General features: G+C 63.7%; 217 protein-coding genes and 1 tRNA gene (2 of these 218 only partly in view). 97 read left to right on the top strand and 121 right to left on the bottom strand.

The features are described from left to right. The 8 genes from uvrB to AC1RRT_RS15075 all read left to right on the top strand — a co-directional run. A protein-coding gene (gene uvrB / locus AC1RRT_RS15110) for an excinuclease ABC subunit UvrB (RefSeq protein WP_493014634.1) crosses the window boundary here: on the top strand, positions 1–2,050 show its 3' portion. The gene continues 188 nt to the left of window position 1, outside the view; 2,050 of the gene's 2,238 nt are visible here — the last part of the coding sequence; its start codon lies beyond the left edge, outside the window; its stop codon occupies positions 2,048–2,050. Further along, positions 2,050–2,841, top strand: coding sequence for an SDR family oxidoreductase (locus tag AC1RRT_RS15105; RefSeq protein ID WP_493014633.1), 792 nt, complete (start codon positions 2,050–2,052; stop codon positions 2,839–2,841). Before uvrB ends, AC1RRT_RS15105 begins: the two co-directional genes overlap by 1 nt. A gap of 1 nt (position 2,842) precedes the next feature. Next, complete coding sequence (folB, locus tag AC1RRT_RS15100; protein ID WP_493014632.1) at positions 2,843–3,271, top strand: dihydroneopterin aldolase; 429 nt, start codon at positions 2,843–2,845, stop codon at positions 3,269–3,271. A gap of 324 nt (positions 3,272–3,595) precedes the next feature. Further along, on the top strand, positions 3,596–5,488 hold the full coding sequence (gene uvrC, locus AC1RRT_RS15095; protein WP_493014631.1) for an excinuclease ABC subunit UvrC: 1,893 nt from the start codon (positions 3,596–3,598) through the stop codon (positions 5,486–5,488). Positions 5,489–5,552: 64 nt separating this feature from the next. Further along, positions 5,553–6,134 carry a CDP-diacylglycerol--glycerol-3-phosphate 3-phosphatidyltransferase gene (gene pgsA, locus AC1RRT_RS15090; protein ID WP_493014630.1) on the top strand — a complete coding sequence of 194 codons (582 nt, stop codon included), beginning with the start codon at positions 5,553–5,555 and terminating at the stop codon, positions 6,132–6,134. Then, a complete protein-coding gene (moaD, locus tag AC1RRT_RS15085; RefSeq protein WP_493014629.1) occupies positions 6,134–6,385 on the top strand; it encodes a molybdopterin converting factor subunit 1 in 252 nt (83 codons plus the stop codon). Before pgsA ends, moaD begins: the two co-directional genes overlap by 1 nt. Positions 6,386–6,389: 4 nt before the next feature. Then, positions 6,390–6,842 (top strand): molybdenum cofactor biosynthesis protein MoaE, encoded by a 453-nt coding sequence (locus AC1RRT_RS15080; RefSeq protein ID WP_493014628.1) that lies wholly within the window; start codon positions 6,390–6,392, stop codon positions 6,840–6,842. Positions 6,843–6,974: 132 nt separating this feature from the next. After that, positions 6,975–7,541, top strand: a complete 567-nt coding sequence (locus AC1RRT_RS15075) for a PAS domain-containing protein (protein WP_493014627.1) — start codon at positions 6,975–6,977, stop codon at positions 7,539–7,541. Between the two features lie 77 nt (positions 7,542–7,618). Here AC1RRT_RS15075 and AC1RRT_RS15070 read toward each other — a convergent pair whose 3' ends face one another. Beyond that, a complete protein-coding gene (locus AC1RRT_RS15070) occupies positions 7,619–8,503 on the bottom strand; it encodes a branched-chain amino acid aminotransferase (RefSeq protein ID WP_492980559.1) in 885 nt (294 codons plus the stop codon). A gap of 175 nt (positions 8,504–8,678) precedes the next feature. On the opposite strand from AC1RRT_RS15070, the gene AC1RRT_RS15065 reads away from it, so the two are divergent. The 3 genes from AC1RRT_RS15065 to AC1RRT_RS15055 are packed head-to-tail and all read left to right on the top strand — an operon-like array spanning position 8,679 to position 11,192. Beyond that, complete coding sequence (locus AC1RRT_RS15065) at positions 8,679–9,173, top strand: MarR family winged helix-turn-helix transcriptional regulator (RefSeq protein ID WP_492980558.1); 495 nt, start codon at positions 8,679–8,681, stop codon at positions 9,171–9,173. Positions 9,174–9,175: 2 nt separating this feature from the next. Continuing rightward, positions 9,176–9,865 carry a response regulator gene (locus AC1RRT_RS15060; protein ID WP_493014626.1) on the top strand — a complete coding sequence of 230 codons (690 nt, stop codon included), beginning with the start codon at positions 9,176–9,178 and terminating at the stop codon, positions 9,863–9,865. 16 nt (positions 9,866–9,881) lie between these two features. After that, positions 9,882–11,192 carry an ATP-binding protein gene (locus AC1RRT_RS15055; RefSeq protein WP_493014625.1) on the top strand — a complete coding sequence of 437 codons (1,311 nt, stop codon included), beginning with the start codon at positions 9,882–9,884 and terminating at the stop codon, positions 11,190–11,192. Between the two features lie 41 nt (positions 11,193–11,233). Here AC1RRT_RS15055 and AC1RRT_RS15050 read toward each other — a convergent pair whose 3' ends face one another. The 5 genes from AC1RRT_RS15050 to proC form a co-directional block, all read right to left on the bottom strand. Further along, the gene (locus AC1RRT_RS15050) at positions 11,234–11,668 is read right to left on the bottom strand and encodes a DUF2914 domain-containing protein (protein ID WP_493014624.1); all 435 of its coding nucleotides are present in this window, start codon (positions 11,666–11,668) and stop codon (positions 11,234–11,236) included. Between the two features lie 60 nt (positions 11,669–11,728). Next, entirely contained in the window at positions 11,729–12,070 is a 342-nt protein-coding gene (locus AC1RRT_RS15045) for a tRNA-binding protein (protein WP_493014623.1), read from the bottom strand. A gap of 75 nt (positions 12,071–12,145) precedes the next feature. Next, positions 12,146–12,562, bottom strand: coding sequence for a TIGR01841 family phasin (phaP, locus tag AC1RRT_RS15040; protein ID WP_493014622.1), 417 nt, complete (start codon positions 12,560–12,562; stop codon positions 12,146–12,148). A 114-nt stretch (positions 12,563–12,676) separates the two neighbouring features. After that, positions 12,677–13,351 carry a TetR family transcriptional regulator gene (locus AC1RRT_RS15035; protein ID WP_493014621.1) on the bottom strand — a complete coding sequence of 225 codons (675 nt, stop codon included), beginning with the start codon at positions 13,349–13,351 and terminating at the stop codon, positions 12,677–12,679. A 63-nt stretch (positions 13,352–13,414) separates the two neighbouring features. Beyond that, entirely contained in the window at positions 13,415–14,221 is an 807-nt protein-coding gene (gene proC, locus AC1RRT_RS15030; RefSeq protein WP_493014620.1) for a pyrroline-5-carboxylate reductase, read from the bottom strand. Between the two features lie 130 nt (positions 14,222–14,351). On the opposite strand from proC, the gene AC1RRT_RS15025 reads away from it, so the two are divergent. Continuing rightward, complete coding sequence (locus AC1RRT_RS15025; RefSeq protein ID WP_493014619.1) at positions 14,352–15,908, top strand: glycosyltransferase family 39 protein; 1,557 nt, start codon at positions 14,352–14,354, stop codon at positions 15,906–15,908. Positions 15,909–15,922: 14 nt separating this feature from the next. Here AC1RRT_RS15025 and AC1RRT_RS15020 read toward each other — a convergent pair whose 3' ends face one another. Both AC1RRT_RS15020 and AC1RRT_RS15015 read right to left on the bottom strand, forming a co-directional pair. Next, entirely contained in the window at positions 15,923–16,426 is a 504-nt protein-coding gene (locus tag AC1RRT_RS15020) for a type III secretion system chaperone family protein (RefSeq protein WP_492980549.1), read from the bottom strand. Positions 16,427–16,704: 278 nt separating this feature from the next. Beyond that, complete coding sequence (locus AC1RRT_RS15015; protein WP_493014618.1) at positions 16,705–16,971, bottom strand: accessory factor UbiK family protein; 267 nt, start codon at positions 16,969–16,971, stop codon at positions 16,705–16,707. Between the two features lie 192 nt (positions 16,972–17,163). Between AC1RRT_RS15015 and lysS the strand changes: the two genes are divergently transcribed. The 12 genes from lysS to AC1RRT_RS14955 all read left to right on the top strand — a co-directional run bounded on the left by lysS (position 17,164) and on the right by AC1RRT_RS14955 (position 27,494). Beyond that, on the top strand, positions 17,164–18,693 hold the full coding sequence (gene lysS, locus AC1RRT_RS15010; protein ID WP_493014617.1) for a lysine--tRNA ligase: 1,530 nt from the start codon (positions 17,164–17,166) through the stop codon (positions 18,691–18,693). Beyond that, the gene (gene lgt / locus AC1RRT_RS15005; RefSeq protein WP_493014616.1) at positions 18,693–19,496 is read left to right on the top strand and encodes a prolipoprotein diacylglyceryl transferase; all 804 of its coding nucleotides are present in this window, start codon (positions 18,693–18,695) and stop codon (positions 19,494–19,496) included. The genes lysS and lgt overlap by 1 nt, the downstream gene beginning before the upstream one ends. Continuing rightward, the gene (locus AC1RRT_RS15000; RefSeq protein WP_493014615.1) at positions 19,493–20,581 is read left to right on the top strand and encodes a class I SAM-dependent methyltransferase; all 1,089 of its coding nucleotides are present in this window, start codon (positions 19,493–19,495) and stop codon (positions 20,579–20,581) included. Before lgt ends, AC1RRT_RS15000 begins: the two co-directional genes overlap by 4 nt. Beyond that, complete coding sequence (gene pgeF / locus AC1RRT_RS14995) at positions 20,578–21,357, top strand: peptidoglycan editing factor PgeF (protein WP_493014614.1); 780 nt, start codon at positions 20,578–20,580, stop codon at positions 21,355–21,357. The genes AC1RRT_RS15000 and pgeF overlap by 4 nt, the downstream gene beginning before the upstream one ends. Before the next feature lie 62 nt (positions 21,358–21,419). Further along, a complete protein-coding gene (locus tag AC1RRT_RS14990) occupies positions 21,420–22,280 on the top strand; it encodes a hypothetical protein (RefSeq protein WP_493014613.1) in 861 nt (286 codons plus the stop codon). Positions 22,281–22,374: 94 nt separating this feature from the next. Continuing rightward, complete coding sequence (locus AC1RRT_RS14985; RefSeq protein WP_492971342.1) at positions 22,375–23,307, top strand: ribose-phosphate pyrophosphokinase; 933 nt, start codon at positions 22,375–22,377, stop codon at positions 23,305–23,307. A gap of 93 nt (positions 23,308–23,400) precedes the next feature. Continuing rightward, positions 23,401–24,096: a 50S ribosomal protein L25/general stress protein Ctc gene (locus AC1RRT_RS14980; RefSeq protein WP_493014612.1), complete on the top strand. Its 696-nt coding sequence runs from the start codon at positions 23,401–23,403 to the stop codon at positions 24,094–24,096. A 78-nt stretch (positions 24,097–24,174) separates the two neighbouring features. Beyond that, entirely contained in the window at positions 24,175–24,798 is a 624-nt protein-coding gene (pth, locus tag AC1RRT_RS14975) for an aminoacyl-tRNA hydrolase (RefSeq protein WP_493014611.1), read from the top strand. 1 nt (position 24,799) lies between these two features. Next, positions 24,800–25,900: a redox-regulated ATPase YchF gene (gene ychF / locus AC1RRT_RS14970; RefSeq protein WP_493014610.1), complete on the top strand. Its 1,101-nt coding sequence runs from the start codon at positions 24,800–24,802 to the stop codon at positions 25,898–25,900. Between the two features lie 8 nt (positions 25,901–25,908). Next, positions 25,909–26,358, top strand: coding sequence for a MaoC family dehydratase (locus tag AC1RRT_RS14965; protein ID WP_493014609.1), 450 nt, complete (start codon positions 25,909–25,911; stop codon positions 26,356–26,358). Between the two features lie 8 nt (positions 26,359–26,366). Continuing rightward, positions 26,367–26,813: a MaoC family dehydratase gene (locus tag AC1RRT_RS14960; protein WP_493014608.1), complete on the top strand. Its 447-nt coding sequence runs from the start codon at positions 26,367–26,369 to the stop codon at positions 26,811–26,813. A gap of 15 nt (positions 26,814–26,828) precedes the next feature. Next, positions 26,829–27,494: a dienelactone hydrolase family protein gene (locus AC1RRT_RS14955; protein WP_493014607.1), complete on the top strand. Its 666-nt coding sequence runs from the start codon at positions 26,829–26,831 to the stop codon at positions 27,492–27,494. Here AC1RRT_RS14955 and AC1RRT_RS14950 read toward each other — a convergent pair. From AC1RRT_RS14950 to petA, 6 genes are all read right to left on the bottom strand, one after another. Then, on the bottom strand, positions 27,491–28,345 hold the full coding sequence (locus tag AC1RRT_RS14950; protein WP_493014606.1) for a VOC family protein: 855 nt from the start codon (positions 28,343–28,345) through the stop codon (positions 27,491–27,493). The two genes, AC1RRT_RS14955 and AC1RRT_RS14950, sit on opposite strands and share 4 nt — an antisense overlap. Position 28,346: 1 nt before the next feature. Then, entirely contained in the window at positions 28,347–28,877 is a 531-nt protein-coding gene (locus AC1RRT_RS14945; RefSeq protein WP_493014605.1) for an adenine phosphoribosyltransferase, read from the bottom strand. A 14-nt stretch (positions 28,878–28,891) separates the two neighbouring features. Continuing rightward, a complete protein-coding gene (locus AC1RRT_RS14940) occupies positions 28,892–29,950 on the bottom strand; it encodes an S-methyl-5'-thioadenosine phosphorylase (RefSeq protein ID WP_493014604.1) in 1,059 nt (352 codons plus the stop codon). Between the two features lie 135 nt (positions 29,951–30,085). Continuing rightward, positions 30,086–30,853, bottom strand: coding sequence for a cytochrome c1 (locus tag AC1RRT_RS14935; RefSeq protein ID WP_493014603.1), 768 nt, complete (start codon positions 30,851–30,853; stop codon positions 30,086–30,088). A gap of 14 nt (positions 30,854–30,867) precedes the next feature. Then, positions 30,868–32,112 (bottom strand): cytochrome b, encoded by a 1,245-nt coding sequence (locus AC1RRT_RS14930; RefSeq protein ID WP_493014602.1) that lies wholly within the window; start codon positions 32,110–32,112, stop codon positions 30,868–30,870. Between the two features lie 12 nt (positions 32,113–32,124). Further along, entirely contained in the window at positions 32,125–32,628 is a 504-nt protein-coding gene (gene petA, locus AC1RRT_RS14925; RefSeq protein WP_493014601.1) for a ubiquinol-cytochrome c reductase iron-sulfur subunit, read from the bottom strand. 230 nt (positions 32,629–32,858) lie between these two features. Here petA and AC1RRT_RS14920 point away from each other — a divergent pair, with 230 nt between their 5' ends. Both AC1RRT_RS14920 and hemF read left to right on the top strand, forming a co-directional pair. Next, positions 32,859–33,338, top strand: coding sequence for a tRNA (cytidine(34)-2'-O)-methyltransferase (locus AC1RRT_RS14920; protein WP_493014600.1), 480 nt, complete (start codon positions 32,859–32,861; stop codon positions 33,336–33,338). A gap of 22 nt (positions 33,339–33,360) precedes the next feature. After that, the gene (hemF, locus tag AC1RRT_RS14915) at positions 33,361–34,230 is read left to right on the top strand and encodes an oxygen-dependent coproporphyrinogen oxidase (RefSeq protein WP_493014599.1); all 870 of its coding nucleotides are present in this window, start codon (positions 33,361–33,363) and stop codon (positions 34,228–34,230) included. 565 nt (positions 34,231–34,795) lie between these two features. Here the strand turns inward: hemF and AC1RRT_RS14910 are convergent. The 4 genes from AC1RRT_RS14910 to AC1RRT_RS14895 are packed head-to-tail and all read right to left on the bottom strand — an operon-like array spanning position 34,796 to position 37,600. Beyond that, positions 34,796–36,076, bottom strand: a complete 1,281-nt coding sequence (locus AC1RRT_RS14910; RefSeq protein WP_493014598.1) for a CCA tRNA nucleotidyltransferase — start codon at positions 36,074–36,076, stop codon at positions 34,796–34,798. A gap of 5 nt (positions 36,077–36,081) precedes the next feature. Continuing rightward, positions 36,082–36,336: a DUF6111 family protein gene (locus AC1RRT_RS14905; protein WP_493014597.1), complete on the bottom strand. Its 255-nt coding sequence runs from the start codon at positions 36,334–36,336 to the stop codon at positions 36,082–36,084. Then, entirely contained in the window at positions 36,333–37,019 is a 687-nt protein-coding gene (locus AC1RRT_RS14900; RefSeq protein ID WP_493014596.1) for a CoA pyrophosphatase, read from the bottom strand. Before AC1RRT_RS14900 ends, AC1RRT_RS14905 begins: the two co-directional genes overlap by 4 nt. Further along, a complete protein-coding gene (locus AC1RRT_RS14895) occupies positions 37,016–37,600 on the bottom strand; it encodes a DUF1285 domain-containing protein (RefSeq protein WP_493014595.1) in 585 nt (194 codons plus the stop codon). The genes AC1RRT_RS14900 and AC1RRT_RS14895 overlap by 4 nt, the downstream gene beginning before the upstream one ends. Positions 37,601–37,647: 47 nt before the next feature. On the opposite strand from AC1RRT_RS14895, the gene AC1RRT_RS14890 reads away from it, so the two are divergent. The 4 genes from AC1RRT_RS14890 to AC1RRT_RS14875 all read left to right on the top strand — a co-directional run bounded on the left by AC1RRT_RS14890 (position 37,648) and on the right by AC1RRT_RS14875 (position 44,448). After that, positions 37,648–38,646, top strand: coding sequence for an AAA family ATPase (locus AC1RRT_RS14890; protein WP_493014594.1), 999 nt, complete (start codon positions 37,648–37,650; stop codon positions 38,644–38,646). Between the two features lie 101 nt (positions 38,647–38,747). Beyond that, on the top strand, positions 38,748–39,566 hold the full coding sequence (locus AC1RRT_RS14885) for a DUF58 domain-containing protein (protein WP_493014593.1): 819 nt from the start codon (positions 38,748–38,750) through the stop codon (positions 39,564–39,566). 4 nt (positions 39,567–39,570) lie between these two features. After that, on the top strand, positions 39,571–42,336 hold the full coding sequence (locus AC1RRT_RS14880; RefSeq protein ID WP_493014592.1) for a DUF4159 domain-containing protein: 2,766 nt from the start codon (positions 39,571–39,573) through the stop codon (positions 42,334–42,336). 9 nt (positions 42,337–42,345) lie between these two features. Then, positions 42,346–44,448 (top strand): hypothetical protein, encoded by a 2,103-nt coding sequence (locus AC1RRT_RS14875; protein WP_493014591.1) that lies wholly within the window; start codon positions 42,346–42,348, stop codon positions 44,446–44,448. Between the two features lie 3 nt (positions 44,449–44,451). Here the strand turns inward: AC1RRT_RS14875 and AC1RRT_RS14870 are convergent, their stop codons facing one another. Both AC1RRT_RS14870 and AC1RRT_RS14865 read right to left on the bottom strand, forming a co-directional pair. Beyond that, positions 44,452–44,970 (bottom strand): GNAT family N-acetyltransferase, encoded by a 519-nt coding sequence (locus AC1RRT_RS14870; RefSeq protein ID WP_493014590.1) that lies wholly within the window; start codon positions 44,968–44,970, stop codon positions 44,452–44,454. 283 nt (positions 44,971–45,253) lie between these two features. Continuing rightward, a complete protein-coding gene (locus AC1RRT_RS14865; RefSeq protein WP_493014589.1) occupies positions 45,254–46,213 on the bottom strand; it encodes a LysR family transcriptional regulator in 960 nt (319 codons plus the stop codon). Between the two features lie 116 nt (positions 46,214–46,329). Between AC1RRT_RS14865 and wrbA the strand changes: the two genes are divergently transcribed. Both wrbA and AC1RRT_RS14855 read left to right on the top strand, forming a co-directional pair. Beyond that, the gene (gene wrbA, locus AC1RRT_RS14860) at positions 46,330–46,929 is read left to right on the top strand and encodes an NAD(P)H:quinone oxidoreductase (RefSeq protein ID WP_493014588.1); all 600 of its coding nucleotides are present in this window, start codon (positions 46,330–46,332) and stop codon (positions 46,927–46,929) included. A 55-nt stretch (positions 46,930–46,984) separates the two neighbouring features. Continuing rightward, on the top strand, positions 46,985–47,719 hold the full coding sequence (locus AC1RRT_RS14855; protein ID WP_493014587.1) for a pirin family protein: 735 nt from the start codon (positions 46,985–46,987) through the stop codon (positions 47,717–47,719). Here AC1RRT_RS14855 and AC1RRT_RS14850 read toward each other — a convergent pair. Continuing rightward, a complete protein-coding gene (locus AC1RRT_RS14850; RefSeq protein ID WP_493014586.1) occupies positions 47,716–50,127 on the bottom strand; it encodes a DUF3772 domain-containing protein in 2,412 nt (803 codons plus the stop codon). The genes AC1RRT_RS14855 and AC1RRT_RS14850 overlap by 4 nt on opposite strands. Positions 50,128–50,296: 169 nt before the next feature. Between AC1RRT_RS14850 and AC1RRT_RS14845 the strand changes: the two genes are divergently transcribed. The 3 genes from AC1RRT_RS14845 to AC1RRT_RS14835 all read left to right on the top strand — a co-directional run bounded on the left by AC1RRT_RS14845 (position 50,297) and on the right by AC1RRT_RS14835 (position 53,829). Continuing rightward, positions 50,297–51,730: a dihydrolipoyl dehydrogenase family protein gene (locus tag AC1RRT_RS14845; protein WP_493014585.1), complete on the top strand. Its 1,434-nt coding sequence runs from the start codon at positions 50,297–50,299 to the stop codon at positions 51,728–51,730. Positions 51,731–51,748: 18 nt separating this feature from the next. Then, on the top strand, positions 51,749–53,170 hold the full coding sequence (locus tag AC1RRT_RS14840; protein ID WP_493014584.1) for a sensor histidine kinase: 1,422 nt from the start codon (positions 51,749–51,751) through the stop codon (positions 53,168–53,170). A gap of 146 nt (positions 53,171–53,316) precedes the next feature. Then, a complete protein-coding gene (locus AC1RRT_RS14835) occupies positions 53,317–53,829 on the top strand; it encodes a hypothetical protein (RefSeq protein ID WP_493014583.1) in 513 nt (170 codons plus the stop codon). 2 nt (positions 53,830–53,831) lie between these two features. On the opposite strand, the gene AC1RRT_RS14830 is transcribed toward AC1RRT_RS14835, so the two are convergent. Continuing rightward, positions 53,832–55,364: a 3-hydroxyacyl-CoA dehydrogenase gene (locus AC1RRT_RS14830; RefSeq protein ID WP_493014582.1), complete on the bottom strand. Its 1,533-nt coding sequence runs from the start codon at positions 55,362–55,364 to the stop codon at positions 53,832–53,834. A 112-nt stretch (positions 55,365–55,476) separates the two neighbouring features. Here AC1RRT_RS14830 and AC1RRT_RS14825 point away from each other — a divergent pair, with 112 nt between their 5' ends. Together AC1RRT_RS14825 and AC1RRT_RS14820 are read left to right on the top strand one after the other, a co-directional pair. Beyond that, positions 55,477–55,944 carry an Hsp20 family protein gene (locus tag AC1RRT_RS14825; protein ID WP_493014581.1) on the top strand — a complete coding sequence of 156 codons (468 nt, stop codon included), beginning with the start codon at positions 55,477–55,479 and terminating at the stop codon, positions 55,942–55,944. Positions 55,945–55,967: 23 nt separating this feature from the next. Further along, the gene (locus AC1RRT_RS14820; protein ID WP_493014580.1) at positions 55,968–56,213 is read left to right on the top strand and encodes a DUF1150 family protein; all 246 of its coding nucleotides are present in this window, start codon (positions 55,968–55,970) and stop codon (positions 56,211–56,213) included. A 31-nt stretch (positions 56,214–56,244) separates the two neighbouring features. On the opposite strand, the gene ptsN is transcribed toward AC1RRT_RS14820, so the two are convergent. The 10 genes from ptsN to AC1RRT_RS14770 all read right to left on the bottom strand — a co-directional run bounded on the left by ptsN (position 56,245) and on the right by AC1RRT_RS14770 (position 63,660). Continuing rightward, a complete protein-coding gene (ptsN, locus tag AC1RRT_RS14815; RefSeq protein WP_493014579.1) occupies positions 56,245–56,709 on the bottom strand; it encodes a PTS IIA-like nitrogen regulatory protein PtsN in 465 nt (154 codons plus the stop codon). 54 nt (positions 56,710–56,763) lie between these two features. Further along, complete coding sequence (gene hpf / locus AC1RRT_RS14810; RefSeq protein ID WP_493014578.1) at positions 56,764–57,093, bottom strand: ribosome hibernation-promoting factor, HPF/YfiA family; 330 nt, start codon at positions 57,091–57,093, stop codon at positions 56,764–56,766. 203 nt (positions 57,094–57,296) lie between these two features. Next, positions 57,297–57,938 carry a carbonate dehydratase gene (can, locus tag AC1RRT_RS14805; protein ID WP_493014577.1) on the bottom strand — a complete coding sequence of 214 codons (642 nt, stop codon included), beginning with the start codon at positions 57,936–57,938 and terminating at the stop codon, positions 57,297–57,299. Positions 57,939–57,947: 9 nt separating this feature from the next. Next, the gene (gene rpoN, locus AC1RRT_RS14800) at positions 57,948–59,510 is read right to left on the bottom strand and encodes an RNA polymerase factor sigma-54 (protein WP_493014576.1); all 1,563 of its coding nucleotides are present in this window, start codon (positions 59,508–59,510) and stop codon (positions 57,948–57,950) included. Positions 59,511–59,520: 10 nt separating this feature from the next. Beyond that, a complete protein-coding gene (gene lptB / locus AC1RRT_RS14795) occupies positions 59,521–60,297 on the bottom strand; it encodes an LPS export ABC transporter ATP-binding protein (protein ID WP_493014575.1) in 777 nt (258 codons plus the stop codon). Continuing rightward, positions 60,294–60,920: an LptA/OstA family protein gene (locus AC1RRT_RS14790; RefSeq protein ID WP_493014574.1), complete on the bottom strand. Its 627-nt coding sequence runs from the start codon at positions 60,918–60,920 to the stop codon at positions 60,294–60,296. The genes lptB and AC1RRT_RS14790 overlap by 4 nt, the downstream gene beginning before the upstream one ends. A gap of 5 nt (positions 60,921–60,925) precedes the next feature. After that, complete coding sequence (lptC, locus tag AC1RRT_RS14785) at positions 60,926–61,606, bottom strand: LPS export ABC transporter periplasmic protein LptC (protein WP_493014573.1); 681 nt, start codon at positions 61,604–61,606, stop codon at positions 60,926–60,928. Between the two features lie 11 nt (positions 61,607–61,617). Next, positions 61,618–62,631, bottom strand: coding sequence for a KpsF/GutQ family sugar-phosphate isomerase (locus tag AC1RRT_RS14780; RefSeq protein WP_493014572.1), 1,014 nt, complete (start codon positions 62,629–62,631; stop codon positions 61,618–61,620). Positions 62,632–62,899: 268 nt separating this feature from the next. Further along, positions 62,900–63,514 carry a ribonuclease D gene (locus AC1RRT_RS14775; protein ID WP_493014571.1) on the bottom strand — a complete coding sequence of 205 codons (615 nt, stop codon included), beginning with the start codon at positions 63,512–63,514 and terminating at the stop codon, positions 62,900–62,902. A gap of 59 nt (positions 63,515–63,573) precedes the next feature. Then, a tRNA-Leu gene (locus AC1RRT_RS14770) sits at positions 63,574–63,660 on the bottom strand. 209 nt (positions 63,661–63,869) lie between these two features. Between AC1RRT_RS14770 and AC1RRT_RS14765 the strand changes: the two genes are divergently transcribed. The 4 genes from AC1RRT_RS14765 to AC1RRT_RS14750 all read left to right on the top strand — a co-directional run bounded on the left by AC1RRT_RS14765 (position 63,870) and on the right by AC1RRT_RS14750 (position 68,638). Continuing rightward, positions 63,870–64,967: an NAD(P)/FAD-dependent oxidoreductase gene (locus AC1RRT_RS14765; protein ID WP_493014570.1), complete on the top strand. Its 1,098-nt coding sequence runs from the start codon at positions 63,870–63,872 to the stop codon at positions 64,965–64,967. Then, complete coding sequence (locus AC1RRT_RS14760; protein WP_493014569.1) at positions 64,964–65,839, top strand: SMP-30/gluconolactonase/LRE family protein; 876 nt, start codon at positions 64,964–64,966, stop codon at positions 65,837–65,839. The genes AC1RRT_RS14765 and AC1RRT_RS14760 overlap by 4 nt, the downstream gene beginning before the upstream one ends. A gap of 69 nt (positions 65,840–65,908) precedes the next feature. Next, positions 65,909–67,909, top strand: coding sequence for an acetoacetate--CoA ligase (locus tag AC1RRT_RS14755; RefSeq protein ID WP_493014568.1), 2,001 nt, complete (start codon positions 65,909–65,911; stop codon positions 67,907–67,909). Between the two features lie 120 nt (positions 67,910–68,029). Beyond that, positions 68,030–68,638, top strand: coding sequence for a ferritin-like domain-containing protein (locus AC1RRT_RS14750; RefSeq protein ID WP_493014567.1), 609 nt, complete (start codon positions 68,030–68,032; stop codon positions 68,636–68,638). Positions 68,639–68,693: 55 nt separating this feature from the next. Here the strand turns inward: AC1RRT_RS14750 and AC1RRT_RS14745 are convergent, their stop codons facing one another. After that, positions 68,694–69,587, bottom strand: a complete 894-nt coding sequence (locus AC1RRT_RS14745) for a DMT family transporter (protein ID WP_493014566.1) — start codon at positions 69,585–69,587, stop codon at positions 68,694–68,696. 224 nt (positions 69,588–69,811) lie between these two features. Here AC1RRT_RS14745 and AC1RRT_RS14740 point away from each other — a divergent pair, with 224 nt between their 5' ends. Together AC1RRT_RS14740 and AC1RRT_RS14735 are read left to right on the top strand one after the other, a co-directional pair. Further along, on the top strand, positions 69,812–70,774 hold the full coding sequence (locus AC1RRT_RS14740) for a TAXI family TRAP transporter solute-binding subunit (protein WP_493014565.1): 963 nt from the start codon (positions 69,812–69,814) through the stop codon (positions 70,772–70,774). 156 nt (positions 70,775–70,930) lie between these two features. Next, a complete protein-coding gene (locus tag AC1RRT_RS14735; RefSeq protein WP_493014564.1) occupies positions 70,931–72,973 on the top strand; it encodes a TRAP transporter permease in 2,043 nt (680 codons plus the stop codon). Here the strand turns inward: AC1RRT_RS14735 and AC1RRT_RS14730 are convergent. Then, positions 72,970–74,769: a glycoside hydrolase family 17 protein gene (locus AC1RRT_RS14730; RefSeq protein WP_493014563.1), complete on the bottom strand. Its 1,800-nt coding sequence runs from the start codon at positions 74,767–74,769 to the stop codon at positions 72,970–72,972. The two genes, AC1RRT_RS14735 and AC1RRT_RS14730, sit on opposite strands and share 4 nt — an antisense overlap. Positions 74,770–74,794: 25 nt before the next feature. Continuing rightward, entirely contained in the window at positions 74,795–77,461 is a 2,667-nt protein-coding gene (locus tag AC1RRT_RS14725) for a glycosyltransferase (protein ID WP_493014562.1), read from the bottom strand. Positions 77,462–77,952: 491 nt separating this feature from the next. Between AC1RRT_RS14725 and AC1RRT_RS14720 the strand changes: the two genes are divergently transcribed. From AC1RRT_RS14720 to AC1RRT_RS14710, 3 genes are read left to right on the top strand one after another with little or no spacing between them, the layout of a single operon-like run. After that, positions 77,953–78,912: a DMT family transporter gene (locus AC1RRT_RS14720; protein ID WP_493014561.1), complete on the top strand. Its 960-nt coding sequence runs from the start codon at positions 77,953–77,955 to the stop codon at positions 78,910–78,912. Positions 78,913–78,923: 11 nt separating this feature from the next. Next, a complete protein-coding gene (locus AC1RRT_RS14715; RefSeq protein ID WP_493014560.1) occupies positions 78,924–79,301 on the top strand; it encodes a VOC family protein in 378 nt (125 codons plus the stop codon). Between the two features lie 14 nt (positions 79,302–79,315). Then, a complete protein-coding gene (locus tag AC1RRT_RS14710) occupies positions 79,316–80,506 on the top strand; it encodes a pyridoxal phosphate-dependent aminotransferase (protein WP_493014559.1) in 1,191 nt (396 codons plus the stop codon). On the opposite strand, the gene AC1RRT_RS14705 is transcribed toward AC1RRT_RS14710, so the two are convergent. Next, complete coding sequence (locus tag AC1RRT_RS14705) at positions 80,507–80,881, bottom strand: hypothetical protein (RefSeq protein WP_493014558.1); 375 nt, start codon at positions 80,879–80,881, stop codon at positions 80,507–80,509. Between the two features lie 158 nt (positions 80,882–81,039). Next, positions 81,040–82,233 (bottom strand): class I SAM-dependent rRNA methyltransferase, encoded by a 1,194-nt coding sequence (locus AC1RRT_RS14700; RefSeq protein WP_493014557.1) that lies wholly within the window; start codon positions 82,231–82,233, stop codon positions 81,040–81,042. Positions 82,234–82,312: 79 nt separating this feature from the next. On the opposite strand from AC1RRT_RS14700, the gene AC1RRT_RS14695 reads away from it, so the two are divergent. The 4 genes from AC1RRT_RS14695 to AC1RRT_RS14680 are packed head-to-tail and all read left to right on the top strand — an operon-like array spanning position 82,313 to position 85,111. Beyond that, positions 82,313–82,723, top strand: a complete 411-nt coding sequence (locus AC1RRT_RS14695; protein ID WP_493014556.1) for an HIT domain-containing protein — start codon at positions 82,313–82,315, stop codon at positions 82,721–82,723. Between the two features lie 18 nt (positions 82,724–82,741). After that, positions 82,742–83,074: a SemiSWEET family sugar transporter gene (locus tag AC1RRT_RS14690; protein WP_493014555.1), complete on the top strand. Its 333-nt coding sequence runs from the start codon at positions 82,742–82,744 to the stop codon at positions 83,072–83,074. Positions 83,075–83,100: 26 nt separating this feature from the next. Beyond that, positions 83,101–84,117, top strand: coding sequence for a TAXI family TRAP transporter solute-binding subunit (locus tag AC1RRT_RS14685; protein ID WP_493014554.1), 1,017 nt, complete (start codon positions 83,101–83,103; stop codon positions 84,115–84,117). A gap of 16 nt (positions 84,118–84,133) precedes the next feature. Next, complete coding sequence (locus AC1RRT_RS14680; protein WP_493014553.1) at positions 84,134–85,111, top strand: quinone oxidoreductase family protein; 978 nt, start codon at positions 84,134–84,136, stop codon at positions 85,109–85,111. A 68-nt stretch (positions 85,112–85,179) separates the two neighbouring features. Here the strand turns inward: AC1RRT_RS14680 and AC1RRT_RS14675 are convergent, their stop codons facing one another. Continuing rightward, positions 85,180–85,845 (bottom strand): glutathione S-transferase family protein, encoded by a 666-nt coding sequence (locus AC1RRT_RS14675; RefSeq protein WP_493014552.1) that lies wholly within the window; start codon positions 85,843–85,845, stop codon positions 85,180–85,182. Between the two features lie 116 nt (positions 85,846–85,961). Between AC1RRT_RS14675 and AC1RRT_RS14670 the strand changes: the two genes are divergently transcribed. Both AC1RRT_RS14670 and AC1RRT_RS14665 read left to right on the top strand, forming a co-directional pair. Continuing rightward, positions 85,962–87,350, top strand: coding sequence for a leucyl aminopeptidase family protein (locus AC1RRT_RS14670; protein WP_493014551.1), 1,389 nt, complete (start codon positions 85,962–85,964; stop codon positions 87,348–87,350). Positions 87,351–87,613: 263 nt separating this feature from the next. Continuing rightward, on the top strand, positions 87,614–87,814 hold the full coding sequence (locus AC1RRT_RS14665; RefSeq protein ID WP_493014550.1) for a hypothetical protein: 201 nt from the start codon (positions 87,614–87,616) through the stop codon (positions 87,812–87,814). Between the two features lie 338 nt (positions 87,815–88,152). Here AC1RRT_RS14665 and AC1RRT_RS14660 read toward each other — a convergent pair whose 3' ends face one another. After that, a complete protein-coding gene (locus AC1RRT_RS14660; RefSeq protein WP_493014549.1) occupies positions 88,153–88,920 on the bottom strand; it encodes a GGDEF domain-containing protein in 768 nt (255 codons plus the stop codon). A gap of 284 nt (positions 88,921–89,204) precedes the next feature. On the opposite strand from AC1RRT_RS14660, the gene purE reads away from it, so the two are divergent. The 3 genes from purE to AC1RRT_RS14645 all read left to right on the top strand — a co-directional run bounded on the left by purE (position 89,205) and on the right by AC1RRT_RS14645 (position 91,338). Next, entirely contained in the window at positions 89,205–89,684 is a 480-nt protein-coding gene (purE, locus tag AC1RRT_RS14655; protein ID WP_493015179.1) for a 5-(carboxyamino)imidazole ribonucleotide mutase, read from the top strand. Further along, entirely contained in the window at positions 89,681–90,766 is a 1,086-nt protein-coding gene (locus tag AC1RRT_RS14650; RefSeq protein ID WP_493014548.1) for a 5-(carboxyamino)imidazole ribonucleotide synthase, read from the top strand. The genes purE and AC1RRT_RS14650 overlap by 4 nt, the downstream gene beginning before the upstream one ends. Before the next feature lie 146 nt (positions 90,767–90,912). Then, the gene (locus tag AC1RRT_RS14645) at positions 90,913–91,338 is read left to right on the top strand and encodes a hypothetical protein (protein ID WP_493014547.1); all 426 of its coding nucleotides are present in this window, start codon (positions 90,913–90,915) and stop codon (positions 91,336–91,338) included. A gap of 19 nt (positions 91,339–91,357) precedes the next feature. Here the strand turns inward: AC1RRT_RS14645 and AC1RRT_RS14640 are convergent, their stop codons facing one another. Together AC1RRT_RS14640 and def are read right to left on the bottom strand one after the other, a co-directional pair. Further along, positions 91,358–91,996, bottom strand: a complete 639-nt coding sequence (locus AC1RRT_RS14640) for a COQ9 family protein (protein ID WP_493014546.1) — start codon at positions 91,994–91,996, stop codon at positions 91,358–91,360. Further along, entirely contained in the window at positions 91,993–92,526 is a 534-nt protein-coding gene (gene def, locus AC1RRT_RS14635) for a peptide deformylase (protein ID WP_493014545.1), read from the bottom strand. The genes AC1RRT_RS14640 and def overlap by 4 nt, the downstream gene beginning before the upstream one ends. Before the next feature lie 204 nt (positions 92,527–92,730). Between def and rpsU the strand changes: the two genes are divergently transcribed. Both rpsU and AC1RRT_RS14625 read left to right on the top strand, forming a co-directional pair. Then, positions 92,731–92,937, top strand: a complete 207-nt coding sequence (rpsU, locus tag AC1RRT_RS14630) for a 30S ribosomal protein S21 (protein WP_492971429.1) — start codon at positions 92,731–92,733, stop codon at positions 92,935–92,937. Positions 92,938–93,056: 119 nt separating this feature from the next. After that, entirely contained in the window at positions 93,057–94,688 is a 1,632-nt protein-coding gene (locus AC1RRT_RS14625; protein WP_493014544.1) for a sensor histidine kinase, read from the top strand. A 6-nt stretch (positions 94,689–94,694) separates the two neighbouring features. Here AC1RRT_RS14625 and AC1RRT_RS14620 read toward each other — a convergent pair whose 3' ends face one another. The 9 genes from AC1RRT_RS14620 to AC1RRT_RS14580 all read right to left on the bottom strand — a co-directional run bounded on the left by AC1RRT_RS14620 (position 94,695) and on the right by AC1RRT_RS14580 (position 103,021). Further along, the gene (locus AC1RRT_RS14620) at positions 94,695–95,894 is read right to left on the bottom strand and encodes a cytochrome-c peroxidase (protein ID WP_493014543.1); all 1,200 of its coding nucleotides are present in this window, start codon (positions 95,892–95,894) and stop codon (positions 94,695–94,697) included. Continuing rightward, on the bottom strand, positions 95,891–96,295 hold the full coding sequence (locus AC1RRT_RS14615; protein ID WP_493014542.1) for a hypothetical protein: 405 nt from the start codon (positions 96,293–96,295) through the stop codon (positions 95,891–95,893). The genes AC1RRT_RS14620 and AC1RRT_RS14615 overlap by 4 nt, the downstream gene beginning before the upstream one ends. 1 nt (position 96,296) lies before the next feature. After that, positions 96,297–97,139 carry an amidohydrolase family protein gene (locus AC1RRT_RS14610; RefSeq protein WP_493014541.1) on the bottom strand — a complete coding sequence of 281 codons (843 nt, stop codon included), beginning with the start codon at positions 97,137–97,139 and terminating at the stop codon, positions 96,297–96,299. A gap of 125 nt (positions 97,140–97,264) precedes the next feature. Further along, positions 97,265–98,374, bottom strand: a complete 1,110-nt coding sequence (locus AC1RRT_RS14605; protein WP_493014540.1) for a 5-methyltetrahydropteroyltriglutamate--homocysteine S-methyltransferase — start codon at positions 98,372–98,374, stop codon at positions 97,265–97,267. Between the two features lie 30 nt (positions 98,375–98,404). Further along, the gene (locus AC1RRT_RS14600; RefSeq protein ID WP_493014539.1) at positions 98,405–99,118 is read right to left on the bottom strand and encodes an ABC transporter ATP-binding protein; all 714 of its coding nucleotides are present in this window, start codon (positions 99,116–99,118) and stop codon (positions 98,405–98,407) included. After that, positions 99,111–99,866 carry an ABC transporter ATP-binding protein gene (locus AC1RRT_RS14595; RefSeq protein WP_493014538.1) on the bottom strand — a complete coding sequence of 252 codons (756 nt, stop codon included), beginning with the start codon at positions 99,864–99,866 and terminating at the stop codon, positions 99,111–99,113. The genes AC1RRT_RS14600 and AC1RRT_RS14595 overlap by 8 nt, the downstream gene beginning before the upstream one ends. Beyond that, on the bottom strand, positions 99,863–100,885 hold the full coding sequence (locus tag AC1RRT_RS14590) for a branched-chain amino acid ABC transporter permease (RefSeq protein ID WP_493014537.1): 1,023 nt from the start codon (positions 100,883–100,885) through the stop codon (positions 99,863–99,865). The genes AC1RRT_RS14595 and AC1RRT_RS14590 overlap by 4 nt, the downstream gene beginning before the upstream one ends. 10 nt (positions 100,886–100,895) lie before the next feature. Further along, a complete protein-coding gene (locus AC1RRT_RS14585; RefSeq protein WP_493014536.1) occupies positions 100,896–101,756 on the bottom strand; it encodes a branched-chain amino acid ABC transporter permease in 861 nt (286 codons plus the stop codon). Between the two features lie 89 nt (positions 101,757–101,845). After that, a complete protein-coding gene (locus tag AC1RRT_RS14580) occupies positions 101,846–103,021 on the bottom strand; it encodes an ABC transporter substrate-binding protein (RefSeq protein ID WP_493014535.1) in 1,176 nt (391 codons plus the stop codon). Between the two features lie 180 nt (positions 103,022–103,201). Here AC1RRT_RS14580 and AC1RRT_RS14575 point away from each other — a divergent pair, with 180 nt between their 5' ends. After that, entirely contained in the window at positions 103,202–104,611 is a 1,410-nt protein-coding gene (locus AC1RRT_RS14575; protein WP_493014534.1) for an amidase, read from the top strand. Between the two features lie 3 nt (positions 104,612–104,614). Here AC1RRT_RS14575 and AC1RRT_RS14570 read toward each other — a convergent pair whose 3' ends face one another. Next, positions 104,615–105,820 (bottom strand): acyl-CoA dehydrogenase family protein, encoded by a 1,206-nt coding sequence (locus tag AC1RRT_RS14570; protein WP_493014533.1) that lies wholly within the window; start codon positions 105,818–105,820, stop codon positions 104,615–104,617. A gap of 94 nt (positions 105,821–105,914) precedes the next feature. Next, a complete protein-coding gene (locus AC1RRT_RS14565; RefSeq protein WP_493014532.1) occupies positions 105,915–106,814 on the bottom strand; it encodes a helix-turn-helix domain-containing protein in 900 nt (299 codons plus the stop codon). Between the two features lie 153 nt (positions 106,815–106,967). On the opposite strand from AC1RRT_RS14565, the gene pobA reads away from it, so the two are divergent. Beyond that, positions 106,968–108,143: a 4-hydroxybenzoate 3-monooxygenase gene (gene pobA, locus AC1RRT_RS14560; RefSeq protein ID WP_493014531.1), complete on the top strand. Its 1,176-nt coding sequence runs from the start codon at positions 106,968–106,970 to the stop codon at positions 108,141–108,143. A 4-nt stretch (positions 108,144–108,147) separates the two neighbouring features. Here pobA and AC1RRT_RS14555 read toward each other — a convergent pair whose 3' ends face one another. Next, positions 108,148–109,137, bottom strand: a complete 990-nt coding sequence (locus AC1RRT_RS14555; protein WP_493014530.1) for a flavin-nucleotide-binding protein — start codon at positions 109,135–109,137, stop codon at positions 108,148–108,150. Between the two features lie 16 nt (positions 109,138–109,153). Continuing rightward, positions 109,154–109,777 carry a glutathione S-transferase family protein gene (locus AC1RRT_RS14550; protein ID WP_493014529.1) on the bottom strand — a complete coding sequence of 208 codons (624 nt, stop codon included), beginning with the start codon at positions 109,775–109,777 and terminating at the stop codon, positions 109,154–109,156. 102 nt (positions 109,778–109,879) lie between these two features. Here AC1RRT_RS14550 and AC1RRT_RS14545 point away from each other — a divergent pair, with 102 nt between their 5' ends. Continuing rightward, positions 109,880–110,788: a LysR family transcriptional regulator gene (locus AC1RRT_RS14545; protein ID WP_493014528.1), complete on the top strand. Its 909-nt coding sequence runs from the start codon at positions 109,880–109,882 to the stop codon at positions 110,786–110,788. Here the strand turns inward: AC1RRT_RS14545 and AC1RRT_RS14540 are convergent. The 9 genes from AC1RRT_RS14540 to AC1RRT_RS14500 form a co-directional block, all read right to left on the bottom strand. Next, positions 110,785–111,774: an ABC transporter ATP-binding protein gene (locus AC1RRT_RS14540; RefSeq protein WP_493014527.1), complete on the bottom strand. Its 990-nt coding sequence runs from the start codon at positions 111,772–111,774 to the stop codon at positions 110,785–110,787. The genes AC1RRT_RS14545 and AC1RRT_RS14540 overlap by 4 nt on opposite strands. Continuing rightward, complete coding sequence (locus AC1RRT_RS14535) at positions 111,771–112,832, bottom strand: ABC transporter ATP-binding protein (protein WP_493014526.1); 1,062 nt, start codon at positions 112,830–112,832, stop codon at positions 111,771–111,773. The genes AC1RRT_RS14540 and AC1RRT_RS14535 overlap by 4 nt, the downstream gene beginning before the upstream one ends. Then, positions 112,829–113,719, bottom strand: a complete 891-nt coding sequence (locus AC1RRT_RS14530) for an ABC transporter permease (RefSeq protein WP_493014525.1) — start codon at positions 113,717–113,719, stop codon at positions 112,829–112,831. The genes AC1RRT_RS14535 and AC1RRT_RS14530 overlap by 4 nt, the downstream gene beginning before the upstream one ends. A 2-nt stretch (positions 113,720–113,721) precedes the next feature. Then, positions 113,722–114,675 (bottom strand): ABC transporter permease, encoded by a 954-nt coding sequence (locus AC1RRT_RS14525; RefSeq protein ID WP_493014524.1) that lies wholly within the window; start codon positions 114,673–114,675, stop codon positions 113,722–113,724. Between the two features lie 66 nt (positions 114,676–114,741). Further along, complete coding sequence (locus tag AC1RRT_RS14520; protein WP_493014523.1) at positions 114,742–116,355, bottom strand: ABC transporter substrate-binding protein; 1,614 nt, start codon at positions 116,353–116,355, stop codon at positions 114,742–114,744. A 179-nt stretch (positions 116,356–116,534) separates the two neighbouring features. Then, complete coding sequence (locus AC1RRT_RS14515) at positions 116,535–117,959, bottom strand: amidase (protein WP_493014522.1); 1,425 nt, start codon at positions 117,957–117,959, stop codon at positions 116,535–116,537. Further along, positions 117,956–118,216: a hypothetical protein gene (locus AC1RRT_RS14510; RefSeq protein WP_493014521.1), complete on the bottom strand. Its 261-nt coding sequence runs from the start codon at positions 118,214–118,216 to the stop codon at positions 117,956–117,958. Before AC1RRT_RS14510 ends, AC1RRT_RS14515 begins: the two co-directional genes overlap by 4 nt. Next, positions 118,213–119,139, bottom strand: a complete 927-nt coding sequence (locus tag AC1RRT_RS14505) for an N-carbamoyl-D-amino-acid hydrolase (RefSeq protein ID WP_493014520.1) — start codon at positions 119,137–119,139, stop codon at positions 118,213–118,215. The genes AC1RRT_RS14510 and AC1RRT_RS14505 overlap by 4 nt, the downstream gene beginning before the upstream one ends. A 1-nt stretch (position 119,140) precedes the next feature. Then, positions 119,141–120,349: a diaminopropionate ammonia-lyase gene (locus AC1RRT_RS14500; protein WP_493014519.1), complete on the bottom strand. Its 1,209-nt coding sequence runs from the start codon at positions 120,347–120,349 to the stop codon at positions 119,141–119,143. A gap of 176 nt (positions 120,350–120,525) precedes the next feature. On the opposite strand from AC1RRT_RS14500, the gene AC1RRT_RS14495 reads away from it, so the two are divergent. The 3 genes from AC1RRT_RS14495 to AC1RRT_RS14485 all read left to right on the top strand — a co-directional run bounded on the left by AC1RRT_RS14495 (position 120,526) and on the right by AC1RRT_RS14485 (position 124,148). Further along, a complete protein-coding gene (locus AC1RRT_RS14495) occupies positions 120,526–121,698 on the top strand; it encodes a fumarylacetoacetate hydrolase family protein (protein WP_493014518.1) in 1,173 nt (390 codons plus the stop codon). 30 nt (positions 121,699–121,728) lie between these two features. After that, a complete protein-coding gene (locus AC1RRT_RS14490) occupies positions 121,729–123,258 on the top strand; it encodes a UxaA family hydrolase (protein ID WP_493014517.1) in 1,530 nt (509 codons plus the stop codon). Positions 123,259–123,374: 116 nt separating this feature from the next. Beyond that, complete coding sequence (locus AC1RRT_RS14485) at positions 123,375–124,148, top strand: FkbM family methyltransferase (protein WP_493014516.1); 774 nt, start codon at positions 123,375–123,377, stop codon at positions 124,146–124,148. Between the two features lie 12 nt (positions 124,149–124,160). Here AC1RRT_RS14485 and AC1RRT_RS14480 read toward each other — a convergent pair whose 3' ends face one another. Continuing rightward, a complete protein-coding gene (locus AC1RRT_RS14480; RefSeq protein ID WP_493014515.1) occupies positions 124,161–125,345 on the bottom strand; it encodes a glycosyltransferase family protein in 1,185 nt (394 codons plus the stop codon). Between the two features lie 247 nt (positions 125,346–125,592). On the opposite strand from AC1RRT_RS14480, the gene AC1RRT_RS14475 reads away from it, so the two are divergent. Genes AC1RRT_RS14475 through AC1RRT_RS14460 form a run of 4 tightly spaced genes read left to right on the top strand, consistent with a single transcriptional unit; the run spans position 125,593 to position 130,387 of the window. Continuing rightward, positions 125,593–126,777, top strand: a complete 1,185-nt coding sequence (locus AC1RRT_RS14475) for a glycosyltransferase family 4 protein (protein WP_493014514.1) — start codon at positions 125,593–125,595, stop codon at positions 126,775–126,777. Positions 126,778–126,820: 43 nt separating this feature from the next. Next, complete coding sequence (gmd, locus tag AC1RRT_RS14470) at positions 126,821–127,897, top strand: GDP-mannose 4,6-dehydratase (protein WP_493014513.1); 1,077 nt, start codon at positions 126,821–126,823, stop codon at positions 127,895–127,897. Further along, complete coding sequence (gene fcl / locus AC1RRT_RS14465) at positions 127,890–128,858, top strand: GDP-L-fucose synthase (protein WP_493014512.1); 969 nt, start codon at positions 127,890–127,892, stop codon at positions 128,856–128,858. The genes gmd and fcl overlap by 8 nt, the downstream gene beginning before the upstream one ends. Continuing rightward, on the top strand, positions 128,855–130,387 hold the full coding sequence (locus AC1RRT_RS14460) for a lipopolysaccharide biosynthesis protein (RefSeq protein ID WP_493014511.1): 1,533 nt from the start codon (positions 128,855–128,857) through the stop codon (positions 130,385–130,387). Before fcl ends, AC1RRT_RS14460 begins: the two co-directional genes overlap by 4 nt. Before the next feature lie 9 nt (positions 130,388–130,396). Here the strand turns inward: AC1RRT_RS14460 and AC1RRT_RS14455 are convergent, their stop codons facing one another. The 13 genes from AC1RRT_RS14455 to AC1RRT_RS14395 form a co-directional block, all read right to left on the bottom strand. Then, complete coding sequence (locus AC1RRT_RS14455) at positions 130,397–131,629, bottom strand: glycosyl hydrolase family 28-related protein (RefSeq protein ID WP_493014510.1); 1,233 nt, start codon at positions 131,627–131,629, stop codon at positions 130,397–130,399. Positions 131,630–131,664: 35 nt separating this feature from the next. Further along, positions 131,665–133,047, bottom strand: coding sequence for a hypothetical protein (locus tag AC1RRT_RS14450; protein ID WP_493014509.1), 1,383 nt, complete (start codon positions 133,045–133,047; stop codon positions 131,665–131,667). Beyond that, positions 133,047–134,237, bottom strand: coding sequence for a glycosyltransferase (locus AC1RRT_RS14445; RefSeq protein WP_493014508.1), 1,191 nt, complete (start codon positions 134,235–134,237; stop codon positions 133,047–133,049). Before AC1RRT_RS14445 ends, AC1RRT_RS14450 begins: the two co-directional genes overlap by 1 nt. A gap of 19 nt (positions 134,238–134,256) precedes the next feature. Beyond that, complete coding sequence (locus AC1RRT_RS14440) at positions 134,257–135,843, bottom strand: undecaprenyl-phosphate glucose phosphotransferase (RefSeq protein WP_493014507.1); 1,587 nt, start codon at positions 135,841–135,843, stop codon at positions 134,257–134,259. A gap of 135 nt (positions 135,844–135,978) precedes the next feature. Continuing rightward, positions 135,979–138,441 carry a glycosyltransferase gene (locus tag AC1RRT_RS14435; protein WP_493014506.1) on the bottom strand — a complete coding sequence of 821 codons (2,463 nt, stop codon included), beginning with the start codon at positions 138,439–138,441 and terminating at the stop codon, positions 135,979–135,981. A 4-nt stretch (positions 138,442–138,445) separates the two neighbouring features. Beyond that, the gene (locus AC1RRT_RS14430) at positions 138,446–140,689 is read right to left on the bottom strand and encodes a GumC family protein (protein WP_493014505.1); all 2,244 of its coding nucleotides are present in this window, start codon (positions 140,687–140,689) and stop codon (positions 138,446–138,448) included. 47 nt (positions 140,690–140,736) lie between these two features. Continuing rightward, entirely contained in the window at positions 140,737–141,372 is a 636-nt protein-coding gene (locus AC1RRT_RS14425; RefSeq protein WP_493014504.1) for a polysaccharide biosynthesis/export family protein, read from the bottom strand. Between the two features lie 158 nt (positions 141,373–141,530). Next, on the bottom strand, positions 141,531–142,673 hold the full coding sequence (locus AC1RRT_RS14420; protein WP_493014503.1) for an outer membrane beta-barrel protein: 1,143 nt from the start codon (positions 142,671–142,673) through the stop codon (positions 141,531–141,533). Positions 142,674–142,861: 188 nt separating this feature from the next. Beyond that, a complete protein-coding gene (gene galE / locus AC1RRT_RS14415; RefSeq protein WP_493014502.1) occupies positions 142,862–143,878 on the bottom strand; it encodes a UDP-glucose 4-epimerase GalE in 1,017 nt (338 codons plus the stop codon). Beyond that, positions 143,865–145,328, bottom strand: coding sequence for a mannose-1-phosphate guanylyltransferase/mannose-6-phosphate isomerase (locus AC1RRT_RS14410; protein WP_493014501.1), 1,464 nt, complete (start codon positions 145,326–145,328; stop codon positions 143,865–143,867). Before AC1RRT_RS14410 ends, galE begins: the two co-directional genes overlap by 14 nt. 105 nt (positions 145,329–145,433) lie before the next feature. Continuing rightward, complete coding sequence (locus tag AC1RRT_RS14405) at positions 145,434–146,888, bottom strand: sensor histidine kinase (RefSeq protein WP_493014500.1); 1,455 nt, start codon at positions 146,886–146,888, stop codon at positions 145,434–145,436. A 61-nt stretch (positions 146,889–146,949) separates the two neighbouring features. Continuing rightward, entirely contained in the window at positions 146,950–147,765 is an 816-nt protein-coding gene (locus AC1RRT_RS14400) for a response regulator transcription factor (RefSeq protein ID WP_493014499.1), read from the bottom strand. After that, positions 147,698–148,207, bottom strand: coding sequence for a hypothetical protein (locus tag AC1RRT_RS14395; RefSeq protein ID WP_493014498.1), 510 nt, complete (start codon positions 148,205–148,207; stop codon positions 147,698–147,700). The genes AC1RRT_RS14400 and AC1RRT_RS14395 overlap by 68 nt, the downstream gene beginning before the upstream one ends. Before the next feature lie 437 nt (positions 148,208–148,644). Between AC1RRT_RS14395 and pgmG the strand changes: the two genes are divergently transcribed. Continuing rightward, complete coding sequence (gene pgmG / locus AC1RRT_RS14390) at positions 148,645–150,090, top strand: phosphoglucomutase/phosphomannomutase PgmG (RefSeq protein WP_493014497.1); 1,446 nt, start codon at positions 148,645–148,647, stop codon at positions 150,088–150,090. A 44-nt stretch (positions 150,091–150,134) separates the two neighbouring features. Here pgmG and putA read toward each other — a convergent pair whose 3' ends face one another. Continuing rightward, complete coding sequence (gene putA, locus AC1RRT_RS14385; RefSeq protein WP_493014496.1) at positions 150,135–153,965, bottom strand: trifunctional transcriptional regulator/proline dehydrogenase/L-glutamate gamma-semialdehyde dehydrogenase; 3,831 nt, start codon at positions 153,963–153,965, stop codon at positions 150,135–150,137. A gap of 238 nt (positions 153,966–154,203) precedes the next feature. Between putA and AC1RRT_RS14380 the strand changes: the two genes are divergently transcribed. Then, a complete protein-coding gene (locus AC1RRT_RS14380; RefSeq protein ID WP_493014495.1) occupies positions 154,204–154,890 on the top strand; it encodes an ImuA family protein in 687 nt (228 codons plus the stop codon). A gap of 5 nt (positions 154,891–154,895) precedes the next feature. Here the strand turns inward: AC1RRT_RS14380 and cysW are convergent, their stop codons facing one another. The 5 genes from cysW to AC1RRT_RS14355 all read right to left on the bottom strand — a co-directional run bounded on the left by cysW (position 154,896) and on the right by AC1RRT_RS14355 (position 160,598). Next, positions 154,896–155,741: a sulfate ABC transporter permease subunit CysW gene (gene cysW / locus AC1RRT_RS14375; RefSeq protein ID WP_493014494.1), complete on the bottom strand. Its 846-nt coding sequence runs from the start codon at positions 155,739–155,741 to the stop codon at positions 154,896–154,898. A 1-nt stretch (position 155,742) separates the two neighbouring features. After that, the gene (gene cysT / locus AC1RRT_RS14370; RefSeq protein WP_493014493.1) at positions 155,743–156,597 is read right to left on the bottom strand and encodes a sulfate ABC transporter permease subunit CysT; all 855 of its coding nucleotides are present in this window, start codon (positions 156,595–156,597) and stop codon (positions 155,743–155,745) included. 24 nt (positions 156,598–156,621) lie between these two features. Next, complete coding sequence (locus AC1RRT_RS14365) at positions 156,622–157,626, bottom strand: sulfate ABC transporter substrate-binding protein (RefSeq protein ID WP_493014492.1); 1,005 nt, start codon at positions 157,624–157,626, stop codon at positions 156,622–156,624. A 23-nt stretch (positions 157,627–157,649) separates the two neighbouring features. Continuing rightward, the gene (locus AC1RRT_RS14360) at positions 157,650–158,753 is read right to left on the bottom strand and encodes a sulfate/molybdate ABC transporter ATP-binding protein (RefSeq protein ID WP_493014491.1); all 1,104 of its coding nucleotides are present in this window, start codon (positions 158,751–158,753) and stop codon (positions 157,650–157,652) included. A gap of 234 nt (positions 158,754–158,987) precedes the next feature. Continuing rightward, on the bottom strand, positions 158,988–160,598 hold the full coding sequence (locus AC1RRT_RS14355; protein WP_493014490.1) for a sensor histidine kinase: 1,611 nt from the start codon (positions 160,596–160,598) through the stop codon (positions 158,988–158,990). A gap of 220 nt (positions 160,599–160,818) precedes the next feature. Here AC1RRT_RS14355 and AC1RRT_RS14350 point away from each other — a divergent pair, with 220 nt between their 5' ends. Next, entirely contained in the window at positions 160,819–161,193 is a 375-nt protein-coding gene (locus AC1RRT_RS14350; RefSeq protein ID WP_493014489.1) for a response regulator, read from the top strand. Between the two features lie 67 nt (positions 161,194–161,260). On the opposite strand, the gene gyrB is transcribed toward AC1RRT_RS14350, so the two are convergent. The 6 genes from gyrB to rpsT form a co-directional block, all read right to left on the bottom strand. Continuing rightward, entirely contained in the window at positions 161,261–163,702 is a 2,442-nt protein-coding gene (gyrB, locus tag AC1RRT_RS14345; RefSeq protein ID WP_493014488.1) for a DNA topoisomerase (ATP-hydrolyzing) subunit B, read from the bottom strand. Positions 163,703–163,719: 17 nt separating this feature from the next. Then, the gene (recF, locus tag AC1RRT_RS14340; protein ID WP_493014487.1) at positions 163,720–164,913 is read right to left on the bottom strand and encodes a DNA replication/repair protein RecF; all 1,194 of its coding nucleotides are present in this window, start codon (positions 164,911–164,913) and stop codon (positions 163,720–163,722) included. Positions 164,914–164,917: 4 nt separating this feature from the next. Beyond that, on the bottom strand, positions 164,918–166,036 hold the full coding sequence (gene dnaN / locus AC1RRT_RS14335) for a DNA polymerase III subunit beta (protein WP_493014486.1): 1,119 nt from the start codon (positions 166,034–166,036) through the stop codon (positions 164,918–164,920). Between the two features lie 191 nt (positions 166,037–166,227). Further along, entirely contained in the window at positions 166,228–167,745 is a 1,518-nt protein-coding gene (gene dnaA, locus AC1RRT_RS14330; RefSeq protein WP_493014485.1) for a chromosomal replication initiator protein DnaA, read from the bottom strand. 8 nt (positions 167,746–167,753) lie between these two features. Then, positions 167,754–168,197, bottom strand: a complete 444-nt coding sequence (locus AC1RRT_RS14325; protein ID WP_493014484.1) for a rhodanese-like domain-containing protein — start codon at positions 168,195–168,197, stop codon at positions 167,754–167,756. A gap of 451 nt (positions 168,198–168,648) precedes the next feature. Beyond that, positions 168,649–168,912 (bottom strand): 30S ribosomal protein S20, encoded by a 264-nt coding sequence (rpsT, locus tag AC1RRT_RS14320; RefSeq protein ID WP_493014483.1) that lies wholly within the window; start codon positions 168,910–168,912, stop codon positions 168,649–168,651. A gap of 199 nt (positions 168,913–169,111) precedes the next feature. On the opposite strand from rpsT, the gene AC1RRT_RS14315 reads away from it, so the two are divergent. The 3 genes from AC1RRT_RS14315 to ggt all read left to right on the top strand — a co-directional run bounded on the left by AC1RRT_RS14315 (position 169,112) and on the right by ggt (position 173,845). After that, on the top strand, positions 169,112–169,696 hold the full coding sequence (locus AC1RRT_RS14315) for a hypothetical protein (RefSeq protein WP_493014482.1): 585 nt from the start codon (positions 169,112–169,114) through the stop codon (positions 169,694–169,696). A 129-nt stretch (positions 169,697–169,825) separates the two neighbouring features. Continuing rightward, positions 169,826–172,168 (top strand): bifunctional salicylyl-CoA 5-hydroxylase/oxidoreductase, encoded by a 2,343-nt coding sequence (locus AC1RRT_RS14310; protein ID WP_493014481.1) that lies wholly within the window; start codon positions 169,826–169,828, stop codon positions 172,166–172,168. Positions 172,169–172,240: 72 nt separating this feature from the next. After that, the gene (gene ggt / locus AC1RRT_RS14305) at positions 172,241–173,845 is read left to right on the top strand and encodes a gamma-glutamyltransferase (protein ID WP_493014480.1); all 1,605 of its coding nucleotides are present in this window, start codon (positions 172,241–172,243) and stop codon (positions 173,843–173,845) included. Here the strand turns inward: ggt and AC1RRT_RS14300 are convergent. Next, complete coding sequence (locus AC1RRT_RS14300) at positions 173,842–174,366, bottom strand: carboxymuconolactone decarboxylase family protein (RefSeq protein WP_493014479.1); 525 nt, start codon at positions 174,364–174,366, stop codon at positions 173,842–173,844. The two genes, ggt and AC1RRT_RS14300, sit on opposite strands and share 4 nt — an antisense overlap. 92 nt (positions 174,367–174,458) lie before the next feature. On the opposite strand from AC1RRT_RS14300, the gene AC1RRT_RS14295 reads away from it, so the two are divergent. Then, the gene (locus AC1RRT_RS14295) at positions 174,459–174,794 is read left to right on the top strand and encodes a winged helix-turn-helix transcriptional regulator (RefSeq protein ID WP_493014478.1); all 336 of its coding nucleotides are present in this window, start codon (positions 174,459–174,461) and stop codon (positions 174,792–174,794) included. On the opposite strand, the gene AC1RRT_RS14290 is transcribed toward AC1RRT_RS14295, so the two are convergent. Both AC1RRT_RS14290 and AC1RRT_RS14285 read right to left on the bottom strand, forming a co-directional pair. Then, positions 174,777–175,760, bottom strand: a complete 984-nt coding sequence (locus AC1RRT_RS14290) for a YeiH family protein (RefSeq protein ID WP_493014477.1) — start codon at positions 175,758–175,760, stop codon at positions 174,777–174,779. The genes AC1RRT_RS14295 and AC1RRT_RS14290 overlap by 18 nt on opposite strands. A gap of 27 nt (positions 175,761–175,787) precedes the next feature. Continuing rightward, positions 175,788–176,084: a 2OG-Fe(II) oxygenase gene (locus AC1RRT_RS14285; RefSeq protein WP_493014476.1), complete on the bottom strand. Its 297-nt coding sequence runs from the start codon at positions 176,082–176,084 to the stop codon at positions 175,788–175,790. On the opposite strand from AC1RRT_RS14285, the gene AC1RRT_RS14280 reads away from it, so the two are divergent. Continuing rightward, on the top strand, positions 176,083–176,448 hold the full coding sequence (locus tag AC1RRT_RS14280) for a CD15/CS22/SEF14 family fimbrial major subunit (protein WP_493014475.1): 366 nt from the start codon (positions 176,083–176,085) through the stop codon (positions 176,446–176,448). The two genes, AC1RRT_RS14285 and AC1RRT_RS14280, sit on opposite strands and share 2 nt — an antisense overlap. Here AC1RRT_RS14280 and AC1RRT_RS14275 read toward each other — a convergent pair. Then, the gene (locus tag AC1RRT_RS14275) at positions 176,345–176,893 is read right to left on the bottom strand and encodes a hypothetical protein (protein ID WP_493014474.1); all 549 of its coding nucleotides are present in this window, start codon (positions 176,891–176,893) and stop codon (positions 176,345–176,347) included. The genes AC1RRT_RS14280 and AC1RRT_RS14275 overlap by 104 nt on opposite strands. 215 nt (positions 176,894–177,108) lie before the next feature. On the opposite strand from AC1RRT_RS14275, the gene ispH reads away from it, so the two are divergent. Genes ispH through rnhA form a run of 3 tightly spaced genes read left to right on the top strand, consistent with a single transcriptional unit; the run spans position 177,109 to position 179,558 of the window. After that, the gene (gene ispH / locus AC1RRT_RS14270) at positions 177,109–178,068 is read left to right on the top strand and encodes a 4-hydroxy-3-methylbut-2-enyl diphosphate reductase (RefSeq protein ID WP_493014473.1); all 960 of its coding nucleotides are present in this window, start codon (positions 177,109–177,111) and stop codon (positions 178,066–178,068) included. Between the two features lie 12 nt (positions 178,069–178,080). Further along, positions 178,081–179,070, top strand: a complete 990-nt coding sequence (locus tag AC1RRT_RS14265; protein ID WP_493014472.1) for a homoserine kinase — start codon at positions 178,081–178,083, stop codon at positions 179,068–179,070. Between the two features lie 2 nt (positions 179,071–179,072). Then, entirely contained in the window at positions 179,073–179,558 is a 486-nt protein-coding gene (rnhA, locus tag AC1RRT_RS14260; RefSeq protein WP_493014471.1) for a ribonuclease HI, read from the top strand. 33 nt (positions 179,559–179,591) lie between these two features. Here the strand turns inward: rnhA and AC1RRT_RS14255 are convergent, their stop codons facing one another. Both AC1RRT_RS14255 and AC1RRT_RS14250 read right to left on the bottom strand, forming a co-directional pair. Next, positions 179,592–180,074 (bottom strand): peroxiredoxin, encoded by a 483-nt coding sequence (locus AC1RRT_RS14255; RefSeq protein ID WP_493014470.1) that lies wholly within the window; start codon positions 180,072–180,074, stop codon positions 179,592–179,594. 143 nt (positions 180,075–180,217) lie between these two features. Continuing rightward, complete coding sequence (locus AC1RRT_RS14250) at positions 180,218–181,015, bottom strand: protein-disulfide reductase DsbD domain-containing protein (RefSeq protein ID WP_493014469.1); 798 nt, start codon at positions 181,013–181,015, stop codon at positions 180,218–180,220. A gap of 108 nt (positions 181,016–181,123) precedes the next feature. On the opposite strand from AC1RRT_RS14250, the gene AC1RRT_RS14245 reads away from it, so the two are divergent. Beyond that, entirely contained in the window at positions 181,124–181,711 is a 588-nt protein-coding gene (locus AC1RRT_RS14245) for a YqgE/AlgH family protein (protein ID WP_492980388.1), read from the top strand. A 16-nt stretch (positions 181,712–181,727) separates the two neighbouring features. On the opposite strand, the gene AC1RRT_RS14240 is transcribed toward AC1RRT_RS14245, so the two are convergent. From AC1RRT_RS14240 to coxB, 12 genes are all read right to left on the bottom strand, one after another. Further along, a complete protein-coding gene (locus AC1RRT_RS14240) occupies positions 181,728–182,333 on the bottom strand; it encodes a GNAT family N-acetyltransferase (RefSeq protein WP_493014468.1) in 606 nt (201 codons plus the stop codon). Between the two features lie 29 nt (positions 182,334–182,362). Then, complete coding sequence (locus tag AC1RRT_RS14235) at positions 182,363–183,625, bottom strand: M16 family metallopeptidase (protein WP_493014467.1); 1,263 nt, start codon at positions 183,623–183,625, stop codon at positions 182,363–182,365. Further along, positions 183,622–185,034, bottom strand: coding sequence for a threonine synthase (gene thrC / locus AC1RRT_RS14230; protein ID WP_493014466.1), 1,413 nt, complete (start codon positions 185,032–185,034; stop codon positions 183,622–183,624). Before thrC ends, AC1RRT_RS14235 begins: the two co-directional genes overlap by 4 nt. An 8-nt stretch (positions 185,035–185,042) precedes the next feature. Continuing rightward, positions 185,043–186,533, bottom strand: a complete 1,491-nt coding sequence (locus tag AC1RRT_RS14225) for a carboxypeptidase M32 (protein WP_493014465.1) — start codon at positions 186,531–186,533, stop codon at positions 185,043–185,045. 6 nt (positions 186,534–186,539) lie between these two features. Continuing rightward, on the bottom strand, positions 186,540–187,271 hold the full coding sequence (locus AC1RRT_RS14220) for an SURF1 family protein (RefSeq protein ID WP_493014464.1): 732 nt from the start codon (positions 187,269–187,271) through the stop codon (positions 186,540–186,542). 3 nt (positions 187,272–187,274) lie between these two features. Then, positions 187,275–187,574, bottom strand: a complete 300-nt coding sequence (locus AC1RRT_RS14215; protein ID WP_493014463.1) for a DUF983 domain-containing protein — start codon at positions 187,572–187,574, stop codon at positions 187,275–187,277. 95 nt (positions 187,575–187,669) lie between these two features. Continuing rightward, the gene (locus AC1RRT_RS14210) at positions 187,670–188,479 is read right to left on the bottom strand and encodes a cytochrome c oxidase subunit 3 (protein WP_493014462.1); all 810 of its coding nucleotides are present in this window, start codon (positions 188,477–188,479) and stop codon (positions 187,670–187,672) included. Positions 188,480–188,502: 23 nt separating this feature from the next. Beyond that, on the bottom strand, positions 188,503–189,096 hold the full coding sequence (locus tag AC1RRT_RS14205) for a cytochrome c oxidase assembly protein (RefSeq protein ID WP_493014461.1): 594 nt from the start codon (positions 189,094–189,096) through the stop codon (positions 188,503–188,505). After that, entirely contained in the window at positions 189,093–189,221 is a 129-nt protein-coding gene (locus AC1RRT_RS14200; RefSeq protein ID WP_493014460.1) for a cytochrome c oxidase system small membrane protein, read from the bottom strand. Before AC1RRT_RS14200 ends, AC1RRT_RS14205 begins: the two co-directional genes overlap by 4 nt. Positions 189,222–189,226: 5 nt before the next feature. After that, the gene (locus tag AC1RRT_RS14195) at positions 189,227–190,102 is read right to left on the bottom strand and encodes a heme o synthase (RefSeq protein WP_493015177.1); all 876 of its coding nucleotides are present in this window, start codon (positions 190,100–190,102) and stop codon (positions 189,227–189,229) included. 109 nt (positions 190,103–190,211) lie between these two features. After that, a complete protein-coding gene (ctaD, locus tag AC1RRT_RS14190; protein ID WP_493014459.1) occupies positions 190,212–191,831 on the bottom strand; it encodes a cytochrome c oxidase subunit I in 1,620 nt (539 codons plus the stop codon). Between the two features lie 27 nt (positions 191,832–191,858). After that, positions 191,859–192,731 carry a cytochrome c oxidase subunit II gene (gene coxB / locus AC1RRT_RS14185; protein WP_493014458.1) on the bottom strand — a complete coding sequence of 291 codons (873 nt, stop codon included), beginning with the start codon at positions 192,729–192,731 and terminating at the stop codon, positions 191,859–191,861. Between the two features lie 231 nt (positions 192,732–192,962). Here coxB and AC1RRT_RS14180 point away from each other — a divergent pair, with 231 nt between their 5' ends. From AC1RRT_RS14180 to AC1RRT_RS14165, 4 genes are all read left to right on the top strand, one after another. Beyond that, positions 192,963–196,286 (top strand): EAL domain-containing protein, encoded by a 3,324-nt coding sequence (locus AC1RRT_RS14180; RefSeq protein ID WP_493014457.1) that lies wholly within the window; start codon positions 192,963–192,965, stop codon positions 196,284–196,286. Between the two features lie 87 nt (positions 196,287–196,373). Then, on the top strand, positions 196,374–197,810 hold the full coding sequence (tldD, locus tag AC1RRT_RS14175) for a metalloprotease TldD (RefSeq protein ID WP_493014456.1): 1,437 nt from the start codon (positions 196,374–196,376) through the stop codon (positions 197,808–197,810). A 32-nt stretch (positions 197,811–197,842) separates the two neighbouring features. Beyond that, positions 197,843–198,676, top strand: coding sequence for a serine O-acetyltransferase (gene cysE / locus AC1RRT_RS14170; protein ID WP_493014455.1), 834 nt, complete (start codon positions 197,843–197,845; stop codon positions 198,674–198,676). 11 nt (positions 198,677–198,687) lie between these two features. Further along, complete coding sequence (locus tag AC1RRT_RS14165) at positions 198,688–199,635, top strand: hypothetical protein (protein ID WP_493014454.1); 948 nt, start codon at positions 198,688–198,690, stop codon at positions 199,633–199,635. Here AC1RRT_RS14165 and AC1RRT_RS14160 read toward each other — a convergent pair. Together AC1RRT_RS14160 and AC1RRT_RS14155 are read right to left on the bottom strand one after the other, a co-directional pair. Continuing rightward, on the bottom strand, positions 199,616–200,980 hold the full coding sequence (locus tag AC1RRT_RS14160; RefSeq protein WP_493014453.1) for a glutamate--cysteine ligase: 1,365 nt from the start codon (positions 200,978–200,980) through the stop codon (positions 199,616–199,618). The two genes, AC1RRT_RS14165 and AC1RRT_RS14160, sit on opposite strands and share 20 nt — an antisense overlap. Positions 200,981–201,174: 194 nt before the next feature. Next, positions 201,175–201,906: a 16S rRNA (uracil(1498)-N(3))-methyltransferase gene (locus tag AC1RRT_RS14155; protein WP_493014452.1), complete on the bottom strand. Its 732-nt coding sequence runs from the start codon at positions 201,904–201,906 to the stop codon at positions 201,175–201,177. Here AC1RRT_RS14155 and ubiA point away from each other — a divergent pair. Next, complete coding sequence (ubiA, locus tag AC1RRT_RS14150) at positions 201,896–202,900, top strand: 4-hydroxybenzoate octaprenyltransferase (RefSeq protein WP_493014451.1); 1,005 nt, start codon at positions 201,896–201,898, stop codon at positions 202,898–202,900. The genes AC1RRT_RS14155 and ubiA overlap by 11 nt on opposite strands. Positions 202,901–202,955: 55 nt before the next feature. Then, positions 202,956–203,708 (top strand): hypothetical protein, encoded by a 753-nt coding sequence (locus AC1RRT_RS14145; protein ID WP_493014450.1) that lies wholly within the window; start codon positions 202,956–202,958, stop codon positions 203,706–203,708. A gap of 3 nt (positions 203,709–203,711) precedes the next feature. Here AC1RRT_RS14145 and AC1RRT_RS14140 read toward each other — a convergent pair whose 3' ends face one another. After that, on the bottom strand, positions 203,712–204,452 hold the full coding sequence (locus AC1RRT_RS14140) for a hypothetical protein (protein WP_493014449.1): 741 nt from the start codon (positions 204,450–204,452) through the stop codon (positions 203,712–203,714). 76 nt (positions 204,453–204,528) lie between these two features. On the opposite strand from AC1RRT_RS14140, the gene AC1RRT_RS14135 reads away from it, so the two are divergent. The 7 genes from AC1RRT_RS14135 to AC1RRT_RS14105 all read left to right on the top strand — a co-directional run bounded on the left by AC1RRT_RS14135 (position 204,529) and on the right by AC1RRT_RS14105 (position 212,078). Then, the gene (locus tag AC1RRT_RS14135) at positions 204,529–205,437 is read left to right on the top strand and encodes a DMT family transporter (protein WP_493014448.1); all 909 of its coding nucleotides are present in this window, start codon (positions 204,529–204,531) and stop codon (positions 205,435–205,437) included. A gap of 4 nt (positions 205,438–205,441) precedes the next feature. Further along, positions 205,442–206,956 carry a UbiD family decarboxylase gene (locus AC1RRT_RS14130; protein ID WP_493014447.1) on the top strand — a complete coding sequence of 505 codons (1,515 nt, stop codon included), beginning with the start codon at positions 205,442–205,444 and terminating at the stop codon, positions 206,954–206,956. A gap of 25 nt (positions 206,957–206,981) precedes the next feature. After that, positions 206,982–207,983, top strand: coding sequence for a TRAP transporter substrate-binding protein (locus AC1RRT_RS14125; RefSeq protein WP_493014446.1), 1,002 nt, complete (start codon positions 206,982–206,984; stop codon positions 207,981–207,983). A gap of 111 nt (positions 207,984–208,094) precedes the next feature. Then, positions 208,095–209,552, top strand: a complete 1,458-nt coding sequence (locus tag AC1RRT_RS14120; protein ID WP_493014445.1) for an adenylate/guanylate cyclase domain-containing protein — start codon at positions 208,095–208,097, stop codon at positions 209,550–209,552. 49 nt (positions 209,553–209,601) lie between these two features. Then, positions 209,602–209,901 (top strand): hypothetical protein, encoded by a 300-nt coding sequence (locus tag AC1RRT_RS14115; protein WP_493014444.1) that lies wholly within the window; start codon positions 209,602–209,604, stop codon positions 209,899–209,901. Positions 209,902–209,943: 42 nt separating this feature from the next. After that, a complete protein-coding gene (locus AC1RRT_RS14110; protein WP_493014442.1) occupies positions 209,944–211,299 on the top strand; it encodes a TldD/PmbA family protein in 1,356 nt (451 codons plus the stop codon). Further along, a complete protein-coding gene (locus AC1RRT_RS14105) occupies positions 211,296–212,078 on the top strand; it encodes a 3'(2'),5'-bisphosphate nucleotidase CysQ (RefSeq protein ID WP_493014441.1) in 783 nt (260 codons plus the stop codon). The genes AC1RRT_RS14110 and AC1RRT_RS14105 overlap by 4 nt, the downstream gene beginning before the upstream one ends. Here the strand turns inward: AC1RRT_RS14105 and AC1RRT_RS14100 are convergent. Then, positions 212,075–212,419, bottom strand: coding sequence for a DMT family transporter (locus AC1RRT_RS14100; protein WP_493014440.1), 345 nt, complete (start codon positions 212,417–212,419; stop codon positions 212,075–212,077). The two genes, AC1RRT_RS14105 and AC1RRT_RS14100, sit on opposite strands and share 4 nt — an antisense overlap. Continuing rightward, positions 212,419–213,063: a glutathione S-transferase family protein gene (locus tag AC1RRT_RS14095; RefSeq protein WP_493014439.1), complete on the bottom strand. Its 645-nt coding sequence runs from the start codon at positions 213,061–213,063 to the stop codon at positions 212,419–212,421. The genes AC1RRT_RS14100 and AC1RRT_RS14095 overlap by 1 nt, the downstream gene beginning before the upstream one ends. 87 nt (positions 213,064–213,150) lie before the next feature. Between AC1RRT_RS14095 and AC1RRT_RS14090 the strand changes: the two genes are divergently transcribed. Then, complete coding sequence (locus tag AC1RRT_RS14090; protein WP_493014438.1) at positions 213,151–214,107, top strand: LysR family transcriptional regulator; 957 nt, start codon at positions 213,151–213,153, stop codon at positions 214,105–214,107. 221 nt (positions 214,108–214,328) lie between these two features. Here the strand turns inward: AC1RRT_RS14090 and AC1RRT_RS14085 are convergent, their stop codons facing one another. The 9 genes from AC1RRT_RS14085 to AC1RRT_RS14045 all read right to left on the bottom strand — a co-directional run bounded on the left by AC1RRT_RS14085 (position 214,329) and on the right by AC1RRT_RS14045 (position 224,871). Beyond that, positions 214,329–216,401: a molybdopterin oxidoreductase family protein gene (locus AC1RRT_RS14085; protein ID WP_493014437.1), complete on the bottom strand. Its 2,073-nt coding sequence runs from the start codon at positions 216,399–216,401 to the stop codon at positions 214,329–214,331. Continuing rightward, entirely contained in the window at positions 216,398–217,534 is a 1,137-nt protein-coding gene (locus AC1RRT_RS14080; protein WP_493014436.1) for an NAD(P)/FAD-dependent oxidoreductase, read from the bottom strand. The genes AC1RRT_RS14085 and AC1RRT_RS14080 overlap by 4 nt, the downstream gene beginning before the upstream one ends. Before the next feature lie 123 nt (positions 217,535–217,657). After that, a complete protein-coding gene (locus tag AC1RRT_RS14075; RefSeq protein WP_493014435.1) occupies positions 217,658–219,115 on the bottom strand; it encodes an NAD-dependent succinate-semialdehyde dehydrogenase in 1,458 nt (485 codons plus the stop codon). An 89-nt stretch (positions 219,116–219,204) separates the two neighbouring features. Continuing rightward, a complete protein-coding gene (ppk2, locus tag AC1RRT_RS14070) occupies positions 219,205–219,984 on the bottom strand; it encodes a polyphosphate kinase 2 (RefSeq protein WP_493014434.1) in 780 nt (259 codons plus the stop codon). Next, on the bottom strand, positions 219,981–220,874 hold the full coding sequence (locus AC1RRT_RS14065; RefSeq protein WP_493014433.1) for a pirin family protein: 894 nt from the start codon (positions 220,872–220,874) through the stop codon (positions 219,981–219,983). Before AC1RRT_RS14065 ends, ppk2 begins: the two co-directional genes overlap by 4 nt. 23 nt (positions 220,875–220,897) lie before the next feature. Continuing rightward, positions 220,898–221,971: a PLP-dependent cysteine synthase family protein gene (locus AC1RRT_RS14060; RefSeq protein ID WP_493014432.1), complete on the bottom strand. Its 1,074-nt coding sequence runs from the start codon at positions 221,969–221,971 to the stop codon at positions 220,898–220,900. Between the two features lie 102 nt (positions 221,972–222,073). After that, positions 222,074–223,366, bottom strand: coding sequence for a TRAP transporter large permease (locus AC1RRT_RS14055; RefSeq protein WP_493014431.1), 1,293 nt, complete (start codon positions 223,364–223,366; stop codon positions 222,074–222,076). After that, entirely contained in the window at positions 223,357–223,857 is a 501-nt protein-coding gene (locus tag AC1RRT_RS14050) for a TRAP transporter small permease (protein ID WP_493014430.1), read from the bottom strand. The genes AC1RRT_RS14055 and AC1RRT_RS14050 overlap by 10 nt, the downstream gene beginning before the upstream one ends. Positions 223,858–223,896: 39 nt before the next feature. Then, the gene (locus AC1RRT_RS14045) at positions 223,897–224,871 is read right to left on the bottom strand and encodes a TRAP transporter substrate-binding protein (protein ID WP_493014429.1); all 975 of its coding nucleotides are present in this window, start codon (positions 224,869–224,871) and stop codon (positions 223,897–223,899) included. Between the two features lie 284 nt (positions 224,872–225,155). Between AC1RRT_RS14045 and AC1RRT_RS14040 the strand changes: the two genes are divergently transcribed. The 4 genes in view from AC1RRT_RS14040 to AC1RRT_RS14025 are tightly spaced (at most 34 nt apart) and all read left to right on the top strand, a layout consistent with a single transcriptional unit that may run on beyond the window. Next, a complete protein-coding gene (locus tag AC1RRT_RS14040) occupies positions 225,156–225,893 on the top strand; it encodes a FadR/GntR family transcriptional regulator (protein WP_493014428.1) in 738 nt (245 codons plus the stop codon). Between the two features lie 34 nt (positions 225,894–225,927). Next, positions 225,928–226,839: a 5-dehydro-4-deoxyglucarate dehydratase gene (gene kdgD / locus AC1RRT_RS14035; RefSeq protein ID WP_493014427.1), complete on the top strand. Its 912-nt coding sequence runs from the start codon at positions 225,928–225,930 to the stop codon at positions 226,837–226,839. Between the two features lie 22 nt (positions 226,840–226,861). Beyond that, complete coding sequence (locus AC1RRT_RS14030; RefSeq protein ID WP_493014426.1) at positions 226,862–227,683, top strand: NAD-dependent epimerase/dehydratase family protein; 822 nt, start codon at positions 226,862–226,864, stop codon at positions 227,681–227,683. Positions 227,684–227,695: 12 nt separating this feature from the next. After that, on the top strand, positions 227,696–228,469 hold the 5' portion of the coding sequence (locus tag AC1RRT_RS14025; protein ID WP_493014425.1) for an amidohydrolase family protein. 75 nt of this gene lie beyond the right edge of the window; 774 of the gene's 849 nt are visible here — the first part of the coding sequence; it begins with the start codon at positions 227,696–227,698; its stop codon lies beyond the right edge, outside the window.

Below are 228,469 nucleotides of genomic sequence, written 5' to 3'. Positions count from 1 at the left end.
TGCCGAGCTGACCGAAGGCGTGCTCAACGCCGAACGCGATCAGGTGCTGCTCGGCGTCACCGGCTCGGGCAAGACCTTCACGATGGCGCAGATCATCGCGCGCACCGGCCGGCCGGCCCTGATCCTGGCGCCTAACAAGACACTGGCGGCGCAGCTCTATGGCGAGATGAAGGCCTTCTTCCCCAACAATGCGGTGGAATACTTCGTCTCGTATTACGACTACTACCAGCCGGAAGCCTATGTCGCCCGCAGCGACACCTATATCGAGAAAGACTCGTCCGTAAACGAGCAGATCGACCGCATGCGCCATTCGGCTACGCGCGCGCTGCTGGAACGCGACGACGTCATTATCGTGGCATCCGTTTCCTGCATCTATGGTATCGGCTCGGTCGAAACCTATTCCGAGATGACGCTGAACCTGAAGGCTGGCGAACGGCTCGACCGCGATACGCTGCTGCGCCGGCTGGTCGATCTGCAGTACCGCCGCAACGACACTGCCTTTGCGCGTGGCGCCTTCCGCGTGCGTGGCGATGGGGTTGAGATATTCCCCTCCCACATGGAGGATCGCGCCTGGCGGCTGTCGCTGTTCGGCGACGAGCTGGAAAGCATCGTCGAATTCGATCCGCTGACCGGCCACAAGACCGGCAGCATGGAAGCGGTGAAGCTCTACGCCAACAGCCACTATGTGACGCCGAAGCCGACGCTCAACCAGGCCATTGAGCAGATCAAGATCGACCTGCGCCTGCGGCTCGACCAGCTCAACAAGATGGGCCGCCTGCTGGAAGCCCAGCGCCTGGAGCAGCGCACCAGCTTCGACCTGGAGATGATGGTGGCGACCGGCGCCTGCGCCGGCATTGAGAACTACTCGCGCTATCTCACCGGCCGCGGCCCCGGCGCGCCGCCGCCGACCCTGTTCGAATACCTGCCCGACAACGCCCTGCTGTTCGTCGACGAAAGCCATGTCACCGTGCCGCAGATCGGCGGCATGTTCCGCGGTGACTTTCGGCGCAAGGCGACCCTGGCCGAATACGGCTTCCGCCTGCCCTCCTGCATCGACAACCGTCCGCTGCGCTTCCGCGAGTGGGAGCAGTTGCGTCCGCAGAGCGTCTTCGTCTCGGCCACGCCGGGAAAATGGGAGATGGAGCGCACTGGCGGCACCTTCTCCGAGCAGGTCATTCGTCCCACCGGCCTGATCGATCCCGTCACCGAAATCCGCCCGGTCGAACATCAGGTCGACGACCTGCTGGCCGAATGCAAGGAAGTCGTGCGCAAGGGCCATCGCGTGCTTGTTACCACATTGACCAAGCGCATGGCCGAAGACCTGACCGAATACATGACCGAAGTCGGCCTTAAGGTGCGCTACCTGCATTCCGACATCGAGACGCTGGAGCGCATCGAAATCCTGCGCGACCTGCGGCTCGGCGTCTTCGACATCCTGATCGGCATCAACCTGCTACGCGAGGGCCTGGACATTCCAGAATGCGCGCTGGTCGCGATCCTGGATGCCGACAAGGAAGGCTTCCTGCGCTCGGAAACCTCCCTGATCCAGACCATCGGCCGCGCCGCGCGCAACGTGGAAGGCCGCGCCATCCTCTATGCCGACAAAATGACCAACAGCATGCAGCGCGCGCTGGCCGAGACCGAGCGCCGCCGCGCCAAGCAGCAGGCCTATAACGAAGAGCATGGCATCACGCCGGAAAGCGTGCGCAAGCAGATCGGCGACATCCTCCAGTCGGTCTACGAACAGGATCACTTCACCGTCGATGCCGGTGACGCCAGCGGCGGCCATCTGGTCGGCAACAACCTGAAGGCCCACCTGGCCGATCTTGAGAAGCGCATGCAGGACGCCGCCGGCAACCTGGAATTCGAGGAAGCCGCGCGCCTGCGCGACGAAATCAAGCGCCTGGAAATGAACGAGCTGGAAATCGGCATCCAGAACCGCAAGCCGATGGGCCTGTCCGAAGATGCCGCCAAGTCCCCGCGCCCTGCCGGCCGTTCGACCGCCGGCAGGGCCGGCTCACGCCGGGCCTATCGGGGAAGCAAACGCTGATGATGTCCGTTTCCCCACTTGCCCCCACTGCGCTGGTCACCGGCGCCGGCCGCCGCATCGGCCGCGCCATCGCGCTGTATCTCGCCGACCGCGGCTATCATGTCGCCGTCCATTGCAACAGTTCACGCCAGGATGCCGAGGCCCTGGCCGCCGAGATCATGCAGTCGGGCGGCAAGGCGGCCGTCGTACAGGCCGATTTGGGGGACCATCAGGCCGTCAGCGGCCTGGTCGAACAGGCCCGGTTGGCGCTCGGCCCGCTCTCGCTGCTGGTCAACAACGCCTCGCTGTTCGACTACGACCATGTCGAGACCGCCACCGAGGCGAGCTGGGACAGCCATCTAGACGTCAACCTGAAGGCGCCGTTCTTCCTGTCGCAGGCCTTTGCCGCCCAACTGCCCGAAGGCGTGCCGGGCCAGATCGTCAATCTGGTCGACATGCGGGTCTGGCGCCTGACCCCGCATTTCGCCTCCTACACGGTGGCCAAGGCCGGCCTGTGGACCCTGACGCAGACGCTGGCCATGGCACTGGCGCCGCGCATCCGGGTCAATGCCATCGGACCCGGCCCGGTCCTGCCCAGTCCGCGCCAGAGCGAGGCGCAATTCCGCAAGCAGTGGGAGGGTACCCCGCTTCAGCGCGGCGCCGAGCCGGGCGAGATTGCCGCAGCCGTCGGTTTCCTGCTTGACGCCCCGGCCGTCACGGGCCAGATGATCGCCCTGGACGGCGGTCAGCATCTGCCCTGGCAGCAAAGCGGCCGTCCCTTGAGCGGCCAGCCGGGCGAGCCGGAGGAATGACATGACGATCCATGACCGCGCCCGGGCTGCCTGGGCCGAGATTCCGGTCCGGACCATTGCCGAGGCCAGCCTGCCCGCCCGCCGGGTCTTCGTCCGCGACCTGCTGCTGGACGCCCTGATCGGCATTTACCCGGAAGAGCGGACCAAGCCGCAGAAACTGCTGGTCAATCTGGAGCTCTGGGTGGCCGAGACACCGGGTGAGCCGCCACGCTCCTATGCCGAGGTGGTCTGCTACGAACAGCTGGTGAACCGCACCAAGGCACTCCTCGCCGAGGGCCATGTCGACCTGGTCGAAACCCTGGCCGAGCGCCTGGCGGCCATCTGCCTGGAAGATCCGCGGGTGCTGCGCACACGCGTGCGGGTGGAAAAGCCCGAGGCAATCGCGGAAGCGGCCGGAGTCGGTGTCGAGATCGAGCGCCGTCGCGCCTGAAGCCCTCGACCAGATTCATTACATGTTTGTGTTAGAGCTTGACTCCGCGCGGCATTTCTTGTTGCCAGCCGGTTTATGCACAGGGTGAGCAACGTAGTTAAGAGGCTGCCCCGCCGATTCGGTCGGTTGTGGATAAATTGCGAATCTCTTGGTTTTTCATACCATTGAGGGCGGTACTCACCCTCTGGGCTTACACCGGACCTGCCATACCCAGAGAGCCATGCGTCCTTAAGGTTGGGGTTTCCCCACAAATTTATCCACAGGCTTGGGACGCTTTTGTCAACGCCGTGTAATCATTGGGTTTTTGGCAGTATGGTGCATGGTATGACTGAGCTCGATCCTGTGTCCCAGCCGCAACCTGAGGGATTGCTGTCTGTCGAGATCGGCGCCACGGCGATCGCGCGGCACCTGCCCAATCTGCCGGCAGGCCCGGGCATCTACCGGATGCTCAATGCCAAGGGCGAGATTCTCTACATCGGCAAAGCGCGCTCCCTGAAGAAGCGCGTAGCCAACTACACCAAGCTCCAGGCCCTCACCATTCGCATCCAGCGCATGGTACGTCAGGTCTGTGCCGTCGAGGTCACCTCCACCCATACCGAAGCCGAAGCCCTGCTGCTGGAAGCCAACCTGATCCGGCAGCTGCAGCCACCGTTCAACGTACTGCTGAAGGACGACAAGTCCTTCCCCTACATCCTGGTGGCGCGCGACCATCCCTATCCCAGCATCAACAAGCATCGCGGCGCCCGCGACATCAAGGGTGACTATTTCGGGCCATTCGCTTCCACCGGCGCCGTACATGTGACGTTGAATGCCATATCGCGGGCCTTTCCGCTGCGCAGCTGCACCGACAGCGAATTCGCCGCCCGTACCCGCCCCTGCCTGCAGTACCAGATCAAGCGCTGCACCGCCCCTTGCGTGAAACGCATCAGCGAAGCCGATTATGGCGCCATCGTGAACGAGGCACGCGACTTCCTGCGCGGCCGCAACCACCAGATTCTCGATACCTGGAAAACCCGCATGCAGCAGGCGGCCGACGAGCGCGACTACGAGGCCGCGGCCGAAATGCGCGACCGCATCCGTGCTCTGGCCCATATCAGCCAGAAGCAGGACATCAATCTCAACGAGATCGAGGATGCCGACGTGATCGCCGTTCACGCCGAGGGCGGCCAGGTCTGCGTGCAGATTTTCTTCTTCCGCGCCGGACAGAATTTCGGCAACCGCGCCTATTTCCCCGCCCATACCCGCGACGTGGAGATCAGCGAGGTGCTGGATGCCTTCATCGGCCAGTTCTATGCCCAGCGCGAGGCGCCGCGCCTCATCCTGCTGAGCGATCCGGTGGAGAATGCCGGCGTGATCGAGGAGGCCCTGAGCCAGCACAGCCGGCGCAAGGTGGAACTGCATGTCCCCCAGCGCGGCACAAAGCGTGACCTGGTGCAGGCTGCCGTCACCAATGCCCGTGATGCGCTGCGCCGCCGTCTGGCCGAGGCCGCCTCCCAGCAGCAGCTTCTGGCCGGCGTGGCCGACCTGTTCGGCCTGGAAGCGCCGCCGCAGCGCATCGAGGTCTACGACAACAGCCACATCATGGGCCGCCACGCCGTTGGCGCGATGATCGTCGCCGGCCCCGAAGGCCTGCGCAAGAATGCCTATCGCAAGTTCAACATCAAGGGCGAGGATGTCGAACCCGGAGATGACTATGCGATGATGAAGGAAGTGCTGGGCCGGCGCTTCAAACGGCTGCTGAAGGAAGAGGCCGAAGACGAGACCGCTGCCGACTGGCCCGACCTGCTGCTGATCGATGGCGGCAAGGGCCAGCTCGGGATCGTCACCCAGGTGATGCAGGAACTGGGTGTCGATGTGCCAGTGGTCGGCATCGCCAAGGGACCGGACCGCAACGCCGGCCGCGAGCAGTTCTTCCTGCCAGGCCGCGAGCCTTTCATGCTGGAGCCGCGCCATCCGGTGCTGTTCTTCCTGCAGCGCCTGCGCGACGAGGCGCATCGCTTCGCCATCGGCACCCATCGCGCCAAGCGGGCCAAGGATCAGGTGCGCTCGCCGCTGGACGAGATCGCCGGCATCGGCGCGGCGCGCAAGAAGGCGCTGCTGCTGCATTTCGGTTCGGCCAAGGCCGTCTCGCGCGCCGGCCTGAGCGATCTGGAGGCCGCGCCGGGCGTCAGCAAGGCCGTGGCCAAGAAGGTCTACGACCACTTCCATGGTGGCTGACATGGCCTGGCCGCAGGGTCCCGACACTGGCCCGATCTCGCCGCTCATGCGATAATCCGGCACCATGCTGAACAGCCTGCCCAATATCCTGACCGTCTCGCGCATCCTGGCGATTCCGGCGATCTGCGCGGCCTTCTTCCTGCCCGGCGCCTGGAGCGCCTGGGTGCCGCTGGGGCTGTTCGCCGCCGCCGGCATCACCGACTGGTTCGACGGCTATCTGGCGCGCAAATGGGGCCAGATGTCCGACCTCGGCCGCTTCCTCGATCCGGTCGCCGACAAGCTGCTGGTCGCCGCCGTCATCATGATGCTGATCGCCTTCGACCGCATCGACCGCATCACCTGCGTCGCCGCCGTGGTGATCATGTGCCGCGAGATCACCGTCACCGGTCTGCGCGAATTCCTGGCCGAACTGCGGGTGAAAGTCCCCGTCTCCCGGCTGGCAAAATGGAAGACCACCGTGCAACTGATCGCGCTCGGCTTCCTCATTGTCGGCGACCATGGTCCTGACATCCTGCATGTACGCCTGACCGGCGAGATTGGACTGTGGCTGGCCGCGGTGCTGACGCTCTATACCGGCTGGGACTACCTGCAGACCGGCCTGCGCCATATGGCGGCCGAGCCTGAAACCCCAAAAGGGTCAGACTGATGCGGATTCTGTATTTCGCCCTGCTGCGCGAGCGGGTTGGCATGGCCGAGGAAACCGTCACGCCGCCGGCCGGCGTGAAGACCGTCGGCGCGCTGATTACCTGGCTGCGCAGCTGCAGCGCCGGTCACGATGCCGCATTGGCCAATCCGGCGCTGGTGCGTGTGGCCGTTAACCAAGACTACGCCCAGCTCGACCACGCGGTGCAGGCCAGCGACGAGATCGCCTTCTTCCCCCCGGTCACCGGAGGCTGACGCCATGACCGTGCGGGTTCAGCGCGAGGACTTTGACACCGCCGCCGAACTGGAGCGCCTCACCGCCGGCCAGACCCAGATCGGCGCCGCCGTCACCTTCACCGGCCTGGTGCGTGAATTCGCCGGCGATGCCGGGCCACAGCGCATGACTCTGGAGCACTATCCCGGCATGACCGAGCGTCAGCTGGAAGCCGTGGTGAGCGAGGCCGAGCGCCGTTGGCCTCTGGACGGCTGCCTGGTGATCCACCGCTATGGTGAACTCGCCCCTGGCGACCGGATTGTTCTCGTGATCACAACTTCTGCGCACCGTCAGGCTGCCTTCGAGGCCAGCGCGTTTCTGGTCGATTGGCTGAAGACCCGCGCTCCTTTCTGGAAGCTGGAAGAGACCGGCAGCGATCGCCGCTGGGTTGAGGCCAAGACCAGCGATGATGAGGCAGCCGCCCGTTGGAAGCGCTGACATACGGTCGTACTACTATCGTCGCGCGTAAATTGCAGTTTACTGGGTCGCCCGCCTATGGCATGTCGTAGGCATGGCCGCCGTCAAAAGCTCCCCTCTGTGATCTTCACCGCTCAGATTTTTGCCTGACTCATGTCCTCGTCTGATCCTCATGCGCCGGAGACCGAAGTGATCTCGTCGATCACTTCCGACCGGATCAGAAGCAAATCGCTGCGCAATCTGCTAAGCTATTGGGAATCCAAGGAGGCCTATCTTGGCCGCCTGCCAGCCCGGGCCGACCTGCAGCCCGACGAGATGGTGCCCTTCCTGCCCTTCGTCGCCCTGATCAACGTGCAGCCACAGAGCCTGCCACGTTTCCAGTTCCGCCTGGTCGGCACCGGTATCGTCGGGTCGATGGGCCGCGAGACCACCAATCGCTCCGTCGACGAAGGCCTGTTCGGCGCCAATACGGTGATCGTCGAAGCGTTCTTCAACATTCCACTCGAGAGCCGCGGCGCCGCCTATGCCGCCGGCAAATACACGGTCGCGCCCAGCGGCCGGATGCTGGCATTCGAGACCCTGCTGCTGCCGCTATCCGGCGATGGCCAGGCCATCGACATGCTGCTCGGCGGCCTGGTTGGCGAACGCATCCAGCGCGACGAACAGATCTGCGGCTTCCAGTACGATTACTATTGTCCCGTAGTCCAGGCCGCGAACTAAAGCGGCCGGCATGACCTCAAAAATGAAACGGCCGCGCATCACTGCGCGGCCGTTGCCTTGCCGGCATATGACGGCGATCAGGCCGCTTTCTTGGCCCGGGTCGCGATATCGAATTCGCCCAGCAGGGTCTGGCAGATCTTGCCCGGCGTGAACTTGTACTGGCCGATCTCGCTTACCGGCGTCACTTCCGCCGCGGTGCCGGTCAGGAAGCATTCGTCGAAGCCGGCCATCTCTTCCGGCTGGATCGCACGCTCGATCACCTCGATGCCGCGGCCCTTGGCCATGGCGATCACAGCGCGGCGGGTGATGCCGTCGAGGAAACAGTCCGGCGTCGGGGTATGCAGCTTGCCGTCCTTGGCGAAGAAGATATTCGCCCCGGTGGCTTCCGCGATCTGCCCGCGCCAGTCGAGCATCAGGGCATCCTGATAGCCTTCACGCTCGGCCTTGTGCTTGGACAGCGTGCAGATCATGTACAGGCCCGCCGCCTTGGCCTTGGTCGGGGCTGTGTTCGGTGCCGGGCGGCGCCAGTCGCTGATCTGCAGCCGCAGGCCCTTCATCTTGGCTTCCGGCGAGAAGTAGCTCGGCCATTCCCAGACGGCGATCGCGACATGGATCTTGTTCTGCTGGGCGGCGACGCCCATCATTTCAGACCCGCGCCAGGCCACTGGACGGACATAGCAGCTCGGCATCTTGTTGGCGGCGATGGTCTCGCGGGTCGCCCGATCGATCTCTTCCACCGAATAAGGCAGCGTGAAATCCATCAGCTTGGCCGAGTCGATCAGCCGCTGGCTATGTTCGGTCAGGTGGAAGACCTCGCCATCATAGGCGCGTTCCCCCTCGAAGACGCAGGAGGCGTAATGCAGGCCATGGCTCAGCACATGCAGCTTGGCGTCCCGGAAGGGAATCAGCTTGCCGTCGAACCAGATGAAGCCATCGCGATCATCATACGGGATAAGGGACATGGACTGCTCCTTGGCGAAACCGGTTGGGTATTATTATTACGCTGTTCTGGCCGGGAAGGTAACTATATGAGCAAATTATGTCAACAGTGCTGACGTAATTTTCCGGCAGGCGGGGTATCCTACATCGCTTCAGCCGGCTTGTGGCCGGCTATGTCTTTGCCCCATATAGAAGATCATGACCGACCTGAAATCGCTGGCCAACCCATTGTTCCTGCGCGAGGACGAACTTCGCCAGGCCGTCGAGTTGCTGTTTTACGCCTACCGCGATTTCACCCGGGGGCCGGACGAGATTCTGGAACGTTATGGCTTTGGCCGCGCCCATCACCGGGCCCTGCATTTCATCAGCGGCAACCCCGGCATCACCGTAGCGGAACTGCTGGCCATCCTGCGCATCACCAAGCAAAGCCTGTCACGTGTGCTGTCGGCGCTGATCGAAGGCGGCTTCGTGCGCCAACAGCAGGGCACCCGCGATCGCCGGCAGCGCCAGCTGTTCCTGACCGATCAGGGCAAGCATCTCGAACGCCAGATCAGCACTGTGCAGCAGGCCAAGGTAGCGCAGGCCTACCGTGAAGCCGGGGCCGAAGCTGTTGCCGGTTATCGCAAGGTTCTGGCCGGCCTGATCGACGAAGAGGATCGGCCCGCCATCCTGCGGGCGATCCAGCGGCGTTGATCATGGATATGGCTGAACCGCATATCCTGGTCGTCGACGACGACGAGCGCATCCGCACCCTGCTGTCGCGCTATCTGGCTGGCCAGGGATTCCGCGTCACCAGCGCCGAGGATGCCGCCGACGCGGCCAGCAAGCTCTCATCGGTCAGTTTCGACCTGTTGATCGTCGATGTGATGATGCCTGGGCAAAACGGTTTTGAATTCGTGCTCAGCCTGCGCAACAAGCAGAACACCGTTCCCGTCATCCTTCTGACGGCCCGCGGCGAGGCGGAAGACCGCATCCAGGGCCTGGAAACCGGCGCCGACGATTACCTGCCCAAGCCCTTCGAACCGCGTGAACTGACCCTGCGCATCAACGCCATCCTTAAGCGTGCGGCCCGGCCGGCGCCGGTGGCGGCCGCGCTGCCGATCCGGTTCGGTGATTTCAGTTTTGATTCCGTGCGCGGCGAACTCAAGCGCGGCGAGGAAGCCGTGCCGCTGACCACCGGCGAGGCCCAGCTGCTGCGCGTTCTGGCGCGCGCGCCAGGACAGACCGTGCCGCGCGCCGCCCTGGCCGATTCTGACACACCCGGCGAAAGCCGCGCCGTCGACGTCCAGATCACCCGGCTGCGCCGCAAGATCGAGAGCGACCCGCGCAATCCCCGCTTCCTGCAAACGGTCTGGGGCGAAGGCTATGTGCTCTGGACCGAATGAGCCACGGTAACCCTGCATGATGCAGTTCAAGTACCTGCTGCCCCGCAGTCTGTTCGGTCGCTGGCTGGTTCTGCTGGTGGCGCCGATTGTCGTGCTGCAGGCGCTGCTCACCTACATCTTCTACGAACGCCACTGGGACAGCGTCACGCGCCGCCTGGGCCTGGCCGTCGCCGGTGAGATCGCCCTGCTGATCGATACGCGCGAACATTCCGATCCGGCAACTGTGGCTGAGCTGATGCAGCGCCTGAACTCGACCCTGGAACTGAGCACCGTCTTCATTTCCGGCGCCGATTTCCCCACCGGCATCCCGGCCCCGCGCCGCTATTCGATCCTGGATCGCATGCTGCTGCAGGCGCTGAGCGAGCGCGTTCAGCAGGCCTATCACATCGACACGCAGCGCAACGACCGTTCCATCGTGATCTACGTCAAGCTGCCCGACGCCCTGCTGCAGGCGACGCTGCCCGAAAGCCGCGTCTTTTCCACCAGCACCTATGCCTTCGTGATCTGGATGGGCGCAGCCTCGGTGGTGCTGCTCGGCATCGCCGTACTGTTCCTGCGCAACCAGATCAAGCCAATCCGCCGTTTGGCCGAAGCCGCCGATGCCTTCGGCAAAGGCCGTGAGATCACCGACTTCCGGCCGGCCGGCGCCGAGGAGGTTCGGGCGGCGTCCCGCGCCTTCCTGGCGATGCGCGACCGCATTCGCCGCCACATCCGGGAACGCACCGACATGCTGGCCGGCGTCAGCCATGATCTGCGCACGCCGCTGACGCGGATGAAGCTGCAGCTGTCGCTGATGCCGACCGATGCCGAAATCGATGAGCTGAAGCGCGATGTCGATGAAATGGAAAAGATGGTCGGCGCCTATCTCGCCTTCGCGCGCGGGCAGAGCGAGCAGCCGGCCGAGCCGACCGATCTGGGCGGACTGATCACCGAACTGGCCGATGACGTGCGGCGTCGTGGCCGTGAACTCCAGATTGACATGCCGCAGGGACTGACCCTGCCGTTGCGCCGTCTGAGCTTCAAGCGCGCGCTGTCCAATCTGGTGGAGAATGCCCTGCGCTTCGGCCGCCATGTCCGGCTTGGCGTTACGCGTCATACCAATCGTGTCGAGATCAACATCGAGGATGACGGTCCCGGCCTGCCCGAGAAGGAACGCCACAAGGTGTTCCGCCCCTTCTACCGCCTCGACCAGTCGCGTCACGGTAGCGGTAATGTCGGCCTGGGCCTGACCATCGCCCGCGATGCCGTGCTGGCGCATGGCGGCGAAATCGTCTTAGGCCAGTCCCCGCTCGGCGGCCTGATGGTCACCATCCGCCTGCCGATCTGACCGTCAGAGAGCGGCCAGTTCGTTCAAATTTTCTTGATCGGTTATTCCACAGGCTTGGGCGCCGGCTCGGCGACAGTGAACCGTCGTTCGGCCTGGATCCGGCCATCGCTGTCTTTCAGCAGCACCGCCCATTCGCCGGGGAAGATGCGCGACTGCGACCAGATGCGCCAGTTGCGGCTGACATCGACGCGCGCTTTGGAGCGGCCGACCTCCTGGTCATTGCGCATCCAGTAGAACCAGAAGGTTTCCCCGCTGCCGACCTGCGTGCAGTCAAGGCGCGCGAAGGCGTAACCGCGCTCCGTTGCAGGCGGATAGTTGCCTTCGACGACCCCCTGTGGCTCAAGGTTGAGTACGTTGCGGGTCAGGGCGAACTGACGCACCACACAGTCATGCTCCTGCGCGGCAGCGAGCCGGGGGGAAGCAATCAGCAGGGTGGTGAGCGTCAGGGCGAGAAATAAGCTGGTTTTTTTTGTCATTGGGCTGGTCCGTTGGCCGATTGTCGGCTTTGGCCGTAATCCGGTCAATATACACGGGGGTCAATACATCCGCCCGCCATTCGGCACCGTATGGCCGGGGCCGATCAGGACCACCTGCCCGTCGGGATCAGGCAGGCCAAGGACCAGCACCTCCGACATGAAAGAACCGATCTGGCGCGGCGGGAAATTCACCACGGCCAACACCTGACGGCCGATCAGGCCTTCGGGCTGATAGTGCCGGGTGATCTGCGCGGAGGATTTCTTCACGCCGACCTCGTCGCCAAAGTCGACCCATATCTTGATCGCCGGCTTGCGCGCCTCGGGGAAGGCCTCCGCACGTAGGATGGTGCCGACGCGGATATCGACCTTGTGAAAATCCTCGAAGGCGATGGTGGCAGTCATGACAGAGTCCGGAAAAAGAAACGGGCGGGTTTTTGTACCCGCCCGCCATCCGTCTGGCAAATTATGCCGCTGCCGTCATTTTTTCGGCTGGGCGAAGGCTTTCTTGAACTCTTCCAGATTCTCGTTCATGCGCTTGTTGATCAGCTCGAAGGCCTCGGTGTTGGTCTTCGACAGCATGTCGGCCAGTTCGCGCAGATTGCCAACAGCCTTCTCCACCGCAGCCTTGGCCGCATTGGCATCCGGCACGGCCGTCGCGCCGCTTTTCAGGGTGGTGGTGGCATCGGCCACCGCTTCCTGGAAGATCTCGGCCTGGCGCTTCGCCAGCGCCTGATAGCCTTCATAGGCGCGCTTGTTGGCCGCGGTCAGCGCTTCGATATTCTTCTGCTGGGCCGCCGCCAGGGCGTTGGGGTCGATACCTGGCATCTTCAGATCGGAGAACATCTTGGTGACGTCGAAGCTGGCAAAGGGATTGGTGAAGTCTGGCTTGGTCATTATGGGCTCCCGGGCGTTTGTTTGAGGTTGTGACCGCGGCAAAAATATAAGCGCCCCGGCCGGCCGTCAATGCAAATTGCTGCATTGCACAATAACAATTTCAATACTTTATAGCTATCCTACAGCCTTTTCCCGCATGCGCGAGAGCGGGCCACGGGCGGTCAGCCAGCGCAGCCCCTGCCCCAGTCGCTTGTCGAGATGCGCCATGGTGGACCCCAGATCGGGGCTGTCATCCTTGAGCCAAACCCGAAGCGTGTCGAGATAAATCCCCCCGAGCAGCTTGCGACGCATCATGCCGGCGATGCCGCCGGCATCGAGGCCGGCCACCGCCAGGGTCCAGTCCAGGCCACGTCGCACGCCACCATGGAGGAAAACGGCCAGTGCGGCCGGATCACCCGGCAATTCGCGTGTCAGCACCCGTATGGCGCCCTTGTGCGGGGCCAGCGCATCGAACCGCGCCATCACCGCCTCGAACAACCGATCCTTCACCGCATCAGGACCGAGATCGACAGGCTGGGCACCCGAGGCGTCAACGGCAGCCAGCATGGCAGCATCGACGCGGCGGGCATAGGCGACCAACAAATCGCCCTTCGATGCGTATTGCTCATAGAGGGCGCTTAGCGACAACCCGCTAGCCTTTGCAACCCGGCCGAGGGTCACGCCGTGCCAGCCATCGGCGGCCACCAGGGTCAGCAGGACATCGATAGGATCTTCGATCCGGCGGCTACCCGCTGTCTTGAAACCCGCACTCTTGCGCGTGGGTTTTGCTGCCTTCGCTGCCTGGGCCATCGCGGCCTCCTTATCTGGCGGTCAGCCAGTTTGGTGAACGTCGTGCCTGCCGGCAAGTTCAGATCAGCCGGCCAATTCCTTCGAGCGCTTGGTGGCTGCTGCAACCGCACGCTGCATGAGACCCGCCAGCCCGCCATCGGCAGCCATCAGCACGTCGAGGGCAGCCTGCGTCGTGCCGTTGGGGCTGGTGACGTTCTTGCGCAGCTGCGCCGGCGGTTCGCTACTCTGCTGCATCAGCAGGCCCGAGCCATGGACGGTGGCCTTGGCCAGCCGCGCGGCCAACTCGGCCGGAATCCCCATCGCCTTGCCGGCCTCGGTCATGCATTCGGTCAGCCAGAATACATAGGCGGGACCGGAGCCGGACACTGCGGTCACCGCATCGATCAGGCTTTCATCCTCAACCCAGCCCACCTCGCCTACGGCTGATAAGAGCCGGCTGCAGATGTCACGCTGCGCTGCACTCACCACAGCATTGGCGCAGCAAACGGTAATACCGGCACCGACCGCAGCCGGCGTATTCGGAATACTGCGCACGACAGCCGCCTTGCCGCCCAGCAGCTGGTCGAGCCGCGCGATGGTCTTGCCGGCGGCCACCGACAGAAAGCAGGCCCCTTGGCGGGCATAGGTTGCATAGGCCGGCGCAACATCGTCCATGACCTGTGGCTTCACGGCCAGGATCACCAGGGCCGGCTTGAAATCCGCGGAAATCGCATCTGCAGCGGCAACCTGCGTCACCCCTTGTGCCAGACCGGGCACCGGATTGGGCTCGACGACAACGACATCGGCCGCGGCAACGCCCTGACGCAACCAACCCGAGAGGAGCGCCGCACCCATTTTCCCGCATCCAACCAGAAGTATGCCCTTATTCATCCCCGTCTCCGCGCCAAACTTATTTTTCATTCACATCTGAAACATCTTTGTTGCTGACAGCAACAGAACAAACAATAGTCCCCGCGCGCTCTCGCGCAGTCATCCAAGTTCCCAGAGATTATAAGACGCCGTGAGCGATAAGAAATACGAATGGCTCTTTGTCGGCGTCGTCCTGCTGCAGGTCGTGGCTTGGACGGTCATTCCATACACAATCCTGCCCAATCCGCCGCTTGACGTGCTGGAAGGCTATGCCTGGAGCCAGACACCGGCCTGGGGATATCTCAAGGGTCCACCGCTTTTCGCCTGGCTGCTTGGTCTCGGGACGATGATGCTGCCCGGCAGCATCCTGCCGCCGCTGATTTTGAGCCAGGTTTCCATCGCAGTGACATACTGGGCCATCTGGCGTCTGGCGAAATACCTGCTGTGCGCGCGCGACGCGCTGGCCGTCATCTGCCTCACCACTCTGATCTACTACTTCAGCTACCCCTCGCCGGAATTCAATCCGATCATCCTGCAGCTGGCCTTCTCGGCGGTGGCCGGCTCGTTCTTCTATACGGCCCTGATCGAAAATCGGATGCGAGATTGGATCATCGTCGGCATCGCCGTCGGCTTCGGCCTGCTGGCCCGTTACTCAATCTTGCTGCACCTGGCGCCGATGGCCATGTTCGCCTTCCTGCATAAGGAAACGCGCGACTTCATGCTTCGACCCGGTTTTATCGTCGGCGCCGCGATCGGCAGCATCATTATCGCTCCCCATGTCTACTGGGTGCTGAACAATGACTTTTCGCCGCTGCACTACATCGACCGTCGCGCCGGCTATACGGAAGGTTTTGAACGCATCGGCCAGCCGCTACGCTTCCTGGGGGCCCAGTTCACGGCAGTCGCGCCGGCCCTGATCGTACTGCTGGCTGCGGTCCTGCCGCTGGGCCGGAACCAGGACCCTGCCGTCAACCCGCTGCGGCATGGCAGCCTGTCGCGGAACTACCTGATTGCGGCCGGCCTCGCGCCGGCCCTACTCGTCGTCGTCATCGCCATCCTGATCGGACGTGGCCCACGCGCCATGTGGGGCGCGCCACTCTGGGTCTTCACCCCGCTGATGGCCGTCGCCATGCTGCGGGACTTCAACATGCCACTGTACCGGCGTCGCCTGGTGAACATCTGGACCATCACCTTCACGCTGCCGATCCTGGCCTTCATCTTTTCAATCATGCTCTGGCCATCCCTGCCGGAGTTGAAGGGGCGCAACAAACGCGCACATTTCCCGGGCCCGGAGCTGGCCCTGCAGGTCACCGATGCCTGGCGCAAGGCGAGCGATGGCCAGGCGCTGCCCTATGTGGCCGGAAATATGTGGGTGGCCGGCAGCCTCTCATATTATTCGCCTGACCATCCGCATGTGTTTCAGGATGCATCGCTCGATCAGGCCCCCTGGACCGATATAGATCGCCTGAAGCGCTGCGGCGGTATCGTGATCTGGCAGAATGGGGAAGAGCAGACGAACATGATGGCGTCTCTCAGCGCGCTGACTGTCGATATGAAGATTCAGTCGCCGCTGACCGTGGCGCCGCCGCGATATGCAGCGCCGGGAACACGCTTTACGTTCGGCTGGGCCATCATACCGCCGTCGCTGGACGCTGCCGCCGCCCCCTGCAATCCGTCGCGACGCTTCCCTAAGCTGGCACGGTCCTGAAACTCAGGCGTCGCTCAGGCTTCGCCCACGCATTCGAACATCGCCGCAGCCACCGCGTCTTCCGGCGTGCGACCGCCCCAGACTAGGAACTGGAAGGCGGGATAAAAGCGTTCGCATTCCGACAGGCCGATTTCCATCAGGTCCTCGATCTGCTCTGAGGTGGCGCCCAGGCCGCCGCGCAGAAGCAGGGCCTGACGGAACACCACCATGCCTTCTTCGATCCAGTAGTCGAAATGGCCGATCAGCGCCTTCTCGTTCACATAGGCGAGCAGCGAGTGCAGGTCGCGGCGACGGTTGGCCGGCACCTTCATGTCAAAGGCGCAGGTGAAGCTCAGCGCGCCGAGTTCCTCGCGCCAGGAGAACCACATCTGATGCTCACAATAGCGGCCGGAGACTCCAACGGTCAGTTCGTCCTGCCCCTGGCGGTCGAACGGCCATTCATGCTCGCCCACGATCTGCTCGACCAGGTCGAGCGGATTGAGGCGGCTGGAGGTTTCGGTTTCGATCAGAGTCCGCATGCGCTAGCGCTCCCCCTGTGCGGTGGGCCGGTTCTCGGCAGTAAGCTCGGAATGGCTCATCGGGATTGAATGGCGGCTGAGGATAGAGGTGATGGGATTTTGCGCCCATCCGGAGACGACTTCAGCCCGCGCCGAGTATGCCCCCATACGCTCGGCTGACCATAGATGTTGGTGTTGCGACGCGAAACACACCATAGATTTAGAATATGCGGGGCATGGAGGGGGTGCAACACCAGATTTACGAAAAATTCATGAAATTCGCCTGATCCGGGCTGGGCTTAGCCCGGATCGCCGAATCCGGTGTTCTGCTTGGATTCCAGCGCGGCCAGGCGCTCGGCCAGGCGGATGTTTTCCTCCCGGGCGGCGGCGGCCATGGCCTTCACGGCCTCGAATTCCTCGCGGGTGACCAGTTCCATCTCGGACAGCGCCCGTTCCAGGCGCTGGCGGAAAGCCTGCTCCACCTCGCCTTTCACGCCCTGCAGCGTGCCCAGTGCACCAGTGGCGATGCGGCTCAGATCGTCGAGCAGGCGATTATCGGTCTGCATGGCGCGACTCCAAGGGTCAGATACCCCTTCCGATATGGCCGCCCGCAGGCTGCGCCGCAAGCGCCCAACCTGTGCATTACTCTGTTTTCCACAGCTATTCCGGGCCTCAGACGGAGTCGGCCGAGCGGTTGGAAAGACGGGGGGCGGATGGTAGTTTCGCCGCCCACGCCAAGACTTACCGGCAGATCAATCGTGACCGAGCAGACCACCACCGAAACCGCCGTTTCCGGCGAGCGCGCCAATCGTGAAGCCAAGCTGCAGCAGTTGCGCCAGCTCGGGCTGGATCCGTATCTGGCGCCGAAATTCCCCAAGTCGCACAAGAACGCGGCTGTGCATGAGGCTTTCGCACATCTACAGCCCGACGAGCGCGCCGAGGAAACCGTGGCCGTTGCCGGCCGCGTGATGGCGATCCGCAACAGCGGCATGTTCATCGATCTGGTCGACGACACCGTGAAGCTGCAGGTCTACACCGGCAAGGAAGACGTGCAGGGCCGTTTTGCCCCGATCATGAAGGCGCTCGATCTAGGCGACATCATCGGCGTGCGCGGCAAGGTGCGCCGCACCAAACGCGGCGAGATCACCGTGGATACCGACGAAATCGTGGTGCTGTCCAAGGCGCTGGAGCCGCCGCCGGAGAAGTGGCACGGCCTGAAGAATGTCGAGCAGCGCTACCGCCATCGCGAATACGACCTGATCGGCAACGAGGAAAGCCGCGCCAAGCTGCGCACCCGCTTCCGCGTGATCCAGACCGTGCGCCAGTTCCTGAACGGCGAAGGCTTCCTGGAAGTCGAGACCCCGATGCTGCACAGCATCCCCGGTGGCGCCATCGCCAAGCCGTTCGAGACCCATCACAACGCGCTGGACATCCCGCTCTACATGCGCATCGCGCCTGAGCTTCATCTCAAGCGCCTGGTGATCGGTGGCCTGAGCGAGAAGGTGTTCGAGATCAACCGCTGCTTCCGCAACGAAGGCATCTCGCCGCGCCATAATCCCGAATTCACCACCATGGAACTCTATCAGGCCTATGCTGATTACGAGGACATGATGGACATCGCCGAGCGCACCATCGCGCAGGCTGCGATCACGGCTACCGGCAGCACCAAGGTGAAGTTCGGCGAACACGAGATCGACTTCACGCCGCCCTTCCGCCGCGCCACCATGCTGGGCCTGATCGAGGAGCACGGCAAGGTGAAGCTGGACGGCCTGGATGACGCGCAGGCGCGCGATGCGGCGAAAAAGGCCGGCGTCGAGATCGCGCCAAAAGCCAGCTGGGGCAAGGTGGTGGAAGCCTGCTTCGAGCATTTCGTCGAACCCAACCTGATCCAGCCGACCCATGTGATAGCCCTGCCCAAGGCGATCTCGCCTCTGGCCAAGGCCAATCACGCCAATCCGACGATCGCCGAGCGCTTCGAGACTTTCTGCAACACCTGGGAAATCGCCAATGCGTTTTCCGAGCTTGCCGATCCGCAGGAGCAGCGTGCCCGCTTCGAGGACCAGCAGAGCCAGCGCGACGGCGGCGACGACGAGGCGCATCGCATCGACGAAGATTTCCTCAAGGCCCAGTCCGCCGGCATGATGCCGATGGGTGGCCTCGGCATCGGCATCGACCGCTTAGTGATGCTGCTGACCAATTCACAGACGATCCGTGAAGTGATCGCCTTCCCCACCCTGCGCCCGCGCTCTGATGATCAGGGCGCCGCTGGCGAAACTGCGGACGAGTGATGCTGTTCACACTGGCTTTCCCGGTCATCGATCCGGTCGCCGTCGCCATCGGACCCTTTGCGGTCCGTTGGTATGCGCTGGCCTATATCGTGGGCCTGGTCGCCGGCTGGCGTATTGCCATGCGCCTGGCCGGTAAGCCCGGCAGCGCAGTGACGCCGGAACAGATCGACGGATTCCTGCTATGGGCCACGCTTGGTGTCGTGCTCGGCGGCCGCCTCGGCTATGTGCTGTTCTACAATCCTGCCTACTACCTGCAGAATCCGGCCGAGATTTTCGCGGTCTGGCAGGGTGGCATGTCTTTCCACGGCGGCATGCTGGGCGTCATCTTCGGGATGTATCTGTACTGCCGCCTGTCTAAGATCCGGTTTTTCGCCTTTACCGATATCATTGCCTGCGTGACGCCGATCGGGTTGTTCTTTGGCCGCATCGCCAATTTCATCAACGGCGAACTCTGGGGCCGCGTAGCACCGGACTTCGCATTGGCCATGGTCTTCCCAGGCGGCGGCGACCTGCCCCGTCATCCAAGCCAGCTCTATCAGGCCGTGATGGAGGGTCTGATCCTGTGGATCGTGATCAATGGCCTGCGCTGGAAGACCAATGCGATGCAGCATCCGGGCGTGCTGTCGGGCATATTCCTGATCGGCTACGGCATGGCCCGCATCATCGGTGAATTCTTCCGTGAGCCCGACAGGCAGATCGGTTATCTGATCGGCGGCACCACCATGGGGCAATGGCTGTCCCTGCCGATGGTGGCGATCGGCCTGGGGATTGTGGTGTGGGCGCGGCGGCGGCCAGCGGCGTGAGCGCCGCACCACTGCAGGAGATTCTCCGCCGCCGTATCGCGGCGGAGGGGCCGATCACGGTCGCGGCCTGGATGGCCGACTGCCTGCTGCATCCCGAACACGGCTATTATCGCAGCCAGCAGGCCATCGGACTGCACGGCGATTTCACCACCGCACCCGAGATCAGCCAGATGTTCGGTGAACTGCTGGGCCTGTGGGCGGCCGATACCTGGCAGGCCATCGGCGCGCCGGCGAAATGCTATCTGGTCGAACTCGGCCCCGGCCGCGGCACCCTGATGCGGGATGCATTGCGCGCCACGCAGGCTCTGCCGGCATTTCGCGCGGCGTTGACGCCGGTGCTGGTCGAAGCTTCGGCCCGCATGCGCGAGCAGCAGCAGGCGACGCTGGAAGGTGAAAGTGCCATCTGGCACGAGCAGATCGCCGCCCTGCCAAAGGATGCGCCGCTGATCGTGCTCGCCAATGAATTCCTCGACGCGCTGCCGCTCCGGCAGTTCCAGCGCGGCGACGACCAGGCCTGGCACGAACGCTGTGTCGGCCTCGATCCCGAGGGCGGCTTCTGCTTCCAGCTTGATCCGCGCGCCCTGCCTTTTGATGACCTGCTACCCGAAGTCCTGCGCGATGCGCCGCCAGGCGCCATCCTGGAGTCGAGTCCACCGGTGCGCGCCGTCGCCGTCGAGATCGCGGCACGACTGAAACACCAGCGCGGGGCGGCGCTGTTCATCGATTACGGCTATGCCAAACCCGATTTCGGCGAGACCCTGCAGGCAGTCTATCGTCATGCCTATGCCCATCCGTTGGAAAATCCCGGTCTGGCCGATCTCACCGTGCATGTCGATTTCGCGTCTTTCGCGCTGGCCGCCACGCGCGCCGGCGCGGTTGCCCATGGCCCGGTCGGCCAGGGTGAATTCCTGACCCGCTTGGGGATTGCCGCCCGTGCAGCGAAGCTAAAGCAGAGCAATCCATCGCAGGCCGGCGACCTGGATCGCGCACTGCATCGGTTGACCGCGCCCGAGGCGATGGGCACCCTGTTCAAGGTCCTGGCGCTGACCGCGCCGGAGTCGCCCATACCCGCAGGATTTGCATGACCGTCGCCCATCTGGACATCGCGCCTGTCACGGCTCCGCTGCTGGCCGGCCTCAGCCACGGCTTTTTCACGCGGCGCGGCGGCGTCTCGCAAGGGCTCTATGCATCGCTGAACTGCGGCCCGGGTTCCTCCGACGATCCGGCCAATGTGACCGCCAACCGCGCCCGCGTCGCCAAGGCGCTGGATGCGCCGCATGGTCTGGCATCGCTGTACCAGGTGCATGGCCGCGAGGTCGTCGTGATCGACGACAATTACGACATGACATCGCGGCCCAAGGCCGACGGCCTGGTGACGACCCGTCGCGGCGTGGCGCTGGGCGTGCTGTCGGCCGATTGTGCGCCGGTGCTGTTCGCCGACCAGACCGCGCAGGTTATCGGTGCCTGCCATGCGGGCTGGCGCGGCGCGCTGGCTGGCATCACCGATGCAACCATCGAGGCGATGGAAAAGCTGGGTGCGGTGCGCAGCCGCATCCGCGCCGCCATTGGCCCCTGCATCGGACAGGCATCCTATGAGGTCAGCGATCCCTTCCGTGCCGAATTTGTTGCCGCCGATCCAGACAACGCCGCCTTTTTCAGCGCTGGGAAACGACCCGGCCATTGCCAATTCGATCTGCCGGGCTACCTGCTGCAGCGTCTGCAGCGCGCCAAGATCACAGCCGAGAATCTCGGCCTCGACACCTGCAGCGATGCCGTGCGGTTTTTCAGTTATCGCCGCATGACCTTGGCCGGCGAGGCCGATTACGGCCGGCAGGTCTCGGCCATCGCGCTACTGGCATGAGTCCGCAATGCCGCATCTGTTTTTCTTTGTTGTCCTGTGCATCCTCGGCCTGATGGTGAGCTGTGTTATCGGTTAAGCGCCTTTCCCTGCTAATTGCCCTCGCAAGTGTCGCCGCCTGCCAGCCGCTGCCGCAGCCGTTCCAGGCCGACAGCCGCGCCAAGGCGGCCAATGTGCTGGCGCGTCCGGTGGGCGAGACCAGCCTGTTCGTCACGCCGGTCGCCGGTCTGCCCGAGGCACGCGGCAAGGTAATGGCCGAAGCGCTCGCAGCCGCGCTGGCCGACAAGGACGTGCCGGCGAGCGCGCTGGTGCGCAGCCGCCTGTCCTCGACCCTGACCGTGACGCTGGACGAGCGCGGCCAGTGGCGCTGGACCGACCGTCAACGCGACGGCACAGAACTCAGTGAGCCGGCAAGGCCGCTCGGCGTGGCGCCCGACCGTCTGGACGATCCCGCCGCGCGCAAGCAGGCCGCACAGGCGATGGCAACGGCGATTGCGGCCCGTCTCAACGAGGCCCTCGCCGCCGCGATGCCGGCCGAATCCGGCCCGGCCAAGCTCGCGGTGAAGGAATGCACCGGTGCGCCGGGCGACGGCAACCGGGCTCTCCGCCAGGCCATGCGCGAACTCCTGATCCTGGGTGGCCAGCCCCCGGTGACCGAGGGGGCCGACTATGTCATCGGCTGCGAGGTGAAGGTCTGGCCGGACACTGCCAATTCCGAGCGGATCACCATCGAATGGGTCCTGAACGCCGCTGATGGCAGCCGGCTGGGCGAGGTGAAACAGGCAAACCGCATCCCTCGGGGCCAGCTGGCCCAGGCCTGGGGAAACACCGCCCATATCATCGCCCAAGGCGGCTGGCAGGGCCTGAGCGAGATCATCGAGAGCAAGCGCCGCGGAAAACCAATACTTCCGCCCGTAAAATCCTGATTTATCTGGATTTTTGCCGGTTTACAGGCTGCGCCCCGGCGGCTATAGTCCGCGCGATTTTCTCCCGGATTCCAGCCCCACTCAGAGCGTAATCATGAAGGTTTTGGCGGGTAACTCCAATCGTCCGCTTGCGGAAGCCATTGCGGCTTATTTGTCGGTTCCGCTCGCCAAGGCCAGCGTGCGTCGATTCTCCGACATGGAGGTCTTCGTCGAGATTCACGAGAACGTCCGTGGTGAGGATGTCTTCGTGATCCAGTCGACCTCGTATCCGGCAAACGACCATCTGATGGAACTGCTGGTCTGCATCGACGCGCTCAAGCGCTCGTCGGCCCGCCGCATCACCGCCGTGCTGCCCTACTTCGGCTATGCCCGCCAGGACCGCAAGCCCGGTCCGCGCACCCCGATCTCGGCCAAGCTGGTCGCCAACCTGATCACCGCCGCCGGCGCCAATCGCGTGCTGACGCTGGATCTCCATGCCGGCCAGATCCAGGGCTTCTTCGATATCCCGACCGACAACCTGATGGGTGGTCCGGTCCTGACCGCCGACATCAAGCAGCATCTGCAGGGCGATGACCTGATGGTCGTGTCGCCCGACGTCGGCGGCGTGGTGCGCGCGCGCAATATCGCCAAGCGCCTGGACGCCGACCTCGCCATTGTCGACAAGCGCCGCGAAAAAGCCGGCGTGTCGGAAGTCATGAACATCATCGGCGACGTCGAAGGCCGCCGCTGCATCCTGGTCGACGATATCGTCGACTCCGCCGGTACGCTGTGCAACGCGGCGGAAGCGCTGAAGAAGCATGGCGCCAAGTCGGTCTTCGCCTATGTGACCCATGGCGTGCTGTCAGGCGGCGCGGTCGCCCGCGTCACCGCCAGCCAGCTGGAAGGCCTGGTCATCACCGATTCAATTCTGGCCACCGAAGCGGTGCGCCTGGCCCGCAACATCCGTCAGGTCTCGATCGCGCCGTTGATCGGCGAGGCGATGCGACGGATCAGCGAGGAGACTTCGGTCTCGAGCCTGTTCGATTAAGTTTCAGAGTTTCGGCGCGCGGCACCCCTGGAGGCCGGCGTCGGAAACGGACCGGCATGGTGCCGGCGCCGTATCTAAGCAAGGAGCGCAATCATGCGTGACGTAACCACCATCGCCGCCGAGGCGAGGTCGAGGGCCGGCAAGGGGACCGCCCGTGCAACGCGACTGAAGGGTCGTGTGCCGGGGGTCATCTATGGCGAAAAGCAGACCCCTGAACTCATCTCGGTCGAATCCCGTGAACTCCTGAAGGAACTGCACAAGGGCAGCTTCTTCTCTCGTCTCTTCACCATCGACGTCGGCGGCAAGACCGAGCGTGTGCTGGCTCGCGACGTGCAGCTCGACCCGGTCACCGACCGGCCGATCCATGTCGACTTCCAGCGCATCGGCAAGGACTCGAAGGTCCGCATCTTCATCCCCGTGCATTTCCTCGAGCAGGAAAAGTCGCCGGGCCTGAAGAAGGGCGGCGTGCTGAACATCGTGCGTCACGAAGTCGAATTCTTCGTGCAGCCCGACAGCATCCCCGAGAGCATCTCGATCAGCCTGGACGGCATGGATATCGGTCACTCGATCCATATCTCGGCCTTCCAGCTTCCTGCCGGCATCAAGGCTGTGATTCAGGATCGTGACTTCACCGTCGCGACCATCGCTGCCCCGACCAAGGAAGAAGAAGCTGCGCCGAAGGCCGAAGCTGCTGCTGCCGCTCCGGCGGCGGGCGCTGCGGCTGCCGCTCCGGCGGCTGGCGCCAAGGCTGCTCCGGCGGCGGCTGCCAAGCCGGCGGCCAAGAAGTAACCTGCTGCGGGCGGCGCATCGCTGGTGCGCCGCCCGTCACTTCCTCATCCTCTTCTCACTGCCGGACGCTGAACCGCCATGCTGCTTCTCGTCGGACTGGGCAACCCGGGCAGCGAGCACAAGCGACAGCGCCACAATGTCGGCTTCATGGCCGTCGAGGCCATCGCCGAACGCCACAGTTTCCAGCCGTTCAAGAAGCGTTTCCAGGGCGAGATCGCCGAAGGCGTGCTGAACGGCACCAAGACTCTGCTGCTCAAGCCGCAGACCTATATGAATCTCTCCGGCAAGTCGGTCGGCGAGGCAGCGCATTTCTACAAGATTCCGCCGCAGCAGATCGTGGTCGCTCATGACGAGCTGGATCTCGCCGCCGGCAAGATTCGCATGAAGGTGGGCGGCGGCCATGCCGGACATAATGGCCTGCGCTCGATCGATGCCGCCATCGGCCCCGAGTATCGCCGCCTGCGCATCGGCATCGGCCATCCCGGCAAAGATCGCGTGCTTGGCTATGTGCTACAGAATTTCCATACGGACGAGCAGGTATGGCTCGGTCCTCTGCTGGATGCCATGGCCAAGGAGGCCGGCTATCTGGCGAAAAATGATGACGCCAGTTTCATGACTCGGGTGGCCCTGCTACTGCAGCCGCCCAAGGAAAAGACGGTAAAGCCGGAAAAGACCAACAAGACAGACTCAAAGGACGCGTAACATGGGTTTCAAGTGCGGCATCGTCGGTCTCCCCAATGTCGGCAAGTCGACGCTGTTCAATGCGCTGACGCAGACCGCGGCGGCTCAGGCAGCTAATTATCCCTTCTGCACCATCGAGCCGAATACCGGCCTGGTCGGGGTGCCGGATGAGCGGCTGGACGTCCTGGCGCAGATTGCCGGTTCAGCCAAGATCATCCCGACCCAGCTCACCTTCGTCGACATTGCCGGTCTAGTGCGCGGCGCGTCGAAGGGTGAAGGCCTGGGCAACCAGTTCCTGGCCCATATCCGCGAAGTGGATGCGATCTGCCATGTCCTGCGTTGCTTCGAGGATGGCGACATCACCCATGTCGAGGGCCGTGTCGATCCGGTGGCCGATGCCGAGACGGTGGAAACCGAACTCATGCTGTCCGACCTGGAAAGCCTGGAGCGCCGTGTCGACCAGACCGCCAAGCGCGCCAAGCAGGGCAATGAGGAAGAGAAGGCCCGCCTCGCCGTGATGGAGAAGGTGCTGGTGGCGTTGCGCGATGGCAAGCCGGCCCGCACCGTGGTGCCGACCGAGGACGAGAAGAGGCTCTACAAGGAGCTGATGCTGATCACCGCCAAGCCGGTGCTCTATGTCTGCAATGTCGAGGAAGCCTCGGCCGCCGAGGGCAATGCCTTCTCGGCCAGGGTCAAGGCCAAGGCTGACGCCGAGGGTGCCGCCATGGTGGTGATCTCGGCTGCCATCGAGGCCGAAGTCGCACAGCTCGACAGCGACGAGGAGAAGACTGCGTTCCTGGCCGATCTCGGCCTGAAGGAAACTGGCCTGACCCGCGTGATTCGCGCCGGCTATGGCTTGCTCGAACTACTCACCTTCTTCACCGTCGGGCCGAAGGAGGCCCGCGCCTGGACCGTTCGCAAGGGCGCCAAGGCGCCCGAATCCGCGGGCGTCATCCATACGGATTTCGAGAAGGGCTTCATTCGCGCCGAGACGATTGCATACAATGATTATGTGGCCGGCAAGGGCGAAGCCGGTGCCCGTGACGCCGGGAAATTGCGGCTGGAAGGCAAGGAATACATCGTGCAGGATGGTGATGTCCTGCATTTCCGGTTCAACACATAAGAGCTGCAATGAAGTACCTGGAAGACTTCGTCGTCGGGCAGACAATGACCTATCCAGCCCGGACGGTGAGCGAGGAAGAGATTATCGCCTTCGCGCGGGCCTACGATCCGCAGCCCTTCCATCTCGACAAGGAAGCCGCCAAGCTGTCGCTGTTTGGCGGCCTTTGCGCCTCCGGCTGGCATACCGCCGGCCTCATGATGCGCATGCTGGTCGACAACATGATCGGCAAATACGCCAGCATGGGTTCGCCCGGCGTCGACCAGCTGCGCTGGGTCAAGCCGGTGTTTCCCGGCGACACCCTGCAGCTCAGCGGCGAAGTGCTGGAGGTGAAGCCCTCGCAGTCCAAGCCCGATCGCGGCGTCATCACCTCGCGCTACGAAATGCGCAATCAGAAGAACGAAGTGGTGCTCACCGTGCAGGCCAAGGGCATGTATGCCCGCCGCCCGGTGCAAGGCTGAGGCCGGCCATGCAGTATTTCGAGGACATCACCATCGGCGCGGTGCGCGATCTGGGCAGCCATACCTTCACGGAGGCCGCCATCATCGACTTCGCCCGCCAGTTCGATCCGCAGCCGTTCCACATTGACCCCGATGCCGCGAGAAAATCCGCCTTCGGCGGCATCATCGCCTCGGGCTGGCATACCGCCGCCACCGTGATGCGCATGATCGTGGATTCCGCCGAGGAGGTTGAGGCCAGCCTTGGCTCGCCCGGTTTCGATGACCTTGCCTGGCTCAAGCCCGTTCGACCCGGCGACACCATTCGCGCCCGCATGACCTGCACCGAGAAAACACCCTCGCGCAGCCGGCCAGGCATCGGTTCGGGCCGCTTCCTGATCGAGGCCTTTAACCAGAAGGACGAACTGGTGATGCGTTACACCAGCATCGCCATCTTCCGCTTCCGCAAGACCGCCTAACTTTTGGAGAGCCCAATGGGTGCGATGACCAGCCTGACCGCCGCCGACGGCCACCGTTTCGGCGCCTATATCGCCGAGCCGAAGGGCGCACCTAAGGGCAGCGTGATCGTGATCCAGGAAATCTTCGGCGTGAACAGCCATATCAGGGCGGTCAGCGACGGCTATGCGGCCGATGGATATTACGTGGTGGCGCCGGCGCTATTCGATCGCGTGCAGCCCAATGTGGAGCTCGGCTACAGCGCCGATGACGTGGCCAGCGGCCGCGAGATCCGCGGCAAGATGGTCTGGGATACCGTGCTGCAGGATGTGACGGCGGCCTTTGCCATCGCCTCGAAGGCCGGTCGCGTCGGCTGCACCGGCTACTGCTATGGCGGCGGCGTCACCTGGAAGATGGCGCATGCCCTGCCCGGCCTAGCAGCCTCGGTCGGCTACTACGGCGGCCCCTGGGGCGAGCTGAAGGACGAAGCGCCGAAGGCGCCGGCGCTGCTACATTTCGGCGCGCTGGACAAGATGATCCCGACCAGCCTGGCCGAGGAGATGAAGGCCAAGCACCCCTTCATCACCACGCATATCTATGATGCCGACCATGGCTTCAACTGCGACCAGCGCGCGACCTACGACGCGACTGCCGCCGTGATCGCACGTCGCCGCACGCTCGCCTTCTTCGAAGCCCTGCTCTAGCTGCGGCTGGAGAATTCCAGGAAGCAGCCATGCGCCGCTTCGGCCGGCACCAATACGGTGCCGTCCAGGCTGCGCACGTGTTCGATCCCGGCGGCCTTGAAATAGGCCGCCGCGGCTTCGGTGTTGTGCACCCGGAAGCGCATGCCGGCGACATAGGGCGTCGCGCGCGGCGTATGGTCCAGATCGGGGAACAGCGTGTCGAGGTCGTCGGGCGTGACGAACAGCAGCGTCTCGCGGCCAGTACGCACCGCCAGCATGCGGTCGGTCCGCACGGCGGACCCCGCGCCCACCAGCTTCTCGTAATCCAGTTCCAGCGCTGCCGGATTCTCGGTCACCACGATGACGCCGCTGATATGCTCGGCACCGTTAGGATGCACCAGCCATTCCGGCTTGCGCAGCATCTCAGGCGTCAGATGTTGGCACAGAAACACCGACAGATCCGGCGTGGCATCGGCCGGCAGATGCACCAGGCTGAAAGCTGGCAGCACCGTTCCTTCGGGCAGTTCCAGCTCGCGCTTAAGGTCCTGCGGCTCCGACGGCTGGAAGCCCGAGGCCTTCAACTCGGCCACGGCGGCAGCTGAGTTGTCGATGCCCAGCGCCACCTTGTGCACGCCTTCGCCCTTGGCCTTCAGCGCCTCTTCGACGCCGGCGGTGAAGCCGCCCGGCACGGCGATGCCCAGCAGTTCATGGTAGTTGGCCGGGAACATGATGCAGTAGTTGCCGGTGGCCCAGCCGATATGGCGGCCGCGCGGCGTGATCGTGAAACCCAGCTTCATGAAGGTCTGGCGCGCTGTCTCCAGATCAGTGGTGGCCTGAACAGTGTGATCGATACCGGTAATGCGATGCGCCAAATCAATGCCCCTCGAACTCGCAAAGCGACAACACATTGACGCCGAGCGCTTCCAGCTTCTTGCGGCCGCCGAGCTCGGGCAGGTCCACGATGAACGAGCAGCCCACCACATTGCCACCATGGGCGCGGATCAGCTTGATCGCGGCTTCGGCCGTGCCGCCAGTGGCGATCAGGTCATCGACGATCAGGATATTCTCGCCCGACTGGATGGCATCGATATGGATTTCCATGGAATCCGTGCCGTATTCCAACTGGTATTCCTGCGCCTTGGTCTTCCACGGCAACTTGCCACGCTTGCGTACCGGCACGAAGCCGATCGACAGCTGATGCGCGATGGCACCGCCCAGGATGAAGCCGCGCGCTTCGATGCCCACCACCTTGTCGATGCGGGTGCCGGCCAGCGGCTGCACCATCTCGTCCACGGTCTTACGGAAGCCACGGGCATCCTGCAGCAGCGTGGTGATGTCGCGGAACATGATACCCGGCTTCGGGTAATCCGGGATGGCGCGAATCTTTTCCTTGATGCCCTGCATGGCGGGTCCTCTGCTCAAGCCTTCAACACGCGGCCGGCGACCGCATCGAGTTTCTTCAAGACCTTGGGGTCGCGCTTTTCCGGCGCCGTGATCAGCGCCGTATCCAGCACATGATTGCAGCCCTGCGGGCAATGGCCGGGGCGATGCCGCAGGTGCGGCACTGCTTTCGCCACCAGGCTCTGGCCTTTTTCGGCATTGTCCAGCAACACGCGGATGACGGAAGCGACATCCACATGGTCATGGTCTGGGTGCCAGCAGTCATAGTCGGTGACCATGGCGACCGAGGCATAGCAAAGCTCGGCCTCACGGGCGAGCTTGGCTTCCGGCGCATTGGTCATGCCGATCACGTCACAGCCCCAGCTTTTGTAGAGGAAGCTTTCCGCCTGCGTGGAGAATTGCGGGCCTTCCATGCAGAGATAGGTGCCCCCACGCTGCGCGGCGATGCCGGCGGCTTTCGCCGCGGCTTCCAGTGCATCGCCCAGCCGCGAGCAGACCGGATGCGCCGCCGAGACATGGGCGACCATGCCGGTGCTGAAGAAGCTTTTCTGCCGCATGAAGGTGCGGTCGATGAACTGGTCGACGATGACAAAGGTGCCCGGCGGCAGGTGCTCCTTGAATGAGCCGCAGGCCGAAACCGAGATGACGTCATGGCAGCCAACGCGCTTCAGCGCATCGATATTGGCGCGGTAGTTCACCTCCGAGGGCGAATGCACATGGCCGCGGCCGTGGCGCGGCAGGAAGACCAGCTCGGCGCCATCCAGTTCGCCGAACAGCAGTTCGTCGGAGGGATCGCCCCAGGGCGTCGCCACCTTGTACCATTTGGTGTTCTTCAGCCCGGCCATGCCGTAGATGCCGCTGCCGCCCAGCACGCCGATGCGGACGGGTGCGCCCTTCTTGGCCACATGGGGCTTCTGGATGCTGACGGCCGATGCCTTGCCGCCACCGCGCACAGAACGCGCCACAACCTTGGCCACGGCGGCGGCCGAAGTGGTCACCCTGGCGGTCCGGGCCTTGGCTTTCGGCTTGGGCTTGGCTTTCACAGGCTTGCGAGCCGTCTTTTTCACTTTTGCCATGAGGGAAACTCCGTCGAACTCGCTTGGCGGACTCGCCTAGAATACCGGGCGCGACTTAAGCAAACCGCCCCCCGTGGCGCAACAAAAAAGGCCGCCGTTTCCGGCGACCTTTTGTATCGCTGCAATCGCAGCGGATCAGTGCAGCTTGGCCCAGATGCGCTTCTTGGCCGCAAAGAACAGGCCCGTCAGCACCACCAGGAAGATGATGACCTTGAAGCCCATGCGCTTGCGGTCTTCCAGCTTGGGCTCGGCGGCCCACATCAGGAAGGCAGACACGTCGTGCGCCATCTGCTCGACGCTGGCCTTGGTGCCATCGGCATAGGTCACCTGGTCGTCGTTGAGCGGCTTGGGCATCGCGATCTGATGACCCGGGAAGTACTCGTTGTAGTTCAGGCCTTCGCCCAGTGCGAAACCGGCCGGGGCGTCCTTGTAGCCGGTCAGGATGGCGCGGATGTAATCCGGGCCGGCTGCACGGGCCTTGGCGATCAGCGACAGGTCGAGCGGATAGGCGCCGCCATTGGACGCACGCGCCGCCTTCTCGTTCGGGAAGGGCGACGGGAACTTGTCCGACGGCAGAGCCGCACGCTTGAACATCTCGCCCTGGTCGTTCGGGCCGTCGGTCACCTCGAAGGTGGCCGCCAGAGCCTTCACTTCCGGATCGGTGAAACCGATATCCTTCAGGTTGCGGAACGCCACATACTTCATGGCGTGGCAGGCAGCGCAGACTTCCTTGTAGACCTGATAGCCCCGCTGCAGTTCAGCGCGGTCAAAGGTGCCAAAGGGGCCGTTGAAGCTCCACTTCTGCGCCGGCGGCACCACGTCAGTGCCGGCAGCCAGAGCGGCCGGGGCGGCGAGGCCGAAAGCCAGGGCCGCGAGGATCGCACGCATCGTCATCGTCTTCATGGTTCGATCCCCCTTCACGCTTTGCTGCCGGCGGCGCCGTCTTTCAGGACGGCTTCGCTGATGGAAGCGGGCAGCTTCAGCGGCTTCTCGAACCAGCCGACCAGCGGCATCAGGACAAGGAAGTGCGCGAAGTAATAGATGGTGCAGACGCGGCCGATCACCAGCGCCAGACCTTCCGGCGGCAGGCCACCGGCATAGGTCAGGCCGACACAGGCAATCAGGAAGATCCAGAACAGCTGCTTGTAGATCGGGCGGAACTTGGCCGACCGCACCTTGCTGGTGTCCAGCCAGGGCAGCAGGAACAGGATCAGGATCGCGCCGAACATCAGCAGCACGCCGCCCAGCTTGTCAGGCACCGAGCGCAGGATCGCGTAGAACGGCAGGAAGTACCATTCCGGCACGATATGCTCCGGGGTGACCAGCGGGTTCGCCGGAATGTAGTTGTCCGGATGGCCGAGGTAATTCGGGGCGTAGAACAGGAAGAAGCTGAAGAAGATCAGGAAGACGCCGACACCGAACGCATCCTTGATCGTGTAGTAGGGATGGAACGGGATGCGGTCCTGCGGGCCCTTGGTATCGATGCCCAGCGGATTGTTCGAGCCATGCTGGTGCAGGGCCAGAACGTGCAGGATCACGATGCCGACGATCACGAACGGCAGCAGGTAATGCAGCGAGAAGAAGCGGTTCAGCGTCGGGTTGTCGACGGCGAAGCCGCCCCACAGCCAGGTCACGATCGGTTCGCCGACCACCGGGATGGCCGAGAACAGGTTGGTGATCACGGTGGCGCCCCAGAAGCTCATCTGGCCCCAGGGAAGCACGTAGCCCATGAAGGCCGTGGCCATCATCAGCAGGAAAATGATCAGGCCCAGGAACCACAGGATTTCGCGCGGCGCCTTGTACGATCCGTAGTACAGGCCGCGGAAGATGTGGATGTAGACCACAATGAAGAACATCGACGCGCCGTTGGCGTGCATGTAGCGCAACAGCCAGCCGTAATTCACGTCGCGCATGATGTGCTCGACCGAGTCAAAGGCCATCAGGGTGTGCGGCGTGTAATGCATGACCAGCACGATGCCGGTCAGGATCTGGATCACCAGGCAGAGGCCGGCGAGCGAGCCGAAATTCCACCAGTAGCTCAGATTCTTGGGCGTCGGGTACTGGGTGCCGACCATGTGGTCGAGCGTGGAGAAGACCGGCAAGCGGTATTCGATCCACTTGACGAGCGGGTTGGCAAAGAAGCCTGAATTGTTGTCAGCCATCGGTTGGGGTCCTTAGCCGATGCGGATGCGGGTATCGTTGACGAAGGCGTATTCCGGAATCGGAAGGTTCGCCGGCGCGGGGCCTTTGCGGATGCGGCCCGACGTATCGTAGTGCGAGCCGTGGCAGGGGCAGAACCAGCCACCGAAGTCGCCCTTCTGGCCCAGCGGCACGCAGCCCAGATGGGTGCAGACGCCCATCATGACCAGCCACTCGGGTTTCTTGACGCGGTCGGCGTCCTTGGCCGGATCCGGCAGGGCCTCGGCATCGTCCTTCTTCGCCTGGTCGATCTCGGCAGCGGTGCGGTGACGCACGAAGACCGGCTTGCCGCGCCACAGGATGGTGACGCTCTGGCCGGCGGCGATCTGGCTGAGATCGACTTCGGTGCTCGACAGCGCGAGCACGTCGGCCGACGGATTCATCTGATGCACGAACGGCCATACGGCAGCTGCCGCACCCACCGCGCCAAATGCCCCCGCAGCGATGACAATAAAGTCCCGCCGGGTCGGCTCGGTCATCCCGGCCGTCTGGGTCCCTGTCCCTGCCATAGATCCCTCGAAGATAATAAGACTTGGAAACGTGACGCGATATTTCTCACTATATGTTGGCGAAGTCCAGCACTTAGCCGGACGCATGCGACAGGTTGCCGCAGGGGTCTTGAGGTTGGAATCCCCCCGGCAAACCGCGAAAAAAATGGCACACCTGCGCCCCGTCCGAAACCCCGATTCAGAACCCTGTTTGGAAGGCCATGCGGCTCGCCCTTTTTGAACCTGACCTACCGCCCAATCTGGGCACGATTCTGCGTCTCGGTGCCTGCCTGGAAATACCGGTGCATGTCATCGAACCCTGTGGCTTCCCCTTCTCCGTCCAGACGGTGCGGCGTAGCGCTCTCGATTACTTGGAGCATGCCGAGATCCATCGGCATGACAGCTGGGAGCGTTTCCTGACCGAGAGGCCGCCCGGCCGCCTGCTGCTGATGACCACCAAGGCAGCCGTGCCTTATACGGAGTTCCACTTCGCCCCTGACGATATCCTGCTGATGGGGCGAGAGACCAAGGGCGCGCCCGACTATGTGCATGATGCCGCCGATGCCCGACTTGTGATCCCGATCCGCGCCGGACTGCGCTCCATCAATGTCGCCACGGCGGCGGCCATGGTACTGGGCGAGGCCCTGCGGCAATGCAATGCCTTTCCGCAGCGCGGCCCGGCTGCGCATGCTGGGTCCTGACCCCGGAAGAAAGAGAGTGAGCATGACCGACGCCTTCCATGCCGATCCGGCGATCGCCGAACGCCAGCGCCGTGCCCGCGCCTGGTTCGAGGACCTGCGCAACCAGATCTGTGCCGCCTTTGAGAAACTGGAAGACGACCTGACCGGTCCGCTCAGCGACCGGCCGGCCGGCCGCTTCGAGCGCAAGGCCTGGGATCGCCCGGGCGGCGGCGGCGGCGTGATGAGCGTGATGCGCGGCCGCGTCTTCGAGAAGGTTGGCGTCAACATCTCGACCGTGCATGGCGAGTTCAGCGAGGAGTTCCGCAAGCAGATCCCCGGCGCCGCCGGTGACGGGCGTTTCTGGGCCTCGGGCATCTCGCTGGTGGCGCATATGCAGTCGCCGAAAGTGCCCGCCGTGCACATGAACACCCGCTTCCTGGTGACCAGCAAGGCCTGGTTCGGCGGCGGCGCCGACCTGACGCCGATGGTGCCCGACGAATCTGACACCACCGCCTTCCATGCGGCGCTGAAGGGCGCCTGCGACCGCTTCGACGAGGGCTACTACCCCCGCTTCAAGCAGTGGTGCGACGAGTATTTCTTCCTGCCGCATCGGGATGAGCCGCGTGGCGTTGGCGGAATCTTCTTCGACCAGCTCGACAGCGGCGATTGGGAACGCGACTTCGGCTTCACAAAAACGGTCGGCGAATCGTTCCTCGAATCATACCCAAAAATCGTCCGCAAAAACCTGAATCAGGCATGGTCGGAGGCGGAAAGAGAGCATCAGTTGGTCCGTCGCGGGCGTTATGTGGAGTTCAATTTGCTCCATGATCGTGGCACCACTTTCGGTCTGAAAACCGGTGGCAACACAGAAGCGATCCTGATGTCGATGCCGCCGATGGTGAAATGGCCATGATTAAAAAGACCAGATTCCATGCGGGTTTTTTGCAACTCGTAATTCTTGCAAGTTGTCGCGCGCGTTTTACTTGAGCAATGCTTTTTCGTTCGTGCGCTGTGCTGTCGCGTGCTGCAATTTGGACACGCGTTTAACCATTTTTTAAGCGCGCGCAAGATTTAGTGGTTAATACTGGAGCGTTGTGCTACAGATATACCTGTTCGGGAAACATTTCCCGAAAACTTCGTTGCGGTGAAAACCGCACTCTAATCCATGGAGGAGAAACTCATGGCTGCGAAGAAAAAGGCTGCTAAGAAGAAGGCGGCGAAGAAGGTTGTGAAGGCTAAGAAGGCCCCCAAGGCCAAGAAGAAGGCGACCAAGAAGAAGGCCGCCAAGAAGAAGTAAAGTTTAGTTTCTGAGTTTGTGGCCTCGAGCTCCACATCGACGTCCGGGTTTACGGCGCCGACGTGGAGCTCGAGTTCTTTTAGGGGCTCGGCGGCCATTACTGTAAAGCCGCAACGACTTTAGTCCCATTCGCTGGAAGCCCAGCAAAATCCTTAAAAATCAATGCGTTGTCGCAGAAGCCCTATTGCTGGGCCATGATCTGCACGCGCTGCTGCAGGCGCAGCAGGCAGGCTTCACGATCAGGGCGGAATTCCTCGCCCGCCCACCAGGCTTCCAGCTCGTTGAGCAATGCGCTGACCGTCGGTCCAGGCGTGAATCCGACCGCCAGGACATCGGCGCCGCGCAGGGGGAAGACCGGCCGGTGCCAGGTCGTGGTGGCGATCGCACGCTGCACCGCAAAATCATCGGCCAGCAGGCCGGCGCTGCCCGCCAGCAGAACATGATCACGACAGCGCTCGGCACCGAACCGGTAGAGCGCCTGCCTCCAGACTGATTCGTCGACGACGGTCGCTGGATCGAAGGGGCTGCCCTCGATGGACAACGGCGTCATCAGGGCCTCGAGCCGCAGGCGCTGGGCATTCGACAGCTTCAGCCGCTCGGCAATGCGCTCGGCCAGTGCAGCATCGCGCCCCTGGAACAGAACAGCCAGCCGCGGCCAGACTTCAGGCTGAAGATCGCTGCCCGCCGCCACCGACGCCTGCAACTGCACCAGGCGGCGGAATACTGCCGCATCGAAGCGCACGCCGGGCAGCAGGGCTGGCAGCACGCCGCTCTCCTGCATCAGGGAAAGCACTGCGGCCGCATCGGGCAACGCCAGAATCTTCAGCAGCTCGTCGCGCACCCGCTCGCCCGACAGCCGCTCCAGGTGGCTCGCCGCCGCCGTGCAGGCCGCCAGTGCAGCCGCATCCGGCGGGCCTTTGGCGAAACGGGCATGAAAGCGGAAAAAGCGCAGGACACGCAGGTAATCCTCCGCCACGCGGGCATTCGCATCGCCGATGAACCGCACGATGCCCGCGGCCAGGTCGGCACGCCCGCCTGTATAATCGTGCAAGACACCATCCGCATCCGCGTACAGCGCGTTGATGGTGAAATCGCGCCGGGCGGCATCCTTGGCCCAGTCCGTGCCGAACAGCACCGTGGCATGGCGGCCATCGGTCTCGATGTCGCGCCGCAGTGTCGTCACCTGGAAGGTGGCCGGCGGCACCACGGCGGTCACGGTGCCGTGAGCGAGGCCTGTTGGCACGGCTTTCAGCTTTGCCTTCTCCAGCCTCCTGATCACCGTATCGGGTGTCTCGGTGGTCGCCATGTCCACGTCATGGGGCTGCAGCCCCAGAATGGCATCGCGCACGCAACCGCCGACGAAGCGGACAGTCGCACCGCCGGCCGACAACGCCTTCACGGCTGCCTGCGTCGACGGCGCGGTCATCCAGCCGGGCGGCGTTATGCGCTCAGGTAACGTCATGGGATTTACTGCCCGATCCGGCCGGGCACGACCTGGCCATTCTCGAACCGCGCCGGCGCATAGGGCCCGAGGTCTTCCTCGAAGAAGGCGCCCCAGATCACGAAGCTCAGGATCATCAGCAGCAGACCGATGGCGGCCAGCCAGAACCACGGCGTGGCCTCCGGTCCGTCCTTGCCGCTGCGCTTCACATGCCAGATGTAAAGGCCGTAGAGCAGGAACGGCAACAACAGCGGCAGGATATGAACGATGATGCGGCTCACGGCCGGCTCTCCTCCCCGGTCTCGCCATGCAGCAGCTCATGCAGGTTACGCAGCATGCCCGCCGTGGCGCCCCAGATGTAATACTCGCCGTAGGGCATCGCCCACCAGTGGCGCTCCACACCATTGAATACGCCTTTATGGCGCTGGTGGTTGCGCTGGTCCATCAGGAAGGCGAACGGCACCTCAAAGACCTCGGCCACCTCATGTTGGGCCAGCTGCAGGTCGAAACCCGGCTTTACCAAGCCGACCACCGGCACGACGACAAAGCCGGTGCCGGTCACATAAGGCTCCAGGGCGCCCAGCACGGTGATATGGCCACGATCCAGCCCGATCTCTTCCTCGGTCTCGCGAAGCGCCGTGGCGATCACATCGGGATCCTCGGCATCGACACGGCCGCCGGGGAAGCTGATCTGGCCGGCATGGTTGGACAGATGCGCGGTGCGCTTGGTCAGGATCACCCGCTCGCCATCCGCGTAGGCCACCACCGGCACCAGCACGGCAGCTGGCATCAGCGGACCTTTCCTGAAGGGCTCGGAATTGGGATTGAGCTGGAAATCGCCCTTGGGCACAGCCTGGAAGTCGCGCGGAATCGCATCGAATCCCGGCACCGGCTGCAGCCGTGCGCGCAGATGCTCGATGGCCGGCGTACTGTCGATGACGAGAGATGAGGCAACCACAGTCATGCCGCCTCTCCCAATACGAAGAACCGGTTGGCGCTTGTGACACCCAGCACGGTGCGACCATCGACGACGCGTTCCTCGGCCATTTCCACCAACTGGTAATAGACCGCGCGCGCGATCAGCGCCTCCAGCCGGTCACGCACCAGGATGTAGGGCGACGGCTCACCGCTCTGCGGATTGATCGCGACCCGCAGCGGATGCTCGGCATCCAGCGGCACGACATCGTCGACCGTGGTGCGGAAACCGATCAGGCGGCTGTCGCCCTCGCCGGCAATGGTAAGCTCCACTGCGAGGAAGGGCGCGTCATCGACTCGAATCTGACATTTTTCCGCCGGAGTCACCAAAACGAAACTGTCATCCGGCTCGCGGCGCAGGATGCTTGCGAAAAGCTTGACCATGGCGGGACGCGGAATGGGCGTTCCCATATAGTGCCAGCTCCCGTCCCGCGCGATCCGCATATCGATTTGACCGCAAAATGGCGGGTTCCACAGGTGAACTGGCGGTTTTTTGCGCAAGCCCTCCTCGCCGCCGAACCGGGCGATCACATCCTGGAGAGAGGGCACCTTGGCCGAGGTGGCGGACATATAAGGCATCTGGGCTTTCGTTTCGCTTCTACTATATACTCATTCCCATGCACAATTTGAGCGATACCGCCGAACATATCGTCCCCGAGATCGAACGGATCGGGGGCAGGCTCGGTACCGCCCGCGACGCTGTCGGCCGGGTCATCTTCGGCCAGGGCGATGTGGTCGAGGAAACCCTCATCACCTTGCTGGCCGGCGGCCATGCCCTGCTGGTCGGCGTACCGGGTCTGGCCAAGACCAAACTGGTGGAAACACTGGCCAAGGTGCTGGGCCTCGATGCCCGCCGCGTACAGTTCACGCCCGATCTCATGCCGGCCGATATCGTCGGCTCCGAAGTGCTGGAAGAAAGCGAAACCGGCCGCCGCTCGTTCCGTTTCATCCCGGGTCCGGTCTTCTGCCAGTTGCTGATGGCCGATGAAATCAACCGCGCCAGCCCGCGCACGCAGTCCGCGCTGCTGCAGGCCATGCAGGAGCGTCAGGTTTCGGTCGCCGGCCAGCGCCACGACCTGCCCGCGCCCTTCCATGTGCTGGCGACGCAGAATCCGCTGGAGCAGGAAGGCACCTATCCGCTGCCCGAAGCCCAGCTCGACCGTTTCCTGCTGCAGATCGACGTGCGTTATCCCGACCGCGAAGCCGAGCGCCGCATGCTCTTTGCCACCACCGGCGCCACCGAGGACCCGATCCCAACCGTGCTGAATGCTGGCGAACTGATGGCTGCCCAGCGCCTTGTGCGTCGCATTCCCGTCGGCGAAAGCGTGGTCGAGGCCATCCTCAACCTGGTGCGCAACGGCCGCCCGGAAGAGACCACCATCGCCGGCCTCAAGGATCAGATCGCCTGGGGTCCCGGCCCGCGAGCCAGCCAGGCACTGATGCTGGCGGTGCGCGCCCGCGCGCTGCTGCAGGGCCGACTCGCGCCCTCGATCGAAGACGTGCTGGCATTGGCCGGCCCGATCCTGCGCCACCGCATGGCCCTTACCTTCGCCGCCCGCGCCGAGGGCGTCACGGTCAGCGACGTCATCAACCGCCTGACCGCTCCGTTGCAATGAGCGGGGCGGCAGCGGCCGGGGCAGCAACAGCCAATGCCCGGCGCCAGCGCGCCGAACATTTTGCCGCTTTCCTTCCGCCGCTTCTCGTCGCTGCGGAACGCGTGGCCGCCACCGTCGAACAGGGCGTGCATGGCCGCCGCCGCGTCGGCCCCGGCGATGCCTTCTGGCAGTTCCGCCGCTACAGCCAGGGCGATGCCCTGACCCGCATCGACTGGCGCCAGACCGCCAAGCGCCAGCAGGCCTTCATCCGCGAAAATGAATGGGAAGCCGCCGAGAGCGTCTGGCTCTGGCGCGACCCCTCGCCCTCCATGCGCTGGAAATCGCCGCAGGGGCAGGAACAGAAAGACGAGCGCGGTGACCTGCTGTTGCTGGCGCTGGCCAGCCTGCTGCTGCGCGGCGGTGAACGTGTCGCGTTGCTGGGCTACCCGCAGCGGCCCACGGCGGGCCGGCTGGTGCTGGAACGCATCGCCGAGCGCCTGATCCGCTCGCGCTTCGACACCGCCGAGGCCAGCCTGCCGCCGGTGCATATGCTGCCGCGCTATGCCCATGTCGTGCTGATCGGCGACTTCCTCTATCCGGTGCCCGAGATCGCCGCGCGCCTGCGCGCGCTGGCCGATATGGGCGTGAAGGGCACGGTGTTACGCATCGTCGATCCCGCCGAGGAAGACTTCCCCTATCGCGGACGCACGCGTTTCCTCGGTCTCGAAGGCGAAGACCCGCTGCTGGCGCCGCGCGCCGAGGTGATGGGCGATGACTGGCGCAGCATGTTCGCCGCCCATCAGGCCGAACTGGCCGAGATTTGCCGTCGGCTCGGCTGGCGCCACCTGAAGCATCGCACCGATCGGCTGCCGCAGACCGCGCTGCTCGCCATGTATCAGTCCCTGCAGGGCGAGCGCGCCCTGTCGGCGGCGGGACGCTGAGCCCATGTTCTCGCTCGGCGCGCTTGCCTTCGCCACACCCTGGGCGCTTGCCGCACTGGCCGCCCTGCCCGTGCTCTGGTGGCTGCTGCGCATCACGCCGCCGCAGCCCAAGCTGGTCACCTTCCCGCCGCTGCGCCTGCTGCAGCTGCTGCGGCCCAAGGAAGAGACGCCGGCCCATACGCCGCTCTGGCTGCTGATCCTGCGGCTGCTGATCGCAGCCCTGGTGATCCTGGCCCTGGCCGAACCTATCCTCAATCCGCAGGCCGCCCAGCGCGACGGCAATGCGCTCGTGCTGGTGATCGATGACGGCTGGACTGCCGCGCCGCGCTGGCGCGAGAAGCTGTCGCGCGCCAACGACGTGCTCGACTCCGCCGAACGCGACGGCCGCCCTGCCCTGCTGATCACCACGGCGGCGCCGGCAAGCGGTGAACCGCTGCAGGCCGGCCAGTTGATGCCAGCGGCCGAACTGAAGCCCATCGTCGCCGGCCTGCAACCCAAATCCTGGCCGAGCGACCGCGCCGCCCTGGTGCAGGCGCTGCAGCAGGCGCGTCTGCCCGAGTCGGCCGATGTGGTCTGGCTGTCCGACGGCCTGCGCGACGACGAGATCGGCGAAACGGCCTATACGCTGGCGGAATGGCTGCTGCGGCTCGGCCCCTTGAGCGTGATCATGTCGTCTGCCGGCGATGGCCCGCTGATCCTGTTGCCGCCGGTGACCAATACGCAGGGCGACACGGTGACGCTGCGCCGGCCGCCCGGCGCCAATGAGGAACTGAGCGTGACGCTGCGCGCCGTCACCGATCAGGGCCGCGTGCTGGCCCGCGACACCGTCACCTTCCCCAGCCGCTCGGAAACCACGTCGCTCAAGCTCGATCTGCCGACTGAGCTGCGCAACCAGTTGGCGCGCCTGGAAATCGAACAGCAGCCGAGCGCGGGCAGCGTACATCTGCTGGACGATCGCTGGCGCCGCCGCCCGGTCGGGCTGGTCTCCGGCGGTGCGGTGGAAACCCGCCAGCCGCTGCTGGGTGACCTGTTCTATCTGGAACGCGCGCTCGGGCCTTACGCGGAACTGCGCACCGCCTCAATCGCCGACCTGCTGCAGCGCGAACTGGCCGTGGTGGTGCTGGCCGACGTGGCGCAGGTGGTGGCAAGCGAAAGCCGCCAGCTCGACGACTGGATCGACAAGGGCGGCGTGCTGTTGCGCTTTGCGGGTCCGCGCATGGCCGAAACCAATGACAGCCTGCTGCCGGTGAAACTGCGGCAGGGCGCCCGCCAGCTCGGCGGCGCGCTGTCCTGGTCGCAGCCGCAGCGTCTGGGCAGCACGCCCGAGACCAGCCCCTTCTATGGCCTATCCGGCGGCAATGAAGTCACGGTCAGCCGCCAGGTGCTGGCTGAGCCGGAGCCGCAGCTCGGCGACAAAACCTGGCTGCGCCTGGAAGACGGCACGCCACTGGTCACCGCCACCCAGCGCGGCAAGGGCTGGCTGATCCTGGTCCATACCAGCGCCAATGCGCTGTGGTCCGACCTGGCGCTCAGCGGCTTCTATGTCGACATGCTGCGCAAGGTGATCGACCTGTCGCAGGGCGTCGCCATCACGGGCGAGACCGCCGACACGCCACTGCCGCCGCTCAGCGTGCTGGATGGCTTTGGCCGCAGCGTCGAACCTGGCCCCGCCGTGCAGCCGCTGCCGCCGCGCAACATCACCGGCACCAGACCCAGCCCGCGCCATCCGCCGGGCTGGTACGGCCGCCTCGACAGCCGGCAGGCGCTGAATACCACGACGGTGGACACCAAGCTCCAGCGCATCGACCGCTGGCCGGCCGACGTCACGCTGATCAACCTCGACAGCACCGCACGCGAAACGCATCTGCTGCCCTGGCTGCTGGGCGCGGCGCTGCTGCTGTTCCTCGCCGACTGGCTGATCGGCCTGGGCTTGCGCGGCCTGCTGCCGCGCCTGCCGCGTCCTGCCGTGGCCGGCGCCGCGCTGTTCGGGTTGTTGTTGCTCGCTGGCACTGCCGATGCGCAGCCGCGCCGCAGCACGCTGTCGGCCAATGACGAATTCGCCCTGAAAGCCTCGCTCGATCTGCGACTGGCCTATGTCGTCACCGGCCAGGCCGATGTCGACCAGATGAGCCGCTCAGGTTTGTACGGCCTCACAGAAGTGCTGTTCCGCCGCACCTCGATCGAGGCGAGCGAACCGCTGGGCGTGAATCTCGAAGCCGACGACATCTCGCTGGTGCCCTTCCTCTACTGGCCGGTGACGCCGCAGCAGCCGAACCTGTCCGATGCGGCGCTGCGCCGGCTCGACCAGTACATGAAGACTGGCGGCCTAATCCTGTTCGACACCCGCGACCAGGCCATGGGTCTGAGCGGCACGGCGGCCAGCCCCAATACCGAAAAGCTGCGCCAGTTGCTCGCGCGTCTCGACATCCCGCCGCTGATGCCGGTGCCCGATGACCACGTACTGACCAAGGCATTTTACCTGCTGCAGGATTTCCCTGGCCGCTATTCCGGCGGTACGCTCTGGGTCGAGCGCAATCCTGGCGGCGACAAGGATGGCGTCACCTCGATCGTCATCGGCAGCCACGACTTCGCTGCGGCCTGGGCGATGGATGCCAACGGCCGGCCGCTGGCCGTCACCGTCCCCAACCTTCCGCGCCAGCGCGAATATTCGTACCGCTTCGGCGTGAATCTGCTGATCTATACGCTCACCGGCAACTACAAGGCCGACCAGGTGCATGTGCCCGCGCTGCTCGAGCGCCTGGGGAATTAAGCCGCCGGCATGAACAGCACCTTCACCTTTGATTTCTCGCCCCTGCTGCCCTGGCCGCTGCTGCTGGCCTGTATCGTTACGGCACTGCTTTTGACCGGCATCGGCCTGTGGCGGCGCGCACGTGGCACGTTGCTGCGCATGCTGGTTGCACTGCTGGCCATCGGCACGCTGGCCAATCCGGTGGCCCGTAAGGAAGACCGCAGCACCTTGCCCGACATCGCCGTGGTGGTGGTGGACGAAAGCCCGAGTCAGGGCATCGGCGACCGACGCCGGCAGGCAGAAGAAGCGGAGGCCGCGCTGCGCGAGAAGCTGGGTGCGGTGGAGAATCTGGAAGTGCGCGTGGTGCGCGCTGGCAAGCCAGCCAGCGAGAATGCCGAACGCGACGAAGGCACACGGCTCTTCTCGGCGCTGACCATGGCGCTCAGCGACCTGCCGCGCCATCGCCTTGCCGGCAGCATCCTGGTTACCGACGGCCAGGTGCACGATCTGCCGGGCGACATGGCGGCGGCGCAGGACGTGACCGGCGCGCCGGTGCATGTGCTGCTGACTGGCCAGCCCAATGAACGCGACCGCCGCCTGGTGGTGCGCAATGCACCGACCTTCGGCATGGTCAACCAGGACCTCAGCGTCACCCTGCGTGTCGACGATACCGGCGCGGCAGCCAACGAAACCGCGCAACTCCGGTTCCGCCAGCAGGATGCCGGCGAACAGATGATCACCGTGCCGGTCGGCCGTGACGTCACCGTGCCGTTCAAGCTGCCGCGCGCCGGCCGCAGCCTGCTGGAATTCGAAGTCGCGCCGATCCCGAATGAACTGACGCCGCTGAACAACCGCGTCGCGTTGTCGGTGAATGGCGTGCGCGACCGCCTGAATGTCCTGCTGGTTACCGGCGAGGTGCATGCAGGCGAGCGCGTCTGGCGCAACCTGCTGAAGGCCGATCCCAACGTCAACCTCGTCCATTTCACGATTCTCAGGCCGCCGGACAAGCAGGATGGCACGCCGATCCGAGAGTTGTCGCTGATCGCCTTCCCGATCCGCGAGCTGTTCGAGATCAAGCTGAACGACTTCGACCTGATCATCTTCGACCGCTACCGGCGGCGCGGCATTCTGCCGACCGCGTATTACGAGAATATCGCCCGCTACGTTGAGCGTGGCGGTGCCTTCCTTGAGGTTTCCGGTCCGGCCTATGCCACGCCGCTGAGCATTTATCGCACGCCAGTGTCGGATATCCTGCCCGGCCGTCCGACCGGCACCGTGCGCACCGAGCCCTTCACGGCGCAACTGAGCGCCACCGGCAAGCGCCATCCGGTAACGGCAGGCCTGCCGGGATCGGTGGGCGAGAACGGCCTGCCGAACTGGAGCCGCTGGTTCCGCGTCGTCAACGTGGACGTGACCCGCGGCTACAGCGTGCTGGAGACGCCCAATCGCGAACCGCTGCTGGTACTCGACCGCGTCGGCAAAGGCCGCGTGGGGCAGTTCTATTCCGACCATATCTGGCTGTGGTCGCGCGGTTTCGAAAGTGGTGGCCCACAGGCCGAAGTGCTGCGCCGCCTGTCGCATTGGCTGATGAAGGAACCCGACCTGGAGGAAGAGGCACTGCGCGCCGAAGCCAAGGGCGGCCGGCTGGAGATCGAACGCCAGAGCCTGAAGGAAAGCCGCGAGCCAGTGACCATCACCCGCCCCGACGGTTCGGAGGTAAAGCTCACTCTGGAAGAGCGCGGCAACGGCATCGCCAGCAATGTCCTGCCGGTCGACATGCCCGGTATCTACCGCGTAAAGGACGGCGACAAGGAAACGGTCGCCACCGTGGGTTCGATCAACCCACGCGAATTCGCCGATGCCCGCGCCACTGCGGCCATCCTGAAGCCGCTGACCGATGCCAGCAACGGCAGCGCCCACTGGCTGCGCGACGGCGTACCCGATATCCGCATGATCGAAAAGCCAACGCGCATCGCCGCGCGCGAACAGGCCGGTCGCAACTGGATCGGGCTCTATCGCCAGAACGACTATGTCGTCACCGGACTGACGCTGACGCCGCTGGCCCTGCCGCTGGCGGTGCTGACCGCGATGCTGCTGGCGCTGCTGCTGATGTGGCGACGCGAAAGCCGCTAAGCCTTACGCTGCCACCTTGCGCTTGCGGGGCGGCTTGCCCACCACGCCCTGCACACCCTTCAGCGCGCCTGGCGCCAGCTCCATCACCTGGAAGCGCTCGCGCTCGACCCAGCCCGGCATCTCCAGGCCGCGGTCGGCGGCCCCGATGAAACCGAAGGGTTCGTAATAGGGCTTGTCGCCGACCAGGATGCACAGGCCATGGCCGAGCCGCGCGGCCGTATAGAGGCTGTGCCGGATCAGCGCCCGGCCGATGCCCTTGCCCTGATAGTCGGGATGAACCGCCACCGGCCCCAGCATGACGGCCGACGTCGCCGCATCGCCGATGCTGACCGGCCAGTAACGGATCGAGCCCAGCACCACCCCATCCTCGTCGCGCACGACGAAGGCCAGCGGCTTCATATGGGCCACGCCCTCGCGCAGCCGGTAGACGGTCTTGCGCGTGCGCTCGGATCCGAAGGTGAGATCCAACAGGGCATCGATCTGGGCGGCGTCCGTGGGCCGCTCCGGCAGAATGGGGTACATGACTTTGCTTCCAGCAACGAGTTCTGAGACCAGAGGCGGACGGGCGGCCTTAGCCTTGCGTCCGGTTGGCCGGCGCGTGCTCATTGGAAGCGGATTGTCGGGATTGGATGGCGACTATGACCCAGCTTCAGCGCGCACGAGCGGCCGTAACGCACCGCTTTCGCATTTGCTGCTGCGGTGCGCCAATACGGGCTCGTCGATGTCGCCACTGGCGGGTCATGAGACTGAATCCTGTTGTCGCAAAAGGTCGATAGCATAGCCGTCCGGAGGCGTAAACCCGGTTTCACGGGGATTTCATACGCGCAGGCGCGTTCCTTGGCCGGGCTGTGTCTGCCAGAACACACTCCCAGGGCGGCTCGGGGCCAAATTTGCCGGCTAAGAAATCGATGAAGGCCCGCACTTTCGGGGTCAGGTAGCGCTGGGCCGGATAGACGGCATAGATGTTCAGCGGCGCGCGCTCATAGGCCTCGAGCAATGGCACCAGGCGCCCGGCAGCCACATCCGGCCCGACAATGAAGCTGGGCAGATGCGCGACGCCATGCCCGGCAATCGCGGCATCGCGCAACGAGTCGCCGTTGTTGGTGGTCAGCCGGCCCGACACTTTGATCGCATAGGGCCCGCCCGCCCCCTCATAGCGCCAGGTCTCTGGCTCGGGCAGGTATTTGTAGAGCAGGCATTCATGCTGGCGCAGGTCATCCGGCTTGAGCGGCACGCCGGCCTTGCGCAGGTAGGATTCCGCGGCACAGGTGATCGGCCGCACCGGGGCCAGCCGCCGCGCCGTCAGCGTGGAATCGGCCAGAGCCGCGCCGATGCGGATGGCAACATCCACCTCTTCTTCCAGCAAGTCGACCGTGCGGTCATTGAAGGTGAGGTCGACCTTCAGTTCCGGACAGAGCGCCAGCAGTTCGGGCAGCAGCGGCGCCACATAGGCCAGACCAAAGCTCATCGGCAGGTTCACCCGCAACAAGCCGCGCGGCAGCGCCTGCAGGTTCTGCACGGCGGCATCCACGGCTTCGGCTTCCTGCAGCACGCGCTGAGCATGTTCCAGAACGATACGGCCGGTCTCTGTCAGTGACAGCTTGCGTGTGGTCCGCTGCAGCAGCTGCGTTCCCAAACGCTGCTCCAACCGGGAAACCTGCTTGGAGACAGCGGATTTGGAGAGGCCCATGGCTCCGGCCGCGCCGCTGAAGCTTTCCAGCTCTACGACACGAGCAAAGACGGCAAGATCGGCTAGATGGTCCATATTGTTTCCTTAAAGAAACAATCATATTCCAAACGCAATATTGTTTCAAATACGAAAAAGCATACGTTGGCCATCGAGACAAACACCACCCCGCCCAAACCACAGGAGAGGCGATCATGACCAAGGTTCTCGTTCTTTATCATTCGATGTACGGCCATGTTGAGAAGATGGCCGAGGCGGTCGCTGCCGGTGCCCGTGAAATCCCCGGCGCCAACGTGACGATCAAGCGCGTGCCCGAGACCATGCCGGAAGAAGCCTTCAGGAAGGCCGGCGGCAAGTGGGACCAGGCTGCCCCTATCGCCAGCCCGGCTGAACTGGCCGACTATGACGCCATCATCTTCGGCACCGGCACCCGCTTCGGCAACATGAGCGGCCAGATGCGCAGCTTCCTCGACCAGACCGGCGGTCTGTGGGTGAAGGGTGCGCTGGTCGGCAAGGTCGGCAGCGTCTTCGTCTCCACCGGCACCGGTGGCGGCAACGAAACCACGGTCAGCAGCTTCCACACCACCCTGCTGCATCATGGCCTGGTCATCGTCGGCCTGCCCTATGCCATCCCGGAAACGATGGACATCAGCGCGGTGAAGGGCGGCTCGCCGCTTGGCGCCGGCACCATCGCGGGCGCCGACGGCAGCCGCAGCCCGAGCGAGACCGAACTCAAACTCGCCCGCTTCCAGGGCAAGCATGTGGCGGGCATTGCCGCCAAATTGAAGGCTTAACTCTACAGACTCCGGCGACGGCTGGTATGATCAGCCGTCGCCGATGGAGGTTCCCATGATGCACGTTGTTCCCTTCGACAAACTCGGCCGCATGAATATCGACTGGCTGAACAGCCGGTTCCACTTCAACTTCTCCGGCGTCGCTGCGCCGATGGGCTTCGGCTTCGGTCCGTTGCGCGTATGGAATGATGACGAGATTGCCGCGCAGTCGGGCTTCCCGATGCATGGCCATCGCGACATGGAGATCATCACCTATGTCACCAAGGGCGCGATCAGCCACGAGGACAGCTTGGGCAACAAGGGCCGCACCCCGGCCGGCGATGTACAGGTGATGTCCGCCGGCACCGGCATCATGCATTCGGAGTTCAACGCCGAAGACGAGATGACGCATCTGTTCCAGATCTGGATCGAGCCGCGCCAGGCCAAGCTGAAGCCGCGCTGGGACCAGGCGCAGTTCCCCAAGGCCGACCGCGCCAACCGGCTGGTGCCACTGGCGTCCGGCGAGGAAGCGGTGCTCTCGGCCAATGCCGGCACGCTGCTGATCCATCAAGACGCCACGCTCTACGGCGCCCTGATCGAAAAGGGTGCGTCGGTGACCTATGAACAGAAGCCCGACCGCATGGGCTATCTGGTGGTGGCCGAAGGCAGCGTCAGCATTGATGGCGTCGATATCGCTACCCGCGCCGGTGCGGCGCTGGCCAGCGAAGGCGACGGCGCGGTGGAAATCAAGGCGGCGAACGGCGCGGAATTCCTGCTGTTCGACCTGCCCCGTCCGAAGCAGACGAACTAGTCCGTCTTTGCACCATCAGGCCCTGGGCGATGCAAGCCGCCCAGGGCTTTTTCTATGCGCTCGATATCGCCCAGGAACAGCGTATTCGGTCCACCAAAGGGCAGGCCGATACCGCTGTCCTTCAGCGACTTCATGATAGCGAAACGCAGGTCGCTTTCGATCAGGTGACGCCGCTCCACATCGGCGATATGGCCGCGCAGCGAGAAGGTCAGCTGGCCCGAGGACAGGTCGCGGAAAATTACCTCCGGCGACGGCATGCTCAGAATTTCCTCGTGATTCTTCAGCACGCCCAGCAGAACTTCGCGGGCTTTCTCAACATCGGCGGCATAGGACAGCGGCACGTTGATGTCGATGCGGCCCAGGCGATTGCGATGGGTCCAGTTCATCACCGACTGCGAGATCAGCTCGGAATTCGGGATGATCACCGAGGCGCGCGGGAAGGTCTCGATCTCGGTCGAACGCACATTGATGCGCCGGACATAGCCTTCCTTGCCCCCGACCGAGACCCAGTCGCCAACCTTCACTGGGCGTTCGATCAACAGGATGATGCCCGAGACGAAGTTGTTGACGATATTCTGCAAGCCGAAACCGATACCCACGGTCAGGGCGCCGGCGATGATCGCCAGATTGGACAGATCGAGGCCGATGGCGCCGATGCCCGCCACGATAGCCAGCAGATAGCCGGCATAGGTCAGGCCGGTGACCATGGAGTTGCGCACGCCGGGATCGATGCCGCTCTGCTGCTCCAGCCGTGCGTTCAGACCGCCGCTCAGGAGGCGCGTGATGCCGATGCCAACCACCAGGATCATCAGCGCCGCCAGGATATTGCCCAGCGAGATCGTCACCGGGCCAATGGCCACGCCGTAGAACAGTTCCAGCGAATAGCTGACCAGCGTCGCCCGGTTGATGCCCCAGGCCAGCGCCAGGAAAATCAGCAGCAGCATGAACAGAACGATGTCGGCCAGCAGGCCAAGCAACAGCCGCGAGGTCGTGCTCAGCGGGCCACTCAGACCCAGGCTCTGGCGCCAGATGCGGAAACGGCTTTCCGGACTCTCGGCCAGATTGGCCAGGCCGTCACGGATCGCGTTGCGCACCAGCACATAAGCCGCCAGCGCCAGGGCCGACCCCAGCAGGCCATAGGAAACAAAAACCGCGACGCTGTAATAGCCGAGCAGGATGGCGACGAGGGAAAACAGGTTGAGCGTGAAGTTCACCCCAGCCATCAGGCGCAACGGCCGCCAGTCATCGGGCAGCGTGCGCCACAGCCGTGGATCGGCGAAGCCGAGGTTGGCCAATACCAGGAATGTCGCCACGGCAGCAATCACGAGGTCGCGGCCGGCGGTACCGAAATCAGGCACGCGCGACGGCGCCACCAGCAGGGCGACCAGCACGATACCGATAACAAAGCCGCCGGTGCGGCGCAGCAGACTTTCCCGCCCGGGCTTGGGCAGAGGGATCAGCGCCCAGGCCGGCTGGCGCGGTGCCAGCGCCGCCTGCGCCAGACCGTAGGCCAGCAACGCGATGGTGAAAGCCTGCATCATCGTATAGAGCATGCTGCCGACCAGACCATTGGCCCAACCATTGCCAACCAGCACGCCGTAAGCGGCCCACAGCACCACCAGCGGCACGGCGGTGCGGCGGATCAGTTCGGTAAAGGCGGCGATCGTGCGGCGCACCTGGGACGGATCTTCGTTGCCGGGCTGAATGCCGTATTGCCGTCGCAGCCAGCGTTGCGCCGGCATCAGCAGGCCGATGGACAGTGCCGTGACCAACAGAATTTGAAGCAACGTCGTCGTGGTCGACTTGCGTTCGTCATTGGCCAGCCACCACTCCTGCGGCGCCGCAAACACCTGCGCCGACACAGCCTGCACCTCGGCAAAACCGTCGCGCCAGAACACCGGATTGAATGGCGAGGGGCCGCGATAGATCAGTTGACGGGTGAACTGCCGCCGCGCCTGATCAGCCACCTCGTCCTGCAGCGCCACGATACGCGCCAGCGCCAGCTCGGTCTGCTTCACACTGTCCTGGTTGGCCTGCAGCCGGGTCGAAACCTGGCGGCGCGACTCCGCCACGGCAGCCGACTCGCGCGGTTGTCCTGCCGCCGGTGCAGGCCCGAGCGCATCGAGCTGGATCTGTGTCGCCGTGACGGCCTGCCTGAACAGATCGCGTTCCTGCGTGGCGGTGACGCGCAGGCGATCAAGGTCGGTGCGCAAGGCTGCGAAATCGTCGTCGTTGAGGCGCGGATCGCGCAACTGGCGCTCGATGCCGCCGAGCACGGCGGGCCAGTTGGTCTGCGCCGGACGATCCGACGACGCGACCGGTGCGGCCGGTTGGCTCAGGGCCGGCGGAACCGTCAGCGGACTGATCAGCAGCAAAACAAGAAGAGTGAGGCGCGAGAAGGAGGTCATGCGAGCGGACACTGAAGGCGGAAGGATGATTATTGAACCCGGTGGCCGGGCATGGCTGCAATCTACCCTGTCTGCTCCGGGAATGGGGCAAAAACTGGGCCGCCATTAATCACCCGGCGCTCACGGACCGCACCTTGACTTCATGGGCCACGCTGTCTTTGCTGGCTGCATGGCCGAACGACTGGATTGCGATATTGCCGTCATCGGCGCGGGTGCCGGCGGCATTGCTGTCGCAACCGGCGCCGCCGTCATGGGCGCGCGCACCATCCTGATCGAGCGCGGCCGCATGGGTGGCAACCGCCTGCATGGCGGCGATATCCCCACCGCCGCGCTGATCATGGCCGGCCGCCATGCCGTGGCCTGGCGCGCCGCCGAGGCCTTCGGTATCCGCCATGACGAACCCGAAATCGATTTCTCCGCCGCGATGCGCCGGGTGCAAGCAACTGTCGCCGCGCAGGCGCCCAGTGATTCGGCCGAGCGGCTTGCCGCGCTGGGCGCCACCGTGCTGCAGGGCGAAGCGCGCTTCATGGCTGCCGACCGCCTCAGCGTCGGCGATACCGTGATCCGACCGCGCCGTGTGGTGATCGCCAGTGGCTCACGCCCCGCCGTGCCGCCGATCGAAGGCCTGGCTGGCATCCCCTATCTCACTACCGACACGCTGTTCACCGCGCTGACCGACCGGCCGCTGCATCTGTTGGTCATCGGCGGCGGCCCGACCGGCGTCGAACTGGCGCAGGCCTTCCGTCGCCTCGGAACCCGCGTCACGCTGATCGAGCGCCTGCGCTGCCTGAACCGCTGCGACCCCGAACTGAGCGGCCTGCTAGTCGACACGCTGCGCACCGAGGGCGTGATCGTGCATGAGCAAACGGAAGTGACGCTGGCCGAGGACACCGCCTCTGGCATCGTGTTGACGCTGCATCATGCCGATGGCAGCAGCACGCGCATTGCCGGTTCGCATCTGCTGCTGGCGACGGGACGCGTACCGAACAGCGATGATCTCGGTCTCGAGGCCGCGAGTGTGCGCCATGATGCGCGCGGTATCGCCGTGGATGCACGGCTGCGCAGCAGCAACCGCCGCGTCTGGGCTGTCGGCGATGTCACCGGCCTCAGCCCTGCCACCCCTACGGCGCGCCACCATGCTGCCGTCGTGCTGAAGAACATCCTGTTCCGGCTGCCGGCACGCACCGATCACAGCGCCCTTCCTTACGTGATCTACGGCGATCCGGAGTATGCCAGCGTCGGCCTGTCCGAATCCGCAGCGCGGGCAACTCATGGCCGAATCAACATCCTGCGCCAGGCCTTCGCCGCCAACGACCGCGCCCAGGCCGAGGGCCGGACCGACGGCCAGATCAAGGTGATTGTCGCCCCGAACCGAGGCCGCATCCTGGGGGTGACCATTGCCGGACCGCTGGCGGCCGACCTGATCCAACCCTGGCAGCTCGCCATCGCCAAGGGACTCGGCATCGGCGCCCTGCAGGGCCTCTCATTCCCCCATCCGACTCGCGGTGAGGCAGGGAAGACCGCGGCCGGCGATTTCTACCGTCCGCGACTGTTAAGTCCGATTCTACGTCGTGTCGCCCAGTTGCTCGCCCGTTTCGACTGACGCTCTATAATAGTGCCCATGAACGGAGGGGTTCCTGAGACGCTGACACGACCGCCGCGCCAGATCAGCGCGGCGAGCCTGTCGCGTCGCCTGCTGCTTCTCACCCTGATCTTCATCGCCATCGTCGAGGTGCTGATCTATCTGCCCGCGATGGCGCGGTTCCGCATCAGCTACCTGGAAGCGCGCATCGAACTGGCCGATCAGGCGGCCCTCGCCCTGCTCGCCGCGCCCGACGGCATGGTCAGCACCGAGCTGGAAGCCGAACTGCTGCGCAATGTCGGCGGCAAGCTGGTCGCCATGCGGCAGCGCGAACGCAACGCCCTGATCCTCAGCGACCGGCAGGAGCTGCCGATGCTGGGCAAACCGATGGATCTCAGCAACTGGATGTGGTGGGAGGCCATCATGGATGCCGGCATGACCCTGAGCGGCCGCGCCGATCCCTTCCTGCGCGTGCTCGGCCCTTCGCCGCGCGATCCACAGACCCGCATCGAGGTGGTGCTGCCCACCGCGCCACTGGCCGAGGCGCTGCGTGAATTCTCCTGGCGCGTTTTCTGGCTGTCACTCATCATCGCCATCTTCATCGGACTTCTGGTTTACGTCAGCCTGCAATGGCTTCTGGTGCGGCCGATCCTGCGCCTGATCGACAGCATCGTCGGGTTCCGCTCCGCGCCCGAAGATGCGCGCCAGATCATCCGGCCCTCCTCGCGCCGCGATGAACTGGGCCTGGCCGAACGCGAACTGCAGATGATGCAGCAGGACCTGCGCCATGCGCTGACCCAGCGCATCCGCCTCGCCCAACTCGGCATCGCGGTCAGCAAGATCAGCCATGACCTGCGCAACATGCTGGCCTCGGCGCAGCTGGTCTCCGACCGCCTGGCCACCTCGGATGACCCCACCGTGCGCCAGGTGGCGCCGCGGCTGGTCTGGTCGATCGACCGCGCCATCGCGCTCTGCGCCCAGACCTTGCGTTACGGCAAGGCCGAGGAACGCGCGCCCGAACCGCGCCGCATCCTGCTGCATCGTATGGTCGACGACATCGCCGCCGGCCTGGGTGTGGCCGATTGCGGCGAGATGCGCTGGCATACCGCGATCCCATCCGATCTGGCCGTGCTGGCCGATCCCGATCATCTGTATCGCGTATTGAACAACCTCGCGCGCAATGCCGCCCAGGCGATGTGCGAGGGCGGCGACATCCGTATTGCTGCGGCCATCAGCGGCGACGTCGTGGTGATCGAGGTGGCAGACAGCGGTGGCGGCCTGAGCGACGCCGCGCAGGCACATCTGTTCGAGCCGTTTCGCGGCGGCCGCACCGGCGGCACCGGCCTGGGCCTTGCCATCGCGCGCGAGCTGATCCGCGCTCATGGCGGCGATCTGGAACTGGCGCGCACCGGCCCGCTGGGCACCACCTTCCGCATCATCCTGCCGAATCCCGCTGAATAGCGCGCAGAACCGGTGCTGCCAGCGCCGTATGGCTAACGCCTTTTAACCATATCACTTAACTGGATATTCAATCCGCCTGACGCGATAATGCGGTCGGCCAGAACGGCCGTGCCCGACTCCGATGGAGTTCCGCAGGAGAGAAACCCATGCGTAGGATTTTCAACGCGATCCTTCTTCCGCTGCTGTGCTTCAGCCTGCTCACAGGTTGTTCCGACACGCGCGACAACCTGACGCCTGCCGCGCAATGGACTGCGGTTGGCCTCGGCTATGAGATCGTCAAGACCAAGATCGAGCGCCGGCTGGAAATCACCTGCAATCCGCTGAACATCATCAGCGACGGCACCTACTGCGTCAGCAACTACAAGCCGACCGACCGCCAGGAAGTCTTCTGCTTCAAGACGCTGGGCGGCGTTGACTGCTACGCCGAACCCGATCCCTATTCGCTGGAAGGCCGCCAGCTGCCGGCGCAGCCACGCGCATTGGCCGATCCGCGCATGCCGATGAACCCGCCGGGCCGCCGCACGCCGCCGCAGGTTGCCACTGCACCGATCGGCGCCGAGCAGGCTGCCGAACCGGCCATGGTCGAACCGGCATCGAGCGACAAGCCCGAACGTCCGGCTGCCGGCGCCAGCGAACTTCCTGCCCCGAAGGCAATGTAAGGTCAGTCTTCCGTCAGGGCAGACAGACCAAGCAGCGCGCGTCGCCGCAGCCACAGGCTGGGGCGGTAACGGTCGTCGCCGGTGATTGCCTGCAGCTGGGTCAGGATGGTGTGCACCGTCTCCAGTCCCATCGCATCGGCCAGCGCCAGCGGGCCGAAGGGATAGCTTAGGCCCAGGGTCATCGCGCGATCGATATCGGCCGGACCGGCGATGCGGATCTGCGCCATCTCGCAGCCCAGATTGGCCACCATGGCGGCGATACGCTGGCCGATGAAGCCGGGACTATCATGGATCGCGGTGACCGCGCGGCCAGCGGCATGGAACTGCGCCACCAGGCCTTCCAACAGGTCGCGCCGCGCGCCCGGTGCCCGCATCAAGGTCAGGCGCTTGTCCAGCTTGCCGGCGATATCGACGGCGAACAGCCGGCGATGGTCGAAGCCGCGACGGGCTGCATAGCCCGAGCAATCCTCCCCCAGCAGGGCGCAGAGGATCGGGCTGTCGCCGTCATCAAATCCACTCACCTCGAAACCAAAGCTGCGCAGCAGTTCGCCCAGCGCCTCGTCATCCTCGGCCAGGGCGACGCGCAGAATCGGATCGGCACTGGCCGGCGCATCGGGCGAGTCCGTGATCGCCTTGCCATCCTCGCCATAGGCGAAAAAGCCCTGCCTGGTCTTGCGGCCGAGCTGGCCGCTTTCCTTCAGAAGCTGATGCAACGGCGAGGTCGCCAGGCGGCGATCGTAGAAATAGCCTTCGTGAATAATCTCACTGACCGGAAAATTCACATCCATGCCGGTCAGGTCCATCAGTTCGAAGGGCCCCATGCGGAAGCCCCAGTTGTCGCGCATCACCGCATCCACCTGGGCCGGCGTCGCCACACCCTCGGATACGATGCGCAAGGCCTCCTGCGTATAGGCACGGCCGCCCAGGTTGACCAGGAAGCCGGGGCTGTCCTGCACCACCACGGGCTGGCGGCCCATGCGTTCACCGGCCTCGACCAGCGCGGCAATCGTGGCATCGCTGCTGCCCGGAGCGCGGATCACCTCGACCAGCTTCATCAGGGGTACGGGATTGAAGAAATGCAGGCCGGCGATGCGGTCGCGATGCTGGCAGGCGCTGGCGATCGAGGCGATGCGCAGCGACGAGGTGTTGGAGGCAAGCAGGCAGTCGGGCCGCACGACGGCTTCGAGCTGGCGAAACACCTCCTGCTTGATCGGCAGATTCTCGACGATGGCCTCCACCACGAGGTCAGCAGGGGCAAAGGCCTTCATGTCCTCGACCACACTCAACCGCGCCTTCGCGGCATCCGCGGCGGCTGGCTCCATGCGGCCCTTAACCACCATCTGGTCCAGTTGCAGAAGCACGGCGTCGCGCGCCTTGGCGGCCGCCCCGGGCGCTGCATCGAAGAGCAGCACCGTCATGCCGCCGGTCATGCCGACCTGCGCGATGCCGCGCCCCATGGCGCCTGCGCCAACCACGCCAAGTGTCTGAATTTTTTGCCTAGATTCGGCCACATTTACCTCCGGATTTCGCCGCATATCCTGCCCAGATGGGTCTTGAACCGCAAGGCACCTCACCCCACATCTTCATCGTTGGAGTGCCTATGAATGAGGGCTCCGACGGGCCTCGCTTAAACTTAAGGAGTCCGCGATGACAACCAGAGTCTCTCTCTTTTCCAGTCCGTTGCTGCTGGGTTTTGACCATGTGGAACGGATGATCGAACGTGCCACCAAGGCGGGTTCGGAAGGCTATCCCCCATACAACATCGAACAGATCGGTGAAGATGGGCTGCGCATCACGCTCGCCGTGGCCGGCTTCGCTTCGCCTGACCTCTCGATCACCGTCGAAGACAAGCAGCTTGTCATCCGAGGTAAGCAAGTCGATGACAAGGAACGGATTTACCTGCATCGCGGCATTGCGGCGCGGCAGTTCCAGCGCAGTTTCGTCCTGGCAGATGGCATTGAAGTCACCGGAGCCGAGCTGGCCAATGGCCTTCTGCACATCCTGCTCCGCCGCCCCCGGCCGGAACCTCAGGTCCGCACCATCGCTATTAATACGACAGACGGCGGCCGTACCGACACCTTGGGTGTCAGCGACAAAAGCCGTGGCAGCGTCTAAGCGCCCTGCCGAAGGAGAAAAACATGGCCACCCCCAGTAACCACGATGTCTACGTGAATACCCGTCGCATGCAGGACACAATGACCCCAGAAACCTTCGCCAATCTTGGCGCGCCAGATCTCGCTTATATCCGGCCGGTGCAAACCGAGGAGGGTCTGGTCTGGGGTGTCTATGCGGCCAATGGCAACCAGCTCGGCTGGGCGCCCGAGCGCGATCTCGCATTCGCCGCCGCCCTGCAAAACGAGCTGATGGCCGTCAGCGTGCACTGACGAATGATCCAGTCCGATCGGCTGCGCCGCCTCAGGCGGCGTGGCTGGTCGGACTGTCGGTGAGCAGGGCGTAAATCGCGTCGGCGCTCTCGGCGCCGCGCAGCTTCTCGCAGACCGCCTTGTCGCGCAGCAGGCGCGATACCCGCGCCAGCGCCTTCAGATGATCGGCGCCGGCGGCTTCCGGCGCCAGCAGCAGGAAGATCAGGTCCACCGGCATCTCGTCGATGGAATCGAAATCGATCGGCCGCTCCACGCGGGCGAACAATCCATACAGCTTGTCCAGGCCAACCAGACGGCCATGCGGAATCGCGATACCGCTGCCCACGCCCGTGGTGCCGAGCCGCTCGCGTTCCAGCAACGTGTCGAAAATGGCGCGTTCGTGTTGCCCGGTGATCCGGGATGCGCGCGACGCCAGTTCCTGCAGCGCCTGCTTTTTACTGTTGGCTTTGAGATTGGCGACAACGCCGTCAGGACTCAAAAGCTGAAAGATTTCCATGGGGAGAGATGCCTCTGCGGCTGCCGTGGCACTACACCGGGTCGCTGACGCGACTCAGGCGAGGTCTCCAACGGCAGGCTGTTGACGCGCATGATGATTGCGTCGTTTGCGCTTATCGCGCCGAACCTGTTTGGCCAGCTTCTCCAGAGCCTGGTCGAAGCTGGCGTAGATTTCCACATCCTGGCCTTCGGCCTGCATGGCAATGCCTGAACCGACATGCACGGAGCAATGGCAGTGATACATCGAGCCATCGCGCTTGAACACGACCTGAGCCTCGATGGCATTGTCCATATACTTCGACACGGATGTGGTGAGGTGGCCCTCGACATAGTCCCGAAGGGATTCGCCAAGGTCGAGTTGCTGTCCGGACGTCAGGATTTTCATGATGCGTCGAAACCCGAGTTCGATCGGTCAGAGCATGATTGTAGTACGGTGGCTCGCGCCCGTCATGCGGCGCGGACCATAGACAAGGCGATTACCCCTGTCAACCGCATCCATTCTCCCTAACCCATTGATTTCAAAGATATCTGCAGCCGAAAATAGCTGTGGATATCACTCAAAGGCGACGGTTTGGACCCGCGTGAGGGTTAAGCCGATTCCGGCTTGGTGCGGAATATCTCGGCCAGACCCTCCGGACTCGATATGGTGACTTCCAGATCCCGTATCAAGCCGTTGGAGATGCCATAAACCCAACCATGCAGGCTGAGATCCTGGCCGCGATGCCAGGCATTCTGCACGATGGTGGTCTTGGCCAGATTGGCGACCTGCTCGCGAACGTTCATTTCGCACAGGGTATTAAGGCGTTTGTACTCATCGACGATGGCGACGAGGTCGTCCTTGTTGCGGTCGAAGACATCGCGGATCGGCCGTAGCCAGTGGTCGATCAGACCCAGTTGCTGCGGATGCATCGCCGCACGCACGCCGCCGCAGCCGTAATGGCCGGTAACGATGACATGCTTCACCTTCAGGAACTCGACGGCATATTGCAGCACCGCCAGGCAATTCAAGTCGGCCGGATGCACCAGGTTGGCGACATTGCGATGGACGAACAGTTCGCCCGGGTCGAGACCGACGATTTCATTCGCCGGCACCCGGCTGTCGGCGCACCCGATCCACAGATAGGCAGGATTCTGCTGGTGCGTCAGCCGGTCAAAGAAGCTCGGATCCACCCGGAGCTTTGACATCGCCCAGTCGCGGTTACTTTCAAACAGCGGCGCAATATCAGCCATCAGTACTCCTCAACCCACTTTCAGCAGGCCGGCCTTCTTGAGGCGGCGACGCTCCACTGACGAGGGAATATTCATCGCTTCGCGGTATTTCGCCACCGTGCGACGGGCGATATCGACGCCCTTGCCGGCCAGCATTTCCACGATCTTGTCATCCGATAGCACGTCTTCGGGCGGTTCGCCGTCGATCAACGACTTAATGCGGTGACGGATCGATTCCGCCGAGAAAGCCTCGCCGCCATCCGTGGCGGCGATGCTGGCGGTGAAGAAATACTTCATCTCGAAAATGCCGCGCGGAGTCGCCATCGTCTTGTTTGATGTGACGCGGCTGACCGTGCTTTCATGCATCTCAATGGCTTCCGCCACCGCGCGCAGGTTCAAGGGCTTCAGATGTGACACGCCATGGCGCAGGAAAGCATCCTGCTGGCGCACGATCTCGCTGGCCACCTTGAGAATGGTCTGGGCACGCTGATCCAGCGACTTGACCAGCCAGTTGGCTGAATTCAGGCAGTCCGACATATAGGACTTGGCCTGCTTGACCTCGGCGCTCTTGGCGCCGTTGGCACCCTTCTCCACCTTGGTGACACGGGCGTAGTAGCGACTGTTGACCAGCACGCGCGGCAACGTCTCGGTGTTCAGTTCGACCGCCCAGCTGCCGTCATTGGCGCGACGGACATAGACATCGGGAACCAGCGTCTGCACCGGCTCGCCACCGAACAGCAGGCCCGGCTTGGGGTTCAGCGCACGGATTTCCTTCACCATGTCGCTGACATCTTCCTGATCCACGCCGCAGATGCGCATCAGGCCGGCAATGTCGCGCTTCGCCAACATTTCCAGGTTGTCGAGCAGCGCCTGCATGGCGGGATCGAGGCGGTCGCGTTCGCGCAGCTGCAGCGCCAGGCATTCCTTCAGCGAGCGCGCAAACAGGCCGGCTGGCTCGATGGTCTGCAGATCGAGCAGCACGGCTTCGACCTCATCGGCCTCGATGCCCAGCCGTGCGCCGATATCCTCCAGCGATTCCGTCAGGTAACCCGCGTCGTCCAGCGCATCGATCAGAGTCTGGCCGATCAGGCGGTCGGTGGCATTGGCCGGCATCAGCAGCCACTGCTCCTGCACATGGTCGCGCAGGTTCTGGGTTTCCGACAGGGTCTGCTCCAGGCCGCTCTCACCGTCCTCGAAACGGGAATTGCCGCCGCTGCCGGTGATGTTGTTGCTGCTCAGGCCCGGCGTATCCGGCCCGGCGGCGTCGTAACCGCTGTCACCGTTGAAGGTGTTGCTGTCGGCTGCGCTGTCGACGTCGAGGCTGTCCTGCGCCTGGCTGGAAATGGAATCAGAGCCGAGGTCCAGCCGCTCGGCCGGTCCGTCGCCATCAGCGACCTCGAAGGCGTCGCGGGCATCCTCGCCCGGCCCGTCACCCTCAATGCGCTCCAGCAGCGGATTGCGCTCGAGTTCCTGTTCGACATAGGCCGTGAGTTCGAGATTGGAAAGCTGCAACAGCTTGATCGCCTGCTGCAGCTGCGGCGTCATTACAAGGGCTTGACCCTGCCTGAGTTCGAGACGCGGACCCAGTGCCATGGCTAAGCCGTCACCAGCTGAACCGCTCGCCGAGATAAACGCGCCGGACGTTTTCGTCGGCCACGATTTCGGTCGGGCTGCCCTCCATCAGGACCTTGCCATCATGCAGGATGTAGGCTCGGTCGATGATATCCAGCGTCTCGCGCACATTATGGTCGGTGATCAACACGCCGATGCCGCGATCCTTCAGATGCGACACCAGCTCGCGGATTTCGCCGACCGCGATCGGATCGATGCCGGCCAGCGGTTCGTCCAACAGCATGAAAGACGGCTGGGTGGCCAGCGCGCGCGCGATCTCGCAACGGCGTCGCTCGCCGCCCGACAGCGCCAGCGCCGGCGTGCGGCGCAGATGGGTGATCGAGAATTCGGCCAGCAGGTCTTCCAGCATGGCCTCGCGCCGGTCATTCTCCGGCTCGACCAGCTCGAGCACCGCGCGGATATTCTGCTCCACCGTGAGACCGCGGAAGATCGAGGCTTCCTGAGGCAGGTAACCCATCCCCAGGCGGGCGCGGCGATACATCGGCAGGCCGGTGATCTCATGGCCATCCAGCGTGATGGCGCCGTGATCGGGATTGATCAGCCCGGTCATGATGTAGAAGGTCGTGGTCTTGCCGGCGCCATTGGGACCAAGCAGGCCGACGGCCTCGCCACGCTGCACATAGAGCGAGACGTCGCGCAGCACCGGGCGCTTCTTGAAACTCTTGCCCAGACGGTGTGCGGCCAGACCCGGTGTCGGATTTTCCGATGCCAGCCGCAGGTCCGGTTTCGCGTCGTCCTTGCCGCTCATCGACGTTGGCCCTGGTTATTCGGGCCGGGTGTCGCCGGCTGCTGTTGCTGGTTGTTGCCGTTCGGCACGATGACGGCCTGCACGCGGCCGCCAGTGGTAAGCGGGTCGCAGGTGCTGCGGCCGGTATCCTGGTACATCACCACGCGGGCACAGCGCACCGTGCTCTGGTCGCTGGTCAGCAGCACATTGCCGGTCAGCGTGATGGTGTTCTTATCGACGTCATAGATGCCAAGGTCGCCCTGGGCGCGCTCGCGCGGCGTCGAGACAAAGACATTGCCCTTGGCTTCCACCTTGGTGATCGAGCTGGCATCCGGGCCGCCGGGCACAATGCCTGGGCCAGGCTTCTGCTGCTGTTGCCCCGGACGCTGCGTGGCGGTCTGGGCCCCGCGGTCGCGGTAATGCACGAACAGCTCTTCTGAACGCAGGCGGCTTTCGCCCTGCACAACATCGACCTTGCCGCGGAAGATCGCCATCTGCTTGTCCTGCTGCACTTCCAGGCTATCGGAGGAAATGTTGACCGGCTGGTCGCTCTTCTGCCGCGCGCCCATGTTGAACTGCGCCGCGGCCGGCAGGCTGCAGGCCACCAGAAGCGTAGCGAGAAGCAATGTCGAAGAAAGCCGCATCACGATCAGCCCCGTTTTTCCTGGGCAAAAATCTTGGTCTTCACCCCGTTGATGAACACCACAACCCTACCGTTATCGTAAATCCGCAGGCCGTTGGCATTGATGGTGCCCATGCCGGTCTGACCCCAGACCTTGTCGTCACTCGAGATCACCTTGGTCTTCATATCGACCTCGGCGGAATTGCCATGCATCTCGTAACCCTGGTCGCCGAACACGGCGATGTTGCCGAACAGGGTGAGTAGCTGGGTGGTGCCATTATAAATGCCGGTGTCGGACGACAGCGCCCACCACTGGCCATTGTTCATGGTCAGGTCGGCCTGCACACGATCCAGCGTCACCTGCTTGTCGTCCTTGGGATCCTGGATGGCACGATCGGCGGTCACCACGTAGGGCTGGCCGCTGGAATCAGACCCGCGGTAGCGCGGATTGTTCATCACCAGGGCGGCATTCTCGCTGTCCACCGCAGTCATGCTCAGCGACAGCAGGTTCTGCCTCTTCGACAGCTGCGGCCAGGCGAAGACCGCCATGATGATGCCCAACGCGATCATCGGCAGAATGAATTTCATGAAGCGCACGAAACGGCGGCGACGCGGAATCCGCGACAGCGCGCCGGCGGCGTCGCGATGACGGAAGCCGGTATTGCGCTCGCGCGCTTCCGCCCTGGCCTGATCCGCTCCCGCTGTCATCACCGCATTCCTCATGTGATTCCGGCGCGCACGCAGTCGTGCATGTGCAGGATGCCCACGGGACGCGCACCGTCCACCACGAAGAAAGCGGTGATACGGCGGCGGTTCATCTCGCCCAGCGCTTCGCCGGCAAGCTGGTTTGGGCCGATGGTGATGGGATTCTTGGTCATCACCGCCTCGACCTTCTGGCTCAGCAGGTCGCCCTCGATATGGCGGCGCAGATCGCCATCGGTGACGATGCCGAGCAGCTTGTCCTTGTCGCGGCCGCTTTTACCGACGATGCCGATGCAGCCGAAGCTGCGGCCGGCCATGGTCACCAGCGCCTCGCGCATCGGCGTCCCCACCGGCACCAGCGGCATTTCGGCCCCCGGATGCATCAGGTCCTTCACCTTGATCAACTGGGTGCCCAGCTTGCCGCCAGGATGGAAGACGCGGAACTGGTCCTTGGTGAAGCCCTTGCGCTCCATCAGGCCGACAGCAAGCGCATCGCCCAGTGCCAGCATCATGGTGGTCGAGGTGGTGGGCGCCTGCGCGATCGGGCAGGCCTCTTCCACCGGCGGCACCAGCAGCACCACATCGGCGGCCTGACCCAATGCCGACTTGGCCTTCTTGGTCATGGCGATCAGCGGAATGGCGAAGCGCTTGGCATGGGCGATCACATCGGCCAGCTCCTGCGTCTCGCCGGAATTCGACAGGCAGATCACCACATCGCCCGGCATGATCATGCCCAGGTCGCCATGGCTCGCCTCGCCTGGATGCACGAAAGCAGCCGGCGTGCCGGTGGAGGCCAGCGTCGCGGCGATCTTGCGCGCCACATGGCCGCTCTTGCCCATGCCGGAAATGATGGCACGCGCATGCGAGCCATCGTCGCGGCTGACCGTCATCAGGATATCGAGGGCCTTGACGAAGTTGGCGTCCAGGTCGGCGGCCAGGGCAGCCAGGCCGTTGGCTTCCATCAGCAGGACGCGGCGGCCGACCTCGATATCGGGATTGCCGCCAGCCGGCCGGCGGCTCGAAACCTGCACGACCTTGCCCGCTGTCGCCCGGGTTTTAACCTGAGCGGCCGCCGCCTTCCGGGGAGTAGCCCCAGAGGTCTTCGCACGTTTTTTTCCGGCGCGCTTAACACGCGCGACGGAGGGTGCGGATGTCATGATCTACCCACCGCTGACGAGACACTAACAAGAATCGTGCCAAGTATGGAGAATCAGGCATGCAATTGCAAACCGCATGACTGGTTCGCAGGCAATTTCAGCAGCTTGTGGACAAAATCGCCATTTCGGCTAAACGCCGGGATCAATGGGCGAAAATATCGTCCTCGGGCCAGCCGGCCAGATCGAGCTCGGCGCGGGCGGGTAGGAAACCGAAGCAGGCTTCGGCCAAGGCCATCCGGCCTTCGCGGGCCAGCATGCCGTCCAGCACTGTCTTGAGCTGGTGCAGGTTGAGCACATCCGAGGCGGCATAGCGCTGCTGCGCCTCGGTCAGTTCATGGGCGCCCCAGTCGGACGACTGTTCCTGCTTGGAGATCTCGACCCCGATCAGATCGCGGCAGAGGTCCTTCAGGCCATGGCGGTCGGTGAAGGTGCGCACCAGCTTGGAGGCCGTGCGGGTGCAATAGACCGGCGTGGTATTGGCGCCGACATACTGCTTCAGCGCCGCCAGGTCGAAGCGGGCGAAGTGAAACAGCTTGAGGATTTTCGGGTTTTCCAGCAGGCGCTTCAGGTTCGGCGCGGCATAGCCGGTGCCGCTGCGGAACTGCACCAGATGCGCGTTGCCATCGCCAGAGGAAAGCTGAACAACGCAAAGGCGGTCGCGCAGCGTGCGCAGGCCCATGGTCTCGGTGTCGATAGCCACCACGGCGCCGAGATCGAGGCCGTCCGGCAGGTCATTCTGATATACGGTGATGGCCATTTATGCGGTGCTCTCTCTTGCGGGCGCGCCCGGAACTCACGGCGCGGCAATCGAGGAATTGGTGCCCAGGATAAGACTCGAACTTACACGACCTTTCGGTCACTAGCACCTGAAGCTAGCGCGTCTACCAATTCCGCCACCTGGGCAGCGGTTCGGGACAACCTGGGGCCGTCCCGACCGAGGCGTGTGTTTACGGCCCCGCCCTGGATAAGTCAAGCGCCGACCCATGGCAATTTCGGGCCTTTTACAGACCCTGAAGCCCAAGGGTTGCAAGGACTTCCGGCGCTGCCGAAACTGGGCCGGATTGTTGGTGCAGGACGAGTGGCTGGGTCGAATGGATAGCGTGGAATGTCTGGTGATCGGAGCCGGGGTGGTCGGTCTGGGCGTGGCCCGGGCCCTGGCCAAGCGGGGCCGCGAAGTGGTGATCGCGGAAGCCGCCGGCCTGATCGGCAGCGAAACCTCCTCGCGCAATTCCGAAGTCATCCATGCCGGCATCTATTACCCGGCCGGCAGCCTCAAGGCCCGACTCTGCGTCGAAGGCAAGGAGGCGCTGTATCGCTATGTGGCCGAGCGCCATGTCGGCCATAACCGCTGCGGCAAGCTGATCGTCGCCGCCGATGACAGCCAGATCGCCGACCTGGAAACGCTGAAGAAAAAAGCCGAGGCCAACGGCGTGCACGACCTGCAATGGCTGACGCGCGAGCAGGCGCTGGCGTTGGAGCCGCATCTGCATTGCACGGCGGCGCTGCTGTCGCCGTCCACCGGCATCATCGACAGCCACGGCCTGATGCTGGCCTATCAGGGTGAGGCCGAGGAACACGGCGCCATGCTGGCGCTGAATGCGCCGGTCATCCGTGGCGAAGTCGCCAATGACGGCATCATCATCGAGACCGGCGGAGCCGATCCGATGACGCTGAAAGCGAAGCTGGTGGTCAACAGCGCCGGCTTCGCGGCGCAAGGCATCGCGGCAAGGATTGCCGGCGTGCGGCCTGACAGCATCCCGGGCAGCTATTACGCCAAGGGCAACTATTTCATCCTTTCAGGTGTGAAGCCGCCATTCTCGCGGCTGATCTATCCGATCCCCACGCCCGGCGGGCTGGGCACCCATGTCACCATCGACATGGGCGGCCAGATGCGGTTCGGCCCCGATGTCGAGTGGATCGATACGGTCGACTACAATGTTGATCCGGCGCGTGGCGACAGCTTCTATGCAGCCGTGCGGCAATACTGGCCCGGCCTGCCCGATGGCGCGATCCAGCCCGGCTATGCCGGCATCCGCCCCAAGCTCAGCCGCGGCGGCAACGCCAAGACAGGCGATGACTTCATGATCCAAGGACCGGAGCAGAGCGGCGCGCCAGGCCTGATCAATCTCTATGGCATCGAAAGCCCTGGCCTCACGGCCTCGCTCAGCATCGGCGACTATGTCGCTGATATGGCCGACAGGATCGCATGAGCGACGCGGCCCTGCTTCTGGACGGCAGGTTCGACCTGGCGGAATCGCCGGTCTGGTCGGTCCCGGAGCAGAAGCTGTGGTTTGTCGATATCCATGTCGCGCATCTGCATTGCCTCGATCCGGCGACGCAAGCGCTGGAAAGCTGGGACATGCCCGCGCATATCGGCTGCATAGCGCAGGCAGCCGAGGGCGGTTTGATCGCCGGCCTGCGCGACGGCATCTGGAAGCTTGCACCGGTCAGCGGCCGTCACCGCAAGCTGGTGCCAGCGCCATTCGATTCCGGCGCCGTCCGCTTTAACGATGGTCGCTGTGACCGCCAGGGCCGCCTCTGGTCCGGCGGCATGGCCGACAACCGCCAGCCCGAAACCGCGCTCTACCGCTTCGATGGCGAGGCGCTGATCCGCCAGGGCATGGCCGGCAGCATTGCCATTTCCAACGGCCTGGCCTGGAGCCCCGATGGCGCGACGATGTATCACGCCGATACACCGACCTGCTGCGTCTACGCCTATGATTACGACGTGAAGACAGCAGCGATTTCGAACCGACGGCTGTTCCTTGACCTGCGCGCCGCCACTGAACGACCCGATGGCGCTGCCGTGGATGCGGCCGGCAATTACTGGGTCGCGCTCTATGGCGCCGGCAAGGTGGCGCAGTTCTCGCCCGCCGGCGAACGCCTGCGCGAGATCCGCCTGCCGGTGAAGGCGCCAACCATGCCCTGTCTCGGCGGGCCGGATATGAAAACGTTGTTCATCACCACCGCACGGCAGAAGCATACACCCGAGGAACTGTCCGCCATGCCACTGTCCGGTGGTATCTTCGCGGCTCGCGTCGATATCCCCGGATTGCCGGAAACACCCTGGGCCATTGTTTAGAGGCCGGCTGATGCATTTTTCCGGCGGATCGCTAAGCTGACAAAAAAGAATGATCTTCCGGGAGTGATCATGACTGAGACTCAGCCCCCTGCCCTGCTGTGGACACCGTCGGCCGACCGTATCAGCCACAGCCAGATGCGCCGCTATATGGACTGGCTCAAAGCGGAGCGCGGCAGGAGCTTTGCCGATTACGACGCGCTGTGGCGCTGGTCGATCGACGATGTCGAAGGCTTCTGGGCCTCGCTGTGGGATTACTTTCAGATCAAGGCAGCAAAGCCCTACGGCAAGGTTCTGGCTGATCGCAACATGCCGGGCGCGAAGTGGTTCACCGGGGCGGAGGTGAATTACGTGGACCAAGTGCTGCGGCATGCCACCGACAAGAAGCCTGCGGTCCTCCATTCCTCTGAAACACAGCCGCTGCAGGAGATGTCCTGGGCCACGTTGCGCGGCCAGGTCGCATCCATGGCAGCCCATCTGCGCAAGCTCGGCGTCAAACGCGGCGACCGCGTGGTGGCCTATGCGCCCAACACGCCGGAGACCATCGTCGCTTTTCTTGCCACCGTGAGCCTCGGCGCGATCTGGTCGGTCTGTTCGCCCGACATGGGACTCAACGCGGTGCTCGATCGCTTCCGCCAGATCGAGCCGGTGGCACTCTTCGCCGTGCCCTCCTGCGATTACGGCGGCAAGCATTTCGACAAAGGCGACGTTCTGACATCGCTGATCGCAGAACTGCCGACGCTGAAGAATTTGATCCTGATGCCGGGCAAGACGGAGCATGCCCTGCCTGCCGTGCAGACTGCAGGTTGGGCGACCATCATCGCGCAGCCGGCCGAGTTGAAAGTCGAGCCGGTGCCCTTCGACCATCCGCTCTGGGTGGTTTATTCCTCAGGCACCACCGGCCTGCCCAAGCCGATCGTGCACGGCCATGGCGGCATCCTCATGGTCATCATGATGATGAACGCGCTGCATAACGACCTGCATGCTGATGACATTTTCCACTGGTATTCCAGCACCGGCTGGATCATGTGGAACGCGCAAGTATCAGGCCTGCTGGTCGGCGCGACCATCGCCATCTACGACGGTAGCCCAAGCTGGCCCGACTGGAACCGGCTCTGGCAGTTCGCTGGCGAGGTGAAAGCCACCTTCTTCGGTGCTGGCGCGGCCTTCTATGCCAACTGCCAGAAAGCCGGCGTGGAACCGCGCAAGGTGGCCGATCTCTCGACCCTGCGCACGGTTGGCTCCACGGGCTCGCCGCTCTCGGAGGACTCTTACGCCTGGATCTATGACCAGCTCGGCAAGGATATCTGGCTGACGCCGATTTCGGGCGGCACAGATTTCGCGGGGGCTTTCGTCGCCGGCTGCGTGCTGATGCCAGTCTATGCCGGCGAGATGCAAGTGCGCTGCCTCGGCGCGAATATCCAGGCCTTCGACGACCAGGGCAAGCCGCTGCAGGATGAAGTGGGCGAACTGGTCTGCGTGTCGCCGATCCCCTCCATGCCGCTCTACTTGTGGAACGACAAGGACGGCCAGCGCTATCGCGACAGCTATTTCGACATGTATCCCGGCATCTGGCGTCATGGCGACTGGCTGCGCATCACGCCGCGCGGCGGCGCGGTGATCTATGGCCGTTCGGATGCCACCATCAACCGCTACGGCCTGCGGCTCGGCACGTCGGAAATCTATCGCGCTGTCGAGGAGCTGCCGGAGGTACTGGATAGCCTGGTCGTCGACCTCGAATATCTGGGCCGCGAGTCTTACATGCCGCTCTTCGTGGTGCTGCGCCCGGGCCTGACGCTGGATGCCGCGTTAAAGGACCGCATCAGCCAGGCGATCCGCAAGGCTGTGTCGGCGCGCTTCGTGCCGAATGATATCTTCCAGGTCACCGACGTACCCCGAACCCTGTCGGGCAAAAAACTGGAAGTGCCGGTAAAGAAAATCCTGCTCGGCCAGGCCGCCGATAAGGTTTCCAATCCCGGCACCATGGCCAATCCGGGCAGCCTCGCCTGGTATGTCGAATTTGCGACAGAGCGTGCCAAGACTGGCGCCGGGGCCGGTATCACGGCAGCGTGAACGCCGGCAGCCTCAGTTTGTAGCGGTTATCACATCGCCGGCTCATCCGGCACACAGGCAACCCTCGTATCTCCCGCACGCAGCCGGCATGGGCCGGTAGCGATTGAGAGGGAGAGCTCCATGACCACGCCCCAAACCGGTCTCGTCGTTCCCGAAGAGACCATCGTCCATCCGCGTCGCCAGTTCCTGCGCAGTGCCGGCACCGCCACCCTGTCGGCCACCGCCGTCGCCCTGCTGATGGGTTGCGAAAGCATGGCCCGCAACACCATGGCCAATCCGGCCGAGGACGTGAAGATCCTCAACACCGCGCTGGGTCTGGAATACCAGGCGATCACCGCCTACCAGATCGGCGCCGAAACGGGCCTGCTGCCGCCCGCCGCCCTGTCGGCCGCCGTGCTGTTCCAGAGCCATCACAAGGAGCATGCCGCTGCCCTCGAAGCCACCGTGCGCAAGCTGGGCGGCACCCCGGTCGGCATGGCCGACAAGGCCGCGGTCGCCACCGCCATCAACGCCTCGTCGATCAAGACCGCCAATGATGTCCTGATGGCGGCGGCGCGTCTGGAGAAGGGCGCCAGCGACACCTACCTGAGTGTCATCCCGGCCTTCAACGATGCCCAGCTGGCGAAAGTCGCCGGTCGCATCGCGGCTGACGAAACCATGCACTGGACTGCCCTGCAGGCCGTGCTGCAGCAGGCGCTGCCGCCGAAGGCTCTGAGCTTCGGCGCGTAAAGCGCAGGCATGACGGCCCGTCTGCCCGGCGCCCCTTAACCGGGCAGACGGGCCGTCAACCTTTCTGGTCTTTCAGCTGGGCGCGTCTCGCGAGCAGGATGCCGGCCAGCACCACGATACCACCGCCGATCTGCAGCGGCGCCAGCCCCTCACCCAGCCAGAGCCAGCCGAAGAAAGCCGCCGCCACCGGTTGGATCAGCACCACCAGCGACGAGAATGACGCCGGCAAATGGCCGAGCGCATAAGCGATCAGCCCCTGCCCCAGTGCATGACTGATCCAGGCCAGGCCGAACAGGATGGCCCAGCCATTGAGCGACGCCGGCATCAGGCCTTCGCCCATCGCCCAGGTCGCCGGCAGCAGCACCAGGCCACTGACCAGGCTCGACCACAGCATGATGTCCTGCGTGCCATGCCTGCCGCGCAGTTTGGCGACCGCGATCATGTAGGCGCCGTAGAAGCAGGCCGTGGTCAGGGCCAGCAGGTCGCCGAACACATTGTCGCCGCCGACCTGGAAGCTGGAGCCGACCAGCATCATCGCGCCGCAGATCGAGACCAGCAGCGCCAGCAGGAAGGCGCGGCTGATGCGTTCGCGCAGCACCAGCCAGGCGCCCAACGTCACCACGACCGGAGCGAAGTTGGAGAGCAGCGTGGAATTGGCCACCGAGGTGTATTTCACCGCCAGGTGCCAGAAAAACAGATCGCCGGCGAACAGCAGGCCGGGAATCAGCAGCAGCGGCAGCGGCGGCAATCCCTTGGTCGCACCTGCGGCAGGCTGGAAGCGCCAGACCAGCCAGAGCGGCGGCACAGCGAGCATGGTGCGGTAGAATCCGGTGGCCGTCGGGCCCACTTCCGAGAGCCGCACGAAAATCGGCGAAAAAGCGATGGCGATGGCGCCCAGCACAAGGGCGGCAAGCGCAAGGCGGCTGGCGGAACTGGCGGCGGCTGACATGGACGGGGCTGCTGTGTGTTTTTAATGGACCACGGGCTTAGCGCCGCTGTGGCGGAAACACAACCGCGATACTGCCTGCCTTTTGCGCAACATACTGAACAGGCACATTCTTGTGCGCTGCGGTAGCGGCGAATAAGGGTTGATTTGCAGCCGTGCCGTTCCGTATCGTCTGGGCGCTGCTTTTCAGACCGCCGCATCAAAGCGGCATCCAGGAGGAAACAAGAATGAAACGCCTGATGATTGGCGCGGCACTGGCCGGCCTGCTGTTTGCTTCGGCCGCGGCCGAAGCGCAGACCAAGAATCTCTCGATCGTCACCGGCGGCACCGGCGGCGTCTACTATCCGATGGGTGGCGGCCTCGCCAACCTGCTGACCAAGTATGTCCCGGGCTGGCAGGCGACGGCCGAAGTCACCGGCGGCTCGGTCGACAACCTGAAGCTCGTCGGCGCCAAGCGCGCCGATATCGGCTTCTCGATGGCCGATGCCTCGCTCGACGCCTCGCGCGGCGAAGACAAGTTCAAGGGCGCCGCCGTCAGCCACCGCACGCTCGCCGTCCTGTATCCGAACGTCATGCATGTGGTGACCACCGCCTCCAGCGGCATCAACACGATGGCCGACCTCAAGGGCAAGCGCGTCTCTACCGGTTCGGCCGGCTCGGCCACCGAGGTGATGGCCTTCCGCGTGCTGGAAGCCGCCGGCCTCGACAAGGACAAGGACATCAAGCGCGAGCGTCTGGGCGCCGCTGAGTCGACCAACGCGGTCAAGGACGGCAAGATCGACGCCTACTTCTGGGTCGGCGGCGTGCCGACCTCGGCGGTCACCGATCTGGGCGCCACGCCTGGCGTGAAGCTGAAGCTGGTCGACCATTCCGACGTCGTTGCCAAGATGAACGGCAAGTACGGTCCGCTCTATGCCACCGGCACCATCCCGTCGGGCACCTATCCGGGCCAGGACAAGGACAACGCGATGTCCAGCGTCTGGAACATCCTGTTCGTCGCCGACAACATGACCGACGACGTCGCCTACAACATCACCAAGACCATCTTCGAGAAGCGCGACGAATGGGCCCAGGTGCATGCTGAGGCCAAGAACGTCAAGCTGGAAAGCCAGAAGAAGGCCAATACTCCGGTCCCGTTCCATCCCGGCGCGCTGAAGTACCTGGCCGAAAAGGGCGTCAAGGTCGACTGACGACCGCCCTCGTAAACACCGCGTAAAACCACAAGAGCCCCGCCGCAGCATTGGCTGCGGCGGGGCTCGCTGTTAAAAGACAGGGCTCATTTTCAGAAGACTGGGCGTTACAACAAGGCATGCGACCTGACCGGGACGCATCAGGGGGAGTCAGAGATGACGCAGGACACAACCAAGGGCGGCACCGACACGCTGACCAGTTCCGGAATCGATGCGGGTGCGCTCGACAAGGAGACCCAGCGCAAGGTCGAGGAATATATCGAACAGGAAGAAGGCGCCGCCAACCGCCTGTCGGGCTGGACCGGCCACCTGATCACCGCCATCGCCGTGATCATGACCCTGTTCCACATGTATGCCGCCTACGACATCGTGCCGACGCAGGAGCTGCGTCCGATCCATGTCGGCTTCGTCATGCTGCTGGTCTTCCTGCTCTACCCCGTCGCGCTGCGCTTCCGTGACCGCATCCGCTGGTGGGACGTGCTCACCGCGCTGATCGGCGTCGCCACCATGGTCTACCTGGTGACCGGCGGCGACGACCTGACCGACCGCGCCAGCCTGCCGAACCAGACCGACATCGCGGTCGGCATCGTCTTCATCATCCTGATCCTGGAAGCCACCCGTCGCACCACCGGCCCGATCATGCCGGTCGTCGGCATCCTTTTCATTCTCTATGCGATGCTCGGCCCCTACCTGCCGGCACCCTGGACGCATCGCGGTTACGATGCCGAACGCCTGGTCGGCCATCTGTTCATGACGCTGGAAGGCATCTTCGGTTCGGCTGTCGATGTCTCGTCCAGCCTGATCATCCTGTTCACCATCTTCGGCGCCATTCTCCAGTTCTCCGGCGCCGGAAAATTCTTCATCGACTTCTCTTTCTCCGCCATGGGCGGCAAGAGCACCAGCTCGGGCCGCGCCATCGTGTTGTCTTCCTTCCTGCTCGGCGGTCCGTCGGGTTCGGGCGTGGCCACCACGGTGACCATCGGCTCGGTCGCCTGGCCGATGCTGAAGAAGTCGGGCTATGTCGCCTCGGCGGCCGGCGGCCTGCTCGCTGCCGGCGGCCTCGGCGCGATCATCTCGCCGCCAGTGCTGGGCGCCGCGGCCTTCCTGATCGCCGAGTTCCTCAAGATCTCCTATCTCGACGTCATCCGCATGGCGGCGATTCCCACCGTGCTCTACTACTTCTGCCTTCTGGCGATGGTCGAACTCGATGCCGGCAAGTACAACATCGCCGATGTCGACCTGGGCAAGCGCGAGAGCCTGTGGACGCTGACCAAGCGCTACGGCTATCACTTCAGTTCGCTGTTCTCGATCGTCATCCTGATGCTGCTGGGCTTCTCGCCTGTATTGTCAGTGTTCTGGGCGACAATCGCGGCCATTGTGGTCAGCTATTTCCGCCGTGAAAGCGCGCTGACCCCCAAGAAGCTGATCGATGCGCTGGCCGCCGGCTCGGTCGGTGTGTTGGGCACCGCCGCCACCTGCGCCTCGGCCGGCATCATCGTCGGTGTGGTCACGCTTACTGGCCTGGGGCTGAAGTTCAGCGCTATCGCCATCGCCTATGCTGGCGGCAGCCTGGTGCTGACCGCCATCTACACGGCGCTGATCGTGTGGATCGTTGGCCTGGCGGTTCCGGTCACCGCCTCCTACATCATCTGCGCGGTGATCGCCGCGCCGGCGCTGATCCAGCTCGGCGTGCCCGATTACGCGGCCCACATGTTCATCTTCTACTACGCCGTGCTGTCGGAAGTGTCGCCGCCCACCGCGCTGTCGCCGTTTGCGGCTGCCGCGATCACTGGCGCCGATCCGTACCGCACGACACTGCAGTCGTGGAAGTACACCATGCCGGCCTTCCTGGTGCCCTTCGTCTTCGTGCTCGATCCGAACGGCGTCGGCCTGCTGCTGGAGACGCCCAAGGGCGGCGACTGGATGCAGATCGTCACCGTCTCGCTGGCCACCGCTATCGGCATCTGGGCCTATGCGGGTGCGACACAGGGCTGGCTGTTCGGCAGGACCGGCTGGCCGGTGCGCATCGGCCTGATCGTCGCCGGCACGCTGCTGCTGTTCCCGACCCTGATCGACGCCTTCCTGGATGTCGTCACGGTCGAGCAGATCGGCCCGCTGAAGATCGCCGGCGTCGTGCTGGCCTTCGGACTGGCGGCCTTCCAGCGGCTCTACGCCGCCGCCAAGGCCAAGACAGCCTAGGCGGCTGCCCTGCTTTTCACCGGCGCGGCCTGGCTGCGCCGGTGATGCGCCGCCAGCAGCAGATTGCCCAGCAGCGGCAGGCCGTAAGCGGCCGTGATCGCGCACCAGTAAACCGCCTCGCGGTTGCTCACCTTCTCCAGCAATAAGGCCAGCACCGGCAGGCTGAACAGCAGGAAAGCCAGCAGCGCCTCGCCGCCCAGCCGCAGGCCGGCGGCCAGGCCGCGCGTCTCGGCAAAGCCGGTGGCCAGCGCGTAATGCGCCAGGCCTTCGCCGTCTTTCGCTGGCGTCGCCGGGCGATGCCAGAGCGAGATCAGGCGCAAGCCGAGGAAGCCGACCAGCGGCAGCAGGAAATAGTCGATCGGGAAATCGCGATAGCGGCCGGCGGCCACCAGCATGACGCCGTGATAGATCACCCAGAGCGACAGCAGCCCATACAGCCATTCCGCCACGCGCAAGCGCGCCAGCGCCGGCTCGGCGCGCAGCAGGCGCAGGCCCGACGGCAGCTCGCTGAAACGGACCGCCAGCCCGGTCATCGGCAGGGCCGGACGCGCGACACCGCGCAGGCGATCCAGCACCTCGCGCAACAGCAGCAAGGCGAACAGGCCCTCGGCGCCAATCAGCAGCGCGGCCTGCAGGTTGTGGACCATGGTGTAATTGTATTCCAGCCCATGCTCGATGGCCGCGGCCAGCAGCGCGCCCAGGATCTGCGCGAAGGCGACCACCACGGCGATGCCGGCCGGCGGCAGCACGATCACCGCCTGCGCATGCAGCACCAACAGGATCAGGCAGATCAGCACGGCAAGTCCGGCAAACAGCGGCCATTCCGGCAGGTTGGAGACCTTGCCGCCGACATCGAATTTCGGCTGCCGCAACTCATTCAGCACGCCCCAGGCCGCGCCCACGGTGCCTTCCAGCTTTTCCTTCCACGGCTGGTCGAAGGCCTCGACCAGGTTGTAGGAGAGGCCCTCTTTCTGGGCCAGCCGCATGAAATCGGCGATGAAGCCGGCGGCTTCGGTGCGCGACGGAATGGCGTCGCGGCGCGAGCGGCCTTCCGACGGCCAGCCGACCTCGCCGATGGTGATCGGCTTGCCCGGCAGCTTGGCCTGCACGGTGCGATAGACATCCATGATATGCGGCATCGAATGCGAGGCCGCGATCGGCATGTCCTCCCAATAGGGCAGGAAATGCACGGTGACGAAATCCACTTCGTTGAGCAGCTGCGGGAAGCGCAGCCAGAATTCCCACACATCGGCATAGGTTACCGGCTGCTTCACCGCCGCCTTCACCTTGCGGATGTAACTGATCAACTGGTCAACGGTCAGATCCTTGCGCAGCAACACCTCGTTGCCCACCACCAGCGACTTGATCGCATCCGGGTATTTGTTGGCCAGATCGATAGCGGCCTGCACTTCCTTGTCGTTGATATCCAATTCCGGCCCGAGCCAGACGCCCTGCATCACGTTGAGGCCGAGCTTGCGCGCCTCCGGCGGCACGATCTCCAGGCCCTCGCGCGACGTGTATGTGCGGATGCCGCGCGCGATGCCCTGCAGGCTCTGCAGGTCCTCGATCACCTGCTCCGGCGTCGGATAGACCTTGTTCAGCGGACCCTGCCCGCGCCGGAACGGCGCAAAGGACACGCTTTCGATCATGCCCAGCTTGGGGCCATTGGGCTCATGCCCGACCTGCATCGGATGATTCGGAGCCCACCAGCCAGCGACATTCACGATGGCGGCGATGGCGATGCAGGCCAGCAGCCACAGAAAGCGGGAGGCCGGCTTGGATGTCGGCGCATGCATGATTGTCATCCGTCCTGCGTGATCGTTACTGCGCGGGGCTACCCTGCGAGGCGGCATCGCCCGATGCAGGACTGATAGCAGCAGGAATAGCGGCCGTCTTGCTAGGCGGCTTCGGCGCCGTGCTGATGAAGGCAAGGATCAGCGAGGCCCAGTAGGGCACCGACTGCGCCCACATCACCACCGCCCAGAGCCGCGCTTCGGGATCTTCGCCACCCTGGAAATTCCACATGCCGATACCGGCCAGCAGCAGCAGCGCGCCGATCAGGGTTTCTTCCTGCGCCATGATGAAGGCCTGCACGACGGCAGCCTGGTCCTCGTGCTTGGGCGTGCGGATGAAGGGCAGCTTCGAGGTGAACAGGCCGTAGATCATCGCCTTGGCGATGGTATAGGTCAGGGCCAGGCCGGCGAGGCCGGCGCCCATGCGCTGGCGGAAGCTGCAGGGCACGCGGATTTTGTACAGCCACAGGAACTGCGCCAGCTTTGCGCCGAACACGGCGACGACAGGCAGCAGGAACAGCGCCAGCGGCAGTTCGAAATACTTCGGCAGGATCAGCACGCCGACCGTCCAGGCCAGCGAGGCGATGGCAAACACCAGGCCCAGCGCATCGGCGAACCATGGCAGCCAGCCGGTGACGAAGTGATAGCGCTGCATCGGATCGAGCTTTCGCTCATCGCCCGGCAGCATGTCACGCCAATGGCGCTTGATGATCTGCACCGCGCCATAGGCCCAGCGGAAGCGCTGGCTCTTGTAGCCGGAGAAGGTGTCGGGCGTGAGGCCGTAGCCGTAACGCTTGTCGGTATAAACCGAGTGCCAGCCACCGGCGAGCAGACGCAGGCCCATCTCGGCATCCTCGCAGATGCACCACTCGGCCCAGATGCCGACATGATCGATCGCAGCCTTGCGCACCAGAGTCATGGTGCCGTGCTGGATGATGGCGTCGCGTTCGTTGCGCTGAACCATGCCGATCTGGAAGAAACCGGCATATTCCCAGTTGATGTATTCCTTGAAGCGGTCGTCACGCCAGTCGTAATGATCCTGCGGCGCCTGCACGAAGCCGATATCGGCGCGGTCGAAATAGGGCACCAGCGACTTCAGCCAGTCGGGTTCGACCAGATAGTCGGCATCGATCACGCCGACGATCTCGACATCCTTGGCGGTGTTGCGCAGCGCGAAGTTCAGCGCGCCGGCCTTGAAGCCCTTCAGCGGCGAGACATGGAAGAAGCGGAATTTCTCCTCGCCAAGCTGCTTGCAGTATTCCTCCACCGGACGCCAGACCTTCTCGTCCTTGGTGTTGTTATCGATGATCATGACATCGAAGTTCGGATAATCGAGGCGGCTCAACGCATCCAGGGTGCGCTTCACCATCTCGGGCGGCTCATTGTAGCAGGGGATGTGGATCGAGACCTTGGGCCAGGCGCGTTCCACATCGGTGCGGAACGGCAGGAAGTGGCGTTGCCGCCGGCTCGCCCAGATCACCTCCGATAGCTCAAGCCCTTCGGCGAGCACCACCATGAACAGCAGCAGCAGCAATGGCAGCAGCATCGCCCACATCAGCGCGATGCCCGGACTCATGTAAGTGCGCAGGCCGGAATCCACCACCATCACCAGCGCGCTGGTGATGATCTGGATCAGCGCGATGAAGAAGACGCGGCCCGAGAAGCGCAGGTCGGACCAGCGCGCCAGGAACCAGGCCATCAGCGGCAGCGCCAGCAGGATCGAGGCGGCGGCGAGCTGCGGCCAGTGCGGGCGGTCGCTGACCGGGCCGGTCATCGGGAATTTCGGCGTGCGGTCGGCATTGAAGACGCCCCAATAGGCGCCGACCGAACCTTCGATGTTGCGCTTCCACGGCTGGTCGAAGGCTTCCTGGATGTAATAGTCGAGGCCGCGCTGGTTGGCGATGTTGAGGAAGCCGCGCAGGAAGGCGGCCTGGCTGGTCGGGCTGGGCACGGCGTCGCGACGCGTGCGGCCTTCCGACGGCCAGCCGATTTCGGTGATCACCACCTTCTTGGTCGGATAGGCGTCCTTCACCTGCTGATAGCGGCTGAGCGCGTATTCCACGGCCTTTTCCGGCGACTGGCCTTCCCAGTAGGGCAGCAGATGGATGGCGATGAAATCGACTTCACGGCCGAGCTGCGGATAGCGCAGCCAGATGTCCCAGGTTTCCGGCGTCGACACTTCGACATGACGGCCGCGGTTGTTCAATTCGGTGCGCACGCGACGGATATACTCGACCAGGTCCTGGATCGGCATGTCGGCGCGCAACAGCGTTTCGTTGCCGACCAGCACGCGCGTGATGTTCTGCTGCGCGATCACTGTCTCGATCAGCTTGTTGATTTCTTCCTCGTTGCGCTCGAGGCGACCGTCGATCCAGCTGCCCTGCATCACTTCGAAGCCGTAGCGGCCGGCGATCTCGGCGATCTTACCCTGACCGTCCAGCGTCGAGTAGGTGCGGATGCGCTTCACCTGACCGGCGAGGATCTGCATGTCCTGCTCGATATCGGCATCGCTCGGATATCTGTTGTTGCGCGGATCCTGATCGCCGCGGAACGGCGAATAGTCGACGCCGCTGATCACCTCGCCCCAGGCGCGCGGTTCAATGGGCCGGTTCATGTAAGCCCAGCCGGCCAGATTGAGGACGGCGACAATGAGAAGGACGAACAGTCCCGAATAGCGCATGGCAGACTTGGACACGGATGCCCCGGAGCGATGGAGGAAAAACCAAGACGAAAGACTGAGCCGGAGCAACCCGTATCTGCCCGAACCGCCTGCACCGGTCGACCCGGCTGGCAGTCTGAATAGGCAGGCAATATGGCGGCTTTACGGCGGTCGCCGGACTATACGGGCGGTCCGGAAAAGAGTCGAGGGGACGGCGGTTTACCGCCTCTTAAGGACCGCTTGCCCAACAAAGGCAGAGGTCGGTGGGTCTTGGCGGCGCGCAGGCCGAAATTCGGCCGTACATCCTTGATCATCGACAAGGTCAGCAGCTTGGCCGTCGGCCGTCTCGCGGGCAGGCTACGGAACCGGGCACACAATTTCTGCCAAGTTCATTTTTCTGCTCTATATGTCCCGAGAGCCGCCGCTAGGATCATTCCCGCCAACCTATTGAGAAAACTAGCGGAATACGTAAGGACATGCTGGCTTGGATGCCACTGTTTTGTCCCGCCAAGCCAGGAGTCCGTTTTATGTCTGCCGACAACAGCCTGACCATGCCGCCCGCGGCACCGCTTTCGCCTGCAGAGCCTGGCCGCCTGCTGGGCGCCGCCGCCGGCCTGGCGACAGTCATCCTCTGGGCGGTCGGCCTGGTCGCCACCCGCTTCGGCGTCACCGGATCGCTGTCACTGTGGGATGTGGTCTTCCTGCGCATGGCGCTGCCCGCGCTGATCCTTGCGCCCCTGCTGCTGCGCCTGCCGCCCCTGCCTGCCAGCGGTCGCAGCCGCAATCGCCAGCTGCTTCTGTTGGCCATCGTCGCCGCTGGCGCCGGGCTGCCTTTCATGCTGACCGGCAGCTCCGGCATGCTGTTTGCGCCCGCTGCCCATGCCGGCGCATTGATGCCCGGCAGCATGCCGCTCTTCGCCGCTCTGCTGGCCGTGCTGTTCCTGGGCGAGCGCTTCACCACCCAGCGCCGCGCCGGCACGCTGCTGATGCTGCTGGGCGCCATCGCCATCGGCGGCTGGCAGGTTGTCCATGGCGACGCCGCCATCTGGCGCGGCGACCTGATGTTCGTCTGCGCCGGCGCCATGTGGGCTTGCTATACAGTCGCGATGAAGAAAAGCGGCATCGGCGCCTGGCAGGCCGCTGCCATCGTCTTCACCAGCGCCTTCGTGCTCTACACGCCGGTCTATCTGATCTGGCTCGACAGCCGGCTGCATACCGCGCCGGTTTTCGAGATCGCCGTGCAGGTGGCGCAGTCGATCGGCTCCGGTCTGCTCAGCATGGCCACCTACGGCTATGCCGTGCGCCGGCTGGGCGCGGCGCCTGCCGCCGCCTTCGCCGCGCTCACCCCGGCGCTCACCGCCCTGCTCGCCGTGCCGCTGCTGGGGGAATGGCCCGAGCCCGTGACCTGGCTTGGCATTCTCACGGTGAGCCTCGGCGTCGCGCTGGCAAACGGGGCATTTTCCCGCTACACTCGACCTAACCATTAAAGAGGTTAGTCATGTTCGACCACATTTCCATCGGCGTGCGCGACATGGCCCGCGCCAGCGCCTTTTATGACGCCGCGCTGAAGCCGCTGGGCTACACCCGGCTTTACGAGGGCGATTACGGCGTCGCCTATGGCGCGAAACACCCGCAATTCTGGATCGACCGCACCGATACGCCGGTGCCGGCCGATCCGAAATCCTGCTTCCATCTCTGCTTCCGCGCCGAAAGCCGCGCCGCCGTCGATGCCTTCCACGCCTTTGCCGTCCAGAATGGCGGCACCGATAACGGCCCGCCTGGCCTGCGCCCGCAATACACCCCAACGTATTATGCCGCCTTCATCATCGATCCGGACGGCTACCGCATCGAGGCGGTGTGCTACGCCGCCGATTGAGTCATAGTGCGCGGATGCTGAATCACATCGACAATGTCTTCATGCCTGAGGCGTCGGCCCGCAGCGACGTCGAGATCTACCAGATGTGGGAGGTCTTCAAGGCGGTGAATGCCAAGGTGAAAGCCGGCGGCAAGGTGGTCAGCCTGCTCGCCGGCGAGCCGACCCTGCCGCCACCGCAGGCGGCCATCCAGGCGGCGCAGGCCGCATTGAGCAGCGGCAAGCCGCTCGGCTACACCGAGGCACTCGGCATCCCGGCGCTGCGCGAAGGCATCGCGCAACTCTACAAGCGCCGCCATGGCCTCGACATCCCGATGGCGCGCGTCGCCGTCACCGTCGGCACGTCGGCCGGCCTGATGCTGGCCTTCCTCGCCGCCTTTTCCGCTGGCGATACCGTCGCCGTGGTCGAGCCGAGCTATCCGGCCTATCGCGGCACGCTGAAATCCATCGACCTCGTTCCCTATCGTCTGGCCACCGATGCCAGCACCGGCTATCAGGTGACGCCGGCGATGATCGCGGCGCTGCCGGATCATGTGAAAGGCGTGGTGATCGCCAGCCCCGCCAATCCCACCGGCACGATGCTCAGCGCCGCCGACCTGAAGGCGATCTATGAGACCTGCCAGCGTCGCGGCCTCTGGCTGATCGTCGACGAGCTCTATCATGGCGTCACCTATGATCGGCCCGCCGACACCGTGCTGGCGGCGGGCAATGATGTCATCGTCATCAACGGCTTTTCGAAATACTGGGGCATGACCGGCTGGCGCATCGGCTGGCTGGTGCTGCCCGAGCGGCTGGTGCAGCGCATCGAGGGCCTGCATGGCAGCTTGCAGATCTCCGCGCCGACGCTGTCGCAGCTCGCCGGGCTTGCCGCGCTGGACGCCGATGCCGAACTGGTCGGCCGTGTCGCCGCCTACAAGCGCAACCGCGATGCGCTGCTGGCCGCCTTGCCGCGCTGGGGCATCACGCGCTTCGCGCCGCCCGACGGCGCTTTCTACCTCTATGCCGATGTCGGCGACTTCACGGATGACTCTGTGGCCTTCTGCAAGCGCATCCTGGACGAAACCGGCGTCGCCACCGCGCCCGGCGTCGATTTCGACACCGCCGATGGCCGGCATTACCTGCGGCTCAGCTTCTGCATGGACGCCGCCATCGTGGATGAGGCGATCGAACGCCTGGAGCCGTGGTTCAAGCGGCTCAACCGCCGCTGATCAGAACAGCGGCCGGTTGAAATAGATGTCGTAATTGGCCAGGCCCTGCTGACGCATGCAGTGCGACACGCCGCGATTATACTCGCGATAGTCATAGATCGGCTCGGACCGGGTTTCGCAGCGTTCGTAGCCGCCCCGGCATTTGCCATTCTTGCAGCGCTCGGGCTCGCGCCGGCAGGTGGTCTCGACCTTTTCCCCGACCTGGCGGATCAGGAAGCGGTTCTCCGTCTTGCAGCCCTGCCAGTCTTCATAGGCGGCATAGCACTGCTCCTTGTTGGGCAGCGAACCGCAGTGATAGTCGGCGCAGGCGGACAGCAGCAGCACAGGCAGCGCAACCAGCGCTGTACGCAGGACCAGACGATGAAAGGTAGACATGGTCGTTCCCGACGCGGGCGGGGGCTTCCATGCATCAGCCGATCTTGTCAGGTCGGCGCGCCCGTCATGGGAGCGCCGGTCTTTTTATGGAAGCCTGCCTGGAGGAAATGCTGCCGCCGCTTGATGGCGGAATTGCGGCGGGCAGCTTTGCTTCGACCTTAGTCGATCTGCAGCAATTGCCATTTCAGATAGGCGCTTTCCGGCAGATGCGGATGCACCGGGTGATCCGCGCCGGCACCGCCGCTGTACAGAATCCGCCCCTGACGCCCCGCCGTATTCAGCCCGATGGCAATTTCCTTGGCAAACACCTCGCCCGGCAGCAGATGCGCGCAGCAGGCGACGAACCAGATGCCGCCCGGCCTGACCAGCGGCGCCGCCAGCTTGGCCAGCTTGCGATAGGCGCGGCTGCCCGGGCCAAGGTCCTTGCGGCTTTTGACGAAGTTGGGCGGATCGGTGACGACGACGCCGAACTGCGCCTTCTCGGTGTTCAGCTTCTCCAGCGCGAGGAAGGCTTCGGCCTTCTCGAAGCTGGCCACCTTGGCGAGGCCATTATCCTTGGCGGCCTGCGTCGCCTGTTCGATGGCGAGTTCGGAGCGGTCGATGCCGCGCACACTCTTGGCGCCGGCCTTGCCCGCGGTGATCGAGAAAGCGCCGCTGTTGCAATAGACGTCCAGCATGTCCTGGCCTTTCGCCAGCGCCGCCAGCTTGGCGCGCGCCTCCGCCAGATCGAAATACCAACCGGTTTTCTGGCCCTCGAGCAGATCGAGCGCGAACCGCGCGCCGCCCTCCTCCACGCCCGCCGGCTTGTCGAGACTGCCGGCCGCCAGCCGGATTCCCTGTTCAAGCCCTTCCAACCCTCGCACGGGAGAATCGTTGCGCAGCACGATGGCGCGCGGCTTCAGCAGTTTCTGCAGGGCTTCCAGCAAGGCAGGAACCAGCATCTCGGCGCCGGCGGTGTTGGCCTGCACGCTCAGCACGTCGTCGTAGCGGTCGATGACGAAGCCGGGCATGCCGTCGGCCTCGGCATGGACCAGACGATAATACGGCCGGCTGAAGCAGCGTTCGCGGAGGTTGAGTGCGGCCTGCAACCGCTGTCCCAGGAAGGTGGCATCGACTCGCTCATCGACGTTACCGCTCCATAAACGCGCGGCAATCAGCGAATGCGGGTTGAAGCTCGCGACTCCGAGCCCGCCGCCATGCGAGTCGTAGAGCCGCACAAGGCTGCCGGGTGGAAGCGCCTTGGCTTGCGCGTCCAGTGCAATCTCATTGGAGTAGACCCACGGATGGCCACCCCTAACACGGCGCTCTTCCCGCGGTTTCACGCGCAGAACGGGCAAAGCATTGATGGGCATGGACAAATCCTCACTGAATAGTCTATCAGCGCACTGCGGAGCCTGCTCTGCGCGGAAATTTGAAAGCGAACCTTAATCGATGTTCACCCTGCACGACCAGTTGCGCCGCGACACTTTCGCCGTGTGTCGCATGAAGCTCTGCCTCGTCCAGCTGATGAATGACAGCCAGTATCCCTGGCTCATCCTGGTTCCCGCCGTAGAGAACGTCACCGAAATCGCCGACCTCAACGAAAAGCAGCGCAAGCTGCTGATCAACGAGATCGCCCAGGCCCAGCGCGTACTGCAGCACTGCTACAGTCCGTTCAAGCTGAATGTCGGCGCGCTCGGCAACATGGTGCCGCAGTTGCACGTGCATGTGATCGCCCGCTTCCAGGAAGATCCGGCCTGGCCCAGTCCGATCTGGGGCAAGCAGCCGCCGGTGCCCTATGACGATGCCGGCCTGCGCGCCGCCATCGCCAAACTGCAGAACGCCTTCATCACCCGCGTCTGACCGCCTATACTGGCCGCCATGGCCAGCGATCTTCTCACACCCGACTCCATCGAACTGATCGGCATGATCGCCGGCGTCCTCACCACGCTCGCCTACGTGCCGCAGGTGGTGAAGGTCTGGCGCAGCCGCTCGGCCCGCGACATCTCGCTGGGCATGTTCCTGCTGATGAACACCGGCATCGTGCTCTGGCTGGTCTATGGCCTGCTGATCGCCTCGCCCGGCCTGATCGGCGCCAACCTGGTCTCGCTCGGCCTCACCGTCTCGGTACTAGTGGCCAAGCTGAGGTTCACCGATGCCAAAAACGAACAGCCCGTTCCCGAGCCAGTTCCCGAGACCGTCACTGGCCAGTAGGGCCGCGGCTATCGTATAACCGGTTCATGCGCCGCCGGGATTTCCTGAAGACATCTCTGGTCCTGGGCACCGCCGCGGCGGTCGCCCCGCTGCAGGCCGTGCGGGCCCGCGACAGCGGCGGCTTCTTCCGCATCCTCACCGGCTCGGCCCACACCACCGCCTTCCCGGTCGGCACCACGGTGGCCGGCGCAATCTCCAATCCCCCTGGAAGCCGGCCCTGCGACAAGGGCGGCTCCTGCGGCGTGCCCGGGTTGATCGCCGTCGCCCTGACCAGTCAGGGCTCTGTGGCCAATCTCGCCGCCATCGGCAACGAAAGCATCGAGAGCGGCTTCGCCCAGGCCGATCTGGTCGCCAGCGCCTGGCTGGGCGAGGGCCTGTATTTCCGCCGCGCCAAGCAGGCGAACCTGCGCGTGCTGGCCAATCTCTACCCGGAAACCATCCATCTGGTGGTCCGCCGCAACAGCGAGATTCGCGACATCCGCGATCTGGTCGGCAAGCGTGTCTCGATCGACCGCGCCGGTTCGGGCATCCGCTTCAACGCCGAGATCATCCTCACCGCCCATGGCCTGCGCATCAACCAGCTGCGCGTGCTGGAAGTCGATCCGGGCGAGGCCGCCGACCTGATGGCGAAGGATGAGCTCGACGCCTTCTTCCTGGTGTCGGGCCAGCCGGCGCCGACCGTGGGCGATCTCACCGATCGCGGCATCGCCACGCTGGTGCCGCTATCGGGCCGCCAGATCGAAGGTGCCCTGCGCCGCCATCCTTTCTTCAATCGCGACGTCATCCCGGCCGGCACCTACAACAACGTCCCCGAAACCGAGACGCTGGGCATCGGCATGCAGTGGATCGTGCCGGAAAGCCTCGATCCCTATCTGGTCTATGAAATCCTGCGCGCGCTCTGGCATCCGCGCAACCGCAAGCCGCTTGATGCCGGCCATGCGATGGCCCAGCGCATCCGGCTGGGCACGGCGCTGCTCGGCATCTCGATCCCGCTGCATGCCGGCGCCGAGCGCTACTACCGCGAAATGAAGCTGATCACCTGACGCAAGGCTCCCCATCATGAAATCCAAGCGCGTTGTCCTGCACGCATTCGGTGCGCCCGATGTCATGCAGATCGAGACCGTCGACCTGCCTGCCCCTGGCCAGGGTGAAGTACAAATCCGTCAAACCGCCATCGGCTTCAACTTCATCGACGTCTACCAGCGCAAGGGTGCCTATCCGCTGCCGTCGCCCACCGGTCTGGGCCATGAAGCCGCCGGCGTGGTGGACAGCGTCGGCCCCGGTGTGACGGATGTGAAGCCGGGCGATCATGTCGCCTATATGAATGCCGGCGTCGGCGCCTATGCTTCGGCGCGCAATGTCCCCGCCGACAAGCTGGTGAAGATTCCGGCCGGCATCAGCGACGAGGCGGCCGCCGCCCTGCTGTTCAAAGGCATGACGGCGCAGTATCTGCTGCGCAAGACCCACAGGGTTTCGCCCGGCGATCTTGTGCTGGTGCATGCGGCGGCCGGCGGCGTGGGCCAGATCGTCAGCCGCTGGGCAAAGGCGCTGGGCGCCACCGTGATCGGCACGGCAGGCGGACCGGCGAAATGCGAGAGCGCGCGCAAGGCCGGCTGCGACATCGCCATCGACTACACGCAGGACGACTGGCCTGAAAAGCTGCTGGCTGCGACCGGCGGCAGAAAGGTCCGCGTCGCCTATGACTCGGTCGGCAAGGCCACGGCCGTGAAGACGCTCGACCTGATCGCGCCGTTCGGCCTTCTGGTGATCTATGGCGCGGCCTCGGGTCCGGCGCCCGCCTTCGAGCCGGAGCTGCTGAACAAGAAAGGCTGCCTGTTCCTCACGCGCCCGTCGGTGTTTCCGCACAACGCCGATCCCGCCACCTTCCGAGCCAATGCAGCAGAGCTGTTCGACGCCATAGCCAAGGGTCACGTGACGCCCGAGATCGGCGCGCGCTTCCCGCTGGAGCAGATCATCGACGCGCACAAGGCCGCCGAAGCCCGCGCCACCACCGGCGCGATCGTGATCCAGCCATAACAGCCAACTCGTCGTCCCCGCGAAAGCGGGATGACGGAAAGGCTTATTCTCGGATGCCGCCGGCAGCCTCAATGCCCCGGCAGAACCTCTTCCTTGGCGGCGGCGGCGATCCATTCCTGCATCGCCGGCATGGCGTAGATCGCATTCACGTAAGCTTCCGACACCGGGTCCATGGCGATGCCATAGGTGCGCAGGCGCGTCGCCACCGGGGCATACATCGCATCCGCAATGGTGAAAGGCCCGAACAGGAACACACCATCAGCGCCGAAGCGGCCGCGGCAGTCCTGCCAGATCTGCTGCACGCGCGCGATATCCAGCTTTGCTTCATCGCCCGCCGTCCGGGGCAAGCTGCCCAGCTTGTTGATATCCATCGGCAGGTCGTTGCGCAGGTTCATGAAGCCGGCATGCATCTCGTTCATCACGCTGCGCGCCACCGCGCGGGCGCGGGCATCCTCGGGCAGCAGCTTGGCCTCGGGCCAGGTCTCGGCGATGTATTCGCAGATCGCCAGGCTCTCCCAGATCGTGAGATCCCCATGCTTGAGCACCGGCACGCGACCAGCCGGCGAATGCAGCAGGATTTCCGCCCGCGTTTCGGGCCGCCGCAGCGTGATCATCACTTCCTCGAAGGGCACACCGGCCGCCTTCAGCGCCAGCCAGGGCCGCAGGCTCCAGCTCGAATGGTTCTTGTTGCCAATGACGAGAACCAGATCAGATTGAGGGGCGAGATCGGCCACGGGATTCTCCTGCCAGCCTTTTGATGAAAAACAGGGGGCCCGTCATTATTCCGTTATACGGGCCGAAACCTTATAAACGAGGCTCTGCCTGTCGCCCACCATCCCGAGGCTTCGCCGTGGCCGCCAACCTGATCACAAAGTCGAGCACCCCCGTCCCCGTCGAAACCTGCACCGTCAAGCAATGGGCGGCGCGGCTGCCGAAGGAAAAGGGCCTGGTCGCCGGACTGGCCGCCAGTCAGGGTTTCGCCGCCAAGCCCGGGCAGGTTCTGGTGGTGCCCGATGCAAAGACAGGCAAACCGGCGCGAGTGCTGGCCGGCATTGCCGAAACGCCCGACCTCTGGTCCTGGTCCGCCATTGCCGCCGCACTTCCCGCTGGCGAATACAGGCTGATCGACGGCCAGAAAATGAACCAGGCAGCCGGCGATGCAGCGGCGCTGGGCTGGGCGCTGAACGCCTATCGCTTCGACCGCTACAAGAAGATCGACAAGAAGACCGTGCGGCTGGTCTGGCCGGCCAAGGCAAACCCGCAGCGTGTCACCGCGCTCTATGAAGGCATCACGCTGGCGCGCGACCTGATCAACACGCCGGCCAGCGACATGGGCCCGGCTGAACTGGCGGAAGCCGCGCGCGGCGTGGCGCTGCTGGGCAATGCCGAGTACAGCTGCATCATCGGCGACGACCTGCTGGACCAGAACTACCCGATGATCCATGCCGTCGGCCGCGCCTCCACGCGCCTGCCGCGCCTGATCGATCTGCGCTGGGGCAACCCAAAGCATCCAAAGCTGACGCTGGTCGGCAAGGGCGTCTGCTTCGATACCGGCGGTCTCGACCTCAAGCCGTCGGCCGGGATGCTGATGATGAAGAAGGATATGGGCGGCGCGGCCGTGATGCTCGGCCTGGCCGCGGCGATCATGGCCATGAAGCTGCCAGTGCGGCTGCGCCTGCTGATCGCCGCCGTCGAGAACAGCGTCTCGGGCAACGCCTTCCGTCCCGGCGATGTCCTGACCAGCCGCAAGGGCCTGACGGTGGAGATCGGCAACACCGATGCCGAAGGCCGCCTGGTGCTGGGCGATGCGCTGGCCGAAGCCGATGCCGAAAAGCCCGACTGGCTGATCGATGCCGCAACGCTGACCGGTGCGGCGCGCGTCGCCATCGGCCCCGATCTGCCGGCGCTATATGCCACCGAGGATGCGATGGCGCAGGCACTGCTGGATGCCGGCCTCGCCGTCAGCGATCCGCTCTGGCGCATGCCGCTGCATGCCGGCTATCGCGAATATATCGAAGGCAAGGTGGCCGATATCAGCAACTCGGGCGACACGCCCTTTGCCGGCTCGATCACGGCGGCGCTGTTCCTGAAGGAATTCGTCAGCAAGACGAAATCCTACGCGCATCTCGACATGTATGCCTGGAGCGCGAAATCGCGCCCCGGCCGTCCGCTGGGCGCCGAAGCCACCGGGCTGCGCGCCCTGTTCGCGGCGATCGAGAAGCGATACGGGAAGCGCTAAATCTCGTCACCCCCGCGAAAGCGGGGCCCCCGAACCACGTGAGCGATCTCACCACGACTCATCATTCCCCGCTTTCGCGGGAATGACGGGTTTTGAGGCGAAATCCCCACTTTTCTCACAACGATCACCGGAATCCGGCCATGGGTCACAACCCGGTCACAGGCGTCACAGCCTTGTCGGGGGCGGAAAACCGGGCTTTGCCGTACGGTCTCTCCATACAGTCGAGGCTCGATAGAAACCCGACCAAAAACAAGGAGACGACCATGACCATCCCCGGCGCCGCCTTCTTCCTGGTACTCGCAATCCTGCAATTCTTCATTATCGCTGACGGTCTGGTGTCCTGGTTCCATATCGACTGGGTCATCGCCGCCAATTTCGCCGCCATGCTGAGCGGCCTGCCGTTATTCGCCGCCTTCAATCTGATGCGCCATCGCGCCGCTCCCACCCGTCGCGAGCGCATCTGATATTTCCAACTGAAGCTTATTTCAAACTGAACCATACTTCTGATGTCGACCGGCCCGGAGCCCACCCTCCGGGCCGGTTTTTTATGGGGATCGTTTGCACCCCACATTCGTGCACCCATGGATTGCCGGTGCACCCGCACCATATCGCTTCAGCCAGTTGCAGCATTCGGATGCTGGATCGCCGGAAAGGCGGGATGGAACCGGCCGTCGCTGGCGCCAACTGGCATCCAACTGGACGCAACTGGCTTCAACTGGCTCGAACTGGCTGCCAACCGGCCATCATCTGCCCCCGCAACGGGTGGCAACCGGCTGGAAAGCGAATGGATTGGTGAAGGAAATCAAGCCCGCGCGGTGCGGCGGGCCAGTTTGTGGCTGTACATCATCTGGTCGGCGGCAGCCAAGGCCGCGCCCGGGTCTTCGCCGGGCTTGAGCGGATAGACGCCATAAGCGGCGTCCAGCGGCAGGGTCTTGCCTTCCCAATGCAGCGGCCGGCGACGGATTGCTTCCGCCAGCTGGTCGGCCTTTTCACGGCCTTGCTGGGCATCTGTCTCGCTGAGGATGACGCCGTATTCGTCGCCGCCGAGGCGGGCGATGATGTCGACCTCGCGGGTGTTGTCGATCAGGATCTGCCCGACCTGGATCAGCGCGGCATCGCCGGCCGAATGGCCGTGCTTGTCGTTGATCTCCTTCAGGCCGTTGAGATCGAAGTAGATCAGGCAGGAGGGACGGTTATAGCGTTCGACATGCGCCATGGAACGCGACAGCTCGCGCACGAAGGCACGGCGGTTGTACAGGGGGGTCAGCGTGTCGCGGTCGGCCAGACGTTCCAGCTCGGCGAGCCGGTTGCGCGTGCGGTTGAGTTCGGTGCGCAGCTGATCGACTTCACCCATCAGCCGCATGATCGCATCGCGCACGCGCGGCGTCAGTTCGACCTCGGGGATGCCCATCACGGTGGCGGTGGCGCCGGTCTCGGAAACCGGCCGGGCGCTGACAGGGACCGGGCCGCCCTGCGGGGCCACGGGACGCACGCCACCGGCCGACGACCCCACCTGGGGCGTCGCGACGGGCCGCAATCCTACCGGTCGGCTGTCCTCGATCTTCGCCATGCCTGCCTTTTCCGCCGTCCATCCGGACGGCAGCCTGCGTTATTACTGCCGCAGGCAGCGTTAACAAACCATGGATCGGGACGGCTGGCCACCGCGGCCGTTTGCACCGGAAAGCCCCCGGCAAGGACCGCTTTACAGCCTGACCCCGCTCCCTATAATCCGCCGCTTTCCGCGACAGGAGTAAAACGATGGCGCCGCGCCAGGGTTCGCCTGCCACCCGCAAGTCAGCCGGGAAGGCTAAGAAGACCGCCGGAAAGGCCAACCGCCCGCTGGTCGGCATCATCATGGGCAGCCAGTCCGACTGGGCCACCATGGAGCATGCCGCCGAGGTGCTGGCCGCTCTGGGCGTGCCGGCCGAGCATCGCATCGTTTCGGCCCACCGCACCCCGCAGCGCCTGTATGATTATGCACAGACGGCAGCCGGTCGCGGCATCCAGGTGATCATCGCCGGTGCCGGCGGCGCCGCCCATCTGCCGGGCATGGCGGCCGCCATGACGCACCTGCCGGTGCTGGGCGTGCCGGTGGAAAGCAAGGCGCTCAAGGGCCTGGACTCACTACTCTCAATCCAGCAGATGCCGGGCGGCATTCCGGTCGGCGCGCTGGCTGTCGGCAAGGCCGGCGCGATCAACGCGGGGCTTCTCGCCGCCGCGATCCTGGCGCTGAACGACGCCGCGCTGTCCAAGCGCCTGCAGGCCTGGCGCGCCAAACAGACCAAGGCAATCAAGGTCGCGCCTGTCGTCGAGAAGAAGAAGCGCGCCAAGTGACCGCACTCGCGCCCGGTAGCATCATCGGCATCCTGGGCGGCGGTCAGCTCGGCCGCATGCTCGCCATGGCCGCCGCGCGCATGGGCTATCACTGCCATATCTACGCGCCGGAAAACGATCCGCCGGCCGCCGAGGTCGCCGCACAGTTTACGCGCGCCGATTACACCGACGATGCCGCCATGGCCGCATTCGCCAAGTCATGCGCGGTCGTCACCTATGAATTCGAGAATATCCCGCTCGATCCAGTAGCGAAGATTGCCAAGCTGGTGCCGGTGCGCCCCGGCACCGAAGCACTGCGCATCACGCAGGATCGCATCTTCGAGAAGGAATTCTGCAACAGCCGCGGCATCAATACCGCGCCCTGGCGCAAGGTGACCTCGGTCGCCGAACTGAAGGACGCCATCGCGGCGCTGGGCCTGCCGCTGGTGCTGAAGACCTGCCGCATGGGCTATGACGGCAAGGGCCAGGTGAAGATCGCCAAGGCCGAAGAGGCCGAAGCCGCCTTCGCCGCGCTCAAATCCGACCACCTGATCGCCGAAGGTTTCGTCTCCTTCAAGCGCGAGCTGTCGGTGGTGCTGGCGCGCGGCATGGATGGCAATGTCGTCTCCTGGGGTCCGGTGGAGAATATCCATCGCAACCATATTCTGTGGCGCACCTATGCGCCGGCAACCATCTCGCCCGATCTGGCGGCCGAGGCCGAGCGCATCGCCGCCAGCCTGGCCGAAGGCCTGGGCTATGTCGGCGTCATGGCGGTCGAACTGTTCGACTGCGGTGACCGCATCCTGGTCAATGAGATGGCGCCGCGGGTGCATAATTCCGGTCACTGGACCATGGATGCCGCCACCACCTCTCAGTTCGAACAGCATATCCGGGCGGTCTGCGGCCTGGCCCTGGGCTCGGGCGAGCGGCTCTGCGACGCCATCATGGAGAACCTGATCGGTGCCGAGATCGAGGCCTGGCCCCGCCTGCTGGCCGAGCCCGAAACCAAGCTGCATCTCTATGGCAAGGCCGAAGCCCGGCCCGGCCGGAAGATGGGCCATGTGAACCGGCTCTACCCGAAAGGGCGAGCGCCACAACCTTAAGTCTCGGTAATGTGTGCCCATTCCCCTTGGCGGTGAGGCGCAGCTGGGCTATAGTAAGGTTAATACTTTTAACCAAACCCGCCGAGAACGGCGGTCTTCCCGGTCCGGTGCCAGAAGGCGCATATGGACTGGTGGAGTGAACGATCATGGCGATCGACAGTGTAGGTTCCGCTCCGGCCATCGCAGCGCAATTCCCGCCGCGCCCGCCGCAGAGCACCTTGAACAGCGGCACCGATAACCGCGCCGTCCAGAATACCCAGGAAGAGAGCAGCAGCCGCATTGCGCCGCCGCCTCCCCCGCCGCCCGGCGAAGGCAATGCCGGCAGCAGCATCGTTCTGGCCACGCAGCCGCAGGTTAATCCGGCGGTCCAGCAGCTCAATCCCGGCCCGAATGACCAGCAGAGCGGCGCCGGCGCCTCGAACGTTCAGACCACGGCGCGCGACCGCAATGAAGCCACCGCGCCGAGCCCGCAGAGCAACAGCGGCTCCGCCCTGAACTACAGCGCCTCGGGCACGGCCAATACCAAGAACAGCATCGGTCCGGCCGGCCGCAATCTCAGCCTTTCGGTCTGAGCCGGCCTTTTTTTAAAAACTATACCCGTCGCGGATGGCGGAACGGATTGGGCAAGCGGTCAAACAGCTTGCCCAATTTGCTTTTGGCCTGCTGGATCTTCATGACATCGCTTAAGCGACGATCCAGGAAGGCGGCGGTTGCCGCAAACCCTTCCGACTTGTCGTCCAGCCAGTACAGCAGCGTCGCGGCATAAACGCCGCCCAGCAGCATGCGCTTGGTGTAGAAATTGAAGTCGGTCGCGGTGTCGCCGGCGGCATACCAGATCGCATCCACCGTGCGGTAAAGCTGCCCCAGCGCCTTCGGTCCCTGCTGCGGCAGCGCTTCCAGCGTGAGTGCACGCCGCACCGCCTCGCGATGGCCAGCCACCAGCTCCAGCCGCACCAGCACCGCCGTCTTCACCCGCTCGCGGATTTTCATCGCCGCCAGGTCACGGCTTTCCAGGGCGCGCAGCATGGCGCGGTCGGTCTCGGCCACCCAGAAGTCCAGCGCCTCGGTAGCGCCGCCCGGGAAGGCGCGCACGACCAGCCCCGCGTCGCGGCCGCTGTCCTGCGCCGCCTGGGCCAGCGCCTTGGCCGACCAGCCATCGAAAGGTACATGGGGCAGCAGCGCCTCAAGCAGGGCGCGTTTGTCATCGAGCAGATGATCCGTGTCGCTCATTCTTCCTGCTCCTCTGGCCGCAGACTGGCGCGGTGCCGCAGCTCACTCTCGTAAACCAGATCCTTCAGATCGGCCATGCGTTGCGGATACAGGATGCCGTCGAGATGGTCCAGCTCATGCTGCACCACCCGGGCATGCCAGCCATCCACCTCGCGCGACAGCGTCTGCCCGTCCGGCAGGGTGCCCTCGTAGCGGATGCGGGTATAGCGCGGCACCAGCCCACGCAGACCGGGCACCGAGAGGCAACCCTCCCAGGCCATGTCCTGCTCCTGGCCCAACGGCTCCCAGCGCGGATTGACCAGCGTGACCAGTTCGCGCTTCCCGTCACCCTCGTCCGGGGTAAGGAACACGGCGACCCGCAGCGGCACATGCACCTGCGGGGCCGCCAGCCCCTGTCCGGGCGCGTCGATCATGGTATCGACCATATCCTCGATCAGCTGCCGGATTTCCGGAGCCGTGGGGTCGGGAACCGAGTCGGCGGGACGCGCCAGAACCGGATGTCCCATCTTTGCGATCTTCAGAATAGCCACGGCCCGAGCCTAAGCCAGCCGGAGGGGTCGGCCAAGGCCGCCAGATCGCCTTTTAGCGTCAATGAGTTACCAGCCCACCCGAATCACCGTTCCTGACCCACAAAGCCGCTTCACAAAGCCCTGACACCGTGTTAGAACCCGCCACCTGCCGGGGTCCTGCCCCGCAACAGCATTTCTATTGCCAACCCGAAGGATGGGACCGACGTGCAAGTTCTGGTTCGCGACAACAATGTCGATCAGGCCCTCAAGGCGCTGAAGAAGAAGATGCAGCGTGAAGGCATTTTCCGCGAGATGAAGCTGCGCGGTCACTACGAGAAGCCGTCCGAGCGCCGCGCCCGTGAAAAGGCCGAGGCGATCCGTCGCGCCCGCAAGCTGGCCCGCAAGCGCGCCCAGCGTGAAGGCTCGGTCTAAGAATCAGTCGCACGATGCCGTGATGAACGAAGCCGCCTGCCAGGGCGGCTTTTTTCATGGCAGTTTCCTGCGGCGAATTCGCCTAGACTGAGGCAGCGATAACAGCGGAGCCCGGCGGCGTGTCCCAGAATGTGCTGCTCCTGCAGGGTCTGAACCAGCTAGACCAAGGCATAGGCATTTTCGATCGGGCGCTGAAACTCGTCGCCTGCAATCGCCGCTATCTCGAAATCCTCGATCTGCCCGACCATCTGGGCACACCCGGCACGGCGCTGGAGACCCAGTTCCGCTACAACGCCGAGCGCGGCGAATACGGCCCGGGCAATGTTGACGAGCAGGTGCGCGAGCGCATCACCATGGTCGGCCAGTTCCAGCCGCATCATTTCGAACGCATCAGGCCCGATGGCACCGTGCTGGAAATCCGCGGCACCCCGCTGCCCGAGGGCGGCTGGATGACCATCCATACCGACATCACTGCACGCAAACACGCCGCGCTCGCAGCAGCCACACGGATCGCCAGCCCCTATCGCGGCAACCAGCTGCTGGATGTCGTGGTCGCCAATATCAGCCATGGCATCACGCTGTTCGACATGGACCTGCGCCTGCTGGTCTGCAACAGCCTGTTTTTGAAGATGTTCGACCTGCCACCCGAACTGGGTGAGCCAGGCACGCCCTTTGAAGCCTACATACGCCGCAACGCCGAGCGTGGCGAATACGGTGGCGGCGACATCGAAGATATCGTGCGACAGCGCGTCGAACGTGCGCGCCAGATGAATGCGCACCGTTTCCAGCGCACCCGCCCTAATGGCCGCGTGATCGAGGTAATCGGCACGCCGATCCCCGGCATCGGCTTCGTCACTAGCTATTCCGATGTCACCGAGCCGCGCCGCGTGCAGGACCAGTTGCGCGAACTGGCCGATACGCTGGAAGCCCGTGTCGACGAACGCACGGTAGCGCTGACACGCTATATCGCCGAACGCGAGGCGACCGAGCGAGAACTGCTGCAGGCCAAGGAAATGGCCGAGGTAGCCAATCGCGCCAAGAGCGCCTTCCTGGCCAATATGAGCCATGAATTCCGCACGCCGCTGAATGCAATCATCGGCTTTTCAGAATCACTGCTGGCCGGCTATTTCGGCGAGATGACGCCCAAGCAGCGCGAATATGTAGACGACATCCACAAGTCCGGCGGTCACCTGCTGCAGCTCATCAACGATGTTCTCGATCTTGCCAAGGTCGAAGCCGGCCGCATGGAACCGCATATCGAGTCGCTGAACATCCTGCATGTGGTGAGCGACAGCCTGGAAATGATGCGGCTGCAAGCCGAGCGTGCCGGCGTCGAGATCAGCGCCGATATGCCCGACGGCCTGCCGCCCCTGCATGCCGACGAGCGCATGATACGACAGATGCTGCTGAACCTGCTGAGCAACTCGATCAAGTTCACGCCCGAGAGCGGCAAGGCCTGGATTTCGGTGCAGCTGAAAGATCAGTTCATCCAGATTGCCATTCACGATACCGGCGCCGGCATGGCACCGCAGGATATCCCGAAGGCGCTAGCGCCCTTTGGACAGGTGCGCGGCGTGCTGACGCGCGAGCATCAGGGCACCGGTCTGGGCCTGCCGCTGGTGAAGTCGCTGGCCGAGCTGCATGGCGGTCACCTGGAACTGCAGTCCGAGCTGGGCCGCGGCACGGTCGCCACCATCAGCTTGCCGCTGCGCCGCCACGACCTGGCAAAACCTGAACCGAAAATAGTCTGACCGGCTTTACGGGCAGGCGGCGCGGGCCTCGCGCCGCAGTGTCTCGTAACGCACCGCCGTATCGTCGGGTACCGAGAGCGACAGCAGGAAAGCCAGCAGGTCATCGGCCTCTCCCGCTTTCAGCTTCAGTGGTTTCAGGATCGCCTCGCCATCGGCATGCAGGCGGTCTTCATCCAGATCGGAATAATGCGCTACCACATCGCGCAGCTCGGCCTTGCTGCCGTTATGCATGTAGGGCGCGGTGGCAGAGAGGCTGCGCAGGCCCGGCACCTTGAATTCACCCCAGTTGCGATGGAACTGGGCCAAGTGCCGCACCGGCACGGTGGCCGGACCATCGGGATCATCGTTATACGGCCCAAGGAGGCTGAAACGGTTGTCCTTCAGCCGGGCGATGCCCTGATGCCGGCCAGGATCAACGCGCTTCGACGCACCGCTGCCGACAAAGAACGGCAGACCGGTATCATGGAACTCGCCATTGGTGAAATTCGGGCCGACATGGCAGGTGGCGCATTGTCCACGTCCGATGAACAGCGCCAGCCCGCGCTGCGCCGCCGCCGGATAGCGCGCCATTGCCGCACGATCATCGGCGGCCAGCGCATCATGGAAGTCATCAAACGGCGTACGTGGCGAAATCAGTGTTTCCTGGAAAGCCGCCATCGCCTTCGCCGCCATCACGAACAGCGACTCGTCATCCAGCGCCATCGCATCGGACTGCACGCTGCGCGCCAGGCAGGTGAGCGGCTTGTCCTCGCGCAGCAGCCGTGTCGTGGCTGCGACCGATCCACCCATTTCCTCAGGCGCCAGGATGGGGCGGATGGCGGCCGCCCAGAGGCTGTCGCTGGCGCCGTCCCAGCCGTGCCAGCGCTGCAGCCGCGCGTTCAACAGGCTGGGCGCATTGCGGTCGAGCAGTTGCACACCCAGACTCTGCGCCCGCCCGTCGCCCCAGCCTTTCTCAGGCTGATGACAGGTCTGGCAGGCAATGTCGCCACGCGCCGACAGGCGCGGTTCGCCAAACAGCACGGCCCCGAGCCGGATGGCTGCCGCGCTGCCGGACAGGCGATTGGTGCGATCAGGCTGAGGCGCCGGCGGCCAGGGGCCATGGCTCTGAATGCGGCCGACCTGCGCGGTATCAAAGGCGGGTACATCGGACGCTGTCGCCGTACCGCAGACCAGCAGCAAACAGACAACGACGAAGAACCGTGTCATTTCGCGTCGTAGCGGAAGGTCAGCCGTTCCGAACGGTCTGCGCCGGCGAATTCAAAGCTGAACTCCCATTCGCCAGGCATATGCAGCAGCAGGCCTTCGGCGCGATAGACGCCCCAGTCGCGCTTGGCGATCTTGGCCTGGTAATTCATGCCATGCCGATGCGCCGGCATCGTGGCATCGACATGGGTCAGCCGCGGCAGTTCGGCCATGCGCCCATCGCAGATCAGGATATCCAGGGCGAATGGAGCATTCAGCGGGATCGGCACCGGGTCGGACTGCACGATCAGCTTGAAATGCGGCCCTTCGACAATGCGCGCGCTGACCGGAATGTCCGCGCAGGCCAGCGCCGGCGCGGCAGCCCCTGCAAGCAGCAGACCAGCCAGGGCGGCAACAGCCTTCACTTTACCGCTCCTGCCTGAAGCCAGTGCGGGCGAACAGTGCCTCGGCGTTGCGATACGCGATCTTTTCCGCCAGCGGCGCCGGCAGATCGGCCAGCCAGCCGCGTGACCATTTCGCATGCTCTTCGATATAGTGCCAACGCTCGGGCGTGAAGGTATCGGTGCCGACCATGAAGCGGTCGGGGAAGGCCTCGAAGACGGCCCGCCAGCCGGCATCCACCTTGCCGCTGGAAGCATGGTCGTTGCGGAAAGCAAGGTCAGCCCAGAGATTGGGGTAACGCTTCAGCAGGTCGCGCACCGTATCGGGCCGATCGAAGCCGGAATGAGCCCATAGAACCAGGGCATCCGGGTCCTGCTTGAACAGCCGCTCAACCGCATCCACGTCGCTGTGGGCATGCAGGAATAGCTTGTGCTGCTTGGCGAGCTGCACCATGCGGCGCGGCACCGGCAGATCGGCGTCGGCGCCGTAGAGATGGAATTCGCCGATCCCGACATAGCGGTATTTCGCCAGCCGCTCTTCCATATGGGTGATGATGGCGTCGTCGCGGAACCAGGTGCTGATCTCGCCGCGGCGGCGATAGGGCCGCAGCTCCGGCACGATCAGGTCGGGCGCCGCCTGGTAGAGCCGCTGGGTGCCCTCGTCGCTGGAGCTGGAGACCAGCACCTTGCGCAAGCCCGCGCGCTTCAGGATGGCGATGGCCTCATCGGTGGGCACTCCCGTCCAGGCATCGTGGCTGTAATGCACATGGGCATCGATCAGCGGCATCTGGGCCGGCTGCGCCTGCGTCGGCTGGGTCTGGGCGACGACTGCGGCCAGGGCGATGGCGAAAAGGCTCGGACGAATCATGGGGCGGGCTCCGGTTGCGGCGACCAGTTTACGCCAGTTTTATATCCCGGGCACCGTCACAAAAACGCCAGCGGCCCCGCAGGTTACTGCGGAGCCGCCTGATTCGTGACGCCATTGAGGTCGGTTTACTTGCCCCAGACCTCGTCGGCCAGCTCGACGATCATGCGCAGCTTGGCCCACTGTTCGTCCTCGGCCAGCACATTGCCCTCCTCCGTGCTGGCGAAGCCGCATTGCGGACTGAGGCAGAGCTGGTCCAGGGCTGCGAACTTGGTTGCCTGCTCCAGGCGCTTCCGGATGTTGTCCTTGGTCTCGAGTTGACCGGTCTTGGACGTGACCAGACCGAGGATGACCTGCTTGCTGCCCTTGGGCAGGTAGCGCAACGGCTCGAAGCCGCCCGAGCGCTCGTTGTCATATTCCATGAAGTAGCCGTCGACCTTGATCTTGTCGAGCAGCACCTCGGCCACCGGCTCGTAACCGCCCTTGGAGATGAAGGTGGAGCGGAAATTGCCGCGGCACAGATGCATGGTGATCTGCATGTCCGACGGGCGGTCGGCGATCGCCATATTGATCATCTCGGCATATTTGGTCGGCAGGCTGGCCGGATCGTCGCCGCGCTGGCGCGACAGCTCGACCTGATCGGGATCGCAGAGATAGGCCAGATTGGTCTCATCGAGCTGCAAATAACGGCAACCGGCAGCCGCAAAATCCTGCACGGCCTTCTTGTAAGCCTGGCCCAGGTCGCGGAAGAAATCGTCCAAGTCCGGATAGACATCCTTCGGGATGGCATTCCGGCCGCTGCGGAAATGCAGCACGCTGGGCGACGGAATAGTCATCTTCGGCGTCGCCTTGGTATGCGCCTTGAGGAATTTGAAATGATCGACCATAGGGTGACCGGAATAGCCGATCTTGCCGGTGACCTTCACGCCCTCGGCGCGGGTCTGCACACCGGAGAACTGGATGCCTTGTTCGGCATGCGTGTAATACTCCACACCATCCAGGCCGCCGAGAAAATCGAAATGCCACCAGCTGCGGCGGAATTCGCCGTCAGTGATGCTCTGCAGGCCGACATCCTGCTGCTTCTTGATCACGGCCTCGATGGCCTTGTCCTCGACGGCTTTCAGCTGCTCGGCGCTGATCTTGCCATCCTTGCGCTGGGCGCGGGCCTCTTTCAGCTCCTGCGGGCGCAGCAGGCTGCCGACATGGTCGGCACGGAACGGCGGCTTCTGGCGTTGCATCGGTTTCTCTCCCTTACTTTTATACGGATACTAATGGGTGTTATCGGAAACGGCCAGCCAGACATCCAGTTTCGACGGATCGGCGCGCAGGTCGGCACTGTCGGCGGCATGCACGATACGGCCACGCTCCAGCACCACCACCCGGTCGGTAATCGCCAGCAGTTTCCTGGCATTCTGTTCGACAATAATCGCCGACAGGCCCTCGTCTCGGGTGATGCGGGCCAGGGCGGCCAGCAGCTCCTCCACGATGATCGGGGCCAGGCCTTCCAGCGGCTCGTCCAGCAGGATCAGCTTGGGATTCAGCATCAGCGCCCGGCCGACAGCCAGCATCTGCTGTTCGCCACCCGACAACTGGTTGCCCAGGTTGCGGCGGCGTTCGGCCAGACGCGGAAACATCTCGAAGACCCGGGCCATGCCCCAGGGGCCGGGGCGCGCCACGGCACTGAGGTTTTCCTCGACCGTGAGCGACTTGAAGATGTTGCGCTCCTGCGGCACCCAGCCGATGCCGGCCACGGCGCGGCGATCGGAACGAAGCCCCGTGATGTCCTGTCCGGCCAAACCGATCCTGCCGCCGCGATAGCGCGTGGCGCCGATCAGCGTGTTGATCAGTGTGGTTTTGCCCGCACCATTGCGGCCCAGCAGCGCCAGCGACTGTCCGGCCGGCAACGTGAAGCTGACGCCATCCAGCACGATGGCCTCGCCATAGCCGGCGCACAGGTTCTCGACGGTGAGGAGCTCAGACATCGACCACCTCCTCGCCGAGATAGACTTTCTTCACGCGCGGGTCGCGGGCGATCTCGGCCGCCGGACCTTCGACGAACAGCCCGCCATTAACCAGCACCGAAATGGTTTTGGCGAAGCGGAAGACCAGCTGCATGTCATGCTCGATCAGCACCAGGGTCACGCTCTCGGGCAGTGCCGCGATCACGTCCAGGATCTGATGCCGTTCGGTTTCCGGCACGCCGGCGGCGGGTTCGTCCAGCAGCAGTACCGCCGGCTTGGCGGCCAGCGCCACGGCGATTTCCAGCAGGCGCTGCTTGCCATAGGCGATCTCGGCCGTGCGGCGGTCGCGCACATCGCCCAGGCCAAGCTGCAACAACAGCGCCTCGGCCTCATCGACCAGATCGCGGCGCAGGCCGACCGGGCGCCACCAACCGGTGGCGGCGTCCTCGCGCTGGGCGATCGCCAGCACGATGGTCTGCAGCGGCGTGAGATCGGCGAACAGCTGGTTGATCTGGAAAGTGCGGGCCAAGCCGAGCTTGACGCGCTTATGGGCCGCCAGGTCAGTGATGTCCCGCCCCTGCAGCAGGATGCGACCCGAGGTCGGCTGCAGCACGCCGGTCAGCAGGTTGACGAAGGTGGTCTTCCCCGCGCCGTTCGGCCCGATCAGTGCATGGCGCGCGCCGGTGGGCAATTTGAACGTCACGTCATTGGTGGCGATCAGCCCACCGAAGCTCTTCCGCAAAGCCTGGGTTTCAAGAACGATGCTCATCGTGCACCGCCTTTCAGGCGATGGGAGATCCACTCGCGCACCATGCGGGCAAAGCCGGTGATGCCGCCGCGGCCGAACAGCACGACGCCGACCAGCACCAGGCCGATCCAGAACTGCCAGTATTGCGGCGTGATGGCGGCCAGAAAGTCATACATGATCTTGAAGGCAACAGCGCCGATGATGGCGCCCCAGAGGCTGCCGCTGCCCCCGAGCACCAGAACCAGCAGCACATCAGCAGAGCGGTGGAAATCCAGCACGTCGAGCGAGACGAACTGGGTGGTCTGCGCCAGCAGCGCACCGGCGATGCCGGCATAGACGGCGGCAATGGTGTAGATCGTCACCAGCCGACGATTCGCTGGCACGCCCATGGCACCGGTGCGCAGCGCGTTACCCTTGATCGCGCGCAGCAGCAGGCCGAAGGGCGCATTGACCAGCCGCCGCGCCACGTAGAACAGGATGAACAGCACAGCGAGGCTGTAGCCATAGGCCACCTTGCCGAAGATGTCGAATTCGAACAGGCCCAGCACCGGACCCATGACAACGCCGGTGAGGCCATCGGCGCCGCCGGTGATGGCGCCGTATTTATTGGCCAGTTCGCGCAGGATCAACGCCACGCCCAGCGTCACCATCAGGCGGGTCAGGTCGCTGCCGCGCAGCACCAGGAAGCTGGTGACGAAACCGAGCAGGCCGGCGACAACGCCCGAAATCAGCAGCCCGCCGAGCGGGTCCTGGAAGCCGTGCTTGGCCAACAGGCCGGCTGTATAGGCGCCCAGACCGAAGAAGGCCGCATGGCCGAGCGAGACGATGCCGGCATAGCCCAGGATGAGGTCGAGCGAGACGGCAAACAGCGCCAGAATGGCGATTTCGTTCAGAAGCAGGACCTTGGTCGGCGCCAGCCACAGCAGGGCGAGTGCAAAAAGCCAGAAGGCGATCTCGAGCGGACGCCAGCGCGTCGGCGCCAGCAGCGCGCCCCTGGCGGTCGACGTGTCGGGCCGGAAGTATGACAGCAGGGCGGACATCGGGCGGCTCTCAGCGGACATGGGCACGGCCGAACAGGCCTTGTGGCCGCACGATCAGCACCAGCACCATGATCGTGTAGATGATGAAGCTGCCCACCGTCGGCACGTAATACTTGCCTGCCACATCGGCGATGCCGAGCAGGATGGAGGCGAGGAATGGCCCGGTCAGTGTGGTGGTGCCGCCGACGCTGATCACCACCAGGAAGTAGATCATGAACTTAACCGGAAAACCGGGATCCATACCCAGGATCTCCGCACCCAACACGCCGCCAAGGCCGGCAAGGCCAGAACCAAAAGCAAAGGTGAGCGTGAAGATGAAACTGACATTGATGCCCAGCCCCTGCGCGACGCGGGTATCGTCCACGGCAGCGCGCAACTGGCTGCCGAAGCGGGTCTTGCTCAGGATCAGCTGCAATGTCACCGCCAGTACCAGGCAGATCGCGATGACAAACAGCCGGTAGACGCCGACGCTGATGCCCAGCACCTCGACGCGGCCACGCAGGATCGGCGGCAGGCTGATCAGCTGCTGCTGTGCCCCCATGAAATAGTCGACGGCCGAAATGGCCATGAAGACCAGGCCGATGGAGAACAGTACCTGGTCGAGATGACTCTTGGTATAGAGCCGCACATAGAGCGTGCGCTCCAGCAGCGCACCAAGCGCCGCCGAAAACAGAAACCCGGCAGGGAGACACCAAAAGAAGGAGACCCCGTAACGGTTCATCAGCACGACGGTGAGATAGCCGCCGGCCATCGCGAAAGCGCCATGCGCCAGGTTAATGAAATTCATCAAGCCGAGCGTGACCGACAGGCCGCAGGCCAGGACAAACAGCACCATGCCATAGGCGAAACCGTCGAACAGGATGGTCAGCACAGGCGTTTCTTTCGCAAAAAATAGGCGTCTCTTTCGCAGAACGGCCGGCGGTGATGAGCCGCCGGCCGCCATATTACACGATGACTGCGTTACTTCTTGGCGGCTTTGACCGGGTCCTTGACCGCTTCGACGGTGGCGAATTCGACATTGTAAAGCTCGCCATTCACCTTCTCCACTTTGCGGACATAGACATTCTGGACGATGTCACGGGTTTCCGGATCGATCGAGATCGGGCCGCGCGGACTGGTCCACTTCATGCCCTTCATGGCCTCCAGAAGCTTGGTGCCATCGGCATCGCCGTTGGTCTTCTTCAGGGCTTCGTAGATCATATGCATGCCGTCCCAGCCGCCGAGGCCATGGAAGTTGGCCCGCATGCCGGTCGCCTTCTTGAAGGCATCCACCAGCGCCTTGTTCTTGGGCGAGTTATGCGCCGCCGAGTAATGATGCGTGGACACCACGCCCAGCGCCGTGTCGCCCATGCCGTTCAGGATGTCGTCATCCAGCACGTCGCCAGTGGCGATCAGTTTGATACCGTCCTTGGCGAAGTCGCGATCGGCGAACTGCTTCATCACCGCCGAGCCGGCGCCCGATGGCACGAAGACAAACAATGCATCCGGCTTGGCATCCTTGGCGCGCTGCAGGAAGGGCGCGAATTCCGGGTTCTGCAGCGGCACGCGCAGCTCGGCCAGCACTTCGCCGCCATTCTTGGTGAAGGTCTCCTTGAAGGCCTTCTCGGCATCGATACCCGGCCCGTAATCAGACACCAGGGTGACGACCTTCTTGATGCCGTTCTTCGGCGCCCAGTCGGCCAGCGGCGCCGTCACCTGCGCCAGGGTGAAGCCGGTGCGCACGATATAGGGTGACTGCTCGGTGATGATCGAGGTGGCCGCCGCCATCACGATGGTCGGCACTTTCGCCTGGGTGGCGATTGGCGCAGTGGCCAGCGCCAGTGGCGTGAGACCAAAGCCGGCCAGCACATTCACCTTCTCGCTGACCACCAGCTCCTGCGCGATGCGCTTGGTGACGTCGGCGGTGCCGGTATCGTCCTTGACGATCAGCTCGATCTTTTTGCCGGCCACCGTGTTGCCATGCTGCTGCATGTACAGCTTGGCCATGCCTTCGATCTGGCGGCCGGTGGAGGCGAAGGGACCCGTCATCGGCAGGATCAGGCCGATCTTGACAGTCTGTTGTGCATAGGCGCCCGTCGAAACGACAAGGCTCATGGCGGTCACCGCCATAGCGGCAAGAAGATGTCTGCGATTCATGTGTTTCCTCCGGTGTTATTTTTATGGGCGCGGTTCGCTATTCGCACGCGAGTGCACCTATCCAACACTTGTTTTGGACTTTGGCGGAACCGATAAAAGATGCAAGGGGAATCTAGGTAGACTTGACTGAGAGCGAACGGAGCCGCCCCTTTACCTTCAGCCCCGCTATTGAGAAAGCCGATGCCGATACATACACCCGTCTGGCAGCTCAGCGCCGCCGATCTCCATGCCGCCTACAAAGCCGGTCAGCTTTCGCCGGTGGATGTCACCACGACGTTGCTTGACCGCATCGCGGCGGTCAATCCGCAGTTGAACGCCTTCGTGCATGTCGATGCCGACGGCGCCATGCAGGCCGCCGAGGCCAGCGCCACGCGCTATCGCGATGGCAAGGCCCTGAGCCCGCTCGACGGCGTGCCGGCTTCGGTGAAAGACAGCCTGCTGGTCGGTGGCATGCCGGCCACCTGGGGTAGCCGCCTGCTGGAAAGCAATATGCCGATGGAAGACGAGTTGCCGGTCGCGCGCCTGCGCGCCGCCGGCGCGGTGCTGCTGGGCAAGACCAACCTGCCGGAATTCACGGTGCAGGGTTACACTGACAACCTGCTGTTCGGCCCCACTGGCAATCCCTGGAATCCAGACCTCACGCCCGGCGGCTCCAGTGGCGGCGCGGTATCGGCAGTCGCGGCAGGCCTTGGCCCCATCGCTCTGGGCACCGATGGCGGCGGCTCGACACGGAGACCGGCCGGTCATACGGGGCTTATTGGCTTCAAGCCCGGCACTGGCCGTATCCCGCGCTGTGGCGGCTTCCCGGAAAGCTATTACGACATGGAAGTGATTGGTCTGTTCGGCCGCAGCGTCAGCGACGTTGCCGTCACGCTCTCGCTGCTGTCCGAACCCGATGCGCGCGACCGTCACTCCCTGCCCTATGCCGGCATGCCGCCGCAGGCCGCGCCGGATCATCCGCGCATCCTTTACATCCCGCGCTTCGGCAGCCATCCGGTCGAGCCCGCGGTCCTGCGCAGCGTCGACCAGGTTGCAGATCGCCTGCGCGAGATCGGTTGCCAGATATCCATCGGCGCGCTTCCGTTCGACATCGACGCGGTGACGGCAACGATGGCGACGCTGATGCCGGCTGGCCTTGCCATGGCGGTCGACCGCATGGGCGGGCCGGACCGCATCACACCGAGTCTGCTGCCCATGTATGAAACCGGCAAAGGCATCACCGGCAGTGCCTATCTGGCCGCGCTGAATGCCGGCACCGACCTGCGCCGCCAGATGGTTACTTTCTTCAGGGATTACGATGCGATCCTGACGCCCGCGGCCGCGGCACAGCCCTGGCCGAAGACCACCGTCTATCCCGACCGCATCGCCGGGCTGGAAGCCGGGCCGCGCGGTCATGCGATCTATACGGGCTGGGTCAATCTCGCCGGCCTGCCGGGCATCGGCATGCCGGGACAGCCGGATGCAGCCGGACTGCCCATCGGCTTCCAGCTGATCGGCGGTTTCGGCAGCGATGCGATGCTGCTGGAGATCGGGCTGCGTTATGAGGCGGCCGCACCGGAAACCCGGCGCTGGCCGCCCCTATTCCCGTAAGTCTTACAGGCCGAGGATCAGCTTCGACATGATGTTGCGCTGAATCTCGTTCGAGCCGGCGTAGATCGTGACCTTGCGCATATTCAGATAGCGCGCGGCCACACCGTCAGCATAGTCCGGCCCGATTGTCGGTTCGTTCGAACCTTCGATCAGCGGCGTATAGGGTGCGGCATAATAGCCGATCGCCTCGGCCGACAGATCGCTGACCAGTTGCTGCAACTCGGTGCCGCGGGTCTTCAGCATGGACGAGGCCGCGCCGAGATTCTGGCCGCTCTTGGTGCCGCCCAGCACGCGCAGCTCCAGCATCTCCATGGCCATGATCCCCATTTCCGCATCGGCCAGCTTGGCGGCGAAATCTGGATCGGCGACCAGCGGTTGGCCGAATTTCTGCTCGGCCTTGGCGATCTTGCGCAGATGCGACAGGTGCCGCTTCAGATGGCCCGAATAGGCATTGCCGCGCTCGAATTCCAGCAGGTACTTGGCGCAGGTCCAGCCCTGATTCAGTTCACCGACCAGATTCTCCTTCGGCACCTTCACATCGTCGAAGAAGACCTGGTTGACCTCCTGCATGCCGGGCGAAGATTCGTCGATGGTCACAATCGGCGTGATGGTGACACCGGGCGACTTCATGTCGATCAGCAGGAAGGAGATGCCTTCCTGCGGCTTCTTGGTCTGGGCGGTGCGCACCAGGCAGAAGATCATGTCGGCATGCTGGGCTTCCGAGGTCCAGATCTTGCTGCCGTTGCAGAGGAAATGATCGCCCTTGTCCTCAGCCTTCATCTGCAGGCCGGCAAGATCGGAACCGGCACCCGGCTCGGAGTATCCCTGGCACCACCAGGTGTTGCTGGCGATGATGTCGGGCAGATACTTCTTCTTCTGCGCCTCGGTGCCGAATTTCATGATCACCGGCGCCAGCATGCGCGGGCCAAAGGGCACAGTAATTGGCGCGCCGGCCGTGCTCATCTCCTGCTCGTAGATATAGCGCTGGGTCGGCGTCCAGCCCGGACCGCCATGCTCGACCGGCCAGTTCGGCGCGAGCCAGCCCTTCTCGTTCAGCGCCTTCTGCCAGCGGATATGCAGATGCTTGGCGATATAGCCGGTGCGGGTGCGCGCCATCGCCGCCTGCATCTCGGCATCGTAATGCTTCTTGATGAAGTCGCGGACCTCGTCGCGGAAGGCCAGCTCCTCGGCGGTGAAATTCAGGTCCATGTGATTGCCTCCCTAAGGTCGTCTTTGCCGCAGATTACAGCAGGAGATACAGCCTGCAAACCGTGCCGCAGAGGCAGGCACGGTTGCCGCAGCGTCAATCGGCAGTTGCCTGCAATCCCATGCCACTGACCTTGAACCGGCGTGGCGCCACGCCGGCGCGGCGCGTGAAAAAGCGCGTGAAATAGGCTGGATCGCGGAAACCCAGCGCATAGCCAGCTTCCGCCACGGTCATCGAGGTGTAGAGCAGGTTGCGCTTCGCCTCGATCATCAAACGCGCGTGAATGACATCCAGCGGCGCCTTGGCGGCGACGCGTCGACAGGCGGCCGTGAGGCGCTTTTCCGTCACGGCAAGATCAGCAGCATAGGCGCTGACCGGACGATGCTCGCGGTAATGGGTTTCGACCAGCATCCGGAAGCGCGCGAACAGCGCCGCATCCGCATCCTGCGCCAGTGCCTGCTGGCGATCCGCCTGGCGCTGGCGCGCCATGGTGATGAAGATCAGCCGCACATGAGCGGCAATGGCCTCCATCTGGCCCAGCGCATTCCAACGGAACTCTTCCGCGATGGCGGCGAAATGATCGCGCAACCGCGCTGTCTCAGCGGCATTCGCATCCAGCGGCAGCAGCACCGGCCCGGTCATCACCGGCGCCAGGTCGGCGCTGCCGCGCGACCCCAGGATGTCACGGGCGAAACTGTCCGACAGCGTGACCACCCAGCCTTCGGTGCCAGGCTGGAAGCGATAGCCGTGCACCACGCCCGGCGGCACCGTCACCAGTGTGGGAGCCGCGAAGTCGAGCTCCAGACTATCGGCGCGCAACTGCCCACCGCCACCGGTGGCCAACAGCAGCTGGAACAGGTTGGAATGACGATGCGGCGAGATGTGCCAATCGTGCAAGAGACTGCGCGCGGCAATCGTCTCGACATGCAGAAAATGCAGCCCGGCCTCTTTGTCGGCTTCGCCATACAGGAAGAATCTTGGAATTAAATCAGTCATTTATAATGGAATCCGCCCTGCACCCCTGTTCCGTCAGACGGGCAGCGCCTCCCCCGTCTGACGCGGAAAAGTACAAGATTAGCGCATCTGCGTCCATTTCCCTTGTTCGGGTGCCGGGCCATCTTCCTGACTGTTATCCGGGGAGAGATTCGCATGCGTACCCAAGTCGGGATTATCGGCGCCGGCCCTGCCGGCCTTCTGCTGTCGCACCTGCTGCATCTGGCCGGCATCGAATCCGTGATTCTGGAAGCCCGCGACCGCCCCTATGTGGAAGGCCGCATCCGCGCCGGCGTGCTGGAACAAGGCACCGTCGATGTGCTGAACGAGACCGGCCTTGGCGCGCGCATGAACAAGGAAGGCCTGCTGCATCACGGCACGGCCCTGCGCTTCCGCGGCCGTAATCATCACATTGATTTCGTCGACCTGACCGGCAAGGCCGTGATGGTCTATGGCCAGCATGAAGTCGTCAAAGACATCATCGCCCAGCGCCTGAAAGACGGCGGCCAGATCGTCTTCGAGGCCACCGATGTGGCGGCACATGACATCTCCAGCGACCAGCCGCGCATCACCTGGACTGACAAGGACGGCACAGCGAAGACGCTGAACTGCGATTTCATCGCCGGCTGCGACGGTTTCCACGGCATCTGCCGCCCGGCGATCCCGGCCGATGTGCTGAAGATTTACGAGCGCGTTTATCCCTTCGGCTGGCTTGGCATTCTGGCGCGGTCCAAGCCGGTACAAGAAGAGCTGATCTACAACCAGCACGAACGTGGCTTCGCGCTGTTCAGCATGCGCTCGCCGGAAATCACCCGACTGTATCTGCAGTGCCATCCCGACGAGGACATCGCCAACTGGCCCGATGACCGCATCTGGGAAGAGTTGCACAAACGTCTGGAAGGTGAAGACAGGTTGAAGCTGGAAGAAGGTCCGATCATCCAGAAGGGTGTGACGCCGATGCGCAGCTTTGTCGCCGGTCCGATGCGGCACGGCAAACTGTTTCTGGCCGGCGACAGCGCCCATATCGTGCCGCCGACCGGCGCGAAGGGCATGAACCTGGCCGTGGCCGATGTGCACTACCTGTCGCGCGCACTGGAGACCCATTACGCCAAGAAGGGCAGCGCGCTGCTCGACGGGTATTCCGACATCTGCCTGCGCCGCGTCTGGAAGGCGCAGCGGTTCTCGTGGTGGATGACCTCGCTGCTGCATCGCTTCGACGAACGCAGCGACTTCGAGAACCAGGTCCAGCTCGCTGAACTGGACTATCTGGTCTCCTCACGCGCCGCGATGACCAGCCTGGCCGAGAATTATGTCGGCCTGCCCTTCGAATAAGCTGTTACCAGACTCCGGTATGCACCAGCTGCGGCGCATAAGCCGAGGCTGACCAGCGCAGCGGCAACACATCATTCAGCCAGACTCCGCGGTCGATCTCGAACCGCATCAGCCGCTGCGCTCCCTCGAACGCCGCCACCTCTGGCCCATCCCAGATGATCCCGGCACTGCCGGTCAGCATCAGCACGTGGCCGGCCGCGTAATCGACGAACAGCAGACCGGCGACCGGATTGCTGGCGATATTGCCCAGCGTGTTGAAGAAATTGTTGCCGGAGAAATCCGGCACGGTCAGCTGGCTGCGGCCATCCTTTTCTGTCAACCGCACAAAGCCGGGCCGGCCACCGCGATGCGACACGTCCACACCATGAACCGGATCGATGCCGCTGGCTCCGGCTGCTGCCGTGGCGATGAAGAAGGTGTCGGCTTGCCGGATCAACGCGGCGGCGCGATCCGATACCCGCGCCCCCTCGGCATGGGCCTCGGGCGCGATCTCGACAGTATCGACAAAGAAGGGCTGGCGCGCCTGGATATACTGCGGGCAATTGCCGAAGCTCTGCGTCACCTGAACGACGAAGCCGCCGGTATCGCTCGAGAGCACATGGCCGTTGGCGCGATTGCGGCGCCGGGTCTCCGGCTGTAAGCCCAGCAAGCCCAGCGGCGCATTCTTAACCAGGTTACCCGCCAGCGGATCGCCCGGCAGCGGCGCGGCACTCACGGTCAGCAGGCGCGGATCGGGTGTGCCTATGAATCCCGGCCGCCCGACCAGGATGGACGCCCATGGCCGCCGGTCTTCGTCGAGGCTGCCCACGATCAGCGTCGGCAGCTGGGTGAAGAATTCCCGATGCTGCTCGGGCATGAAGTCGCGCAACGCGCGGCGGCCAGCCATTTCCATGCGCTCGCGCACACCGGCCCGCGCCTGCAGCGCCTGCTCGCCGGCATGCCAGGGCGAGCCTTCGGGCCAGCCTGGCAGACCTTCATTCGGGTTGATGGCCATGATCGACCTCCTCTGCTCAGGCGGCGACGGCGCTGCGCGGCATGCCGACGAAGCCGGGCAGGGCTTCGATGCGGCCAAGCCAGGCCCGGATATTCGGATAGGGTTCCAGCGACACACCGCCTTCGGGCGCATGCGCCGTGTAGGAATAGAGCGCGATATCGGCAATCGTCGGGTTGCTCCCCACCAGCCAGGGCTGCTTGGACAGATGAGCATCCATCACGGCATAGAGCTGGGCGGCGATCTGCTTGGTGCGCTCATGGTCGAAGGGCGCCTTGAACAGCACCACCATCCGCGCGGCGGCCGGCCCGGATGCCAGCTGGCCCGCCGCCACCGAGAGCCAGCGCTGCACCTGCGCGGCCTGCACCGGGTCCCGCGGCAGCCACTGGCCGCTCCGGTCATAGCACGAGGCGAGGTAGACCAGGATGGCATTGCTGTCGGAAATCACGGCATCGCCGTCTTCCAGCACCGGCACCTGCCCGAAAGCATTGCGCGCCAGGAAGTCCGGCTGCTTCTGCGCCTTGTTGACCAGATCAACATCGATGCTGGTGAAGGGCAGCCCGAGCAGGGACAGGAACAGCTCGGCCCGGTGGGCATGGCCGGAGAGTGCGAAACGGTGCAAGCGGAGCGACGGGGCAGTCATGGCGGGTCCTCGGGTTGAATTACCCCGTTACTATGATCTTGATCGGAAAATACTTAATATGCCGATTTGACAATATACTATTCCTGATATTGAAATAATAAGATGGATCGCCTGGATGCCATGCGCGCCTTCGTCGCCGTTGCCGAAGCGCAGAATTTTACGCAGGCCGCCAGGCAAATCGGGCTGTCGGCGCCCGGGATCACGCGCGCCATCGCCGCCCTGGAAGACCGCATCGGCACCCGCCTGCTGCACCGAACCACCCGGGTCGTGCGCCTGACCGAGGCCGGCACGACCTTCCTGACCGACTGCAAACGCATCCTGGCCGAGGTGGAGGAAGCCGAGGCCTCGGCCGCCGGCATGCATGGCACACCGCGCGGCACCCTCAGCCTCACGGCTTCGGCGATGTTCGGACGCATCCATGTGGCGCCGGTGATGTTGGACTTCCTGCAGCAGTATCCGGAAGTGACGATGCGCAGCCTGTTCGTTGATCGCGTGGTGGACATCATCGACGAAGGCTTCGACGTCGCGGTGCGCATCGCGCATCTGCCGGATTCATCCCTGAGCGCCGTACGCCTCGGCACCGTACGCCGGGTCATCTGCGCCTCGCCCGACTATCTGGCCCGCCACGGCATCCCAAAGACGCCGGCCGATCTGGCCCAGCATCAGGCCTGCCTGTTCTCGGCCTTCCTCGCGCCACAGCCTTGGGTTTTCCAGAATGGCGGGCGTAACGAAACCCTGCTGCCGCCTTCGCAGCTCGTGGTCAATTCAGCAGATGTCGCGATTGCCTCGGCTCTTGCCGGGCGCGGCGTCACCACCATTCTGTCCTATATGATCGCGCCCTATCTGCTGAGCGGGGAGCTGAAGATCGTGCTGGCAGATTACGAACTGCCCGCCATTCCGGTGCACCTGGTGCATCGCGAGGGTCGGCGCGCCAATGCGCGGGTTCGTGGCTTCATCGATTTCGCGGCATCACGCCTGCAGAGCGCCCTCAGCGGCCTGCCCCAGGGCTAGGCTGCAGCCTGTGCGGCGAGGCGAATGCAGCGGGCCAGATGCTGGTTGCCGACAACAACCGGCTCCGGTGTCGCGACCAGACAACTAGCATCCGCATATTTGCAGCGCGGCGCGAAAGCGCAGCCGGGCGGCAGGTTGGCCAGATCGGGCGGCGAACCCGGGATGGCGTCCAGACGCGCCGTCGACATGGCGTCATGGGCGCGCGAGGCGAGCAGCCCCTGTGTATAAGGATGGCGCGGATTCCGGATGATGTCGCGCACGCTGCCGGTTTCCACGATACGGCCCGCATACATGACGGCGACACGATCCGCCATTTCCACCGCCACGCCGATATCGTGGGTCACCAGGATGACCGAGAGGCCGAGTTCACGTTGCAGGTCACGCAGCAGCAGCAGAATCTGGATCTGCACGGTGGCATCCAGCGCCGTGGTCGGCTCGTCGGCCAGCAGGATCTTGGGATTGCAGGCGAGCGCGAGCGCGATCATGGCACGCTGGCGCATGCCGCCCGACATCTCGTGCGGATAAGCCTCCAGACGGCGCTCCGGGGAAGGAATACGCACCTTCTGCAGCAGGGCGAGCGCCCGGGCATAGGCCTCCCCCTTCGACACGGATTCATGCCGACGGATACTTTCCACCATCTGCGCGCCGACGGTGTAGACCGGGTCGAGCGCCAGCAGCGGCTCCTGGAAGATCATCGAAGCCGTCTTGCCGCGATAATCGGCGAGCGCGCGGCCCGACAGCGCCATCACGTCCTGCCCAGCCACCGTTACGCTGCCGGTGCTGCGGGTACGTTTTTTCGGATGCATGTTGAGGATGGAGCGTAGCGTCACGCTCTTGCCCGAGCCGGACTCGCCCAGCAGGGCCAGAACCTCGCCGCGCGCCACACTGAGCGTCACACCGTTGACCGCATGCACGGGCTTGCGCCCGCCGGTGAAGGTGACGGTGAGATCACGGATATCGATCATGGGGGCGGGTTTCTCGCTCATTCCGCAGCCTCCCGGGCCGGACCGGCCGCCGAATGGCCCGAGCCTGCTTCATACATCAGGCAGGAGACTTGCTGCGCCGATCCGGTCACAGCGAGCTTCGGCACCTCGACGCTGCAGACCGCTTCGGCGCGCGTGCAGCGCGTATGGAACCGGCACCCCGACGGCGGATTGATCGGATTTGGCGGATCGCCATAGAGCGGTGCTTCCATGGTGCGCGCATCCGGATCCATTGCCGGCATCGAGGACAGAAGCGCACTGCTGTAAGGATGCGCCGGACGGTCAAAGATGTCGTTCGCCGTGCCGATTTCGGCCACCTTGCCCAGATACATCACCATGACGCGATCCGAGATGAAGCGGACGACGTTCAGATCGTGCGAGATGAAGATATAGGTCAGGCCGAAAGCCTCCTTCAGGTCGAGCAGCAGGTTCAGTACCTGCGCCTCGACCGACTTGTCGAGTGCCGACACGGCTTCATCCAGAATGACCAGGCGCGGCTCCAGCGCCAGGGCGCGGGCGATATTGATGCGCTGGCGCTGGCCACCGGAGAGTTCATGCGGATAACGGCCGGCGAAGCGGTTGGGCTCAAGGCCGACGCGCGCCAGCAGGTCATGGGCACGACCGATGGACTCTCGACGCGATACGCCATGTACCTGTGGCGCGAAGGCGATCGAATCCTCGATGGTCAAGCGCGGATTGAGCGAGGCATAGCTGTCCTGGAACACCATCTGCACCTGGCGGCGGTATTCCGGCAGGGAAAGTTCCTGCCCGACGACTTCGCCATCAAAGATGATGTTGCCCTGATCCGGCTGGATCAGATGCATCAGCAGGCGCGCGGTGGTGGACTTGCCACAGCCGGACTCTCCCACGATGCCGAGCGTCTCGCCCTTCAGCAGGTCGAAATCGACACTGTCGACAGCACGCACCACGGCCGTCGTGCGGCCGAACAGGCCCTTGTTCACCGGGAAATGCTTGACCAGGCCACGCACGGTGAGCAGCGGCTGACGCGGACCACCGCGATCACGCGGATCGAGAGAGATATCCTGATCGGTCGCGCTCATCCGCGTACATCCATAGCCGACCGCAGGCTGTCGGAGAACAGGTTGAAGGAAATCGAGGTGATGAAGATCATCGCGCCCGGAAGTGCCGCGACCAGCGGATTGACATAGATCGCCGTGCGCAGCGTGTTCAGCATCAGGCCCCATTCCGGCTCCGGCGGCTTGACGCCCAGACCGAGGAAGCTGAGGCCCGAAGCCAGGATCATCGAAACCGAGATCAGGCTGGTGGCATAGACAAAAATCGGGCTGAGAACGTTGCCGAGCACATGCACCCGCACGATGGTCGGCCCACCAGCGCCACTGGCGCGTGCGGCCTCCACGTAGTCGCGGTTGCGCACCTGGGTGGTAACGCTTTCCGCCACGCGGGTGATCGGCGGTACGAAAACGATGGTCAGCGATACCAGCGCATTGGTGATGCCGGCGCCCAACGCGCCCGACAGCGCCACCGCCAGCAGCACCGAGGGGAAGGCATAAAAGATGTCGATGGTGCGCATGATCGCGGTGTTGAGCTTGCCGCCGACATAGCCGGCGAAAATCCCCAGACCAGATCCGATGACAAAAGCCATCAGCACCGGCGTCACCCCCATAAACAGCGAAAGGCGTCCGCCATAGATCAGGCGAGACAGCATGTCTCGGCCAAGCTCGTCGGCACCAAGCGGATAACCCGGCGTGCCGACCGGACGCAGACGGCGCAGCATCGAGCCCTTGATCGGATCAGCCGGCGCAATGTAGGGCGCCAGGACAGCCATCAGCACCAGCGCCACGATCAGCGCCAGCGCCACCATGGCGACAGGATCGCGGCTCAGCCGCCGTATCACACCGCGCCAATAGCCGTCCGAGACCTGGATCGGAGCCACCGTTACTTTGTCGTCAATCGCACCGACGGCCATGGTCAGCTCCGCTGGATGCGCGGGTCGAGCGCGGTCTGCAGCACGTCGACCAGAAGGTTCAGCATGACGAAGAACATCGCCAGCACCAGGATGGTGCCTTGCAGCAGCGGCAGATCGCGCTGGAAGATCGCGGCATTCAGCAGGAAGCCTGTACCCGGCCAGGAGAAGACCGTCTCGATCAGGATCGAACCGCCGAGCAGATAGCCGAGCTGCAACCCCATGACGGCCAGCGCGGTCGGCGCAGTGTTCTTGACGACATGGCGGAAGATGCCGCGATCCATCAGGCCTTTCGCACCCAGCGCCTGCACGAATTCCTGCGACAAGATTTCAGCTACCAGCGCGCGGATGGTGCGGGCGATGACGCCCATCGGAATCACCGACATGGTGACGGCCGGCAAGATGAGGTGGCGGATATGGGCCCAGTCCCAGGACCAGTCCATTGACCCACCCGGCCCCGCGCCAGTGGCGGGCAACCAGCTCAGTTGCACCGAGAACAGGATAACCAGCACCATGCCGAGCCAGTAATGCGGCACGCTGACGCCGAGCACAGACAGGAAGGAGGCAATGCGGTCGATGACGGAGTCGCGGAAATAGCCGGCGACAAAGCCGAACAGCGCGCCGAAGAAGAACCCGATCATGGTGGCGACTGCCGCCAGCATCAAGGTATTGCCCACGGCACGGGACACTTCAGTGAGAACGGCGCGGCCGGTGGCAATCGAGGTACCGAGGTCGCCGACCAGAACCTTGCCGAGCCAGATGACGTATTGCACCGGCAGCGGCTTGTCGAAGCCGTAGATCACCCGCATCTCGGCCTGCAGTTCGGCCGTCGCGTCGACGGGCAGGACAGCGGTCAGCGGATCGCCTGGCGTGATATGCACCAGCATGAAGCAGACGAGACTGACGCCGAAAGCGACAGGCAGGACATAGATCAGCCGTTTGATGGCATAAATCAGCATGGGGCGCCGGTTCTAAAAGGCAGAAAAAGGCCGGCCCTGCTGGTCAGGGCCGGCCGTTCATTCACATTACTTGGTCATCGTGATGGGCGAGAAATCCTGGAACCAGTTCTGCGCCTGTACGAAGCCCTTGACCTTGGAGGTCATGGCGCGCGGGTTCACGTCATGGGTGATCATCAAGAAGATGGCGTCATCCACATACTTCTCGTGAATCTTCTGCATCACCTTGGTCTGGCCCGCCGGGTCGAAGGTGTTGCGCACCTCGTCAAACAGCTTGTCCATGTCCGGATCGCAGTAGTGGCCCCAGTTGGTGCCGGCTGGCGGCGCCAGGTTGCACTGCAGATGACGGATAACACCGGTGAAGGGGTCCTGGATGAAGTAGCTGTAATTCATCGCCGTACCGCCGCGCGAGCTCTCATGCTTGGAACCGGCGCGCCAGATGTTGATCAGCGTGTTCCACTCGACCACTTCGAACTCGATCTTCAGGCCGATTTCCGCCAGGTTCTGCTGAACGAATTCGTTCATCGGCAGCGGCAGCATCTGGCCCGAACCCGAGGGCGAGATCAGCACCTTGGCAGTCAGCGGCTTTTCCGGGCTGTAGCCGGCTTCCTTCATCAGCTTCTTGGCTTCGACCAGATCGGTCTTGACCTTGAAGCTCGGATTGCCAAACCACTGGTGACCCGGCGGGAAGAAGCCGGTGGCCGGAATCATCAGGCCGCTCAGCAGTTCCTTCATGCCTTCGCGATCAACCGCCAGATTGGCGGCCTTACGCACGCGGATGTCGTTCCACGGCGAGCCTTCGGCGCGCGACAGATGCCAGGTCCAATTATGCGGATAGGCATTGGTGATGATGGTGAAGCCGCTGCTCTTCAGCGACGCAACCGTGTCCGGGGCCGGAGCCTCGATCCAGTCAACCTGGCCAGAGCGTAGCGCGGCGACGCGGGCGTTCGGCTCGGGCAGCGGAATCACGACCAGCTTATCCAGCTTCGGCACGCGCGCCTTGTCCCAGTAATCGGGGTTCGGCACCATTTCGGCACGCTCGCGCGGCACGAAGGTGGTTAGCTTCCACGGGCCGGTGCCCGACGGCGTCTTGGCGAATTCGTCCCAGGTCTTGACCTTCTCGAATTGCGCCTTGGACGAGAACATGATCCAGGCCAGCTGGTAGGGCAGCGTGGCATCCGGGCTCTTGGTGATGATTTCCAGCGTCAGCTTGTCGACCGCCTTGTAGCTGGCGATCGCCGGAATGCGCGAGCGACCCTGCGCCGACTGGCGCGGATCGAACTGCGGAGCATCCTTGTTCAGCAGCTTTTCAAAGTTCCAGACCGCAACTTCGGCGGTCCATTCGCTGCCGTCGTGGAATTTCACGCCCGGACGCAGCTTGAAGGTCCACTTGGTTTTATCGGTGGCATCGACGCCCCAGCTTTCGGCCAGACCAGGCACCAGATCGGAAGGCTTGGTGGCCGAGCTCAGGTCCCAGTTCACAAGGGCGTCATAGATGGTATAGCCCATGAACCGCATGCCTTCGCCGCCATTGTCGGTCTGGCCGGTGGTCAGCGGGATATCTGAGGCAGTCATGCCGATACGCAGCACGCCCTGCGCCTGCACCGGCGTCGCCGTAAGGCCGCTCAGGGCCGCTGCCGCAAGCAGGCCGAGAACCGTCGTGGAAACTATTTTGGAGACCATGGTCTTCACCCCAGGTTGGAAGATTGGGGTGAAGACGCAAGGTCCGTGCCACGAACGAAGAACTTGATTCTACGCGTACAAATGAGCGGGTTGTCGGTGGCTGCTTATCTGGAATCCAGCATTGCCTCTAAAATAAGCAGCCGCCCGATGCATCCGATTGGTTACGGGCAGTGGTTCAGTTACCGCGGCATCCGATCATAGGTCGGCTGCTTCGACTCGAACGCGCCGCCCAGGCGATACAGCATCGCCTCATCGAACGGCTTGCCGATCAACTGGAACCCGATTGGCATGCCGCCCCGCACGAAGCCCGCGGGAACCGTCATCGACGGCAGCCCCAGATAGTTGATCGGACGGGTGAGCCGCGTCAGCGACGCGATGGTCTTGGCGGCTTCGGGTTTGCCGGCGACATCGGTTTCAGCGATCGTCGGCGCCGGTTTGTCGGCGACAGGCGCGAAGACCGCGTCGGCGCCGTTCATCGCCTTGAGGAAAGCGGCCGCCGCCTCACTGCGCCAGCGTTGGGAGTCGATATAATCCACGGCGCTGAGCGCAAGCCCGTTTTCCAGGCGACCGCGCACCTGATCGCTGTAGAGACCAGGTCGCGTACGGAGCCAGGATGCATGCAGGGCCGAGGCTTCGGCCGACACCATCACGAAAGAAGCCGCTGTGACCATCTCCATGTCCGGCGGCGTCATCTCGATAACCTTCACGCCCAGCTTGGCGAAGACCTTCAGCGCGCTCTCCAGCAGTTCGGCGCTCGGCTTGTTCAGCTTGTCCCAGAAATAGCGGCGCGGCACGGCGATCTTCAGTCCGCGCACGGCACCCGACTGCGCCGCCTTCATATAAGCGTCCACCGGCAGGCTGCTGGCGGTGGGGTCGCGCGGATCGGCTCCGGCCAGGATTTCCATCAGCAGCGCGCTGTCTTCCACGCGGCGCGTGAGCGGCCCGACCGTATCGAGCGAATAGCTGAGCGGCATGGCAGCCGCGCGGCTCACCCGCCCCCAAGTCGGCTTCATGCCGACCAGGCCACAGTAATGCGCGGGCTGGCGGATCGAGCCGCCAGTATCCGAGCCCAGCGCGCCGAACACCATGCGCGCGGCCACCGCGGCCGCGGAACCGCTGGACGAGCCGCCGGTGATGCGGTCGATGTTCCAGGGATTATGGGCATGACCATAGTGATAATTGTGGCCGGTCGGACCGAAGGCGAATTCCGCCATGTTGAGACGGCCGAGATCCAGCGCGCCTTCGGCATCCAGGCGCTGCAGCGCCGTGGCGGTTTCGGTGGCCTTCCAGTGCCGGCGAATGGCCGAACCGCAGGTGCTTTCCTTGCCCGCACGGTAATACATGTCCTTGTGCGCCAGCGGCACGCCAGCCAGGCGGCCCAGCTTGACGCCACGCTTGCGCGCACGATCCACGGCCTTGGCAGCCTTCAGCGCTGCCTCGCCTTCCAGCTTGAGGAAGGCATTCACCTTCGGCTGCCATTCGGCGATGCGAGCCAGGCTGGCCTCGGTCAGCGCCTGGGCGCTTACCTGACCCTTGGCCACGGCGCGGGCGGCTTCGGCCAGCCCGAGATTGATCAAAGCGGTGTCCGACGGCTTCTTGCTCACTTGCGGCCGCCTTTCTTCGCGGGCTTTTCCAGCGTTACAGGAAACAGGCCCGGCTCGCGCTCAAAAGCGAGCTTGTGGGCGACAGTGCGGAATTTGGCCACGGCAACGCCAAGGCTGCCCGCGATTATATCGGCACGGCCGGGACGTAATTGCACACCGGCCTCGGCGAACAGACCCGCAACCAGCGGCGGCTGCAGGGCCGCGGCTGGCTTGGCCGGCGGAGTGATCTGTGTAACGACAGCCTTCTTCGGTTTCATGGCGGCGGCTCGGCTCCCTTGCGCACAGTGATCAGTCCATAATGCTGCGGCATGCGATGGACTGCAAAGTTGAAAGTGGTGGTCTTGTAACTGGCGCAGGCATCAAGGTCGCAGCAGGCGACCGCCAGCTCGTCGCCCTCTCCTTGCGTCGCTGCCACTGTCATTCCCGAAGGCGCAATGATCTGCGTTCCGGCGATCATGGGCACGCCTTCTTCGTTACCGGCCTTGGCGACACCGATAACCCAGCTGCCGTTCTGATAGGCGCCGGCCTGCATAACCAGTTGATTATGGAACAGGGAATGCGCGTTGTGATCGGGTGCGGGCGGGTTGTGCACCGGCGTGTTGTAGCCGAGCAGGATCATCTCCGCGCCCTGCAGACCCATCATGCGATAAGTCTCGGGCCAGCGCCGGTCGTTGCAGATGCACATGCCGAGGATGCCACCGAAGCCGCGCCAGACCTGAAAGCCCGTATCACTGATATCAAAATAGCGCTTTTCCAGATGCTGGAACTCGCGCCATGGCTCGTGCTCGGCATGGCCAGGCAGATGCACCTTCCGGTATTTGCCGATCACCGCGCCATCCTTGCCGACGAGAATGGAAGTGTTGAAATGCTGCCCCTCCGGCGTCAATTCGGCATACCCGATGGAAAAGCCCAGTCCCAGTCGCCGCGCCTCGTCGAACAGCGGCTGGGTCTCCCGCCCCGGCATCTCGCGCTCAAAGAAACTGTCGATCTCGGCCTGATCGGTCATGAACCAGCGCGGGAAGAAAGTGGTCAGCGCCAATTCCGGAAAAACCACCAGATCGCAGCCCATGCGCCTGGCCTCGCGCAGATGCGCGATCAGGCGCTCCACCACCTGGGGCCGCGTTTCGCTGCGGGCGATAGGGCCAAGTTGGGCGGCGCCCACGGTGATCAGACGCGCCATATCAAGCCCCTTTCTGTACAGCCGCCGGCGGCTTGCCAACGATCCGTTCATACACTGCCGGATCGGTGGCGCCTTCGCTGCCAAACACCAGAATCCGCGACTGCGCATCCAGCTTCAGCATTGCCGCGACCTTCGGGTCGCGGTGCGCCAGCAATGCGCCGGCCAGACCCGCCACGGCGGATTCACCGGCAACGATAGCCGGATCGGATCCGACAGTCTGCGCCAGGCGACGCATCAGCTCGGCGGCACTGTCATCCGTAATGGTCATGAAAGCGTCTGCGCCAATCGACAGGATGTCCCAGGCGATCTGCGAAACCTCGCCGCAGGCCAGGCCGGCCATGATAGTGTCCAGCGCGCCTTCGACCACCACGGGCCTGCCGGCTTCGGCGCTGCGATAGAGGCAATCGGCCTGGTCCGGCTCGACCACCACGAAGATCGGGCGATCGAGGTCTTTTTCCCACAGATACGCCAGAACGGCAGCAGCAAGTCCCCCGACACCGCCCTGCACAAAGACATGGGTCGGTTTTGCCGGAGCCTGCCGCAGCGCCTCGGCCGCCATCACCGAATAGCCCTGCATCACATCGCGCGGGATTTCCAGATAGCCGGGATAGGAAGTATCGGAAATGACGATCCAGCCGTTGGCGGTGGCATCCTGCTGCGCCTTGCGTACGCTGTCGTCATAATTGCCCGCCGTCCGTTCCACCCGCGCACCATAGGCTGCGATAGCCTGCTCCCGACCGGCGCTAACGCCGGCATGGACATAGATGACGCAGGCACAGCCGAACAGCGAGGCGCCCCAGGCCACCGAGCGGCCATGATTGCCATCGGTGGCACAGGTGACAGTGATCCGGCTGACGATATCGGCGTAGGTGCCGGCCAGCAGATCGGCGCTGCTGACATCGGCCGGCTGCAGGCCGTGCACGGCGGCGACCGCCTTCTGTAGCTGGCGCAGCACTGCATAGGCTCCACCCAGCGCCTTGAAGCTGCCAAGGCCGAAGCGCCCGCCTTCATCCTTGTACCAGATTGCGCCAAGGCCCTGCTCGCCCGCCAACCCGGCCAGATCATGCAACGGTGTCGACGCGAAGCCCGGCCACTGCGCGATCTCGGTCCGCGCCGCGTCATGGGCGGCCAGGGACTGGATGGCTTTCAGTGCCGGCGGATAGGGAATGTCGCGCTGACGGCGCGAATTGAAGAGAAACGCGGAAAGCATGGGCCCGATCTTTGTACGCTGGCCCTGAACAAGCAAGGAGCCTGCCAGTCCGTCCCTCTACGCCAGAGCCGATTCTGCGGCAGTGCAGCACAGGTGACGATGATCAAAGCCTATGCAGATGCCCGCCTTCCAGGCTTAAATCGCAGCACCGTATTGCCACCACTTGGATAATGATCATGCAAGATACCGTGCTGGCCGCCTGCCTGCCCGAGGATCACCAACAAGCAACGCTGGTCGGCCGCGCCTGGATCGGCGGCAACCCCGCCGGCCCCGTGGTGGTGGCCCTGCGCGGCGAGGATGTCGTCGATCTCTCGGCGCTGGCGGCAACCAGCAGCGAACTGCTCGACCTCGACCAGCCGGCCGCCATCGTGACCAAGGCAATCAAGGCCGCGCCCCGCATTGGCATGCTGGCCGATCTGCTGAAGAATACTGCGACGCTAACCGCACCGTATCTGCTGCCGCCCTGCGACCTGCAGGCCGTGAAGGCCGCCGGCGTCACCTTCGCCGACAGCCTGATCGAACGGGTGATCGAGGAGCAGATTCGTGGTGATGCCAGCCGCGCCGATGCCGTGCGCGCCGAGATCGCAGCCGCCATGGGTGGCGAACTGGCCCGCATCAAGCCTGGTTCACCCGAGGCCATGCGCCTACGCGAAACGCTGATCAAGCGCGGCGCCTGGTCGCAGTATCTGGAAGTTGGCATCGGACCCGATGCCGAGATCTTCACCAAATGTCAGCCCATGGCATCCGTCGGCACCGGTATGAAGGTCGGTATCCATCCGGACTCGACCTGGAACAACCCCGAGCCCGAAGTGGTTCTGGCGCTGAACAGCCGTGGCGAGATTGTCGGCGCGACGCTCGGGAACGATGTGAACCTGCGCGATGTGGAAGGTCGCAGCGCGCTGCTACTGGGCCGCGCCAAGGACAACAACGCGTCTTCTGCGATCGGACCGTTCATCCGTCTTTTCGACAGTCATTTCGCCCTGGACGACCTGCGTCGCGTCGAGGTCAGCCTGGTGATCGAAGGGCGGGACAATTTCCGCCTGGAAGCCAGTTCGCATCTGGCCCGCATCAGTCGCGACCTGCCCGATCTCGCCGGTCAGGCCTTTGGCAACAGCCACCAGTATCCCGATGGCGCCATGCTGTTTACCGGCACCATGTTCGCGCCAATCCAGGACCGCGGCGCGCCCGGCATGGGCTTCACGCACAAGCCGGGCGATGTGGTAACCATCCGCTCGCCGCGCCTGGGCGGACTGGTCAACCAGGTCGACACCTGCGATCGCCTGCCGCCCTGGACCTTTGGCAGCCGGGCGCTGATGCGCAACCTCGCGCAGCGCGGCCTGTTGCGCTAAGCTGTTCCCATAAGTCCGTGGGAGGACATCATGCTGGATCGGGTATCGGCGGTCATCCGCCTGAACGAAAACGATAATGTGGTCGTAGCGCGGGCCGAGATGCAGCCCGGCATGAGTGTGGAAGGCGGCAATGTCACCTGCCGCAGCATCATTCCCGCCGGCCACAAGGTCTCCACCGCGCCCATCGCGCAAGGCGAAGCGATCCGCAAGTACAACCAGATCATCGGCTTCGCCTCCATGCCGATCGAGCCCGGCCAGCATGTGCACAGCCATAATATGGTGATGGGCGACTTCGACCGCGATTATGCCTATGGCGCCGACATGCGCCCAACGCTCTATATCCCTGAAGACCAACGCGCCACCTTCCAGGGCTACATGCGCGACAATGGCAAGGCCGGCACCCGCAACTATCTGGGTGTGGTCACCAGCGTGAACTGCTCGGCCACCGTGGCGCGTTACATCGCGGACTATTTCAAGGGCGATGCGTTGCGCGACTACCCCAATGTCGACGGCGTGGTCGCCATCGTGCACGGCACCGGCTGCGGCATGGCTGACAAGGGCGAAGGCTATGGCAACCTGCAGCGCACGCTCTGGGGCTATGCCCAACACGTCAACTTCGCCGGCGTGATGATGCTGGGCCTGGGCTGCGAAGTGGCGCAGATCGATTTCATGATGGAGGCACAGGGCTTGAAGCACAGCCCGCGCTTGCAGAGCATGACTATCCAGGAGACCGGCGGCACTCGCAAGACGGTGGAACGCGGCATCGCACAATTGAAAGAAATGCTGCCCGACGCCAATGCCATCCGGCGCGAGACCGTGCCAGCCTCGCATCTGACGCTCTGCCTGCAATGCGGCGGCTCGGACGGCTATTCCGGCATTACCGCCAATCCGGCGCTGGGGGCGGCAGCCGACCTTCTGGTGCGCCACGGCGGCACGGCTATCCTGAGCGAAACTCCAGAGATCTACGGTGCCGAACATCTGTTGACCCGTCGCGCCGAAAACCGGGAGATTGGCGAAAAGCTGATCGAACGCATCCGCTGGTGGGAGGAATACTGCGAACGCAACGGCGGCTCGATGGACAACAACCCCTCGCCTGGCAACAAGAAGGGCGGCCTGACCACCATTCTGGAGAAGTCATTGGGGGCCGCAGCCAAGGGCGGCACCACCAATCTGCGCGGCGTCTACAAATACGCTGAACCGGTGGATACCAAGGGCTTCGTCTTCATGGACACGCCCGGCTATGACCCCTGCTCGGCCACCGGGCAGATTGCCGGCGGCGGCAACGTCATCTGCTTCACCACCGGCCGGGGTTCGGTCTTTGGCGCCAAGCCGGTGCCCTCGATCAAGCTGGCAACCAATTCGGCCATGTATCGCCGCATGGAAGAAGATATGGACATCAACTGCGGTGCCATCCTGGATGAAGGCATCAGCGTGCCCCAGATGGGCCAGCAGATTTTCGACAAGATCGTCGCTGTGGCCTCGGGCCAGCAGTCGAAGAGTGAGGAATTGGGCTTCGGCGACGCCGAGTTCGTGCCCTGGCAGATCGGCGCCACAATGTAGCCATATCGGCGAAAGACCGCCGTTTCTGCCGTAGCCAAGCCACCGAATGGTCACTTCCCATTCGGGATGCAGATCGCAATGCTGAGGGCTTCCCGTCATTCAGCCTAGGCTTGCCCATGTTTCGCCCTGTCAAAAACTGGATCCGCAAAACCTCCCGTGCGATGGGTTATGACATCGTTCCGTTGCGCGACATGAAGGACCGTGATTTCGCTATCCATCTGGGTCCGCTGTTCCGTTTCCTGAAAATCGACTGCGTGCTCGACGTCGGCGCCAATACCGGCCAATACCATGACTTCCTGCGCGACAAAGTCGGTTATCAGGGCCTGATCGTCTCCTTCGAGCCAGTCAGCCGCAATGTCGCCATCCTGCAGCACCGGCGCCTGAATGATCCGCACTGGGAAATCGTCGGCCATGCGCTGGGCCGCAATCGCGGTTCGCTGCCCATCCATGTGATGAAATCCGACCAGTTCAGCTCCTTCCTGACCCCGGACAATTCCGCGGTCCCGGAATTCAACGGCCTGAACGAGGCCAGCCATACCGAGATCGTCGCGGTGCACCGGCTGGATGAAATCCTGCCCGAACTGCAGCGCCGCCACGGTTTCCGCAATGTCTATCTGAAACTGGATACCCAGGGTTTCGACCTGGAGGTTCTGGCGGGCGCCACGGCCATCCTGCCGAATATCGCCGCCCTGCAGAGCGAAGCCTCAATCATCAATATCTACGAAGGCATGCCGGGCTACATGGATACGATCCGGCATCTGAACAACTGCGGATTCGATATCTCGGGTCTCTACCCGATCAGCCGCGACCCAGGCATGCGCCTGATCGAGTTCGATTGCGTGATGGTCAATCGCAACACCGCGCGCGATCACGCCAAGATGTCGGCCTGACCGCGATAGCGGTCACTCCGCAGCGGCCTGGTATTCCACGCGGTCGATCCGCCGCAGCAATTCAACCGTATCATCGCCAGCGACAAAGCCGCTGCTGGGCGTATCCAGTAGCCGCTGTCGCGTCTCGTCATATTCCGTCTGAGTCAGCGTGAGGAAGAAACGCACAAGCGCATCCTCATAAGGCTTCTCGAAACTCCAGCCCACTTGTGCCTCATCCACCAGCCGCGCAACTTCGAAGCCACGTGCCGTAAGGCAGGGTACACCAAAATAACCGGCCTCGTAGAACCGACAGGGCAGCAGCCAGCGCGAGTTATGCTCGGTATGCTCCAGGTCGATCGCCCAGGCGAAATCGATATCGCCATAGACCTCGGGCAGATCACGGGGATTCACGTAATCGCCGTCATAGACCAGATTGTCCAACCGAGCGATGGCATCCATCAGGTAGCGCCGGTCCACGGTGGTGAAGATACCGCGAAAACGGAACAGCACCAGCCCCTGCAGGCGTTCGGCAAGCCGGATGATCAGGTCGATGGTTTCGCGACCACGGATCAAGCCGCAATAACCCACCACCCAGCGATAACGCTCGCGACCGGTTATGCCGCGTTTCTCCACCGGACGGATGCCGGTTACCAGCGGAACATTGGCCGGCAATTTGTTTTCCAGCAAAAACCAGGCGCCGTCATAGCCCTGGATCGGCTTGAAGTAATGCCGAATGAAACCCGGCGACGACACCACCAGCAGATCGGTGCGGCGCAGGCCGAAGCGCTCGAGCGTCCGCAAGAGGCGCGACCGCCATCCATCGCCGACGAAAGCCGGCTGAACATCGAGGATTTCATAGATCAGCCGCGCCGGCTTATGCGCAAACAGGCGGGCGAAAATCGCTAGAAGCAACTGATCGAGATTGCGTGCATAGAGTACTTCGGCGGATTTGAGTTTCTTGTACTGGGCTAGGATACGCGGAAAGGCACCGAGGATGGCAGCGATCCGATGCAGATAGCGGAAATCGTAGGTCCGCCCCAGATAGACGTAGGGCCATGACGGTTCATAGCCGCGATTGTAGTTGTCGCGTCTAAAGCCGAATACCTGCAACTGGTAGCCATGCGCCAGAAACGCCTCGGCGCGTTTGACGGTGCTCACATCGCTGACATCGGGCGCAAAGAACATCACGGATTTTTTCTTGCGGACATGGCTGTGCATGCCTGTCTCCAGATTACGGAATGTCAATCTTGTTGCTGTGCGATAGTAGGGACGCGAGGGTGGACAAAGGTGTGATCAATCTGTGCTTGAAACGGCCACAAAAACGCCATGTTTCCGCAGCTCTGGCTTATAAAAACGCACCGTTTTGCAGTGCAGTTGGCGGTCACAGGTTGATCACTGGTGATCCAGGAATAAGTCGGCTTGCATAGGCTTAGGTTTCCTCCTTTCCCGAATCAGGTTTTGAGCCGTGAGCACGACTGCCGCCGAGGCGACACGAAGCGCCAACGAACACTTCGGTATTCCCCATACGGGTGCGCGCCGCTTCGAGCGCGTCGCCGTCAGCAGCATTTTCGGCGATCCGATGGATCGACGCACGTGGTCAGCCGCGCCCTACAACGTGGCGCGCGGACTTCAGGAACGCGGCATCGCGGTCGAAGGTATTCATTCCGGCGGTCAGAAGAGCGAACGCGGGCTGCTGGCCATGCAGTACGTGCTGAAAGGCTATGGCCTGCCGCGCACCAGCGAGGCCGTCCTGCGCATGCGAGCCGCCCGCGACAAGGCGGCTGAGCGGCTGGCCGAAATCGCCCGCCGGCGCCGCATCCGCCATGTCCTGCATACCGGTACGCTGGACCTGCCGCCGGTCGACCTTGATGACGGCGTTAAGCATTACCTCTATTGCGATCATGACTGGGCCCTCTCCCTGCAACACCGCACCGACATGAAGGGGTACAGCCGCCGGGCGCTCGAAGCCTTTGAGCAGCTTGAGCACGAGGCCCTGGCCAGCGTGGAGCATGTATTCACCTTCGGCGCCTATGTGCGCGACCACCTAATCTCGCATTACGCTCTACCGCCCGAGAAGGTCACCGTGGTGGGCTCCGGCATGGGGCAGATCGAGCCTTACGACCAGCCCAAGACCTATGACCGGCCGAACCTGCTGTTCGTCGCCAAGCATATCTTCGCGGCCAAGGGCGGCCTGCTGCTGCTAGAAGCCTTCCGGCTGGCGCAGCGCGAGCGACCGGATCTGACACTGTCCATCGTGGGTGACGAGCGTAGCCGTAGCCTGGTGCCGGATCTCCCGAACGTACATTTCCACGCCCATTTGCCCTGGCGGGAATTGCAGCGGCTCTTCCGCACATCGACCCTGCTGACGCAGCCGATGCTGAATGATCCCTGGGGCCAAGTTTATCTCGAGGCCATGCTGTCGCGCACGCCCGTCGTGGGTCTGCGCCGCAACGGTCTGCCCGAAATCACCGAACAGGGCCGTCACGGTTTCCTCGCCGACCAGGCCGAACCCGAAGCCCTGGCCGCCGTCATTCTCGATGCGCTGTCCGATCCGGATCGTCTCTATGAGATGGGCTGGAGCGGCCAGCAGCATGTCCTGTCGTCCTATTCCTGGGACGCCGTGGCCGATCGCATCGCCTTTACAGCCTGACCCGCCTCCCCCTCCCCCAGACACGCAGCAAAAGGAAACCCCCATGTCGAACAAAACGGCTCTGATCACCGGTGCCACCGGTCAAGACGGCGCCTACCTCTCCGAGCTTCTTCTGGAGAAGGGCTACACGGTGCATGGCGTCAAGCGACGTTCGTCTTCGATCAACACGCGCCGCGTCGATCATCTGTATCGCGATCCGCATGAGGAAGACGTACGCTTCTTCCTGCACTATGGCGACATGACGGATTCGTCCAACCTGATCCGCCTGATCCAGGAAACCCAGCCCGACGAGATTTACAATCTGGCAGCACAGAGCCATGTGCAGGTCAGCTTTGAAGCGCCGGAGTATACCGCCAATACCGATGCCATCGGCACCCTTCGCCTGCTGGAGGCGATCCGCATCCTAAAGCTGGAAGACAAGTCCCGCTTCTACCAGGCTTCAACCTCTGAACTGTTCGGCAAGGTGCAGGAGATCCCGCAGCGCGAGACCACCCCGTTCTATCCGCGCAGCCCCTATGCCGCCGCCAAGCTCTATGCCTACTGGATCACATTGAATTACCGTGAGGCCTATAACATGCATGCCTCGAACGGCATCCTGTTCAACCATGAGAGCCCGATCCGCGGCGAGACCTTCGTCACCCGCAAGATCACCCGCGCCGTGGCCGCCATAGAGGTCGGCCTGCAGAAGCGCCTGTATCTGGGCAACATCGACTCCAAGCGCGACTGGGGCCATGCCCGTGACTATGTGGAAGGCATGTGGCTGATGCTGCAGCAGGACAAGCCCGACGATTACGTCTTGGCCACCGGTGAAGTGCACAGCGTACGCGAATTCGTCGAGCTGGCTTTCCAAAAGATCAACCGCCCGATCGAATGGGATGGCAAGGGCGTCGACGAAAAAGGCTATTGCAGCAAGAGCGGTGATGTCTTGGTCGCCATCGACCCGGAATACTACCGTCCGACCGAGGTCGACTTCCTGCTCGGAAGCCCGGACAAGGCCTGGCGCAATCTTGGCTGGCAGCACAAGACCAGCTTCGAACAGCTGGTCACCGAGATGGTCGAAGCTGATCGCGCGGCTGTGAAGCAGAACCATGACGGAGCCGGAGTGCTGACCTATGCATAAACAGACCACCTATCCCCTGGCCGGCAAGCGCATCTGGGTTGCCGGCCATCGCGGCCTGGTCGGCTCGGCCGTGGTGCGCCGCCTGCAGGATGAAGACTGCGAAATCCTGATGGCGCCGCGCCAGCAACTCGACCTGCGCAACCCGGAGTCAGTGAATATCTGGCTGCGGGAAACCCGACCGCATGCAGTTGTCGTTGCAGCCGCCAAGGTTGGCGGCATCCATGCGAACGACACGCGCCCGGCCGAGTTTCTCTACGACAACCTGATGATCGAGGTCAATATCGTCGAGGCCTCGAAACAATATGGCGTGGAAAAGCTGCTGTTCCTCGGCTCCTCCTGCATCTATCCGCGCATGGCACCGCAACCAATTCCGGAATCCGCCCTGCTGACCGGGCCGCTGGAGCCCACCAACGAGTGGTATGCCATCGCCAAGATCGCCGGTATCAAGCTCTGCCAGGCCTATCGCAAGCAGTATAACTGCGACTTCATTTCTGCCATGCCGACCAACCTCTACGGGCCGGGTGATAACTTCGACGTCATGCAGGGCCATGTCATTCCTGCACTGATGGCGAAGATTCATCGCGCCAAGGAAACCGCCGCCGAGGCCGTCGAGATCTGGGGCACCGGCAAGGCGATGCGCGAGTTCCTCTACGTGGATGACGCTGCCGATGGCATCGTGCATCTGCTGAAACGGTATTCGGGTCATGATTTCGTCAACTTGGGCACCGGGTCAGAGATTTCGATCCGCGATCTGGCCGGCTTGATGTGCAGGGTGATGGGTTATCGAGGTAAGCTCGCCTTCGATACCAGCAAGCCGGACGGCACGCCGCGTAAGGTGATAGACACCGCGCGGCTGCGTGAGCTGGGCTGGCAGGCCAGCACCAGCCTGGAAACCGGCCTCTCCAATACCTACCAATGGTATCTGAATCATCATCTGGCCAATCAACGGGCGATCGCTTGAACAGTCAGCAGGATGATCCCTTCGCGACAGATCATCTGCAGCAGGATCTGACCCGACGCAGCCTGCGTGGGGGGCTAGTCTCCTTTGGCAGCCAGGCCATCCGCTTTACCGCCCAGTTCGGCGGCACCATCCTTCTGGCGCGATTGCTGTCACCGCATGCTTTCGGTCTGGTCGCAATGATTGCGGCCTTGTCGATCCTGCTCGAACTGGTGAAAGAACTCGGACTTTCAGCCGCGACAATCCAGCGCCCGATCATCACTCATCAGCAGGTATCGACCCTTTTCTGGATCAATGCCGGCTTCGGATGCTGTCTTGGGTTCGGCCTGCTGCTCGCGGCGCCAGCAATCGCCGGCTTTTATGGCGAACCGGAACTGACTTCCATCACGCGCTGGCTGGCGCTTGGATTCATTGCCAGCAGTCTTACGATTCAGCACTGGGCACTGCTGCGTCGTCAGATGCGCTTCACCGCCATCGCCGTCATTGAAACCGGCGCGGAATTGACCGCGCTGGCCCTGGCTGTGGTTTGCGCCATCAACGGCGCCGGTTACTGGGCCCTGGTCGTCCAACGCGTCGCCAGCCCTGTGATCACACTGGTAGCCAGCTGGCAGCTCTGCCCCTGGCGCCCCGGCCTGCCGGTGCGTGCGCCCGAGATCGGCGACATGTTGCGTTTCGGCGGCTCGGTTACGGCATACAATGTCCTCGCGGCGGCAGCGCGCAGCCTGGACCAAGTTCTCATCGGCTGGCTATGGGGGCCGGTTATTCTCGGTTTCTACGAGCGCGCTGCAAAATTGGTCCTCGTGCCTCTGAACAACCTCAATGGGCCGATCTATGCCGTTGCCATGCCAACCCTCAGTCGGCTTGAAGGGCAACCTGATCGGTACCGCAATACCTTCCTAACCGTCTTCGAGAAATTCGCCATGGTGACAATGCCACCAGCGGCGTTGGCCGCTGTTACCGCCGATTGGGTGGTTGGCGTGCTGTTCGGTCCACAATGGAGCGCAGCCGCACCTTATGTTGCCTGTTTCGCCGTTGCCGCGATCACACTGCCGGCGATGATGTTCATCGCGTTGCTCTATACCAGCCAGAACCGTTCCGGCGACATGCTACGGGCGGGCCTGGCCGATGCGATAGCCGTCGTGGCGGCCGTCCTCGGCGGCTTACCCTTCGGTGCCACGGGTATCGCCGCAGCTTACGCTCTCGCGGGCCTGTTCCTGCGCCTGCCACTGGCGATCTGGCTTGGCGGCCGACGTGGGCCAGTCAGCAGCCCTGACATGGCCATGGCGATAGCGCCATCTCTGCTTGCTGCCGGCGCTGTCGCTGCCAATATTTCCTTGATGCGGCAAAGCACCTTGATGGCTGCCACCGGTCCTGTGACAGATCTAGCGCTCAGCGCCGTCATCTCTATTCCGGTCGCACTGGCTGTCTACATGGTAATCCCGCGCAGCCGGCGCGCACTCGGCATCCTGCTCCGCCTACCGCAAATGCTGCGGCGGAACTCAATACACCCACCGGTCGCCGGAGGATTTTAGAAAGCCTGGCTAAGAGACGCCGACAAGACCGCCGTCGTCATCGCGCTCGGGGCGGCCGCGCTTGATGCGCATGCGACCCTGGCGATCCACCCACAGACAGTATTCGCCCATTTGCATCAGATTGCGGCTCTGCCACCCGCCTCCAAGTCTCAGGCCGCTACCTTCACCGCCTATTTCCGTGGCCTCGAAGCCGCCTTCACATTTCACTGCACCGCTGCACCCGATCACGGTGGCGGTGCTGCGCGGCTGACCGCGCAGATAAGCCAGACCCGCATCGGCCGCTCTGGCGTCACCACTGCCTGTGCAACCGATCATGACCAGCTTGCTGACAATCATGGCGCGAATCAATCCCGTCTGCCTGAACATCGAATAAGCCGTGCAGCTGACCAACGTACCGAAATTCTGTAACCAGATTCCGGTATCGCCCTGGCTGAAATCCGATACGCCTTCATGATTGTTCTCGAAACCGCAACTGGACAGCAGCGTGCAGCCGTTTTCAGCCACCAGGCCGAACTTCTTGTTCAGCAGAAAATAGCTGCCGTGAAAGCTGACATCGTAGCAGCCGTCCAGCATCGCCGCGCCATGCTCGCCATTCTCGCCGAACACACCGCCGATTACCCGCACGGCTGACAGAATCCCCTTGCCGCCAACCTCATGATGGAAGGCGGCGCCATGGCCTCGATTACCCCGAAAATAACAGTTAATCAGTTGCCCTTCGAAAACATTACCGCTCAGCTGGCAACCGTTCTTGCCGCAACGCTGGATGACCAGATCGCGCAGGCAGAAATTATATAGGAAATTCTTGTTACCAGTGCAGATCAGCCGGATACCGTGACCATCGCGACCGCTGCCATGAATATCCAGGCCATGGATCAGCAGGAAACGGAAAGTCGACTGGCAGTTTACCTCCAGGATGGAATCGCCGTTCTCGATACCTGAGACAATCCGCGCTCCCAGCCCGAAGATACCGGACTGTCGCGTCACGTTAGTGGTCGGAGCAATGCGCAGGGTACGGGTGACGCGATACTGCCCGGGCGGGATCAGCAGGATGCCGCCATCCTTCTGCGCAAAAGCCGCGTCCAATCCGGCCTGCAGGGCGGCGGTATCGTCAGCCATCCCATCGCCCACGGCGCCGTAATCACCTGCCGAAACCAGCTTGCCAAACGGTGCCGGGGCGGCAGCGGGTGCTGCCTGTGCGGGGGGAATTCCCATGCTGGCCGCAAGCGCCAGGCCGCCGCCCAAGGCGAAAAGATCACGACGCGGGACGACAGGTCCCGTCATGGCTGCAACAGCGGCCGCGCCCCACGCAATTCGCGCGCCTGCCGAATTCTGGCTCGCAGCGGTGGCTCTGCGGAGGCATGAGGATTGAAGTTCGGTACTGGGACTCGTTGGTGCAGGATCGAGAGCGCCGCTGCCAGCAGCAAGACGACCCAGGTCTTCGGGCCGACATAGGCGCCCGAGGCCTGGCCGAATACCGCCCAGACAATCCAGCAGAAGAAGATGTTGGGCACACCCAGGCTGCGCAGCCAAAACGACAGGCCGCCTAACAGGACGACACCCCAGACCAGGCCGAGGTATATCCAGTGGAGCCAGAAATAATTGGTCAGCACCTCTGAAATCTTGTTGATGCGCCAGGCGGCCGAGAAATGTGATGATTTGACGAAAACGTTCAGCACCAGGTCAGCGATGTAAGGCTCGCTGGTCAGGCCGGCGCCCGCCCAGGGATAATGTTTGACCACCTCGATAGCCACCAGGGCAGGACCGATGACGCGGTAGAAGAAGCTGGGATCATTGCCACGCGTGATATCACTCAGACGTTCGGCATAGATGGTGGCGGCCGCCACGGAAAATACGATCAGCAGAATGCCGGCAAAGACCAGAATGGCGAGGCGGTAGCCTGAGCCGAACTGGCCAATCGGAGGGGTCGACGGCAGCACGAAAAAATAATACGGCGGCAACAGCAGCAGCGAGAGCAACAGTGTCGGGCCCGGCATCGCAACGATGCCAGCAGCTAGAAGAGCCAACAGAATGAACAGCTTATGGCGATGCTGGGAGATGACAAACCAGGCAAAGGTGAAGAGCGTATAGCCGAAGGTCACGGCCGACGGTTCTGATGTAAATAGTTTGGGGCGAACCTTGCCATAGAGCAGCTCGTCGCGCCGGTCGGAATCATAGATGCCGGAGTCATAGATTTTCTGACGCACAGCGTCGCTGACAACATCCAGACCGGCATAGGTCTCCAGCAGGCAGCCCACCAAAATGAAAAGACTGAAGCCTAGAAACAGGGTGGTGAGCTGCTTCCGACTGGCCTGTAGCAGCGTCAGGAACATGGCGTATCCAATCACGAATGAATAGGTGATCTGGATGATGCCGTTGAATCGCTTGGGCAGGTTAGCCACATTGGTGGCCGACAGGCTGGCAGCAACATACAGCAGGATAATACAAAGAATCGCCGCCAGATGCGTCGGCTGTATTTGGTCGCGCCGGCGCCAGAGCAAGATGATGCCGACGATGCCCGAGGGCGCTGCCGGGAACGGCACCTTGTCGGTCACGGCGATCGATACGCCAAGATAGATGCCGATAAAGAAGATGACGAGCAACAGCATGTCGAGGCCACTCAGCCGCGGCTCCGATATGATGCTGAGGTTCACCGTTTTCATCAGGCCGCCATCGCCGTCAGCAGGGCCTCGCCGCGGCTGGTCCAGTCAAAGCGGTCGCGGCAGACGTCATAGGCCCGCTCCTGCAGGCTGTTGAGGCGGTCGCAATCGTCCATCACCTGCAGGACTCCGCGCGCCAACGCCTCGTAGTCCTCATACAGCAGAATACTGTCATCCTGGCGCAGCGGCACACCCGATACCGACCCGTCCAGTGCAAGGATGGGCATACGGTTGAAGATGTAATCCAGAACCTTCAGCTTGAAGCCACCGCCATGGCGCTCCGCCACCAGGGCAATGCGCGCCTCTTCCATGAAGCTTGGCACCTTGTCGACAGGGCCCGTAAACTCTGTGGCTTGGGCCTTGCGACGCATCTGGCTCAGGAATCCCGCTTCAGCGCTGCCGATCACCTGCAGCTCGGCGCCCTGGGCGGCGAACATCGGATCGGCAATGGCCACGAACTGCTCAAGGTTCATGCGCTTGGCGATCCAGTCGAAACTGCCGACAATAATCGCGCGGCGCGGCGTATCGGCGGTGATGCGCCTGCGAACAGTACGGGCACCGTCATAGCCAGGGGTCAGCACCTCGATATGGCGGCGCGGGTAACGGGCAAGATAGCGCGCGGCATCGTCGGCCGTGATTGCAGTGACAAGGTCCACAGCGTCGACCAGAGCATTCTCCAGACGCGCCGCTTTCATGGCGTCATACTGCAGCACCTTACGCTTGATGATATTTTCCTGTTCCCGTGCCACCTCGCCGCGCAGGCTGGCCTCGTGGTTATGCGATACATAGACCAGCTTCGGCCGCTTGGATTGGGAGGAATAGTGCTTGAGGACTGGCGCAAGCGCCCAGCCAACCGACAGACTGTCGAAGACAATGGCATCCCAACGCTCTTCCCGCAATTTCAGCGACAGCAGATGGCGCAGGTCTGGGGTCCAGCTGCGGTCCGCCATATGCGGCAGCACCGAGATCAGGCTTTGAAGACTCGACCGCGGTTGATGGGCGGCCAACCACCAGTGTACGCCATGGCCGTTCAGCCGTCCGGCCGGGCGCGGCGGCGAATCCGGACGCGTCAGCCCCAGAACATGTATATCGGCCCCGGCAGTGGTCATCGCATCGATGAGACCGCCGGAATAAATATACTGCCCGTTATGACGCGGCTCGGGATCCGCGAGAGTCAGCCAGAGGCATCGCATAGAAGATGAGTCGCCCTTCTCAATAAGCCTTGGTGCCGGTAAATCCGCCAAAAACGGTGCGGATGATGATCTGGACGTCCAGAAGCAAGGACCAGTTCTTGATGTAGTAAATATCGTGTTCCACGCGTTTGCGGATCTGCTCCACCGTCTCGGTTTCACCACGCCAGCCGTTGACCTGGGCCCAGCCGGTGATGCCGGGCTTCACGCGGTGGCGCCAGTCGTAGTTCTGCACCGCGTCCTGGTAGAGCACGCCGCCGGCCTTGCACAGCGTGGCATGCGGGCGCGGCCCCACCACCGACATGTCGCCCAACAACACATTGAAGAACTGCGGCAGTTCGTCGAGGCTGGTGCGCCGGATAAAGGCGCCAACCCGGGTCACGCGTGGATCGTTGCGACGAGTGAGCTGAGTCGCGTTCGGATCGCTTGCCTCGTGATACATGCTGCGGAACTTGAAAACCTCAATCAACTGATTGTTCAGTCCATACCGCTTCTGCCGGAAGATCACCGGGCCTGGTGTCTCCAGCTTGATGGCCACGGCGATGGCTGCCAGCAGAGGGGAGATCAGAACAATGATGGCAGCCGCGAAGATGCGGTCTTCCAGCGTCTTCACCACGCCTTCCCAATCCCGGAACATGCGGCGCTCCACGCACATGAGGGGCACGCCGCAGAACAGGTCGGCCTTGTGGTCATCGGGCAGATTCAGGCCATAGGGGTCAGGGCAGACGCAGACATCCACAGCCACGCAGCGTAGGCGCGCCAACGCTTCTTCCAGGCCATGACCATCGGACATGGGCGTCGCGATCAGCACCATGTCGATCTTCTCCCGACGGATATCCTCGATCAGGTCATCGCCGTTACCGCGGACGATATGGCCACGCCAACCGGCCGCCGATTGGGCCGGGCGATCATCATAGAGGCCAATCACCACGGCATCCTTTTCGCGGCGACCGACGATGCGGCGCAGCAGGGCCTGGCCGGCCGGGCCGGCGCCGAGAATGGCGATGCGGCGACGCAGCCGCCCGGCTTTGCGCCAGTAGTCCATCCGCAGCGCCAGCACGCCCCGCCCTACCAGCGGCAGGAACAGGCCCATGGTGAACCACAGCAGCAGCCAAACCCAGTTATGTTCATCGCCGGTGCCACCGCTGGCAACCAGAGCCAGCGCCATAACCACCGCGCTGGCAGCCCAGGCGCCCAGCACCTGTGTCCAGGCGACCCGGCGCTGGCGCAGCACTTCGATGCGATAGGTACCGGCAAGATGGAGCATATTCAACGCTACCACGGCGCCGAACAACGAAAGCGCAATGTAATAGGAGGCCGTCATGGTGAGATCGGGGACTACGAAGCCAAAGGCCGCGAGGCCGGCAGCCAGAATCGCGACGGCGTCATAGCCTCGCAGCAGACCGCTCACAATCGGCAGCGAGATCGGTGCAGTGGCGGCCCGCTCCAGCGGACGACGGCTGACCCGGATAGTGTGGGCCGCCTGATCGACAATGCGGCTCTGCGGCGCCTGCGGATACGGCACCGCCACAGCGGCGGCCGACGCGGGCTTTCGGGAAGCCGCCTGCTGCTTGCTGGAGATCGAGCCCGACATTAGATCGAAGGACATGCGCTAGCTCCGTATTCGGCTTCACACTGAAGCTGGATCAAAGCGTCCAGCGGTATCTGGTGTGATGATGCACAGAGAGCGAGCCTGGACTTGTGACCAAGCTGGGGTTGTTCGCGCCGCACTGCAGCAACGCGGCTAAGATATTCGCAACGTGCCGAAAACCTGTTCAGCGAATGCCTGCGGTGTGCGCTGTGACACAAATGAGTCAGCCGTGGTAGCATCGTGAAATTTCTGTGGCCCATGTGTGACCATCTCAGCGATTCCACTCGCCAGCCGCGCTGGATCGGTGACATCCACCGCCAAGCCCAACCTGTTTTCGCGCACCAGACGTCCGACAAGGCCGTAATCCTGGGTCAACAGCGGCTTGTGCGCCTGTGCCGCCCAGAGAAGAACGCCGCTGGAGCCGACAAAGCGCTGATACGGGGCCAGCACCACATCGCAGCGCTTCACCATGGCCGCGATTTCCATGCTGTCGAGCCATCGGTTTTCCAGGTGCAGCCACAGGCTGGGCCGGTCCTTTTTCAGGCGGCCCAGGCGCAGGAACAATTCCCGCTGGATATCACCCGACACCTTGCCGGCGATGATGATTGCAACTTTCTCGCAGGTCTTGGGATCGAGCAGGCGCAGGGCATCGACCAGATGCAGGATGCCCTTGCGCTCGGTCAGGACGCCGAACAGCAAGAAGACCATGCGCCCGTCCGGTAAACGCACCGGCAGGCCGTCGTCATTGGCCGCAGGCGCGGCCTGAGCGGGGAAAGCCGGGTCCGGTACCGTGCGTACCTTGTAGCCACCGGCATAATGCTCAGCCGCGTAATCGGGAAAGAACGGGTCCAGTGTCAGCACCACCGAGACCGCAGCATTCCGCAGCATGCCCCGATAGAGCAGATGCTTGCGCCAGTCGCGCAACTTCTCAGCCGGGGTGGCGCGATACGGCGTCGATCCCATGGCGTGATAATGCACGGACGGGCGAAACAGTATACCGCCCAGCTGCGCCCCGCCTCCGCCTAGGCCAAGACCCAGCGGCAAGGACAGGTGATCGAGCGAGAGGAAATATCCGAACTCGGCGCCGGTGCGGCGCAGATAACGCCGCATCACCCACCAGCGTGACAGGCCGCTGAGGGCCAGCCGGCGATGGGTGCAGTATCTGCGCTCCCGTGGCGTGAGTTCAATGAAACGAACGCGGTGGCGCAGATTCGGGGCCAGTCCAGCTGATAGCCGCATCCGTAGGGCCGGTGGCAGCACCAGCCAGATCTTATCCACACTCTGCTGCCGGCTCACGTGATGCAGCAAATGCTGCAGCCATTCTTCAGGATGACCGTCCTGATCTGGCTCCAGGATAAGAAGGTCGCGCTGCCGTCGCTCAGCAACATCGCCTTCCCGGCTCAGGAGCGTGAGCATTTGGTCCAGATCGTCGAGGACAAGCTTGCGGTCGTGATGGCGTTCCACATAATTGCGGCCACGCGCCCCCATCTCATGCCGCAAGCCAGCATCATCCAGCAACCTTTCGACTGCCTCCACAAGAGCGGCGGGATTATCCGGCGGGACGCAGAGGAAGGCCTGGCTCTCGGCCTGCAACGCCCAGAGCGCGCTGCCCGGCAACGCCGTGGTCACGAAGCAGCGGCCGGCGGCCATGATGTTGTAGATTTTCGATGGTACCGCGAAATTCGCACCATCCGGTTTCTGCGGCACCAGATGCACATCGCCGGCACCAAGCGCTTCACTCAGACGGTCGCGCGGCAGCAGATCTTCCAGCCGCACGTTGGTCAGGTCGCGCTCGGCAATCGCTGCAGTCAGCATATTGCGTTCGCCGCCGGCGCCCCGCAGGATGAAGGTGACTTCAGGACGCTCCAGCTTCAGCCGTTCGGCAAGCTCCACGATCTGCTCCAGCCCCTGCTTGCGGCCGAAATTGCCGCTATAGGCCAGCATTGGGCCGCGCCCAGCTGGTCCCGGCTGGGGAATAATCGATTCGCTGTCGACCCAGATTGGCAGCAATTCGGTTTTCGTGGTGACGCCCAGCAGGCGCAGCTCGGTCGCCATCTCCTCCGACAGCACCAGCACCAGATCGACCCGGTTCAACACCATGCGCTCGCAGAACCGCATGAGCGTGACCAGCAGGCCGAAGCGGACAATACCGAGTCCCTGTGCTAAGCCGGACTGGATATCATGCACCAGCGCCACATGACGGCCGCCACGCGTGGTCAGCAGGATTCCGAGCAAAACCGTGAAGATCGAGGGGCACAGGGAAATGACTTCCTCATGCCGCCGCACACGACCGCGCAGCAAGGCCAAGACACCACTGAACAAGAAGGCCAGTTCGGCAATGATGCGCATCAGCGCAGACCGCTTGCGCGGCAGCCAATTGTGAAGCCGCTCAATCTTCACGCCGGCAATAGTCTGCCGCAGCGGCGGATCGTCGTTAAATGCCTGATAATCGTCCGGGTCCGGGTAATGCGGCAAACCGGTGAGAACCGTCATCGGCCGCCCACGCTCGGCCAGCCCTTCGGCCAGATCCGTGCAGAAGGGCCCGGACCCGATGACCTCAGGGGCGTAATGCTGGGTGACGAGTAGGACCGGATCGCGCAGGTCAGCCTGCCGCATCGGTTCAGCTCCACTCGCCAGGCTTCACCAGGACAGGCCGGTCATATTCATAGTTCATGTGACTGTAACCGTATTTCCGATAGCCCTTCGGATCGACGCGGCTCATCACCACGCCAGCGATATCAGCCTGCACCTCGATCAGTTCCTTCAGGCCTTCCATCACGGCATCGCGCGAGGTATCGCCCCAACGCACCACGAAGGCCACCTTGTCGACCATGCGCGACAGGGTCAGAACTTCCGCGCCAACCAGGACCGGGGCCGTATCCAGCAGAATCATATCGTAGCGCGGCGCCAGCGCCTGCAGGATCAGCTTCATGCGATCCGAGGTCAGGTATCGCATCGCCTGCGGCGTGAACACGCCGGCCGGGATGATATCGACGCCCGACAGCGTATCCGTGAAAATGCAGTCATCCACACTGTCCGGCTGGTCGCAGAGCAGTTCGGCCAGGCCATTACGGTTCTGACACTGAAACAGCTTGTGCAGCCGCGGATTGCGCCAGTCGCAGTCGATCAGCAAGATGCGGCGACCATGGCTGGCCAGCATGCGGCCCAGAGATCCGACCATGACCGACTTACCCTCACCCGGCACGGCCGAGCCGAATATGATGGTCTTGGGTGACTGCGCGGCCTCGGAGAGCTCCAGACCAATATGCAGCTTGCGCAGTGCTTCGCTATAGGGCGAAACCGGTTTGCGCAGCACATGGGCAATCGGCGTCATCGAGTTGTTGAGAGTGGGCACCATGGCAAGCACTGGCAGACCGGTCATCGATTCGATTTGGTCGCCACGGCGGAACGTTCGGTCGATGCCTTCACGCAGCAGCGCATAAACCGTGCCGATGATGGCGCCTGCCAGCGCCCCCAGGAAGATCAGCAGCGTCTTCGGCGGGAAGCCCGGACGTGCCGGCGGTGCGGCGGAGGAGATCAAGCGGGCGTTCGGCTTCTGCAGCGTGTCCTGCCCCATGGTTTCCTTGGCGCGCCCCATCATCTGTTCCAGCAGATTACGGTTCACCGTGGCCTCACGCTCCAGGGCATTCAGGCGGATCGATTTCTCATTCACGCCACCGGCCTGGTTTTGCAGCCGGTCGAAATTCTGTTTCAGGGCGTCGTATCGCGCCGTGGTGCTGCGCGCTTCATGGCGCAGGCTTTCAATGGTGCGGCCGACTTCCGCAGCGATCTTGCTGCGAATATCCGCCACTTCGGCCCGGGCGCTGACCACACGGGGATGCTGCGGCCCCAGGCTGCCCTGGATATCCGCCATCCGGCGTTCGGCCTCGGCCTGCTGGCCTTTCAGTTGCTGGATCACCGGCGACTGCAGGACCTGCGGCACGCTCTGGTTATCTATACCAGCCCGGCGCAGGCTCTGCGCCTCACCCAGACGGGCATCGACCTCGGCCTTGGCAGTCTGGGCGATGATCAGCTGCGTATTGAGCTCAGTCATCTGCTGCGCCGTCACACTGGTGCTGGCACCCTGATAGAGATTGTTCTGCCGGCGATAGGTTTCGACGGCCTGATCTGCCTTTTCGACCTGTTCACGCAAAGACGCGATACGGTCGGCCAAGAATTTCTCAACCTCGTTGCTGGCTTCGACCTTGTCGCTCTTCTGGCGCGCCAGATAGGCGCTGGCAAAGCCGTTCGCGACGGACGCCGCCGTATCGGGAGCAATCGAGCGCCCCTCCACATTCAGCACATGCGACCGGCCAAGGGTAGTGACGTCGATCTTTGCTAGCAGGGTATCGATCATCGTGTTCATTTCCTGCTCGGCCTTGGCCTCAGCAGAAAGCTGACCCTTCACATCGCCCTTCTGGCCCGGCATATAGGCCTTGATCCCCTCTGGGAGATAGCGCATCGGATCCAGATAGCTGAACCAGGTCGGCTCCGGACGCAAAGCCGGGTTGAATTCCGGATTCTCGTTCAGGCGCAGATTCTGGATCACCTGCCGTGCCACATCGCGCGATTGCACAATATATGCCTCGTTCTGGATGCGCTCCGCATCGGGGCTCATGTCGGCGACAATCGCTTCGATGTTTAGGGCTCGCATGGCCGGCACACCGACCAGGATGCGGGCATTGGCGATGTAATGCGATGGAATCTGGCGCACCACCATGATGGCAATTGCCGCGAAGATCAGCGTGCTGACCACGATGGTGACGCGGTGCCGCCACAGCCGCCGCAGCATATCCGCGAAATCGGCATTCTGGGTCTGTTGCGGCACGTAGACCGGTGGCGCCGCATAGGTAGCGGGCGCCATCGGGGCTGCGGGCTGCAGACGACTGGGAAGGCGATCAGGTAGGGGCATCAGAAATACCGCTCGCGAACAGTGATGATATCGCCCGGTAAGATGACAGTTTCAGGCGTGGCCGTGATCTTCGCCTTGTTGCCATCCTGGCCGGCGCGCGTGACATAGAACGAATTCTCCCGGGCACGGTAGGTAAACCCGCCCGCGAGTGCTACGGCATTCAGAACCGACATGCCGTTGACGAAAGGATAGCTGCCTGGTGTACGCACCTCGCCCACGATGTAGAAAGGGCGATACGTGAGGACTTCAACGCTGACACTCGGGTTCTTCAGATAATCCGGGGACAGTTTGCCGATCAGTGCCTTTTCAAGCTCCGGGGCAGTCATGCCGCCGGCCTGCAACTGGCCGATCAGCGGGAAGGACATCTGTCCACCGCCATCAATGGCGTACTCGCCTGTCAGTTCCTGCTGGCCGAAAACGGTTACACGGACCCGATCGCCCGAACCCAGGCGATACCCGTCCGTATTGGACGGCAGGGAAGACGTCTGTGCATTGGGCCCGCTTGAATTGGCCGCGATCGACTGCGCGCTCTGTGCGGCGACCTGACCCGTGGTAATGACCGCGCCCAGCCCCAGGGAGAAGGCCAGGGCAATGGCGGTGAATTTATGAGCTACGGCACCAAGGGAATTGCTCATGACCGGCACCTCTGCTGATAGCGAAGAGCACGGCGTAGCAAGGCATAGACCTGCAACAAGCGCCGTGCAGGCCTATGCTTCTATCAACAAAGGTTTGGGATCGGTGTGACCAAACGGAGGCCACTTTGGCGCGAAAAACGCGCCAAAGTGGGCGAAAATCAAAGATGGCTGCTGAGCCGCAGCATCACCACATTTTCGTCAAAATCGCTCGCGGGGATATTGGACTCACGCGTGCGGTAGCTGTAACCGCCCGAGAGGGAGAAATTCCGGTTGATCAGGTATTTCGCCCCCAGACCCGCCAGGTAGTAATCGTCGTCACGGGTGATGCCTTCGAAGGAATCGTTCTGGTACCCCAGCGAGGCCGTCAGGATCAGGTTGCGCAGCAGTTCGTGATCGGCGCGCACTTCACCCCGGGTGCTGAAATAACCTGGCGAGTTGGCCAGCGTGGTTTCTTCGATATCCCGGTCCAGTGTCCCCGTGATGGTGGTCAGGCGCGTCACGTTCCAGGTCAGTTTCATGCCGCTGGCCCAGCCGCTCATGTCGCCCAGACGGGCGTCGCTGTATTTCTGCTGGCGGAAACCGGCATAGGCATCGAGGAAGACGATCCCGGTCAGGTCATACTGTACCCCACCGCCCAGCAGGTAACCGTCGGAGTCACGGTTGAAGCCACCCGTCAGCTTCTCGTATTCACGCGTATTGTAGTTGCCCAGCAGGTAGACCTGCCGCAGCGGGCCGATCTCATAACCGGCCTTCAGGCCAGTCTCATACTGGTCGCGATCGCGGCCGCTCTGGTCCAGCACGGCACCGGCAGCGTTGCGCACGTTCTCATAGCGATATCGTTCGGCCTTGCCGTCGAGGCGGAACTGAAGGCGGTTGAATTCCTTCTCCATCGCCAGATTGCCGCCGGTGACATTGTATTCGGTCGGCTCGACGCCGCCCTGATTGTCGGGCGAGAAGCGCGGTTCATGGCGGACCTGATAACCGGCGCCGCCGAGGAAGCGGAAATCGCGCAGCACATCGACCTTGCCGTCGGCGCTCAGCGTGTAATCGGTGAAGTTTTCGTCATCATGATCCATGTAGCGGACCACGCGGCTGTCGGCATGGAAGTTCAGTGCATGATTGTTCCAGTTCGACCGCAGATCGAGCGTGGGCTCGATCGAGGTGATGAAATCGCTCTTCTCGTTGTTCGGCGTGGCGAAAATATTGCTGTTGTAGCTTTCCTGCACCGACAGATCCGGCAGCAGGAAGAAGCCGCCCAGGCGCACGCCGACAGGGTCGTAATCAGGCCGGCGTCGACCCATGACCGTATCACCGCGATCAACGTCGGTCGGGCTTTGGACATCCTGGGATGCACGCGGGGGCTGTTGGGCCGAGGCCGGCTGACCAGACAGCAACGTCACACTTGCGGCGCTGAGCGCCAGCGCGCTCGCCAAGCTGAAAAACCGCATTCGTCCGCTCCCCCACAAGAAAGATGTTGAATCCCAGTCGCTTATACCACGACTTGGTGATTTGTCGAAACCCGTTGATGCCAGGCCCAGGCCGAACGCACCATGGTTTCCAGGGCGGAATAACGCGGTTCCCAGTTCAAAAGTTGCATGGCCCGTGTCGGGTCGGCCAGCAGGACTGCCGGGTCGCCGGCCCGGCGGGGTTCGATCCGGACCGGAATTGGCGCACCGGTCACCTGCCGGACGACGGTGATGACCTCGCGGACCGTTGTGCCAGCGCCATTTCCCAGATTGAAGGCATGCGCGCCGACGGAGCGGTCCAGATAGCGCAGGGCCAGCACATGGGCATCGGCCAGATCGCTGACATGAATATAGTCGCGAATACACGTGCCATCATGAGTGGAATAATCGTCGCCATAAATCGCGATATGGTGCCGCTTGCCGGCCGCGACCTCCAGCACCAGCGGGATCAGATGGGTCTCGACCGGATGCGCCTCGCCGATCTCGGCCGCCGCATCGGCCCCGGCGGCATTGAAATAGCGCAGCGATACGGAGTGCAGATTATAGGCCCGCGCATAGTCCTGCAGGATGCGCTCGATGATCAGCTTGCTGCGGCCATACGGATTGAGTGGCAACTGCGGATGGCTTTCCGGCATCGGCGTCATTTCCGGCTCGCCATAGACGGCGGCGGTGGAGGAAAAGACGATGCGGTCGATGCCGTTGCGACGCATGCCATCGAGCAGGCTGATACTGCCGCTGACATTACTGCTGTAATAGATCGCCGGATCGGTGACGGATTCACCCACGGCGATTAGGCCGGCCAGGTGGATCACCGCCAGTGGACGGTATTTCTGCATCACCTGGTCGAGCCGCGCACCGTCCAGCAAGTCGCCCATTTCAAACGGCCCCCAGCGCACCGCCCAGGCATGGCCGGTGCACAGGTTGTCGTAGGTGACAGGCATGAAGCCCGCCTCGAAAACGACTTTGCAGACATGACTGCCGATATAGCCAGCCCCACCTGTGATCAGCAGGGCCGGCCGGGCATGATCAGCAACGACCATAGCTGTCCACCAGGCGGACGATATCGTCCTCACCCAGGTAGGCGCCCGACTGCACCTCGATCAGATGCAGCGGCAGCTTACCTGGATTCTCCAGGCGATGCGCCGCGCCGATCGGGATATAGACCGATTCATTCTCACGCAGCAGCAGGCTTTCCTCATCCCGCTGTACCAGCGCCGTGCCACAGACCACCACCCAATGCTCAGCACGGTGGTAATGCTTCTGCAGGCTGAGCTTGGCACCCGGCTTCACGGTGATGCGCTTGACCTGGAAGCGGTCACCGGCATCGACCGAGCGATACGATCCCCAGGGGCGATAGACCGTGCTGTGTGACACCGACTCCGAGCGGTTGCGCTGCTTCATCTGATCAACCAGTCGCGACACCTCGTCGACCCGGTCGGCCTTCGCTACCAGCACCGCATCGTCGGTTGAAACAACCACGATGTCGTCGAGACCGATCACGGCCAGCAGCTTGTCCTCGGTGCGCAGATAGGAATTGTGCACGTCCCGGCTCAGGACGTCGCCACTCACCACATTGCCATCCCCGTCTGCATCGACGGCCTCGCGCAGCGCCTTCCATGAACCCAGATCGCTCCAGGCCATATCCACCGGCACCACGGCGGCGCTCTTGGTATGCTCCATAACGGCGTGATCGATCGACAGCGCCGGTGCCTGGCGGAAAGCCTCAGCATCCAGACGGAAGAAGTCCAGATCCTCCTTGCCGCGATTCACGGCCTGTACACAGGCCTCGTACATATCGGGATGCAGGCGTTGCAACTCATCCAGGTAGCGCTTGGCCGACATCAGGAAGATACCGCTGTTCCAGCAATAGGCACCGCTTTCGACATACTGAGTGGCCGTCGCTACATCCGGCTTCTCGACGAAGCGGTCGACGACACGCACATGGTCGCTGCCACCCAGCAGCGGACCAACCTTGATATAGCCGTAGCCCGGCTCGGGGCGCGAAGGTTTGATGCCGAAAGTCACCATGCGGCCCTCGGCGACCGCCGCAAGACCTGCCTGCACGGCGCGGTGCAGTTCTTCCGGCGCACCGATAGAATGATCGGCCGGCTGCACCAGCATCACGGCCTGCGGATCCTGCTCGATCAGCCACAATGCCACGGCCGCAAGAGCTGGCGCAGTGTTGCGGGCGGCCGGTTCTAGAATGATCTTCTGCGCTTCATGGCCGGCTTCGCGCAACTGGTCGTCAATCAGAAAACGATGATCATCGTTACAGATCACAACCGGATCGGCAAAACCCAGAGTCTTGCCACTGCGGCGCACCGTTTCCTGCAGCAGGCTGCGTTCCGACATCAGCGGGAGCAATTGCTTGGGATAAGCCGAGCGCGACAACGGCCAGAGGCGCGTTCCCGATCCGCCGGCCAGGATAACCGGATGAATGCGGAAAGTGGTTTGACCCAAAACCCGGCTGGATTCGATCACGGCATTCATTGTCGACCTCATGATGACAGGGGAAGGCCGTCCGACTATGTCGGCGCCCCTGGGGTCTAGCCAGTGATCAAGCTGTGTCTGCTGCACTGCGAATTGTGGCAGAATTTAGCGTATGGCCGGCAGAATGATCCGCACACTCAGGCCACCGCCGATGCGATTGACCGCATTGATGCTGCCGCCGATGGCTTCCATGTTGCGGCGAACGATCCACAGGCCGAGGCCGGCATTGTTCGATGTGCTGCCATCGCTATGCGTCACCTGATGGCGGCCAGTCTTCGGCCGAAGTGAGTAATACCGGTCGAAGATATGATCCACCTTCCGCGGATCGACGCCCGGCCCCTCATCATCCACATGCAGATGCAAGTTGCCGCCTTCACGGAACAGGTAGACCGCAATCGTACCGCCGGGCGGTGAAAAGCTGATGGCATTGTCGAGAATATTCTCCAAGGCGATATCCATCACACCGATACCGGCACGCAGAACAGCGTTTTCCTCCAGCGTGCGCACCAGGCGAATATCGCGCTCGGCTAGGATGTCGCGATAGCGCAACAGGGCTTCAGCGACCACCTGGGTCAGGTCGATCGGCGGGCGCGGCGCATCGATTAGATCGGCGGTATTGTGATCGAAGCGCTGGGCGGCATTGACCATGGCATTCAGCCGGCTGAGCGACGCCTCGATCAGGCTGACTGCCCGCACCGCGCGGCGGCTGTCTTCCGGCAAAATGCGTTTAATTGGTTCCAGCGAAGCCTGGATCGTGCTGAGTGGGCCCTTGAAAGAATGCGCGTTATCTTCCGCAGTCTGGCGGATGTCCTGGGCAATATGGCGCAGGTCACGTACCAGATGATCGAAATCCATCGCAACGCTGGTCAGCTCGGGTACGACATTGCGATCGGCAAAGGAATACTCGGTCATGCGTCCCTGGCGGATTTCGCGGGCGACGCGGCGGAAATGATGCAGGCTGCGCCAGACGCTAACGGCGATCAGCATGGCGAGTAGTGCGAAGGCGAAATAGATCGCCGCGGCAATCCGGATTTCACGGGTCTGCCAATAGGATCTGCCGATCGACACGTTGACGAATTCCGAAGTCGGATGCGCCGAGATCAGCACCCAGCAGCCCCAGCGCGACTGGATCGGCAGGATCGAGGTCATGATTTCTTCATGACCATCAGCCTGGCGGTAGCGGATGTCAGTGGGCTTGTCCCAGGCACAGCTTTCGGCCAACTGCGAAAGGATGCCGCGCTGCGCCAGGGTCTCCAGCTCAATGCCGATCTGCTCTGGGCGCGCCTCGGGGGCCGAGGCGATATAATAGAAGTTGCCTTCCCCGCTGCCGGTGGTCGGTGGACGGAACATCACTTTCAGCAGGGTGCGGCCATCATTGAACCGCTCCAGTTCGCTGTTCAGCGACTTGTGTGGCGGCCCGTCCGCACGATCCAGGATCGGCGCCAGCGCCTGCGCAATCAGCCAACTGCGCTGCTGTATGCCACGACTGACAAGGTCACGCCGCTGCTTATCAGCGCTTTCGAACTGTCCATATAGGACAATGGGAAGCGCGATGAACACCGCGATCAGGGCAACCAGCTTGATCGTCAGCGATGCGCCGTAACGGCGCAGCGACAGACCCTCAGCTGGCCTGTTGTGCAGCCGTGCGCCAGCGGTAGCCGAAGGCGAGGAAGTTTTCGATTTCCCCGAAGTCAGCGTCGATGGCTCTGAACTTGTTACGGATGCGCTTGATGGAGGAGCGGACATTGGTGCGATACCCGTCTTCGCCGGCGCCAGCAATGAAGCCAGCATGATGGACACAGTCGTATATGGCCCGGTAGGTCGCATACTCGCCTGCGTTCTGGACCAGCAGGTGCACGATGTTGAACTCAACCACGGTCAGATTCACATCGGTGTCGCGCCAGTAGGCACGGCTGATTCTCGGCCGCAACACAAGGTTGCCGCTTTCAATCAGCTCTTCGTTTTTCTGCTCCGGCAACTGCTTGCCGGCCTTTACGATCAGGTTCAGGCGCTTGGCCAGAATCTCGGCGCCCCGCGATTTGTTGACGAAGTCCACCGCGCCATTCTCCAGCGCGGCATTCTCATAGGTAGCGGCCAGCATGCCAGTCAGGAACACCACCGGCACCATGATGCCTCGACGGCGGGCCTGGCCTAGCAAGTCCAGGCCGGTCACACCCGGCATGCGCCAGTCCAGCAGCATCACATCGCTGCTGTTGCCTTGGGCGAAATACTCGAACATGGCCGTGCCGTCAGGCATGGGGACGACATGGAAGCCAAGATCGGTCAATTCGCCGCTGATGGCCTCGCGATAATCGTCATCATCATCCACCAGAACAACGCGGATGCCATTGCCCTGCGCGGTGGTCAGCTCATCTTGCGCCGATACGGGAGCGAAGGCCTGCGTTGCATTGACGTTTTCTCTGTTCAGTTCCGTCATTGCCGTTCACCTCATAGCTGAGAACTCGGAATACCTGGGTATTAACGTCTGGATAGAAGGACACATCGAGGGTGCATTGGTCGTAGCGGTAGCGCATCACCTTGCCGGGCGCGCGCGCCTCTTCCGCCGTCGGAACTCCGAACAGCTTCTGCGTCTGGTCGATATCCATACCGATCAGGTTGCCACCACGGGCACCGGCAGAATCGGTTGAGATGGCGGGAACAGAAGCCGACGCCACCACGGCAGGATTGCCCTGCTTGGCGGCTTGAGTCTTGGCCGTTACAGGCCGCGACGCACCCCCGGATGTACCCATGGGCCACTGGCGCGCGTCGCAAGCCGCGAGGGCGAGCAGGCATGCGCCGAGGCCCAGCCACTTCGATCCAAATCCTTTCGACCCAGACAAAACAGCCTGTCCGGTCAGTGATCGGCCGTCTGCGGCCATAAAAGCCTCCCGTCATGTGTAGGAGCCATAACTGGCCTCCTTACCGCATGCCGCCTAATACCATTGCACCGCTCGCCCTTACGGCTCGCAGCGTTTCCTTCCCGAGTTTCCCCCTGAGGCCCGTCAGACTGCGCTGACGGTGTATCGGCTTGAAATCCACGCAAACAACGCGCTGGCAGAGCGAAAGTTCTCTGAAATCAAGCCGGTTCGATCACAAATCGATCATCGGACCACCGCACGATCTTATGAGCAGGTCCTTTTGGTTCAAGATCGGTGAGGCCATTCTGTGGCTGGGCCACAGAATGATCACACAGGACGCACACTGACAGACTGTCGGGAACACGCGATTACCACACACGGCGGCCTTCGTTTTTTCCATGATGAAGCAGTCTTAAAGCCCCCAGACCGCTTCATTCAAAAACGATCAGGAGTTCACGATGGTCTCGCATAAGTTCGATTTCGGCATCCTGCGCGAATACGATATTCGCGGTATCGTGGGAAAAACCCTGCATCTCTCCGATGCCCAGTTGCTCGGCCATGCTTTTGGCACACTGGTACGACGTCATGGCGGACGCAGCGTGGCGCTGTGCCGTGACGGTCGCCTGAGTTCTCCGCAAATCAGCCGTGCTTTTTCCAAGGGCCTAAAGATGGCGGGTGTCGATGTGCTGAGAATCGGCCTCGGCCCGACGCCAATGCTGTATTTCGCCGAACATCATCTGCAGGCCGACGCCGGTGCGATGATCACCGGCTCACACAACCCGCCCGATTATAATGGCTTTAAGCTGACTATCGGCGGCAAGACGATCTACGGCGACGACATCCAGAAGATCGGCCAGATCATCCGCGACGGGAATTATTCCACCGGGCTTGGCCGCACCCATCGCCGTGCAGTCAGCGGTGCCTATGCCATGCGATTGCTGCGCGATGCTGATCTGGCCCGGCCGCTGTCGATCGCCTGGGATCCCGGCAACGGTGCCGCCTGCCCCATCATCGAACGCATCACCAAAGGCCTGCCCGGTCGCCATGTGGTGCTGAACGGCGATGTGGATGGCACCTTCCCCAACCATCATCCCGACCCAACCCTGCCCGAGACGCTCGAACAGCTCCGTGAAACCGTGCTGTCACAGAACCTGGACCTCGGCATCGCCTTTGATGGCGACGGCGATCGTCTCGGCGTGATCGACAACCGAGGCAATGTACTCTGGGGCGATCAGTTGCTGATGATCTGGTCGGAGGAAATCCTCCGTCGCCAGCCCGGCGCCACCATCATTGCCGATGTGAAGACCAGCCAGAGTCTCTTCGATACCGTCGAACGCCTGGGCGGCAAGCCACTGATGTGGAAGACCGGTCACTCACTGATCAAGGCGAAGATGCGCGAGACTGGCGCATTGCTGGCCGGCGAAATGAGCGGCCATGTCTTCTTTGCCGACAAGTATTACGGCTTCGACGACGCGCTCTATGCCGCAATCCGGCTGATGAACATCGTCTCCAAGGGCCCGCGCAGTCTGGCCGATCTCTATGACCGCCTGCCGAAAAGTGTCAATACGCCTGAATTGCGATTCGAGGTCAGCGAGGAACGCAAATTCCCGATCATCGAACAGGTCCGCAATCGCTTGCGCGCTGCCAATGCCGATGTGAACGACATCGACGGCGTGCGGGTCAAGACCGAAGATGGCTGGTGGTTGCTGCGTGCCTCTAATACTCAGAATGTTCTGGTTGCGCGCTGCGAGTCCAAGGATGAAGCCGGCCTGGAACGCCTGAAGCAGGCACTGGGCAAGCAACTTGCCGGCGCCGGTATTCCGGCAGGCGAGATCGACGGCATCCTGCATGATGGCGAACCAAGCCATCGCCAGCATAGCGCCGGTGTCTCGGCCGTCGCCTGATCGACAAAGGGCCGGCTGCTGATTCCGCCGCCGGCCCTTTTCCCTTAACCGATACTCATCAGACTGGCATTGCCGCCGGCTGCCGCCGTATTGGTGCTGATGCTCCGTTCGGCCAGCAGCCAGTGCAGCGGGTAATCACCATTCGCATCCGCCGTATGAATCGGCAGCACCGTCCGCGCCCGCTCGGCCACTGCCTGCGCCAACTGACGCAGAGCATCACCATCGCCCTCGAACAGGATGGCCGCTGCCACATCCGCTTCTCCCACGGATACCAACGCCCGCAGATCCGCCGGCAGACTCTTGATCAGGGCGGTATGCGGCATGTCTTTGCCGATCACGACGCGATTGCCCGTGGCGAACACGACGCCGATCTGAGTCAGCAGGCCGTCTTCACTCTGCGGCCGGCAGAAAATATCGCCGCGCGGCAGTAGGGCATAGAGGTTGCGCTCACCTACCGGACCTGGCAGTTCAGTACTAAAGCCGAGTGGGCTGTGCGCCATGACGGCCTTGCAGCGTTCAGCCATGGCCACGTGACCCTGCCTGGTCAGCCAGGCTAGATAGGTGCGCGCCGGTGCATACTCACCTTCGCCCCGTGTCAATGTTGCCGGCGCCGAGGCCAGCAGACGGTTGATATAAAGTGGCCCGCCGGCTTTCGGCCCCGTGCCGGACAGGCCATGCCCACCAAAGGGCTGCACACCCACCACTGCGCCCACGATGTTGCGGTTCACATAGAGATTGCCAGCTTCGACCTGCTGCGTCACATGGGCAATCGTCTCGTCGATGCGGCTGTGCAGGCCGAAGGTCAGGCCATAACCGGCCACATTGATTTCTGCGATCAGGGCATCCAACCGATCGCGCCGGTAGCGCACCACATGCAGCACCGGGCCAAAGATTTCATGCTGCAGGTCCGACACGCGATCCAACTCGATCAGGGTCGGCGGCACGAAGGTGCCCTGCTTGCCCTGTAGCGGCAATTGCTCGATGCGACAGCCCTTGGCGCGCATCTGCTCGATATGCTTCAGGATCGACTGCCGGGCAGTTGCCGTGATCACCGGGCCCACATCGACCGATAACCGGTCTGGCGATCCGACGGCGAGCTCCGCCATGGCGCCTTTCAGCATGGTCAGCATCGTATCCGCCACATCCTCCTGGATACAGAGAATGCGCAGCGCCGAGCAGCGCTGGCCGGCGGAATCGAAGGCCGAGGCCAGCACATCGCCCACCACCTGCTCGGGCAAAGCTGATGAGTCGACAATCATCGCATTCAGGCCGCCGGTTTCAGCAATGAATGGCACCGGCCGGCCATCGGGATTGAGCCGCTCGGCCAGCTGCGCCTGGATCAGCCGCGCCACTGCAGTCGATCCGGTGAACATCACGCCGCGAATGCGCGCATCGGCCACCAGCGCGGCCCCGACATCGCCCTCGCCCGGCAGAAGTTGCACGGCCGCAGGCGGAACGCCGGCTTCCCACAGGATTTGCACGGCCTGCGCGGCAATCAGTGGCGTTTCCTCCGCCGGCTTGGCCAGCACCATATTACCGGCCGCCAATGCCGCCGCGACCTGGCCCGTGAAGATCGCCAGCGGGAAATTCCATGGACTGATGCAGGCAACCGCGCCTAATGGCCGGTGCGTGTCAGGCGAAAATCCTGTCACTGCATCGGCGTAGTAGCGCAGGAAATCGACGGCCTCGCGCACCTCGGCAATCGCATTGGGCAGCGACTTACCCGCCTCACGCACGATCAGGCCCAGCAATTGCGGCATGCGCGTTTCCAGCAGGTCGGCGGCGCGGCGCAGGCATTGCGCGCGCTCCTCGGCCGGCGTTGCCTGCCAGATCTGGCCGCCAGTCACGGCACTGTCGATGGCAATCTTCACCACCGCGGCATTGGCATAACTCACCATGCCGACGACATCGCTGCGGTTGGCCGGGTTGCGCACCGGGTGCGCGGTTCCCTCCACCGCGCCGGCGGCCAGCATCGGGCCGGCGCGATAGACCATGTCATTGCCGGCGAGCAAGGCCGCCGACAATGAAGCCAGACGCTGCTCGTTCGACAGGTCTATGCCGGCCGAGTTCTGACGTGCACCCAGTATATCGCGCGGCAGCGCGATCTTTGGATGCGGCGAACCCGGCGGCTCGATGGCCTTCGCCATATCGACCGGATCGGCGATCAGGTCATCGATGGCAATCTCGGCATTGGCGATCTGGTTGACAAAGGAGGTGTTCGCGCCGTTCTCCAGCAGGCGCCGCACCAGATAGGCCAACAGCGTCTCATGCGTGCCAACCGGAGCATAGATGCGGCAGGGCCGGTTCAGCTTTTCGCGACCGACCACCTCCTCATACAGCGGCTCACCCATGCCATGCAGGCACTGAAACTCGTACTGGCCGGCATAGTAGTTCGCACCGGCCATCGCATGAATGGTGGCCAGCGTCTGGGCGTTATGGGTGGCGAACTGCGGATAGATCGCGTCCGGCACCGCCAGAAGCTTGCGCGCGCAGGCCAGATACGACACATCCGTATGCACCTTGCGCGTATAGACAGGGAAGCCTTCCAAGCCATCGACCTGCGCACGTTTGATCTCGCTGTCCCAGTAGGCGCCCTTCACCAGACGCACCATCAGGCGATGGCCACTGCGCCGGCCCAGATCGATCAGCCAGTCGATCACGAAGGGTGCGCGTTTCTGGTAGGCCTGCACCACAAAGCCGATGCCGTTCCAGCCGGCAAGATCAGCGGCGAAGCAGAGCGCCTCCAGCAGATCGAGCGATATTTCCAGACGGTCGGCCTCTTCGGCGTCGATATTGAGACCGATGTCGTAATGCCGTGCCAGTAGGGTCAGCGCCTTCAGGCGCGGCAGCAGTTCGGCTTTCACGCGCTCAAGGTTGGCGCGGTTATAGCGTGGATGCAGCGCCGACAGCTTCACCGAGATACCCGGCCCTTCATAGATGCCGCGGCGCGCCGCGGCCCGGCCGATGGCATGGATGGCCTGTTCGTATTCGGCGTAATACCGTTGCGCATCGGCCGCCGTGGCCGCCGCTTCACCCAGCATGTCGTAGGAATAGCGGAAACCCTGCGCCTCGAATTTTCGGCTGTTGGCCAGCGCCTCGGCAATCGTCTGACCGGTGACGAACTGCTCCCCCATCATGCGCATGGCGATATCGACACCTTTGCGGATCAGCGGCTCGCCGCCTTTGGCGATCAGCTTGGTCAGTGCCGTCGACAGGCCTTTGCCGCTGCTGGTTGCCGCCAGCCGTCCGGTCACCAGGAGCCCCCATGTGGCGGCGTTCACGAACAGCGACGGGCTGTGGCCCAGATGCGCTTCCCAGTCACCGACGCCGATCTTGTCGCGGATCAGCGCATCGCGGGTGGCGCGGTCAGGGATGCGCAGCAGTGCTTCCGCCAGACACATCAGCGCCACGCCTTCCTGGCTGGACAGCGAATACTCATGAATCAGTGCTTCGACGCCGCCGCCCTCACTCTTGCCGCGCAGGGTTTCCACCAGTCGACGTGCCAGCTGCTGCGCTGAAGCGAGCATCGGCTTGGGCAGCGTGGCTTCGGCGAGCAGCAGCGGCAGGCATTCCGGCTCGGGCCGGCGATAGGCGGCCGTGATCTTGGCACGCAGCACGCTCTGCGGCTGAACCGTCTGGGCGAATTCAAGAAACGGCGGGGCCGCGGCATCGGCCGGCACGTCCAGCAGATCGATAGTGGATTTGCCGCCGCCCAGCAGGTCGTCCAGTGCATCGCCGCGCTCGACCCGATCCAGGATGGAGAAAATGCCCTGCTTGATCAGCCAGTGCGGCGAGCGCCCGATACCATCGGCCGCGCGCTTCAACCGCATCCGCAGGTCTTCGTCGATCTTCACGCCAATGGTCGTCACGGGCACGGCCGTTCTCCCTGAATACATACGTTTCCACGCTGCCCGCCAGGCGCAACCAAGTCAATCATTCAGGCGCAACCCAATTGGTCGCCTTAACGAAAAACTGGGTTTTCCAGCTTTTTCTTATAAAATGTTCTCGTTTTTTGTACTGAATTTCAGAAAATTCGCGAATTTAAAAAGAACATATTGCGCTCAAACTGGATCAAGATTAGAACATGAGAACATTCTGATCCGGAGGCCCGACATGACCCGCCTTGCCACCATTGAACGTCTGCGTGACCGCCTGTCCCATCTGGCCTTCGAGAACGCCTTCCTGAATCCGGGCGGCAACATGCGGTTCGGCGTGACGCAGATCGATCGCATCCTGCCGGGTCACGGCCTCGCCTGCGGCGGCCTGCATGAACTGACTGGCGACTACAGCGCCATCACGGTTTTCCTGGCGGCGCTCACCAGCCGCAATCCGCGCCAGCAGCCGGTGCTGTGGATCACGCCCGACCAGCAGCTGAAGGCGCCGGCGCTGGCGCGTCAGGGCCTGGATCACCGCCGCCTCACCATCGCCTGGACGCATCGTCCGGCCGACCGCCTCTGGGCCATGGACCAAAGCCTGCGCGAACTGGGCTACGGCGCCGTGATCGGCGAGTTCGACAGTCTGGATGAAGCCGACATGCAGCGCCTGCAGCAGGCTGCCGCCCGCAGCAACAGCGTCGGCATCGTGGTGCGGCGTGATCGCCAGCCCTCGGCAACGGCCGTCACCCGCTGGCGCGTTGATGCGGCGCGCAGCGACGGCAAGCTCACCTGGCTACAGGTCACACTGGAGCGCAGCGGCAATAGCCGCAGCGGTTCGTGGCTGCTGGAATGGAATCCGGAAACCCACAGCTTCCGTATGCTGGCCGACATGGCACAGCAGGACTTCGCCGCGGCGGCGGAATAACCCAATCAGTGACCGATGCCGCGCCGGATCTGTATCCGGCGCTCCAGCACGGACTTGACCACCAGCGCGATCAGGGCGATCAGCGTCAGCGTACTGGCGGCAGCAAATGCGCCGGCCGCGTTGTAGTCGTGATACAGCAGCTCGACCTGCAGCGGCAGCGTATTGGTCTCGCCGCGCACGTTGCCCGACACCACTGAAACCGCACCGAACTCGCCGATGGCGCGCGCCGCGCACAGCACAGTGCCGTAAAGCAGCGCCCAGCGGATATTGGGCAGGGTCACGCGCCAGAAGGTCTGCCAGCCGCTGGCGCCCAGCGTCACGGCCGCCTCTTCCTGCTCGGTGCCCTGCGCCTGCATCAGCGGGATCAGTTCGCGCGCCACGAAAGGGCTGGTGACAAACAGCGTGACCAGAAAAATCGCGGGCAACGCGAACATGATACGCAGGTCCAGGGTCTCCAGCAGCGGGCCGAGCAGACCCTGTCCGCCATAGAGCAGAATGTAGATCACGCCGGCCACGATCGGCGAGATCGAGAAGGGAATCTCGATCACCGTCAGCAGCAGCTTCTTGCCACGGAACTCGAACTTGGTGATCGCCCAGGCGGCAGCGACGCCGAACAGGATATTCACCGGCACGACAGCCACCGTGACGATCACGGTCAGCAGCACCGCCTGCAAGGTTTCACGGTGCAGGATATTGGCGATATAGGTATCCAGCCCCTTGGAGAAGGCCTGGGTGAAGATCACGACCACCGGCACCAGGATGAACAGCAGGGTCAGCAGCATGCCGGCGCCGATCAGCAGACGCGGTAGCCAGCGTCCGTTCTGGGTCGGCTGATAGGCTGAGACGACCATGTCAGACCACCTTCCGGCGGTAGCGCGTCTGCCAGGTCTGGATGACATTAGTCAGCAGCAGAATGGCGAAGGCCGCAACCAGCAGCACCACGGCAATGGCGGCGGCGGCCGGATAATCGAACTCTTCGAGCCGGATGAAGATCAGCAGCGCGGCGATCTCGGTCTTCAGCGGCAGGTTTCCGGCGATGAAGATCACGGCGCCGAACTCGCCCAAGCACCGTGCAAAGGCCAGCGAGCAACCGGTGAGATAGGCCGGGAAGATCGCCGGAAAAATCACCTTGCGGAAAATCGTGCCGCGATAGGCACCCAGCGTGGAGGCAGCCTCTTCCACATCGGGCTGGATATCCTCCAGCACCGGCTGCAGCGTGCGCACCACGAAGGGCGCGCTGGTGAAGGCCATGGCGATGGCGACACCAGTGATGGTGTAGACGACCTGAATGCCGGCGCCATCCAGCACTTGGCCATACCAGCCGTTTTTGGAATACAACGCCGTCAGCGCAATGCCGGCCACGGCAGTAGGCAGCGCGAACGGCAGGTCCATCAGCGCGTCGATGAAGCGTTTGCCGGGAAAATCATAACGCACCAGAATCCAGGCCATCAACAGGCCGTAGAAAGCATTGAAGACCGTGGCGAGCGTGGCGGCCGCCACGGTGATCTCCAGCGAGGCCATGGTGCGCGGGCTGGTGATCAGACGCCAAAAGCCGCCAAAACCGATCTCGGTCGACTTGAGCAGGAGGGCGGCCAGCGGCAGCAGCACGATCACCGCCAGATACAGCAGCGTGCAGCCGATGGTGATGCCGAAGCCGGGAAGCACATGCCGGACGCGAGGTCCGGCATGCTGTGTCACTGTCTTCACAACACTATGCCTTGAGAATCACGATCAGCGGTTAACGAACACCTGATCGAGGATGCCGCCCTCGGAGAAATGATCCTTGGTGACCTTCTCCCAGCCGCCGAAGACATCGTCCACCGTCACCAGCTTCACGGCCGGGAATTGCGCCTTGTACTTCTCGGCGATCTTGGCGTTGTGCACACGGTTGAAATTCTTGGCCAGAATTTCCTGGCCGGCCTCACTGTAGAGGAACTGCAGATACGCCGTCGACACTTCGCGCGTGCCGCGCTTCTCCGCCACCTTGTCGACCACGGCGACCGGGAATTCGGCCAGCACGCTGAGCGACGGTGTCACCAGGTCAAAACCCTTGTCGCCATATTCCTTACGGATGCCATTGGTCTCGCATTCGAAGGTGATCAGCACGTCGCCGATCTCACGCTCGACGAAGGTTGTGGTCGAACCGCGGCCACCGGTATCGAAGACCGGCACATTGGCCAGCAGCTTCTTCACGAAATCCTTGGCTTTGGCCTGATCGCCCTTGTTCTGCTCAAGCGCGAAGGCATAGGCGGCCAGATAGGTGTAGCGCGCATTACCCGAGGTCTTGGGATTGGGGAAGACCGACTTCACGTCCGGGCGGGCCAGATCGCCCCAGTCCTTGATGTTCTTCGGGTTGCCCTTGCGCACCAGGAAAGCCGGCAGCGAATAGAAGGGCGAAGCATTGTTGGGGAATTTCTTCTGCCAGTCCTTGGCGACGAAATTGCCCCGGTCGGCCAGGATCTGCACGTCGGTGAACTGGTTGAAGGTCACCACATCGGCCTGCAGGCCTTCCATGATCGAGCGCGCTTGACGAGAGGTACCGGCATGCGACTGCTTGATCTCCAGCGTCTGGCCGGTCTTTGCCTTCCATTCGGCGGCAAAGACCGGATTGATCTGCACGAACAACTCACGCGCCACGTCATAAGAGACGTTGAGGATGTCGATCGGCTTGTCCTGCGCCATGACAGGCGAAGCGGCAATGGCGAAAGCTGCCGCGAGGGTGGCGATACGGATCATGACGGATTTCCTTTTTTGGGTATTCAGTGCGTCAGGCTGAGGGCTGCGCGGTTTTCGATAGCAGGCTGCACACGGGCATGCGGCGGCGCGAAGATGCGCCCGCGCAGGATCTGCAGGCGCACGGTATCGCCCCGGCGCAGAGGCCGTTCGCGCACAGATTCACGCGACAGCTCCACTTCCACAGTACGGTCCATGCCTGGCAGCTCCACGTCGTAACGGAAGCTCGGGCCGTTCGAGGCGGTGCCCGCGATCCGCGCGGTGGCACTGCTGTCAGGCAGCAAGCCGATCTCATGCGGACGCACGAACAGGGTGACATCGCCGTCTCCGGCGGCAATCCGGCCGACGGCAGTGGCATCGGCATTGGGCAGCACCAGGCGGCCGTTCTGCAGTGCCGCTGGCAGTTCATTCACGCCCCCGAGGAAGCGTGCCACGAAAGGACTGGCCGGATGCTCATAGATTTCATCGGGCGTGCCGACCTGTTCGACACGGCCCTCGCCCATCACCACGACACGGTCGGCCAGTTCGAAGGCTTCTTCCTGGTCATGGGTGACGAAGATGGTGGTGGTGCCAAGCTGTTCATGCAGCTCACGCAGCCAGCGACGCAGATCCTTGCGCACGCGGGCGTCCAGCGCACCGAAGGGCTCATCCAGCAGCAGAATCTTGGGCTGGATCGCCAAGGCGCGCGCCAGGGCCACGCGCTGGCGCTGACCACCGGAGAGCTGCGACGGATAGCGATTGCCCAGGCCGCTGAGCTGCACCAGGTCCAGCAGCTGATCGACGCGGGTGGCGATTTCGTTTTCGGCCGGACGCTGATCGCGCGGCCGCACTTGCAGGCCGAACGCGATATTGTCGGCAACAGTCATATGCTGGAACAGCGCGTAATGCTGGAACACGAAGCCGACCTGGCGGCGCTGCGGTTCAAGCGACAACCAATCAGCGCCATCCACCGTCACCTGCCCGGCGTTAGGCCAATCGAGGCCAGCCAGGATACGCAGCAACGTGGTCTTGCCCGAGCCCGACGCACCCAGCAGGGCGATCAGTTCACCATCGGCGATCTTCAGATCGATGCCACGCAACACCGGTGTGCTGCCGAACTGCTTCACAATGCCCTGAATGTCGATGGTCATGACCCTGGAACCCTTCATGCGCCTGCGGACCCACCCGGTTGGCCGGGAGGGAGAGTTCCACATATATGGCGGAGCGTCAATTTTTTTAACTACGATTTATTGTTAATTTAATTTTTTAACAATTATTGTATGTTTAATTTGGAAAATAAACCTCCAATGCCGCATAACATATTGTAATTAATTGAATTCATATGTTGAACCGGCCAGCCACAGCCACCCAAACCATCCGGATTTTCAGCCCGCGCGCGCTAATCCCGGAAGCGGCTGTGTGGTTTCACCGCTGCTGGTGCGGAAACGCAGCCGGGCCATGGTACCGCCGCTGCCCATGCTGCTGACCTCGATGATCCCGCCGATCTGATCGGCCAGGGTCTGGGTCAGCTTCATGCCGGAATCGCGGCTGCGGGCGAGCGGCAGGCCGATGCCATCATCCATCACCGTGATCTCGGCTTCCGTCTCCCAGCGCAGCAGCGTGATGGCGATACTGCCGGCGCGGCCATCGGGGAAGCCGTGTTTCAGCGCGTTGGTCAGGAATTCCAGCACGATCAGCGCGGCCGGCACCGCCTGCTCGAGCGCGACTTCGACCTTGTCCGTCTCGCATCGCACCAGGATGCCCTGCTCCGGTGGCACGATGCCCGGATTGTTGGCCATGGTGCGCAAGAAGGCGCCCAGATCGATCTGCGAATACTCCGCCGTGTTGTAGAGCAGGTTGTGCACTTCCGAGATCGCCCAGACCCGTTTACCGATTTCCTTCAACATGGTGGCGGTATCCCCCGCCGGCGCGCGGCTGCGCGTGTAGATCAGGGCTTGGATCATCTGAAGATTATTGTGAATGCGATGATTCATTTCCTTGAGCAGCGTTTCCTTGAAACCGGCGGCGCGGCGCGCGTCATCCAGCAGCTTGCGGTCGAATTCCGCCACCTGGCGCGCACGATCCGCCTCGATGCGCCGCAGGACTGCGGAAAGCGCGATCGATCCCAGCAGCGCCAGGCTCAGAAGGAAAACCACGATCGGCGCCATGTCGGTGGCGACGCTACGCGCCAGGGCTTCACGCGAGAAGCCGTGAATGGCATAGAGCGGGAAATTCTCGATCTTGCGATATGCATAGATGCGACCAATGCCATCCATATAGCCCGGCGCCTCGAAGATGCCGGAATCGGCATAGGCGATGGCGCTCATCACTGGGCCATCGGGCCGCATGATCGCCGTCGGCGCATTCGGATCGGGCCGAACCAGCAGTTTGCCATCGGCACGCAGCAGGAAGGCGGCCGCATCGGGGCCGGCACTGATCGCAGACAGGAAATCGGTCAGCGCCTTGATCTCCGTGGAGGCCGTCGCAACGCCATGGAAACCGTCGCCAGACAGGCGTCGTGCCACCATCAGGGTGTCGAGCCGGCTGGGCAGCAGTACGATGCGATCAAGGTAAAGCGGCAGATCGCGATCGCGCAGGGTGGTGAAATACTCGCGCTCGCTGATGTCGAGCACCAGCGGATAGGTCCGGCTGCCGGCACGCGCATGGCCATCGGCACTGACCACGCCCAGACTGGTGGTGAATTCGAGACCCGCATCCAGGGTCCGCAGCTTGCGGTGCAGCGTCTCTTCGCTGGCGTCCGGCTCTTCAGAGACAATGTTGTCGATCTGTATGAGCAGCAGTTTCTGGCTCTGCAGGATGCGCAGAACATATTCGCTGATCAGCGCCGTGTTCTGACGCGACCTTTCGATAGCGACAGCGCGCTTGTCGGACCAGACCTGCCACGCCCAGACCGCCGCGACGGCCAGCGGCAGCAGGCCAATGCTGATGCGGAGCCATCGCAGCGACGGCGCGTACTCTGCTACTCGCCAAGGCATTGCAAGACGTCCTTCGGGATATCGGCAGACAACGAAAAAACCGGAACGGGGCGGGCAGTGTAGCCGATCTCTTCCCGCGTGACAGCAATCGCTTACCGCGCCCAAGGCGGGTATTGAATGGCTCGCTATCAGTCGACAGGTAGAATGCTGAATTATTTTTCGCAAAGATTCGCGGTTGATATGGCAGATTGCGTTCATCGCTTTCTGAACGGATTTACTCATGCCTTCTGCTTCACCCTCGCCCCGCTGTGTTCTGGCAGTCGACGATGACCGCCTTCTGCTCATGACCTTGCGGACCATGCTGGAGGAACTGGGGCATACCGTTTTTGAGGCTGTTTCCGGCAGCCAGGCACTCGGCCTCCTCGCACGCGAGAAAGCCATCGACCTGGTGGTCACCGATCAGTCGATGCCAGGGATGACGGGCATCGAACTGGCTGAGCATATCCGCGCCGTGGCACCGGACATGCCGATCATTGTAGTGAGTGGCTATGCCGAGTTGCCGCCCGGCGTCTCCGTGACGACACTGCGGAAGCCTTTCTTCCCGGAAGAGCTGGCGCAGGCCATCGCGAGGCTGCCGGCGAATACGCCGGCGTGACCATATGAAAACGGCCCGCCTTCCTTCGTAAAGACGAGCCGTTCCAAACTGTAAGTTTTATAGGGCGTCAGATATCCAGATTGACCACGTTCAGCGCGTTACCCTGAATGAAGTCGCGGCGCGGTTCCACCACATCGCCCATCAGGGTTTCGAACACGTTGTCGGCGTCCTCGGCATGGTCGACCTTGACCTGCAGCAGGCTGCGCGCCTCGGTATCCAGCGTGGTTTCCCACAGCTGCTCCGGGTTCATCTCGCCCAGACCCTTGTAGCGCTGCATGCTGACGCCCTTGCGGCCGGCGGTCTGCACACGCTCCAGCAGGTCGAGCGGTCCGCGGATCTTGTGGAGTTCGTCCTTGCGACGCAACTCCGACGCGTTCAGGTATGTCGCCTGCAGCTCGCCCGCCATCTCGTTCAGCTTGCGTGCCTCGGCCGAGCGGAACAGCTGGCCGTCAAGCAGATAGCTTTCAGTATAGCCGCGCAGGCTGCGCTTCACGCTGAAGGCGCCGTCGCCCGTCGGCTCGCAGACCCAGCCGCGCTCCAGTTCCGGCGCCAGGATGTTCAGCCGCTTGGCCAGCGCTTCGGCCGTGGCCGCCGCCTTGGCCGGATCGGCGGCGATATCGGTCTGCAGCATGCCCAGGATAGCAGCCTGTTCGACAATCCAGGGATTGTAACGCTTGCCGATGGCGGTCAGCAGTGCGCGCGAAACGCGGGCATGCTCCAGCAGAACCCGCAGGTCGTTGCCGGCGCGCTGGCTGCCGTCCTGCAGCTGCAGAACGGTGCCTTCCATGCCTTCGTTGATCAGGAATTCTTCCAGCGCCGGCTCGTCCTTCAGGTAGCGCTCGGACTGGCCGCGCTTCACCTTGTAGAGCGGTGGCTGCGCGATATAGAGATGCCCCGCATCGATCAGCGGCTTCATCTGGCGATAGAAGAAGGTCAGCAGCAGGGTGCGGATATGGGCGCCGTCCACGTCCGCGTCGGTCATGATAATGATCTTGTGATAGCGCAGCTTGGCCGGATCGAAATCCTCATGGCCGATGCCGGTGCCCAGCGCGGTGATCAGCGTGCCGATCTCCTGCGAGGACAGCATCTTGTCGAAGCGCGCGCGCTCCACGTTCAGGATCTTGCCGCGCAGCGGCAGCACGGCCTGGAAGGCGCGGTTGCGCCCCTGCTTGGCGGATCCGCCCGCCGAGTCACCCTCGACGAGGAAGAGTTCAGCCTTGGCCGGATCGCGTTCCTGGCAGTCCGCCAGCTTGCCCGGCAGCGAAGAGATGTCGAGCGCACCCTTGCGGCGGGTCAGTTCGCGCGCCTTGCGGGCAGCCTCGCGGGCGGCGGCGGCTTCCACCACCTTGCCCACGATGGTGCGGGCATCGGCCGGATGTTCCTCGAACCAGCTGGTGAGCAGCTCGTTGACCAGGCTTTCCACGGCCGGACGCACTTCCGACGACACCAGCTTGTCCTTGGTCTGCGACGAGAATTTCGGATCGGGCACCTTCACCGACAGCACGCAGGTCAGACCCTCGCGCGCGTCATCGCCAGTCAGCGTGACCTTTTCCTTCTTGGCGATGCCGCTTTCATTGGCATATCCGTTCACGCAACGGGTCAGCGCGCCACGGAAGCCGGCCAGATGGGTACCGCCGTCACGCTGCGGGATGTTGTTGGTGAAGCACAGCATCGTCTCGTGGTAACCGTCGTTCCACTCCAGCGCCACTTCGACCGTGATGCCGTCGCGCTCGCCGCGAATGGCGATGGGCGGCTTGTGCAGCGGCGTGCGATTGCGATCAAGATAGGCGACGAAGGCCTCGACGCCGCCCTCATAGCGCAGTTCGACGCGCTTGGGCTCGACGCCGCGCAGATCTTCCAGAACGATCTTCACGCCGGTGTTGAGGAAGGCCAGCTCGCGCAGGCGATGCTCCAGCGTGGCGAAGTCGAATTCGGTCTTGGTGAAGGTTTCCGCCGACGGCAGGAAGGTCACTTCGGTACCACGTTTGCCATCCGCCGGGCCGACCTCGGCCAGCGGGGCCTCGGCTTCGCCATGACGGAAGCGCATGTGATAGGCCTTGCCGCCGCGCCAGATGCGCAGGTCCAGCGTCACCGACAACGCGTTCACGACCGAGACGCCCACGCCATGCAGGCCGCCCGACACCTTGTAGGAATTCTGGTCGAACTTACCGCCGGCATGCAGCTGGGTCATGATGACCTCGGCGGCCGACACGCCTTCCTCGGGATGGATGTCGACGGGAATGCCGCGGCCGTTGTCGCGTACCGTCACCGAACCATCGGGATTGAGGCCGACATAGGCTTCGTCGCAATAGCCGGCCAGGGATTCATCGATGGCGTTGTCGACGACTTCGTAAACCATGTGATGCAGGCCGGTGCCGTCATCAGTGTCGCCGATATACATGCCCGGGCGCTTGCGCACCGCATCCAGTCCCTTCAGCACCTTGATGGCGGAGGAATCGTAATTTTCGCCGTTACCGTCGCTGCCCTGGGGCATCACTGCTTCGCTCATATCCTACAACCTCAACATCAGACGGAGGCCCGCGACGTCACAACGCCGTCGGCCACCGTGAAAAACTCGGCCTGGCCGTCGAGGCCTGCAAACAGGTCCTCGTCCGTCCCGGTCAACCAAACCTGCCCGCCGATGGCGAGCAATTCCTCATACAGCGCCGCACGACGCCGGCCATCCAGATGGGCCGACACTTCGTCCAGCAGCATCAGCGGCGCCACATGGCGACGCGCGCGGATCAGCCGCGCGTTGGCCAGTGTGATGGCGATCAGCAGCGCCTTCTGCTCGCCCGTCGAACACTGCGCTGCCGGCTGGTCCTTGTCGGCATGCCACACCGCCATGTCGCTGCGATGCGGCCCCTCGGTCGCCGTGCCCGCCTCGCGGTCGATGCCGCGCCGCTCGGCCAGCAGGCCGCGAAACTTCTCTTCGGCCGCCAATGCCGGCATGTCGGCGAGCCAGCCTTCGATCAGGCCCTGGGCCGCCAGCCGCGCCTTCGGAAACGGGCCGGTCGCCAGCGCCATGCCGGCTTCCAGACGGGCCAGACCTTCGCGCCGTGCCGCCGCCACCGCCAAGCCATGCTCGGCCATCTGGCTTTCCAGCGCGCCGAGCCAGCGTGCATCGGCATTGCCGGCCTTCAGCAGACGATTGCGTTCCCGCGTCGCCCGCTCATAGGCCGCCACCTGACGGGCATGGCCGCTGTCCAGACCGTAAACCAACCGGTCCATGAACCGCCGCCGCGTCGACAGCCCGTCGACGAACAGACGATCCATCTGGGGCGTCAGCCACACCACATCAAGGTATTCCGACAGCCCGTTGGCACTGCTCGCCGTCTCGCCGTTGATACGCACGACACGGCGTTCTGAACTCTCATCCTCGCCGGTAGCTTCGGCCAGACCGGTGCCGATGGCTACCGGACCGACATTGCTCGCCAGCTCCGCATGAGCGGCCCAGCGGCAGGGCGAGACACTACTGCGACTGACCTCCGACAGCTTGGCGCGGCGCAGACCGCGGCCGGGACTGAGGAAAGACAGCGCCTCCAGGATATTGGTCTTGCCGGCCCCGTTCGGGCCGGTCAGCACCACAGGCGCGCCGCTTAAGTGCAACTGCAGCTCGGCGTAGTTTCGGAAATCGCGCAACGTCAAGGACAGGACGGCGCTACCGCCTGCTGCCTCGCCTTCGTAAGCCCGCTCCGCAACCCGTACCGCGCTGCGCACCAAATCAGACTCGCATCGGCATCAGCACATAGAGCGCATCGTCGTCGCTCGGATCACGGACGACGGTGGGCGCCAGCGCGTCAGCCAGCAGGAACCGCACATTCTCGCCTTCGATCTGCCCGGCGATATCGAGCAGATAGCGGGAATTGTAACCAACCTCGACCGGCGCGGCGCTGTAGGCCGCCGTCAGCTGCTCGGACGCCGACCCCTGATCGGGGCTGGTGGCCGACAGCTCGATGCCATCGGGCTTCAGCGACATCTTGATGGCGCGGCTCTTCTCGGTCGAAATGGTGGCGACGCGGTCGACAGCAGCGGCAAAGGCCTTGCTGTCGACTTCCATCACCTTGTCGTTGTCGCGCGGAATCACGCGCTCGTACTCGGGGAAGGCGCCATCAATCAGCTTCGACACCAGCACCAGATCGCCGATGGCGAAACGGATCTTGGTGTCGCTGAGCTCAATGCGGGCTTCATTCGAGCCGCCTTCCAGCAGCTTGCGCAGCTCGCCCACGGTCTTGCGCGGCACAATCACGCCAGGCATGCCGGCGGCGCCGGCAGGCAACGGCGCTTCGACGCGCGCCAGACGATGACCGTCGGTCGCCACGGCGCGTAGCATCGGCACACCGGCGCTGCTGGCGGCATGCACGTAGATGCCGTTGAGGTAATAGCGGGTTTCTTCGGTCGAGATGGCGAAGCGCGTCTTGTCGATCAGGCGGCGCAGCTGATCGGCCGGCAGGCTGAAGCCATGCGGCAGGTCGCCGGCGGCCATCACCGGGAAATCTTCCTTCGGCAGACAGCTGAGCTTGAAGCTCGAACGACCGGCGCGCAGATCGAGGCGCTGTTCGGACGCCGTGAAGGTGAGTTCCACTTCCGCGCCTTCGGGCAGCTTGCGCACGATGTCGTAGAAGGTATGTGCGGCCACCGTGGTGGCGCCGGGCTTGGAAACCTTCGCCGGCAGCTTCTCGACCACGGCGATGTCCAGGTCGGTGGCGGTGAGCGCGAGCTTGTCGCCTTCGGCTTCCAGCAGCACGTTCGACAGGATCGGGATCGTGTTGCGGCGCTCGACCACGCTCTGGACATGGCTCAGGGCGGTCAGCAGGACGGCACGCTCGATAGTGAGTTTCATAGCTGAAAACCGGTCTGTTTTTGTTGCTTTGCGGCAGCCTTCTGCCGAGTCTGTTAAGTATATCAAAGGGCTGGTTTACACGCGAGGGATTTGCCCCCGTTTTGACCCGTTTTTGCATATGCGAAGGGGCCGCCTCTCGGCAGCCCCTGAATTCATTTAACTATATGATTTCGCTGAATAAAGCCGAAAAATCAGCTTTCCAGTTTGCGGCGCAGCAAATCAATGTCCTCGGCAAAGGCTGCATCGATCTCGCGCAGCTCCTCGATCTTGCGCACGGCATGCATCACCGTGGTGTGGTCGCGACCACCGAATTTGCGCCCGATTTCGGGCAGCGAACGCGAGGTGAGCTGCTTGGCCAGATACATCGCCACCTGACGCGGACGCGCCACGGCGCGCGCACGGCGCGGCGAATGCATGTCGGCGAAGCGGATCGAGTAATGCTCGGCCACGCGCTTCTGGATTTCCTCGATCGTCACCTTGCGATCGTTGGCGCGCAGCAGATCCTGCAGCACTTCCTGCGCCGAGGTGACGGTCACCGGCTTGCCGACGAGGCTGGCATAGGCCGAGATGCGGTTCAGCGCGCCTTCCAGCTCACGTACATTCGATGTGATGCGGCGGGCGAGGAATTCCAGCACATCCTGCGGAATGTTGGTCAGGCCGTTCTTCTCGGCCTTGGCCTGCAGGATCGACAGGCGCAGCTCGAAGTCGGTCGGATGAATATCGGCGACCAGGCCCCAGCCCAGACGCGAGCGCATGCGCTCCTCGATGCCTTCCAGATCCGACGGCGAACGGTCGCCCGACACGATGATCTGGCGGTTCTGGTCGCAGAGCGCGTTGAAGGTATGGAAGAACTCTTCCTGGGTGCTTTCCTTGCCGGCGATGAACTGGATGTCGTCGATCATCAGCACGTCGACCGAGCGGAACTGCTCCTTGAAGGCCATCGTGTCCTTGAAACGCAGGGCGCGGATGAACTGGTACATGAACTTCTCGGCCGAGAGATACACCACGCGGCGCTCGGGGAAGCGCTGGCGGATATGCCAGCCAATCGCATGCATCAGATGGGTCTTGCCCAGGCCCACGCCGCCATAGAGGAACAGCGGGTTGTAGGTCACCGTCGGGCTTTCGGCCACGCGCAGCGCGGCGGCGCGCGCCAGCTCGTTGGACTTGCCGGTGATGAAGCTCTCGAAGGTGAAGCGCGGGTCGAGCGGCGCGGACAGTTCGCGCTCGATATCGTCCATGTCGCGGACCTGCAGGGTCGGCAGGCCGGCCATGGCGTTCTTGACCGGAGCCGGACGGCCGGCGACAGGTGTGACGGCCTCGATGATCGGGCTGCCAGCGACGGCAACCTTGGCCTGCGGCGCCTGGGTGGCGCCGGTCGGACGCACGTGGATGATCACCCGACGGATCTCGGCATTTTCCAGCCGCCAGATTTCGCGCAGGCGCTCGCTGTAATGGTTGGCAACCCAGTCGCGCATGAAGCGGGTCGGCACGGCCAGATGGACGTCGCCGTCCTTGGCCAGACCTTCTTCGGCCAAGGCGAGCGGCTTCAGCCATGAATTGAAGGCTGCATCGCCGAAGGAGACGCGCAGGCGCGCGCGCACGCGCTGCCACTGCACATCGAGCGGTTCACCGGCGACGGACGGACGCGGGCCCTCGGAGAGGTCCGGCATGGAGGCAGACTGCGGCTGCGTATGAGACGACTTGACCATGACCGACCTCAGCTCTGGATCCAGGCGAGACCGGCAGCCTTCCAGCCACTCAATCGTCCACGATGCTTCTCGGCATCAAGATCGCCTTCAAAACCGCCGGCGACATTGAAGCAGGGGGAAAAACCAGCGGCCGTCATCGCCTTGGCGGCGGCGCGCGAACGGGCACCCGAACGGCAGATGAAATACAGCGGCTGGCCCGGCTTGACGCCGTGGGCGCGCAGTTCATCGGCAAAACGCGGATTAACACTCATCTCAGGATACATCTGCCAGGATACGAGGAGAGGCCGCTTGGACAGCTTGCCGAGATCAGGCGCGCCGACAAAGCTCCATTCCGGTTGGGTTCTTACGTCGATCAGCTGAGCGTTCGGGTCGCTTGCGAGCTGGTTCCAGGTTTCGGTCGTCGAGACATCGCCTGCATAGTCATCATCCCCCGCCTTCACCGAAGCCAACATCCCCAAACCTCGCGCCACGTTTGTTGTTTAAAATCTGTATTTTCGTCACGCGTGCTGGCGCGGACCAGAAGAACTTCCCACCAGCGGTGGAGCGCTTTTCTTGCGCCCTTGTGAGGTGTTGCAGAACCCCGTCTGTGCGCGTCAGCCGGGGCATTAAAGTGAAATCACAGGAGCCACGCAAGCGGACAGATGAAGACTCCCCGAAAAAAATTTTTCCCTGTGGCAGAATTAGAACTTGTCATTGCAATCCGCGCTTGGGCGCATAGCGAACAGCTATAGAGCACGGACTAATACCCTGACTAATCCTTGGGGTGTAAAACGTCTGTGAACGCGGCAGTTGCACGCTCAAGACCTTCGCAGTCGCATAAAAAAACATCGCCCGCTGCAGAGCAGACGGGCGATGCTTTGATGCTGTGAGACCGTGACGCGCGCGTGAAGCGCGCGACAGGAATCAAGCCATAGCTTTGACGCGGGCGTTCAGACGCGACAGCTTGCGCGAGGCGGTGCGCTTGGCGACCACGCCATTGGTCACGCTCTTGTCGAGAGCGGGCTGTGCCTGCTTCAGCGCGTCGGCGGCAGCCTTCTTGTCGCCGGCGGCGATTGCCGTCTCCAGCTGCTTCACGGCGGTGCGGACCTTGCTGCGACGCGCGCGATTGACGGCGGTGCGCTTCTTGGTCTGGCGGGCGCGCTTCTCCGCGGACTTGTGCTGAGCCATAGCTTGCGATTTTCCGATAGTTGTTACAGCCTTGCGGCGAAATTCAAGGCGGGCGTTATAGCCCCGCCCCCGGCAGGCGTCAACCCTGCAAACATCGCATTTTCCGAATGGTTTACGCGCCGATTCCCGCCACCGCGCCAGGCCCTTGGCAGGTCGGGGGCTGCTTGCGGGGCACAGCCACGGCCGGCATAGTGCCGCCATGCCTGACATCGCCTTGATCGCTCACATCATCTATCTGCTCGGCGGCGTCGCAGGTCTCATCCTGATCATGCGTAGCCCGCTGCCCGCTGCCCTGTTTTGGGGCACCGGTATCGTTCTGCACGTGGCCCTGGCGGCGGCCGAATTCGCCGCCCTCGTCGGCTGGCCCGGCCTGACCGGACTCGAATCCGACCTGCGCTACCTCGCCTTTACGCTGGGGCTGACAGGTCTTGCCTTTGGCGCCCTGTTCAGCCTGATCATCCCGCCCGGCAGCCCGCGCATCCTGCTATATAGCGGTATCGCCCTGGCGGTGCTGATGGGCGTGGCCGCCGACCGCCTGCCGATCGGAACCCTGCCCTTGCCGCTCATTCTGCTTGGTATACTCCTGCTGGCTGTGCTGGTCGGGCTGCGCCACCGGCCGGCGCCGGCCCGCTGGCTGCTGCTCGCGGTGCTGGCGCTGGCCGCAGCCGAACTGGCCCGCTACGGCTATCTCGGCCGCCTGCCCATCCCGGCTGCCAGCCTAATGCATATCTGCTCCGGCATCGCCCTGGCCGCCTTCGGTGTCACCGCCCACCGCGCGCGCTAAACTTTAGCTGAGCCAATTTTCGTTTGAGCCATTGGGACCAATTCAGTGGCTTGTCCGGATTTATTTTAGATATAAAATAAATTGCAGGCCGGCTCCACCCGAGGATCCGACCAAAGCACGGGGAACAGCATGCGCGTGACGATCGTCGGAGCCGGCCCGGCCGGTCTGTACCTGGCCCTGCTGATGAAAAAGGCCGATCCCGGCCATCACATTGCCGTTTACGAGCGCAACCAGCCCGACGACACCTTCGGTTTCGGCGTCGTCTTCTCCGACGAGACCCTGAACCAGTTCCTGGCCGAGGATGCCGGCACCCATCAGGCGATCCGCGACCATTTTGCCTACTGGCATGAAATCGACGTGGTCGCCGGCGGCGAACGCATCCGCTCTGGCGGTCATGGCTTCTGTGGGCTGGCCCGTAAGGTGCTGTTGCAGATCCTGCAGCAGCGCTGCGCCGAGGTCGGCGTCAGCTTGCATTTCAGCGCCGAGCAGCAGGATTTCGAAAGCCTGCGCCGCAATTGCGATCTGCTGGTGGGCGCGGATGGCATCAACAGCCAGGTGCGAGAACACTGGAAGGATACCTTCCAGCCCAGCCTGGACTGGCGACCCAACAAATTCGTCTGGCTCGGCACGACACTGCCGCTGGACACCTTCACCTTCATCTTCGAAGCGAACGAGCATGGCCTGTTCCAGGTGCATGCCTACCGCTTCGAGGACGGCCTCTCGACCTTCATCGTCGAGACCATGGAAGAGACCTGGACGCGCGCCGGCCTGGATAAGGCTAGCGAGGCCGACACCATCGCCTATTGCGAAAAGCTGTTCGCCAAACACCTGAACGGCCACAAGCTGCTCAGCAATCGTTCGATCTGGCGCAACTTTCCCACCGTCAAATGCCGCCGCTGGGTGCATGACAATGTCGTGCTGATTGGCGATGCCGTCCATACCGCGCATTTCTCCATCGGCTCGGGCACCAAGCTCGCCATGGAAGACGCCATCGCACTCAGTCGCACGCTGAATGCCGGCCATGCCACGGTGCAGGACGCTCTGAAGGCCTTCGAGGAGGCGCGGCAGACCGAAGTCTCGATCCTGCAGCATGCCGCCCAGGTATCGCTGGAATGGTTCGAGCATACTGACCGTTACAAGGATTTCGAGCCGATCCAGCTCGCGCTCAGCCTGCTGTCACGCTCCAAGCGCATCACCTATGAGAACCTGAAGCTGCGCGATCCGGCGCTGATCGCCCAGGTCGACCGCTGGTTTGCCGAGAAGGCTGCGCGCGAACAGGGCTTCGCGCTGCCCAAGGGTGGCCAGGTGCCGCCCCCGATGTTCCTGCCGTTCCGCCTACGCGACATGACAGTGGAGAACCGTGTCGTCGTGTCTCCGATGTGCCAGTACTCCGTCGAAGACGGCGTCCCCGATGACTGGACGCTGGTCCATCTGGGCAGCCGCGCCATCGGCGGCGCCGGGCTTATCATCACCGAGATGACCGACATCGCCGAGGCCGCGCGCATCACGCCCGGCTGCACCGGCCTATGGAACGAGGCTCAGGCAAAAGCCTGGCGCCGCATCACCGATTTCGTGCATGGCAATAGCCGGGCCAAGATCGGCGTGCAGCTCGCCCATGCCGGCCGCAAGGGCGCGACCTGCCTGCCCTGGGCCGGTGGCTATGACCAGCCGCTGCCCGAGGCCGAAGCCTGGGAAATCGTGGCGGCCTCGGCCATTCCCTACCTGCCCAACAGCCGGGTGCCGCGCCCGATGACACGCGCCGACATGGATGCGGTACGCAACGATTTCGTAGCGGCGACGAAGCTGGCCATCAGCGCCGGCTTCGACATGATCGAACTGCACATGGCGCACGGCTATCTGCTGTCCAGTTTCATCTCGCCGCTTAGCAACACCCGCACGGACGAGTATGGCGGCAGCCTGGAGAATCGCATGCGGTTCCCGCTCGAGGTTTTCATCGCCATGCGCGCCGTCTGGCCGAAGGAAAAGCCGATGTCGGTGCGACTGTCGGCCGTCGACTGGGTGCCGGAGCGCGGCCTGACAGTCGAGGACTCCATCGCCATCGCCAGGATGCTGAAGCAGCATGGCTGCGACCTGGTCGATGTCTCGGCCGGCCAGACCTCGAACGAGGCCAGGCCGCAATACGGCCGCATGTTCCAGACGCCGTTTGCCGATGCCATCCGCCAGGAAGCCGGCATCGCCACCATCGCCGTCGGCGCCATTACCTCGGCCGACCAGGTCAACACCATCGTGGCCTCGGGCCGCGCCGATCTCTGCGCGCTGGCGCGGCCGCATCTGGCCGATCCCTACTTCACCCTGCATGCAGCTGCCGATTACGACTGGCGCGGGATTTACTGGCCGCCGCAGTATCACGCCGGGCGGGACCAATTGTACCAATTGCGCAACCGCGAACGTGAAGAAGCAAAAGCCACGGACTCTTTCGCAAAGCAGCGCGCAAGAAGAGATGAAGTCTGACGACAGACCTGTCGCATGCTGAACAGTCTGGTGTAGGCTCGCGCTCTCGTCCTGCACCGGAGTTCAGACCACATGCGTGACCTGCATCTGCCCGGCCGTTCGGTGGCCATGGGCCGCCACGGCGCCGCGGCCACCTCGCACAGCCTGGCAACGCTCACTGCCATCGAAATCCTGCGCCGCGGCGGCAATGCCACCGACGCCGCGATTGCCGCCTGCGCCGTGCAATGCGTGGTCGAGCCCGGCTCGACCGGCATCGGCGGCGACAACTTCGTGCTCTACGCGCCGGCCGGCACCGACACCACCAAGGGCGGCAAGGTCTATGGCCTCAATGGCTCGGGCCGCGCGCCCAAGGGCCTGAGTGCCGACTATCTTCTCAAGCAGGACATCAAGGAAATCGGGCTGACCTCGCCGCATGCGGTGACCGTCCCCGGCGCCGTTGATGCCTGGTCCAAGCTGAACAAGCGCTTCGGCAAGCTGCCGCTGGCCGAGCTGCTGCAGCCCGCCATCGACTTCGCCGAAAAAGGCTTCCCGGTCACCGAGCGCGTCAGCACCGACTGGCATCGCAACGAGGCCAAGCTGAAAGCCGATCCGAACACGGCGCGCATGTGGCTGAAGGACGGCCTGCCCCCCAAGGCGGGCGAGACCTTCCGCCAGCCCGAGCATGCCAAGGTGTTCCGCGAGATCGCTAAGAATGGCCGCGATGGCTTCTATACCGGTTGGGTTGCCGAGGACATCGTGCAGTATCTGCAAAGCGTCGGCGCCACCCACACGCTGGAGGACTTCGCCACCCAGGAAGCCTATTGGGTCGATCCGATCGCCACCGCCTACAAGGGCGTCGAGATCCTGGAGATTCCACCGAACGGCGTCGGCATCATCACGTTGCTGATGCTGAACATCCTGAGCGGCTTCGATCTTAGCAAATACGATCCGGTCGGCGTTGAACGGTTCCATATCGAGGCGGAAGCCACCCGTCTCGCCTTCCAGGCGCGCGATCTTTATGTGGCCGATCCGGCCTTCGGCGACGTGCCGGTCGAGAAGCTGTTGTCAATGTCGTTCGCCGACGAACTGCGCAGCCGCATTGACCTGAAGAAGGCGATGGTCGCTCCGGGTCCGGTCGGTGGCCAGGCCTATCGCGACACCGTCTATCTCACCGTGGTGGATGCCGAGGGCAATGCCTGCTCCTTCATCAACTCGCTGTTCTGGCCCTACGGCACCGGCCTGTGCAGCCCCAAGACCGGCGTGCTGCTGCAGAACCGCGGCTGCGGCTTCAAGGTGCAGCCGGGCCATCTGAACTGCGTCGAGCCGCTGAAGCGCCCGCTGCACACCATCATCCCGGCGATGGCGCTGAAGGACGGCAAGCCCTGGCTCAGCTTCGGCGTCATGGGCGGCGGCTTCCAGCCGGTCGGCCAGACTCATGTGCTGAGCAACATCGTCGACTTCGGCATGAACGTGCAGGAAGCCATCGACTGCGCGCGCGGCTTCCATGTTGCCGGCAAGTTCGAGGCGGAACGCGGCATCCGCGAGGATGTGCTGCTGGGCCTGTCGAATCTCGGTCACGAGATCAAGCAGGCCGAGATGCCGCATGGCGGTGGCCAGGCCATCCTGATCGATCGCGTCAACGGCGTGTTGCAGGCCGGCTCCGACCCGCGCAAGGACGGCTGCGCCTTAGCGTACTAAGACGGAAAGCGCGGCGCGCCGGGTTCCAGCGCAACGCCGGTGGCGTTCACCGTAAACGACACCAGATGATAGAAGCCGACCAGCGCGATGATCTCGATCAGCTGGTCGGCTTTATAATGCACAGCCGCCTTCTGCCACAGCGCATCGCTCACCGTGCCGGTATCGACCAGCGCATCGGTGATCTCGACCAGCACGGCTTCATCTTCGATCCATGTCGAAGCATCGCCATGCAGGGTCGCGGCGATTTCCGCCTCGCTGAACTTCGCCTTGGCGGCGAAGAAGCCGACATGCACGCCCCATTCGTATTCCGCCTTCAGCCGTGCCGTGGTGCGCAGGATCACCAACTCGCGCTGGCGCAGGCTGATCGAGCCGCGATCGAGCAGGCCGCCGCCGGCCCAGCGGGTCAGCACGCGCGGGTTATGCGCCACCGTGCGGAACAGGGCGATATCGGCCGGCATCTGCGCCAGCGCTGCGGCGGCCTCGGCGGAATAGGGCTGCTGGATCGGATCGACACGGGCCATGACGGCAGGCTCCTGCTATGCTACAGAAATCGTAGCAACAACTTATCGCTACTAATTTCGTAGCACAAGAGCGAAAATCGCGGAGACCCGCCATGACGACGCCCCTGCCCCGCCAGCCCGTGCGCGGATCCCGGTCCGGCCGTCCGGTCATGGCCGCCCTGGACCTGCTGGGACGGCGCTGGAGCCTGCGGATCCTGTGGGAGCTGCGCGACAGCGCCCTGACCTTCCGGGCGCTCCAGACGGCCTGTGGGACGGTTTCGCCTAGCGTGCTGCAGCAGCGGCTGAAGGACCTGCGGGCGGCCCGACTGCTGGACCATGACGGCAGCGGCTATGCGCTCACCGCCACGGCGCATCGGCTGATGCCGGTATTGCTGGCCCTGCAGGATTGGGCCGAGGCCTGGTCGGCGAAATTAGAGCAAGATCAATAGCCCGGTCAGCACGACGGCGAGCAGAATCACCGTCTCGGCCAGGATCAGCGCGAGTGGCTTCCAGCCCAGCGCGAAGAGTTCCGCGAACGAGGTCTTCACCCCGAGTGCGGCGATGGCGACCAGCAGGCACCAGCGCGAGACATCCGACACGCCCTCCACCAGCACCGGCGGCAGCGTCACAATGCTGCCCAGCACCACCAGCGCGACAAAGCCGATGAGGAAATGCGGCAGCAGCGGCTGGGTTTGCTTGGTGCCGGCTTCGCCCGCCTTGCGGTAGATCAGGCCGATGCCGACGACGACCGGCAGCAGGCAGGCCACGCGCACCAGCTTGACGAAGGTGGCGACATCGCCGGCCTGCGGCGACACGGTAAGGCCGGCGCCCAGCACCTGCGCCACGTCATGGATAGTGGCGCCGAACAGCACGCCGGATGCAGTTTCGGTCAGGCCCAGCGTCTTGGCCAGCAGCGGATAAATAATCATTGCCACCGTCGACAGCGCCGTCACGCCGATCACGGTGAGCAGCGTTAGGCGCTCGGACTGCGGCGAGCGCGGCAGGGCGGCGGAAATCGCCATCGCCGCCGAGGCGCCGCAGATGCCGACAGCGCCGCCGGACAGCAGCCCTTCGGCGCGGCTGCGACCGGCGAGTTTCGCCAGCAGCAGGCCGCTGCTGATTGCCACCAGCACGCCACAGATCGCCAGCAGCACCGGCACTGGGCCAAGATCGGCGATGCGCTCGACCGTGATGCGGATGCCGAGCAGCGCCACGCCGATGCGCAGCACGCTGCGCGCGGCCAGATCGATGCCCGGCCGCACGCGCGGATCCGCGCTGAGGAAATTGAAGGCCATGCCCAGCAGCAGCGCGAGCAGGAATGGCGGGCCGCCGTAATGATCGGCAATGAAGCCGACTGCAAGCGCAACCGTGGCCGCGACCGTCAGGCCGGGCAGCGGGTGCTTGAGTTTGTCCATGGGGAACGCAGGCAAGACAGATTCCGATCAGCGGAAAGGTTCGCGGCCGATGATCCAATGCGCCAGCGAATACCGGCGCCCTCGGGTGACGGGCTTCACCTGATGCAGGGTATAGCTTGGAAACACCGTCATGGCCCCGCGTTCACGTGGCGCTATCTCGGTGTTTTCGCCGCTGCTGTACAGCACCAGTTCGCCGCCATCGTAATCGGCGGGATCCGAAAGCTGGATCACCACACTGAGCTTGCGCAGCGAAAACGGTTCTTCCAGGCCGATATCGACATGCCCGACATAATGCTGGCCGCTCTCGTAGCGGGCGATCTGCATGGGCTCGGCACCATCGAGCTGGAAGTTCCAGAGCTCGCGGTTGGACTGCAGCGACAGCCCGACGACCTTATCGTATATCCAGGCGCCATCCGTCTGCGGCACGAAAGTGACAGCGGAATTGCGCGCCTTCGTATTCACGCTGAGCGTATCGTCCACGGTACCTTCACGCAGGGTGGCGGCTTCAGCCAGGGCGATGATGCGGTCACATTCCGGCGGGGTCAGCACGACGCCGCGGAAGGCGAACATCGGCAACCGGCGCATCAGAACCCGCGTTGCTGGCGGTTGCGGTCCAGCTGGTCGCGGGGCAGCTCCAGTCCAACCAGGATTTCCACCTGGGTGGTGCGGCGACCAGCCAGCGGAATGATCTGTTCCAGGTCCTCGGCCACCACCACGCGGCGCTGGCCTTCCTTGAACGGCACGCGGGCGACGAAACGTTCGCGCGTCAGCACGTTCTTGTCGTTGTCGACCACGGCAACGAAATACGGCACCTGGGCTTCAGCCCCGCTCGCGGCGGGGCCGCGGCTCGCCGCCACCTGCAGCGCGAAGGTGACGGTCACGGTCTTGGCATTCTGCGGATCGTCGTATTTGCAGCCGCCGTTGTAATCGAGCAGCTGCACGTCATAGACGACGTCGGTCAGGTCGCGGCCCGGGCCGTCGCGATACTGCGTGCCCTTGTAGGCATCGCCCAGGATGCCAACCTTCGGGCAGGGCGGCAGGTTCGGCTTCGAGCGCGTGCAGCCGGCGAGCAGGATGCTCAAGCCGACGGCAGCAACAGCAACCAGCGAAGAACGGAAGAAACGCAGGGTCATGGCGAGCCGTTACCATCCGGGAGAGCGCTGGGACCGGCCATCCGGGTCATGGCGGCCTTTCCTTCACGCGACGAGTGTATTAGCTTGCCGGGCAGATTTCCCGGGGCTTCCCTGTATAGAAGAGCAGCCCCGGGGAGACAAGCGACAGGCCCGCAACCCGTTGATCCAGGCCGGCGATCTGACCCGGCGGATTAACGACCCAGACCCTTGAACCGATGAACCCTGACCGTCCCTCGATCGCCCTTGTCCTGGCAGCGCCGCGTGGCTTCTGCGCCGGCGTCGATCGTGCCATCCAGATCGTCGAACGCGCCCTGGAACGATTCGGCGCGCCGGTCTATGTGCGCCACGAGATCGTGCATAACCGCTTCGTGGTCGACAGCCTGGCCGCCAAGGGCGCCATCTTCGTCGACGAACTGGATGAAGTGCCAGCCGGCGCCCATGTCGTCTTCTCGGCTCATGGCGTGCCGAAATCGGTTCCCGCCGACGCGCAGGCGCGCAAGCTGTCCTATCTGGACGCCACCTGCCCGCTGGTCAGCAAGGTGCATCGCGAGGCCGAGCGCCATCATCGCGAAGGCCGCCGCATCATCCTGATCGGCCATGCCGGCCATCCCGAGGTGATCGGCACCATGGGCCAGCTGCCGCCCGATGCCGTGCTGCTGATCGAAACCATCGCCGATGTGGCGACGCTGCAGGTGAAGGACGGCGAGCCGCTGGCATATATCACCCAGACCACCCTGTCGGTGGACGACACCGCCGATATCATCACGGCACTGAAGCAGCGCTTCGCCCAGATCGAGGGGCCGAAGAAGGAAGATATCTGCTACGCCACCACCAACCGTCAGGTCGCCGTGAAGGCGATCGCCGCCCATAGCGAGGCGGTGCTGGTGATCGGCGCGCCCAATTCGTCGAATTCGCTGCGCCTGGTCGAAGTGGCCAAGCGCGAGGGCTGCCGCATCGCCCTGCTGGTGCAGCGCGCCGCCGATATCGACTGGGCCGCGCTCGACGACGTGAAATCGGTTGGCATCACCGCCGGCGCCAGCGCGCCGGAAGTGCTGGTCGAGGAGGTGATCGCCGCCTTCCGCGAGCGCTACACCGTCACCGTCCGCGAAATCGAGACCGCCACCGAAGCCGTGCAGTTCAAATTGCCGCCCGCGCTCGACGCTTCCGCCGCCTGATCGTCCGACCACATGGCCGTCTATACCGAAATCGACGAAGACCAGCTCAATGCGCTGCTGAAGCGCTACGACATCGGCTGCGCGCTTTCGGTCAAGGGCATCGCCGAGGGCGTGGAGAATTCGAACTACCTGCTCGGCACCGAGACCGGCAGTTATATCCTGACGCTGTACGAGCGCCGGGTGAAACGCGACGACCTGCCCTATTTCCTCGGCCTGATGAATCATCTGGCTGGCAAAGGCCTGGCCTGCCCGACCGCGCTGCACGACCGCGACGGCAACACCCTGAACGAGGTGGCCGGCCGTCCCTGCGCCATCATCAGTTTCCTCAACGGGGTCTGGCCCAAGAAGCCAACCGCCCGTCATTGCCAGGAGCTAGGCGCGGCCATGGCGCGCCTACATGTCGCCGGCCAGGATTTCCCGATGAACCGGCCCAATGCGCTCAGCGTCGATGGCTGGGCCCGGCTGGTCGCCGACTGCGAAGACAAGGCCGATACCGTGCTGGCCGGCCTGGGCAAGGAACTGGCGCGAGAATACGATTCCCTCAAGGCCGCTTGGCCCGAGACGCCCGGCCGCGCCGGCGACCGGCCGCTGCCGCATGGCGTGATCCATGCCGACCTCTTTCCCGACAACGTGTTCTTCGTCGGCGACAGCTTCAGCGGCCTGATCGACTTCTACTTCGCCTGCAACGATTACTTCGCCTACGACCTCGCCATCTGCCTGAATGCCTGGTGTTTCGAGGCCGACGGCGCCTTCAACGTCACCAAGGCCAAGGCGCTGATCGGCGGGTATGAGAGCGTGCGTCCATTGACCGACGGCGAGGTGCATACCCTGCCGCTATTCGCACGCGGCTCGGCCCTGCGCTTCCTGCTGACCCGACTCTATGACTGGCTCAACCAGGTGCCGGGCGCACTGGTGAAGCCGAAGGACCCGCTGGAATACTGGAAGAAGCTGAAATTCCACCGCCAGGTTCTGGGCGCATCAGCCTATGGCATCGAACGCTGACGATGCCTGACGTACCGCAGAGTGTTGAAATCTTCACCGATGGTGCCTGTCTCGGCAATCCGGGCCCGGGCGGCTGGGCCGCGCTGCTGCGTTACGGCGAGACCGAGAGAGAAATGAGCGGCGGCGATCCGGCCACCACCAACAACCGGATGGAACTGCTGGCGGCGATCATGGCGCTCGAAGCGCTGAAAAAGCCCTGCATCGTGTCGCTCTATTCCGACAGCCGTTATGTCATCGATGGCGCCACCGGCTGGTTGCGCTCCTGGAAGGCGCGCGGCTGGAAGACCGCTGACCGCAAGCCGGTGAAGAATGTCGACTTGTGGCAGCGCTTCGAGGAAGCCGTGCTGCCCCACACGGTGAGCTGGCACTGGGTGCGCGGCCATGACGGGCATGTCGAGAACGAGCGCGTCGACGTCCTGGCGCGCGATGCCGCCATCGAAATCGCCGGCGACGACTTTAAACCGAAAAAGAAAAAGCCGGCCCGGTAAACCGGACCGGCTTTGGGTTGTCTGCCTGCGGCTTTAGATCTGGCCGAACAGGGTATTCGCGTCGGACACCTCGAAAGCACCAGGCTTTTCCAGGTTCAGCTGTTTCACCACGCCGTCATCCACCAGCATCGAATAGCGCTGCGAACGCACACCCATGCCGCGGGCGGTCAGGTCGAATTCCATGCCGATCGCCTTGGTCAGTTCGCCGGCGCCATCGGCCAGCAGCACAACCTTGTCGCCGGCATTCTGAGCCTTGCCCCACGCACCCATGACAAAGGCGTCGTTGACCGAGAGGCAGGCGATGGTGTCCACGCCCTTCTTCTTCAGGTCGTCATACTTCTCGATGAAGCCCGGCAGGTGTTTGGCCGAGCAGGTCGGCGTGAAAGCGCCCGGCAGGGCGAACAGCGCCACCTTCTTGCCCTTGAAGAACTCAGCGGCCTTCACCGCCTGCGGACCCTGCTCGCCCATGATATAGAGCGTGGCATCGGGGATACGGTCGCCAACCTTGATGGTCATGATTTCCTCGTCTTGGTTTGGATCTTTTGGCCGATCTGCGCCGTCGGGAACGGCCGGGGTAAAATGATCCTGCCCGGCGACAGATACAAGGCCCGGCCAGCCCGATCACCGGCCCTTGATGACTGGCCCTTGATAGTGGCCAGTCAGGGCTGGACCACCAGCTCGGCCGACATGGTTGCCTCCACCAGCGTCAGCCGCAGTGGCCGGGCCAGCGCGCCCGGAGCCAGGGTTGCCGGGATTTCAAACCGCACCTCGCGGCCATCGTTCATCAGCGCCACCTGCGGCCGCCCGTACCAGCTATCCGGTGCGCCTTCCACAAACAGGTCGGGGTTGCGCAGCGGCGTGGCGCTGCGTAGGGCCACGACCAGATGGTCGGGCTTCTGCTTCAGAAGCTGCAGGCGCAGATCGGCCGCAGCCGCGGCCACCGGCACGCGCCGCTTCCATTTGATCAGCGCCGCCAGGTCCTCGGCCATCAGCTTGCCCGGCGTATATTCCAGCCGGTCGGTGCGCAGAATGCAGATATCCTTGCACACACCGTATTCCAGGGTGAGATGCAGCTTTACCGGCTCAGTCGGATTGCTGCGCTCGATCTGGATCGGCAGCACGACCTCGTCGGTGTAGCCATAGATGTCGCTCTTGCCGAGCGGGATGCGTTGCGGCGCCGGCCACTGCACATCCGCGCGCGCGAGATTCTGCGATGACGACCAGTCGAACTGCGCCGGCACGCCGCCCTCGCCCGGCGTGCGCCAGTAGAACTTCCAGCCCGACGCGAGTCGGACAGACAGCCCCACCTCATCTCCATTGCCCTGGAGGAAAGCCAGACGCACCGGAACATAAGGTAGCTGCACCCCTTGCGCTGGCACCTGGAAGGGCCAAATGACAAGAAAAGCGGCAGCAACCGGGGCGACACAGCGGATTGCATGGCGGATCAGGGAATTCATGACCCGAGTCTGTCCTCTGGCCTGCCAATTGCAAGGGGTCTGGAAGGCTGGCCGTATGGACAAGCCGACCGGCTGGGGTAACATTCAGGTGAAACCGGAGTGTGTCACATGACGGACAGCAGCGAAGCCAAGGCGATCTCGGGCTATCTTGAGCGGCAATTGCTGATTGCCATGCCGACCATGGGCGATCCGCGGTTTGCCCGCACGGTTATCTATATGTGCTCGCACAATGCCGAAGGCGCGATGGGCCTGGTGATCAACAAGCCCTATCCCGGCCTTACTTTTCCCAACCTGCTGACCCAGCTCGGGATCGAACCTTCCACCGACAACGAGATCATCGTACGCCTTGGCGGCCCGGTGGAAACCGGACGCGGCTTCGTGCTGCATTCGACAGATTACATGAAGCAGGGCAGCGTGAAGATCGATGAGTCGATCGGCATCGGCCTTACCGCGACGCTCGACGTGCTGCGCGCCATCGCCAGCGGCACCGGCCCGCAGCACAGCCTGTTCGCGCTCGGCTATGCCGGCTGGGGCGCCGGGCAGCTCGATAATGAAATCCAGGAAAACGCCTGGCTGGCAGCGCCGGCGGATTTCGACCTGATTTTCCATCCGGAACTGGAAACGCTCTGGGATCGCGCCGTGCGCAAGATCGGTATCGATGTGGCCAAGCTGGCCAGTGTGTCAGGGCACGCCTGACACGGAACCGCTGGTGTCAGGCCACTCCTGATCCCTCTGCGGTGGATGCCGGATCGGTCGCCAGCCGTGCATAGAGTTGGTGATCGCGCCAGATCCCGTCGATTTTCAGATATTCCCGCAGCACGCCTTCGGCGCGAAACCCCGCATGCGCCAGCAGGCGTCGGCTCGGTGTGTTCTCCGGCAGGCAGGCAGCTTCCAGGCGATGCAGCTTCAGCATCTCGAAGCAATGGGTCGCCATGGCACGCAGCGCTTCGGTCATATGCCCCTGCCCCACATGCGGCTTGCCGATCCAGTAGCCGAGCTCGCCGCATTGCGAGGCGCCACGGCGGATATTCGACAATGTGATGCCGCCGATCAGGCCGTCATTGCGGCGCAGGTAGATGAAATAGGCCTCGCCATGCTCCTGCCGGCGCAGGCGTTCAAACCAGGCAAGCCGGCGGCGAAAGCCTTCGCGGGTGAGCGAATCTTCCGCCCAGGTCGGTTCCCAGGGTTGCAGATGCTCTCGGCTGATCGCACGCAGCGTTGCCCAGGCCTCATAATCATTGATCTCGGGCGGCCGCATGTAAATGCGCTCGCCATGCAGATGCGGACTGACCGGAGGCAGGAAGCGGCCGAAGAGCATCGTGCTTCGCCTCCCCCGTCCTGCTGGCGTCAGCCGAAGCGCGCCGCGAAGCGCGTGTAAGACTCAAGCTGCTGCACCGGCCCAAGCGCCGCCACTGTCGGCTTGGCCGAACGCATGACTCGTTCGGCGACCTTCTGCACGGCGGCAGCATCGACGCGGTCGACCGAAGCCAGCACCTCGTCCAAATCGAGCGGGCGGCCGAACAGCAGCAGCTGGCGGCCAAGCTGCTCGATGCGCGCGCCGGAGCTTTCCAGTGACATCACCAGGCCAACTTTAAGCTGCGCGCGGGCGCGCTGCAGTTCCTCGGACTCGACCTTGCCGCAGAGCTTGCCCAACTCCTCGGCCAGCACCGGCATCAGTTCCGGCAGCTTCTCGCCGCCGGTGCCGGCATAGATGGTCATCAGTCCGCCGTCGCGATAGGAGGCCGGATAGGCATAGACCGAATAGGCCAGGCCGCGCTTCTCGCGCACTTCCTGGAACAGCCGCGAAGACATGCCGCCGCCCAGCACGGTGGCGTAGACCTGCATGGCATAGTAATCGGGATCGTCGTAGGCCAGACCCGGCAGCGCAATGGCCACATGGGCCTGTTCCAGATCCCGCACGGCACGCTTCTCGCCGCCGCCGCCATACAGGGCGGTCTGCTGCGCTGGACGGGCGGCGCGGTTGAGCTTGCCCAGCAGGCGCTCGGCCTCGACCATCAGCACGTCGTGATCCACAGCACCGGCCGCGACCAGCACCAGACTGGGGCCATGATAAAAGCGCGACAGGAAGCCCTGCAGGTCCTCGCGCTTCATGCCCGTGACGCGATCGACAGTGCCAAGGATCGAGCGGCCGAGCGACTGGCCCGGGAAAGCGGTTTCCTGCAGATGATCGAAAATGATGTCGTCGGGCGTGTCTTCCGACTGGCCGATCTCCTGGATGATGACCTCGCGCTCGCGCTCGAGCTCGTCCTTGTCGAAGACCGAGTGCTGCAGGATGTCGGACAGGATATCGAGCGCCAGACCGGTATCTTCGGCCATGACGCGGGCGTAATAGGCGGTCTGTTCGCGCGAGGTGAAGGCGTTCAGATGACCGCCGACCGCCTCGATCTCTTCGGCGATGGCCAAGGCCGAGCGCTTCTCGGTGCCCTTGAAGGCCATATGCTCCAGCATATGGGCGACGCCGTTGATCTCGGGCGTCTCGTCGCGCGCGCCGGCGTCGACCCAGATGCCGACAGACACGGTCTTGACCTGCGGCATGGCCTCGGAGACCACGCGCAGACCGTTGGAAAGGGTACCGATACGAACTGTCATGCCTTCACTCTACGCGCTTCGATGAAATCGCGCACCTTGCTGTAATCGTTGGGCAGCACCGTCTGGCGCTCGGGCCGCTCAAAAAGATCGGCCAGGCGCGGCGGCAGGGCCGGATGCTGGCCGGTGGCGGCCTCGACCGCGGCTGGGAATTTGGCGGCATCGGCGGTAGCCAGGGTCACCAGTGGAACCTCGGTCGGTACGGCGCGCGATTTGCGCTGCTCGGCGGCGACCGCCAGGCCGACGGCCGTATGCGGATCGACCAGCAGGCCGTTGCCGGCCTGGAACGCCATCTTCAGCATGGCCTTGGTCGCGGCCTCGTCGGCCTTGCCGGCGGCGAACAGCTGCCTGGTCTCGGCCAGGGCATTCGCCGAGACCGAGAAGCCGCCATTCTTGTCCAGATCGCTCATCAGCTGACGCACCTGCGCGCCATCGCGGCCATGCATGTCGAACAGCAGGCGCTCGAAATTGCTCGCCACCTGGATGTCCATGCTGGGGCTGATGGTCGGCTCGACACCACTCTTGCGGTAGTCGCCGCCCGCGAAGAAACGCGCGAGAATATCGTTGCGGTTGGTGGCGACGATCAGCTTCGACACCGGCAGGCCCATCTTCGCGGCGCAGTACCCGGCGAAGATGTCGCCGAAATTGCCACTCGGCACGCAGAAGGCCGGCGCACGTTCTGGGCCGCCTAGGCTGAGCGATGCCGTCACGTAATAGACGATCTGCGCCATCACGCGGGCCCAGTTGATCGAATTGACAGCCGTCAGCCCGGCTTTGTCGCGGAAGGCGGCATCGTTAAAGAGCGCCTTCACCATCGCCTGGGCATCGTCGAACGTGCCTTCCAGCGCGATGGCATGGACATTCGCGTCGGCGACGGTGGTCATCTGCCGGCGCTGCACATCCGAGACGCGGCCATGCGGGAACATGATGAAGATGTCGAGGTTGGCGCGGCCGCGGCAACCTTCGATGGCGGCCGATCCGGTATCGCCCGAGGTGGCGCCGACGATGGTGGCGCGCTTGCCCGAGCGCGCCAGCGCCCAGTCGAACAGCCGGCCGAGCAGCTGCAGCGCCACATCCTTGAAGGCCAGCGTCGGGCCGTGGAACAGCTCCAACACCCAGTCATTGTCGCCGCTCTGGCGCAGGGGCACGACCGCCTTGTGCCCGAAGGTGGCATAGGCCTCGTCGATCATGCGCTTGAGATCGGCATCGGGGATGCTGCCGCCGACAAAGGGCTTGATCACCCGGAAGGAGACCTCGGCATAGGATAGCCCGCGCATGGCGCGGAAATCCGCCGCCGAGAATTGCGGCCAGCTTTCGGGCACATAGAGGCCGCCATCGGTGGCGAGGCCGGCCAGCAGCACGCCCTCGAAATCGAGGGCCGGAGCCTGGCCACGGGTGCTGACGTAACGCATCGGATATCTCAGTTCAGGTAGCGGGCTTTGAGATGCGCCTTGAAGGCGGCGGTGCCCAAAGGCTTGCCGGTCGCTTGGCGCAGCAGTTCGTCGGTGGTGAGCAGCGAACCCTTGCCATGCACATTGGCGCGCAGCCAGCGCAGCAGCGGCTTGAAGTCGCCCTTACTGATGCCCGGCAGGATCGTCTTGTCCTTTTCCTTCGCCGCCGCGAACAGCTGGGCCGCAGAGAGCGCGCCGAGTGTGTAGGTTGGGAAATAACCGATCGAACCAACCGCCCAGTGGATGTCCTGCATGCAGCCGTGGCGATCATTCGGGACGTCGACGCCGAGCAGCGTCTGCATCCCGTCATTCCAGGCATGCGGCAGGTCGGCCAGCGGCAGGTCGTCGCTCAGCATCGCCTGCTCCAGGCGGTAGCGCAGGATCACATGGGCCGGATAGGTGGCTTCATCGGCATCGACGCGGATCAGGTCGGGCCGCACGCGCGCATAGATGCGCTGCAGGTTGGCATCCGACCAGGCTTCCCCCGTGCCATTGAAGGCCTTGCGCAACACCGGCCCGGCATAGGTCAGGAATTCCAGGCCGCGGCACACCTGCATCTCGATCAGCAGGCTCTGGCTTTCATGCAGCACCATGCCGCGCGCCTCGCCGACGGGCTGGTCGCGCCAGGCCTTGGGCAGGCCGAGTTCGTACAGCGCATGGCCGGTCTCGTGCAGCACACCCATCAGCGACTTGGTGAAATCAGCGTCTTCGTAGCGCGTGGTGATGCGCACATCGTCCGGCGTACCGCCGGTGAAAGGATGCAGGCTGACATCCAGGCGGCCATGCTTGAAGTCGAAGCCAAGCGCCTTCATGAACTTCAGGCCCACCGCACGCTGGGTCTCGGCCGCGAACGGCCCCTGCAAGGCGAGCGGTGCCTTGCGCTTGCCCTGCTTGGCCAGCGCCTTGTCGATGAAGCCGGGCAGGAAGCCGCCCAGATCGGCGAAGAGCTTGTTGATGTGGTCCGAGCGGCCGCCGGGTTCGTATTCATCCAGCAACGCATCATACTCGCTGAGACCGAAGGCCGCGGATTTCGCGGCGGCCGCCTCGCGGGTCAGCTCCAGCACCGGCTTGAAGGCCTTTGCGAAGCTCTTGAAGTCATCGTTCTGGCGGGCCTTGCGCCAGACCATCTCGCAGGCCATCGCCGCCTTGGAGCGCGCCTCGACCAGCTTGGACGACACCGCGGTGGCATGGCGCCACTGGCGCTGCATTTCGCGCAGGTTGGCCTTCTGCCACTGGTTCAGCTGTTTCTTCTGGGCATTTGCTTCACTGAGCAGCTCGCCCAGTTTTGGATCGGTGATCCATTCATGGCGCAGCACGCTGAGCGTCGCCATCTGTTCGGCGCGCGAACGAGCGCCGCCTTCCGGCATCATGGTGGACTGGTCCCAGCCCAGCATGGCCAACGCACCATTCACGGCGCCGATGCGGCGGAACTGCTGCTCCAGAGCCTTGTAGCGCTTCATGGACGTTTATGCCTTGTTGCCAGCGTCGCGTTCCCGCCGCCGATGCCATAGCACATAAATGACCAGCAGCACCACGGCACCGCTATACCAGGTGAAGGCATAGGCCAGATGATTGTTGGTGAAGGTGACCCGGGTATGGCCGGCCCGGGGCCATTCGCCCGGCACGATGACCGAGGCATCGGCATCGACGAACAGCACCGGCGCATCGGTGATGCCGGCCGCCTTCAGCATCCCGGCGGCGTCGCCGTAATACCACAGGTTCCGGACCAGATCGTTGTCGGGGGTGAACCAGCCCTTGCCCCAGGGCGCATGGCCGATGCCAGTGATGGTCTGCTCGCCCGTCACCTGGCCCGGCAGTCGGCGCGCCGGGTCCTTGTCCTCGGCCGGCACCCAGCCGCGGCTGACCAGCACCCAGCCAGGTGCATCGCTGCGCTTGAGCGGCGTGATGACGTGGTAGCCGAAATTGCCGCGCTCGGAATGCGCCAGCAGATGGGCTTCCTTCGCGTGGTCGAACACGCCCTTCACGGTCACGCGGCGAAAATGCCAGGCATCGGCATCCAGCGCACCGGCAGGCAGCTGCACCGGGGGCGCGCGCAGGCCTTCCTCGGCGCTCGCGATCAGATCCAGTTTCCACATCAGGCGCTGCACCTGCCAGCTGCCCAGGAAAAGCAGCAGGATCAGGGCGGGAATGGTGAACATGGTCGGCCAGAAGGCCGGCCGGAAACCGAAGATTCTCACGGGTTACTCATCCAGCAATTCGATATGGGACGACGCCTTGTGGCGGAACTGCAGCGCGATCAGCACGCCCTTGAAGGGACGCAGCATGCCGATGGCGCCGCCCAGGATAAGTGGGGTCCAGAGCGCCAGATGCAACCACATCGGCGGCTGGAAGCGCAACTCGACCCACAGCGCCAGGCCGACGACGATGAAGCCGAGGATCAGGATGACGAAGACTGCCGGCCCGTCGCCGGAATCGACCGTGGCGTAATCCAGGTCGCAGGACGGGCAGCGCGGTTTGACCGTCAGCAGCCCATCGAACAACGGGGCTTCGCCACATCGCGGACAGCGACAGCGAAGCCCCGTCGAGAACGGCGATAGCGGAGGATAGTAGGCCCCCGCTATCGGTTGGTTTTTACTCAATGGGCGGCCGGCGCACCCGAACCCCACCAGTAGATGGCGGTGAACAGGAACAGCCACACCACGTCGACGAAGTGCCAGTACCAGGCGGCAGCTTCGAAGCCGAAGTGATGATCCGGCTTGAAGTGGCCCTTCATGGCGCGGAGCAGGCAGACCAGCAGGAAGATGGTACCGACGATCACATGGAAGCCGTGGAAGCCGGTCGCCATGTAGAAGGTCGAGGCATAGATGCCGTCCTTGAAGCCGAAGGCGGCATGGCTGTACTCGAAGGCCTGGCAAGCGGTGAACAGCACACCCAGGATCACGGTCAGGGTCAGGCCCTGCACCAGACCCTTGCGGTCGTTATGCAGCAGCGCGTGATGCGCCCAGGTGACCGTGGTGCCCGAGAGCAGCAGGATCAGCGTGTTGACGAAGGGCAGTTCCCACGGATTGAAGGTCTCGATCGTCGCCGGCGGCCACTGGTGGCCAATGGCTTCGGTCGGATACAGCGCCGCGCCGAAATAGGCCCAGAACCAGGCGACGAAGAACATCACTTCGGAAGCGATGAACATCACCATGCCGTAGCGCAGATGCAGCTGCACCACCGGGGTGTGGTGGCCGTCATGCTCGGCTTCCTTGATGACGTCGCGCCACCAGGCGGCCATCGTGTAGAGCACGATCGCCAGACCAGGGACGGTCCACAGGTAGCTGTGGCCATGGAAGGCATAGACCGAACCGATCGCCAGCGCGAAGGCGCCCATCGAACCGATGAACGGCCACGGGCTCGGATCGACGAGATGATAATCGTGGTTGCGGGCACTACTGGCCATGTCAGACCCCCTGGTTACAAACGCTAGTTGGTTGAACCGGCCGCGTTGCCGCGGTCGGAAACTCGGGATTCTTCCGGCTTGCGGAAGAAGGTGTAGCTCAATGTGATCTGCGTGACGTCACGCGTCTTCGGATCCTTGAGAATCTCCGGATCGACGAAGAAGGAGACGGGCATGTCGACGCTCTGACCGGCCTGGAGCACCTGCTCCTCGAAGCAGAAGCAGGCGATCTTGTTGAAATACTGGCCGATCTTTTCCGGCGTGACGTTGAAGCTGGCCTGACCCGAGACGGCGCGCGCCGTCGGATTGGTGGCGCGGTAGAAGATCAGCGTCTCTTCGCCCGGCTTCACCGTCACTTCGCGCTGCACCGGCTGGAACTTCCACGGCATGCCCGGCGCGACATCGGCATTGAAACGCACGGTGACGGTCGCCTCGTCGGGATCGGTCACGCCCGGCGCCGCCTTGGCGCGCAGCGGCGTGCCGGCGAACCCGGTCATGCGGCAGAACATGTCATAAAGCGGCGCCGAGGCGAACGACAGCCCGACCATGCCGGCGAACACGGCCACGCAGGCAAATGCCACGCGACGGTTCTTGCGCTGCTGTTCGCGGGTCAAGCTCATGAGGGATGAACCCCCGTCATCTTGGCGATGGTGATGAAATAGAACAGCACCGCCAGCGCGCCCAAAACCAGGCCCAATGCGATATTGCGCGCCCGGCGGCGCTTGCGATCATCGTTCTGCGCCATGGCTGTCATGCACCCCAGCCGAGGCTGTGTTCAGCCAGCAGAAGGGCGAACAGCAGGAACAGGTAGAGGATCGAATAGGCGAACATATGCTTGGCGGCGCGGTCACCGGTGCCGCGCCAGATGCGCACGGCCAGCGCCAGGAAGATCGCGCCCAGCACGGCGGTGACGACGCCATAGAGCGGGCCGGCGAGATTGAGGGCCCAGGGACTCAGCGTCAGCGGCACCAGCAGCAGGCTGTAGATCAGGATCTGGCGGCGGGTTTCGCGCTCGCCGGCCACGACCGGCAGCATCGGCACGCCGGCGCGGGCGTAATCGTCCGAGCGATAGAGCGCCAGCGCCCAGAAATGCGGCGGCGTCCACATGAAGATGATGGCGAACAGCAGCACCGGCAGCAGGCTGAGATCGCCGGTGACGGCGGCCCAGCCGATCATCGGCGGGAAAGCGCCGGCGGCGCCACCGATCACGATGTTCTGCGGCGTGCGGCGCTTCAGCCACATGGTGTAGACGAAGACGTAGAAGCCAATGGTCAGCGCCAGGATGGCGGCGGCAGCCCAGTTGACGGCCAGCGCCATCACCAGCACCGAGGCAACCGACAGCACCACGCCGAAGCCGAGCGCTTCCTCGCGGGTGACACGGCCCTGCGGGATCGGGCGACCCTGTGTACGCTGCATCACCGCGTCGATATCGGCGTCGTACCACATATTGATGGCGCCGGAAGCGCCGGCACCGATGGCGATGCAGAGCAGCGCCGTGATCGCCAGGGTGGGATGCAGATGGCCGGGCGCGAGCACCATGCCGACCAGGCCGGTGAAGACCACCAGCGACATCACGCGCGGCTTCAGCAGCGCGAGATAGTCGGCCGGACGGGCCTCGCCAGCCATGCTATGCCCAGACTGGGCATAGGCAGCATCGAGGCCGGCATTGCCGGCCTCGTTACGCTGTGAGATGTAGCTCGCGTCGGACAACCGATGACTCCCGAGAACTCCGGCCTTACTTGATGACCGGAAGCTTTTCGTACTGGTGGAACGGCGGCGGCGAGGTCAGGGTCCACTCGAGCGTGGTCGCACCTTCACCCCACGGATTGTCACCGACCTTCTTCTTGCGAACGAAGGCCACGATCACCGAACCCACAAAGAACAGCGTCGAGGCGAAGGCGATATAGGCGCCGATCGAAGCGACGTAGTTCCAGCCGGCGAAGGCATCCGGATAATCCGGGATACGACGCGGCATGCCCTGCAGGCCGAGGAAATGCATCGGGAAGAACAGCAGGTTCACGCCGATGAAGGTGGTCCAGAAGTGAATCTTGCCGGCGGTCTCGCTCAGCTCGTAACCCGACATCTTGCCGAACCAGTAGTAGAAGCCGGCAAAGATGGCGAACACGGCGCCGAGGCTGAGCACGTAGTGGAAATGCGCCACCACGTAATAGGTGTCATGCAGGTAGGTATCGACGCCGGCATTCGCCAGCACGACGCCGGTGACGCCGCCGACCGTGAACAGGAAGATGAAGCCGATGGCGAACAGCATCGGCACGGTGAAGCGGATCGAGCCACCCCACATCGTCGCGATCCACGAGAAAATCTTCACGCCGGTCGGCACCGCGATCACCATGGTGGCAGCGGTGAAGTAGGCGCGCGTGTCGACGTCCAGACCCACGGTGTACATGTGGTGCGCCCAGACGACGAAACCGACGACGCCGATGGCGACCATGGCGTAGGCCATGCCGAGATAGCCAAACACCGGCTTCTTCGAGAAGGTCGAGATGATCTGGCTGATGATACCGAAGCCCGGCAGGATCAGGATGTACACTTCGGGATGGCCGAAGAACCAGAACAGATGCTGGAACAGGATCGGGTCGCCGCCGCCATCGGGCTTGAAGAACGAGGTGCCGAAGTAGCGGTCGGTCAGCAGCATGGTGATGCCGCCGGCCAGAACTGGCAGCGACAGCAGCAGCAGGAAGGCGGTGATCAGCACCGACCAAACGAACAGCGGCATCTTGTGCAGGGTCATGCCCGGCGCGCGCATGTTGAAGATGGTGGTGATGAAGTTGATCGCGCCCAGGATCGAGGACGCGCCCGCGATGTGCAGGCTCAGGATGGCGAAGCCGACGGCCGGGCCGGGATGGCCGACATCCGACGACAGCGGCGGATAGATCGTCCAGCCGCCGCCCATGCCGAGACCGCCAGCCGGGCCTTCCACCACGGTGGAGAGCAGCAGGCAACCGAAGGAGGGGATCAGCAGCCAGAAGGAAATGTTGTTCATGCGCGGGAAGGCCATGTCCGGCGCGCCGATCATCAGCGGCACGAACCAGTTGCCGAAGCCGCCGATCATCGCGGGCATGACCATGAAGAAGATCATGATCAGGCCGTGGCCGGTGACCAGCACGTTGAACAGGTGGTGGTTGCCGGCGAGGATGCCGTCGCCCGGATTCATCAGCTCGGCGCGCATCAGCACCGAGAAGAAGCCGCCGATCAGACCCGCCATGACGGCGAAGATCAGGTACAGCGTGCCGATGTCCTTATGGTTGGTCGAATACATCCATCGACGCCAGCCGGTCGGCAGATGATGATCATCGTGATGGTCGTGGGCCGCGTGGGCGTGAGCCTGAGCCATGACGTTCCCCTACTCTATCTGATGCGATTACTGGGCGACGCGCGCGTCGGCGAGACGCGGCGACACACCGTCGACAGTGGCGAATTTCTGCTTGGCTTCCTCGGCCCACTTGGCGTAGGCAGCCTTGGAAACGACCTGCACCTTGATCGGCATGTAGCCGTGATAGGCGCCGCAGATTTCCGAGCACTGGCCGTAATAGGTGCCTTCGCGTTCGGCGCGGAACCAGGTCTCGTTGGTGCGGCCCGGCACGGCGTCCTTCTTCACGCCGAAGGCCGGCATGGCCCAGGCGTGGATGACGTCGGCGGCAGTGACCAGCAGGCGAATGTTGGTGTCGACCGGAACGACGACGATGTTGTCGGTCTCCAGCAGGCGGTGCTGGCCGGCCTTGATCTCGTTTTCCGGAATGATGGCGGCATCGAAGGTGAAGTTGCCGTTGTCCGGATATTCGTAGGACCAGTACCACTGCTTGCCGATCGCCTTGATGGTCAGCTCGGCATTCTTGGTCTTGTCGCCGAAATACAGCAGCTTGAAGGACGGCACCGCGATCACGATCAGGATCAGGATCGGCACCACGGTCCACAGCACTTCGATCAGCGTGTTGTGCGAGGTCTTCGACGGCACCGGGTTGGCGCTCGCGCGGAAGCGGATCACCACGTAGACCAGCAGTGCCAGCACGAAGAGCGTGATCAGGGTGATGACCCACATCAGCAGGTCATGGAAAGTGTGCATGTCCCGCGCGACCGGGCTCACGGCGGGCTGCATGCCCAGGAGCCACGGAGCCGGCAGGCCCGGCGTCTGCTCGGCGGCCATGGCGGCAGCCGGAAGCATGGCGACAAACGCGGCCACAGCCGCAACACGGCGGGCGGCCCAGCGGACGGCCGCAAACGAATTCCACCCCATCGTTCAATACCCTCGCTTAATGACTTGGGAGTCTGACTCTATTTCGTGGCCGGACCATACACCGGCCCTTGCCGGTCGCCCAGTCTGCCGGCGGCGGTCGGAGGGCATTCTGCGACGATTTGTCGCTCCGCCCCCGGAAGCCCCCGAACCACCCCCTTAAGCATTGATTTGGCTTGCGCTTGCGCCATCGCGACCAGCCCCCTAATCTGCCCTTTCCCGGGGGCCTGAGGCATGCTCGATCCGAACCAGCGGAAACTGACGCAGGACATACTCGACTGGCTCGACCGGCCCGCATTCACGGTAGAATACGGTCCCGGCGATGACTACCGATACGTGTCTTGCAACACCGCTTATGCCGCGTTGACGGAGATGAACGCCGAAGCCCTGACCGGTCAGGGCCTGTCGGCGGGCTTTGCCTTGGGCGAAGTCGACAAGGTGCGCGAGCTGCTCGACACCACCCGCCGGGAAGGCCGCCGCCAGATCGGCAACACCCTGATCCGCTGGGCCAATGGCTGGCTTTGCCAGGGGCTGACGGTCGCCCCGCTCAATGACAATGACGGCCGCGTCGCCGGCCTGATGGTGATCGCCGAGGCCAGCACCCCGGAAAAGATGCACCAGGTCGCCCTCCAGGTGGCCGAATACAAGCTGCGCGACTTTGCCGAACTGGCCTCGGACTGGTTCTGGGAAACCGATTCCGATCACAAGTTCACCTGGATTTCCGAATCCTCGGCCACCCATACCACCGCACTCCGGGCGCTGTTCCTGGGGCGCTGCCGCTGGGAAGTCGCCGTCCAGGGCGATTCCGAGGCCGACTTGCTGTTCTGGGACGAACATCGCCGCCAGCTCGACCGCCACGAGCCGTTCCGCGGCTTCCGCTACTGCTCGATCAACACCGGCAACGAGCTGTGGATCGAGATCAACGGTAAGCCGGTTTTCGACGCCAACGGAAGGTTCATGGGCTATCGCGGCTCGGGCCGCGACATCACCGAGCAGTACCGCCAGCAGCGCCGCATCGAGGCAGCATTACGTCAGGCCGAGGAGGCCAGCCGGGCCAAAAGCCAGTTCCTGGCCAATATGAGCCATGAGCTGCGCACGCCACTGAATGCCATCATCGGCTTCTCGGAAATCATCCGCGACCAGATGTTCGGGTCGGTCGGCGTGCCTCGCTACGTCGACTATGCGCGCGACATCAACGGCTCGGGCACCCATCTGCTGGCGTTGATCGGCGACATTCTCGACATGTCGCGCATCGAGGCCGGCTATTACGCGCTCGACGAAAAGGCCGTCGATCTCTCGGCCGTCATCACCTCGGCACTGACCATGGTGCGGCCGCAGGCCGAGCGCGGCGGCATTAGCTTACGCAACCTGTCGCCCGAAACCCTGCCGCAGTTGCGCGCCGACGAGCGCGTGGTCAAGCAGGTGCTGATCAACCTGCTGGGCAACGCCGTGAAGTTCACGCCCGGCGGCGGCACCATCGATGTGATCTTCCGCCAACTGCCCGACGGTACGCCGGCGCTGACTGTGGTCGATACCGGCATCGGCATTCCGCCCGAACGGCTGGAGCACATCTTCGAGCCCTTCCAGCTCGCCAAAGCTGAAGTGGCGCGCCAGCATGGCGGCACCGGCCTTGGTCTGTCGATCAGCAAGCGGCTGATGGAGCTGCATGGCGGCTCGCTGATGCTGAGCAGCACCATCGGCAGCGGCACCCAGGCGCAGATGACCTTCCCCGCCTGGCGTATGCTGTCGGATGTCGACGACAACTGGACGCCACCGGAACAGCCGGCCATCGCGCCGCTGCCGCCCGAACCGCCGCCGGCCGCTGTAGCACCGGTCCGCCGTGTTTCCGAACCCGCCAGCACCCATGAAGGCGGCCTCGGCGACACGCTGCGCGCCCTGCTCGCCACCATGAACGAGGGCGTGCTCAGCATCGACGGCCAGGGGCTGCTGGTCAGCGTCAGCGATACCTGCGCCCAGATGTTCGGCTATCAGCCCGACGAGCTGGTTGGCCAGAATGTGAAAATCCTGATGCCCGAGCCGTTCCGCTCGGGCCACGACTCTTATGTGCGCAACTACCTCACCACCAAGCGCGCCAAGATCCTGGGGCTGGGCCGCGACACGCTGGGCCGCAAGAAGTCGGGCGAGATTTTCCCGATCCATCTGAGTGTCGGCGAATACAGCGGCGAGAACGGCGCCGGCTTTGTCGGCATCGTGCGCGACATCTCCGATCGCCGCGACGTCGAGCTCCGCGCCGAATTCGCCAGCCGTAACGATCCGCTGACCGGGATTCTCAACCGCGCCAGCCTGATCGCCGAGACCGAACGCATGCTGGGCGCCCAGCACCGCCTCGATGGCGGCCTGTGGGTGCTGTTCAACCTCGACATGGACGGCTTCCGTGACATCAACGAAGGCTTCGGCTACCACATTGGCGACAGCGTGCTGAAAAGCACCGCCGAACGCCTAGCTGAAGTGCTGCCGCGCGAGGCGCTCGTCGGCCGCATCGCCGCCGACCAGTTCGCGGCGCTGGCCGCCGTCACCGACCTCAACAACGCGCTGAACCTGTCGCAGGCGCTGCATGCGCATCTGACCAAGCCGCTTACCGTCGAGGGCCGGGTGGTGACGCTGAAAGTCAGCATGGGCGCCGCCATCATCGACGATCCATCCGAGAAGATGAGCGACGCCCTGGCCAAGGCCGAACTGGCGATGAAGCTGGTGCGCGCCGCCGGCGGCGATTCAACCCGCTTCTACAGCCCGGAAATGACCCGTGCGGCCGAGCGTCGCCTGCGGCTGACCATGAATCTGGACGCCGCCATCACGCAGAATGAATTCCATGTCGTCTACCAGCCGGTGGTGGAGACGACCAGCGGCGCGATCTGCGCCATCGAGGCGCTGCTGCGCTGGCACCATCCCGATCTTGGCGCCATATCGCCGTCGGAATTCATCCCGCTGGCCGAAGAGACCGGTGCCATCGTGGCGATCACGCGTTGGGTCTTCGCCCATGTGTCGGACCAGATCCGTGCCTGGCTGCGCGACGGCGTCGAGCCGCGCCGCGTCTTCGTCAATGTATCGGGCCAGCAGTTCATCCGCGACGACCTGCCCGCCCATTTCCGCAAAATGGCGGCCGAGGAACCAGAGCTGATCCCCTTCCTCGGCATCGAGATCACCGAGCAGGCCGCGATCCAGAACATGGAAGCCACCGTGCAGGCGATCCGCGAGCTGGCCGAGATCGGCATCGACGCGGCGCTGGACGACTTCGGCACCGGCTATTCGTCCTTGAGCTACATTCAGCGGCTGCCGATCCGCAAGATCAAGCTCGACCGCGCCTTCATCGCCGACCTGCCCGGCAATGACCGCGACATCGCGCTGGTGCGCGCCATGATCGGTATGGCCAACGGTCTCGATCTGCCGGTGGTGGCCGAGGGTGTGGAAACCCCGGCCCAGCGCGATTTCCTGCGCGGCGTCGGCTGCAGCGAACTGCAGGGCTACCTGATCAGCAAGCCGGTCCCGCCGGCCGAGATCACCGCCCTGCTGAGAACCAGCGACAGACGCCGCCGGTAAACTCGCCGGGACCTGCGTATCGGGGCTGTATTTTCCTTAACCCCGACGCCATATAATTCCCGACTGCTTTCCCCTGACGAGGTCCCCATGGCCGCCACCACTGCCCAGGAACTGTTTTTCACCCGCGCCGAGCTGGACCGCACGCGGCTGGACGGCATCGTCGGCGACGCCCTGCATGGCGCCGATGATGGCGAGCTGTTCCTGGAATACAGCCAGTCGGAAAGCTTCAGCTTCGATGACGGCCGGCTGAAGTCGGCCTCCTATGACACCACGCAAGGGTTTGGCCTGCGCGCCGTCTCGGGCGAACAGACCGGCTATGCCCATGCTTCAGACCTGAGCGAGGAGGCGATCAAGCGCGCCGCCACCACCGTGCGCGCGGTGCGCGCCGGCCATGGCGGCGAGATGAGCGGCCCGCCGCCGGCCACCAACCGCCATCTCTACGGCGACGACAATCCGCTGAACGAAATTCCCTTCGAGCAGAAGGTGGCGCTGCTGCAGGCGATCGACGCCTATGCGCGCTCCAAGGACCCGCGCGTGAAACAGGTCTCGGTCTCGCTGGCCGGCAGCTGGCAGGCCGTGGGCATCCTGCGCGCCGATGGCAGCCTGATGCAGGACGTGCGTCCGCTGGTCCGCCTGAATGTCGCCGTCGTCGCCGGCCAGGGCGACCGCATGGAAACCGGCAGCCGCGGTGCCGGCGGCCGCGTCGGCTATGCCCGCTTCTTCGATCCGCAGCACTGGCAGGCCGAAGTGGACGACGCGCTGCGCCAGGCGCTGGTCAATCTCGACTCCATCCCGGCCCCGGCCGGCGAGATGAAGGTCGTGCTCGGGCCCGGTTGGCCCGGCATCCTGCTGCATGAAGCCATCGGCCATGGTCTGGAAGGCGACTTCAACCGCAAGCAAACCTCGGTCTTCTCCGGCATGGTGGGCGAGCGCATCGCGGCGCCCGGCGTCACCATCGTCGACGACGGCACCATCGAAAGCCGCCGCGGCTCGCTCAGCATCGACGACGAGGGCACGCCGACAGAGAACACCATGCTGATCGAGGACGGCATCCTGAAGGGCTTCATGTATGACCGCATGAACGCCCGCCTGATGAACGTGAAGTCGACCGGCAACGGCCGGCGCCAGTCCTTTGCCCATAACCCGATGCCGCGCATGACCAACACCTACATGCTGGCCGGCGACCGCGACCCGGGCGAAATCCTCGCCGGCGTCGACAAGGGCATCTATGCGGTGAACTTCGGCGGCGGCCAGGTGGACATCACCTCCGGCAAATTCGTCTTCTCCTGCACCGAGGCCTATATGGTCGAGAACGGCAAGGTCGGCGCGCCCATCAAGGGCGCGACCCTGATCGGCGCCGGCGCCGAGGTGCTGAAGAAGGTGACCGCCGTGGGCAACGATCTGGAGCTGGATGCCGGTGTCGGCACCTGCGGCAAGTCGGGCCAGGGCGTGCCGGTCGGCGTGGGTCAGCCGACCCTGCTGATCGAAGGATTAACGGTGGGCGGAACGGCCAAAGCCGCGTAAACTATCCACAGGTATTCGAGGGGGAAGGTCCCATGCCCGCCAGCGTAGGCAAGACATATAGCAGCGCCGATCTGCTCAAGCATGATCCGGTCTGGCAGCGCATCCGCGAGGAAGCCGCCGTCGCCGCGCAGCAGGAACCCCTGCTGGGCAGCATGGCGCATTCTGCCGTGCTGCATCACGAGCGCCTGGAAGATGCGCTGAGCTACATCCTGGCGCAAAAGCTGGGCAGCACCGAGCTGCCGGCGCTGGGCCTGCGCGAAGTGATTGAAGAGGCCTTTGAATCAGACCCCGATATCGGACACGCCGTGCGCGCCGACCTGGTCGCCGTGAACGAGCGCGATCCGGCCTGCCGCAGCTTCCTGAAGCCGTTGCTGTTCTTCAAGGGCTTCCAGGCAATCCAGGCTCATCGCGTGGCGCACTGGCTCTGGCACCAGCGTCGCGAGACCATGGCCTTCCTGCTGCAGAGCCGCGCCTCGGAAACCTTCGCTGTCGACATCAACCCGGCCACCAAGTTCGGCCGCGGCATCCTGATCGACCATGGCACCGGCGTGGTGATCGGTGAGACCGCCGTGATCGACGACGATGTGTCGATGTTGCAGAACGTCACGCTCGGCGGCACCGGCAAGGAAACCGGCGACCGTCATCCGAAGATCCGTCGCGGCGTGCTGATTGGCGCGGGCGCGAAGATTCTCGGCAATGTCGAGATCGGCGAAGGCGCCAAGATCGGTGCCGGCAGCGTGGTTCTCATTCCGGTGCCGGCGCATTGCACGGCTGCCGGCGTTCCGGCCAAGATCGTCGGCGACTGCGAGTGCGAGCAGCCCTCGCGCGAGATGAACCACGGCCTGCCCTATCACCGCGACGACTGAGTAGCCCTGACATGCGTCGGCTGGCTTTTGTCCTGCTGCTGCTCGCGGCCCAGTCTGCTGCGCCCCGCCCTGTTGCCGCCCAGTCGCTGACCGGTGCGCTGGAATGGCTGCCGCCCGGCAGCCTGTCAGTGCAATCTCTCAGCATGCGCCCGCAGGAAGCGCTCGAGGGCGGTGAGCACCAGAGCTTCTATGTCGAATTCGGACGCCTCGCCTTCCGCAGCCCCGACATCCTGGGCGGCACTGCCCGCAAGGCCGGGCTGTCGTGTCAGGCCTGCCATGCCAACGGTCACGCCACCACGGCCTTCCTGATCCCCGGCCTGTCCGACAAGCCGGGCACTATCGATGTCAGCAATGCCTTCTGGAACCTGCGCGGCGAGGACGGACTGTTCAATCCCGTGGAAATTCCGCCGCTGCGCGGCGTGAAGACCAAGGAACGCTTCGGCCATGACAGGCGCATGGGCTCACTGCGCGAGTTCACTCGCCGGGTGATCGTCACCGAGTTTGCCGGCGCCGAGCCGGATGGCCTGCTGCTGGATGCGCTGGTTGCTTATCAGGAAAAGCTGCAGCCGGTAGCGGCCACCGAAGCGCCGCTGACGCTGAGCCAGGAATTCGCCGACTTGCTGCGCTACCTGGATGCCCTGCGCGTGCCGCTGTCCGAGGAAGAGGCCGCACTCGCCGACCGCATCACGGTGATGACCCGCAGCCAGCTCGGCTTCATTCACGAGCGCTTCGCCGATGAGTCCCTGCGTGGCAGCCGCGCGGTGCTGGAAGACTGGTCGCGACAGTTGGTGGCGATCAGCGACCTGGCGCAGGCCGGACAATGGCCGCAGGCGCGCGACCGGTTGAAGACGCTGCGCCAGACCGTCGCACGGCCGCCGGCGGTGTTTGCCACCGACGCGCCGCGCTCGCTCTATGATGCGAAACTGCTGGAAGCCTGGATCAATAAGCCAGTTCGCTGAAGGCTGGATCGACCGAACGGTTCCAGCGGCCGTTATACAGCTTCAGCAATGCCTCTGCCGGCGTCTCGCCGCTTTCCACGATACGCACCAGGGGCTCGAGGAAATGCGTCTCATCCTCGCCGGCCGGCGACAGGCGGTTGCGCGCCCGCAGGCCGCCCATGGCGATCTGTACCATCTGTTCGGCATAGTATTTCAGCGGCCGGCCACGCAGCGGCGTGTGCAGGCCGTATTTCGGAACATCCAGACGGAGCTGCTCGCGTTCGGCCAGCGTCCAGTCGCGGCACAGGTCCCAGGCGGCATCGAGCGCGCTCTGGTCGTACAGCAGGCCGACCCATAGCGCCGGCAGCGCGCAGAGCCGCGACCACGGGCCGCCATCGGCGCCGCGCATCTCCAGGAAGCGCTTCATACGCACTTCAGGGAACAGCGTGGTGATGTGATCGGCCCAGTGCCGCAGCGTCGGCGTCTCGCCCGGCAGCGCCGGCAGCTTGCCATCCATGAAGGCGCGGAAACTCTGGCCTGAGGCATCGATATAGGCGCCGTCGCGATAGACGAAATACATCGGCACATCCAGCGCATGGTCGACATAGCGCTCGAAGCTCATGGAGTCGTCGAAGACGAAGCCCAGCATGCCGGTGCGGTCGGGATCGGTGTCGGTCCAGATCTGGCTGCGATAGCTGAGGAAGCCGTTCGGCTTGCCTTCGGTGAAGGGCGAGTTGGCGAACATCGCGGTGGCCAGCGGCTGCAGCGCCAGGCCGACGCGGAATTTCTTCACCATGTCGGCTTCAGAGGCGTAATCCAGATTCACCTGCACCGTACAGGTGCGCAGCATCATGTCGAGGCCGAGATTGCCCTTCTTGGGCATGTAGGCGCGCATGATGTCGTAACGGCCCTTGGGCATCACTGGAATGTCGTCACGCCGCCACTTCGGATTGAAACCCAGGCCCATCATGTCGAAGCCGAGTTCGGTGCCGATCTCGCGCACCTGCTTCAGATGCGTCGAGACCTCGATGCAGGTCTGGTGGATGGTTTCCAACGGTGCGCCCGAAAGCTCGAACTGGCCGCCCGGCTCCAGCGTCACCGACTGGCCGTTCATGATCAGCGCAATGACCTTGCCGTTCTCTTCGACCTTCTCCCAGCCGAACCGCTGCATCTCTTCCAGCAGGCGCTTGATCCCGACCTTGCCCTCATAGGGCAGCGGCCGGTAATCGGCAGTGGTATAGGCGAATTTCTCGTGTTCGGTACCGATACGCCAGTCGGCGGCCGGCTTCGATCCTTGAGCGAGGTATTCGACAAGCTGGGTCTTGGATGAGATCGGCGTCTCAGGGGCCTGGGCCGGTCCGGACATGCAGGAAACCTCGGTGATTTTTATTATCGTTACGCTGGCGGACTTCAGGGGCGACCCGGAAGTTTCCTTGGGCTGCACCCGGCATATGGGGCAGATGTCAGGTCTTGTCCAGTACCGGAATACCGCCGTTCCATGACAGACCGGCGAGGCAGCAGCCATATAACCACCGCCTAAACGCCGAGGCTATATCCGGATTAATTTCGCCGTGCCGATTGTAAAATGGCCAGAGCGGCAATCGCTGCTGTTTCCGCCCGCAAAATGGTTGGCCCCAGCGACACCGCCAGCGCCTGCGGGACGGCCGCCAGACGCTGCAGTTCCTCCGGCGCGAAGCCGCCCTCGGGGCCGATCAGCAGGGCGCAGGGCGCTGCGGCGGGCAAGGACTGCGCCGCTTCCAGCAAGGGCTGCGCATCAGCACGTTCGGCGCAGACCAGCAGACGGCGATCGGCCGGCCAGTCCTGCAGCAGTTTCTCCAGCGTGACTGCCTCGGCCACCGCCGGCACATCCTGCCGCTCGCATTGTTCGGCCGCCTCGCGGGCATGGGCAGCCAGGCGCTGGGCATTCACCTTCTGCATCTGCACGCGCCGGGTGATCACCGGCAGCAGGCGGCCGACATTCAGTTCGGTCGCCTTCTCAATGATGATCTCGATACGACCCTGCTTGATTGGCGCGAAGCAGAGCCAGACATCAGGCGCGGCCTCAAAGCTCCGCAGCCGCGCCTCGACGGTCAGGCGGCAGGCTTTCTTGCCGGCTTCGGCGATAACGGCGCGGAACTCGCCGTCGCGGCCGTTGAACAAGGCGACCGCCGCGCCGGTCTCGAGCCGCAGCACATGACGCAGGTAATGCGCCTGCTCCTCGGCCAGCAGGATGCCGCCGCCGATGCTCAGATCGTCGGGGACATACAGGCGGGCCTTGATCGTGTCGGTCATTGGGCTTGTCTGGGGCCAGCGGCTGGACTACAGCAGCGTTATGACAAAGCCCGCCAAGAATGACCATAGGCGCGAAGTCACCGATCAGGCCCAGGATCAGATCCCGGCAGATGCTGTTCAGGGCCATTGGGTCGAGCGCTGGCTGCCGGCCGGCCTGCGACCCTATGCCCGGCTGTCGCGGCTCGACCGCCCGATCGGCACCTGGCTGCTGCTGTTGCCGGGCTGGTGGGCCATTGCGCTGGCCCGACCTGAAGGTCAGGACCTCGATATCGGGCTGATCATCCTGTTCGGCATCGGCGCGCTGGTCATGCGCGGGGCCGGCTGCACCTTCAATGACATCGTCGACCGCGATTTCGACGGCAAGGTCGAGCGCACCCGTCTGCGCCCCATCCCCTCGGGCCAGGTCACTGTCACCCAGGCCTGGCTCTGGCTGGCACTGCAGGCGCTGATCGGCTTCATCATCCTGATGGAGATGAACGGCCTGGCCATCGGGCTGGGCGCGGCCTCGCTGGGACTGGTCGCCATCTATCCCTTCATGAAGCGTGTCACCTGGTGGCCGCAGTTCTTCCTGGGGCTGGCTTTCAACTGGGGTGCGGTGCTGGGCTACGCCGCCGTCGCCGGTCGGCTCGACTGGGTTACGCTGGTGCTCTATGCCGCCGGCATCGTCTGGACGCTGGGCTACGACACTGTCTACGCCCTGCAGGACAAGGAAGATGACGCCCTGATCGGCGTGAAGTCCACCGCGCGGCTGTTCGGCCGCCATGCGCGCCTGTGGATCGCCGGCTTCTACGACCTGACGCTGGCGGGACTCGCCCTGGTCGGCTGGATGGCGGGACTTGGCTGGCCCTTCTGGGTCTGCCTGGGGCTGGCTGCGCTGCACTTCGCCTGGCAGGTACTCACATTAAAGCCCGATGACAGCGCCGATTGTCTTGTGAAATTCCGGGCAAATCGCGATGTCGGTCTCATCGTCTTCGTTGCCTTCTTATTGGGCTAGGCCTGCCTCAGCATAATCCTTGGCGAAGCAGGGTCTCTTGCGTATGGTGCGCGCCATGACCAAGCGCCGAATCACACCGCAGGACTTCGCGAGCCTGTACAGCCAATACAACGCCAATCTGGCCTTCGTGGATTGCGGCCGCAAATGTGCGCCGCTCAACAATGGCCAGCCGGTCTGCTGCAGCACCGAAAACGCCATTCCGGTTGTCGACAAGGCCGAGTTCAAGCTGCTGAAAAGCCGCACCGACCTGTGGTTCGGCTACAAGCCCAATGACGCCGCCTCGCGCAAGATCGTCAACGAGCTGACCGACAACGCCTGCGCGGTCGAGTGCAAGGGCGCCGCTTTCTGCGAGCGTGATAACCGCACCATCGCCTGCCGTTCCTTCCCCTTCTATCCCTACCTGGACAAGACCGGGAAGTTCATCGGCCTCACCTATTACTGGGACTTCGAGGACCGCTGCTGGATCATTTCCAACATGCAGGTGGTCGAGCGCAAGTTCGTGGTCGAAATGGTTGCGGCCTTTGAGCGCATCTTCAAGCTCGACCCGGAAGAATACGAGACCATGCGCGACCATTCGGCCACCATGCGCCGGGTGTTCAGCCGCAAGAACAAGATCATTCCAGTGATCCATCGCGACGGCGGCTATTTCAAGATCAAGCCGCGCAACAAGGGCGAGCTGACGCCCTGCACGCCCGACGACTTCAAGAAATTCGGCCCCTACAAGTCCGAAGCCGCCTATATCAAGGCCGTGAAGGAAGCCGGCGGCACGCTGGATAAGGCGCCCAAGGGCGGCTACCTGGCGCCGTAATCCCTATTTGGTATCCGAGAACAGGAATGTGCCCAGCAGCACCCAGCGCCGGGCATCATCCTCTTTCTTCGGCTTCGCCCGCAGCGGCGTGGTGTAGTGCCAGAACGGCAGGCGATACGCCGTCACCCGTCCGGGCTTCTGCGTCACCTCCACCATCTCGGTGAAATGCCCGGTCTTCGCGTAGACCAGATACTGGTCGCGCACCGCAGGCGTCGCGAAGCTGATATGCACATCCAGATAGCCGCGCGCGGCATCGGGTTCTTCCGGATGATGGTCGGTATGCGGCCCGGCATAATCGCCGGCCGCATAGGCAATCGCCTGCAACCCGTATTTCTTCTTCAAGGGCCTCCCGGCCAAAGCAGCCGCAAAGGCGCGGTAGCTCTCCGAGCGCAGGCAGCCGATCAGGCCGATCCCCTGCGCCACCTTGAAGGCGCGTGAACGCGCATTGTCCAGATGAGTCGTACGCTGGCGCATCGTCTTGGGCAGCACTTCCGCATAGTTCTGCGTCTGCTCCCAGATCGTCTCAGGCGGGATCGGCTGCGCCATCTCGCGCAGCTCCAACAGCAGCGCCTTGTCGAGCAGGCCCGACACCGCCTTGGCCTGGCGCTGATCGATCAGACCATCCAGGGCCAGGAAACGCGTGCGCGGATTGGCCAGGGCACCCGCCTGCGCATGGCGTCCGGCCAGCAGGGCGCGGCCCTTGGGGCTCAGCAGATCGGCGAATTCAGCGGGAAAGCGGCGCATGCCATGGGCTTAAGCCGCCACTGCGGCCTGGTCAAGCACTGGTCAGTGTGCCCCCTGCCGCCTAATCTCTCCCGCGATGGAAGCCTCCTCGCCGCGCGACCTGCGCATCGCCCAGATCCTGCTGTTCGTCACGCCTGCCATGTTCACCACCAACATGGTGCTGGCGCGCGCCACCGCCGGCCTGATCCCGCCGGTGGCTCTGGCCGAGATGCGCTGGATCGGCGTGGTGCTCCTGCTGCTGCCCTTCTGCGGCCGCGAACTCTGGCATGCCCGCGCGCAGCTGTTGCGTGACTGGCGGCAGCTCTGCGTGCTCGGCTTTCTCGGCATGGGCATCTGCGGCGCGGCCGTCTATTACGGCGCCGCCACCACCACCGCCACCAATATCGGTCTGATCTATGCCACCTCCCCGGTGCAGATCATCCTGTTGAGCCGCGCGCTGTTCGGCGAGGGCTTCAGCCTGCGCCAGGGGGCCGGCACCGCCTTCGCGCTGCTCGGCGTGCTGGTGATCATCCTGCGCGGCGACGCATCAGCGCTGCTGCACTTAAGCTTCTCGGCCGGCGACCTGATCATCTTCGGCGCGTCCGTATCCTGGGCCTTGTACAGCGTGCTGCTGAAGCACTGGCCGAGTTCCTTAAGCGTCACGGCGCGGCTCGCGGCCATTGCTCTGGCCGGCGTCATCGTCATGCTGCCGGTGCAGGCCTGGGAACTGGCCGTGATCGGCCCGCCCCGCTTCGACCTGCCGACAGTGGCCGCCGTCGCGACCCTGATCGTGGTGCCTGGCGTGGGCGCCTATGCCACCTTCAGCTACATGACCAAGCATCTGGGGGCCAGCCGCACGGCCCTGATGCTGTATCTGTCGCCGATCTATACCGCCGCCATGGCCTGGCTGCTTCTCGGCGAGGACTTTGCGTTCTACCATTGGCTCGGCGCGGCACTGGTTCTGCCGGGCCTTTACCTCGCCACGCATAAACCGGACCGGACCTGACCTCATGCCCTATGCCTCGCTTCGCGATTTCATGACGCAGCTGGAGCAGCGCGGCCGTCTGGTGCGCGTGAGCGAACCGGTCTCCACCGTGCTGGAGATGACCGAGATTCAGACCCGCCTGCTGGCCGAGGGCGGCCCGGCGGTGCTGTTCGAGAAACCGGTGCGCGCCGACGGCACGCCCAGCGACATTCCCGTTCTCGTGAACCTGTTCGGCACGGTCGAGCGCGTCGCCTGGGGCATGGACCGTGAGCCGGCCGAACTCAAGGATGTCGGCGAGACCCTGGCCTTCCTGCGTCAGCCCGAACCGCCCGGCGGCTTCAGGGAGGCGCTCAACCTGCTGCCGCTGGTCAAGACCGTGATGGCGATGCAGCCGAAAACGGTGAGCAGTGCGCCGGTGCACGAAGTCGTGCTGCAGGGCGATGACATCGACCTCAATGCCTTGCCGATCCAGACCTGCTGGCCGGGCGAACCTGCGCCGCTGATCACCTGGCCGCTGGTGGTGACGCAGGGCCCGAGCAGGACCGACAAGACCGACCGCTTCAATCTCGGCATCTACCGCATGCAGGTGCTGAACAAGAATCAAACATTGATGCGCTGGCTCAAGCATCGCGGCGGCGCGCAGCAGCACCAGCGCTGGAAGCAGGCCGGCAAGCGCGAGCCCTTCCCGGCGGCCGTCGTCATCGGCGCCGATCCGGGCACGATCCTGGCGGCCGTCACGCCGGTGCCAGAAACCCTGTCGGAATACCAGTTCGCCGGACTCCTGCGTGGCAAGAAGGTCGAGCTGGTCGACTGCAAGACCATTCCGCTGAAAGTGCCGGCTGAGGCCGAGATCGTGCTGGAAGGCCATGTGTCGCTGGAGGATTACCGCGACGAAGGCCCCTATGGTGATCACACCGGCTATTACAATTCGGTCGAGCAGTTTCCTGTATTTACAGTCACCGCCATTACGCGCCGCCGGCAGCCGATTTACCTGAGCACCTTCACCGGCCGCCCGCCTGATGAGCCCAGCGTGCTGGGCGAGGCGCTGAACGATGTCTTCGTGCCGCTGATCCGCCAGCAGTTCCCTGAGATCGTCGACTTCTGGCTGCCGCCCGAGGGCTGCTCCTATCGCGTCGCCGTGGTCAGCATCAAGAAGGCCTATCCCGGCCACGCCAAGCGCGTGATGATGGGCGTGTGGTCCTACCTGCGCCAGTTCATGTACACCAAGTGGATCATCGTGGTGGACGACGACATCAACACCCGCGACTGGAAGGACGTGATCTGGGCCATGTCGACCCGCATGGACCCGGCGCGCGACATCACCTTCGTCGAACACACCCCCATCGACTATCTGGATTTCGCCTCGCCTGAATCCGGCCTGGGCAGCAAGATCGGCCTGGATGCCACCAACAAATGGCCGCCGGAGACGAAACGGGAGTGGGGCGAGAAAATCCGCATGGACGAGGATGTCGTCCGCACCGTGACTGAGAAATGGGCCAAACTCGGCCTGCCCGGATCGGGCAAACCGGTCTGGAAATAACCCCCCCAGAAAAAGAGGCCTCTCCATGGAAACCACGCTGCGCATGAACCGTCGCATCATCCTGGGAGGCCTCGCCGCCTCGCTCCTGCTCGCCGCGCCGCTACGCGCGCAGCCGGTCCAGTGGACGATGGCGACCGAATATCCGGCCAGCGCCATCCCCGGCGAAGGCCTGCGCAGCTTTGCAGAGACCATTGCCAGGGAAAGCGGCGGCCGCCTCGTGGTGACGCCGAGCTTCGATGCCTCGGCCGGTGTGAAATCCGCCGACATGGTGGCCGCCGTGCGCGATGGCAAGCTGACCGCCGGGGACGCCTTTGCCGGCGCCATGGGCAAGGTCGATCCGCTGTTCCTGCTATCGTCACTGCCGTTTCTCGCGGCCACCAATGACGACGCCCGCAAGCTCTACGACCGCGCAAGACCTGCTTACGTGAAACGCCTGGCGGCCGAGAAGCAACGCCTGCTCTATGCGACGCCCTGGCCGCCGAGCGGCATCTGGGCCAAGAAGCCGGTTATTGCCCCGGCCGATCTGAAAGGCCTGTCGATCCGCACTTACGACGCCACCAGCACCCGCGTGCTGACCGACGCTGGCGCGGCTGCCGTCAACCTGTCCTTCGCCGATACGATGCCCAAGCTGACCGATGGCTCGGTGGTCGGCGTGCTGTCATCGGGCGATGGCGGCGCCGGCCGCAAACTGTGGGACTTCCTGCCGCATTTCACCGAAATCAATTATGCCGTGCCGCTCAGCCTCGCCACCCTGAACCAGGCGGCCTATGACAGCCTGTCCGCCGACCTGCGCGCTGCGGTCGACCGCGCGGCCGCCGCCACCGAGGTGAGCCAGTGGCGTCTGCTGGAGACCAGGCTGGCCGAAAACTATGCGCGCATGAAAAGCAATGGCGTCATCATCACCGGCAGCGGCCAGCTGTCGGCCGATCTGCGCGCCCTGCTGGCGAAAAGCGCGGGTACGGCGATTGCAGCCTGGAAGGCTGAAGCCGGCCCCGAGGCTGCCGCGCTGCTGCCCCCGTCACCCTGATCATCCGATCAAATCGGCTGCCTTATGACCTAAATCACAGGGTGGCCGATTGACGGCAGTCCCGTTCGCTGCTGCTATCCACTGATAGAACAGGGATTTAAGGGGACGTCCATGCGGCTGCTGAAGCGCCTGCATGACCTGATGCACGAGCGGGTATGCGGCGGCTGGCACAAGGCCCAGCCCGACCCCGCCGAAGTCGCGCGCCTGGAAACCGCCTTCCAGACCGAGGAATACGACGCTCTGCGCATGACCATGGGCCTGCGCTTCGCCGTCTGTTTCATCGTCGCCTGTATCCTCAGCATCGAGATGGGCCTGCCGCTCGCCTATAATTACTATGGCTATCTCGGCGCTTTCGCCTTCTCGTCCTACCTGCAGATGCTGATGCGCAAGCCCGGCATCGACCAGCCATGGATGCTCTGGCTGTTCCCCTTCATCGACATGGCGCTGCTCACCGCCGCCATCGCGCTGCCCAATCCCTTCGACATTAATCCGCTGCCCGCACCGATGCGGCTCGGCTTCGACACCATTCTATACGTCGCGCTGTTCGTCGTGCTCTCGGCACTGGGCCAGTCGCCGAAGGCTGTGCTCGCCACCACGCTGGCCGCCGTGATCACCTGGAGCATCGGCACACTCTATGTCGTCATGCAGGAGGGCGTCACCTTCGGCAGCCGCTTTGACAACATCCTGCATATGCCGGTGCAGGAGCGCATCGCCTATATCCTCGACCCCTGGAATGTACGGCTGGGTGAATTCCTGCCACGCATGATCCTGATCGCCATGATCGGCATCCTGCTGGCGGTCTCTGTGCAGCGCGCCCGCTATCTGATCGCCCGCCAGGTGGAAAGCGAACGCGCCCGGCGCAACCTGTCGCGTCACTTCTCGCCGCATATGGCCGAGGAGCTGTCGAAGATGGACGACGCCATGGGCCAGGTGAAAAAGCTGGACGCCGCCGTACTCTTCGCCGACCTCGTCGGCTTCACGCAGATCGCCGACGACCATACGCCCGAGCAGACCATTGCCATCCTGCGTGAGGTGCACCAGCGCCTGACCCGCGCGGTCAACGACAATGCCGGCACGCTCGACAAATATCTGGGCGACGGCATCATGGCCTCCTTCGGCACGCCGCGTGCCGGCCCGCGCGATGCCTCGGCCGCACTGCTGGCCGCCCGCGCCATGCTGCGCGAGATGGACCATCTGAACCGCCAGCGCAAACTGCTGCACCAGACGCCGCTGCATCTGGCCGTCGGCATTCATTACGGCCCGCTGACGCTCGGCAATATCGGCGACGAGACCCGGGTGGAATATGCCCTGATCGGCGAGACCGTGAATGTGGCGCACCGGTTGGAGCAGATGACGCGCACGCTGAATGCCCAGCTCTGCCTGAGCCAGGCCTTCATCGACAAGCTGGCCGACGAGACCCGTGGCGATCTCGGCGCAGTGCGTGATCTGGTGGCGCTGAAGCCACAGCCAATCCGCGGTCTGCGTGACCGCATGGTGCTGTGGATTCTGGCCCGCCCGGCACTGGCGCCCGAACCCGACGCCCCGGAAGCGACGCCGACCATTCACTGACTGGTCCTGCCGGCTAGCGCCGGGACCCGAAATGCGGCAGCCTGCCGGGATGCCGTTCCGACCGCCCCATTCCCTGTTCCGCAAGGCCAAGCCGGCCGATCGCGACCTGTTGCCCTGGTGGCATCCCGCCAGCCTGATGCGCAGCGGATGGAATCTTGCCTTTTCCGCCGGGCTGGGCGCCGCCATCGGCGCCATTCTGCTTGACCTTGCCGCCCAGATCGCGGCCCGGCTGACCGGCGGCGACTGGATGGACTGGCACGATCCGCTCAAGCCCTTCGCCTGGGCCATCGGTTGTTTTGTCGCCTTCGTTGCTTATATGTCCTACAGGATGGACGATAAGACCGATTGATCCGTCTTCCCCACCATGACGCTGACCCGAGTAGAGCCCAGAATGTCCGATACAGCCCAGCGTGCCGCCAAGGCACAGTCTCTCGTCGCCGACCTGATCAAGGCTGCCCGCACGGCCGGCGCCGATGCGGCCGATGCGCTGTATTACGAATCCCGATCGCTGGGCGCCGGCGTGCGCCATGGCAAGCCCGAGGATGTCGAAAGCTCCGAAGGTCGCGACCTCGGCTTGCGCGTGCTGGTCGGCAAGCGGCAGGCCTGCGTCTCCACCACCGATTTCGCCAAGGCCACGCTGGATGAACTAGTGACTCGCGCGGTCAGCATGGCTCGCGCGGCGCCCGAAGACAAATTCTGCGGCCTGCCCGATGCAAGCCAGCTCGCCACGCAGCAGCAGGACCTCGATCTCTTCGACGGCGTCGAACTGGAAATGCCGCAGCTTCTCGAACGCGCCCGCGAGGCTGAAGCGGCGGCGCTGGCCGTCTCCGGCGTCACCAATTCCGACGGCGGCAGCGCCGGCCGTGGCTTCAGCATGTCGGCCTATGCCAACAGCGAAGGCTTCAGCGGCGCCAACTGGGTCGGCTGGCACAGCCTCTCGGTCTCCTGCATCGGCGGCAAGGATACCGGCATGGAAACGGACTATGAGTCTGAATCCCGCCTCTACCTCTCTGATCTGCCTTCGCCGGAAGAGATCGGCCGCAAGGCCGGCGAACGCGTCGTAAAGCGCCTCAATCCGCGCAAGCTCGACAGCAAGCCGATGCCGGTGGTCTACGACCCACGCTGGAGCATCAGCATGGTCGGTCACCTCACCGGCGCCATCAACGGCGCGGCCGTGGCGCGTGGCACCTCTTTCCTGAAGGACCGGATGGGCGAGATCATCTTCGCGCCCGGCATCACCATCATGGATGATCCGCTGCGCAAGCGCGGCCTGCGCTCGCGCTGGTTCGATGGCGAAGGCGTCGCCAGCACGCCGCGTGCACTGGTCGAGGATGGCAAGCTCCTCACCTGGCTGCTCGACTGCGCCACCGCACGCCAGCTCAACCTGCAAAGCACCGGCCATGCCTCGCGCGGCACCTCGTCGCCGCCGTCGCCTTCCGCCACCAATGTCTACATGAAGGCCGGCACGCTCAGCCCGGCCGAGCTGATCGCCGATATCAAGGAAGGCCTCTATGTGACCGACCTGATGGGCCAGGGCGTCAATGGCGTGACCGGTGATTACAGCCGGGGCGCCGCCGGCTTCCTGATCCGCGACGGCCAGATCGCCGAACCGGTGTCGGAAATCACCATCGGCGGCAACCTGAAGCAGATGTTCATGAACATGACGGCAGCCAATGACCTGCGCTTCCGCCATGGCGTCGATGCCCCCACCCTGCGTGTCGAAGGCATGACGGTCGCGGGCCGATGAGCGCCCTGACCCAGGATCGCGACCTGCTGCTCGCCGCCGTGCGCGAGGCTGGCGCGCTGGCGCTGGGCTATTTCAACACCGGTGTGAAATCCTGGCACAAGAAACCGAACGATCCGGTCTCGGAAGCCGATATCGCCATCGACAAGCTGCTGCATGAGCGCCTGGCCGCGGTCCGCCCGGATTACGGCTGGCTCAGCGAGGAAAGCGAGCGGCGTTCGTCAAAGGGCGGCAGCGTCTGGGTGGTCGATCCGATCGACGGCACACGCGCCTTCATCGAGGGCAAGCCCGAATTCACCGTCTGCGTCGCGTTGATGCAGGATGATCTGCCGGTGCTCGCCGCCATTTACAATCCGGCCAGCGAGGAATTCTTCGAGGCCACCCATGGCGGCGGCGCCAAGTTGAACGGCAAGAGCATCCATGCCTCGGGCCATGCCAGCCTGATGGAAGCGCGCTTCCTCGCCTCGCGCCGCACCTTTGAAAAACATGGCTGGCTTAGCCGCGCCGCCAAGGCCGATTTCGGCTACCGCAATTCCATCGCCTATCGCATGGCGCTGGTCGCGGCCGGCAAGTTCGATGCCGCCATCAGCCTGACCGAGAAAAGCGACTGGGACGTCGCCGCCGCCGATCTGCTGGTGCGCGAGGCCGGCGGTCGCGTCACCACGGCCGACGGCGCGCCGCTGCGCTACAGCACCGAGAAGCACCGGCATCCTTCGGTGATCGCCACCGGCGCCTTCGTCTTCGACGACCTCATCGACCTGCTGAAGACCCGCAAGCCTTAAGCCGGCAGCGTCTTCAGCGCAATCACGCCACCGACGATGGCAACGATCGCCGCGGCCTTCGCCACCGTCATCGCCTCGCCGAACAGCACCAGACCCGCCAGCACGGAGCCGACGGCGCCGATGCCGGTCCAGACCGCATAGGCGGTGCCCAGCGGCAACACTTTCAGCGCCTGCGTCAGCAACCCGACGAACAGCAGCAGCGTCACCACCGACAGCGCCGTCCACCAGGGTCGGGTATAGCCTTCGGAATATTTGGTCGCGATGGCCCAGACCACATCGGTCAGGCCCGAGAGCAGAAGCAGCAGCCAGGCCAGACCAACCGATATCGGGCCGATCGACATCAGGCGGCCTTTTCCTTTGGCATGGGCACGGCCAGGCCACGCTGCACGGCCGGACGCGCGGCGATGGCGTCATACCAGCGCTGCAGGCCGGGATAATCGGCAATCGACACGCCGATCTTTTCCTGCGCCGCATGGATCCATGGCCAGGTCATGATGTCGGCAATGCCGTAATCCCCGGCCAGATAGGCACGCTGGCGCAGTTCGCCGTCCAGCACGCCCAGCACACGCTTGCTCTCGCGCTCGAAGCGTTCGATGGCCGGCGGCACTTCCGGTTTCACGAAGATGCGGTAATTCCACAGCTGGCCCAGGGTCGGCCCGACATGGGCGGCCTGGAACAGCACCCATTGCAGGGTGGTCAGGCGCATCTCTTCATCGGCGGCGACGAACTTGCCGGCCCGATTGGCCAGATAGACCAGAATGGCGCCGGACTCGACGATTGTGCGGCTGCGGTCCGGATCGACGATCACCGGAATCTTGTTGTTGGGATTCAGCTTGAGGAAGTCGGGCTTGCGCTGGTCGCCGACCTCGATATCGACCAGGTGCACGGTATACGGCAGGCCGGTCTCCTCCAGCATGATCGAGGCCTTGTGGCCGTTCGGCGTCTGATAGGTGTAAAGCTGGATCGGGGTCATGGGCGAAGTCATGGGGCGGCATCCTGTCTGCTTGCGATGGCTGTCCCGCCAGCAGATAGGTTGTGCAAACCCGCAGATAAATGTTTTATATTGCACTTCATGCCTGCAAAAACGCACAAGCCAAAATCAACCCCGCTCACCAGCCTGGGCGCATCGCAGGCCGGGCGCATCGACTGGGACGATCTGCGCTATGTGCTGGCGGTGGCCGAGGCTGGCTCGCTGGCCGGCGGCGCGCGCCGGCTCGGCGTCAACCACACCACCGTGCTGCGCCGTATCGCGGCGGCGGAAGAGCGGCTCGGCCTGCGCCTGTTCGAACGCCTGCCCGGCGGCTATGCGCTGACCGCCGGCGGCGAGGATCTGGTGCAGGCGGCGCGCGGCATAGACGATACCGTCGCGACCTTGGAGCGCCGCCTCGCGGGCCAGGACCTGCGGCTCTCAGGCAGTATCCGCCTCACCACCACCGACACGCTGATGGGTTCGGTGCTGCCGGCCATTCTCGCCGCTTTCCGCGCGGCGCATCCGGGCATCCTGATCGAGGTCACGGTATCGAATGCCATGTTCAACCTCACGCGCCGCGAGGCCGATGTGGCGATCCGGCCGACCGCCCTGCCGCCGGAAAGCCTGGTCGGCCGGCGCGTCAGCGATATCGCCTGCGCCGTCTATGCCGCGCCGACTCTCGCCAAAGTGACGCCGGCGACGTTTGCCGATGCGCCCTGGCTGTTCCCTGAGGATACGTTGGCCGCCACCAGCATCGCGCGCTGGCTGCAGGACACGCTGCCTGATATCACGCCGGCGGCGCGGGCGGATTCTTTCCTGTCCCTGCGTGATCTGGCGCAGGCCGGACTCGGCCTCACCGCGCTGCCCTGCTATCTGGGCGACAGCACACCGGGGCTGGTGCGCATCGGCACGCCGGTGCCCGGCATGCAGACGGCGCTCTGGCTGCTCACCCATGAAGATCTGCGCCGCAGCGCCCGCATCCGCGCCTTCACCGAGTTCGCCGCCCAGGCCTTCACCGCGCAGCGCCGCCTGCTCGAAGGCAAAGCCCGCAAGTCTTGAAGCCGTAACCGCTGGCGCTATCTGGTAGAGGCTGGCGCTTCGCGCCCGACGAAAGCCCCGGATGCATCCGGCCCGATCCGGCCACTAACTGGCGCAAACCGGCACGAACTGGCATCCAACTGGCCGCAACTGGCTCTGAACTGGACGGCAACTGGCTGCCCAACTGGCGCAACCGGCCGGTTCTGCTCACACCATTTCAATGACTTGGCTGAAAGCGCGGCTCAGGACGCCCGGATCCAGATCGCATTGTCGTGGAACGCGGCCCCGCCATTCGGCTGGGCGGCATCGGCACCGGTGAGCGCGTTGATGCCCATGCCGTCGACAAAGGCGGTATGCGGCCAGATGCTTTCCACCACCACCACGCCACGCTGCACGCCGCCATAGATCTTGGCGTGGATGCGGATGTCGCCACGCATGTTGCCGATGCGCACCAGATCGCCCTCGGCGATGCCCAGCGCGGCTGCGTCCTCGGGATGGATGAACAGCGTCGGGCGGTGTTCCTTTTTCACCGAGCTCGGTGTCTCGGTGAAGCTGGTGTTGAGGAAGTTGCGCGCCGGCGAGGTGATCAGCCGGAAGGGATGCTCCGCCGTCGCCGTCTCGATGCTGAGCCAGTGATCGGGCAGCGCCGGCATGCCAGCGGCATTCGGCCCCATGCCCTTCCAGTCGGGCTTGAAGCGGAATTTCTTATCAGGCCAGGCGAAACCGCCGAGGAAATGCGCCGTGTCGAAGTCCGGCTGGCAGTCGTGCCAGCGCTGCGCCCGCAAGGTCGCGACATCGGGCCAGCCAGACGCTTTCAGCGTCGCCTCGACAATCTCTTCCGCCGTCATCTCGAAGCCGGCATGCTTGGCGCCCAGACGCTTGGCCAGTTCGCTGATGACATAATGGTTCTCGCGCGCCTCGCCCGGCGCTTCCACCAGCTTCGGCCCCAGCAGGATGTGCTGCTGTCCGCCGGCCTGGTAGATGTCGTCATGCTCGGTGAACATGGTCGCCGGCAGCAGGATATCGGCCATCTTCGCCGTCGCGGTCATGAACTGCTCATGCACGCAGGTGAACAGATCCTCGCGTTCGAAACCGCGCTTGACCAGCAACGATTCCGGCGCGACTTCCATCGGATTGGTGTTCTGGATCAGCAGGGCCGTCACCGGCGGACCATTCTTCAGGGCCGCCGTATCGCCGGTCAGCACCGGACCGATCTGTGACTGGTCGAGTTGGCGGATCGTCGGATCGACCGCATCCAGACCGTCGATCAGTGTCTTGTCCCAGTGGAAGATGGCGCCGTTATTGTGGAAAGCGCCGCCGCCCTCGTATTTCCAGGCGCCGGTGACGCTGGCGATACAGGTGGCGGCATGCATGTTGACCGCGCCATTGCGGCTGCGCGCAAAGCCGTAGCCCAGGCGGATGTAATGCTTGCGGCGCTCGCCCAGCAGATGCGCAAAGGCTTCGATCTCGGCGGCTGGAATACCGGTGATGGCTTCCGCCCATGCCGGGGTGCGGGTCTTGAGATGCGCTTCCAGCTCGGCCGGCGCGTCGGTGTACTGCGCCATGTAGTCGCGGTCGGCCAGGCCATCGCGGAACAGCACATGCATCACGCCACAGGCCAACGCGCCATCGGTGCCCGGCCGCACGATCAGTGCGATATCGGCCTGTTCGGCGGTGGCGTTGCGATAAGCATCGATCACCACGATCTTGGCGCCACGTTCCTTGCGGGCGCGGATCGCATGCGTCATCACGTTAACCTGAGTGTGCACCGCATTGGTGCCCCAGATCACCACCAGGTCGCTTTTCGCCATTTCGCGCGGATCGGGGCCACTCAGGTGCCCCGTGGCGGCGATGAATCCTGCGCGCGCCAGCGTCACACAGATGGTTGAATGCTGGCCCGAATACTTCTTCACATGCCGCAGGCGGTTGATGCCGTCGCGCTGCACCAGTCCCATCGTGCCGGCGTAGTAATAGGGCCAGACAGTTTCGCTACCATGCTTCTTCTCGGCCGCCAGCATGGCTTCCGCCGTGCGGTCGAGCGCCTCGCTCCAAGAGATTGGCTTGAACTGCCCGCTGCCTTTCGGCCCGGTGCGCAGCATCGGCTGCAGCAGGCGGTCCTTGTGGTTGGCGCGTTCCGCATAGCGCGCGACCTTGGCGCAGATCACGCCAGCGGTGTAGCTGTTCTCCTCCGCCCCGCGCACCTTGCCGATCTGCCCGTTCGGCAGCAGCTCGATCTCGAGCGCGCAGGTCGATGGGCAATCATGCGGGCAGGCACTGTGACCAGTCTTCTTGGCGGGGGCAAAAGGCGCGTTCATCTTAACCTGCTGGGGCTCAGATCCTGTTCAGTGACGCCGAGATCGGCCACATCCTGCGGCAGAGCCCGACCCTGCGCCAGGGCACCGGCAACCCGGGCCATGGCGTCAGATGTCTGGATACCATAGCCGCCCTGCGCCGCCAGCCAGAAGAATCCGGATTTCTGCTTGTCGAAGCCGCAAACCACCGTGCGGTCGGCGACGAAACTGCGCAAGCCTGCCCATTTCGCCGCCAGGCGGCGCACCTGCAGCGTGGACACGGTTTCCAGCCGGTCGACCGCGATGGCGATGTCCATCTCGTCCGGCTGCGCATCGGTGGGCTCGCTATCCGTCTCGTCGCAGGGCGAAAGCAGGATCCGGCCGGCATCGGGCTTGAAATACCAGTCCTCGTCGGCATCGATCACCATCGGCCAAGCGTGGATGTCCAAGCCAGCGGGCGGATCAAAGGTGACGGCGGTACGGCGCTTAGGCTTCAGGTCGATCGGCGCCACACCGGCCATCTGCGCTACCACATCGCCCCAGGCGCCAGCGGCATTGATCACGACCGGCGCCGAGAAGATGCCCTTGCTGGTCTCGACCTGCCAATCGCCATTGCCAGCCTGCTGCAGGCCGGTCACTTCCGCATCGGTGATCATGCGGCCACCGGCCGCCGTCATGCCGCGCAGGAAGCCGTTATGCAAGGCATGCACCTCGATATCCATCGCATCGGGTTCCGACAGCGCGCCGCCGGATACGGCCTCGGGCTTCAAAACCGGCATCAGCGCCGCGGTCGCGGCCGCCGAAATGCGCTGCACGCTCGGCACCAGCTTGCGCATGTCCTCGTATTTGCGATCCAGTTCGGCGGCCTGCCCGGCGCTGCCGATATGCAACGCGCCGCGCGGCGTGAGGATCGGCACGGATGCGAAGCCGGCCGGCGGATTCATCAGGAAGTCGCGGCTGGCCACGGTAAGCGCACGGATCGGCGCATTGCCATAGGTTTCAGCGAACAGCGCGGCCGAGCGGCCCGTCGTGTGATAGCCCGGCTGGCCCTCGCGCTCGAGCAGCACCACCGACTTGCCTTCGCGCGCCAGCGTGTAGCCTGCGCCTGCGCCGGCAATGCCGCCGCCGATAATCACCACGTCACAACGGTCCGTCATGCGATCCTCTTTCAGTCCGGGGAGCGCCGCGGCCATTCTATCGGGCCGTCAGCGTTCCTCGACTATAGGACCCGGCATGCGCCAGAACCAATGCCTTCAGGTCATGGCACGATGCCTGTTATGTCAGACCCCACCGAAGCAGAGGTATTTGAGCTCGACAAAGCTGTCGATGCCGTATTTCGAGCCCTCGCGGCCGTGGCCCGATTCCTTGATGCCGCCGAATGGCGCTTCGGCCGTGGAGATCAAGCCCTCGTTGATGCCGACCATGCCGTATTCCAGCTTTTCGGCCACACGCCAGACGCGGCTGATATCGCGGCTGTAGAAATAGGCAGCCAGGCCATACACGGTGTCGTTGGCCAGTCTGATCGCCTCGGCCTCATCCTTGAACTTGTAGATCAGGGCGACCGGACCGAAGATTTCCTCCTGGGCGGAGTCCATCTTGGTGGTGGCGTCGACGATTACACTGGGCTGATAGAAGGTACCGCCCAGTTCGTGCCGTTCGCCGCCGACCAGCACCTTGGCACCCTTGGCCTTGGCATCGGCTACCAAGCGTTCCACCTTGTCTAGCGCATCCTTGTTGATCAGCGGCCCCTGGTTGACGCCATCAGTGAAACCAGGCCCGGTCTTCAGCTTCTTAACGGCCTCGGTCAGCTTTTTGGCAAAGGCGTCGTATATGCCTTCCTGCACGAAGAAGCGATTGGTGCAGACGCAGGTCTGCCCGGTATTGCGGTATTTCGATATCATCGCACCGTTCACGGCGGCATCGACATCGGCATCATCGAACACGATGAACGGCGCATTGCCGCCCAGTTCCAGCGACAGCTTCTTCAGCGTATCCGAACTCTGGCGCATCAAGATCTTTCCGACCTCGGTTGAGCCGGTGAAGGAAACCTTGCGCACGATCGGATTGGTGGTGAGTTCGCCCCCCACCTCGGCGCCATGAGAGGACGTGATCACGTTGAACACGCCCTTGGGGATGCCTGCCTCGGCCGCCAGATGCGCCAGCGCCAGGGCGCAGAGCGGCGTGTCTTCGGCCGGCTTGACCACCACGGTACAGCCGGCGGCCAGCGCCGGCGCAACCTTGCGGGTGATCATGGCGATGGGGAAATTCCACGGCGTGATCGCCGCCACCACGCCAATCGGCTGCTTGATCACCACGATGCGCTTATCAGCCGCGTGGCCGGGAATGGTGTCGCCATAGATGCGACGGGCTTCCTCGGCAAACCACTCGACGAAGCTGGCACCATAGACCACCTCACCCTTGGCCTCGGCCAGCGGCTTGCCCTGCTCCAGGGTCATCAGCGCACCCAGGTCGTCTTGATGCTGCAGGATCAGATCGTACCATTTACGCAGAACCACCGCGCGCTGCTTAGCCGTCAGTGCCGCCCAGGCCGGACCCGCCGCCGCCGCTGCATCGATGGCGCGCCGGGTCTCGGCGCGGCCCATGTCCGGCACTTCGGCGATCAGCCCGCCATCGGCAGGATTGGTGACCATGAAAGTCTTGCCGCTATCAGACCCCACCCAGGCGCCATCGATATAGGCCTGACGACGCAGCAGGTCGGCGTGTTTGATATGGGTCATGGCAGCGCTCCTCTTGTTTTGAGAAAGCGTAGCGCGCAGGCCGCCGGCCTTCCAGTGGCGGCGTCGTGATAATGCTGCAATTCCGACGGTTATTCCGCCAGGCGGCCGTCGCTTAACGCGCGTGCATCAAAGGGGAAGATGATCTTCCTGTCAGGCGCCAGCAAGCGGGACCTAGCCTTGGTCTTGTAGTCCATCCGGCTCAACAGGTCGCGGATCAGGTTCAGACGGGTCAGCCGCTTGTTATTGGCCCGGACAATGATCCATGGCGAGGCGGCACTGCTGGTGCGGGTCAGCATCGTATCGCGCGCACTGCTGTAGTCTTTCCAGTGCTTCAGCGCCGCCTGGTCGATGGGACTGATTTTCCATTGCTTGAGAGGGTCCTTGCGTCGTGCCGCGAGCCGACGCTTCTGCTCGGCCTTATCAATATCAAGGTAATACTTGAACAGATGAATGCCGGACCGGATCAGCAAATCCTCGAATGTCGGGACGGTCTGCAGGAATTCCTCGTATTCCAGCCTGGTGCAAAAACCCATGACACGTTCTACGCCGGCGCGATTATACCAGCTTCTGTTGAACAGCACGAAATCGCCACCGGCCGGCAGATGCGATACATAACGCTGGAAATACCACTCGGTACGTTCGCGATCCGATGGCTTACCCAGCGCCACCACACGGGACTCGCGCGGACTCATATGTTCCAGGATGGCCTTGATGGCGCCATCCTTTCCGGCACCGTCACGGCCTTCAAGCAGGACCAGGATTTTCTCGCCGCTCTGGATCAGATGGCGCTGCAGCCGCACCAGTTCGATCTGCAGGCCACGCAGCTCGGCACGGTATGCGGCTTCGCCATCCGGGCGCGGTTTGCTCACATCCCCTCCGGAAGCGGGATGAATTCCGTCTCGCCGGGCACCCTGGCGAAACGGTTCTCGCGCCAATCGGCCTTGGCCTGCTCGATGCGGTCCTTGGACGAGGACACGAAATTCCACCACAAATGACGCTCGCCATCCAGCGGCGCGCCGCCCAGTAGCATCAGCCGCGCCGGCCCTTCGGCCGTGATCTGCGGCCGCGCGCCGGGCTTGAGCACCAGCATGGTGCCGCTCTCGAATATTGCACCATCCAGCCGCACCTTGCCGATGGCGACATAGACAGCCTGTTCTTCGTAATCTTCTGGCAGCGGCACGACTGCACCGTCCTGGAGCTGCGCATCGACATAGAACATCGGCGCAAAGGTCTGTGCTGGCGCGGTGGCACCGAAGGCCGTACCGGCGATCAGGCGCAGGCGGATGCCGGGCTTCTCGATCTCGGGCAGCGTGCTGGCCGGATGATGATGGAAGGTCGGCTCGGTTTCCTCATGGCTCTGCGGTAGCGCGAACCAGGACTGGATGCCATGCAGAGGCGCGCCGGACTGGCGGATTTCTGGCCGGGTGCGTTCGGAATGCACGATGCCGCGACCAGCCACCATCCAGTTGACGTCGCCCGGCCGGATCGGCTGCACCACGCCCAGGCTGTCGCGATGCATGATCTCGCCTTCAAACAGATATGTCACCGTGGCCAGGCCGATATGCGGATGCGGGCGGACGTCTAGGCCGTTGCCCGGCTCGAACTGCACTGGCCCCATATGGTCGAAGAACACGAAAGGCCCGACATGGCGACGCTTGGCCACCGGCAGCACGCGGCGGACGCTGAAGCCCTCGCCCAGATCGCGCAGCCGGGGCGTAATGACCATATCGACGGATTGAGGCAGGGCAGGGTCAGACATGTGCGGGAACCTCCAACCGCAGACTATCCCCAGCAGCCATCCCGGACAATGGAGTCGAGCCGTTTGAGATGCGGCGCGATGTCGATGTTTTGTGCAGCCAGCCAGCTATCGTCGCAGTAGGTGCGGACGTAGCGTTCGCCGCTGTCACAAAGCAGTGTGACCACGCTGCCGCGTTCGCCCGCCGCCTTCATGTCGCATAGAAGCTGCAGCGCGCCGACAAAGTTGGTGCCAGTGGAGCCACCGACCTTGCGCCCCAGCTGGCGCGACAGCAGCCGCATGCCGGCCAGCGAGGCCGCATCGGGGACGGTGATCATGCGATCCACCACTTCGGGCTGGAAAGAGGCTTCCACGCGCGGCCGGCCGATGCCCTCGATACGCGAGGCGCGGTCACAGACCAGCGAAGGATCGCGCAGGCGCCAGAACTCGTGGAACACCGAGTATTCGGTATCGACAACGCAAAGCTCGGTGGCCATGCGGTTGTAACGCAGGTAACGGCCGATGGTGGCGGATGTGCCGCCGGTGCCCGCGCCCACCACAATCCAGCGCGGCTCGGGGTGTTCCTCATGCGCCATCTGCTCGAAGATAGATTCGGCGATATTGTTGTTGCCGCGCCAGTCGGTGGCGCGCTCGGAATAGGTGAACTGGTCCATGTAATGGCCGCCGCATTCCCGCGCCAGCCGCTCAGCCTCGGCATAGACATGACCGGCCTGTTCCACCAGATGACAGCGACCGCCGTAGAATTCGATCTGCGCAATCTTCTCGGCCGAAGTGGTTTTCGGCATGACGGCGACAAAAGGTAATCCCAACAGACGCGCGAAATAGGCTTCCGACACGGCGGTGGAGCCCGACGAAGCTTCCACAATGGTGGTCTGCGGACCGATCTTGCCGTTGCACAGGCCATAAAGGAACAGTGAGCGCGCCAGCCGGTGCTTCAGGCTGCCGGTCGGATGGCTCGACTCATCCTTGAAATAAAGCGTAAGCCCGGCAAAGGCCGGCAGCTCAAAGCGGAAGAGATGCGTATCGGCTGAACGGTTGAAATCGGCCTCGATGCGGCGGAGCGCCTCGTTGACCCAATCCCGCGGCATGATCACGGACATACGATGGTTCCTTCTGGCTGGCCTTAAGCCATAGCCACCGGATCCTCTGTCGCCAAGTCTTTCACGGAATTTTTCTGTGCAATGCGGATCCGTGCGCCAAATTCAATGCGTAGGCCCGATGATCAGGTTGGGCAGGAATAAGGAGAACTGCGGCACGTAGGTGACGAGGAAGAGTGCCGCGAGCAGCGCGCCGTAGAAGGGCCAGATCGTCTTCATTACATGGCCGATCGAGACCTCGCCGATGGCGCAGCCGACAAACTGCGTGGTGCCGACCGGCGGCGTGTTCAGGCCGAGCGCGCAGTTGATCAGCATCAGCATGCCGAACTGCACCGGCCCCATGCCGTACTGCATGCAGATCGGCAGGAAGATCGGCGTGCAGATCAGGATGGTCGCCGCCATGTCGAGGAAAGTGCCCAGCACGAACAGGATCAGGTTAACCAGGAAAAACATCATCCAGGGATTGGTGGTGATCTTGGACAGCGCCTCGCCGGTCAGTTCGGCCACGCTGTACAGGCTGATCAGATAGCCAAAGGTGTTGGATACGCCGATCAACAGCAGAACGATACCGGTGGTCTTCACCGCTTTGGCCGCCGCCTTCAGCAGTTGAGGCCAGGTGAGCGACTTGTAGAGCAGCGTCGCCAGCAGGATGGCGTAGACCACTGCGATAGCGGCGGACTCGGTCGCCGTGAACACGCCGGTCAGAATACCGGTGATGATGATGACGACCACGAACAGGCCCGGCAGAGCAGCGGCGCCCGAGCGCAGCACCACGTGCCAGCCCGGAAAGGTGCCAGCCGGATAGCCGCGCCGGATCGCCACCAGATAGGCGGCGACCAGCATGCAGAGCGTCAGCAGCGCCGCCGGGATCATGCCGGCCACGATCAGCGCCGCGATCGAAACCTTGCCACCGGCAGCCAGCGAATAAATGATCATGTTGTGGCTGGTCGGCATCAGCGCGCCGACGAGCGAGGCGTGGGTGGTGACGTTGACGGCGTAGTCCGCGTCATACCCCTCCTTCTTCATCATCGGGATCATGACGGCGCCCATGGCCGACACATCCGCGACCGGCGAACCGGACACGCCACCAAACAGCGTGCAGGCCACGACATTCGACATGCCAAGGCCACCACGGATATGGCCGACCATGTCCTTGGCGAATTTCACGATACGATCGGCGACGCCGCCGTAGAGCATCAGTTCGCCGGCGAAGATGAAGAACGGGATCGCCAGGAAGGAGAAGATGTTCATGCCGGCGGCCATGCGCTGGAACACCACGGCCAGCGGCAGGCCTTCATAAACGATGGTGGCGACTGCCGAGAGTCCGATGGCGAAAGCGACGGGAACGCCAAGAACCAGGAAGCCGAAAAAACTGACGGCCAGAATAGTCAGTGCCATGACGGGCGAACCTCTTTGCCCGCAAACAGGGCCAGAATGTGCTCTAGCGAAAACAGCGTGATCAGCACGCCGGCAATCGCCAGGGGAACATGATTGAGCCCCTCGGAAAGACCCAGATTGGGAATCTTGTAGGGCATGACGGATTCGGCGAGCAGCCAGGCGTTCCAGCCCATGACAATGCCGAAGATGGCGACCAGCACATGGATCAGCACTTCGACCCATATCCGGTGCCGCTCGGGCATGATCATGACCAGCACCGACTCCAGGCCGATATGGCCGGCATCGCGCACACCGACCGCAGCACCAAACATGGTGACATACAGCACCAGGACCAGCGCGAAGCTTTCGGCCCAGGTCGGCGTATCGTTCAGCACATAGCGGCCGAAGACCTGGTAGGTGACGACGGTGACGATACCCAGCAGGCCCGCCACCGCCACATACATGCAAAGCCGGGAGATCCAGGCGTTGATGGGACTTAACCAACTCAGCATGGATACTCCCGGCTTCGACTGACTGTTGCTGAACGCGACTTAGTTGCTGTCCTGGATGCGCTTGACCAGCGTCTGCAGCTTGGCTTCGCCGGCGAACTTGTCATAAACCGGCTTCATCGCATCCTGGAACGACTTCTTGTCGACATCGGTGGTGATCTGCGAACCGCCAGCCTCGACGGTCTTGCGCGACGCCGCCTCGCGCTCATCCCACAGCTTGCGCATGTAGGGCACCGAGTCCTTGGCGGCCTGGCGGATCACCGCCTGCTCTTCCTTCGACAGGCCGTCGAAGATGCGCTTGGAGAAGACCAGCAACTCCGGCGCCAGCGAATGTTCGGTCAGGCTGAAATGCTTCGCCACTTCGTAATGGCGGGCATTGTCATAGGATGGCCAGTTGTTCTCGGCCGCATCGACCACGCCGGTCTTGAGCGCGGTGTAGATTTCGGCATAGGGCAGCGGCGTGGCATTGGCGCCCATCGCCTGAATCATGGCAACCCACATGTCGGACTGCTGCACGCGGACCTTGAGGCCCTTCATGTCGGCCACGGTCTTGATCGGCTTCTTGGTGTTGTAGAAATTGCGCGAACCGCTGTCGTAATAGGCCAGACCGATGAAGCCCTGCGGCTCCAGCGTCTTCAGGATGTCTTCGCCCACCGCGCCATCCAGGGTGCGGCGCATATGCTCGGTCGACTTGAAGACGAAGGGCAGCGCCGGAACGATGGTTTCGGGCACGATGTTGTTGAAGGCCGAGATATTGACGCGCACCATGTCGAGCGCGCCGAGCTTGGTCTGCTCGATGGTGTCCTTCTCCGAGCCGAGCGCGCTTTGGCCGAACACCTTGATGCTGTGCTTGTTGCCGGTGCGCTCGGCGATCAGTTTGCCCATATAGGCGACCGCCTGGACGGTGGGGTAATCCGCCGGATGCACGTCGGCGGAGCGGAATTCCTTGGCCGAAGCTGCGCCGGCGAAACCGGCGGCGACGGCGAGCCCAATAAGGGCGCGGGTTGCTGTGCGCATGATCGTTATGTCCTCCCTAAGCGACCTTTTAGTCGTCGTGTCATCATACAACAGTTTTGAGAATCAGAGTCAACGGGCCGGCGTCGATTTTCCCATCGCCCTCAGGTATGAGGCTGTTTTATAATATATTTATGAAAAACACGTCCGGATTGCCGAATTCTGCTTCCGACTCCACCATGTACATTAATTTCCCAAACCCATCAGTTGTCATACAAGTATCGGGATGCTACAGCTTGCCCCGAGGATAGCCGGCGAGCGGCTATTCCGCATGGAGGAATGCACCGGTGACGGCCCTACGCCGACGCGAAACCCTGACCTCGCAGCTGAGCAAGTCGCTGACCGAGCGCATCGCCAAAGGCGTGCTCAAGCCCGGCGACAAGTTGCCGAGCGAGCAGGAACTGATCGGTGAGTTCGGCGTCAGCCGCACCGTGGTGCGCGAGGCGATTTCCTCCTTGCGCGCAGCCGGTCTGGTCGCCACCCAGCAGGGCGTCGGCGCCTTCGTGCAGCCCGCTGCCGCGTCCCAGCCCTTCCGCATCGATGAGACCAGCCTCGACCTGATCAAGGAAGTGATCAACGTGCTGGAGCTGCGCACCGGCCTGGAGGCCGAAGCCGCCGCCCTCGCCGCCCAGCGCCGCAAGCCTGAGCATCTGGAAGCCATGCGCCAGGCGCTCGACCGCATGGCACTTGCAATCGCCGCCTCCGAGGATGCCGTGGCACCGGATCTGGATTTCCACCAGACCATCGCCGAAGCCACCGGCAATACGCATTTCACCCATCTGTTTGGCTATCTCGGCGCGCTGATGATCCCACGCACCCGGGTGCAGACTTTCCGCTTCTTCGCCGACGACCGCACCGCCTATCTCAATCGCGTCAACAGCGAGCATGAAGACATCTATCAAGCGATTCTTCGTCAGGATAGTGATGCCGCCCGCTCGGCCATGCGCCTGCATCTGAGCAACAGCCGCGAGCGCCTGCGCCGCGCCATGGAACAGACGCGGGATCAACCCGCAGCGCGCGGCTGACGCCGCCCCCATTTCTTTCGTCCAGAGGTGAATTATGGAACCTAATGCGCTGAAGGCCGCGATTTCGTCAGGCCTGCTTTCCTTTCCGGTAACCGATTTCGACTCCGCCGGCAATTTCGAGCCAAAGGGCTATCGCCGCCGCCTGGAATGGCTGGCGCCCTATGGGGCGACCGCCCTGTTCGCCGCCGGTGGCACCGGCGAATTCTTCTCGCTGGCGCCCGATGAATACAGCGCCGTGGTGAAAACTGCCATCGACACCTGCAAGGGCAAGGTCCCGATCATCGCCGGCACCGGTTACGGCACACGCCAGGCCATTGCCTATGCGCAAGAAGCCGAGCGCCTGGGCGCGGCCGGCCTGCTGGTACTGCCGCATTACCTGGTGGAGGCCGACGCCGAGGGCATCAGCCGCCATGTCGCCGCCATCTGCAAAAGCGTGAAGATCGGTGTCATCGTCTACAACCGCGGGGTCTGCCGCCTTGGCCCGGATCATCTCGCCAAGTTGGCCGACCAGTGCCCGAACCTGATCGGCTTCAAGGATGGCATCGGCGATCTGGAACTGATGGTGGCTGTGCGCCGCAAGATGGGCGACCGCTTCAGCTATCTCGGCGGGCTTCCGACCGCGGAATTCTTCGCCGCGCCCTACAAGGCGATGGGCGTGCCGGTCTATTCCTCGGCCGTATTCAACTTTATCCCCAAGACCGCGATGGATTTCTACAAAGCCATTTCCGCGGATGATGCGGCGACTTGGACCAGGATTCTGGACGAGTTCTTCATGCCCTATTCGGCGATCCGCAACCGCCGCCCGGGCTATGCCGTCAGCATCATCAAGGCCGGCGCGCGGCTGGTCGGCTATGATGCCGGTCCGGTGCGCACCCCGCTGGTGGATTGCAGCGAGGAAGAGCACACAATGCTCAAGGCCCTGATCGACAAGATGGGCCCGCAATAAAAGGCCTTAAGGAGGAAACACGATGAAGCGCGTTCTTCTCACCGGTGCCAGCGGTGGCGTCGGCACTCGCCTGCGTCAGTTACTGAAGCCGCTCTATCCCGAACTGGTGCTGAGCGACCTGAAGTCGCCCGCCGACCTGCGCAGCGATGAGGAATTCATTGCCGCCGATCTGGCCGATTACGGCGCGGTCGAGAAGATCGTGAAGGGCGTCGACGGCATCGTACATCTGGGAGGCTTCTCGGTGGAAGGCCCCTGGGAAACCATCCTGAATTCCAACATCATCGGCTGCTACAACCTGTTCGAGGCCGCACATAAGGCCGGCACCAAGCGCGTCGTCTTCGCCTCTTCCAATCACGTGATGGGCTTCCATCCGCGCAAGAAGAAGATCGGCACCGAAGCGATCCCCCTGCCCGATACGCGTTATGGCCTCAGCAAGCTGTTCGGCGAAGGCCTGGGTTCACTCTATGCCTACAAGCATGGCATGGGCGTGCTGTCGATCCGCATCGGCAATTTCGGCGACAAGCCGATTGACGAACGCCGCCTGGCGATCTGGCTACGGCCCGATGATCTGGTGCAGCTGATCCAGCTCGGCCTGGAAAAGCCCAGCCTGGTCTACGAAGTCGTCTATGGCGTGTCGGACAACAAGCGCGCATGGTGGGACAACAGCCACGCGCTCTCACTTGGTTACAAGCCGGCGGGCCAGTCGGAGGTGTTTGCCGCCGAAGCCATCGAGGCGCAGAAGTCTCTGCCCGTCGATCCCATCGGCGGCTATTTCCAGGGCGGCACGCCTTTCTGCAGCCAGGAATTCGATGGCGATTTCGAGAAACTGAAAAAACTGTCCTGAGCGGAGCCTGTCATGACCTATACCCGCGTCTTTACCGGCCCCAAGCCGAAGCTGCAGATGCCCAAGGGCGCCTGCGACACCCATATCCATTTCTACGACGACCGGTACCAGACCCTGCCGAATACACCGACACCGCCCGCCGTGGGCGTGGCCGAATACCGCCAGGTGATGGACTGGCTGGGCATCGAGCGCGTTATCGTCGTGCAGGCCAATGCCTATGGCGACGACAACCGCCTGGTCATGGATGCCACAGCCGAGCTGGGCGCTAGCGCCCGCGCGGTCGTCGTGGTGAAGCCCGGCGTCGCTGATACCGAGCTCGAGCGCCTGACCAAGGGTGGCGCACGCGGCCTGCGCACCATGAACCTGCTAGGCGGCACGCTGAAGCTGGACGTAGCCGAAGAGATGGCCAACCGCATTGCGCCGTTTGGCTGGAGTATCCTGCTGCAGCTCAACGGCCGCGAACTGCCCGAGCATGAGGCGATGATCAAACGCCTGCCCTGCCGCGTCGTGATCGACCATGTCGGCAAGTTCATTGATCCGGTGCCAGTCGATCATCCTTCCTTCCAGTCGCTGTTGCGCCTGGTGGATACCGGCAATGTCTGGGTCAAGCTGGCCGGCGTGTACGAAACCTCGAAGACCGGCAAGCCGGCATACGAGGATGTCGGTGCGCTCGCCAAGGCGCTGGTGAAGCACGCACCCCAGCGCATGATCTGGGCCAGCAACTTCCCGCATGCCCAGGCCGACAAATTCGGCTATCCGGACGAAGCCGCCCTGCTCGACCTCATG

This window comes from Ferrovibrio sp. GW821-FHT12B10, from assembly GCF_058807515.1.
This window is presented reverse-complemented; position numbering and strand designations above follow the sequence as displayed.

Coding starts and splice junctions, on each gene's coding strand:
- AC1RRT_RS15105 (WP_493014633.1), top strand. CDS start 2,050: ATGATGTCCGTTTCCCCACTTGCCCCCACTGCGCTGGTCACCGGCGCC.
- folB (WP_493014632.1), top strand. CDS start 2,843: ATGACGATCCATGACCGCGCCCGGGCTGCCTGGGCCGAGATTCCGGTC.
- uvrC (WP_493014631.1), top strand. CDS start 3,596: ATGACTGAGCTCGATCCTGTGTCCCAGCCGCAACCTGAGGGATTGCTG.
- pgsA (WP_493014630.1), top strand. CDS start 5,553: ATGCTGAACAGCCTGCCCAATATCCTGACCGTCTCGCGCATCCTGGCG.
- moaD (WP_493014629.1), top strand. CDS start 6,134: ATGCGGATTCTGTATTTCGCCCTGCTGCGCGAGCGGGTTGGCATGGCC.
- AC1RRT_RS15080 (WP_493014628.1), top strand. CDS start 6,390: ATGACCGTGCGGGTTCAGCGCGAGGACTTTGACACCGCCGCCGAACTG.
- AC1RRT_RS15075 (WP_493014627.1), top strand. CDS start 6,975: ATGTCCTCGTCTGATCCTCATGCGCCGGAGACCGAAGTGATCTCGTCG.
- AC1RRT_RS15070 (WP_492980559.1), bottom strand. CDS start 8,503: ATGTCCCTTATCCCGTATGATGATCGCGATGGCTTCATCTGGTTCGAC.
- AC1RRT_RS15065 (WP_492980558.1), top strand. CDS start 8,679: ATGACCGACCTGAAATCGCTGGCCAACCCATTGTTCCTGCGCGAGGAC.
- AC1RRT_RS15060 (WP_493014626.1), top strand. CDS start 9,176: ATGGATATGGCTGAACCGCATATCCTGGTCGTCGACGACGACGAGCGC.
- AC1RRT_RS15055 (WP_493014625.1), top strand. CDS start 9,882: ATGATGCAGTTCAAGTACCTGCTGCCCCGCAGTCTGTTCGGTCGCTGG.
- AC1RRT_RS15050 (WP_493014624.1), bottom strand. CDS start 11,668: ATGACAAAAAAAACCAGCTTATTTCTCGCCCTGACGCTCACCACCCTG.
- AC1RRT_RS15045 (WP_493014623.1), bottom strand. CDS start 12,070: ATGACTGCCACCATCGCCTTCGAGGATTTTCACAAGGTCGATATCCGC.
- phaP (WP_493014622.1), bottom strand. CDS start 12,562: ATGACCAAGCCAGACTTCACCAATCCCTTTGCCAGCTTCGACGTCACC.
- AC1RRT_RS15035 (WP_493014621.1), bottom strand. CDS start 13,351: ATGGCCCAGGCAGCGAAGGCAGCAAAACCCACGCGCAAGAGTGCGGGT.
- proC (WP_493014620.1), bottom strand. CDS start 14,221: ATGAATAAGGGCATACTTCTGGTTGGATGCGGGAAAATGGGTGCGGCG.
- AC1RRT_RS15020 (WP_492980549.1), bottom strand. CDS start 16,426: ATGCGGACTCTGATCGAAACCGAAACCTCCAGCCGCCTCAATCCGCTC.
- AC1RRT_RS15015 (WP_493014618.1), bottom strand. CDS start 16,971: ATGCAGACCGATAATCGCCTGCTCGACGATCTGAGCCGCATCGCCACT.
- lgt (WP_493014616.1), top strand. CDS start 18,693: ATGCTGTTCACACTGGCTTTCCCGGTCATCGATCCGGTCGCCGTCGCC.
- pgeF (WP_493014614.1), top strand. CDS start 20,578: ATGACCGTCGCCCATCTGGACATCGCGCCTGTCACGGCTCCGCTGCTG.
- AC1RRT_RS14985 (WP_492971342.1), top strand. CDS start 22,375: ATGAAGGTTTTGGCGGGTAACTCCAATCGTCCGCTTGCGGAAGCCATT.
- AC1RRT_RS14980 (WP_493014612.1), top strand. CDS start 23,401: ATGCGTGACGTAACCACCATCGCCGCCGAGGCGAGGTCGAGGGCCGGC.
- pth (WP_493014611.1), top strand. CDS start 24,175: ATGCTGCTTCTCGTCGGACTGGGCAACCCGGGCAGCGAGCACAAGCGA.
- ychF (WP_493014610.1), top strand. CDS start 24,800: ATGGGTTTCAAGTGCGGCATCGTCGGTCTCCCCAATGTCGGCAAGTCG.
- AC1RRT_RS14965 (WP_493014609.1), top strand. CDS start 25,909: ATGAAGTACCTGGAAGACTTCGTCGTCGGGCAGACAATGACCTATCCA.
- AC1RRT_RS14960 (WP_493014608.1), top strand. CDS start 26,367: ATGCAGTATTTCGAGGACATCACCATCGGCGCGGTGCGCGATCTGGGC.
- AC1RRT_RS14955 (WP_493014607.1), top strand. CDS start 26,829: ATGGGTGCGATGACCAGCCTGACCGCCGCCGACGGCCACCGTTTCGGC.
- AC1RRT_RS14945 (WP_493014605.1), bottom strand. CDS start 28,877: ATGCAGGGCATCAAGGAAAAGATTCGCGCCATCCCGGATTACCCGAAG.
- AC1RRT_RS14940 (WP_493014604.1), bottom strand. CDS start 29,950: ATGGCAAAAGTGAAAAAGACGGCTCGCAAGCCTGTGAAAGCCAAGCCC.
- AC1RRT_RS14935 (WP_493014603.1), bottom strand. CDS start 30,853: ATGAAGACGATGACGATGCGTGCGATCCTCGCGGCCCTGGCTTTCGGC.
- AC1RRT_RS14930 (WP_493014602.1), bottom strand. CDS start 32,112: ATGGCTGACAACAATTCAGGCTTCTTTGCCAACCCGCTCGTCAAGTGG.
- petA (WP_493014601.1), bottom strand. CDS start 32,628: ATGACCGAGCCGACCCGGCGGGACTTTATTGTCATCGCTGCGGGGGCA.
- AC1RRT_RS14920 (WP_493014600.1), top strand. CDS start 32,859: ATGCGGCTCGCCCTTTTTGAACCTGACCTACCGCCCAATCTGGGCACG.
- hemF (WP_493014599.1), top strand. CDS start 33,361: ATGACCGACGCCTTCCATGCCGATCCGGCGATCGCCGAACGCCAGCGC.
- AC1RRT_RS14910 (WP_493014598.1), bottom strand. CDS start 36,076: ATGACGTTACCTGAGCGCATAACGCCGCCCGGCTGGATGACCGCGCCG.
- AC1RRT_RS14900 (WP_493014596.1), bottom strand. CDS start 37,019: ATGACTGTGGTTGCCTCATCTCTCGTCATCGACAGTACGCCGGCCATC.
- AC1RRT_RS14895 (WP_493014595.1), bottom strand. CDS start 37,600: ATGTCCGCCACCTCGGCCAAGGTGCCCTCTCTCCAGGATGTGATCGCC.
- AC1RRT_RS14890 (WP_493014594.1), top strand. CDS start 37,648: ATGCACAATTTGAGCGATACCGCCGAACATATCGTCCCCGAGATCGAA.
- AC1RRT_RS14880 (WP_493014592.1), top strand. CDS start 39,571: ATGTTCTCGCTCGGCGCGCTTGCCTTCGCCACACCCTGGGCGCTTGCC.
- AC1RRT_RS14875 (WP_493014591.1), top strand. CDS start 42,346: ATGAACAGCACCTTCACCTTTGATTTCTCGCCCCTGCTGCCCTGGCCG.
- AC1RRT_RS14870 (WP_493014590.1), bottom strand. CDS start 44,970: ATGTACCCCATTCTGCCGGAGCGGCCCACGGACGCCGCCCAGATCGAT.
- AC1RRT_RS14865 (WP_493014589.1), bottom strand. CDS start 46,213: ATGGACCATCTAGCCGATCTTGCCGTCTTTGCTCGTGTCGTAGAGCTG.
- wrbA (WP_493014588.1), top strand. CDS start 46,330: ATGACCAAGGTTCTCGTTCTTTATCATTCGATGTACGGCCATGTTGAG.
- AC1RRT_RS14855 (WP_493014587.1), top strand. CDS start 46,985: ATGATGCACGTTGTTCCCTTCGACAAACTCGGCCGCATGAATATCGAC.
- AC1RRT_RS14850 (WP_493014586.1), bottom strand. CDS start 50,127: ATGACCTCCTTCTCGCGCCTCACTCTTCTTGTTTTGCTGCTGATCAGT.
- AC1RRT_RS14845 (WP_493014585.1), top strand. CDS start 50,297: ATGGCCGAACGACTGGATTGCGATATTGCCGTCATCGGCGCGGGTGCC.
- AC1RRT_RS14840 (WP_493014584.1), top strand. CDS start 51,749: ATGAACGGAGGGGTTCCTGAGACGCTGACACGACCGCCGCGCCAGATC.
- AC1RRT_RS14835 (WP_493014583.1), top strand. CDS start 53,317: ATGCGTAGGATTTTCAACGCGATCCTTCTTCCGCTGCTGTGCTTCAGC.
- AC1RRT_RS14830 (WP_493014582.1), bottom strand. CDS start 55,364: ATGCGGCGAAATCCGGAGGTAAATGTGGCCGAATCTAGGCAAAAAATT.
- AC1RRT_RS14825 (WP_493014581.1), top strand. CDS start 55,477: ATGACAACCAGAGTCTCTCTCTTTTCCAGTCCGTTGCTGCTGGGTTTT.
- AC1RRT_RS14820 (WP_493014580.1), top strand. CDS start 55,968: ATGGCCACCCCCAGTAACCACGATGTCTACGTGAATACCCGTCGCATG.
- ptsN (WP_493014579.1), bottom strand. CDS start 56,709: ATGGAAATCTTTCAGCTTTTGAGTCCTGACGGCGTTGTCGCCAATCTC.
- hpf (WP_493014578.1), bottom strand. CDS start 57,093: ATGAAAATCCTGACGTCCGGACAGCAACTCGACCTTGGCGAATCCCTT.
- can (WP_493014577.1), bottom strand. CDS start 57,938: ATGGCTGATATTGCGCCGCTGTTTGAAAGTAACCGCGACTGGGCGATG.
- rpoN (WP_493014576.1), bottom strand. CDS start 59,510: ATGGCACTGGGTCCGCGTCTCGAACTCAGGCAGGGTCAAGCCCTTGTA.
- lptB (WP_493014575.1), bottom strand. CDS start 60,297: ATGAGCGGCAAGGACGACGCGAAACCGGACCTGCGGCTGGCATCGGAA.
- AC1RRT_RS14790 (WP_493014574.1), bottom strand. CDS start 60,920: ATGCGGCTTTCTTCGACATTGCTTCTCGCTACGCTTCTGGTGGCCTGC.
- lptC (WP_493014573.1), bottom strand. CDS start 61,606: ATGACAGCGGGAGCGGATCAGGCCAGGGCGGAAGCGCGCGAGCGCAAT.
- AC1RRT_RS14775 (WP_493014571.1), bottom strand. CDS start 63,514: ATGGCCATCACCGTATATCAGAATGACCTGCCGGACGGCCTCGATCTC.
- AC1RRT_RS14760 (WP_493014569.1), top strand. CDS start 64,964: ATGAGCGACGCGGCCCTGCTTCTGGACGGCAGGTTCGACCTGGCGGAA.
- AC1RRT_RS14755 (WP_493014568.1), top strand. CDS start 65,909: ATGACTGAGACTCAGCCCCCTGCCCTGCTGTGGACACCGTCGGCCGAC.
- AC1RRT_RS14750 (WP_493014567.1), top strand. CDS start 68,030: ATGACCACGCCCCAAACCGGTCTCGTCGTTCCCGAAGAGACCATCGTC.
- AC1RRT_RS14745 (WP_493014566.1), bottom strand. CDS start 69,587: ATGTCAGCCGCCGCCAGTTCCGCCAGCCGCCTTGCGCTTGCCGCCCTT.
- AC1RRT_RS14740 (WP_493014565.1), top strand. CDS start 69,812: ATGAAACGCCTGATGATTGGCGCGGCACTGGCCGGCCTGCTGTTTGCT.
- AC1RRT_RS14735 (WP_493014564.1), top strand. CDS start 70,931: ATGACGCAGGACACAACCAAGGGCGGCACCGACACGCTGACCAGTTCC.
- AC1RRT_RS14730 (WP_493014563.1), bottom strand. CDS start 74,769: ATGCATGCGCCGACATCCAAGCCGGCCTCCCGCTTTCTGTGGCTGCTG.
- AC1RRT_RS14720 (WP_493014561.1), top strand. CDS start 77,953: ATGTCTGCCGACAACAGCCTGACCATGCCGCCCGCGGCACCGCTTTCG.
- AC1RRT_RS14715 (WP_493014560.1), top strand. CDS start 78,924: ATGTTCGACCACATTTCCATCGGCGTGCGCGACATGGCCCGCGCCAGC.
- AC1RRT_RS14710 (WP_493014559.1), top strand. CDS start 79,316: ATGCTGAATCACATCGACAATGTCTTCATGCCTGAGGCGTCGGCCCGC.
- AC1RRT_RS14705 (WP_493014558.1), bottom strand. CDS start 80,881: ATGTCTACCTTTCATCGTCTGGTCCTGCGTACAGCGCTGGTTGCGCTG.
- AC1RRT_RS14700 (WP_493014557.1), bottom strand. CDS start 82,233: ATGCCCATCAATGCTTTGCCCGTTCTGCGCGTGAAACCGCGGGAAGAG.
- AC1RRT_RS14695 (WP_493014556.1), top strand. CDS start 82,313: ATGTTCACCCTGCACGACCAGTTGCGCCGCGACACTTTCGCCGTGTGT.
- AC1RRT_RS14690 (WP_493014555.1), top strand. CDS start 82,742: ATGGCCAGCGATCTTCTCACACCCGACTCCATCGAACTGATCGGCATG.
- AC1RRT_RS14685 (WP_493014554.1), top strand. CDS start 83,101: ATGCGCCGCCGGGATTTCCTGAAGACATCTCTGGTCCTGGGCACCGCC.
- AC1RRT_RS14680 (WP_493014553.1), top strand. CDS start 84,134: ATGAAATCCAAGCGCGTTGTCCTGCACGCATTCGGTGCGCCCGATGTC.
- AC1RRT_RS14665 (WP_493014550.1), top strand. CDS start 87,614: ATGACCATCCCCGGCGCCGCCTTCTTCCTGGTACTCGCAATCCTGCAA.
- AC1RRT_RS14660 (WP_493014549.1), bottom strand. CDS start 88,920: ATGGCGAAGATCGAGGACAGCCGACCGGTAGGATTGCGGCCCGTCGCG.
- purE (WP_493015179.1), top strand. CDS start 89,205: ATGGGCAGCCAGTCCGACTGGGCCACCATGGAGCATGCCGCCGAGGTG.
- AC1RRT_RS14645 (WP_493014547.1), top strand. CDS start 90,913: ATGGCGATCGACAGTGTAGGTTCCGCTCCGGCCATCGCAGCGCAATTC.
- AC1RRT_RS14640 (WP_493014546.1), bottom strand. CDS start 91,996: ATGAGCGACACGGATCATCTGCTCGATGACAAACGCGCCCTGCTTGAG.
- AC1RRT_RS14620 (WP_493014543.1), bottom strand. CDS start 95,894: ATGACACGGTTCTTCGTCGTTGTCTGTTTGCTGCTGGTCTGCGGTACG.
- AC1RRT_RS14610 (WP_493014541.1), bottom strand. CDS start 97,139: ATGATTCGTCCGAGCCTTTTCGCCATCGCCCTGGCCGCAGTCGTCGCC.
- AC1RRT_RS14605 (WP_493014540.1), bottom strand. CDS start 98,374: ATGCAACGCCAGAAGCCGCCGTTCCGTGCCGACCATGTCGGCAGCCTG.
- AC1RRT_RS14600 (WP_493014539.1), bottom strand. CDS start 99,118: ATGTCTGAGCTCCTCACCGTCGAGAACCTGTGCGCCGGCTATGGCGAG.
- AC1RRT_RS14595 (WP_493014538.1), bottom strand. CDS start 99,866: ATGAGCATCGTTCTTGAAACCCAGGCTTTGCGGAAGAGCTTCGGTGGG.
- AC1RRT_RS14590 (WP_493014537.1), bottom strand. CDS start 100,885: ATGTCCGCCCTGCTGTCATACTTCCGGCCCGACACGTCGACCGCCAGG.
- AC1RRT_RS14580 (WP_493014535.1), bottom strand. CDS start 103,021: ATGAATCGCAGACATCTTCTTGCCGCTATGGCGGTGACCGCCATGAGC.
- AC1RRT_RS14575 (WP_493014534.1), top strand. CDS start 103,202: ATGCCGATACATACACCCGTCTGGCAGCTCAGCGCCGCCGATCTCCAT.
- AC1RRT_RS14570 (WP_493014533.1), bottom strand. CDS start 105,820: ATGGACCTGAATTTCACCGCCGAGGAGCTGGCCTTCCGCGACGAGGTC.
- AC1RRT_RS14565 (WP_493014532.1), bottom strand. CDS start 106,814: ATGACTGATTTAATTCCAAGATTCTTCCTGTATGGCGAAGCCGACAAA.
- pobA (WP_493014531.1), top strand. CDS start 106,968: ATGCGTACCCAAGTCGGGATTATCGGCGCCGGCCCTGCCGGCCTTCTG.
- AC1RRT_RS14555 (WP_493014530.1), bottom strand. CDS start 109,137: ATGGCCATCAACCCGAATGAAGGTCTGCCAGGCTGGCCCGAAGGCTCG.
- AC1RRT_RS14550 (WP_493014529.1), bottom strand. CDS start 109,777: ATGACTGCCCCGTCGCTCCGCTTGCACCGTTTCGCACTCTCCGGCCAT.
- AC1RRT_RS14545 (WP_493014528.1), top strand. CDS start 109,880: ATGGATCGCCTGGATGCCATGCGCGCCTTCGTCGCCGTTGCCGAAGCG.
- AC1RRT_RS14540 (WP_493014527.1), bottom strand. CDS start 111,774: ATGAGCGAGAAACCCGCCCCCATGATCGATATCCGTGATCTCACCGTC.
- AC1RRT_RS14535 (WP_493014526.1), bottom strand. CDS start 112,832: ATGAGCGCGACCGATCAGGATATCTCTCTCGATCCGCGTGATCGCGGT.
- AC1RRT_RS14530 (WP_493014525.1), bottom strand. CDS start 113,719: ATGGCCGTCGGTGCGATTGACGACAAAGTAACGGTGGCTCCGATCCAG.
- AC1RRT_RS14525 (WP_493014524.1), bottom strand. CDS start 114,675: ATGCTGATTTATGCCATCAAACGGCTGATCTATGTCCTGCCTGTCGCT.
- AC1RRT_RS14520 (WP_493014523.1), bottom strand. CDS start 116,355: ATGGTCTCCAAAATAGTTTCCACGACGGTTCTCGGCCTGCTTGCGGCA.
- AC1RRT_RS14510 (WP_493014521.1), bottom strand. CDS start 118,216: ATGAAACCGAAGAAGGCTGTCGTTACACAGATCACTCCGCCGGCCAAG.
- AC1RRT_RS14505 (WP_493014520.1), bottom strand. CDS start 119,139: ATGGCGCGTCTGATCACCGTGGGCGCCGCCCAACTTGGCCCTATCGCC.
- AC1RRT_RS14500 (WP_493014519.1), bottom strand. CDS start 120,349: ATGCTTTCCGCGTTTCTCTTCAATTCGCGCCGTCAGCGCGACATTCCC.
- AC1RRT_RS14495 (WP_493014518.1), top strand. CDS start 120,526: ATGCAAGATACCGTGCTGGCCGCCTGCCTGCCCGAGGATCACCAACAA.
- AC1RRT_RS14490 (WP_493014517.1), top strand. CDS start 121,729: ATGCTGGATCGGGTATCGGCGGTCATCCGCCTGAACGAAAACGATAAT.
- AC1RRT_RS14485 (WP_493014516.1), top strand. CDS start 123,375: ATGTTTCGCCCTGTCAAAAACTGGATCCGCAAAACCTCCCGTGCGATG.
- AC1RRT_RS14480 (WP_493014515.1), bottom strand. CDS start 125,345: ATGCACAGCCATGTCCGCAAGAAAAAATCCGTGATGTTCTTTGCGCCC.
- gmd (WP_493014513.1), top strand. CDS start 126,821: ATGTCGAACAAAACGGCTCTGATCACCGGTGCCACCGGTCAAGACGGC.
- fcl (WP_493014512.1), top strand. CDS start 127,890: ATGCATAAACAGACCACCTATCCCCTGGCCGGCAAGCGCATCTGGGTT.
- AC1RRT_RS14450 (WP_493014509.1), bottom strand. CDS start 133,047: ATGAAAACGGTGAACCTCAGCATCATATCGGAGCCGCGGCTGAGTGGC.
- AC1RRT_RS14445 (WP_493014508.1), bottom strand. CDS start 134,237: ATGCGATGCCTCTGGCTGACTCTCGCGGATCCCGAGCCGCGTCATAAC.
- AC1RRT_RS14440 (WP_493014507.1), bottom strand. CDS start 135,843: ATGTCCTTCGATCTAATGTCGGGCTCGATCTCCAGCAAGCAGCAGGCG.
- AC1RRT_RS14435 (WP_493014506.1), bottom strand. CDS start 138,441: ATGCGGCAGGCTGACCTGCGCGATCCGGTCCTACTCGTCACCCAGCAT.
- AC1RRT_RS14430 (WP_493014505.1), bottom strand. CDS start 140,689: ATGGCGCCCGCTACCTATGCGGCGCCACCGGTCTACGTGCCGCAACAG.
- AC1RRT_RS14425 (WP_493014504.1), bottom strand. CDS start 141,372: ATGAGCAATTCCCTTGGTGCCGTAGCTCATAAATTCACCGCCATTGCC.
- AC1RRT_RS14420 (WP_493014503.1), bottom strand. CDS start 142,673: ATGGGTCGACGCCGGCCTGATTACGACCCTGTCGGCGTGCGCCTGGGC.
- galE (WP_493014502.1), bottom strand. CDS start 143,878: ATGGTCGTTGCTGATCATGCCCGGCCGGCCCTGCTGATCACAGGTGGG.
- AC1RRT_RS14410 (WP_493014501.1), bottom strand. CDS start 145,328: ATGAATGCCGTGATCGAATCCAGCCGGGTTTTGGGTCAAACCACTTTC.
- AC1RRT_RS14400 (WP_493014499.1), bottom strand. CDS start 147,765: ATGACGGAACTGAACAGAGAAAACGTCAATGCAACGCAGGCCTTCGCT.
- AC1RRT_RS14395 (WP_493014498.1), bottom strand. CDS start 148,207: ATGGCCGCAGACGGCCGATCACTGACCGGACAGGCTGTTTTGTCTGGG.
- pgmG (WP_493014497.1), top strand. CDS start 148,645: ATGGTCTCGCATAAGTTCGATTTCGGCATCCTGCGCGAATACGATATT.
- AC1RRT_RS14380 (WP_493014495.1), top strand. CDS start 154,204: ATGACCCGCCTTGCCACCATTGAACGTCTGCGTGACCGCCTGTCCCAT.
- cysW (WP_493014494.1), bottom strand. CDS start 155,741: ATGGTCGTCTCAGCCTATCAGCCGACCCAGAACGGACGCTGGCTACCG.
- AC1RRT_RS14365 (WP_493014492.1), bottom strand. CDS start 157,626: ATGATCCGTATCGCCACCCTCGCGGCAGCTTTCGCCATTGCCGCTTCG.
- AC1RRT_RS14360 (WP_493014491.1), bottom strand. CDS start 158,753: ATGACCATCGACATTCAGGGCATTGTGAAGCAGTTCGGCAGCACACCG.
- AC1RRT_RS14355 (WP_493014490.1), bottom strand. CDS start 160,598: ATGCCTTGGCGAGTAGCAGAGTACGCGCCGTCGCTGCGATGGCTCCGC.
- AC1RRT_RS14350 (WP_493014489.1), top strand. CDS start 160,819: ATGCCTTCTGCTTCACCCTCGCCCCGCTGTGTTCTGGCAGTCGACGAT.
- gyrB (WP_493014488.1), bottom strand. CDS start 163,702: ATGAGCGAAGCAGTGATGCCCCAGGGCAGCGACGGTAACGGCGAAAAT.
- dnaN (WP_493014486.1), bottom strand. CDS start 166,036: ATGAAACTCACTATCGAGCGTGCCGTCCTGCTGACCGCCCTGAGCCAT.
- dnaA (WP_493014485.1), bottom strand. CDS start 167,745: ATGGTCAAGTCGTCTCATACGCAGCCGCAGTCTGCCTCCATGCCGGAC.
- AC1RRT_RS14325 (WP_493014484.1), bottom strand. CDS start 168,197: ATGTTGGCTTCGGTGAAGGCGGGGGATGATGACTATGCAGGCGATGTC.
- rpsT (WP_493014483.1), bottom strand. CDS start 168,912: ATGGCTCAGCACAAGTCCGCGGAGAAGCGCGCCCGCCAGACCAAGAAG.
- AC1RRT_RS14315 (WP_493014482.1), top strand. CDS start 169,112: ATGCCTGACATCGCCTTGATCGCTCACATCATCTATCTGCTCGGCGGC.
- AC1RRT_RS14310 (WP_493014481.1), top strand. CDS start 169,826: ATGCGCGTGACGATCGTCGGAGCCGGCCCGGCCGGTCTGTACCTGGCC.
- ggt (WP_493014480.1), top strand. CDS start 172,241: ATGCGTGACCTGCATCTGCCCGGCCGTTCGGTGGCCATGGGCCGCCAC.
- AC1RRT_RS14300 (WP_493014479.1), bottom strand. CDS start 174,366: ATGGCCCGTGTCGATCCGATCCAGCAGCCCTATTCCGCCGAGGCCGCC.
- AC1RRT_RS14295 (WP_493014478.1), top strand. CDS start 174,459: ATGACGACGCCCCTGCCCCGCCAGCCCGTGCGCGGATCCCGGTCCGGC.
- AC1RRT_RS14290 (WP_493014477.1), bottom strand. CDS start 175,760: ATGGACAAACTCAAGCACCCGCTGCCCGGCCTGACGGTCGCGGCCACG.
- AC1RRT_RS14280 (WP_493014475.1), top strand. CDS start 176,083: ATGGGCTCGGCACCATCGAGCTGGAAGTTCCAGAGCTCGCGGTTGGAC.
- AC1RRT_RS14285 (WP_493014476.1), bottom strand. CDS start 176,084: ATGCAGATCGCCCGCTACGAGAGCGGCCAGCATTATGTCGGGCATGTC.
- AC1RRT_RS14275 (WP_493014474.1), bottom strand. CDS start 176,893: ATGACCCTGCGTTTCTTCCGTTCTTCGCTGGTTGCTGTTGCTGCCGTC.
- ispH (WP_493014473.1), top strand. CDS start 177,109: ATGAACCCTGACCGTCCCTCGATCGCCCTTGTCCTGGCAGCGCCGCGT.
- AC1RRT_RS14265 (WP_493014472.1), top strand. CDS start 178,081: ATGGCCGTCTATACCGAAATCGACGAAGACCAGCTCAATGCGCTGCTG.
- rnhA (WP_493014471.1), top strand. CDS start 179,073: ATGCCTGACGTACCGCAGAGTGTTGAAATCTTCACCGATGGTGCCTGT.
- AC1RRT_RS14255 (WP_493014470.1), bottom strand. CDS start 180,074: ATGACCATCAAGGTTGGCGACCGTATCCCCGATGCCACGCTCTATATC.
- AC1RRT_RS14250 (WP_493014469.1), bottom strand. CDS start 181,015: ATGAATTCCCTGATCCGCCATGCAATCCGCTGTGTCGCCCCGGTTGCT.
- AC1RRT_RS14245 (WP_492980388.1), top strand. CDS start 181,124: ATGACGGACAGCAGCGAAGCCAAGGCGATCTCGGGCTATCTTGAGCGG.
- AC1RRT_RS14240 (WP_493014468.1), bottom strand. CDS start 182,333: ATGCTCTTCGGCCGCTTCCTGCCTCCGGTCAGTCCGCATCTGCATGGC.
- AC1RRT_RS14235 (WP_493014467.1), bottom strand. CDS start 183,625: ATGACAGTTCGTATCGGTACCCTTTCCAACGGTCTGCGCGTGGTCTCC.
- thrC (WP_493014466.1), bottom strand. CDS start 185,034: ATGCGTTACGTCAGCACCCGTGGCCAGGCTCCGGCCCTCGATTTCGAG.
- AC1RRT_RS14225 (WP_493014465.1), bottom strand. CDS start 186,533: ATGAAGCGCTACAAGGCTCTGGAGCAGCAGTTCCGCCGCATCGGCGCC.
- AC1RRT_RS14210 (WP_493014462.1), bottom strand. CDS start 188,479: ATGGCCAGTAGTGCCCGCAACCACGATTATCATCTCGTCGATCCGAGC.
- AC1RRT_RS14205 (WP_493014461.1), bottom strand. CDS start 189,096: ATGAGCTTGACCCGCGAACAGCAGCGCAAGAACCGTCGCGTGGCATTT.
- AC1RRT_RS14200 (WP_493014460.1), bottom strand. CDS start 189,221: ATGGCGCAGAACGATGATCGCAAGCGCCGCCGGGCGCGCAATATCGCA.
- AC1RRT_RS14195 (WP_493015177.1), bottom strand. CDS start 190,102: ATGGCTGGCGAGGCCCGTCCGGCCGACTATCTCGCGCTGCTGAAGCCG.
- ctaD (WP_493014459.1), bottom strand. CDS start 191,831: ATGGCTCAGGCTCACGCCCACGCGGCCCACGACCATCACGATGATCAT.
- coxB (WP_493014458.1), bottom strand. CDS start 192,731: ATGGGGTGGAATTCGTTTGCGGCCGTCCGCTGGGCCGCCCGCCGTGTT.
- AC1RRT_RS14180 (WP_493014457.1), top strand. CDS start 192,963: ATGCTCGATCCGAACCAGCGGAAACTGACGCAGGACATACTCGACTGG.
- tldD (WP_493014456.1), top strand. CDS start 196,374: ATGGCCGCCACCACTGCCCAGGAACTGTTTTTCACCCGCGCCGAGCTG.
- cysE (WP_493014455.1), top strand. CDS start 197,843: ATGCCCGCCAGCGTAGGCAAGACATATAGCAGCGCCGATCTGCTCAAG.
- AC1RRT_RS14165 (WP_493014454.1), top strand. CDS start 198,688: ATGCGTCGGCTGGCTTTTGTCCTGCTGCTGCTCGCGGCCCAGTCTGCT.
- AC1RRT_RS14160 (WP_493014453.1), bottom strand. CDS start 200,980: ATGTCCGGACCGGCCCAGGCCCCTGAGACGCCGATCTCATCCAAGACC.
- AC1RRT_RS14155 (WP_493014452.1), bottom strand. CDS start 201,906: ATGACCGACACGATCAAGGCCCGCCTGTATGTCCCCGACGATCTGAGC.
- AC1RRT_RS14145 (WP_493014450.1), top strand. CDS start 202,956: ATGACCAAGCGCCGAATCACACCGCAGGACTTCGCGAGCCTGTACAGC.
- AC1RRT_RS14140 (WP_493014449.1), bottom strand. CDS start 204,452: ATGCGCCGCTTTCCCGCTGAATTCGCCGATCTGCTGAGCCCCAAGGGC.
- AC1RRT_RS14135 (WP_493014448.1), top strand. CDS start 204,529: ATGGAAGCCTCCTCGCCGCGCGACCTGCGCATCGCCCAGATCCTGCTG.
- AC1RRT_RS14130 (WP_493014447.1), top strand. CDS start 205,442: ATGCCCTATGCCTCGCTTCGCGATTTCATGACGCAGCTGGAGCAGCGC.
- AC1RRT_RS14125 (WP_493014446.1), top strand. CDS start 206,982: ATGGAAACCACGCTGCGCATGAACCGTCGCATCATCCTGGGAGGCCTC.
- AC1RRT_RS14120 (WP_493014445.1), top strand. CDS start 208,095: ATGCGGCTGCTGAAGCGCCTGCATGACCTGATGCACGAGCGGGTATGC.
- AC1RRT_RS14115 (WP_493014444.1), top strand. CDS start 209,602: ATGCCGTTCCGACCGCCCCATTCCCTGTTCCGCAAGGCCAAGCCGGCC.
- AC1RRT_RS14110 (WP_493014442.1), top strand. CDS start 209,944: ATGTCCGATACAGCCCAGCGTGCCGCCAAGGCACAGTCTCTCGTCGCC.
- AC1RRT_RS14105 (WP_493014441.1), top strand. CDS start 211,296: ATGAGCGCCCTGACCCAGGATCGCGACCTGCTGCTCGCCGCCGTGCGC.
- AC1RRT_RS14100 (WP_493014440.1), bottom strand. CDS start 212,419: ATGTCGATCGGCCCGATATCGGTTGGTCTGGCCTGGCTGCTGCTTCTG.
- AC1RRT_RS14095 (WP_493014439.1), bottom strand. CDS start 213,063: ATGACTTCGCCCATGACCCCGATCCAGCTTTACACCTATCAGACGCCG.
- AC1RRT_RS14090 (WP_493014438.1), top strand. CDS start 213,151: ATGCCTGCAAAAACGCACAAGCCAAAATCAACCCCGCTCACCAGCCTG.
- AC1RRT_RS14085 (WP_493014437.1), bottom strand. CDS start 216,401: ATGAACGCGCCTTTTGCCCCCGCCAAGAAGACTGGTCACAGTGCCTGC.
- AC1RRT_RS14080 (WP_493014436.1), bottom strand. CDS start 217,534: ATGACGGACCGTTGTGACGTGGTGATTATCGGCGGCGGCATTGCCGGC.
- AC1RRT_RS14075 (WP_493014435.1), bottom strand. CDS start 219,115: ATGACCCATATCAAACACGCCGACCTGCTGCGTCGTCAGGCCTATATC.
- AC1RRT_RS14065 (WP_493014433.1), bottom strand. CDS start 220,874: ATGTCTGACCCTGCCCTGCCTCAATCCGTCGATATGGTCATTACGCCC.
- AC1RRT_RS14060 (WP_493014432.1), bottom strand. CDS start 221,971: ATGTCCGTGATCATGCCGCGGGATTGGGTCAACGAGGCGCTCCGCCGC.
- AC1RRT_RS14055 (WP_493014431.1), bottom strand. CDS start 223,366: ATGGCACTGACTATTCTGGCCGTCAGTTTTTTCGGCTTCCTGGTTCTT.
- AC1RRT_RS14050 (WP_493014430.1), bottom strand. CDS start 223,857: ATGCTGAGTTGGTTAAGTCCCATCAACGCCTGGATCTCCCGGCTTTGC.
- AC1RRT_RS14045 (WP_493014429.1), bottom strand. CDS start 224,871: ATGCGCACAGCAACCCGCGCCCTTATTGGGCTCGCCGTCGCCGCCGGT.
- kdgD (WP_493014427.1), top strand. CDS start 225,928: ATGGAACCTAATGCGCTGAAGGCCGCGATTTCGTCAGGCCTGCTTTCC.
- AC1RRT_RS14030 (WP_493014426.1), top strand. CDS start 226,862: ATGAAGCGCGTTCTTCTCACCGGTGCCAGCGGTGGCGTCGGCACTCGC.